The organism is Paracoccus beibuensis (genome assembly GCF_026162625.1).
Lineage (GTDB): Bacteria > Pseudomonadota > Alphaproteobacteria > Rhodobacterales > Rhodobacteraceae > Paracoccus > Paracoccus beibuensis.
The window spans coordinates 1-215,374 of record NZ_JAOTBD010000003.1 but is presented as its reverse complement, the minus strand read 5'-3'; the positions used below and the strand labels follow the sequence as shown (position 1 = coordinate 215,374).

Here is a 215,374-nt window from a genome sequence, read left to right as displayed (position 1 = left end):
CGATGGTGGCGCGGACATCCGCCCGCAGGCGATCCTCGATCGGATCATACGCGCTTGCGTCACGCAGTAGCGAAAAGGACGAGCTGTCGGTATTCTGCTTCATGGCGTGATCTCCCTGGCGTTGCCGCCGCCGGTCGGGTGGGTGAGTGTTCACCTGCAGATCACGCCGCCAGCCAATTTCCACCAGGTCCGAGACACAACCTGCCCGCCGTGTCGTACATGTCGGTGATGATGCCAATCCGGGTGCCGTCTGACCGTTCCGCGATCTCGCCAGAGTTGGCTTCGGCCGTCTTGTAGTAGTTATCCGTCACCCGCAGCGTCACCCCGGCGCGCAGCTTCAACGTGCCCTCGATGTTGAGCGTTCCGCCGGTCGGCCCGTCCCATCCGAACTCGACTCGCGTGCCGCTCAGGGTCAGCGTCTCGCCAGCCGGAACAGTGGCACTGGTGCCCAGCAACGTCTGGCTCTTGCCAATGAACCGGCCGTTCAGGTTCGTGAAGGTGCCGTTCAGCTTCACGCGGCCAGCAACTGCGCCGATCTTCAGGGGGAAGGCAGACGATCCGATGTAGACCTGACCCGCGCGATGAACGCTGATGTTCGCCGCGTCCAGAAGCGTGCCGATCGTCTGACGGCCGCCGACGTAGTCCATTCGGCCTCCCGAAAACTTCGCGGAGGCAACGGTGACCGTCTCGTGATTGAACCGGCAGTAGTTGCCGGCGAGATTGAAGGTGTCGCCGGAATGAGTGCCGGGGATGGTGTGATCCGGCCAGTTGTAGAGGTTGCTGTACCAGAACCCCTCCTGATCCGTGTCAGGCGTGAACACGAGGCTAGCAGGAGTGGTGCGCTCGGGGAGCGGCTGGCCGAAACCCTCCTTCACGTAGCGGATGACATCGAGGGTGATCGCGCCCAGCCCCTTCAGCGTCCGCATGTGCTGCAGGATTGTTGAGTCCGGCGTCGATATGGCCGTGCCCATCAGAAGGCCGCCCCAGTTCTGGAACGAGATCTGGTCAAGCTCCGCTTCCGGAATGGCAGGACATTGCTGTTGTTCCATCGGTCGGGGTTGTGGTTGATCCTCCACTTGTAGACGACCGTATCGTTGGCAAATTGCTTGCTCGTGGCGCCGCTGGGCGTGCCGAGATTGCCGTTTCCGCTGAAACGTGCCGCTATTTCGTCCGCGTCTCCGGGATCAGCCTTGGGCGCCTTGATCGAGCCCCACCCATTTAGGCCAAGGCCGATATTGATAGCCCCTGCCCACGCACCTCCGTTGGCGTCGTAGGAGCGTTTATTCCCGGCGCCCAATGCCACGCAGTCACGGATATACGAGAATGTTCCTGTGGCCTCGAGGCTGTTTGCAGATTGGAGACCTACGGCGATGTTGTTCTCAAAGAAGAAGCATCTGTCCACCACGCCTCGTCGAAGAAGTCGGAACCCACGAGTCTTGCGATCACCTTGCGCCCCACGACAGGGGCCAAGTTCGCATCCTGCATCACATCGCTGACGGTGGCCTATGCCGGCATGGCTGCCTCCTGTGCTTCGATGTCGATGGTGATCCAGCGCCCGGCCGGGATGTCGGCCAGTTCGCCATTGGCGCTGAACCAGATGACCCGGGCGCCGTCGGTCTAGGTCGCGGTGATGTCGGCGATCGGCTAGCCGGCTGCATCGCGCGGTGCTGCAATCTTCGACGCTGCCGTCCACGACCTGCTGAACAGCGCATGGTTCCGGGGCAAGTCTGCAACCTATCAAGGGATGATGCGTCCTCACGTCGAAGACATTGCCGCGAAGTATCCGAACGCTCCCGTGCGCGGGGTGAAGCCCAATCACATCGAGATGGATCTGGACAAGCTAGACCCCAATCCGGCCAACGACCGGCTCAAGGTTTGGCGGGCGCTGCTGACCCCCGCCAAGATCGATCCGAACCCGGCTCTGACCGTCAAGCGGCGCACGGTGCGGGTGATCGGCTTCGCAGCATGGGACAGCGACGAAATCGCCACGTTCCGGGCGCGGTGGCCTGTCGTGACGTCAGCAAGGGCCGCGTTCGAGCTGCTTTTGGACCGCTGCGCGCGCGAACGACGCCGTGATGATCGGGCCGAAGAACATCAGGTCTGATGGCATCCTGACGTTCGTGCAGTCGAAGACCGGCGGGCGGGCCTATGTGCCGTGGTCAAATCCTCTGCCCGAGTTCGCAGAAGGTTGGGAGGATGAGAGGGAAGTTGCAAAGCAGGCTATCACCGGCACCGGCGAGACGTTCCTAGCGGTTGCGAGTAAGTCCCCCAGTGTGAAGGGGCTTGGCGATCTGATCGCGGACGCGGCGCGGGCGACTGGCCTGAAGGACCGCTCGGCACATGGGCTGCGGAAGGCACGGCTTACGGAGATCGCGCAGGCCGGCGGCACATCTCACGCGATCATGGGATGGGGCGGGCACACGTCGCTGTCAGAGGTGGAACACTACACGAAGGCGGCGCAGATGCGGCGTCTGGTCGGGAGAGAACGGGGCAGGAACCTTGTATCACCCGGATGAAGTGATACACTTTCGAGCGTTTCGGCCAGCAAATGTCGGGAATGAAAATAGTAGTGGCAGCCCGTAGGGGAGTCGAACCCCTCTTTTCAGGTTGAAAACCTGACGTCCTAACCGATAGACGAACGGGCCACTTTCTGTCCGCTGCCAGACTTCCCTGGCGGCGTGAGCGGTGTTTAGGCAAAGCCGCCGGAGGGCGCAAGCGGAAAAATGGGGCTGTCTCGAAAAAATCCGCAGCTCGCGGATTCGTCGGAAAACCGGCAGTTCTGCGGGCGTTTGGCGGCGGCCTCGGCTGGCCTTGCTCGCTGGCATAGCCGGAACTGCCGCCGGTTCGCGCCAGATGGATCGCGGGCCCGCAGGGGCAAGCGCGCTTGCGACATTGCGCGTGCGGTTGTAGACCCGCGCCCGAACGAAAGGAAACGTCATGTCGATCACCGAGGATCAGGCCCGCAAGGTCGCGCATCTGGCGCGCATCGCGGTCGATGATGCCGCCCTGCCGGCGCTGGCGCGCGAACTCAGCGGCATTCTGGATTTCATGGAACAGCTGAACGAGGTCGATGTCGACGGCGTCGATCCCATGACGGGTGTGACGCCGATGCGGCTCAAGCGGCGGGAGGATGTGGTGACGGCGGGTGGCGTTCCCGAGCAGGTCCTGTCGAACGCGCCCGACGCGCGCGAGGGGTTCTTTGCCGTGCCGAAGGTGGTGGAATGACCGACGTGAACAAGCTGACGATTGCCGCCGCCCGCGATGCCATGCGCAAGGGAGAGGTGACCGCGGTAGAATTGACCGACGCCTGCCTGGCAGCCATCGAGGGCGCGGGCGCGCTGAACGCCTTCGTCCATCACACGCCCGACATGGCGCGTGACATGGCACGGGCCGCCGATGCGCGCATCGCGGCGGGCGACGCCACGGCCATGACGGGTATCCCTGTCGGCATCAAGGACGTCTTCTGCGTCAAGGGCGTCCCCAGCCAGGCCGGCAGCCGCATCCTGCAAGGCTTTACCCCCGAATACGAATCGACCGTGACTCGCAACCTGTGGGACGCGGGTGCCGTCATGCTGGGGAAGCTGAACCAGGATGAATTCGCCATGGGCTCGACCAACGAGACCAGCTGCTATGGGCCGGCGATCAATCCGTGGCGCGGCGCTGACGGCACGCAGCTGACGCCGGGCGGCAGCTCGGGCGGCTCGGCCGCTGCGGTGGCGGCCGATTTGTGCCTGGGCGCGACGGGCACCGATACGGGCGGCTCGATCCGCCAACCCGCAGCCTTTACGGGCACGGTGGGGCTGAAGCCCACCTATGGCCGGGTCAGCCGCTGGGGCGTGATCGCCTATGCCTCCAGCCTGGACCAGGCCGGGCCGATGACGCGGACGGTCCGCGACGCCGCGATCATGCTGGGCGCGATGGCCTCGGCCGATCCGCAGGACAGCACCTGCGTCGACCTGCCCGTTCCCGATTTCGAGGCCGCTCTGACGGGCGACATCCGGGGCAAGCGCATCGGCATCCCGCGCGAATACCGCGTCGACAACATGCCAGCCGAACTGGACGCCCTGTGGCGGAAGGGCGCCGATATGCTCCGCGACGCCGGCGCCGAGATCGTCGACATCAGCCTGCCGCATACGAAATACGCCCTGCCCGCCTATTACGTCATCGCCCCGGCCGAGGCGTCGTCGAACCTCGCCCGCTATGACGGGGTTCGCTACGGCCACCGGGCCAAGCTCTCGCAGGGCGACGGCATCACCGAGATGTACGAGAAAACCCGCGCCCAAGGCTTCGGCCCCGAAGTGCAGCGCCGCATCATGATCGGAACCTATGTTCTGTCGGCCGGCTTCTACGACGCCTATTACAACCGCGCCCGCAAGGTCCGCGCGCTGATCAAGCGCGACTTCGACCAGGCGTTCGACGCAGGCATCGACGCGATCCTGGCCCCGGCCGCGCCGTCGGCCGCCTTCCCGCTGGGTTCGGTCGACAAGGGCGACCCGGTGCAGATGTACCTGAACGACGTGTTCACCGTGACGCTGAACCTGGCGGGCCTGCCCGGGATCTCTGTTCCCGTCGGTCAGGATGCGCAAGGCCTGCCGGTCGGCCTGCAGTTGTTCGGGCGCCCCTTCGAGGAAGCGGAACTTCTGAACCAGGCGCTGGTTCTGGAACAGGCTGCAGGTTTTGTGGCCAAGCCGGATCGCTGGTGGTAACCTCGCCGAAACGGCATGTCGGAGGCAGGATGCGTGGCTGGGTGGCGATTGGGGTGCTGGCACTGGCCGGCTGCGGTGAACATCAGGGCTGGAACCCTAACTACCAGTTCGGTTCCAGGCCGTACGGCGATTACCTCGCCCATCGAGAGGTCACGCTGCTGACCGGCCGCGACCCGGTTCAGGGCATCCCCGTGGCCCGTCCGGCGCTGGCGCCGACGCCGGCCGAGATTGCCGGCATGGACCCAGTTCCGGTCCCGCCGACGATGCGCCTTCGCCGCATCGCGGTTCCAGCCGACGACGGCCCGACCCTTGTGCCGCCGCCCCGCCCCGAACCAGCCGAACCCATCGCCGTCGTCCCCGCACCGTGAGCGACGATACCAGCCGGTTTCCCAGCCCGAACCACGGCGACCGGCGCGGCCATCGGCCCTCGCTGATCGTGCTGCACTATACCGGAATGATCGACGCCGCCTCGGCCCGCGCAAGGCTTTGCGATCCCGTGGCCGAGGTCAGCGCGCACTGGCTGGTCGACGAACAGGGTCGGGTCGAGGGGCTGGTATCCGAGAGCCGCCGCGCCTGGCACGCGGGCGCCGGAAGCTGGCACGGCGCCGACGATATCAACAGCCGCAGCATCGGCATTGAGCTGGTCAATCCCGGCGACCGCCCCTTCCCGGCCGCGCAGATGGCGGCGCTTTGCGACCTTCTGCGGGCGATCATGTGCCGCTGGCAGATCGGTGCCGAAAGCGTCATCGCGCATTCCGACCTCGCTTCCGGTCGCAAGTTCGATCCCGGCGCCCGCTTCGACTGGGAAGGGCTAGCTCGCGAAGGCCTCGCCCTCTTCGACCGCGCAGGACCCTCGGATGCAGCGCCACCGCTTGGTCCCGCCCTCGAACGCCTCGGCTATCGGGCAACGGACCCCACCGACAGGTTGCAGGCCTTCCGTCTCCGCCACCGCCCTTGGGCCGAGGGACCCGAGGATGCCGGCGACCGCCGCCTGGCGCATCTCCTTCTGCAGCAGTCCGTGGATCACCACAGAGAAACGGCGACCAGCAGCGCCCCCACTTGACGCCCGGCACCTTCCCCGCCATACGACCCCAGCGCGGAGGGCTGGATGACCGCGGCGATCGAGACCGTCGAGGAAAGTCCGGACTCCATGAGGCAATGGTGCCGGGTAACGCCCGGCGGGGGCAACCCCAGGGAAAGCGCCACAGAGAACAGACCGCCTGCCCACGGACCTTCGGGTCGCGGGCCGGCAAGGGTGAAACGGTGGGGTAAGAGCCCACCGGGGGGCTGGCAACAGTCCCCGCATGGCAAGCCCCACCAGGAGCAATGCCGAATAGGGATCGCGCGCGGGTTCGCCCGCAGGGCCGCCTTGCCCCAGCAGATCCGGGTAGGCAGCTAGATCCGGCCGGTAACGGCCGGACCAGAGGAATGGTCATCCAGCCGCGCAAGCGGTGGACAAAATCCGGCTTACAGGCCCTCCGCGCAATTCCCGATCCCATTCAGGCCTGCAATCATCAGACGTTCTTGCCGCTCTTGCCGCGCGCTTCGGTGGCCGTGGCGATGGCGCTTGCGGCTTCTCCCTGCATCTTCTGGGTGAAGGCGACCATCTGCGCGGCGTAGGCCTCGGCCCAATCGGCAAAGCCTTTGCTGTCGGTACCGCCGGTCATCGACATGGCCTTGCTGCGCATCTCTTCGCCCTGCTTCGTCATTGCCTCGAACTGGGTCTCCCACGCGGTCTGCATCTGCTGCCACTGGCTGCGGACCGTGTCACTGGCGCCCTCCATGTGGGCGCGGATCTGGCGATTGACCTCTTCCTGCCGCTGCATGGCCGTCTCTTGCCATTGGCGAGCCTGCTCCAGCGCCTCTTCGTTGTTACGGCTCATGGCGACCTGCCATTCCTCCATCCGCTCCTCGAAGGTCCGGGTGTTCTCGGCCAGGGTGTTCAGCATGTCGGACAGTTTCATCATGGCGTTCTCCCACTGATCGGGCCATGAAAAAGGCCCCCGGACGCAAGCCTGCGTCCGGGGGCCCTGTTTGTCAAACGGCCTGCGACTCAGCCGCCGGTCTGCACCGGGCTGTCGGTCGGCAGGCCACGCTGCGCCTCGATCTCGCGCCAGCGGGCGACGGCGGCGTTATGCTCCTCCAGCGTCCGGTTGAAGGCATGGCCCCCGCTGCCGTCGGCGACGAAGTAAAGGTAGTCGGTCTCGTCCGGGTTCAGCGCGGCATTGATCGCCGCCCGCCCCGGGTTCGCGATCGGCGTCGGCGGCAGGCCGTCGATGCGATAGGTGTTGTAGGGCGTGTCCTCGTCCAGTTCGGACCGCCGCAGCCCGCGGTCGAGGATGCCCTGCCCGTTCGTGACGCCATAGATCACCGTCGGGTCGGTCTGCAGGCGCATGCCCTGCCGCAACCGGTTCACGAAGACGCTGGCGACCTGGGGCCGCTCGCCGGCCACGCCGGTTTCCTTTTCCACGATCGAGGCCATGATCAGCGCCTCCTCCGGCGTCTCGTAGGGCAGACCGAACGGGCGCGCTTCCCATTCCTCGGCCAGGATCTCGTCCTGCCGGGCGGTCATCTGTGCCAGGATCTCGTTGCGATTGCCGCCTTTCGACAGCTGATACGTGTCCGGTGCCAGGCTGCCCTCGGTAGGGATGTCGTCGACTTCACCGACCAGGAAGTCGGCCGCCTGCAGGGCTTCGACCACCTGCCAACTGGTGACACCCTCGGCCATGACCAGTGACAGGCGCACGTCGGCCAACTCCTGCGCCGCAGAGATCTCCTCCGGCGCCTCCTCGATGGCGGGATCGAACCGCGCCATCTCCTCGTAGGCTCCGGTCTCGGGGTTCATGTCCCGCAGCAGGATCGTGTTCTGCCGCACGCCGACGCGCACCACCACCTCGGTTCCGCAGGTCGATGGCCCGCCGGCGGTCACCGTGTCGACAATGCCCTCCATGCTAGTGCCCGGTTCGACCAGGAAGCTTCCGAACTTCAGGTCGCGCGCCTTGCCCATCATGTCAGCGCCCGCCCGGAAGATATAGGCGTTCGAAATCGCCCCCTGCTCGGCCAGCCGGTTGCTGACCGCGTTCAGGCTGGCGCCCGGCGCGATCTGCACACATTGCGCCACCGCGCTCGGCCCCGGTCCGGTGAATTCGCGCTTGGCCCAGGCCACGGCGGCGGCCGCGACGATCAGCAGCACGATTAACAGCGTCAGGAAGTTCGAGGCGATGTTGCGCCAGATCATTCCGCGACCCGTCCCAGGATCAGGCAGGCATTGGTGCCGCCGAAGCCGAAGCTGTTGGACAGCGCCACGTCGACCTTCCGGCGCACGGCCGCATTCGCGGCCAGGTCCAGCTTCGGCTCGACCGCCGGGTTGTCCAGGTTGATCGTCGGCGGGCAGATCTGGTCGCGGATCGCGAGGGCGCAGAAGATCGCCTCGACCGCGCCCGCAGCGCCCAAAAGGTGCCCGATACTGGATTTCGTTGACGACATCACCGCATTCGACGCATGATCGCCCAACAGCCGCTCCACTGCGCCCAGTTCGATCGTGTCGGCCATGGTGCTGGTGCCGTGCGCGTTGATATAGTCGAGTTGATGGGCCTCCAGCCCCGCCGAACGCAGCGCCGCTTCCATCGCGCGATAGCCGCCGTTGCCGTCCTCGGACGGTGCGGTGATGTGGTAGGCGTCACCCGACAGCGCGTAACCCAGCACCTCGGCATAGATTTTCGCGCCGCGCGCCTTGGCGTGCTCGTACTCCTCCAGCACGACCACGCCCGCGCCCTCGCCCATGACGAAGCCGTCGCGGTCGGCGTCATAGGGCCGGCTGGCCGCCGCGGGATCGTCGGCGCGCTTGGTGGACAGCGCCTTGCACGCGTTGAAGCCCGCGATCCCGATCTCGCTGATCGGGCTTTCCGCACCGCCCGCAATCATCACGTCGGCATCGCCGTACCTGATCAGGCGGGCCGCGTCCCCGATGGCATGCGCGCCCGTCGAACAGGCCGTCACCACCGCGTGGTTCGGCCCCTTGAAGCCATAGCGGATCGACACCTGACCCGAGATCAGGTTGATCAGGGCGCCCGGAATGAAGAACGGCGACACCCGCTTAGGTCCCCGCTCCTTGATCAGCACCGCCGTATCCGCGATCGAGCTCAGCCCGCCGATCCCCGACCCGATCATCACGCCGGTGCGCAACCGGCCTTCCTCGTCTTCGGGCAGCCAGCCCGCATCCGTCACCGCCTGATGCGCCGCTGCGACGCCATAGAGGATGAAGTCGTCCACCTTTCGGCGGTCCTTCGGCTCCATCCAGTCGTCGGGGTTGAAGGTGCCGTCGCTGCCATCGCCGAAGGGGATCTCGCAGGCATACTTCGTCACCACGTCCTTGGAATCAAAGCGCGTGATCGGCCCTGCGCCGGATTGCCCGGCCAGAAGCCGTTCCCACGTCGTCTCGACGCCCGAGGCCAGAGGCGTGACCATCCCCATTCCGGTGATAACAACCCTGCGCATTGGCGTTTCCTTCAGCTGCTCGCGTTTTTTGCGGTGATACACGGGCGTTACGTTTCACGCAACGCCACGAAACCGCGACCGGCGCTGTTCGGGCGGGACGCTGCCGCAGGTGTCGTCAGCGGGGGGTCCGGGGGCCGGCCCCCCGGCCGTCGCGGGACGCAAGCCTAGATCAGCCCCTCGTCCCGGAACGCCGGCCGCAGGTCGGTCTCGGGGCGTGCGCCGACATGGGCGATCACCTCGGCGGCCGCTATGCACCCCATGCGGCCCGCCACCTCCAGCGGCAGCCCTTGTGCCAGGCCGAAGATCAGGCCGGCAGCAAACTGATCGCCCGCTCCCGTCGCATCGACCGGTACGATCCGGTGGACCGGCGCCGTTACCCGCTCGCCCCCGCGGATCAGGACCGCATCCTCGCCTGACCGCGTGCAGATCACCGTCCCGCAATCGGCCGCCGCCAGCCGCAGCGCCTCCTCCAGGTCCTCGACCTGATAGAGCGACTGCCACTCGTGGATGTTGCCGATGACATAGTCCATCTGCCCCGCCACCAGCCGCCGAAAGTCGTCGCGATGCCGGTCCACGCAGAACGGATCCGACAGCGCGATCCCCGCCTGCCCCCCCACCCGGTGGATCTGGTCGGCAGCCTTCAGGAAGGCCTCCTTCCCCTTCGGCTTGTCGAACAGGTAGCCCTCCAGGAACAGCCAGCCCGCCCCATCGAAGACGCCCGGATCGACCTCGGCCGGCCCCAGCTCCGCCGAGATGCCAAGGTAGGTGTTCATCGACCGCTCGCCATCGGGCGTCACGAAGATGATCGTGCGCGAACTGGGCAGACCCGCCCCCGCGACCGGCGCATTGACGAACCGCGTTCCCGCCCCTTCCGTCTGGCTGGCATAGAGCCGCCCGATCTCGTCGTCCGCCACGCAGCCGATGAATGCCGTCCGGATCCCCAGCTTGCCGATCCCCGCCAGCGTGTTCGCCACGCTGCCGCCCGCAATCATCCGCGCCTGGTCGCGCCTGGTCGAGTGGTCGTCGGCCTGCGCCGCCATCAGGAACTCCGACCGCTCGCGGTCCACCAGTTGCATGATGCCCTTGGTGATGCCCAGGCTCTCCAGCCGGGCCTCCTCGGTCGGCGCGATGATGTCCATCACGGCATTGCCGATCCCGATCACATAGGGGTCGCTCATGCGGTCTTCTCCTCATACGGGCACAGGTCGCAGATTGGGCAGATCCCGCAGCGGGGCTTTCGCGCCTGGCAGATATAGCGGCCATGCAGGATCAGCCAGTGATGCGCATGCGTCTGGAAACGGGCGGGCACGTTGTCCTCGATCGCGCGCTCTACCTCGTCGACGTCGCGGCCGGGGGCGACGCGGGTCCGGTTGCCGACGCGGAAGATATGCGTGTCGACGGCTTGCGCCGGATGCCCGAAGGCGCAGGACAGGACCACGTTCGCAGTCTTGCGACCCACGCCGGGCAGGCTCATCAGGGCGGCGCGGCTGTCGGGGACGTCGCCACCGAACTCCTCGACCAGGATGCGCGACAGCGCGATCACGTTCCTGGCCTTCTGCCGGAACAACCCGATCGTCTTGATATACTCGGTGACACCCTCGAGACCCAGGGCCAGCATCCTTTGCGGCGTGTCGGCCACCGCGAACAGCCCGCGCGTGGCCTTGTTCACGCCGACGTCGGTTGCCTGCGCCGACAGCGCGACGGCCACGACAAGTGTGAACGGGTTCACGAACTCCAGCTCGGTCTCGGGCTCCGGATTGCCCTCGGCCAGGCGCGAGAAGATCTCGACCTGAGTGGCGAAGGGCAGCGCAGGGGGCAGACGTTTCTGGATGGCCATGGCAGTCTGCTTTTGACCTCACCAAGCCGGCATTGCAACCCGGGCGGCGACCCGGCAGTCCGGAAGCCGTGACGAAACAGTGACTTCCCTTCCCCAGGGAACTGCGACAGCTTGCCACGCGTTGAAAGCGCGCCCGGAATCAGGGCCGCCATGGTAATCGGGCGCGGCGCATCGTCCCGCCCGCGACAAGGAAAGGGAGATCGATGACACTCCGCCGCACGACCGTTCTTGCAGTTTCAGGCCTGATGATCCTTGGCGCCTGCGCCGACCCGTCAATGACCGGAACCTCGCCCACCGCCGCCCCCGCCTCGGGGATGAGCCGCACACAGCAGGGCGCCTTGGCCGGTGCCGCCGTCGGCGCATTGTACGGCGCGACGCGGGACAGCGACAGCAACAACCAAGGTCGCGACGCCGCCCGCGGGGCGATCCTGGGTGCCGCTGCCGGTGCGGTCGCCGGCAACATCCTGGACCGCCAGGCCGCTGCGCTGGAACAGTCGATCTCGAACCCGAACGTCCAGATCGTGAACCATGGCAGCTACCTGCAGGTGATCCTGCCCGAAGGCATCCTGTTTGCCACCGACTCGGCCGCCGTTTCGGGTCCGGCGCAGTCCGACCTCTACGCCGTGGCGCGGAACCTGAACCAGTATCCGAACAGCCGCGTCGAGGTCATCGGACACACCGACAGCACCGGCACCGCCGCCTATAACCAGGACCTGTCGCAGCGCCGCGCACAGTCCGTCGCCGGCATCCTGGCCGCCGCGGGCGTGTCGTCGAACCGTCTCGTCGCTGTGGGTCGCGGGCAGACGCAGCCGATCGCCTCGAACGACACGATACAGGGCCGCGCCCAGAACCGCCGGGTCGAGATCATCATCCGTCCGACGCAGTAATCGTCGTCATGATCCAGACAGGGCCGGGCCGCCATGCCCGGCCCTTTTCCTTGGGGACCCTCCCATGCCGTTCGAGAAGATCGAGGCCGCCCGCCTGTCCGACGCCGTCATCCGCCAGATCGAAACCCTGATCCTGCAGGGCGTCCTGCGCCCGGGCGAACGCCTGCCAGGCGAACGCGAGCTCGCCGACCGGATGGGCGTCAGCCGCCCTTCGCTGCGCGAGGCGCTGGCAGCGATGCAGGCAGATGGCCTGCTGGTCACCCGCGCGGGGGCGGGCGTCTTCGTGGCCGAAGTCCTTGGCAGCGCCTTTTCGCCCGCGCTCGTGCGGCTGATCGCGCGCCATCCGCAAGCGGCCGACGACTTCCTGACCTTTCGCAAGGACCTTGAAGGACTTGCGGCGGAACGCGCGGCGCAGGCGGCGGGTCCGACGGATCTCGAGGTCCTTGACCGGATCGTGCAGGCGATGGTGCAGGCCACTGGTCAGGCCGATCCCGAGGCCGAGGCCGCCCTGGACGCGGATTTTCACATGGCCATCGTCGAGGCAAGCCACAACCTGATCGCGCTGCACATGATGCGCGCGATGCAGGATCTGCTGCGCCAGGGGATGCTGTTCAACCGCGCCCGAATCTTCGCAAACGCCGATCTTCGCCACCGGATCCTGGACCAGCACCGCGCGATCAACGACGCGCTCCAGGCCCGCGATGGGCAACGAGCCCGCGCGGCGCTGGAGGATCACCTCGACCTGGTGGCCAGCAGCCTCGCCCTACAGCGACGCACCGACGATCAGGCCACCGTTGCGGGTTTGCGCTTGCGAAACCGCGCTGAACCCTGAGGCGCGGACTGCAGCCGGACCGTCAAGCCTCCAAGCCTCCAAGCCTCCAAGCCTCCACAGCGGGCACCGCAAGGCGATCAGATTGTCAATGCCAGTGCTGATCGGCCAGACGATCGCTGCCGGGATGAACAAACCTACGCATAGCCTGAACAAAAAAGGCCCCGGCGCAGAACGCGTCGGGGCCGTCATGGCGACGGGTACGTGCGGTCAGTTCAGCCGACGTGCCACGTCTTCGATCGCTTCATCGATCCCGGCCGAGCGCTGGCCTGCGCGAACCTGAGCCGCGAGGATTTCCGAGGCCGCAGCCACGGCAGTCTGGACCGCACGGTCACGGACGGCGCGGACGGCGTCGTTCTCGGCGCTGCCGATCTGGTCCTGCGCGGCCTGCAGACGACGCTCGATGGATTTGTCCAGGTCTTGGCGCGCCTTCGCGGCCTGGGCCTCGGCTTCGCGCTTGGCGTTAGCGACGATCTGCTCGGCCTGGGTCTTCACCTCGCGCTGGCGGCGCTCATAGCTCGCATAGATCTCCTGCGCTTCCTCGCGCAGGCGCCGGGCCTCGTCCAGATCGCCACGGATGGCGTCCGCGCGCTTGTCCAGCAGCCCGCCCAGCATCGCGGGGACGCGGTAATAGACCAGGATCGCGATGAAGGCGATGAAGGCCAGCAGCACGATGAAGTTCGTGTTGCGCAGCGAGAAGAAGGGGCCGGTCGCCGCGGCGGCAGGTCCTGCCGCCAACAGGGTCGTGGCGGCGATTGCGATCACGCGGTTCATTGCAGCGCCCCTTTCATGCGGCCATCGACGGCGGCGCCCACCGCAGCATCGTCGGTCCTGCCGCCGAAGGCGGTGACCAGTTCTGCCGTGACATCGCGGGCCACCTGACGCGCGTCGGTCTCGGCCGAGGCGCGGATTTCGCGGATGCGCGTTTCGGATTCTGCGGTGCGGGCGGCAATCTCGGCATCGGCCTTGGCGATCGCCGCGTCCAGCTGTGCCTGGATCTCGGCGCGGTTCTGCGCGACGATGGCCTGCGCCTCGTGGCGGGCATCGGCCAGCGCCTTGTCATAGGCGGCCTCGGCCTCGCGCGCCTTGTGCTTGAATTCTTCTGCGGCCATCAGATCACCTGTGACGGCGCCCTGGCGGTCCGACAGCACCGCCGCGATCCGGGGCAGAGCCACGCGCGACAGCACGAGATAGAGAACCACCAGCGTGACGACCAGCCAGAAGATCTGGTTGCCGAAGGTGGCTATATCCAGCTGCGGAAGGCCCGCGGCTTCTTCGGCATGTCCCACAAGCTCGACCCCGGGGGTCGGCACGTGAGCGCCGGCGGCATGGGTCTCGTCGACAACGACGGCCACGCCCTCAGTGGTTTCGACCGCGGTGGTGGCGGCCTCTTGCAACAGGCTGAACATATCCTACCCCATGGCCTTTGAACGAACGATGGGGTGGGGGTCAGGCCCCCACCCCGCCGCAAGGATGGCGAGGGATCAGACCGCGAACATCAGCAGAAGCGCGACGAGGAACGAGAAGATCCCCAAGGCTTCCGCAAAGGCCATGCCGATGAACAGCGTGGCGGTCTGGCCGGCGGCGGCCGACGGGTTGCGCAGGGCGCCCGACAGGAAGTTGCCGGCAACGTTGCCCACACCGAGGGCGGCAAAGCCCATGCCGAACGCGGTCAGACCGACGCCGATGTACTGGCCCAGTTCTCCGATATTGCCTTCCATGGTATTTCTCCTTGCGGTTGGAAGATTGGCGATCTTGGTGACGCGGTCCCGGCAGGGGACCGCCCGGGGCGCTGGCCCTGCCGTCAGTGCGACGGGTGCAGCGCGTCCTTGAGGTAGACGCAGGTCAGGATGGTGAAGACATAGGCCTGCACGAAGGCGACGAGCACCTCGAAGGCATACATCCCGACAACCGCGATGATGGCGACAGGGGCGACGGCGGCGATGGCCGCGAAGCCCGCGAAGACCTTGATGACGGCGTGGCCCGCAATCATGTTGCCGGCCAGTCGGATGGACAGGCTCAGCGGGCGCACGAAATAGCTGATGACCTCGATCACGGCCAGGATCGGACGCACGGCCAGCGGGGCCGAGCGGACCCAGAAGAGATCCAGGAAATGCGCGCCGTTCTTCACGAAGCCGATGATCGTGACGCCGAAGAACACGGCCAGCGCCAGAACGCCGGTGACGGCGATGTGCGAGGTGACGGTGAAGGCCATCGGGATGAGGCCCAGCAGGTTCGCGAAGACCACGAACATGAACAGCGTCAGGACATAGGGGAAGTACTGCAGGCCGTCCTTGCCGGCGATGTCCTCGATCATCTTGTGAACGAGGCCGTAGGCCATCTCGGCCATGGACTGCGCGCGGTTCGGGACAATGGCGCGGCCACGGGTGCCAAGCACCAGCAGAGCGATGGACGCCAGCGCCGTCAGCGCCAGCCATAGCGTGACGTTGGTCGGCGTGTACCAGTGCACCTCTCCGGCGCCGAACAGCGGCGAGACCACGAACTGGTCCATCGGATGGAATTCAAGGCCGCCGCCAGTCGCTTCCGTCGCCACGATCAATCCCTCTCGTCACTTTCCGGCGTTTCGCCGGATTTCCTGTCAAGCTCGGACGCGGTGCGCATCAAGGACTTGATGCCGGCCGCGAGGCCGAGGAAGATAAACACGACCATCAGAATGGGCGTCGTGCCCAGCAGATAGTCCAGCCCGTAACCGATCGCGAAACCCAGCCCGAGGCCGGCCACAAGCTCGATCACCATGCGCCAGGCGAGGTTCGCCTGTTCGTACTTGCCCATCGGGTTCGGACCCTTGGGCTTGGGCGCCTTCTCGGCCAGCTTCGCCTCCAGCGCGCGCAGCCGGGCGGCATCCGCTGCCCTGTCCGCGTCGTCCTGGGGCCCACCGGCCATTCTCACGCCCCCGTCATCGTTGGGCGCTGTCTAGGGGCAAGCGCCGGTCAAGTCAAGCAAACGCGGCCGCCGCTCAACCTATTGTAATTACGGCTATTTGCGAAATTCCGCTTTCGCTGCCGCGGGTTGCATTCACCCGGCGCCTCCTGCATCATTCAACCGTCCGGTTGATCATCCCCGGCATGAAGGCGCCCCGATGACCTCACTTTCCCTGCCGGATCGGCTGGATCTCATCTTTGCGGCGCTGGCCGATCCGACCCGCCGCAGGGTCCTGTCGATGCTGCTGGAAGACGACATGGCGGTCAGCGATGTCGCGCAGCCCTTCGACGTCAGCCTTGCCGCGATCTCGAAGCACCTGGCGGTGCTTGCGGCCGCCGGCCTGATCCGGCAAGAGCGGCGCGGCCGGATCACCTGGTGCAAGCTCGACCCCGACGGGATGCGGGCAGCGTCGGTCTGGATGCAGGGCTTCGGGCAGTTCGACCCGATCGACCTGGACGATTTCGAACGGTTCCTGCGGACCGAGTTGAGGGAAAGCGATGACCAGGACGCCTGACGTGCTCTGCATCGGGGCCATGCTGTGGGACGTGATCGGCCGCGCGCCGCGACGCATGGCGCCCGGTGCCGACGTTCCCGGCCGCATCAGGCACCTGCCCGGCGGCGTGGCGCTGAACGTCGCCGTGGCGCTGGCCCGCTGGGGCCTTGCGCCCGCCGTTCTGTCCGCCGTCGGCCGCGACCCCGAGGGCGAGGCCCTGATCGCAGAGGCCAGCCGCCTTGGCGTCCTGACCGACCGCCTGACCCGGGACGCTGGCCTGCCGACCGACTGCTACATGGGTATCGAGGACAGCGAGGGGCTTATCGCGGCCATCGCCGACGCCCACAGCCTGGAACAGGCGGGCGCGGCAATCTTGGCGCCGCTCGATGCGCTGGACTGGGCCGGACCGGTCGTTCTGGACGGCAACCTGACGCAGGACCTGCTGGACGTGATTGCCCGCGACCCGCGGCTGGCGCGCGCCGACCTGCGCGTCGTCCCGGCCAGCCCCGGCAAGGCCGAAAGGCTGGAGCCGCTGATCGCCGCCCGCCGCGGCTGCTTCTACCTCAACCGCCTCGAGGCCGAGATCCTGGCCGGGCGCGCCTGTCCCGACGCCGCCAGCGCGGCCGAGGCCGTCGTGGCGCGGGGCGCAGCCCGTGTGCTGGTCACCGACGGCCCGAACCCTGCGGCCGAGGCCATCGCCGGCGGCATCACCCTGACCCATCGCCCGCCCGCCGTCACCGTCGCGCGCGTCACCGGCGCCGGCGACTGTTTCCTGGCCGCGCACCTGGCGGCCGAACTGAACACCCAGCCGCGCGACGCGGCCCTGGCCCGCGCCGTCGAAGCGTCGGCCGCTCATGTTTCCGGAAAGGACGTTCCTTGAGCCACAGCGCCCCCCTCACCTTCGCCCCCGAAGTCGCCGACGCACTGGATCGCGGCCTGCCCGTGGTCGCGCTGGAATCGACGATCATCACCCACGGGATGCCCTGGCCGCAGAACCTGGAGATGGCCGAGAAGGTCGAGGCGACGATCCGCGACAGCGGCGCCGTCCCCGCGACCATCGCCGTCATGGGCGGCCAGATCCACATCGGCCTGACGCCCGACGCCCTGCGCGCGCTGGCGCAGACCCCGCCCGCCGAGGCCATGAAGCTGAGCCGCGCCGACCTGGCGGCCTGCCTGGCCAACGGCCGCACCGGCGCCACCACCGTCGCTGCGACCATGATCTGCGCAAACCTGGCGGGCATCCGGGTCTTTGCCACCGGCGGCATCGGCGGCGTTCATCGCGGGGCCGAAACCAGCTTCGACCTGTCCGCCGACCTTCAGGAACTGGCGCAGACGCCGGTGACGGTGGTGGCCGCCGGCGCAAAGGCGATCCTCGACCTGCCGAAGACGTGGGAGGTGCTGGAAACCCTTGGCGTGCCCGTCATTGCCTTCGGACAGGACGAGCTTCCGGCCTTCTGGTCGCGCACCTCCGGCATCAAGGCGCCCCTGCGCATGGACCGCCCCGAGGAAGTCGCCGCCGCCGCCGACATGCGCGCCCGCCTCGGCCTGCGCGGCGGCCAACTGGTCGCGAACCCGATCCCCGAGGCCGCCGAGATCCCGCAGGACCAGATCACCCCGGTGATCGAGCAGGCCTTGGCCGAGGCAGAGGCGCAGCGGATCGCCGCCAAGGAGGTCACGCCCTTCCTTCTGTCCCGCATCTTCGAACTGACCGAAGGCCGCTCCCTCGCCTCGAACATCGAGCTGGTGTTGAACAATGCCCGCCTTGCCGCGCGCATCGCTGCCGCCATGGCGGCCTGACCGGATCAGATCGGCCGCATCGACGGGAACAGCGCCGCCAGGTCGAAACTGTCGGCGTTGTTCAGCTTGTCGGCGTGATTCTCGATGAAACGATCGGCGGCAACCTGCCCCGCCGTCTTCATCGACGCCAGAAGGCCCGGACCCGGCAGCAGTTTCGACCGCGCCGTCAGGTCGGTCATCAGCGCGTCGTCGTCGATCAGGTGGACCAGCACGTTCTTCATTGTCCCCTCCTCCACCTTGCCCTGCGCGAACAGCCGCTTGACGAAGTTGATCGCGCGCAGCTGCGACATCAGAGAGCTGTTGAAGCTGACCTCGTTCACGCGGTCGGCGATCTCGACCGGGCTGCGCGGCAAGGCCTCGCGCATCAGCGGGTTGATCGCCACGATCAGGATGTCGCGCGGCAGGCTGGAGCGGTAGAGCGGAAAGAGCGCCGGGTTGCCGGTAAAACCGCCGTCCCAGAACGCCTCGACCTGACCGGTGTCCGGATCGAAGATGTCGACCGCGCGAAAGAGCGTCGGCAGGCAGGCCGAGGCCATGACCGCATCGGGCGTCGCCTGCGCGCCGGTAAAGACCTTGATCCGCCCGGTGCGGACGTTCGTCGCGGCGACATAGAGGCTCGGCCCGCCCTCGCGGCCGAAGTCCGGATGGGGAAGCCCGCGCAGCAGCGCGTTCAGCGGGTTCACGTAGAACGGCCCATAGTCATAGGGGCTGAACAGCCGCGTCAGGTTGTCCAGCCAGGCCGCCGGCGACAGCATCTCGGTCCAGCGCTGCATGCCTCGCGGCATGGGAACCAGCGAATGCAGCCAGCGCACCACGCGGTTGTCGCTCATCTGCCCGATCTGTGACCACATGACGTCCAGGTTTTCTCGCGCGGCCCGACGCCCGCCAAGGCCCTTGTGCGCCCCAAGCCCCGCCTTCAGCGCCGCGCCGTTCAAGGCACCGGCCGACGCACCGCTGATCGCCGCGATATCCAGCCAGTGCTCGTCAAGAAGCCGGTCCAGCACGCCCCAGGTGAAGGCGCCATGCGCCCCGCCGCCCTGCAGGGCAAGGTTGATGCTCTTGTGCTTCATCGGCCGCCCTCGCATGATGCAGTCGCAGCATGATACGAGCGACCCCACTGAAAACAAGCCCAAGGAAATTGCTGCAATGCAGCAACCGGCGTTGCGGTTGCCCTCAGTCCTCGGCGTTCGCCTCGGCCCGGCTCTTGCCGGCGACGTCCAGCGCCAGGGTGGCCGCCATGAAGCGGTCGAGGTCGCCATCAAGCACGCCCTGCGTATCGCTGGTTTCTTCGCTTGTGCGCAGGTCCTTCACCATCTGGTAGGGGTGCAGCACATAGGACCGGATCTGGTTGCCCCAGCCCGCATCGCCCTTGGCCGCGTGCTGAGCGTTGATCTCGGCGTTCCGGCGGTCCAGCTCCATCTGGTAGAGGCGCGACTTCAGCGCGGCCATGGCGTTGGCGCGGTTCTGGTGCTGCGACTTTTCCGAGCTGGTGACGACGATGTTCGTCGGAAGGTGGGTGATCCGCACGGCCGAGTCGGTGGTGTTCACGTGCTGGCCGCCCGCGCCCGACGACCGATAGGTGTCGATGCGGATGTCGCGGTCGGGGATGTCGATCTCGATGTTGTCATCGACGACGGGATACACCCAGACGCTGCTGAAGGACGTGTGCCGCCGCGCCGCGCTGTCATAGGGGCTGATCCGCACCAGGCGGTGCACGCCCGATTCCGACTTCAGCCAGCCATAGGCGTTGTGGCCGGTGATCTTGTAGGCGGCGCTGCGGATGCCGGCCTCGTCGCCGCCGGTTTCGGACAGAAGCTCGACCTCGTAGCCCTTCTTCTCGGCCCACCGCACGTACATGCGCGCCAGCATCGACGCCCAATCGCAGCTCTCGGTGCCGCCGGCGCCTGCATTGATTTCCAGGAAGGTGTCGTTGGCGTCGGCCTCGCCGTTCAGCAGGGCCTCCAGCTCCTTCTGCGCCGCGAGGTCCGCCAGCGCCTTCAGGTTCGCCTCGGCCTCGGCCACCAGGTCGGCGTCGCCCTCTTCCTCGGCCAGCTCGACCATTTCGGCATTGGCCGCCAGGTCGCCCTCGATCCGGCGATAGGTTTCGATCGCATCCGACAGCGACTGCCGCTCGCGCATCAGCTTCTGCGCGCGGGCCGGGTCCGACCACAGGTCGCCATCCTCGATCATCGCGTTCATCTCTTCCAGGCGATGAGGCGCCGTGGTCCAGTCCAGCCGCTGCCCCAGCAGCGACAGAGAGCGGCGGATGGCCTCGATGGCAGAGAGGGTCTCGGCGCGCATGGACAGGCTCCTTCGGTCTGGCGTCAAGTCCGGTGTGATAACGCGCCCCGCCAGCTTGGGCAAGGGCAGCGCGGTGGCAACCCATGTCCCCCGCGAGGCGTTCTCCGGGAAACGGAGGAGCCATGCAAGACCTGCTGTCCCAGACCTTCCAGCCCCTGCACTCCATGAGCCTCGCGACCGCGACGGCACGACTGGTCCTGGCGCTGATCCTCGGCGCGCTGATCGGATGGGAACGGGAAAGTTCGGACCACGAGGCGGGGCTGCGGACGCACATGATGATCTCCATGGCTGCGGCGCTGTTCACCGTGATCGCGATGGAGCTGACCCACATGCGCGCCGACAGCGACGCGACCCTGCAGATAGATCCGCTCCGCCTGATCGAGGCCGTCACCTCGGGCGTCGCGTTTCTTGCCGCCGGCTCGATCATCATCACCAGGGGATCGGTGCGCGGGCTGACGACGGGCGCCTCGATGTGGCTGGCGGGCGCGATAGGCTTGTCCTGCGGCACGGGCAAGGGAATGCTCGCGGTCATCGCCGCGGCCTTCGGGCTGATGGTGCTGCGCCTGCTGCGCTCGCTCGCCCGGCACAAGCGGTCGCAAGCGACGGATGGCAAGTAACGGCGCGGAGCCGCGCGCCCTGCGGGGGGTGCGGGGGGCGGCCAGCCCCCCGCCGTCGCGGGACGCAATCCGCGTCAGTAGAGGCCGCCCGAAGACATCGTGCCAAAGTCCGTCCGCTTGGGAATGACCCGCCGTTCGCCCGTCGAGGTCGTGATCGCCGTAGCCGCGCTTTCGCCCGCCTCCCACGGCAGGATCACCGTCTCGTCGCCAAAACCGGACACGACATAAGGCGCCAGCCAGTCCGGGTCCATGCCTTCGCGGAAGTACTCGCTGATGACGTTCGGGCCGGTTGCGTTGTCGGGAAGGCGCTGGCCCGTGATCCGGTCGATCTTGACCCAGTACCCGCCCTCGGGCACCCTGAACTCGGTGCCGCCGAACTTTGCCACGGCCTCGCGCATGAAGTCGTTGAAGACCGGCACGCAGAGCGTCCCGCCATAGGCGCGCTCGCCCAGGGACCGCGGCTGGTCATAGCCCAGATAGCAGCCAGCCACGATGTTGCTGGAATAGCCGATGAACCACACGTCCTTGGCGTCGTTCGTCGTCCCCGTCTTGCCCGCGATCGGCACCGGCAGGTCGACCCCTGACCCCGAGCCGCGTTCGACCGCGCCCTCCAGCATCGAGGTCAGCTGATAGGCCGTCACCGCATCCATCACCCGCTCGCGGTTGGTGTCGATGACCGGCGCCTGCCCCGCAGGCATCGCCTGCATCGCGCAGGTCTCGCAGACGCGCTGGTCGTGGCGATAGATCGTGCGCCCGCGACGGTCCTGCACCCGGTCTACCAGCGTCGGCTCGACACGCTCGCCGCCATTGGCGAACATTGCATAGGCGGCGACCATCTTGAACAGCGTCGTTTCCTGCGCGCCCAGGGCGTTGGCCAGGAACGGCTTCAGGTCGTCGTAGACGCCGAAATCCTCGGCATAGCGGGCCACCTGCTCCATCCCGATATCGTCGGCGATGCGGATGGTCATCAGGTTGCGCGACTGCTCGATCCCTGTACGCAGGGGCGTCGGACCATAGTGGCGGCCCGAGGAGTTCTTCGGCTCCCACAAGCCCTGCGGCGTGTTGATGCGGATGGGTTCGTCCACCACGATCGTCGCGGGGGTATAGTTGTTATCCAGCGCGGCGGCATAGACAAAGGGCTTGAAGCTGGACCCCGGCTGACGCTGCGCCTGCGTCGCCCGGTTGAAGACCGAGCTTTCATAGGAAAAGCCACCCTGCATGGCCAGGACGCGACCGGTGTTGACGTCCATCGCCATGAAGCCGCCCTGCACCTGCGGCACCTGCCGCAACGTCCAGCGGATGAAGCTGCCGTCGCTGTCGCTGGTCATCGCGCGCACCAGCACCACGTCGCCCACGTCCAGCAGGTCGTCCGCAACCTGCGCCCGCGGACCCAATTGTCCGGTTTCGCGGTCCAGCGGCCGGGCCCATTGCACGTCGGCTGCGGGAATCGAGTGGCCGTCGGCGTCCTCCTCGATGCCCTCGATGCCGATGCGGGCGTCGCTGGCACCGACCTCCAGCACCACGGCGGGATGCCAGCCGGGGATGTCGCGCGGCAGGCGCAGATCCCACAGCGCGCCGCGCCATGCCGCCTCGTCATTCAGCGCCTCGGCGGGGATCTGCTCTCCGGTGCCGCGCCAGACGCCCTGGTTGCGGTCGTAATCCTCCAGCGCCTGCTGCAGTGCGGTCGCCGCCTCGGATTGCAGTTCGGGATCGACGGTGGCGCGGATCGTCAGGCCCCCGCCGAAGAACTCCTCCTGCCCGAACTCGCGGCTCAGCTGGCGGCGGATCTCGTCGGTGAAATAGTCACGCGGCGGCAGCTGGCGCTGGAACGACGGAAAATCGCCGTTCTGCACCGATTTCAGCGGCAACCGGGCCTCGGCCTCGTAGGTCGCCTCGGTGATGAAGCCATTCTGCCACATCTCGCGCAGGACATAGTTGCGCCGTTCGGTCACCCGCTCCTTGGCGCGGACGGGGTGATAGCGGCCGGGGGCCTGCGGCATGGCGGCCAGCATCGCGGCCTCGTGCGGGGCCAGTTCGGACAGCGAGTTGTTGAAATAGGTCTGCGCGGCGGCGGCGACGCCGAAGCTGTTCTGGCCCAGGAAGATCTCGTTCAGGTACAGCTCCAGGATCTGGTCCTTGGTCAGCGTACGTTCCAGCCGCGACGCCAGGATCAGTTCCTTCACCTTGCGCTCGACGCTGCGGTCGCTGGACAGAAGGAAGTTCTTCATCACCTGCTGCGTGATCGTCGATGCACCGCGCACGTTCGACCCGCCAGAGGCCAGCGCCTGCCAGGCCGCACTGACGATCCCGCGCAGGTCATAGCCGGGATGGCTGTAGAAGTTCTTGTCCTCGGCGCTGATGAAGGCCTGCTTGACCAGGTCGGGGATCTCGTCGATGGGCACGAACAGGCGGCGTTCCTCGGCGAATTCATCGATCAGCTGGCCTTCCGCCGAATAGATGCGGCTGATCGTCTTGGGCGAATATTGCGCAAGCGTCTCGTGGCTGGGCAGGTCGCGGGAGTAGATCCAGAAGATCCCGCCGATGGTGAGCGCGGCGAAGAAGGCCGCCGTCACGACCCAGGAAAAGATTGCCCCGAAGAATGAAAGTATGATGCGCAGCACGGGATTTCGCCTTTCCAAGCCTTGCGCCGTCTATAACCGCACCACCCTGCCCGGTCAAAGCAACTGTCGGTGTCAGCGGCGCAGAAGCGCGGCCCGCGCCTGTTCGTCGCGCCACCATCCGGTGACGGCCTCGGCCACGGCATCGACCATCCGGGCGCGCCAGTCGGGATCGGTCAGGTTGGCCAGGTCGTTTTCGTCGGTGATGAAGCCCAGTTCCAGCAGGACCGATGCGATGTCGGGCGACTTCAGCACCGAGAACGCGGCGCCCTGCACCGGCCGTCCGTGCAGGCCGATGCCGCGCAGCGCCATTCGCGACGTCAGCTGCCGGGCGAAGGCCTCGGAACGGGGCTGGGTGTCGGTGCGGGCGAAATCCATCAGCGCGACGGCCAGGGCATCGTCCTGGCTTGTCAGGTCCATCCCCAGCAGCAGGTCGTCGCGCTGGTGTCGCATGATCAGCTGCCGGCTGGCACGCCCGTCCGAGGACGAGGACCAGACATAGATCGTGGCCCCCGCCGCCTGCCCCTGGGGCAGCGCATCCGCATGCAGCGAGACCAGCAGGTGCGCCCCCGCCTGCCGGGCCGTCGTCATCCGTCCCTCCAGCGGAACATAGACGTCGCTGTCGCGGGTCATCGCGACCGTCACGCCCCGCGCCTCCAGCGCGCTGCGCAGTTCGCGGCCGAAGGTCAGGACCATGTCCGCCTCGGTCTCTCCGCCCGCCTGCGCGCCGGGGTCGAACCCGCCGTGGCCCGGGTCCAGCGCGACCACAAGGCCGTCGGCCCGCGGCGGGGCCTCGGGCAGGTCCGCGGGGTCGGGCAGGTTCCGCAGGGCCGCCGCCGCCGAGGGGCGGGGCGAGAAGTCGCCTTCCCCGACCGGCACCAGCGCCACGCGCAGGACCGCATCGGCACCCTTGGTGGACATGCCGGCACTGGCGACCGCGAAGGGGCGCGGCAGTTCCATGACGATGCGCGACCAGCCCCGGCGGAAGCTGCCCCAGCGGATCGCCGGCATCCGGGCCTCTCCGAACAGTTGGGACGGGTCGCCGCCGGACAGGTCCACGTCCTTCAGGTCGATCACCAGCCGCGCCGGCTCTCCGACCAGGAAGGTGCGCCAGGCCACCGGGCGGTCCAGCGTCAGCCGCACCTCCAACGGCATCGGGCCGAAGAGGCGGTGCCACCACCCCGTTCCCGCCTCGGTGACGGCCGAGGCGCCAAGACGCAGGCCCGCAGGCTCTTGCGCCACTGCCTGCAAGGGCAGCAGCAAGGCCAGGACCAAGGCGCTCGCCCTCATCTGGCCGCCATGAACGCGGCCAGTCGTTCCAGTCCCTCGATGATATCTGCCGTTGCCCGCGCGTAGGAGAAACGCAGCGTCCGGTCCCCGCGATCGGGATCGAAATCCAGGCCCGGCGTGACAGCGACGCCGGCCTTTTCAAGAAGTTCCGCGGCGAACTTCACGGAATCCGCGGTCAGGTGCGACACGTCCGCATAGATATAGAACGCCCCTTCCGGCGGCGCGATGCGGTCGAACCCGGCGCGCGGCAAACCCTCCAGCATCAGGCGCCGGTTCCCGGCATAGACGGCCAGATTTGCCTCGGCCTCGGGGAAGCAGTCCAACGCCGCCAGCGCCGCCACCTGGCTGGCATGGGGCGGGCAGATGAACAGGTTCTGGGCCAGCCGTTCCACCGTGCGGACCATCTCCGGCGGAACGACCATCCAGCCCACCCGCCAGCCGGTCATCGAGAAATACTTGCTGAACGAGTTGATGACGACGACCTCGTCGGTCACCTCCAGGGCGGAATGGCAGCGGTCGCCGTAGGAGAGGCCATGATAGATCTCGTCCGAGATGACGGCCATGCCGCGCGCCTGCGCCGCATCGGTCAGCGCCCCCAGTTCCGGCACCGTCAGCACCGTGCCGGACGGGTTGCCCGGCGACGCAAGGATAAGCCCCGCCGCGTCGGGCAGATCCGCGGGACGCGGCTGATAGCGGTCCTCGGCCCGCGTCGGAATGCCCACGGCTTCCAGCGACATGGCGCGCAGGATCTGGCGATAGCTGGGATAGCCCGGAAACCCCATCGCGACCTTGTCGCCCGCGTCGAACAGCGCCGAGAAGGCGAGGATGAACGCCCCGCTGCTGCCGGATGTAACCACTACCCGCGCGGGGTCGAGGTCGACGCCGTACCAGCGGCGGTAAAGGTCCGCGATGCCCCGCCGCAGCGCCGGCAGGCCAAGCGCGACGGTATAGCCCAAAGGCTGGGACAGCGCCTCGGCCAGCGCGCGGCGGGCGCCTTCGGGGGCGGGCGTGCCGGGCTGCCCCACCTCCATGTGGATGATGTGACGGCCTGCCGCCTCGGCGCGGCTGGCAGCCTCCATCACGTCCATCACGATGAACGGGTCCACTTGTCCGCGCAGGGAAGATCGCATGGCTCGGCCTCTTCTTTTTTCGAATGGTGATAGCGCGGGATGCGCCCATGCTCCAGTCATTTGGGCAGCGGATTTTACCGGTTGGGTGTCACGCGGCTGTGTCGGCGGTCTTCTTGCCTTCGCGGTCGGCGCGGTCCAAGCTGCCGCGCGACCACGAACCGAAGGGGCCCGTTGCCATGAACCGCCTGTCCGCCGCGCTGCTGCTGAGCGCCGCCCTCGCATCGCCCGCGCTGGCGTTCGATGTCAAGGCCATGTCCGAGGATGAAAAGGCCGCCTTCGGCGAAGCCGTCCGTGACTACCTGATGGAAAACCCGCAGGTGCTGGTCGAGGCGATCACCGTCCTGGAAACCCGGCAGGCCGAGCAGAGCGCCCAGAACGACGTGGCCCTTGTCGAGGCCCATCGGGACGCGATCTTCAACGACGATCACAGCTGGGTCGGCGGCAATCCCGATGGCGACCTGACGATGGTCGAATTCATCGACTATCGCTGCGGCGTCTGCCGGCAGTTCAACCAGGAAATCTTAGACGCGGTCGAGGAAGATGGCAACATCCGCCTGATCCTGAAGGAATTCCCGATCTTGGGCGAGGAAAGCGAGCTGTCGAGCCGCTTTGCCATATCGGTTCACCAGATCGCGGGGGACGATGCCTACAAGGCGGCGCATGACGCGCTGATCACCCTGCGCGGCCCCGCCACGATCGAGGCGCTGCGCGTCATCGCGGACGATATCGGCCTCGAGGCCGACGGCATCCTGCAGCACATGAACACCGAGGCCGTGACCGGCATCCTGCGCGAGAACCGCCAACTGGCCGAAGCCATGGCGATTCAGGGGACGCCGACCTTCGTGATCGGCGACCAGTTGCTGCGCGGCGTCCCGCGGGTGGGTGTGGCCGAAACCATAGCCCAGATCCGCGAGACGATGTAGTCACGCCAGCGCGGCCCGGACGGCATCCGCCAAGGGCGAAGAGGGCCGTTCGATCAACCATGCAAGCACGGCGCCCTCCCCGTCCAGCGCCCCGTGGCATCACAGCCCGCGACGGCCGGGGCCAACGGTTCAGTCAGGCGCCTTGAACACGGTCGCCGAGTAGTCGGCCCCGTGAAGGCGGACATAGGGGATGTCGTGCCGGGCCTGACGGCCGATTCTCAGTCGGCGGAACTGCGGGAATAGACGTCCTCATAGCGGATGATGTCGTCTTCGCCGAGATAGCTGCCGGTCTGCACCTCGATCAGGACCATCGGCACCTTGCCCGGATTCTCCATCCGGTGGACGGCGCCGAGGGGGACATAGATCGACTGGTTCTCGGTCACCAGCGTCACCCGGTCGTCCACGGTGACACGTGCAGTGCCCGACACGACGACCCAGTGTTCCGACCGATGGACGTGGCTTTGCAGCGACAGGGCTGCGCCGGGCTTGACCACGATGCGCTTGACCTGGAAGCGGTCGGCCAAGGCCAGCGTCTCGAACCAGCCCCAGGGGCGATGGTCGCGCGGAAAGCTTTCCGCCTGCCTGGCCCGCTTGGCCTTCAGCGCGCTGACGGCCTGGCGGACATCCTGCGCCCGCGACCGGTCGGCCACCAGCACCGCGTCGGCGGTCGCCACCACCATCAGGTCGGAGAGGCCGATGCCCACCACCTGCAGATCCTCGCTGTCGGACCGCAGCAGGACGTCGCAACAATCTATGGCGGTCGACCGGGCATCAGTCACGACGCCCGTCTCGGACGGCGCCTGGCCCAGTTTCTCTCGCCACACGGCGTCCCAGCCGCCAAGGTCCGACCAGCGCCCCGAGAAGCGGACCACCGACAGGTTGTCGGCCTTTTCCATGACCGCATAGTCGATCGAATTGTCATCGGCCTGCGCCCAGGGCTCTCGTGCTAGACGGAGGAAGCCCAGGTCGGTCTGCGCCTGGTCGAGCGCCGCCTGGACCGGCTGCAGATAGGCGGGCGCATGGGCGCGGAAGGCGTCGATCATCGTGCGGGCGCTGAAGAGGAAGATCCCCGCGTTCCAGAGGAAGTTCCCGGCGGCGACCATGTCGGCAGCCGTCGCCGCGTCGGGCTTTTCCACGAACCGGTCGAGCGGCTGCGGGCCTGCGCCCGTCGAGGCGAGTTGAAGATAGCCGTAACCGGTCTCTGGGCGGTCGGGGGTGATCCCGAAGGTGACGATGCGGCCTTGGGCGGCCAGGCCCGCCCCCTCGGTGACGGCGGCCGCGAACGCATCGGCATCGGGAATGACATGATCCGAGGGAGCGACCAGCACCAGCCGGTCCGGGTCCTCGGACGCGACCATGAGGGCGGCGGCAAGAATCGCGGGCGCTGTGTTCCGGCCGGCGGGTTCAATGACAATGGCGCCGGGGGCGACGCCCGCCTGCTCCAGCTGCTCGGCCACGATGAACCGGAAGTCGGAATTGGTCATTACCACCGGCGCGTCGAAAAGCGGTCCCGACAGCCGCCGGGCCGAGGCCTGGAACAGCGTCTCGTCCCCGACGAGGGCGGCGAACTGCTTGGGAAAGCTCTTGCGCGACACGGGCCACAGCCGCGTCCCTGATCCGCCAGCCATCAGAACCGGAGTAATCTTTCCCATCGCAAAACCTTTCATGCCTTTGTCTGTCGTCGCGCCGGCACAAGCCCGACTGACGCGGCCACTCAAGGCCCTGCAGTCGCGCCCGTCAACCGCGGCACGGCAGCGGGCGCCACATGCGGTGGTTTTATCTGCAAGCTGTTGCGGACAGAAGATACAAGCGGGTGCCGTTGCGGTGATTTCCCGAAAAGTTTCAGGACCCCCCCGCGCCGGGGCGCAGGGGGTCAGTGCTGGAAAACTTGCCGTCGGCCGCTGCCGCGACAGCCGTTCAGCTGTCAGGCGTGGTTCTCACAGGACCCCACTTCGAGTTCGGCTTGGACGTCGGGGGCATCGGCCTGTTGTTAGGCACGGTCGTGAAGTTCGGCCGCTGGCCTCCGCGCGGCCCGACCTCCGGGGAGGTGCCGCCGTCTCTGCCGGAACTCTGTCCGGGTTTCCTTCCACCCATGCTGGATCTCCTTCTGTTATCCACAGGGAAGCCCGAATGTCGGGGATGAGCCTGTGGAGACCAGAGGCACCCATTGAACCTGCGACTTTGACGTGGTCCGATAATAGGGCCACAAAAGGTCGGCAGGTTTGCCTCGCATGTGCCTTGGATCATGCAAGGCGGCCGGGGCGCGAAGGGTCCTGCTTCGCGCCCCAACCCAATCCCTCAGCTGCAGCCGCTGGTGCCGCCGCAGGTGTTGCACTTCATGCAGGTCCCGTTGCGGACCAGCGTGTAGTTGCCGCATTCGCCGCAGGGATCGCCCTCGTAGCCCTGCATCCGGGCCTTGGTGCGCAGGTCCAGCCCGACCTCGGCCATGCCCGTTGCCACGGCGGCGGTCGCCGTGCCGGCCTGCAGCACCATCAGGTCGTGCGGCAGGCGCTTGCGCAGGTAGCCGGCGCTGCTGATCTGCTTCAGCATGGTCAGCGATTTCAGCTCGGACTGCTCGGTGACCGGGGCCTGACGGCCCTCGCCCTCGCCGCCGCCCATCTCGTCGAAGCGCGCGCCTTCGGGGGCCACATGTGCCAGATCGGTGCGGTCCAGATAGCTGACAGCAAGTTCGCGGAACACATAGTCGATGATCGAGGTCGCGTTCTTGATGCTGTCATTGCCCTGCACCATGCCCGCCGGCTCGAACCGGGTGAAGGTGAAGGCGTCCACGAACTCCTCCAGCGGCACGCCGTATTGCAGGCCCACGGACACGGCGATGGCGAAATTGTTCATCATCGCCCGGAAGCCCGCGCCTTCCTTGTGCATGTCGATGAAGATCTCTCCCAGACCGCCATCGTCATATTCGCCGGTGCGCAGATAGACCTTGTGCCCGCCGACGATGGCCTTCTGAGTGTATCCCTTGCGGCGCTGCGGCAGCTTTTCGCGGTGGCTGCGCACGATCTCCTTGACGATGACGCGCTCGACGATCTTCTCGGCCAGCACGACCGCCTTGTCATGGTTCGAGCCGTGGACCAGCGCCTCCTGCGCGTCGTCGTCATCCTCGACCAGCGCGCTTGCCAGGGGCTGCGACAGCTTGGAGCCGTCACGATAAAGCGCATTGGCCTTGATCCCCAGGCTGTGCGACAGCTCATAGGCGGCCAGCGTGTCATCGATGGTGGCGCTGGAATGCATGTTGATCGTCTTGCTGATCGCGCCCGAGATGAAGGACTGCGCCGCCGCCATCATGCGGATATGGCTTTCGACCGACAGGTAGCGCTTGCCGGTCTTGCCGCAGGCGTTGGCGCAATCGAAGACCGACAGATGTTCGGGCTTCAGATGCGGCGCCCCTTCCAGCGTCATCGTTCCGCAGACATGATCGTTGGCCGCGTCGATCTGCGCGCGGGTAAAGCCCAGGTGGCGCAGAAGGTCGAAGGCCGGGTCGGCCAGCTTCTCGGCGGGAATGCCCAAGGTGCCGCGGCAGAAATCCTCGCCCAGGGTCCACTGGTTGAAGACGAAGCGGATGTCGAAGGCTGAGGCCAGCGCGGCCTCGATCCGGGCGATCTCTGCCGCGCCAAAGCCGTGACCGGCCAGCGAGGAATGGTTGATCGCCGGGCAGTTGCCAAGCGAGGCGTGGCCCACGGCATGGCCCACGATCTCTTCGATCTGCGCCGATGGGTAGCCCAGCTTGGCCAGGGCCGCGGGGACCGACTGGTTGATGATCTTGAAGTAGCCGCCGCCGGCCAGCTTCTTGAACTTGACCAGCGCGAAGTCGGGCTCGATCCCCGTGGTGTCGCAATCCATCACGAGGCCGATCGTGCCGGTGGGCGCGATGACCGTGGTCTGGGCGTTGCGGAATCCATGCGCCTGCCCCAGGGCCAGCGCCTCGTCCCAGGCCGCGCGGGCCAGGGCCGCCAGCGCCGGGTCGGGGCAGTTGGCCGCATCCAGCGCCACGGGGGCGACGTTCACGCCCTCGCATTCGGTGCCATGGGCGGCGGCACGGTGGTTGCGGATCACCCGCAGCATGTGGTCGGCGTTGCGGGCATAGCCGGGGAAGGCGCCCAGTTCCGCCGCCATCGCGGCCGAGGTGGCATAAGCCACGCCGGTCATGATCGCCGACAGCGCCCCGCACAGCGCGCGGCCCCCGTCGCTGTCATAGCCCAGACCCATGTTCATCAGCAGGCCACCGATATTGGCATATCCCAGACCCAGCGTGCGGAAGTCATAGGACCGCTGCGCGATCTCCTTCGACGGGAACTGCGCCATCAGCACGCTGATCTCCAGCGTCACGGTCCACAGCCGACTGGCATGGACATAGGCATCCGCGTCGAAGCGGCCCTCGGTCCAGAAGGTCAGCAGGTTCATCGAGGCCAGGTTGCAGGCCGTGTCGTCCAGGAACATGTATTCGCTGCAGGGATTGCTGCCGCGGATCGGCCCGTCCTCGGGGCAGGTATGCCAGGCGTTGACCGTGTCGTGGAACTGGATGCCGGGATCCGCGCAGGCCCATGCGGCATGGCCGATCTGGTCCCACAGCTCGCGCGCGCTGACGGTCTTGGCCACCTTGCCGTCGGTGCGGCGGATCAGCTCCCACGGGGCATCCTCGCGCACGGCGCGCAGGAAGGCATCCGTCACCCGAACCGAGTTGTTCGAGTTCTGGCCCGACACGCTGACATAGGCCTCGGAGTCCCAGTCCGTGTCATAGGTCGGAAACTCGATTCTGTCGAAGCCCTGGCGCGCGTATTGCAGGACCCGGTTCACATAGGTTTCCGGGATCATCGCGCGCTTGGCCGACTTGATCGCGGCCTTCAGCGCCTCGTTGGCGGCAGGGTCGGTGGCGTCCTCGGCCCGGCCGTCCCAGGTGCGGATGGCGGCGAAGATCGCGTTCAGCTCGCGCTCGTGCATCTTCGATCCGGCGACAAGGCTCGCGACCTTCTGCTCCTCGATGACCTTCCAGTTGATGAAGGCCTCGATGTCGGGGTGGTCCATGTCGCAGATGACCATCTTGGCCGCCCGCCGCGTGGTCCCGCCCGACTTGATCGCGCCCGCCGCGCGATCGCCGATCTTCAGGAAACCCATCAGGCCACTGGACTTGCCGCCGCCCGACAGCCTCTCGCCCTCGCCGCGCAGGCTGCTGAAGTTCGTGCCAGTGCCGCTGCCATACTTGAACAGGCGCGCCTCGCGGACCCACAGGTCCATGATGCCGCCGTCGTTCACGAGGTCGTCGCTGACCGACTGGATGAAGCAGGCATGCGGCTGCGGATGTTCATAGGCGCTGGAGGACGCGGTCAGCTTGCCGGTCTTGTAGTCGACATGGAAGTGTCCCTGCCCCGGCCCGTCGATGCCATAGGCCCAGTGCAGCCCGGTGTTGAACCATTGCGGGCTGTTCGGCGCCGCCATCTGGCGGGCCAGCATGTGCCGCATCTCGTCCAGATAGGCGCGGGCATCCTCTTCCCTGCTGAAATAGCCGCCCTTCCACCCCCAATAGGTCCAGGCCCCCGCCAGCCGGTCGAACACCTGCGCAGCGCTCGTCTCACCCACGTAGCGCTGGTCCTCGGGCAGGTCCTGCAGGGCGGCATCGTCAGCGACGCTGCGCCACAGGAACTCGGGGACGCCGCGCTCCTTGACGGGCTTCAGGCGGGCCGGCACCCCCGCCCTGCGGAAATACTTCTGGGCGATGACGTCGCTGGCCACCTGGCTCCAGCCCAAGGGGACCTCGACGCGGTCGTTGCGGAAGACGGTGGTGCCGTCGGGGTTGCGTATCTCGCTGACGGTTGTGGTGAACCCGATGCCGCCATAGGCTCCGCCGGTTTCCGTAGTGAATCGCCGTTCGATCTGCATGCCAATCCCCTGTTGAACTGTCGCCCGCCCCGCGGTCACCTGCGATTGCGCGAAAGCATGCGCCTGGCTTACGCCGAGGATGCGCCCGGGCGGCCCCGGCGATGGCTTTCGGTTCGGATCGCACTTGTGGCAGGGCATGAGACCTCTACCACATCTGGTGCCGTTCTGGCGTCTTTCCACAAGTTGACGGCGCAGCGGCAGCAGTTCAACAGGTATTTTTACAGTTAACGCGTGCTTGGCCGTTGACAGGGGGCGACGCTGCAGGGCCGCAGATTCGCGCACAGATGACGCCAGGTCATCGGCCCCCAGACACGCTGGAGCGAAATTTTTCCTGCCGCCTCAAGCCAGTGTGGAAAGTCGTTCAGCGACTTTCCACAGGCTTATCCCGACCTCATCCGCAGGTTGCACACAGCGGTTGCAAATCCGCCACATTCCGACCGCTTCAGCGGAATTTTCGCAGACCAATGTCGGTGACGATCATATCCAGCGGCTCGTCAAAGGGCTCTGCCGAAATCGCGGGCAGTTCCTGGCAGGCATAGGCCAGCCCGATGGCTGCCACCGGTCCCGATTCGCGCAGCACCTCCAACGTGCGGTCATAGAAGCCGCCGCCATAGCCCAACCGGTTGCCTATCGCGTCGAACCCCGCAAGCGGCACGATCAGCACGTCGGGGCGCATCTGGGGCGCGTCTTCGGGCGGATGAGAGGTCCCGAAGGTTCCCGGCACAAGGTCGCGCCCGTCCCACAGGCGGAACAGCAGCGGGCGCGCGCGGCCGGGAACGACGGGAAGGACCACCGGGCCGTCGTGCGCGCCCATGGCGGGCCGGGGGTCGGCCTCGTCCCGCATCGGCCAGTATCCAGCCAGGACGGCCCCGGAATAGGGCCGCAGGGCGTGCCGCAGATGCCGGTCCAGGGCCGCGTCGTCGCCCCCCTGCGCCCGCGCCGCCAGCGCCTGCGCCCGCAATCCCTCTTTCGCCGTCGTCATAGCAGCACCACCGTCGCCAGGCCCAGGAAGGCCAGAAAGCCGATCACGTCGGTCATCATCGTCACGAACGTCCCCGAGGCAAGCGCCGGGTCCGCCCCCAGCTTGTTCAAGGCCAGCGGGATCAGGATGCCCGCGAGCGCCGCCACCAGAAGATTGACGATCATCGCGATCCCGATCACCAGCGACAGGCCCGGCTCCTGGAACCAGAGCATCGTGATCGCAGCCATGATCACGCCGAAGATGGCGCCGTTGAGAAGCCCGACCATGACCTCGCGCCGGATGACCCGCAGCGCGTTCGACCGTGACAAGTCGCGCGTCGCCAGGCCGCGGACGGCCACGGTCAGCGTCTGCGTGCCGGCATTGCCGCCCATCGAGGCGACGATGGGCATCAGGACCGCCAACGCCACAAGCTGCGCGATGGCGCCCTCGAAGATCGCGATCACGCTTGCGGCCGCCAACGCGGTCACGATGTTCGCACCAAGCCAGGGCACCCGCTGGCCGACCGTCTGCAGGACCGTATCGTTGATGCTGGATTCGTCGCCGACGCCGGCCAGGCGCAGGATGTCCTCCTCGTGCTCCTCGTCCAGGATCGCCATGGCGTCATCGATGGTGATGACGCCGACCAGACGGTCGTGCCGGTCGACCACGGGCGCAGAGATCAGGTGATACTGGTTGAAGACATATGCGACGTCGCCCTCTTCGGCATAGGCGCTGATGGTGCGGAAGCTGTCCTCGGCCAGGTCGCGCAATGTCGCGTCGCGGCGCGACGCCAGCAGCCGCCCCAGCGTGACATAGCCCGTGGGGTGACGGCGCGGGTCGACCAGGATGACGTGATAGAACTGCTCTGGCAGCCATTCCTCGGACCGGATGAAGTCGATGGTGTGGCCCACGGTCCAGTGTTCGGGCGCGGTCACCACCTCGGACTGCATCAGGCGGCCGGCGGAGTATTCGGGATAGGCCAGCGACTGCTGGACCGCGGCGCGGTCGCCCGCATCCAGCGCCGCCAGGATCTGGTCCCGTTCTGGCTGGTCCAGGTCCTCGACCAGGTCCACGACGTCGTCGCTGTCCATCTCGCGGACGGCTTCGGCCAGAACCTCGCGCGGCAGTTGCTCGATCACGTCCTCGCGGATCGACTCGTCGATCTCGGACAGGATCTCGCCGTCGATCTGCTCGGCATAGAGTTCGAGGAACACCCGCCGGCGCGGCGTCGCAAGCCGCTCGATCAGGTCGGCGATGTCGGCCGCGTGCATCGGCTCCAGCGCGGCGTTCAGCGTCTGAGTGTCGCCGGAGTCGATGGCCTCATCGATCTCGGCCAGAAGCTCGGGAGTAGGGCCGAAGTCGTCCTCGTCCTGGTCGTACTGGGCTTCGTTGCGCTGGCTGTCCTCGGCCATCATGCCCCCGTCGCTTGATCTTGAAACATCGCGGGTCAGCCCGCCAGAAGCGCCAGCGCCTCGCGGTGGAGGCGGGCAGAGGCGGCGGCGATGACCTGGCCGCCTTCGGCTGCGGGACCGCCCTGCCAGTCGGTGACGACGCCCCCCGCCGCCTCGACCACGGCCAGCGGTCCGGCGATGTCATAGGGCTGCAGGCCGGCCTCGATCACCAGGTCGATCTGGCCAAGCGCCAGCAGCGCATAGGCATAGCAGTCGAGGCCGTAGCGCGTCAGCCGCACCCTGTCCGCCACGCGCCGGAAGGCGGCATGTTCGGTCGCGTCGCCGACTTCAGGAAAGGTCGTCATCAGGATGGCGTGGTCCAGCGCGACATGGCCCCGCACCCGCAGATCGCGGGTGCCCCGGGGCCCGGACAGCAGCGCGCGGCCAAGCCCGCCCTCGAACCGCTCTCCGGTATACGGCTGGTCGATCATCCCGTATCGCACGCCCTGCCCGTCGGACAGGCCGATCAGGACGCCCCAGCTGGGGGCGCCGCAGAGGAAGGCCCGCGTTCCATCGATCGGATCGAGGATCCAGGTCAGCCCGGTTGTGCCGGTGCTGCGTCCGAATTCCTCGCCCAGGATGGCATCGTCCGGACGTTGTCGCGCCAGCACGTCGCGCATCGCCGTTTCGGCGGCACGGTCGGCTTGCGTCACCGGATCGAAATCCGCGGGACGCTTGTTGTCAGCCACCAGGTCGGCGCTGCGGAACAGCGGCAGGATCGCGGCACGCGCCGCATCGGCCATGTCGTGGGCGGTGCGGATGATCTGTGCAGCGTCCTGCATTCGGGCCCCCTGATGTTGTCACACGGGGTTTAACCCGTCACGCCAGCGGGGGCCAGCAGCCTTTCGGTAATGTCGTCCGACGGTCACGCAGCGCCGGACGACACGGATGTCATTCGCCTTCTGGCGATCCGGGCGGTCAGGCCGCGACCGAAAGGACGCGCGCTAGTTCGAAGATCTGGCGGCGCTGCGCCTCGGGCATGGTGTAATAGGCACGCACCAGCTGCAGCGCCTCCTTGTCGGCGAAAATGTCGCCTTCGATCATGCCGGGCAGATCACCCTCCTGCAGCCCTTCGAAGAAGAAGCTGACGGGGACGTCGACCGCCTTGGCGATATCCCACAGACGAGAAGCCGAAACCCGGTTCATGCCGGTTTCATACTTCTGAATCTGCTGGAACTTGATGCCGACCTTGTCGGCCAGCTGTTGTTGAGTCATTCCAATCATCCAACGGCGATGGCGGATACGCTTACCAACATGAACATCTACACTGTGCTTCATTGCCGCAACCCTTTGCAATCTAAGAGAGCGGTATCTCAGAGCCGCACACTTATCGAGTGTCAACTTGGTTAACCGCTCCTATTCTGTCCAAAAGGACAGGTCTTGAGGGCACCTTAACGGTCATCCTTCCGGCTGGTTTGACTTCAAGCGCCACGTCGTGAAGCTTTGGGGGCGGAACTGCGGAGGCGCTAGTGACAGAATTGATTCGTTTGGCACGGGTCGAGGCTCTGGGGACGGACCCCGTCGTGACCAGCGCAATGGCTCCCCCTGCGGGCAGCGACCGGGTGCTGGTCAGGATGGCCGCGGCGGCGTTGAACTTTGCCGATCTGTTGAAAGCCCACGGAAAATATCAGGAATCGGCCGATGCTCCGTTCGTGCCCGGACTGGAGGGGGCGGGAACCGTCATCAGCGCGCCTACCGGCAGCGGGCTTGCCCCCGGAACCCGCGTCGCCGTGTCGGCACCCGGCACCCTGGCCGAGGTGGTCGCGGTGACCCCCGACGCGGCGCAGGCCATCCCGGACGCCATGAGCTTCGAGCAGGCGGCGGGGTTCCAGGTGGCTTATGGGACAAGTCACCTGGCCCTTGCCGGACGGGGTGCATTGCAGCCCGGCCAGACCCTTGTCGTGACGGGCGCGGCCGGAGGCGTGGGCCTGACGGCGGTCGAGATCGGGCGCGCGATGGGCGCGCGCGTCATCGGCGTCGCGCGTGGGGCCGACCGGCTGCGGACCGTGACGGAAGCCGGCGCGGCCGAGGTGATCGACAGCGCCGCCTGCCCTGACCTGCGGGCCGCCCTGCGGGACCTGGGCGGGACGGACGTGGTCTATGACGCAGTCGGCGACACGACCGGAGAGGCGGCCTTCGGCGCGCTGCGTCCCGGCGGCCGCTTCCTGGTAATCGGCTTCGCCGGCGGACGCCCCTCCGCGCTGCCCCTGAACCATGCGCTGGTCAAGAACATCGCGATCCACGGCTTCTACTGGGGCGGCTATCGCACCCTCGACATCACGGTGATGCGCGACAGCATGTCGGCGCTTTTCACGATGTTCGCCGAAGGCCGCCTGCACCCCGTCGCGGGCGCCGTCCTGCCCCTTGAGCGCGTGGCCGACGGCTATTCGATGCTGCGAGAGCGCAGAAGTGTCGGAAAAGTCGTCATCACCCTGTGATGGTGGACGATTTGACGCAGTCCCGGCATTGAATTGTCGTCGATCTCGGCCAATATTCTGCCTAGGCCGGGCGGGAACCGGCAGCCTTTCAGGGGAGACTTCGATGGCAGATTACAACACTTACCGCACCGCGCAGGGCGTCGGCACCCGCAGGGCGGTGGTCGATGAGGGCCTGCGGGCCTACATGAACAAGGTTTATGGGCTGATGGCGGTCGGGATGGGTGTGACCGCCGTCGCAGCTTACGGCATCTCGGCCGCGGCCGTGACGCCGGACGGGCAGCTGACCGGCCTGGGCGCCGCGATCTATACGTCCCCGCTGCGCTGGGTGATCATGTTCGCCCCGCTGCTGATGGTCTTCGCCTTCGGCGCGGCGATCAACCGCCTGTCCGTGTCGGCCGCGACCGGCATCTTCTATGCCTTCGCCGCACTGATGGGCCTGTCGATCAGCTCGATCTTCCTCGTCTATACCGGCGTGTCGATCGTGCAGACGTTCCTTGTGACCGCGATCGCCTTCGCCGGCCTGTCGCTTTGGGGTTACACGACGAAGAAAGACATCTCGGGCTGGGGCAGCTTCCTGATCATGGGCCTGATCGGCCTGATCGTGGCGTCGATCGTGAACATCTTCATGCAGTCGCCCGCGATGCAGTTCGCGATCTCGCTCATCGGTGTGCTGATCTTCGCCGGCCTCACCGCCTATGACACGCAGAACATCAAGAACACCTACCTGCAGATGGCCGGTTCGGACGCCGACTTCATCGGCAAGAGCGCGATCATGGGCGCCCTGCGCCTCTATCTCGACTTCCTGAACCTGTTCATGTTCCTGCTGCAGTTCATGGGCAACCGGGAATAATACGACCGTCCTTCCGGTTACGCATCAGCCCGTCGAGCCACCTGGCTCGGCGGGCATTCTTTTTGGCGTGGGTCGGTGCCGCAGTCGGCCGAACGATCAGCCTGCCTGCCCTTCCCTGGACATCTGGCAGATGGTGGCGAAGATTACGTCGATGCCACGCGCCAGCTGGGCATAGTCCGTCCATTCTTCCGGCGCATGAGATATCCCGCCCCGGCTGGGAACGAAGACAAGGCCGGTCGGGGCGACGCGCGCCATGATCATGGAGTCATGCCCGGCACCGCTGACCATGGTCCGGTGCGACAGCCCCAGCGCCTCGGCCTGGCCCACAAGCGCCGCGTGGATCTTGCCTGACATCGGCGTGGGCGGCGCGAAGAGCTGCTGTTCCACGTCGCAGGTCAGCCCATTGCCCGCCGCGCGGTCGACCGCCGCGCGGGTCATCTCGATCAGGCGGACCACGTCGGCCTCATCGGGCGCGCGCAGATCGACGGTGAAGGTGACGAGGTCGGGGATCACGTTCGCGCCCCCGGGCAGCACCTCCAGCTTGCCGACCGTCAGAACGGCACCCCGGCCGACCTGCCGCGCAAGATCGGGCAGTTGCGACAGGATCACCACTGCGCCCGTCAGCGCGTCCCGGCGGGCATCCATGGGCGTCGTGCCGGCATGGCCCGCGCGACCCCTGACGGTCACCTTCAGCTGCGCCAGCCCGACGATCCGGTCGACGATGGCAACGTCCCGGCCCTCGGCCTCCAGCGTGGGTCCCTGCTCGATATGCAGTTCAAGAAACGCATGGATCGCCCCCGGCGCCAGGGCCGCCCGGCCCGCCTGCTTCGGGTCCAGCCCGAACGCGGCCATCGCCTCTGCCGCGGATATGCCGTCGTCGTCGCGCAGATCCGGCAGGCTGGACGCGTCCAGCTGCCCCGTCAGCAACCGCGAACCCATGAGGCCACCGCCGAAACGGGCGCCTTCCTCCTCGATCAGGGCCACCACCTCGATCGGGCGGACCGGCACAAGGCCGCGATCGCGGAACAGGAACGCGGTTTCCAACCCCGCGACAACACCGGCCGGACCGTCGAAGCGCCCGCCGTTCGGCACCGAATCCAGATGCGACCCGACAAGGATCGGCGCCAGGTCGGGCTGCGTGCCCTCGATCCGGCCGAAGACGTTGCCGATCGCGTCCTGGCGCACGGAAAGGCCCGCCTGCAGCATCTGCTCGATGACGAAATCGCGGGCACCGGCATATTCCGCGCTATAGGTCAGCCGCGTCGTCCCCTGCCCCGGCGTGGCCGTGAAGCGGTCGATCCCCTCGATCAGCGCCTCGACGCGTGGAACATCGGCAAACCCGGTCATGCGATCAACCCCACGAAGATGCCTGCCAGAACGACCGAGACCATGGTCACGGTCACGAACCCGGCCACCAGCATCGGTGGCAGCAGGTGCGCGGTCAAAACCTCCCGTTCGGTCGCGTCGTCCGTCAACGTGTCGATGACATCCTTGGTGATGATATAGTCGGCCGGAAAGCCGTAAAGCGCCGTCAGCGAGCAGGCAAAGGCCATCGCCGGCGTCACGCCCAACAGGCGGCCGGTGATGAGCGATGCGAGATACATGCCGACAAGGCCGATCGCGATGATCGCCACCAGCGGCACGGCAAGGTCCATCAGCATCTCGGGCGTGGCGCGCTTCAGGCCGTCGAAGATGAAGACCATCAGGATCAGGATCGTGAAGCCGAAGGCGTTGGACTTGCGCAGCGGCTCGCGTTCCAGGAAGCCTGCCGAGGTCGCAATCACGCCGAAGACGAGACACAGAACGAAGGGACTGATCGCAAAGACGGGCTTCACCAGTTCCGACACGCCCCAGGCGGCAAGGGCCACGGCACCCAGCCGCAGCAGCTTGAAATAGACGGTGTCATAGGCCGCGGGCATGGCCCTGAACAGGCGCGGCGGCTGCGGCGTCTCGACCGTCTCGGCCTGCGGGCCGCCAGAGGTCCAGCGCCCCTCGCGCTGCAGGGACAGGACGCGCCGCCCCTCGCGCTTGAGCATGATCGCCGTCAGCGGATAGCCTGCGAAGCCCTGCATGACATAGATCAGGATCGCCAGCACCGACAGCGCCTGCAGCCCCGCATCGGCCGCCGCCTGCGACATGATCAGCGAGGCGACGACACCCCCAACCAGCGGCGGCGTGCCCACCACGACCGTCTGCCAGTCCAGCACCAGCAGGCCTACCGTGAACAGAAGCGCGATGATGCCGCCGATGCCCGCCAGCGCGATGACCACCGTGCGCCACTGCAGCCCCAGTTCCTTCACCGACAGCAGCGTGCCCATGTTGGTGATCAGAAGGTACATCGCCAGGAAGACGATCGGCGTCTCGAACCCGGCCGTCTGAACGATGTCCTCGGGGAAGAAGGTCCAGTACCCTGCCAGGAACAGGACCGCGCAGACGAAGACCGAGGGCAGCCAGGACCGGGTCCGGGTCGAGACGAGGTCGCCGATCCACAGGATCAGCGCAAGAAGCGAGAAAGCCAGCAGTTGCGGCATGGGTCCAAGCCTTTCCGGTTAGATAATTTCGCGGTGCGCGGCGGCAGGATGCGGGATCGCCAAGCCGCGCCGCCCGATCCGGTAACTTTGATCCATCTGGATATAGTTCGCAATGCGGAATTGTGGCTTCCCGCCCGAACCGCCAGAATGGCGCCAAGCGGAGGGGACGATGATCCGGGACGAGATGCTTGCCGACCTGCTGCAGTCGGACCTGCAGGAACTGTTATCGGTCAGCTATATCGTGCTGGCCAACAACCAGGTGACAAACCGCCATATCGAGAAACGCTATCGCATGCCCGTCCAGTGCTGGTCGGCGCTTTACGTGGTCGACCGCTTCCCCGGACTTCTGGCGCGCGATGTGCAGCGGCTGCTGCCCCGCCCGCAGAACACGATCAGCCGCGCCGTGTCGCTGCTGCAGGCGCGCGCCCTGATCCGGACCGAGGAGGACCCGCAGGACGGCCGGGCCAGGCGCCTCTATCCAACCCCCGAAGGGGCGACGCTTCTGGCGCAGATCCTGACGACCGCCCGCGCCCGCCAAGCCGAGGTCTTCGGCGTGTTGACTGATGATGAGCGGCGGCAGTTCGCGGCGCTCTGCCACAAGATCGCCGCCGGTCCGCTGCTGACCCGGTCCGACGTGATGCCGGACTAGGCCAGCCGCACCGGAATACCCTTCGCGGCCGGCGTCTTTGACAAAAGGTCGTGGCGCGACAGGGGCGACAGCGGGTTCAGTTCCGGGAAATAGCCCGCGATGCAGCCGCGCGGCAGCTGATAGGGCACGATCCGCAGCCCGTCCACGCGGCGTGGGATGTCGTCGTCGGCGGCACCGGTCAGGGCGATCCGCTGGTCGGGATGCAGCCCCTCGGCCTCGATATCGGCGGGCGACATCATGATCAGCATACGGTCGCCGTCGATGCCGCGCAGCCGGTCGGACATGCCATAGATCGTGGTGTTGAACTGGTCATTCGACCGCAGCGTCATCAGGCGATAGAGGCCGTCGCCCTCCGCCAGCCCCGTCGCGTCCAGATCGGCGGGAACAGTGAACTGCGCCTTCCCGGTTTCGGTCTTCCAGACGCGTTCCCGCGCGGGGTTGCCGCGATAGAAGCCGCCGGGCTGGTTCATGCGCGCCTCGAAGTCGTGGAACTTGTCGGGATAGGTCGCCTCGATCAGCGACCGGATCTCCGCGTAGTCGCCCACCCAGTCCGACCACGCCAGCCGCGGGTTCGGGTCCAGCGTCGCCGCGGCAAGACGACACACGATATCCACTTCGGACTTCAGGTGCGGGCTGGCCGGTTCGCGCTTGCCGATCGAGCCATAGATGTGGCTGAAGCTGTCCTCGATGGTGACCTGCTGGCTGGTGCCATTCTGCAGATCCTCCTCGGCGCGGACCAGACAGGGCAGCAGCCAGGACGATTTCCCCGGCATCAGGTGCGTGCGGTTCAGCCGCGTGGCGACATGAACGGTCAGCGGCATGTTGCCCCAGACCTCGGTCACGCGGTCCTGGTCGGGCACGGCGCGGGCCAGGTTGCCACCCAACCCGACATAACCCTGCGCCTCGCCCGCCAGCAGCGCCTCGACAAACTCGACGGTGTTCCAGCCGGGGTCCTGCGGCGGTTCGATCCCGAACAGCTCGCGCAGCTTGTCGTTCGGGACCAGCTTGGGTTTTTCGGTGATGCCCACGGTGCGCTGGCCCTGCACGTTGGAATGGCCGCGCACAGGGGAACAGCCGGCACCCGGGCGGCCGATATTGCCGCGCAGCAGCAGCAGGTTCACCAGCGCCGCGATGGCATCGGACCCGTGGACATGCTGCGTCACGCCCATGCCATAGATGCCCATGACCGCCTTGGAGCGGGCATAGAGCGTGCCGACGCCCTCCATCTCGGCACGGGTGATGCCGCTGACAGCCTCCAGTCGATCCCACGGGGCCGCGCGGACCCAGTCCATCCAGTCGTCCAGCCCGCTGCAATGCTCTGCCAGGAAGGCGTGGTCCAGAACGCCACCCTGGTTGTCCTCCAGCGCCAGCACGTGCTTGGCGATGCCGGTCAGGACGGCGATGTCGCCACCGGTGCGGACCTGCAGATAACGGTCGGCGATCTCGGTCGGCGCGCCAAGGCTCATCTGCCAGGGATTCTGCGGGTTCGCGAACTCAAGCAGGCCTTTTTCCCGCAGGGGATTGATGGCGACGATATGGCAGCCACGTTCGACCGCCTTCTGCAACGGGTGCAGGATGCGCGGGCTGTTGCTGCCGGGGTTCTGGCCGACATGGATGATCATGTCGCAATGTTCGAAATCCTCCAGCACGCAGGTTCCGACCGAGGTCCCGATCACCTTCTTCAGCCCGACCGAGGTCGTCTCGTGGCACATGTTCGAACTGTCGGGCAGGTTGGAATGCCCGTAGGCGCGGGCATAGAGGCCATAGAGGTACGACGCCTCCAGCCCGGCCTTGCCGGACACGTAGAAGGTCACCTTCTTCGGGTCCAGCCGCCGCAACTCGGCCCCGATGGCCGCGAAGGCCTCGTCCCAGCTGGTCTCGACATAACGGTCGCTGGCGGCGTCATAGCGCAGCGGGTGGGTCAGGCGGCCCTGACGTTCCAGGTCATGCGCGTCCCAGTCGGCCAGTTCGGACACCGTGTGGTCGCGGAAGAACTCCGGCCCGCAGCGGGCCGTGGTCAGGTCCCACAGCGTCGCCTTGGCGCCGTTTTCGCAGAACTCGGCGACATGGGGATTGGGCGGCTTGGCCCATGCGCAGGAACTGCACATGTAGCCTGCGGGCTTGTTCTGCCGCTTCAGCGTTTCCAGGGCACCCGGGCTGCTGCGCGCGGTCCTGGCGACCTTCGCCATGCCTTTCGCCGAACCCCAGCCCCCCACCGGTCCGTCATAGCCCGCGACGGGCATGTCGGTTCCGTTTTCCTCGGACAAGTCCTTGGCCATGGGATCACCTTCGGTCTTGGGCGCTGGGGCGCCGGTTCAGGTCGGGCCGGCGAACGGATCGGGCAGTTCCGCCAGCAACTTGTCGGGGGTCATCGGGAAGTCCCGCAGCCGCACGCCGCAGGCGTTGTAGATCGCGTTGGCGACCGCCCCGGCCGCGCCGCAGATCCCCAGCTCTCCCACGCCCTTGGCCTGCAGGGGCGAGGCCGCGGCATCGCGTTCCTCGATCAGCAGGACCTCCATCTCGGGGATGTCGCGGTGGACGGGGACGTGGTATTCGGCCAAGTCGTGGTTGGTCAGGTGGCCGTCGCGGTCATCGAACTGCAACTCCTCGGTCAGGGCCATGCCGATGCCCCAGACCATGCCGCCCAGGCATTGCGACCGCGCGGTCTTGGCGTTCAGCACGCGCCCGAAGCCGAAGGCGCCGGTCATGCGGCGGACGCGCGTCTCGCCGGTGAAGGCGTTGACGGCAACCTCGCAGAAAAACGCGCCATAGGTGGCCTGCTTGACCTTCTCCATCAGCTCGCCCGGCTCGATCCGGCCGACGCGCGCGATGTCGCCGTCCATCAGGTCGGTCACGGGGCGCGGCTCGCCCCCCTCGACCCAGACCATGCCGTCGCGCAGCTGCAAGTCGTCGGGCGCGCAGTTCAGGCCGCGCGCCAATTCCGCCCGGATTTCCTCGCAGGCGCGAAAGACGGCCGATCCGGTCGAGCTTGCGGCCCAGCTGCCGCCCGATCCCGCGCCCTGCGGGAACAGGCTGTCGCCCAGGTGCACGGTCGTGCGGTCGATGGGCTGGCCCAGCATCTCGGCCGCGATCTGGCCCAGGATGGCATAGCTGCCGGTGCCGATGTCGGTCTGATCGGTCTCGACCAGCACGGTGCCGTCGGCGCGCAGCGTCACCCGCGCCTCGGCCTTGGCCAGGATGTTCACCCGCGCGGCCGAGGCCATGCCCATGCCGATCCACCATTCGCCCTCGCGCCGCTGACAGGGCAGCGGCATGCGGCGGTCCCAGCCAAACGCGCGCGCGCCTGCGTCCAGCGCCTCGACCAGCTTGCGCGAGGAATAGGGCTTGCCCTGCCCCGGCACTTCGTCGGGCACGTTGCGCTTGCGCAGTTCCACCGGGTCGAGGTGCAGCGCGACCGCCAACTCGTCCATGGCGGCCTCCAGCGCGGGCATTCCCACGGCCTCGCCGGGCGCGCGGACCGATCCCGCTGTCAGCCGGTTGATCCGAGAGATGTTCAGCGCCAGCCGCCGGTTCTCTCCGCCGTACAGGAACTCGGTCGCCTGCAGCACAGGCTCCGAGAAGGACTCTTCGGGCAGGTTCGACACGAAAGCCTCGTGCCCCAGCGCGGACAGACGGCCATCGGCATCGGCCCCCAGGCGGATGTGCTGGACGGTTTCAGACCGGCGCATCACGGCCTGGAACACCTGCTGGCGCGTCATCACGACCCGGACGGGGCGGCCCAACTGCCGCGACGCCACCGCCGCCGCCACCGCTTCGTGAGAGATGCCCAGCTTGGACCCGAAGCCGCCGCCAACATAGGCCGACACGATCCGCACGTTTTCTGGCGGGATGTCGACGCTGTCGGCCAGCTCCTTGACGTTGTATTTCACCATCTGCAGGCTGCCGTGCAGCGTCAGGCGGTCGCCGTCCCATTCGGCGATGGCGGCATGCGGCTCCATCGCGGCGCTGGCATGGCCGGGCGTGGTATAGGTGACGTCGACCACATGCGCCGCGTCCTTCAGCGCGGCGTCAAGATCGCCCGACTCCACTGGGTCCTTGGCGGGTTCGGCCTTGTCGGGCGACGGCATCAGCACGGCCTTGCCGGTCTGGTCGTCATAGTCGATCTTCAGCGCCTTGGCGGCATGGGTCGCCTGCTCGAACGTTTCGGCCACGACCAGCGCCACGGGCTGCAGCGGGAATTCGACCTGCCGGACGTCCTGCATCGGCGCCTCTCCGGCGCCGCCTTGCGCCGCGCGGCGCAGCATCTCGGGGGCCGAGAACACGGCCAGCACGCCCGGCATGCCCAGAACGGCATCGCGGTTGATCGCCCGCACGCGACCCTTGGAGATCGTCGCGCCGACCAGGACGCCTTCGGCGCAATCGGGCCGGTCGTATTCGGCGGCATAAGGCGCCTGACCCGAAACCTTCAGCGGGCCGTCGGGGCGATCCAGCGGCTGGCCGATCACTCCCTGCCGGGTGTGGTCCAGCAGGTTGCGTTCGTCGGGGTTGTCATAGCTGTCCTTCATGGTCACTCCGCAGTCGCTTCGGCCAGCACGGCAGCCAGGGTACGGCGCGCCAGCGGGATCTTGAAATCATTGCCGCCCTGGCCCTGTGCGCCTTCCAGCAGCAGGTCGGCGGCCTTGTCGAACAACGCCTTCGACGGCCGCTCGCCCACCAGAAGCGTGTCGACGCGCGGGTCGGTCCAGGGCTTGTGCGCGATGCTGCCGAAGGCCAACTGCGCCTGCACGATGGTGCCGTCCTCGATGCGCAGGACCGCCGCCACAGACACCAGCGCAAAGGCATAGGACGCCCTGTCGCGGACCTTGCGGTAGATCTGCCGCCCCTCGACCGGCGCGGGCAGCAGGACCGAGGTGATGACCTCTCCAGGCTGAAGGACGTTGTCGCGCGACGGGTCGTCGCCCGGCAGGCGGTGAAACTCGCGCAGCGGGATGCGGCGGCTGCCGCCCGGCCCTTCGATCTTGACTTGCGCATCAAGGGCGGCTAGCGCCACGGCCATGTCGCCGGGATAGGTCGCGATGCACGCGTCCGAGGTGCCGAGGATCGCGTGGTTGCGGTTGATTCCGCCAAGCGCGGCGCATCCCGACCCCGGCCGGCGCTTGTTGCAGGCCGACCGGTTGTCCATGAAATAGCTGCACCGCGTCCGCTGGCAAAGGTTCCCCGCCGTTGTCGCCTTGTTGCGCAGCTGCGGGCTGGCCCCGGCCAGGATCGCCCTGGACAGCAGCGGCCAGCCTTGGCGGACCTGCGGATCGGCGGCACAGGCCGCGTTGGTGACCAGTGCGCCGATGCGCAGGCCGTCGCCCTCCGCCGTGATCTCGTTCAGGCCTATGCGCGTGATGTCCATCAGCGCCGATGGCGTCTCGACCTCCAGCTTCATCAGGTCCAGCAGGTTGGTCCCGCCGGCGATCAGGCAGGCAGGTGCGCCCACGGCATCCGACAGGCTGGCAGCGCGGGCATAGTCGAAAGCCTTCATGACGTGGCCCCGCTTTCCATGACCTCTTTGATGGCGGCCAGGATATTCGCATAAGCCCCGCAGCGGCACAGGTTGCCGCTCATCCGCTCGCGGATCTCTTCGTCGTCAAGACGCGCATGACCGGCAACGTCGACAGAAACGAAGCTGGGCCAACCCTCTCGGATCTCTTCGATCATGGCGGCCGCGGAACAGATCTGGCCGGGCGTGCAATAGCCGCATTGGAACCCGTCATGCGACACGAAAGCCTTCTGCAGGGCCGACAGGCTGTCTGGCATGCCGAGGCCTTCGATGGTCGTCACCTCGTCGCCGTCATGCATGACCGCCAGCGTCAGGCAGGAGTTGATCCGCCGCCCGTTCACCATGACCGTGCAGGCCCCGCATTGGCCGTGGTCGCATCCTTTCTTGGTTCCGGTCAGGCCAAAATCGCGACGCAGGAAGTCGAGAAGGCTGCGGCGCGGATCGCCTTTGTAGTCATGCGAGACGCCGTTGACGGCAATCCTGGCTGCGGGGGTTTGCGCCATCGGCTGCTCCTTGGACCGCTTGCTGGGTTTCCGAACGCAACGTGGAATGGCGCGCGGCAGTTCCCTGCCCCGCCGATTGTCAGGACACGAGGGCGGTCCCCTGGACGCGACGCGCGCTGTGCTGGGCGATCATCGCGCAGATCAGCAGCTGCGCCATGTGGAAGATCAGCACCGGCAGGACCGTGGCCCCCACCGTCTCGGCCGGGAACAGCGCAGTCGCGATGGGCAGACCCGAGGCCAGGCTTTTCGTCGAGCCGCAGAAGAAGAGGACGGATCGATCCTCGGCCGGCATCCGCGACAGGCGGCCGATCAGGGCGATGGCGCCGAAGACCACCGCCAGCATGATCAGCGCGACGGCGATCAGCGCCACCAGGCTGGCGGACGGGATCTGCGACCAGAGTCCGGACACCGTTCCGGCGCTGAAGGCCGAATAGACGATCAGCAGGATCGCGCCCCGGTCCACGACCAGCGTCAGGATGCGATGCCGCTTGACGGATGCGCCGACCCAGGGGCGCAGGATCTGGCCGATGATGAACGGCAGCAGGATTTGCGTGCCGACGCGGAAGATGGCGTTCAGGTCGATGCCGCCGTCGCCCGCCTGCAGCAGCAGCGCCACAAGCATGGGCGTCAGCACGACACCGACCAGGTTCGACAGCGACGCCGCGCAGATTGCCGCCGGCACGTTGCCGCCCGAGATAGACACGAAGGCGATCGAGCTCTGGATGGTCGAGGGCAGGACGCCCAGGAACAGCAGCCCCAGCGTCACCTGCGGGCCCAGAAGCCTGCCGAAGACCGCCGCGAACCCGATCGCCAGGATCGGGAACAGCAGGTAGGTCGCCGCGAAGGTCAGGCCCTGCAGGCGCCAGTTCAGCAGTCCCGTCCTGACCGAGGCAGGGTCCAGCTTCGCCCCATACAGGAAAAACAGCAGCGCGACAGAGCCATAGGTCACATGCCCCAGCCCCTCGGCCGCGATGCCGCGCGCCGGCAGGATCAGTCCCAGAAGAACCGTGCCCAGCAGCATCAGCATGTAGCTGTCGATCCCGATCCGCTTGAGGAATTTCATCCGCCTGCTCCTTCAGAAACCAAGGGCCATGCCGTCCTTGCGGCTGTCCGACCCACCCTCCAGCATGCCGGTCGCCGCGTCGACGCGGATCGCCTGCGCGCCGCCCATCGGGCCGGTCAGCCGCTTGATCTTGTGTCCCCGTCCGGCAAGGTCGGCGCAGATATCGTCTGGCAGCGTCGGTTCGACCTGCAGGATGCCGTCGGTCGCAAAGACGCGCGGCTCGTCCATGGCCTGCTGCAGATCCAGCCCCCGGTCGATGACCGCCGACAGGAAGGCCGCGTGGCCCGCCGCCTGATACTGCCCGCCCATGACGCCGAAGGGCATGACGATGCGCCCCCCCTGCGTCACCATGCCGGGAATGATCGTGTGCATCGGCCGCTTGCGCGGCCCGATGGCGTTCGGGTGCCCGGGGACCAGCCGGAACGATGCACCGCGGCTTTGAAACAGCACGCCCGTCGCAGGGTCCAACCGGCCGGACCCGAACCCGTGGAAGATCGAGTTGATGAACGAGACGGCGTTTCCCTGCGCGTCGACCACGCACAGGTAGATCGTGTCCTTGTGCTCTGGCTCGTCCCACAGGGCGGGTGGCAGGGCGCGGGCCATGTCGATCCGGGCGCGCAGGGCCTGGATTGTCCGATCCGACAGAAGCGTTTCGGTCAGGTCGCGGCAATGCTCCGGGTCGCCCAGCAGCGCGTCGCGGTGGTGATAGGCCAGCTTCGTCGCCTCGGCTTGCACATGCAGGCGGTCGGCGGGCGACAAGGCGGCCATGTCGAAGCCTTCGATGATCTTCAGGATCAGCAGCGCCGCCAACCCCTGCCCGTTCGGCGGACATTGGTGGATGTCGAAGCCGCGATAGCCGGCGCTGATCGGCGTGACCCACTCGGCCCCCTCGGTCGCCTCGGCGAAGTCATCAGTCGTGTGCAGCCCGCCAAGACCGCGCAGATGGGCGACCATGCTGGCTGCGGTCGGGCCTTGGTAGAAGGACGCCGCGCCGTGGGTCGCGATTTCGGCAAGCCGGTCGGCCAGCAGCGGTTGAGCATGACGCGCGCCGGCGGCGGGCGCCCGTGCATCGGGCAGGAAGACTGCGGCCGCATCGGGATCGGCCCCGATCAGCGACGCGGCTTCGGCCCAGTCCCGTGCGACGCGTGGCGTCACCGGATAGCCGTCGCGGGCATAGCCAATGGCGTCCTGGAAGAGGCGGACCAACGGCAGCGAACCCAGGTCCGCGTGCAGACGGCACCAGGCCGAGACCGCACCCGGAACCGTCACGGCGTGGGGGCTGGTCTGCGGGATCTCGGACGTCAGGCCCGCAGCCTGCAGCGCCTCGACCGTCGCGGCGGCGGGGGCGCGGCCCGAACCGTTCAGCGCCCGCACCACCCCGCCCCTGGGCGCGTAAAGTACGAAGCAATCACCGCCGATCCCGGTCATCAGAGGGTCGACCACCGCCTGCACCGCACTGGCCGCGATGGCCGCGTCGACGGCGTTGCCGCCTTCGGTCAGCACCGCCAGTCCCGCGGAGGTCGCCAAGGGATGCGAGGTCGCGATCATCGCGCGCGCCGCAAGGGTCGCGGGCCGGCGGCCGGACAGGAAGTCGAATGTCGTCATGGCGTCCCTCTGTCGCGGCTGAATCACGTGGCATCGACCGTGCGACATGTATACAGATGATGGTGATCGGAACACAAGCGACGGAGCGACCTTATGTCCGCGACACGGTCCGCCGAACAGATACACGCCGTCCTGTCGGCCGAGATCGTGACGGGCGTCCTGCGCCCGGGCGACCCTCTCGCGGAGACGGCACTCGGCGCGCGCTTCGGCCTATCGCGCACGCCGGTGCGCGAGGCCTTGCAGCGCCTTGCGGCCGAGGGGCTGATCGAACGCGGGCCGCGCCGCGCCTTCCTGGTCCGCCGCATGTCGCCCGACGCGCTGCGCCACCTGTTCGAGGCCCTGGGCGAGTTGGAGGCGCTTTGCGCGGGACTGGCCGCGCTGCGCATGACCTCGGCTGAACTCGCGGTGCTGCGGCGCATCCTCGACGGCGACGGGTCGGGCACGGATTATGCCGACCTGAACATCCGGTTCCACGATGCGCTGCGGCAAGGGGCGCAGAACCACGTGCTGGCCGACCTGCTGGAGGATCTGAACCGCCGCAGCCTTCCCTGGCGCAACGCGCAGTTCATGGAGCGGGCCGACAGGATCGGATCGTCGCGCGCCGAACATCGCCAGATCCTCGAGGCTGTGACGGCGCGCGATGGGGACCGCGCGGCGGCGCTGATGCGCGCGCATATGGGCGCCTCGCTTGGCACCGTGCTCGAGATCATCGCCGGGCGTGGCTGAGGCCGGCCGCTATTCCGCCGGCTGCGCCTCGGGGCGCGGATGGCGGCGCAGGTTCTCGACCAGGACATAGATCACCGGCGTCAGGAACAGCGTCAGCACGAAGGCCAGCGACAGCCCGCCCACAATCACCGCGCCGATTGCCCGTCGGCTTTCGGCCCCCGCCCCCGTCGCCGTCGCCAAAGGCACCGCCCCGAGCACGGTGGCGATGGTCGTCATCATCACCGGCCGCAGCCGCGTGACCGCGCCTTCGCGCGCGGCCGTCACCAAGTCACGGCCCTCGTCGCGCAGCTGGTTGGCGAACTCGACGATCAGGATGCCGTTCTTGGCCATGATCCCGATCAGCAGGATCATCCCGACCTGGGAAAAGATGTTGACCGATGCCCCGGTCAGCAGCAGCGTCGCCACCGCGCCCGCCAGCCCCAAGGGCACCGTCAGCATGATCGTCAGGGGCGTGCGGAAGCTTTCGAACTGTGCGGCCAGAACCAGGAACACGATGGCCAGCGCCATGGCGAAGACCGTGGCCACTCCGCCCTGGTTTTCCTGGAAATCCTCGGCCTGCCCGCGCCAGGCCAGCAGGGCACCTGCGGGCAGGTCGGCTGCGGCGGCCTCGACTACGGCCATGGCGCGGGCAAGGTCCGTGCCCTCGACCAGGTCAGCCTCGGTCTCGACCGAGATCAGGCGGTCATAGCGGTCGATCTCGGGGACGGTGGCGCCGGTGGTGATGTCGGCGAAGGCCGACAGCGGGATCAGGTCGCCGCGACCGTTGCGGATCATCACCGACAACATGTCGCCGACGCTGTCGCGATCCTCTGGCAAGGCCTGCAGGATGACCGGGTACTGCCGCCCATCGTCGGCATATTCGCCGACCGTCCGCGACGCGAACAGCACCTGCAGCGTCTGCGCCACCGTTTCGCTGTCCAGCCCCAGGTCCTGCGCCCGGGTGCGGTCGATGGACAGCGACGCGCCCGGCTGGTTCGCGGCGAAGTCGACCTCGACCCCCGCCACTCCGGGCGCGCCCTGCAGTTCGTCCGCAAGGTCGCTGGCCCACGCCGCGGCGCGCTCCAGGTCCGGCCCACCGATCATCCAGCTGATGCTGCCGCTGCCGCTGCCGATGCCAAGCCCGCCCGAGGGTTGCAGCCAGGACGAAATCTCGGTCATGGCCGAGACCTGCGGGCGCAGCTCGGCCATCACCTCGTCAACCGAGACGTCGCGCTTGTCCCAAGGGACAAGGTTCACGAACACCCGGGCCCGCCGGGTCTCGCCCCAGATGCCGACCACGGTGGTGACGTTCTCGACGACGCCCTGCTCGCGCAGGGGCGCGATCATCGCCTCGACCTTGCGCGCGGCCGCGTCCGTATAGGCAAGGTTCGACCCCTGCGGCGCCGTCAGCATGATGCGGAACGCGCCGCGATCCTCGTCAGGGGTCAGCTGCCGGGGCAGCGCCTGATAGACCGACACTGCCGCTGCGACCAGGAATGCCGTTCCGGCAAGGATCGCCACGGGCCGGGCAATCATCCGCGCCAGGATCGCGTCATAGCCGCGTTCCAGCCAGTCGATCGCGCGGTTGACGCTGCGGGTCAGCCAGTTCGGCTTGTCCTCGCGCGGCATGACTCGGGCGGCCAGCACCGGCGACAGGGTCAGCGCGACGACGCCCGACACGGCAACGGCGATGGCCATGACGATCCCGAATTCCGCAAACAGCTGGCCCAGTTCACCCTCCATGAAGCTGACCGGCAGGAAGACTGAAATCAGCACGGCCGTCGTCGCGATGACGGCGAAGCTGACCTGGCCCGCGCCGCGCCGGGCGGCCTCGGCCCGGCTGGCGCCCATGGCGCGGTGGCGCTGGATGTTCTCCAGCACCACGATGGCGTCGTCAACGACCAGGCCGATCGCCAGGATCAGCGCGAACAGGGTCAGGATGTTGATCGAGAATCCCAGCGCCAGCATCCCCAGGCCCGCCCCCAGCGCCGAGATGGGGATCGTCACCACCGGCACCAGCGACAGCCGCATCGAGCCGAGGAACAGGAAGATCACCGCCGTGACCAGTGCCACGGCCTCGGCGAAGACCTTCACGACCTGCGCCAGCGAACTTTCGATGAAGACCGCCTCGTCCGATGTGACGCGCAGCGACATGCCCGGGGGCAGGGTCGGGCGGATGCGCTCGATCTCGGCGCGGATGGCGCGGGAAATGGCGACGGTGTTCGACTGCGCCTGCGGCAGCACGCCCATCCCCAACGCGACCACGCCGTTCGAGCGGTAGATCGTCTCGGTTTCCTCGGCGCCCTGCTCGATCCGGGCGATGTCGCCAAGACGCAGGGGCCGGGTTCCGTCGTCGCGCAGGACCACCTGTCGGAACGCGTCGGCCGAGGCGAAGCGCGTCTCGGCCAACACCTGCAGCTGGCGGGCGTCGGTCTCGATCTCTCCGGCGGGGAGTTCCACGTTGTTGGCCTGCAGCGCGGCGATGACATCACCGGTCGTCAGGCCATAGCCGGCCATGCGGGACTGATCCAGCCAGATCCGCATCGATGGCGCCCGCTCGCCATAGATCGCGGTGTTGGCCACGCCGGGCAGGCGGGCCAGGCGGTCGATGATGAAGCGGTCGGCATAGTCTGACAGCTGAAGCGGCGTCATCGTCGGGCTGGACAGCGACAACCGCATCACCGGGTCGCCCTCGTCGTCGTTCTTCTCGACCCTGGGCGTGCCGGCGCCTTCGGGCAGGTCGTTCAGGACCCGGTCCACGGCAGCGCGCACGTCGTTGGCGGCGCTGTCGATGTCGCGCGACGGATCGAAAGTCAGCACGCTGCGCATCCCGCCCCGGTCAGAGTTCGTGCGCATGGACGTGACGCCGCTGACGCCCGCAAGCGCGCCCTCGATCACCGTTGCCAGCTGGTTGTCCACCACCTCGGGTCCCGCACCGGTATAGTCCACGCGGACGCTGACCTCTGCCGCGTCCACCTGCGGCAGTTCGCGCACCGGCAGGCGGGTCATGGCGACGGCGCCGATCAGCACGATCAGCAGGTTCAGGACCGTCGCAAGGACCGGCCGGCGCAGCGAAAGGTCGGGCAGGCTCATCCGCCCGCCCCGGAACTGGCGGTCTGGGTCCGGGGCGTCGCATGGATGGCGGTGCCGGGCGAGACGCGATGCAGGTTCGACACGATGATCGGTGTGCCGGGCTCCAGCCCGGCCACGACCTCGACCAGCCCGTCGATCTGCTGGCCCACCTCGATCTCGGCATGCTGTGCCTGGCCGTCGCGCGCGACCAGAACAAGGTGCCGGTCGCCGTCCACGGTCAGCGCGGTTTCCGGCACGGCGGGCGCGCGGCGTTCATCCAGCACCAGTTCCACCTGCAGGAACATCCCGCCGGCCAGCGCACGGTCGCCATTGTCCATCTGCGCGCGCAGGGCGATGGACCGCGTGGCCGGATCGACGCGGGTGTCGATGCGGGCGATCTCTGCCGGAAACACCCGCCCGGGCCAGGCGGCCGAGCGCAGCTGCACCGCCTGCCCCTGAGCCAGCCGCGGCAGCAGCGTTTCGGGCACGGCGAAGTCGACCTCTATCGCCGAAAGGTCGTCCAGCGTGGTGATTGGCGTGGCGCTGTCCAGAAGCTGCCCCTCGACCAGGTCGGTGAGGCCCGTCACGCCGTCGAAGGGTGCTGTCACGCGCCGATCCTCCAGCGCCAGCTGGGCGCTGTCGCGCTCGGCCTCGGCCCGCAGCAGCGCCGCACGAGCGGTCTGAAACGCGGCGTCTGACGCGCTGCCGCTGCGGTTCAACTGCTCTTGCCTGGCAAAGGCAGCCTGCGCTTCGGCCAGCGTCGCCTCGGCCGCCATCAGGTCGGCCTGTTCCGCCCGGTCGTCCAGCGCCAGCAGCAGGTCGCCCTGGGCGACCGCGCCCCCCGGGGTAAAGGCGATGCGGGTGATGCGGCCGCTGGCCTCGGATGTCACGGCAATGGCGCGGCGGGCACGGGCGGTGCCGACGGCGCGGACACTATCGGTGAAGCGGGCGGTCTCGACGGGGATGGTCTCGACGGGCACGGTCTCGGACAGGGTCTCGGCGCGGACCTGCGGGTCGGGTGCCGCCAGCAGGCGGTCGGACAGGTGCAGCCCCGCAGCGGCCGCCCCCACGATCACGATCGCGCCTAATGTTGTCTTTAGGATCCGCATCGTCAGCCTTCCAACAGCACTGCGCCCGGTGCCGGCGCCTTTTGGCAGAGTGCCCGATCAAGCCGCCGCCGCAAATGAAATCCTGTGTGATCCGCCGTCGCGGCGTTGACAGACGCTGCCTCGCCGGGCATCCGCAGGGCCGACAAAGGGGGGCCCGCGCCATGAGCACCATCGACGATCTGACGCTTGCCTGCAAGGCCGCACGCGCGGCCGGGGACCTGCTGCGCGACCATTGGGCAGCGCGCGACCAACTGACGATCACCGCCAAGCGCGCGGGCGACTATGTGTCGCAGGCCGATCACGGGGCCGAGGCGATGCTGAGGCGCGACCTTCTGGACGGCTGCCCCGGCGATGGCTGGCTGGGCGAGGAAAGCGCGGGGCTTGCCGGCCGCCGCCGCTGGATCGTCGATCCGCTGGACGGAACGACGAACTTCCTGCGCGGGATTGCGCATTGGGCCGTGTCCATCGCGCTGGAGGAAGACGGGCGGCTGGTCCTGGGCGTCGTCCACGATCCCCTGAAGAACGAGATGTTCAGCGCCCGCATCGGCGGCGGCCTGCACCTGAACGACGCCCCGCTTGCGGCGGCGGCACCGCCAGGCTTCGACGCTGCGCTGTTCGGGACCGGCCTGCCCTTCGGGGACATGCCCGACATTCCCGACCACGCCGCCGACCTGGTTCGCGTGCTGCCCCAGTCGGCAGGCGTCCGGCGCATGGGGGCCGCGGCGCTGGACCTGGCCTATGTCGCGGCAGGACGGCTGGACGGGTTCTGGGAACGCCGCCTGCGGCCCTGGGACATCGCCGCAGGCCTGGTCCTGCTGCGCGAAGCCGGCTGCCGGGTCGAGGGCTGGGCGCCCGAGGACCGCCCCGAGGACAGTGGCAACGTCATCGCCGCGCCACCGGCGATCTTCGACCGCTTCGCCGCCACCCTCCGTCAGTCCGGCGAAACCACGCGGGCATAGAGGTCGCCCGACATGCCGTCGCGCGGCAGGCTGCGAAGCCACGCCCGCACCGCCCCGGCATCCCGCCAGTCGGGCCAGAGGAAGCGCGCATCCTCTCCGGCGACCGGGTTGAAACGATAGTCGCCAAGCCGCGTCAGCCGGTCGATCACCGCCAGCGAGCGTTCGGGTAACCCCGGCAGGTATTCCACCGACACCAGCGGCAGCGGCTGGCTGAGACCCGCCAGCACGTCCAGCTCGAACCCCTCGACGTCGATCTTGACCAGATCCGGCAGTCCATGTTCGGCGATCAGCCGGTCCAGCGTGGTGACCTGCACCCGCTGCCGCCGGTCCCAGCGGACATGGCCGAAGCCCGGCGCCTCTGCCGCGTCGGCCGCGAAGCTGGCACTGAGCGATGACACCGTCGGGTGCAGCGACGACACGGCCATTTCGGCCACGGTCTCGGACTGGCCCACGGCCTTCTGCACCAGAACGATGTCGCGCGGCAGGCTGCGCTGAAGGAAGCCCGCGAAAGGCTCCTGCGGTTCGCAGGCGACGACGCGCGCGCCCGCCGACCGCATGGCCCGGGCGCGGCTGCCCACGTGCGCGCCGATGTCGAAGGCCAGCTGGCCGGGCGACAGAAGGCCGCGATAGAACGTCCTCAGCTGACGCTGACGCACGGGGTTGTAGTAGATCGCAAGCGAGCGGATCAGGCCAAGCCAGGTGCGCAGTCCCATGTATCCCCCAAGCAGATGCGGCCTGGGCCACGTCGAGAAACCGAAACAGCGCCTGGGATGTTCCCGATTGCAGCGCCCAAGCGCCGCGACATTCCGCCACGCCGCGAAACCGTTGCAGGAACTGGCACGTGTATCAGGATGTTAGGCTGAAACCTCTTCGTGTTCCCCGGGCTTGAAGGTCGATCCATGCGTATCTTGCCTCCGCTTCCCAGTGCTGCTCCGTCCGTCGATCCCTTTGCCCTTGGAACCGCCGAGCGTGTGTCGCGCATGGTGTCGGACCTCAGGCTTGGCGTGCCGGTGGCGCTGCTGGGACAGCCCGAGGCCGCGCTGGTCCTTCCGGTCGAGACGCTCTCGGACGAACGGTTCGCGGCGCTTGGCAGGCCGTGCCAGCTGGTCGTGACGTCGCGCAGGGCCGAAGCGCTGCGCCACCGCCCGCACGAGGGCGAGGTCGAGCTGCTGCCCGTCCCCGCCGACGCGCGCTTGGACTGGATCCGGGCGCTTGCCGATCCGTCGCGCCGCATGGCCGCATCCGATGCCGTGCCGCAAGCGCCACAGCAGCAGCCGACATCGCTGCACCGCGCTGCGATCCGCCTGGTCAAGGCGGCCGAGCTTCTGCCCGCCGCCGTGGTGCTCACGGGCCCCGATGTCCTGCAGACCGCCATGCGCAACACCCTGGGCGTCCTTGGCGCTGACGAGGTCCTTTCGCACCTGCTGTTGCCCCGCAGCCCGCGCCCGGTGTCAGACGCGCGCGTGCCGATGCTGGCGGCGCGGAACGGGCGGCTGCACGTGTTCCGCGCGACCGACGGCGGACCCGAGCATTACGCGGTCGAGGTGGGACAGCCCGACCGGCAGACGCCTGTGCTGGTGCGGCTTCATTCTGCCTGCTTCACGGGCGATGTCCTCGGCAGCCTGAAATGCGACTGCGGACCTCAGCTTCAGGCCGCACTGGCCGCGATGGAGGCCGAGGGGTCGGGCGTCCTTGTCTATCTCAACCAGGAAGGGCGCGGCATCGGGCTGGCCAACAAGATGCGCGCCTATGCCCTGCAGGATCAGGGGCTGGACACGGTCGAGGCGAACCATCGGCTGGGGTTCGAGGATGACGAACGCGACTTCCGCACCGGCGCGGCCCTGCTGCGTCAAATGGGGATCGGTCGCGTGCGCCTGATGACCAACAACCCGGCCAAGATCTCGCGCCTTGACGGCGAAGGTATCGAGGTGGTCGAGCGGGTGCCGCTTCAGGTCGGCCGCGGGCCGGACAACACCCGCTACCTGGACACCAAGGCGCGCAAGTCGGGGCACCTGCTGGCATGACCGCCCTGGCGCTGTGGTGCGTGGCCGAGGGCCTGGCCGAGATCTGCGATGGCACGCTTGGCGACGGCGTCCTTGTCCAGACGATGTTCACCGGCATCAGCCGGGGAACCGAGCGGCTGGTCCTGTCGGGCGCCGTTCCAGCGTCCGAGCAGAACCGCATGCGCGCCCCCTTCCAGGAGGGAGACTTCCCGTTCCCGGTCAAGTACGGCTATGCCGCCGTCGGCCGCGCCGTCGAGGGGGACCTGGCGGGCCAGGCGGTCTTTGCCCTCTTTCCCCACCAGTCGCGGTTCCGGCTGCCTGCGAACGCGCTGATCCCGGTGCCTGACGCGGTTCCGCCCGAACGCGCCGTCCTGGCCGCCAACATGGAAACCGCGCTGAACATCCTTTGGGACAGCGATGCGGGCGCCGGCGACCGCATCGCCATCGTCGGGGGCGGGCTTGTCGGCCTTCTGGTCGCGTCGCTGGCCGCGCGCCTGCCGGGGGCAGAGGTCACGGTGATCGACCCGCTTCCCGCCCGCGAAGCGCTGGCCCGCAAGCTTGGCTGCGACTTCGCCGCGACCGGCGATGGCTTGCCGGACCAGGACGTGGTGATCCATGCCAGCGCCACCCAGGCGGGGCTGGTGGCGGCGCTTCATCTGGCTGGCCCCGAGGCCACGATCGTCGAGGCCAGCTGGCACGGGCAGGCGCAGGTGGCCCTGCCCCTTGGCGGCGCGTTCCACAGCCGCCGCCTGCGGGTCGTCAGCTCTCAGGTCGGATCCGTCCCGCCCGGGCGCGCGCCCCGCTGGACCTATCGCAGGCGGCTGTCCAAGGCGCTGGCGCTGCTGGCGGACGACCGGCTGGATGGGCTTGTGTCGGGTGAGACCGCCTTCACCGATCTGCCCGCCGCCTATCCGGGGATCCTGTCCGATCCCGCCACGTTATGTCACCGCGTCAGATACTGATTATCCTGAAGGAGCGCCAATGTTCGCAGTCGAAGTCCGGGACCACATCATGATCGCCCATTCCCTGCCCTCGCCCACCTTCGGGCCGGCGCAGGGCATGCACGGCGCCACCTTCACCGTCGACGCCGCCTTCTTCGCCGAGGCGCTGGACGACGAAAGCCTGGTCGTCGACATGGGCCTGGCGACCGAGGCGCTGGCCGAGGCGCTTGCGCCGCTCCGCTACAAGAACCTGGACGAGGTCGACGCCTTCGGCGGCACGTTCACCACGACCGAGTTTCTCTGCAAGCACATCTTCGACCAACTCGCGGGCAAGGCACGGTCGGGCGGCCTAGGCGATCCGGCGCGGCTGAAGCGGCTGCGCGTGACGCTGCATGAAAGTCACATGGCGCGGGCCTGGTTCGAGGGGGATCTCTGACGATGGGCTTCTCGGCCGAGTGGCTGGCCCTGCGCGAACCCGCGGACCTTGCGGCGCGGGACGCTGCACTGCTGGCCCGCGCCGTGGCTGCTACCGGACCCGAACCTGTGATCCTGGACCTGGGCTGCGGCACCGGATCGACCGTCAGGGCGCTGGCGCCGCACCTGCCCGGCCACGCCCGCTGGCATCTGGTCGACAACGATCCGCACCTGCTGAGGCAGGCAGCGGCCGAGGCCCCCGGCCAGGCGCAGCTGCACGAGCAGGACCTGGCGGACCTGGACGCCCTGCCGCTGGAGGGCGTGACGCTGGTCACCGCCTCGGCGCTGCTGGACCTGCTGCCCGCGGCCTGGATCGAGGGCCTGGCCGCGCGACTGGCGGCGGCGAAGCTGCCCTTCTATGCGGCGCTCTCCTATGATGGCATCATGGCGTGGGAGCCTGCCTTGCCGAAGGATGACGACGTGACCCGCGCCTTCAACGACCACCAGCGCAGCGACAAGGGACTGGGCCCGGCGCTCGGCCCCGATGCCGCGACGGTGGCCGCCACCATCTTCCGCGCCGCCGGGTTCCAGACGCAGCAGGCCATCAGCCCGTGGCGCATCGGGACAGAGGGCGTCCCGCTGCAGCGGGCGCTGGTGGACGGCATCGCGACGGCGGCGTCGCAGGCCGGCCAGCCGATGGCGCTGGAATGGGGCCGCACCCGCGCCGGGATGGCGACCGACAGCCGCTGCCTCATCGGGCATCTGGACCTTTTGGCGCTGCCACCCGGCGCCCCCTGACCAACCTGGAGAGGACGAGAACATGCAGGCCGTCGACGTCACCCCCCGGGTCTGGGACCGCATCCTGTCGGTTCGCAGCGGCCGGGCCTGCGCCTGCTGCGGCCGCTTCTCGGCCGGAGAGCGGGCGGCGCTGGACCTCTATGGCCCCGTCGCCCGGCGCGACCTGGGGCCGGTGACGGTGGCGCAGATCGGGCAGTCGCTGGACGGGCGGATCGCCACCGCCTCGGGCGATGCGCGCGACGTGTCGGGTCCGGACGGGCTGGCGCATCTGCACCGGCTGCGGGCGCTGGTCGACGGTGTCGTGATCGGGGTCGGCACGGCGCTGCACGACCATCCGCGCCTGACCGTGCGGCTGTGCAGCGGCCACGACCCGGCCCGGATCGTGATCGACCCGCGCGGCCGTCTGTTCGACGACGCACCGATGCTGGCCTCTACCGGCACCCGCCGCGTCGTCGTGCAGGGCGTCGACCGCCCCCGCCCCCAAGGCGTCGAGGTTCTGCGCCTGCCCCTGCGCGACGGGCGGCTGGACCCGGCCCAGATCCTGGACGGGCTGCGCGCAATCGATCTGGGGTCGCTGCTGATCGAGGGCGGCGGCACAACGATCGCGGGGTTTCTTGAACCGGGTCTGCTGGACCGCCTGCAGGTGTCGATCGCGCCGCTGATCATCGGGGCGGGTCCGCAAGGCCTGACCAGCAGGACGCCCATCGACCGCCTGAAGGACGCGCTGCGCCCCGACACCCGCGTCTTCGGGCTGGGCAGCGACATCGTCTTCGACTGCGGCATTGGCGATCTGGCCAGCCGCGGTACGCAGCCGGTCCATGTCAAGCAGCCGCTGACGCAGGTGGTCGCGACCGGCTAGAAGGACCAGCGCCCCTCGCCCAGGGCGGGGGCGGCGCCTTGGGCGACGGTGGCGTTGCGCGACAGGGTGATGGGCGTGCGCAGGCCCGCGATCCCCTCGGGCGCGACGACCATGCCGCGCGCCTGCGCCTGCGGGTCTGACAGCGCCTCCGATACCCGGTTGATCGGACCGGCGGGAACGCCAGCCGCGGTCAGCGCCGCGATCAGGTCGGCACGGTCGCGGGCGGCCGTCGCCTGCGTCAGGCGCGCGCACAGATCCTCGCGTCCCGCGACCCGCTGCGCGTTGGTCGCCAAATCGGGATCGGCGGCAAGACCGTCCAGCCCCAGCGCCAGGCACAGCGCGCGGAACTGCCGGTCGTTGCCGCAGGCGATGATCAGATGGCCGTCGCGGGCGGGAAACACCTGGTAGGGCACGATGTTCGGATGCGCGTTTCCCAGCCGCGACGGCTCGACGCCGCCCAGCAGGTGGTTGGCCGCCTGGTTCGCCAGCACACCAAGCGCGCAGTCGAAGAGCGCCAGGTCGACGTGCTGCCCCTGCCCCGACCGTGCCCGCTCGGCCAGCGCGGCCTGGATGCCGATGACGCCATAAAGGCCGGTGAAGATGTCGATCCAGGCGACGCCCACCTTCTGCGGCTCTCCCTTCGGGTCGCCGGTCAGGTCCATGATGCCGCCCATCCCCTGGATCAGGAAGTCGTATCCCGGCTGGCTGGCGCGCGGCCCCGTCTGCCCGAATCCCGTGACCGAGGCATAGACCAGCCCCGGATTGCGCGCCGCCATGCTGGCATAGTCCAGCCCGAACCGCGCCAACCCGCCCGCCTTGAAGTTCTCGATCACAACGTCGGCCTGGTCAATCAGCCCCTTCAGGCGCGCAAGGTCGCCCGGATCGTTGAAGTCGCAGGTGACGCTGGTCTTGCCGCGATTGGTGGAGTGGAAATAGGCGGCGACGGTTTCGGTGGTGCCGTCGGCGCGCGGGCGCTGGATGAACGGAGGGCCCCAGCGGCGCGTGTCGTCGCCTTCCGGCGCCTCCACCTTGATGACCTGCGCGCCCAGATCGGCCAGGGTCTGGCCGATCCAGGGACCGGCCAGGATGCGCGCAAGCTCGACGACCTTCAGCCCGGTCAAAGGTCCTTCAGGCAAAGGCCTGCAACCCCGTCTGCGCCCGCCCCAGGATCAGTGCGTGGACGTCATGCGTGCCCTCGTAAGTGTTGACGGTTTCGAGGTTCTGGGCGTGACGCATCACGTGATATTCGATCTGGATGCCGTTGCCGCCATGCATGTCGCGGGCCACGCGCGCGATATCCAGCGCCTTGCCGCAGTTGTTGCGCTTGATCAGCGAGATCATCTCGGGCGCGAAGCGGCCCTGGTCCATCAGCCGCCCGACGCGCAGCGATGCCTGCAGGCCAAGCGCGATCTCGGTCTGCATGTCGGCCAGCTTTTTCTGGTAAAGCTGCGTGGCGGCCAGCGGCCGGTTGAACTGCTTGCGGTCCATGCCATAGCGGTGGGCGCGGAACCAGCAATCCTCGGCCGCCCCCATGACGCCCCAGCTGATGCCGTAACGCGCGCGATTGAGGCAGCCGAACGGGCCCGACATGCCGCTGACGTTCGGCAGCAGCGCGTCCTCGCCAACCTCGACATCCTCCATCACGATCTCGCCGGTGATGGATGCCCGCAGGCTCAGCTTGCCGCCGATCTTGGGAGCCGACAGGCCCTTCATGCCCTTCTCCAGCACAAAGCCGCGGATCTTGCCGTCATGGGCGTCCGACTTGGCCCAGACCACGAAGACATCCGCGATCGGGCTGTTCGAGATCCACATCTTGGACCCGTTCAGGCGATAGCCGCCGTCGGTCTTCACAGCGCGGGTCTTCATGCCGGCGGGGTCCGACCCGGCGTCGGGTTCGGTCAGGCCGAAGCAGCCGATCCATTCGCCGCTGGCAAGCTTGGGCAGGTATTTCCGGCGCTGCTCCTCGGAACCGTAGGCGTGGATCGGGAACATCACCAGGCTGCTTTGCACCGACATCATCGACCGATAGCCGCTGTCGATCCGCTCGACCTCTCGGGCGACAAGGCCGTAGGCGACATAGGAGGCGCCGACCCCGCCATATTCCTCGGGGATGGTGACGCCCAGCAGGCCGCTGGCGCCCATCTCGGCAAAGATCTCGGGGTCGGTATGTTCATTCAGATAGGCCTCCTGCACGCGGGGGGCCAGCTTGTCGGCGGCAAAGGACGCGGCAGTTTCGCGGATCATCCGCTCGTCTTCCTCGAGCTGGTCGGTCAGCAGGAACGGGTCTTCCCAAGTGAAGGCGCCGCCCTTGTGGTCCACGGTGGTCTTGTCCAGCATGATCGGCCTTCCTGCATCGAATGACTGTTTTCCGTGGTCTAGTCCATTCCGATCCGAGACAGAAACGGTATTTCCACATGAGAACATGCATCCTATGAATGTTTGATGCGCCAACGCCGGTTCCTGCCATCCCTGTCCCAGCTGATCGCCTTCGAGGCCGTGATGCGTCACCGCTCCGTCACCGCCGCCGCGGATGAGCTGCACCTGACGCAAAGCACCGTCAGCCGGTTGATCGCCTCGCTTGAGCGCCAGCTGGGCAAGCCGCTGTTCACCCGTGACCGCAAGCGCCTGACGCCCACGCCCGAAGCGCAGATCTATGCCGCCAGCGTCACCCAAGGACTGGACGTGATCCAGCGCGCCAGCATGGGGCTGATCGCCAACCCAGGGGGCGGCGCGCTGTCGCTGTCGGTGCTGCCGACCTTTGCGACGCGCTGGCTGGCGCCGCGGATCGGGCAGTTCCTGGCCGACAATCCGGGCATCTCGATCAACCTGTCGACCAAGATCCAACGCTTCAGCTTCACGGCCGAGTCCTTTGATGCCGCGATCCATTTCGGTGCCGACGACTGGCCCGACGCGCGGCACATGAAGCTGTTCGACGAACGCCTGACGGCCTGCGCCTCGCCCGTTTTCCTGGCTCGTCACCCGATTGCTGGGCCTGACGACATGGCGGGCCTGCCGATGCTGCAGCTGGAGACGCGCCCGCAGGGCTGGCGGGCGTGGTTTCGCGCCCAGGGCGGCGCGGGGGGCGCGGTGTCCGGCATGGTGATGGACCAGTTCTCGATGATGATCCAGGCAGCGATCAGCGGTCTGGGCGTGGCGTTGCTGCCAAGCTACCTCGCGCAACCCGAGATCGACGAGTGCCGCCTGATGCCGATCCTTCGGCCTGCAGTCCCCGGCGACGGCGCCTATTGGCTGGCCTGGCCCGAGCGCGGCGACGGCAACCCGGCGCTGGTGCGGTTCCGCGCGTGGATCGCAGCCCAGGTGGCCGCTGACCGGCAGCAGGGGAGCGGCGCCGCAAAATATTCTTCACTGACAACCCCCTAACGTGAAACCGGCCAGATTCTGCCGAAAAACAGGAACACATCGCCGATCCGACTGTTGCACGTGCCCAATCCGACAACACAGGAGACGACGATGAAACAGCGTCTGACAAAGATCCTGGCGGCGTCGCTGCTCTGCTCGACAGCGGCACCGGCGCTTGCACAGGAAACCGCAGAAGGCATGGGTCAAGAGACCGGCTCCGACTATTGTGCACAGCTTGAACGCATCGCGGACGAATACAGCGACCGCCTGCAGCAGGTGTGGCTGGACGAGGCGCGCCCGGTGATGGAGGCTGGCGACGACGCCGCCTGCGAACCCTATGTCGTTCAGGTCAACGCCGCATTGGAGCAGGGCGAAGACGCCGACATGATCGAAGGACGGATCGTGGTGACCCAGCCCGACCCGACCGTTTCGGTCCAGCAGCCCGCACCCGAGGTCAGCGTCACGCAGCCCGAACCGCAGGTGGACGTGACCGTGCCGCGCCCGCGGATCATCGTGCGGCAGGCTCAGCCGACCGTCACCATCGACATGCCCCAGCCGACGGTGACGATCGACCAGCCCGAGCCCGAGATCATCGTGCAGATGCCCGACCCTCAGGTCGCCGTCTCGACCCCTGAACCGCAGGTTAACGTCGAGCAGGCCGAGCCGACCGTGAATGTCGAACAGGGCGAGGCCCAGGTCGATGTCGCGCTTCAGGACGCGCCCGAGGACGCCGACGGCGCCGAGGTCAACGTCGAGCAGGGGACGCCCCAGGTCCGGCTGAACGAACAGGGCGAAGCGCAGGTCGACCTGGAGCAGATGCAGCCCGAGGTCGTCTATGAATCCGCCGAGCCGATCATCGAGTTCACCCAGCAGGAAGAACCTCAGGTAGAATTCAATGAAAGCGGAGAGGCGAATGTCAGCGTCGAGGAGCAGGCGGGCGAACAGGCCGCAGCCCAGAACGCCGATCAGCAGGCCGACCCGCAGGCCATGCAGCAGCAGGCCGGCGAAACCGCCGCGACCGACTGGCGGCAGGGCCGCGAGCCGATGACCCCGCCGCAGACGGAACTTGCCGGCTATGTCGTGGTCGAGCAGAACACGATCTCGGTCGAGGAACTGAACGGTGCCGAAGTCTTCGGCCAGGACGACTCGAGCATCGGCAACGTCGAGGACGTGCGCCTGTCCGAAGATGGCGTGGTCGAGTTCTTCATCGTCGACGTCGGCGGCTTCCTGGGAATCGGCGCCCATACCGTCGCGCTTGGCCTTGACGAGGTGACCGTGCTGCGCAGCGAAGGGGGCGACGAAATCCGCGTCCATGTCGACGCCTCGCGGGAACAGCTGGAACAGATGCCCGCCTACGAGGCCTGATGACTGAAACGGGGCGCCACTGGCGCCCCGTCCTCAGATAATCCAATCATCACGTGGTAAAGAGCTTGGCCTGATGTGCGTTGAAGAGACGACCCCGAGGGATCACTCGTCGCCCGGCGGATCGATGGCGTTGCGCAGGATCGCCCGCGCCCGAGAGATGCGGCTTTTCACGGTCCCGATGTCGCAGTCCAGGATTTCTGCTGCATTGAGGTAGCTTTCGCCGATCACGCCGACCAGCACGATCGCCTCGCGGTAATGCGTCGGCATCGCGTCCAAGGCCTGCCAAAGCTCGTTGTTGCGCAGGTGCCATTCCTGCGTTGGCTGCGTGCTGGGCCCGATCGAGACGCAGTCGGCCGAACCGGTCGGTTCCCTCGCCGCCTTCTTGCGGTTCGTATAGAAGCGGTTGCGCATGATGGTGAAAAGCCACGCGCGCATGTAGGTGCCGGGGCGATAGCTGTCCGCGTGTTCGATCGCGCGCACCAGCGTCTCCTGGACCAGATCTTCCGCCTCGGTCGGGTTGCCACACAGCGACTGGCCGTACGCATGCAGCGCCCGGACGTGGTCGAGTAAGTCGTCTGACATGCGTTGCCTTCCGTCAGCCTGTCCGTCTCGCGATCTTCGCTTGGCGAAATTGTTGTCACGTGTGCCAATGCACGGGAACGGCGTTGGGTTCCGCAGCGGGCGCCCCTTCTGCCGTTCGGCGAAAGCCGCCCGGCAGCGGCAGCTTGGTCCTTCGGCAGGAACATTAGGGGGCGGTTCCGGTTACGCGGCGGACACCTTCGACAGGAGCCGATTCATGACCCGCTATCCCAAGCCGCCCTTCCCCAAACAGACGCAGGAGCTGCCCGGAAGCTTCATGCGCATGGACCCGGTGCCCGACCATGGGGAGGACGGCTGGCGTGGCGCAGGTCGCCTGGCCGGCAAGACGGCGCTGATCACCGGCGGCGACAGCGGCATCGGCCGTGCCGTGGCGATCGCCTATGCCCGCGAAGGTGCAGATGTTGCACTGTCCTATCTGTCCGAGGACGAGGACGCGCGGTCGACCGCCCAACTGCTCGAGGCCGAGGGACGGCGCTGCCTGTGCTTCGAAGGCGATATCGCCGACGCCGCCCATTGCCGCAAGATCGTCGACGAAATCATCGGGGCGTGGGGCCAGCTGGACATCCTGGTCAACAATGCCGGTCACCAGAACCTGTTCGACAGGATCGAGGACATCCCCGACGAGGAGTGGCGCCGCACCTTCGCCACGAATATCGACGCGATCTTCTATCTGTGCAAGGCCGCCATGCCGCACCTGAAGGAGGGCGCGTCGATCATCAACACCGTGTCGATCAACTCGGACCAGCCCAGCCCGTCGCTTCTGGCCTATGCCTCGACCAAGGGGGCAATCCAGAATTTCACCATGGGGCTTGCGCAGATGGTCGCGGACCGTGGCGTCCGCGTGAACTGCGTGGCGCCCGGCCCGGTCTGGACGCCGTTGATCCCCGGCAGCTTCAAGGCCGAAGCGGTGTCGGAATTCGGCGCCAACTATCCCATGGGCCGTCCCGCGCAACCGGTCGAACTGGCATCCGCCTATGTGATGCTGGCAGAGGACATGTCCAGCTATGTCTCGGGCGCGACCATCGCCGTCACCGGCGGCAAGCCCTTCATCTGAGAAAGGTACAAGAATGCGCAAGGAACTGATGACGATGTTCGGCCTGGGGCTGCTGGCCGGACTGGCCGCACCGTCGCTGATGCGGCGCATGCCGGTCAGCGACCCCCACGGGCCACGCCACCGCGTCCGCGACGCGGGACCCGAAGAGATGGCCAGCCCGCCCCGGGACTGGGACCGCGTGGACGAGATGTCGGACGAATCCTTCCCGGCCAGCGATCCGCCGGCGACCTATTGATGGTGCGAAGCAAAGGAATATCACATGAGCAAGGACCCTCCTCCGACCGACCGCGGCGGTGCGCCCGACAACCCCGACATGCTGCGGCGAGAGATCGACCGCGGCGCGGCGGCCGACAAGGTCGACTATCCCGACCCTGCCGCCTCGCCCCTTGGCACCGATGCCGAGGCCGGGGGCACCCCGGTCACCCCTGCCGAGGCGCATGTCGCAGCAAGCGACCAGCGCCGCCGAGAGGAACGGGCCGGACGAGAGACGCAGAACGTCCAAGCCCCGAGCGGGACCGGGTGGCTGTGGCCGGTCGTGCTGCTGGTCCTGGTGATCCTTCTAGGGATCTGGGCACTGGTCTAGGCGTGACCCTCTTCATCCTTCAATCCATCCGATGCCTTGGGCGGGGCGAACCCTGGCGCCTCGGCCTGTTGCAGGGCCTCGGCCAGTCGCGCAGCCAAGGCGCGAACCTCGTCCGACAGCGGCGTCATCGCGACATCCGCCTGCATCTCGCAAAGCGCCTTGTTCAGGCGCCTCTCCTCGTCCACCGGTTTACCCACCATTCAACACCCTTGGGCCAACAACTCGACTAACATAAGTCAATTTCTGGAAAATACGATCCCTCGACGGCTGCGACCATTTGAACCAGTGGAAAAGTGGCCGCAGTCGCAAGGCAACAAGATCCGTGCAAACCGTCCTGCAGAGGTCCGAAAACATGACGAACAGCGACCAAGACGCCGGCGTGCGCGATCTTCAGCGCGAATTCGCACCGCTGCGGCAGAGTCTTCAGCAGATGCCGCTGTCAGAAGAGGTTCGTGCCCTTGTCGCGCGGCTGCGCCTGGCGTTGCAGGCCCTGCCACGCAACTAGGCCCGCAGGCCGGCTGTCAGCGCCGCCGCCCGCGGTCCGACCGGGTCAGCATCCGGCCCAAAAGGACAGTGGCGCCGCCGAAAACCGCCAGTCTGACCATGGTCTTCGTCACGTCGTTCCCGCTGGTGCGCAACCCCCCGTCGATGCCGCCCGCGATCCTTGGCGGCTCGTGCAGATTCCCGTCGGAAATTGCCGACCGTGGCGCGCGCGCGAAATAGCCCCGCAGAAAGCCGCCCATCAGGTGCGTGCTCAGCTGCGGAGAGATCGCGTGGCCGACGCGCACCAGCGCGGTGACGGCGCCGACCATGGTGGTGGCCCTTGGCCGGTCAGCGACGCGGCAGATGGCGCGGGCCACGCGCCGCGCGTCCAGCAGCGGCGGGGGTGCCGACAGGCGGCGGCCGGTATAGTTCGCGCCGTGGCCGATCCCGGGCGTATCCACGAAGGACGGATAGATGTCGCAGACATGGATGCCGGGTTGGTCCTGCAACTCGCCACGCAAGGCCTCGGAAAAGCCGCGAAGGCCGAACTTGCTGGCCCCGTAGGCCGCGGCGAAGGGCGTCGAGGCAAATCCGCCAAGCGAGATCACGTTGACGAAGACCCCCTGCCCCTGCGCACGAAAGATCGGCAGGGCGGCATGCGCCTCGTTCATGTGGCCGATCAGATTGGTGCGGATGACACGCTCGTGCGCCTCCATCGGGACTTGGTCATAGCGGCCGACGGCCCCGACGCCCGGGTTGCTGACCCAGACGTCGATCCCGCCGCCGAAGTCGCAGGCGGCCTCGGCCAGCGCGCGGACATGGTCGATCTCGGCGATGTCGACCTGGACCGCCAGCGCGGCGGCGCCTTTGGCGCGGCAGCGGCGGGCGACGGCTTCGGTCGCGTCCAGGTCGCGCGCCGCAAGGACGAGGATCGCCCGTTCGGCGGCAAACGCCTCGGCCGTGGCCTCGCCGATGCCGCTGGAGGCGCCGGTGATCACGACGACGCGGGGGCTTTGCGCATGGTGCATTCTACGCTCCTTCACTGGCCGCCCGTTGGTGGGCGGCGTGTCTGCGGGATGAACCGGCGACCCGGCCGCATGTTCCCGGGGCGGGGAACAACTGCGCGGCTTTGCGGTTGGTGACACCTCCCCGCCCGATGCCAAGGGGCCGACGGCCCGGCATCTTCAGAACAACCCCGGAGCCATCATGCACAGACGCAAGACTGACATCGTGACGATCACCGGGCTGGCCGCACTTGCCATCGGCGCGGCCGCCATCACGCGGATGATGAACGAAGCAAAGGACCGGCCGCCTGACAGTGCGCCGGGACGGACGGCCAAGCAGTCGCGGTTTGGCCGTTATGTCGTCGCGGGGCGCACCGTGACCATCGACGCGCCGCGCGACCGCATCCACGCGGTGTGGCACGACCCCGAACAGTTGGTGCGGTTCATGCAGGACCTCCGCGCGGTCGAACGCGGCCCCGGGGACGAGATGACGTGGGTCATCGCCACCCCCGGCGGTGACGCCCGCGTCCGCACGCGTCTGGTCGAGGATCGCCCGGGCGAGGCGCTGGCCTGGCGGTCGGTCGAAGGTTCGGATTTCGACATCGAGGCCAAGGTGCAACTGCGCGACGCCCCCGCGGGCCGCGGCACCGAGGTCGAGGCCCATGTGGCCTGGCGCCCGCATTGGGGCGTGGCCGGCCAATGGGCTGCCAAGCTGCGCCGGGTCGATCCCCGCACCCGCGGCCGGCACGAGCTGAAGCGGCTGAAGATGCTGCTGGAAACCGGCGAGATCGCAACAAACGCCAATCAAAGGAACGCCTGATGCGCGCACTCACCTGGCACGGCAAGCATGATGTCCGGGTCGAAAACGCCCCCGACCCCGAAATCGTCAACCCCCGCGACGCGATCATAGAGGTGACCTCGACCGCGATCTGCGGGTCGGACCTGCACCTTTACGACGCCGTCATTCCCGGCGTCGCCAAGGGCGACATCCTGGGCCACGAGTTCATGGGCCGCGTCGTCGAGACGGGTCCGAAGTCGACCCTGCAGAAGGGCCAGCGCGTCGTGGTGCCCTTCACGATCAGTTGCGGCAGCTGCTTCTTCTGCAAGGCAAGCCTCTATTCCGCCTGCGACAATTCGAACCCGGTCGAAAAGCAGGACGCATCCGAGATGCTCTATGGCCACGCCATGAGCGGGCTTTTCGGATATTCGCACCTGACGGGCGGTTATCCGGGCGGACAGGCCGAATATGTCCGCGTGCCGTTTTCCGACGTGGGCCCGATCGTCGTTCCCGACGGCGTCCCGGACGAACAGGTGCTGTTCCTGTCCGACATCCTGCCCACCGGCTGGATGGCGGCCGAAAACTGCGACATCCAGCCCGGCGACACCGTCGCGGTCTGGGGCTGCGGTCCGGTGGGCCTCTTTGCGGTCCAGTCGGCGCTGCTGATGGGCGCGGGCAAGGTCATCGCCATCGATCATTATCCGCACCGTCTCGAACTTGCGCGCCGCCTGGGGGCAGAGGTCATCGACTTCAAGCAGACCCACGTCCTGGAAGCCTTGATGGAGATGTCGGGCGGGCTTGGCCCCGACGCGGTGATCGACGCCGTTGGCATGGAAAGCCACGGTTTCGCGCCCGACAACCTGCTGGATTCCGCCAAGCAGAGGATCGGCATCGGCGCCGACAGCGCGCATGCGCTGCGCATGGCGCTGATGGCGGTACGCAAGGGCGGGCGCGTGTCGGTGCCCGGCGTCTATGGCGGCATGGCCGACAAGTTCCCGCTGGGGGCGCTGATGGAAAAGGGCCTGCAGATCCGCACCGGCCAGACCCATGTCCAGCGCTACACCAAGGAGCTTCTGCACCGGATCATGGAGGGAGAGATCGACACGACCTTCCTGATCTCTCACCGCCTGCCGCTCGAGGAAGCCGCGCTCGGCTATCGCAACTTCCACGACAGCCAGGACGAGTGGACCAAGGTCGTACTGACCCCCTGACGCGGGAACATCGGCGCGCCCCGCCGGTTCTTGACCCATTCCGAAAGGAGGACACAATGGCACATGCAGACAAGAAGGGCTTCGGCCCTGGACAGCAGGACCAAGGCAAGGGCGACGGCACCGGCGGGCTTACCCCCGCCGACCCCGGCACCCGTCTGCCCGAGGAAGCCCTGACGAACCGCGACACCTCGCAACATTCCGACCAGCGCGGGCTGGATTCAGCCCATGTCCAGAACGAACAGGGTCATGCGAACGTGGACAACCATGGTCCCGGTCGCGGCGAACCTGGCGCTGCCGCCGACAAGGACAAGCTGGCAGACGAACGCCCGAGCGAACGGGAGGACGAGGCATGAGCAACAAGCATCCGAAGACGACCGACCCGTCCGACAAGGACCTTCGCGAGGATCCGGGCATCGGACGGTCCAAAGGCGCGACCCGCAAGGACCCGCCGATCGAGGGCGAGAACACCTTCACCGGCGACATCGCCAATGACACCACGCCGCAAGGGGGGATTGATCCCTCTCAGCGCGGACGGACCAACAAGTAAAGGAGCGCCCGACATGGCAACGACCGTGGGAACCGAAGACACGATCCAGGACCTCGTCAAGAACCTGATCCTGCTGGAACGCGACGCCATCGCGGCCTACGAGACGACAATCGAGAAGCTGTCCGACACCACCATCGCCAGCCAGATCGAGAACTTTCGTCAGGACCACCTGCGGCACCTCGAGGTGCTGAACGAGATGGCTGCCGAAACGGGTGCCGAGGCGCCGCTGGAAGGCGACATGAAGCAGATGCTGACCACCGGCAAGGTGACGCTGGCCGGATTGATGGGCGACGGTGCCATTCTCAAGGCGATGAAGACCAACGAGGACGACACGGTCACCGCCTATGACCGTGCAGCCGCCCACCGCGACGCGATCCCAAAGTCGCGGAGCTTCTTCGAGAAGGCCTTGGCCGACGAACGCCGGCACCGCGAATGGATGGAGCGGACGGCGGAAGCCCTCTGATCCAGTTGCCCCGACGACCATGCCGGCGCCTGATGGGCGCCGGTTTCGTATCGGGCGGTTCCATGCCCATCAGGGACCATGAGGGATGAGGTCCGGCAGCCCCATCAGGCGCGACAGCCGCATCGCGCCCTGCCCTGCCCTGCCCTGCCCTGCCCTGAACGGGTAACGTCCGGAACATGCCGCCATCACATGGTGATGATCGAGGGGAAAATTCCTGTCCTCACGTCGATGCAGCGTCGTCAGTCGGAGCTTCCGCAGGTGAGCGATTTTCTCCCCAGATCTGCCAGAAGCAGAGACTTGCAATTCTCGGGCCGCTTCGGTGCTGGACGCAGGCTCTCACTCCTGACGCCCCATGGTGTCGACCCGCTTTGACGACACTTGCTGACGCTCCGCTCTCCCTAGGAAAGCGCCGGCCACTTGCAACCGGCAGCGCACCATTCGAGGTGACCGCCGCAGTTCATCCATCAGCCGACAGCAACCCGGCCGACGAAGCCGCAGGTTCCATCTCGACGCTGGCGCGCGTGCGGGGCAGCGCGCCCTTCTGGTCGGCCTGCAGGTAGGCAAGCAGGCGTTCGCGGATCTCGCAGCGCAGGTCAAAGGCGCGGCCGGCGTTGCGGGCGCTGGCCAGCACGCGGACCTCGACGACCCTCTCGCGGAAATCGGTTACCTGCAGCACGAAGGTTTCTCCGTTCCACAGGGCCGAGGCGCGGACGATCCGCTCGGCCTCGGCCCGCAGGTTGGGGATCGAGACGTCGTAGTCCACGTAGAGCATCACGACGCCGATCAGCGTCGCATCGCTGCGGGTCCAGTTCTGGAACGGTGTCTCCATGAAATAGTTCAGCGGCACGATCAGCCGCCGCTTGTCCCAAGCCCTGACGACGACATAGGTCGCGGTGATCTCCTCGACATTGCCCCATTCGCCTTCGACGATCACCGCGTCGTCGATGCGGATGGGCTGCGTCAGCGCCAGCTGGATGCCCGCCAGAAGGTTGCGCAGGACGGGCTGCAGCGCCAGGCCGACGACGATGCCCGCCGCCCCGGCCGAGGCCAGCAGGCTGACGCCGTATTGCCTGACGCCGTCGACGGTCATCAGCGCGGCGCTGATGCCGATGGCGATGATCAGCACGTCGCCCACGCGATGCAGGATGCGGGTCTGGGTCACGTGCTTGCGAGCGGTCAGGTTATCCTCGACATCCAACCGGAACCGGCGCAGGTGCAGCGCCATCCAGATGTCCAGCGCGGCGCGGAACACCATCGTCACGCAAGCAATGAAGGCCAGCAGCAGCAGGTGGCGCAGCAGCCGCGTTTCCGGCGCGGGAAGCGGCGCTGCATTGGATGCAACAGACACCGCGACGATGATCAGCGCAAGCTGCACGGCGCCGCGGGTCCGCGCCAGAAGCGGTCGCCAGAAGACGCCCCGGCCCGAAAGAAGGCGCAGCGCCAGGCGCTGGATCAGCAGCCAGGCGATCCAGGCAAGGACAAGCGAAAGGGCGAAGACGAGGGCGGTCTCGGTCCAGAGGGTCATGCAATCTCCGTCATCGTGTCGGGCTGAAAGCCTCGCGGGTCGAACAAATCCTGCCGCATCGGGTTCCACGCCCGGGCCGCATCCTGTCGGCGCATTTCCGCAACCGCCTGCTGCGGCATGTTTTCCGGTGCAACCATCGGCTTCGACGGCGGGATGTCGGAACATTCGTCGCATCCGGGCGCTTGGGTAGGGGAAGACACGGCCCGTCGGCGGGCGGACGCAAGGCGGAAGGCAAATCGATGACCCGCAGACAGGATCAGGGGGGAACCGCGACATGGACGACCGAGGTGCTGGTAATCGGCGGCGGCTTCGCAGGGCTAGAGGTCGGGCGCGCCCTGGGTCGCGCCGGGATCCCCACGATGATCGTGGACCGGCGCAATCACCACCTGTTCCAGCCGCTGCTCTACCAGGTCGCGACGGCCGCGCTGTCGGCGGCCGACGTGGCCGAGCCGGTGCGCAAGATCCTGCGCCGGTACCGCTCGGTGCAGGTGATCCTGGGAGAGGTCGAGCAGATCGATGCCACGCTCTGCCGGGCGCGGCTGGGTGGGGGCGAGGTGATCTCGTACCGGCACCTCGTCCTGGCGCCGGGGTCGGGGCACAGCTATTTCGGCCACGATGACTGGGCGGCGCACGCCCCCGGCCTGAAGACCATCGAGGACGCCCGCAGCATCCGCTCGCGGCTTTTGGTCGCCTTCGAACGGGCCGAGCGCTGCACCGACCCCGAAGAGAAACGCCGGCTTCTGACTTTCGCGATCATCGGCGCCGGCCCGACCGGGGTCGAACTTGCCGGCTCGATCTCGGAACTGGGCCGGCTGACCTTGGCGCGAGAGTTCCGCACCATCGACCCCGCGTCGATCCGCATCATGCTGATCGAGGCGGGCCCGCGCATCCTGTCCGGTTTTCCCGAGGAGATGGCCGATTATGCCCGCGACCGGCTTGCGCGGCGCGGCATCGAGATAAGAACGAAGACGCCCGTCGAACACATCGGCCCCGAGCAGATCCGGATGGCGGGGCAGAGCATCGATGTCGGCCTGATCATCTGGGCCGCCGGGGTGCGACCGTCGCCGCTGGCGGCCCAAGTGGCGGAAACCGATCGGGGCGGCCGCGCCGTCGTCGACGCGCGTCTTCTTGTTCCGGGCTTCAGCAACGTCTTCGTTCTGGGCGACGCGGCGGCCTGCCCGGACGCCGAGGGGAACCCCCTGCCTGGCCTGGCGCAGGTCGCCCAGCAGCAGGGCCGGCATCTTGGCCGCGCCCTGGTCGCCCATATCCGCGACAACCGCCCCCTGCCCGAGTTCCGCTATCGCAGCCGGGGCAACACCGCGATCATCGGTCGGCACGCCGCCGTGTTCGACCACCACCGCTTCAAGCTGCGCGGCTGGATCGCCTGGCTGGCCTGGGCGCTGATCCACGTTTATCTGCTGGTCGGCTTCCAGAACCGCGTGCTGGTCTCGACGCAGTGGCTGTGGCGCTACCTGACCGAAGATCGCGGCGCCCGCGTCATCGACGGTGAGGTGGCCGAGAAGGCAGCCCTGCAAAAGGGGCCAAGCTCTGACGCCTGAACGGTCGATGCCGGGCTTGGTCGGAACATTATCGACATGGGCAGGTTCAGCGGGTCACCGCACATAAAAGGATACTTTCCGATGCGCCAGATCCTTCAGACAACTTGCATCGCGCTGCTTGCGTTCACCGCACCTGCCGTCGCGCAGGACAGCCCGCGGCCGAAGCCCGCTCGGACCGAAGGACTTGGCGGATCGCCAGCCGCGGCAGGCGCCGTCGTCGGCGGAGGCGGAGGCGAGATGGATGCCCGGACGGAAACGGACACCCGGTCGGACACCGAGGAAGAAGAGCCGCGCGAGGATGACGGCGAAGCGATCGACGAGGATGCAGAGCCGCAGCAGTGAACTGCCGCCCTTCTCGGCATCGGCAACGGACGCCTGCCGGGGTCGCCCCGGCGAGCGTCATTCGTCCTGGGGCTTGGCCATCTTGCGGTGCAGCCCTGCCAGAACCGCCTTGGGGGTGATGTGCGACATCGCCGCCTGAGCCTTGTTCTTCCACCCCGAGACGACTTCCGGCTTGCCCGACATCATTGCGTCATAACCCGCGCGCGCGACCATCAGCGGGTCGTCCTTCGGCGCCTGCCCGACCTGCGTGTCGCACATCCCGGCGCGCTGGAAGAACTGGGTGTCCGTCGGACCGGGTTCGAGGCAGGTGACCGTCACGCCGGTGCCGTCAAGTTCTCGGACCAGCGCCGCCGCAAGCGAATTCACATAGGCCTTCGTCGCGTTGTAGACCGCCTGATAGGTCCCCGGCATGTTGCCGGCGATCGAGCCGGTCATCAGGATGCGGCCAGACCCCCGCCGCACCATGCGCCCGGCAATCTCATGGGTCAGCATGGTCGTGCCAAGGACGTTCGTCCCCAGCACCTGCAGGATGTCCTCGGGCTGCTGATCCAGGAATGATTGGCCAAGCCCGCGTCCGGCATTGGCGAAGAAGAGGTCGGGGACACGCGCGCCCAACCTCTCCAGCAGGGCGTCGACGCCTTCCTGGACCGACAGGTCGGCCGACAGCGTCTCGATGGCGACGCCGGTTTCGGACAGGTCGTCCATGCGGGTGACGCCGCTGTCGTCCGACACGATCAGCAGGTCATACCCGTCCTCGGCGGCCAACTGCGCCAGACAGCGCCCGATGCCAGTCGACCCGCCGGTCACGAGCGCCAGTTTGTCCTGTGTCATTGCGTCTTTCCTCTTGTGATTCTGGTCGGGCCACCGGTCGGGCGGCCCACCCGAGACCTTTTGATGGATCAGATCTGTTGGGACTGCGCGCCGCTCTTGGGCTTGGCCTTGCCGAGGTTCGGCTTCTCGCCAAGCGGCTGGAAGACGCGCGTGGTGAATTCGCCCTTGCCATCCATCGATGTGCCCTGCGACCAGCGACCCTGCGCAGGTTCGCTGCCATCCGCCTGGAAGCCCAGGTAGGCATAGCTGAATTCCTGCGCCTCCATGTCCTGCGGGAAGCTGTTCGGGATCGGGAAGTTCCCTTCGGCGCCGCCCAGATCCTCGAGCGCGGCCATGAACTGGTTCTGGTGCATGGTGTCGCGGGCGATCAGATAGGCCAGCATGTCCTTCATGCCCGGATCGTTCGTCATGTTGTAGAGCCGCACGGCCAGCGTCCGACCGGTGGCTTCGGCCGTCACATTGGCGGTCATGTCGGCGGCGATGTTGCCGCTGGCATAGATGTGGGACATGTCGAAGGGCACGCCGTCGCTGTCCACAGGCATGGCCGACAGCCCCGCCGACAGAAGGTTCTTGAGGTTGAGGCCCCCCAGGACAGCGCCGTTGATCGGATCGCCGGCGGCTTCCTCCTGCATGCTCAGTGGCGCACCTTCCAGGTTCAGCGCGACGGCGGTGGCCAGCATCTCGATATGGCCAAGCTCTTCGGCGGCCGTGTTCATCAGCAGGTCGCGGTACTTGGGGTTCCCGCGCGCGCCGCAGGCCTGGAAGAAGTATTGCATCGCGACACGCACCTCGCCCTCGACGCCGCCGATGGCCTGTTGCAGGGCCCGGGCGAACAGCGGATTCGGCGTCTCGACGCGGACCGGGTATTGCAGCTTGTTGTCGGTATAGAACATTGTGGAACTCCGTTATGACAATATGCGGCGCGGCCGCCCGTCCGGGCGGGACCGCGACGACCTGTCCGGCACCATCGTGGGTCCAGGGTCATCGGGCGGCTGAACCGGCCAGACCCGCCTTTGTTCCCGCCGCATCCGTCGAAGCGCCCGCCTTGCAGTAGATGTCGTCCAGGACGTCGGCCAGAACCGTCAGTCGCTCGGCCTCGGGGTCAAAGCCCGCGCCCTGCCGCAGACGCCGCGCCCAGTCCGCGCCTGCACGCCCGCCCCAGTCGTCCGGCGGCGCGACCAGCTGGTGCGACGAGGTTCCCTGGTGGTGCCACGTCCCGAAGTCGAAGAAAGAGCCGTCGATATTCGCCACCGCGCCGCCGCCGTTCGTGCCGAAGGCGTCCATGCCGATGATTGCATCGCGCCCGGCCGGAAGGTTCCATGAACAGGCCAGACGGATCACCGTTCCCTGCGGCGTTTCCAGCGTCGCCAGGACAAAATCCTCGACCACGTGCGGATCGTCGGGCAAGGGCTGGCCGCCAGCGCGGGCATGGGCGGACAGGCAGGCCGCGCCGTCCGCATCCAGCGACCACAGCGCCATGTCGACCAGGTGGATGCCCAGGTCGATCAGGCAGCCCCCGCCTGACAGCCGCCGGTCGCGGAACCACGGCTTGTCGGGTCCATAGGCGTTGTGGAAGGTCAGGTCGACCGTGTGCACCTGCCCCAGATCGCCCCCGCGGATCAGGTCGCGCAACGCGACGAAAGCCTGTGTGTGGCGATAGCTGAGGTCGGTCGCGAGCAACCGGTCGGCCTTGCGCGCGGCCTGGACCACGGCAGCGGTTTCGGCGGCGTCGCGGCCCAAGGGCTTCTGGCAGAAGACGGCCGCCCCGGCCTCCAGCGCCTCGATCGACTGCGCGGCATGCATGGCCGAGGGCGTGGCGATCACCACTCCGTCGGGTTCCTGGTCCAGCAACGCGCGCAGGTCGTGGCCGGTCGCCGCATCCGGCGCAACCTCGGCCGCGGCGCGAACCGCGTCGGCGTCGGGGTCGGCCAGTGCCACGATCTCGATGTCGCCGGCATCGGCCATCGCCTGCATCCGGTGCCTGCCGATCCAACCGAGGCCGAGGAAGGCGATGCGCGGGTGCGTCAGAGCTGCGGGGCGGGCAAGGGTGCTCAGTTGCATTGGATCAGCGCCTTCACGAAGTTTCCGGGTTTGTCGCGGGTGGCGTCCAGCGCGGTGCCAAGCTCCTCCAGCGGATAGGTCGCGGAATAAAGCGGGCGCGGGTCCAGCCGCCCCTCGGCAACCGCGCGCACCGCGTCGCGCATGCCGCGCAGCACCACCTGCGGGTCGCGCTCGTGCGCGTTGATGACGTCCATGCCCTTCCAGTTCCACATCTGCATGTTGACCTGCCGCGGCCCGTCCTGGTGATAGCCCGCGATGACCAGCTGCCCGCCTTCGCAGACCAGTTCGGCGGCCAAATCCAGCGGCCATTGCTTGCCCACGACCTCGATCACGGTGTCGCACATCCGCCCGCCGGTCAGGCGCTTGACGTCCTCGATGATGCGCCAGTGGTCGTCCATGACGATCACCTGCTCGGCCCCCACGCCGCGGGCCAGCTGCAGAGAACTGTCGCGCCGGGAAATCGCGATCACCCGCGCGCCGGCCTGCGCGGCCTGCCGCACCAGCAAGGCACCCAAGAACCCGATCCCGATGATTGCGACGGTGTCGCCGGGCCGGATTGCGGCGCGATGAAACACGTTGACGGCGCATCCGAGCGGTTCGGCCGGGACGGGCTGGCCCGCAAGGCTGGCGGGCAGCGGAATGACATCGGCGGCGGGCACGGTTTCATGCGTGGCAAAGCCGTGCTGCCCGGCGAAGGCCACGCGCTGGCCCGCTTCCAGGTGGCGCACCTGCGGACCGACGGCCTCAATCACGCCCCAAGCCTCGTGTCCCAGCGCACCGGGCTCCAGCGGGAAGTCCATCCACTCGGGTCCCGCCCAAGGCCCCAGGTTCGAGGCGCAGACGCCGCAGCCCTCGATCGCAATGCGCACCTCGGCCGCGTCGGGGTCGCGCGGAGTGATGGGCACGATCTCGACGCGACCGGGTTCGACGATGCGGGCGGCACGTGGGGTGCCGCCTGCGGCTTTCGATGCGGTCCAGGTCTTGGGGTGGGCGTTCATCATCTGCGTCTCCGGGTCGGTGTGTCGGGTGGGGCGGCGCCTCTGCGCCACCCCGACGGTCCGAGAACAAGAAGCTGGAACAAATGTTCCAACCCGAGGTTGCGGGGGCATGATGATGTCTCTGATGAAGACATTGAAGAAGATCCCCGCGCCCTGCGCGTGTGAGGAAACGGGCCGAGACAACAAGGAGATGGGCAACAATGACGACGACATTGATCACCGGCGGATGCGGCTTCATCGGGCGGCATGTGGCTGCCGAACTGATGCAGGCCGGTCACGACACCATACTCTATGATGCGCTGATCGAACAGGTCCACGGCGAAAATCCCGAACAATCGGCCGACCTGAAGCCGCTTCTGGACAAGGGTGCCCGGTTGGTCCGCGGCGACATGCGCGACGCCGACGCCCTGCGCCGGGCGCTGCAGGGCGCCGATGCAGTGATTCACCTGGCCGCCGAGGTAGGTGTCGGGCAGTCCATGTACGAGATCGCGCGCTATGTCGGTGCCAACGACCTGGGAACGGCCGTGCTGCTGGAAGCCATCGCCGAGCATCCGGTGAAGAAGATCGTCGTGGCATCGTCGATGAGCGTCTATGGCGAAGGCTACTATGCCACGCCGGAAGGCACGCTGCACGAAAACGTCCGCCGCCGGAACGCCGACCTCCGCGACGGCAACTGGGAGCCCGTGACCTCGGACGGCACCGCCCTGACGCCGATGCCGACGACGGAAAGCAAGCGGGTCGACCTCGCGTCCATCTATGCGCTGACCAAGTATCAGCAGGAACAGGCCGTGCTGATCTTCGGCGAAGCCTATGACATCCCCGCCACCGCGCTGCGCCTCTTCAATGTCTTCGGCGCGGGTCAGGCGCTGTCGAACCCCTATACCGGCGTTCTGGCGAACTTCGCCTCTCGCATCGCGGCGGGCCAGTCGCCCACCATCTTCGAGGACGGCGAACAGAAGCGCGACTTCGTCCATGTCCGCGACGTCGCCCGCGCCTTCCGCCTGGCGCTGGAAAGCGAGGCAGCCAACGGCCATGTCATCAACGTCGGCTCGGGCCACGCCTATTCCGTCTCGCGGGTGGCGCGCCTTCTGGCAGAGGCGATGGGGTCCGACCTGCAGCCCGAGATCCTGGGCAAGTTCCGCTCCGGCGACATCCGCAACTGTTTTGCCGACATCACCAAGGCGCAGAACCTGCTGGGCTTTTCCCCGCAGCACCGGCTGGAGGACAGCCTCGGTCCATTCGTCGAATGGGTCAGCCAGCAGCCCTCGGTCGACAACGGCAGCCGGATGCGCGCCCAGCTGGAGGAGCGGGGGCTGGTCACATGAGCGCCGATTACGGCTTTGTCGAATGGTTCAGGCCCGGCGAATACGACCGGGTCGAGGCGCTGCTGCCCGCGCTTGTCGCATCGGGCGCGCGCCACCTTCGCACCCATGTGAGCTGGGCCGAGTACCATTCCCCCGGCGGGCAGGAATGGTTCGACTGGCTGCTGCCGCGCCTGGCCCGCGACATCGAGTTGCTGCCCTGCGTGCATTACACCCCGCCATCCCTGTCGCGCACCGGGCGCAGTTCGGGCGCGCCCAAGGTGCTCAAGGACTATGCGGACTTCATCGACATGCTGCTGACCCGTCACGGCCAGCACTTCACCCATGTCGAACTGTGGAACGAGCCCAACAACCTGCTGGACTGGGACTGGCGCGAGGACCCGGACTTCGACCTCTTCTGCGAGATGGTCGGCGGCGCGGCCCATTGGGTGCAGCATCGCGGCTGGAAGGCGGTGCTGGGCGGACCCGCGCCCTTCGATCCCTACTGGCTGAACCTGATGGGCGAACGCGGCGTTCTTGGCGTCGTCGACGTGGTGGGCTTCCACGGTTTTCCCGGCACCTGGGACAGCGAGGCCGCGTCCTGGCGCGGCTGGGACATGCATCTGGGCGAGATGCGCCGCATCATGGATCTGCACAACCCCGACGCCCGGATCTGGATCACCGAAACCGGCTATTCCACCTGGCGCCGGGACGAGATCGAGCAGGCCCGCCGCTTCGTCCAATCGCTGCAGACGCCCGCCGACCGAGTCTACTGGTATGCGTGGGCGGACCTTCCCGCCGATGTCGCCGTGCAGGAAGGCCTGTGGTTCGACCCGCGCCATTACCACATGGGCGCGGCCACCGCCGACGGGCAGCTGAAACTGCTGGGCCGCCTGCTGACCGAAGGTGGCGTCGGCCGCCTGCAGGAGCTGACCCAGCTGGCCAGCCCCACCGTCGCGCGCACTCGGGACAGCGTGCTGATCACCGGCGGCGCGGGCTTCATCGGGGCGAACCTGGCCGATGCGCTGATGCGCGACGGCCAGCAGGTGACTGTGCTGGACAATCTCAGCCGGCCGGGGGTCGAACGGAACCTGCGCTGGCTGGCCGACCGGCATGGCGACCGACTGCGTGCGGTGCCTGCCGACCTGCGCGACCAGCCCTCGCTCGGCGGAATCGTGGACGGGGCAAGCGCGGTCTTCCACCTGGCAGCGCAGACCGCCGTGACGACCAGCCTTGCCTCGCCCCTGGAGGATTTCGAGGTGAACGCCCGCGGCACCCTCAACCTGCTCGAAGCCGTGCGCGCGACGGGGCGTCAGGTGCCGGTGATCTTCGCGTCGACCAACAAGGTTTATGGCGCGCTGTCCGACCTGACCGTCACCGACAGCGGCGACCGCTGCGGACCCCTGGACAACAGCATGGCGGCGCATGGCGTGGCCGAGGACCGTCCGCTAGATTTCTGCACGCCCTATGGCTGCTCCAAGGGCGTCGCCGACCAATATGTGCTGGATTACGCCAAAAGCTATGGCATCCCCGCCGCCGTCCTGAGGATGAGCTGCATCTATGGCCCGCGCCAGTTCGGGACCGAGGATCAGGGTTGGGTCGCGCATTTTCTGATCCGTGCGCTGGAAGGTCGGCCGATCACCGTCTTCGGCACCGGTCGTCAGGTGCGCGACGTGCTGCATGTCAGCGACGCGGTTGCGGCCTATCGCACGCTACTGGACCGGATCGACAGCCTGTCGGGCCACGCCTTCAACCTGGGCGGCGGGCCGTCGAATGCCGTCAGCTTGCGCGAAGTCCTGTCCGAGATCGCGATGATCACCGGTGAGGTGGCCGACGTCAGCTTCGAGGACTGGCGGCAGGGCGACCAGCCTTGGTTCGTCGCCGACACCCGCGCGCTGCAGGCGGCAACGGGCTGGAAGCCGCGCGTCGACTGGCGTGACGGATTGGCGGACCTGGCCCAGTGGCTGGCGCATGACCGCGGCCTGCCGCTCCGCCGCGAAAGGCGGTCGGCATGAAGGTCCTGATGACACTCGATGCGGTCGGCGGCGTTTGGCAGCACGCGCTGGACTTGGCTGCCGGGCTGCACGCCCGCGACGTGCGGGTCGTGCTGGCGGGGCTGGGGCCACGCCCCGACGCGGCGCAGCTGGCGCAGGCGCGGGACATTGGCCCGGTCGAATGGGGCGAGGCGCCGCTGGACTGGCTGGCCGCCCACCCCGAGGATCTGGCCCCCGTCGCCCGGTGGCTTGACGGGCTGGTGGCCAAACATGAACCGAACCTGCTGCACCTGAACCTGCCCACGCAGGCGGTCGGGCTGACCTCTGGCCTGCCGGTGCTGGCCATGTCGCATTCCTGCCTAGCCACATGGTTCGCAGCCGTCAGGGGCAGCGACGTGCCGCCCGACATGGCCTGGCAGCGGGACATGACGGCGCGCGGCCTTGCGCATGCCGACATCGTAGTTGCCCCCAGCCGGTCGCATGCCGATGCTCTGGTACGCTGCTATGGCCCACTGCCGGGGCTGACGGTCGTCCACAATTCCAGCCGCGCCGCACCCGTCGCGGGGCCGCGCCAGGATCTGGTCGTTGCCGCTGGTCGCTGGTGGGACGACGGCAAGAACGGGGCGACCCTGGACGTGGCGGCGGCGTCGACCCGCTGGCCGGTGACCATGATCGGCGCCACGGACGGCCCGAACGGTGCCAGCATCGCCCTGACACATGCGCACCAAGCCGGTACGATGCCGCATGCAAGGACGCTGGCCGCCATCGGCCGGGCCGGAATATTCTGCGCACCGTCGCTTTACGAACCGTTCGGCCTTGCCGTGCTGGAGGCCGCGCGCGCGGCCACGCCGCTGGTGCTGGCCGAAATCCCGATCTTTCGCGAACTCTGGGACGGGGCCGCCGTCTTCTTTCCGCCGACCGATGCGCCTGCGCTGTCCGCGTCGCTGAACCGGCTGACAGTCGATCCGCAACGGCGGGCGGATCTGGGCCGCGCCGCCCGCGCCCGCGCCGACTGGCTGACGCCCGACGCGCAGGTGGACGCGATGCGCCGCCTCTATTGCCGGCTGGCCGATGCCGCCGCCCCAGCCATTGCCACAGGATGAACCCAATGCGCTTTTTATTCTATACCCACTCTCTTGTGTCCGACTGGAACCACGGCAACGCCCATTTCCTGCGCGGCGTGATGCGCGCCCTGAACGCGCGCGGCCACCAGACGCTGGCGCTGGAACCGGAAAACGGCTGGAGCCGCCAGAACCTGCTTGCCGACCGGGGTGAGGCCGCGCTGGCAGAGTTCTCCGCCGTCTTCCCCGACCTCGACTGGCAGACCTATGGCCCGGACCACGATCACGACCCGTCGCTGCAGGATGCCGACGTGGTCGTCGTCCACGAATGGACCGACCCGGCGCTGATCGCCCGCATCGGCGCGCACAGGCGCCAGGGCGGTCGCTATCAACTGCTGTTTCACGACACGCACCACCGCGCCGTCAGCGCGAACGAGGAAATCGCCGGCATGGACCTGAACGGCTATGATGCCGTGCTGGCCTTCGGCGAGGCGCTGCGCGAACGCTATCTGGCCGCGGGCTGGGGGCGGCAGGTGTTCACCTGGCACGAGGCCGCCGACACGACGCTCTTCCGTCCCATCCCCCAGATCCTGCCGCAGTCGGACCTGATCTGGGTCGGCAACTGGGGCGACAACGAACGCAGCGCCGAGCTTGAGCAGTTCCTGATCGGCCCCGCCGAGGACCTGCACCTGTCGACCACCGTCCACGGCGTGCGGTATCCCGATCACGCGCTGGACCGGCTGGCGCAGGCCGGGATCGACTATCGCGGCTGGCTGCCCAACGCGCTGGTGCCGCAGGCCTTCGCGCGCCACCGCGTCACCGTGCATGTCCCGCGCCGCCCGTATGTCACCGCCTTGCCGGGCATCCCGACCATTCGGCCATTCGAGGCGCTGGCCTGCGGACTGCCGCTGATCAGCGCCCCTTGGAACGATGCCGAGGGGCTGTTCCGCCCCGGCGACATGCGCTTTGCCCGTGACGGGATCGAGATGCGGCACCACCTGCGCGAACTGCTGAACGACCCGGCCGCCGCCGATGAACAGGCGCGCCAGGGCCTGCAGACGATCCTGGACCGCCACACCTGCGACCACCGCGTCCAACAGTTGCTGTCGATCCTGGACAGCCTGGATGCCCCCCAACCGCAGGAGGCCGTGGCATGACCCGCGTTGCATTCTATGGCTCCAGCCTGCTTTCCAGCTATTGGAACGGTGCGGCGACCTATTACCGGGGCATCGTCAAGGCGATGAGCCGCCACGGCTTTGACGTGACCTTTCACGAGCCCGACGCCTATGACCGCCAGTCCCATCGCGACATCGAGGTGCCGGACTGGGTGCGCGTCAACGTCTGGCCCGCCACCCCCGAAGGTCTGCGCGACGCCGCGGCGCAGGCGGCGAATGCCGACATCGTCGTCAAGGCGTCCGGGGTGGGCTATGCCGACGACGAAATCCTGACGCAGGTCATGGCCGCCGCCCGTCCCGGCGCGCTGCGCATCTTCTGGGATGTCGATGCGCCGGCCACGCTGGCGGCGATGCAGCAGGACCCGGGCGATGCGCTGCGCCGGATGCTGCCGGACCTGGACGTGGTGCTGACCTATGGCGGCGGCGACCCGGTGGTGCGCGCCTATCGCGACCTTGGCGCCCGCGACTGCGTGCCGATATACAACGCGCTGGACCCGGACACGCACCACCCCGCCCCGCCGCAGGACCGTTTCCGGGCCGACTTGGGGTTCCTGGCGAACCGCCTGCCGGACCGCGAGGCCCGCGTGGCCGAATTCTTCCTGCGCCCCGCCGCGATGCTGCCGCAGCGCCGGTTCCTTTTGGGCGGCTCGGGCTGGAACCAGGGCGATCTGCCCGGGAACGTGAACGCCATCGGCCATGTCGGGACGGCGGATCACAACGCCTTCAACACCACGCCCCGCGCCGTCCTGAACGTGGCGCGCGACAGCATGGCCGCCACCGGCTTTTCTCCCGCCACCCGCGTGTTCGAGGCCGCAGGTGCCGGCGGCTGCCTGATCACCGACGCCTGGGAAGGGATCGAGCTGTTCCTCACCCCCGACAAGGAGGTCCTCGTGGCCCGCGACGGTCAGGACGTGGCCGATGCGCTGGCCGACCTGACGCCGGAACGCAGCCAGGCGATCGGCCAGGCCGCGCTGAAGCGGGTGCTGGCCGAGCACACCTATGACCGCCGCGCCATCCAGCTGCGCGATCTGCTGCACCGGATGCGCCCCGAAATCCTGACCGAGGAGGCCCAATGACCCCGCAAGACGAGATCATCATCTTCGGCCTGTCGCTCAGCTCGTCCTGGGGCAACGGCCATGCCACCACCTTCCGCGCCCTGCTGCGCGGGCTGAAGGCCCAGGGCCGCCGCGTGCTGTTTCTGGAACGCCGCCAGCCCTGGTACCTGGAGAACCAGGACCTGCCCGACCCCGACTTCTGCGAGCTGGAATTCTATGACGACATCGGCGCCGTGCTGGACCGTCATCGCGGCCGGCTGGAAAAGGCGGGGGCCGTCATCGTCGGATCCTATGTCCCGGACGGCCGGCAACTGATCGACGCGCTGCACAGCTTGCCGCTGCAGCAGCTGTGCTTCTACGACATCGACACGCCGGTGACGATGGGGATGCTCGAACGCGGAGAGGAACAGCACCTGGCCCGCCGCCAGGTGCCGTGGTTCGACTGCTACCTCTCCTTTTCGGGCGGGCGAGTGCTCGACCGGCTGCACGACCAGTTCGGTGCCCGGAACCCGGTGGCGCTCTATTGCTCTGTCGACGAAGCGGCCTATCAGCCGATGGATGTGTCGAAACGGTGGGACCTTGGCTATCTGGGCACCTACAGCCCGGACCGCCAGCCGGGGCTGGAGGCGCTGCTGATCGAGCCTGCCCGCCGCCTGCCGCAGATGCGCTTTGTCGTGGCCGGATCGATGTTCCCGCCCGACATCGACTGGCCCGCGAATGTCGAACGGATCGACCACCTGCCCCCCGCGCGCCATGCCGAATTCTACAACGCGCAGCGGTTCACGCTGAACATCACCCGGGACGCGATGCGCAGGCTGGGCTGGTCGCCCTCGGTCCGGCTGTTTGAGGCTGCGGCCTGCGGCACGCCCATCATCTCGGACCGCTGGCCGGGGCTGACGGACCTGCTGCCCGACGGCCGCGCCGTCGTGCTGGCCGATACCGCCGATGACGTGGTGGCGGCGCTGACGGGCGCGGCGGACCCCGGCGCCATGGCGCGCACGGCCCGCGACATCATCCTGACCGACCATACCGGCCGGGCCCGTGCGCGCGACCTGATCGCCGCGCTGGACCGCCAGACCGCTGCCACCGCCTGAAAGGAGCCATGAGCATGCAGAAGATGACCTCGTTTCAGCCGACCACCCTGGTCGCCGGCGGTGCCGGCTTCATCGGATCGCACCTGTGCGAAACGCTTCTTCATCGCGGCCACAAGGTGATCTGCGTCGACAGCTTCCTGTCCGGTCGACGCGAGAACGTCCTGCCGCTGACCAATCACCCGGCCTTCACCCTGATCGAGGCCGACGTGACCGATCCGCTTGGGGTGCCGGGCCCGGTGGACGAGGTTTACAACCTTGCCTGCGCGGCATCGCCCCCGCAATACCAAGCCGATCCCACGCACACGATGATGACCAACGTGCTGGGCACCGGCCACCTGCTGGAACTGGCGCATATCAAGGGGGCGCGGTTCCTGCAGGCCTCGACCAGCGAGGTTTATGGCGACCCCGAGGCACATCCCCAGTCCGAGGACTACTGGGGCAACGTCAACTGCACCGGCCCCCGAGCCTGCTATGACGAGGGCAAGCGCGCGGCTGAGACGATGTGTTTCGACCATGTCCGGTCCGGACGGGTCGACGCGCGGGTCGCGCGGATCTTCAACACCTATGGCCCGCAGATGCGTCCTGACGACGGGCGGATCGTGTCGAACCTGATCTGCCAGGCGCTGCAGGACCAGCCGATGACGATCTATGGCGACGGCACGCAGACGCGGTCGTTCTGCTATGTCTCGGACCTGGTCGAGGGGCTGATCGCGCTGATGGAGGTGCCCGTCGCCCCCGACGGCGCGGTGAATTTGGGCAACCCCGGCGAATTCTCGATCCTCGAACTGGTCGGGATCATCCGCGAACTGGTCCCCGGCACCGCGCGTCCCGTCTTCAGCCCCCTGCCGACGGACGACCCCCGGCGTCGCCGACCCGACATCACCCGCGCGGGGCAGCTGCTGCGATGGCAGCCCCGCATCCCGTTGCACGAGGGGCTGCGCCGCACGATCCCGTGGTTCGCCGCGCATCTGGCCGCTGTTCCGCCCGTCACCGCCGCACCCCTGGCAGAGGAGGCGCGTCCATGAGTTCCCGCAACACCCTGTCTGCACGCATCCGCGACCTCGGCCCATGGTTTCACAACCTGCGGATCGAGGGCATGCAGACCGCGCCCGACCATCCCCTTGGCGACTATCCGCGGTTCAAGTGGCAAGGGTTCCGCCATGTCATCCCCGAGGATCTGAGCGGCAAGACGGTCCTCGACATCGGTTGCAACGCGGGCTTCTATGCCATCGAGATGGCGCAGCGCGGTGCCAAGGTGACGGCCATCGACGCCGACCCGCACTATCTGGCGCAGGCCCGTTTCGCCGCCGAGGCGAAGGGCGTCGACATCGACCTGCGGCAGATGGACGTCTACGAGGTCGCCAAGCTGGGCCGCCGTTTCGACCTGGTGATCTTCATGGGCGTCCTCTACCACCTGCGCCACCCGCTTCTGGCGCTGGACCTGATCTACAAGCATGTCGCGGGCGACATGATGCTGTTCCAGTGCATGCAGCGGGGCTCGATGAACCTGCCAGAGGTGGCAGAGGATTATCCCTTTCAGGAGTGGGACATCTTCAACGATCACGCCTGGCCGCGCCTGAACTTCATCGAGCATCGCTATGCCGGCGATCCCACGAACTGGTTCATCCCGAACCGCGCGGGCATGGAGGCGATGCTGCGCAGCGCCGGCTTCGTCATCGACGACCAGCCCGAACCCGAGGTTTATCTGTGCCATTGCGGCGACGATCCTGGCCACCCCCTGCCATAGGACGCGCCCATGCAGCACCGCCGCACGATCCGGGCCGCCGCGACGCTTGGCTTCGCGCTCAGCGGGTTCTTCGACGGCATCCTGCTGCACCAGATCCTTCAATGGCATCACCTGCTGAGCCTGGTCCCCGGCATCGACGACATCCGCCAGCAGGTCCTGTGGGACGGTTGGTTCCACGCCGCGATGTACGGGATCGCGCTTGTGGGGCTGATCGGCCTTTGGCGCGCCCGGCGCGATAGCGGGCTGACACCGCTGCGCGTGGGCGGTGCGATGCTGGTGGGCTTCGGCGCCTGGCACGCGGTGGATGCAATTCTGTCGCACTGGTTGCTGGGCATCCACCGGATCAAGCTGGACAGCGCCTATCCGCTTCTGTGGGACCTGGGCTGGCTGGCGGCCTTCGGCATCCTGCCACTGATGGCGGGCCTGCATCTGCTGGGCCGCGCCCGGTCGGGTCCCGGCGGCGGCCGCACGCTCGTCGCCCTTCTGGCGCTGATCAGTATCGGCGCCGGAGTCTGGGCCCTGCGACCACCGCCCGGACTGCCGTCGACCGTCGTCGTCTTCGCGCGCAGCGTCTCGCCCGAGCAGATGATAGCCCAACTGGCCGGCGCAGGCGCAACGATCCTCTGGGCAGAGCCAGCCGCGCGCGTCGCGATCGTGGACCTGCCATGGGGTGCGGGCTTCGGGCTCTACGCGCAGGGCGCGCTTGCGGTCGGAGGAGCAGGCCTGCCGGCGGGCTGCTTTGCATGGTCCAAACCGAACCGTCACGCTGGCGCCTGAGGTGCAGGTCAGCGGTGGCTATCGCTGGTGCAGCCGCGTGCCTTCTAGGCAGAGCGCGCGGTTGTTCGGCTTCGGACGACGCACGTGATCCGGCGGCTTCGGGAGCCTTGCTGCGGATGAGGACGACGCCGGGCGATCTGGTCGGTCACGATCGGCGACGCATCAGGCGGATGAAGGGCATCCGATTCGCTGAACACCCGCCGGGAAGGACTCCAGGCCCGAGGGCGATGGTGCCAACGAAGAACTGCGCCGCAGCGACGAACACACAACATTTGACGCACGAGGGAGGACGTCGCGGAAGTCGCCCCGAGAACGGCGACAGGCGACAGGCGACAGGCGACAGGCGACAGGCGACAGGCGACAGGCGACAGTGCTTGCTCAACCTGCCCGATGTCCAGCAAGTTCTCGTCTTATCCGACGGGGCTTCAATGGCACCTGCAGAAAGCGGATGCGGTCGATGCCTCGGCACTGGCTTCTGGAGATGGTATCGACGCGCAAGAGCATCTTGGGCGCAGGCTACACGTCGCCTCCTCCTGACTGCTGACAGAGAAAGGCCCCGCGCATTGCGGGGCCTTTCAGGTGCAGAATTCGCGCGTTTCAGACGCTGGTGCTGCGGTTGGTGCTTTGCGACGTCGCCTTGTCGCCGTCATTGCGGTTGTTCGAGGACATCTCCTCGGCCGCCGCGTTCTTCACGTCCGAGACCGAAGACTTCGCCTCTTCCATGCCCGCATTCACGGCGCGCTGGATCTTGGTCTTCTCCTCCTCGTAGATGGCCTCGGCCTCTTCGAACAGGTGCTCGCTGTAGCTGCCGAACAGCTCTTCCTCGCGGCGGGTGCGGGGCAGCAGCGTGGCCAGACCCGCGCCGACCAGGAAGGCTGCGGCGCCGAAGATCAGCGGTTCGGCCTCATAGCCTTCGGACACGGTCCGCGAGCTGTCGTTGAATCGGCGGCCGGCAGCGTCGCGGGCGCGGATGGCGCGGTGGCGTGCGTCCTGAACGCGGCGGCGCGCTTCCTCGCTGAAGCCCTCGGTGCCTTCGCTCAACCGGTCGCGCATCTGGCGCGCCCGGTCCTTCATGTGGTCGGTCATGCTGCTCTCCTGATGAACTGTATCGTGCAGGCGGCTGCGTGCACGGCTGATGGTGCGGCGGGCCCAGCTGGGCTCGGACCGGTGGGCGGCGCCCGAGGACGTGGCCATGCCCGAGGACGTCGTCATGCCCGACGACGTTCCCGCGCCTGAGGACGTCGTCATTCCCGAGGACGTGGCGACCCCCGACGGCGAGGCAGACATCCCCGACGGCGCCAGGCCCGGGCTGTCCGCATGCGGGCCCGATGTCGTGGCGCGACCATAGCTGGACGGCGACACGAAGGACTGACCTTCGGCATGGCCGGTGTCCGTCGAAACGGGGCCGCGATAGCGCGGACGGGACGGCTGGTGACGGCTGTGCATCGCGCGATGCGTCGGGTCATAGCCGCGCCCGAAGATCATCCAGGCCAGGCCCACGCCGGTCAGCGCAAGCGCCACCGGGTTCGACCGCGCGGCGTCGCTTGCCGCGTTGGCCCACTCGGACCCGTGTTCGCGGACCTGCGCGCTGACCCGGCGGGAAAGACCATCCCAGGACAGCTCGTCCTGAAGCTCGTTCAGGGTGTCGCGCAGGGCGTTGCGGTCACGCTCGATCTCCCGCTCGATCTGCTCGGGGCTTTCCGAGTCATTTGTCATGATAGGCCTCCTTGATCGCGTGGGCGTCGCGCTGGACGCTGTCCACCGTGCGGGTGGGCATCAGCGAGCGCAGCTTGAGGTCGTTCAGCCCCTTCTTCAGCAGGATGAAGGCAAGGATCGCCAAAACGACGCCAACGATGACGGCGCTCCAGATCGGGCCGAGGGAGGTCTCGGCCAGTGCCGCGACCAGGGCGGCCACCAGGACGTTCAGCGTCACCAGCGCGATGACACCAGCCACGGCGATGAAGCCGATGCCGTGCCCGGCGCGGCTGATGTTCTCGCTCACCTCGGCCTTCGCCAGCGCGATCTCCTTGCGGACGAGGTCGCTGGAAAGGCGCATGACGTCGGAGACCAGCGATGCGGGTCCTTCGCTGCGCGGAGGCGTGTCCGTGCGGTCGAAATCAGACATTGCGGTCCCCCCCGTATCCCGGCTTGGTCGAGCCCGGGCCGGTACCGAGCGGGCTGCTGCCCGATCCCTCGCCAGCCGTGCTGCCGGTGGTTCCGGCCGCACCGCCGGGGTGGCCGGTCTTCGACCCCGCTCCGGATGTCGAGGAGGTTCCGGTGTTAGACCCGGTGCCGGAGGTCGAGCCCGTGCCGGACGTCGAACCCGATCCGGTTGACGAACCCGTGCCCGAGGACGAACCCATGCCCGAGGGGGAACCCGTGCCGGAGGTCGAGCCCGTGCCGGACGGGGTGCGCGTGCCGCTGCTCGAGCCGGAACCCGCGCCCAAGCCTGCGCCGCTCCCGGCGGTGCCCGCCGTGGCCGCGGCGCCCGGACGGCTGACGCCCCCACCCATCGGGCTGCTGCCCGTGGTCCCGGACGGGGATCCGGTCAAGCCGCTGCCCGCAGTTCCGGACGAATATCCGGTGGAGCCGCTGGCGCCGTAGACGGACGATCCGCCCGAATAGCTGTCGCGCCCGAAGTGACGCCCGGGCTTGCCGGCCAGCAGGAAGCGCGCCGCCGCAAAGCCCGCGATGGCGGACACGCCAAGGAAGGTTCCCGGACGTTCCCGTGCGAATTCGCGGACGCTGTCGATGACATTGGCGGATTCGAGGCTGTCGGCGAAGCCTTCGGCATTCTCGGCGGCATAGTCGAACATGCGCGCAAAGGGCGAATCCTCGCCGACCTCGGACTTGGCCGACCGGAAGGCCGAGGCAAGATTGTCGACGCGATCAGCGAAGTTTCCGCGCATGTCCTCGCTGCGACGCGAGACCTCGTCCTTGACGCCCTCGGCAAGGCGATTGACCTGCGACCCGGCTTGGTCCTTGAGGTCTTTCACGGTCGAGGAGGTTTGGTTGGCTCTGGCCGTGTCAGATGTGTAGTCGGCACTCATGTCGGTCCTCCTGAGGTGTTCAGGTTGCATGGGCATCGGGCGGTGCGGACCGTTCGACGCCGTGGAACATCTCAACCAAGTCGGGCCGTTGTTGTTCCCGGCAGGAGACAAACGCCCACAGACGATCACGCGCGCATTTTCTGCGGGGTCGTGCGAAAATCGCTGTATACAAGGCGCCGCGAATGACCTTCGATGGCCGCGCAGCTTGAAAGACGACAAAGCAGGGAAAAACGATGATGAAGACCAAAGCCATTCTGTGCGGCGCGCTGAGCATCGCCGCCTTGACGGCAGGCGCAGGTGCGGCGCTGGCCGACGATGCCGCCTGCCGCGCGATCCGCATGTCGGACCCGAACTGGACCGACATCAACGCCACCAACGGCGTGGCCAGCGTGGTGCTGGAAGCCTTGGGCTACGTCCCCGAGGTCAGCTTCCTGTCGGTTCCCATCGGCTATGAATCGATGAAGAACGGTGAAATCGACGTCTTCCTGGGCAACTGGATGCCCGCGCAGACCGCCTTCATCGAGGATCTGGAAGCCGCCGACGCCGCCGAGGTGCTGAACACCAACCTGACCGGCGCCAAGTTCACGCTGGCGGTTCCGACCTACATGGCCGACCAGGGCATCACCAGCTTTGCGGACCTGGACGCCAATGCCGAGGCGTTCGACAGCAAGATCTATGGGATCGAGCCGGGCGCGCCCGCGAACCAGAACATCGCCCGGATGATCGCCGCCGACGACTTCGGCCTGGGCGACTGGGAGCTGGTCGAGTCGGGCGAACAGGCGATGCTGGCGCAGGTTTCCCGGATGGAGCGGTCCGAGGACGGCATCGTCTTCCTGGCCTGGGCGCCCCATCCGATGAACACGAACCATGACATCACCTACCTGGCGGGCGGCGACGAATATTTCGGGCCCGACTTCGGTGGGGCCGAGGTCCGCACGCTGGCCCGCACCGGCTGGTCCGAGGCTTGCCCGAACGCGGCCAGGCTGCTCACCAACATGACCTTCGACATCGAGATGGAAAACGCCCTGATGGGCGAGATCCTTGACGGTGCCGACGCCAAGGCCGCCGCAAAGGAATGGCTGGCTGCCAACCCCGACGCGCTGACCCCGTGGCTCGACGGCGTCACCACGCTGGAGGGTGAGCCCGCAGAACCCGCCGTGCGCGCAGCACTCGGGTTGTAAGGCCGCCGGAATGAGCCGACCGAATATCCTGATCCTCATGGTCGACCAGTTGAACGGGACGCTGTTCCCGGACGGGCCGGCCCCCTTTCTTCACGCGCCGAACCTGCGGGCGCTGGCGGACCGCTCGGTCCGCTTCGCCAACAGCTATACGGCCAGCCCGCTTTGCGCCCCGGCCCGCGCCAGCTTCATGTCCGGGCTTCTGCCAAGCCGCACGCGCGTCTATGACAACGCGGCCGAGTTCGCATCCGACATCCCGACCTATGCGCATCACCTGCGCCGGGCGGGGTATCACACCGCGCTGTCGGGCAAGATGCACTTCGTCGGTCCCGACCAGATGCACGGGTTCGAAGAGCGGCTGACCACCGACATCTACCCCGCAGATTTCGGCTGGACGCCCGACTATACCAGGCCGGGCGAGCGGATCGACTGGTGGTACCACAACCTGGGCTCGGTCACCGGGGCTGGCGTGGCCGAGATCACCAACCAGCTGGAATACGACGACGACGTGGCGCACCAGGCCACGCAGAAGCTTTATGACCTGTCGCGGCGGCTGGACGACCGGCCCTGGTGCCTGACCGTCAGCTTCACGCATCCCCACGACCCCTATGTCGCGCGCCGGCGGTTCTGGGACATGTATGACGATTGTCCGGCGCTGGACCCCGCGGTCCCGCCCCTGCCCTTCGAGGACCTGGACCCTCATTCGCAGCGCCTGCTGGAGGCCTGTGACCACAACGCCTTCGACATCACGCCCGAAGACGTCCGCCGTGCCCGTCAGGGGTACTTTGCCAGCATCTCCTATGTCGACGAGAAGATCGGAGAGATCCTGGACGTGCTGAAGCGCGGCCGGATGGAGGAGGACACGATCATCCTCTTTGTCAGCGACCACGGCGACATGCTGGGCGACCGAGGGCTGTGGTTCAAGATGAGCTTCTTCGAAGGCTCGGCCCGCGTGCCGCTGATGATTGCCGCGCCCGGCTGGCAGTCCGGGCTGGTGACTCACCCGGTCTCGACCATGGACGTGGTGCCGACGCTGGCGGGGCTTGCCGGGCTGGACATCGCACCGCTGGCGGCCTGGACCGAGGGCGAGGACCTGGCCCCGCTGGCCACGGGAATCGGCGGTCGTGGCCCGGTAACGATGGAATACGCCGCAGAGGGGTCGATCACGCCGCTGGTCGCGCTGCGGGACGGCCAGTGGAAGCTGGTCCTCTGCAAGGCCGACCCGCCGATGCTGTTCGACCTGGGCGCCGACCCCGACGAGCTGGTGAACCTGGCGGCCGATCCCGACCATGCCGACACGCTGGCCCGGCTGACTGGTCTGGCCGCTGACCGCTGGAACCTGTCGGACTTCGACACCGCCGTTCGCGAAAGCCAGGCACGGCGTTGGATCGTCTACGAGGCGTTGCGGAACGGGGCCTACTATCCATGGGACCATCAGCCGCTGCAGAAGGCGTCCGAGCGTTACATGCGCAACCACATGGACCTGAACGTGCTGGAGGAGAACAAGCGCTTCCCCAGGGGCGAATGAAAAGGTGCCCGGCCAAGCAGGCCGGGCACAATGCTTAGATGTCGAAGTTGCTGGGCAGCACGATCATGTCGCGGATCGTGACGTTGCGCGGGCGCGTCAGCATGAACATCAGCGCGTCCGAGACCTCGGTCGGCTCGATCAGGGCGCCGGCGTCCTTCATGCGCTGCAGGCGCTCGGGTTCCCAGTCCGACAGCAGGGCCGAAATGACCGGACCAGGCGAGACCTGGCCCACGCGGATGCCGTGGCCCATCAGCTGGCGGCGCATGGTCTGCACGAAGCACGTCACCGCCCATTTCGACGCCGAATAGACCGGCTCGACATGGATGGGCGCGTGCCCTGCGATGGAACAGGTGACCAGGATGTCGCCGGTCTTGCGTTGGGTCATGTGCGGCGCGACGGCATGGACGTTCTTCATGACCGCGTTGACGTTCAGGTTCAGCATCCGGTCGATGGCGGCCGGGTCGGTGTCGACCAGGTCGCCACCAATATAGCTGCCGGCGTTGCAGATCATGATGTCGATGTGGTCGACCTTTTGCAGGATCTCGGGCACCATCGCGTTGCAGCTGTCCGCGTCCAGAAGGTCGGTCACCTGCGCGATGGCGCGCTGGCCCAGTTCGGCGGTCAGCTGGTCCAGCGCGTCCTTGTTGCGGTCCACCAGGACCACGGTGGCCCCGGCATCCAGCAGCGCACGCGTCGTGGCCAAGCCGATCCCCGAGGCCGCCCCGGTGATCGCGGCGATCTTGCCGTCGAGTTCGATGGACATGTCAGTCTCCTTCAGCTTGCGGGAGGGCCCGCGAATGATGTGGCGTTCAGACGGCCAGGAAGCCGCCGTCCAGCGGCAGCACGGCACCGGTAACCATCGCTGCATCGTCCGACAGCAGCGCTGCGATGCTGCGGGCGACGTCCTCGGCCTCGGCGAATCGGCCCATCGGGTGGCGCGACATCATCGGGGCGGACTTGGCCGGGTCGCTCCAGGCGGCCGCCGCCAATTCGGTCATGGTGACGGTGGGGGCGATGGCGGTGACGCGGATGCCGTGGGGGCCAAGTTCCTTGGCCATGACGCGGGTCGCACCCTCCAGCCCGGCCTTGGACGCCGCATAGCAGACGTGGTCGGGAAAGCCGCGATGGCCGGCGATGCTGGTCACGTTGACGATGGCCCCGCCGCCGCCGACGGCGATGCGGGCGCGGGCGAATTCCTGCGCGCAGACCAGCGCCGTCCGCAGGTTGATGTTCATGACGGCGTCATAGCCGTCGTCGGTCATGTCCAGCAGGCTTTCCAGCACGTTCGTGCCGGCGCAGTTGACCAGGAAGTCGCAAGTCCCCGCCTGCGCCATCGCGTCCCGCGCGCCCGCGGCGCTGGAGAGGTCCGCCGCGACCCCAACAGCGCCGGTCTCTCGGCCAAGGCTGTCGAGGTCCCCCTGCGTGCGGCTGATCGCGAGGACCTTCGCCCCCCGCGCCGCCAGCAGCTGGGCCGTGGCCCGGCCGATGCCCTTGCCCGCGCCGGTGATGATGACGGATTTTCCTTCGAATTGCATCTGATGCCTCATGATGTGGACAGGTCGGGGTCAGCCGGCAAGCGCGGCATCGGTCGCGGCGCGGATGTCGCGGGCGGTCGCCTGCAGCGCCAGGAAGGCGCTGAAGCGCGCAACATGCAGCGCCCGCACCCCTTGGTCGGGGTGGTAGGTCACCTGCACAGCCGACATGGCTGGCATCGCCGTCGCAAGGTCGGGGAACGCGCCTGCCGCCACCGCGCCGAGCATTGCCGATCCCAGCAGCACAGGTTCCTCGCTGGCGGTGGCGTCGACGGGCAGGTCGGTGGCGTCGGCCAGGATCTGGCGGATCAGCCGATGGCGTCCGGCGCCGCCGCTGATGGCGATGCGTTCGACACCCGCGCCATGCGCCCGCTGCGTCTGGACAATCTGGCGCAGGCCATAGCTCAACCCGCAGATTCCCGCGACATAGAGGTCGACCAGCGAATCGACGTTCGTATCCGCCCCAACCCCGGCGACGACCGCGCGGGCATGGGGATCGGCAAAGGGTGCGCGGTTGCCCAGAAACTCGGGCACGACATGCAGATGCGCGGCAAGCCTGGCCGCCTGAGACGCGCTGCCTGCACGCGCCAGCGCCGCGTCGGCCAGCCATTCGGGCAGCGACTTGCCCTCGGCCTGCGCGGCGGCCAACGCGTGCGCGTGGGCCGGGTGCATGGACACAAGGTGATCGATGGCCGCGCCGGCGACGGATTGCCCGCCCTCGTTCAGCCAGGCGCCGGGCACCATGGCCGAGAAATAGGGCCCCCAGACGCCCGGCACGAAGGCCGGTTCCCGCGTCGTCGTCATCGTGCAGGACGAGGTGCCGAAGACATAGCCAAGGGACGCCGTCGGATCCTCGGCCCCACCGCGCGCGCAGACGGTGCCGACGCCACCCGCATGGGCATCGATCAGGCCGGCTGCCACCGCGATGCCCGGGCGCAGGCCCATCGCCTCCGCTGCCTCGGCCGTCAGGCCCTTGGCAAGTGGTGTCCCGGGTTCGACCACCTCGGTGCCGATACGGGTGAAGCCCTCGTCCGCCAGTTCGGCCAGGCCGATGCTGCGGAAGTAGTCGGCGTCCCACCGCGCCTCATGCGCCAGATAGGTCCACTTGCAGGTCACTGTGCAGGTGGACCGCGCCTCGCTGCCGGACGCCTTCCAGGTCAGGAAGTCCGTCAGGTCGAAGAAGTGCCGCGCCGCCCCAAAGACCTCGGGCCGGTTCTCCTTCAGCCACAACAGCTTCGGCGTCTCCATTTCCGGAGAGATGCGCCCGCCGACATAGCGCAGGACGTCATGCCCGCCGGCGTTGATCCGGGCGGCCTGTTCAACCGCGCGGTGGTCCATCCAGACGATGATGTCGCGTTCAGGATGCGCGGCATCGCCGACCCCCAGCGGCCCGTCGCCGCGCACGACCAGCGAGCAGGTGGCGTCGAAGCCGATGCCTTCGATGCTGGCCGCGTCGACGCGCGACCGCTGGACGGCCTCGCGCACGGACTGGCAGACGGCGGTCCAGACCTGTTCGCTGCTCTGTTCGGCGATGTCGCCGGACGGGCGGTGCAGGTCGATGTCGCGCTTGGCGCTGGCCAGCATCGCGCCGGCGGCGTCGAAGACCCCCGCCCGCGCCGACCCGGTGCCGACGTCGATGCCGACGAAGTGCCGCGACATCAGCGCCATTCCCGGCCGATATAGATCGCCAGCAGGATGATCAGGCCCTTGATGACGTCCTGCATGTAGGGGTTGATGCCGACAAGGTTCAGGCCGTTGTTCAGGATGCCCAGCAGCACCGCGCCGATCAGCGTGCCCAGGATCAGACCGCGCCCGCCGGCGATGGCGGTGCCGCCCAGGACGACGGCGGCGATGGCGTCAAGCTCGAAGCCCACGCCGGCATTGGGCTGACCGCTCATCAGGCGGCCGGTCAGCACGACCGAGGCCAGCGCCGCCGTCACGCCGGAAATGGCGAAGACCGCCAGCTTGACCGACCGCGTGCGGACGCCCGACAGGCGGGCGGCGGTTTCATTGCCGCCGATGGCATAGACGTGGCGGCCGAAGGGGGTGCGCTGCAGCACCACCCACGCCACGGCATAGATGACCAGCATGATGATGACCGGCACCGGGATGATCCCGACGCGCCCGACGCCGAACCACGATACCCAGCCCGGCAGACCGCTGATCGGATAGCCGCCCGAATAGATCAGCCCCAGGCCGCGCGCGATGCCCATCGTCGCCAGCGTCACGATGATCGAGGGCATCTTGCCCCAGGCCACCATGAACCCGTTGAAGAGGCCAAGCCCCAGGCCGACCAGCAACGCGGTCAGAAGCCCGATCCCTCCGGGCAGGCCCATGTTGACCATGATGCCTGCGGCCATCGTGCCCGCCAGCGCCATGACGGCGCCCACCGACAGGTCGATCCCGCCGGTCAGGATGACGAAGGTCATCCCCACTGCCAGGATGCCCACCACCGACACCTGGCGCAGCACGTTCAGGATGTTGTCGACGGTGAAGAAGTTGTCGCTGGCAAAGCCCATCAGGACCGATACGACGATCAGCCCGACCAGCGGCAGGGCCAGCGGCGAATGGAGCAGCCAGTCGAGGGCGGCCCTGCGGCCCCTGCCCGCCGACGCGGCGTCTAGGTTGGCGTCATGCGACATGTTGAACCCTCCCGGTGGTTGCGTGGGTCATGATTTCTTCCGAATTGATGGCGCTGCCCTGAACCGTCGCGACGATGCCGCCCGAACGGAAGACGCAGACGCGGTCGGACATGCCGATGACTTCCGGCAGTTCCGAGGAAATCATGATGATGGCATAGCCGCGCGCGGTGAAGTCGCGCATCAGCTGATAGATCTCGGCCTTGGCGCCGACGTCGATGCCGCGCGTCGGTTCGTCGAAGATCAGGATCTGCATGTCGTGGTTCAGCCAGCGGGCGATCACGACCTTCTGCTGGTTGCCGCCCGACAGCGTGTCGACCCGCGCCCGCGGTCCCTGCGCCTTGACGCGGACCTGCGACATGGCGTCCTCGGTGCAGGCCAGTTCCTTCTTGAAGTCGATGAACCAGTGGCCCTGGCGGTACTTTCCATAGTTGTTCAGCGACACGTTCTGCAGGATCGAGAATTCGGTCACCAGCCCCTGCTCCTTGCGGCTTTCGGGCAGCAGGCCGATGCCGTGGGCCAGCCCGTCGGCCGGGTCGCGCAGGCGCTTTTCGACGCCGTCCACGCGGACCTTGCAGCGAGCCGCCGGATAGGCGCCCAGGATCGACAGCACGGTTTCCGTGCGTCCCGATCCGACCAGTCCGGCGAAACCCAGGATCTCGCCCGCGCGCAGCTGGAACGACGACACGGGCCCCCCGCGGCGCAGCTGCACCTCCTCGACCTCCAGCACGACGTTCGCGCCGGGGTCGGCGGCGGGCTTCGGGGGAAAGCTGTTCTCGATGCGGCGGCCGACCATCATCTCGACCAGCTGGTCGATGTCGGTCTCGGCCACGGTGCAACTGCCAACCTGTTCGCCGTCGCGCAGGACTGTGATGCGGTCGCAGATCTCGAATATCTCTTCCAGGTGGTGAGAGATGAAGACGATGGCCACGCCTGCCGCGCGGAGTTCCCGCATGACCTTGAACAGGTGCTCGACCTCGACCGGAGTCAGGGTGGCGGTGGGTTCGTCCAGGACAAGGATGCGGGCGTCCAGCGACAGGGCCTTCGCGATTTCCACGAACTGCTGTTCGGCGACCGAAAGGCGCGCGACGGGCACGTCCAGCGGTAGGTCGACCTCCAGCTTGCGCAGGATCGCGGCGGCGCGTTGCCGCATCGCCTTGCGGTCCAGAAGGCCAAGCGAAGTCTTCATCTCGCGCGCGAGGAACATGTTCTCGACGGCGTTCAGATAGGGGATCAGGCTGAATTCCTGAAAGACGATGCCGATGCCGGCGGCAATCGCCTCGTCGTAGTTGGCGAAGTGGCGTTCGCTGCCGTCGACGATGATGGTGCCGCTGCTGGGCTGGATGATGCCCGACACGATCTTCATCAGCGTGGATTTGCCTGCGCCGTTCTCACCCAAAAGCGCGTGCACCTCGCCCGCGTTCACCTGCAGGTCGACGCCGTGCAGGACCTCGATCCGCCCGAAGCTCTTGCGGATATCCTTCATTTCAAGCATGTCGCCCCCCTGCCGGTCGGTGATGCCGCGCCCGGTGGGGGCGCGGCGGGTTGAAAGCGGATTACCAGCTGAAATCGGCGGCGCTCTCCGCATCGACGACCTGGACATCGATCGGCACCTCTTTCGGAACCACGCTGGCGCCCCAGTGCTGGGCAAGCGCCATCCCGAGGCCAACGCGAATCTGGTCGCGCGGGAACTGCGCGGTCGTCTCGATGAACGGGCCGCCGTCGGCGATGGCCTGCACCGCTTCCGGCGCGCCGTCGACCGAGGTCAGCTTGATGTCGCGGCCCGAGCCCTGGATCGCGGCCAGGGCGCCCATCGCGCCACCGTCGTTGACCGAGAAGATGCCAGCCAGGTTCGGGTGCGACTGGATCATGTTCTCGACCACGCCGAGCGCGACCGAGCGGTCCTGGCGGCCGTTCTGGGTGTCGACCAGGGTGATGCCCTCATGCTCGGCCAGCGCTTCCTTGCAGCCCTCGACACGCTCCAGGATCGGAACGACGGGGATGCCGTCCAGGATCGCGACTTCGCCCTGCCCGCCAAGCGCCTCGGCCAGGTAGTTGCAGGACTGGTAGCCCGCGTCGCGGTTCTTGGAACCGACGAAACTGTCCACGGGGCCGTTCGCGTTGGCGTCGACCGCCACCACGACCACGCCCTGGTCCTTGGCCATGCGCACGGCGGCTTCGACGCCGGCGCTGTCGGTCGGGTTCAGCAGCAGGATGTCGATGTCCTGCTGCAGCATGTCCTCGACGTCCGAGATCTGCTTAGCCACGTCATGGCCCGCGTCGGTCACGATGACCTCGGCGCCGATCGATGCGGCGGCCTCGTTCAGGGCCTCCTGCATGGACACGAAATAGGGGTTGTTCATTTCCTGGAACGTCATGCCGATCTTCAGCTGATCGTCCTGGGCGGCGGCGAAACCGGCCGAGGCGGCAACGCCGAGCGCGGCAACGGATACGGTCTTGAGCAGGGTCTTCATGAGGGTCCTCCCGTTGATGAAGCTGGTGATCCCCGGCGGCGGTTGCGCAGGGGGAATGGGTCGGGGCGATCAGCTGGCCATGCGGATCGTGCGATTGGCCGCGAAGGTCGCGCGGAACTCTGACGGCGACATCTTCTTCAGTTTCAGAAAATGCCGGTTGAAGTTCGACAGGTTGGAAAAGCCGACGTCGTAGCAGATGTCGGCCACCTTGGCGTCGGGGTCCGACAGCAGCATGTGGCAGGCCAGGTCGATGCGCAGCTGGTTGCGATAGCGCACCAGCGTCGTCCCGGTATGGCGCTTGAAGGACCGCGAAAAGGCGCTCTGGCTCTGGCCGGTCAGTTCGGCCAGTTCCGTCTCGCTCAGCGGTTCGTGCAGGTTTTCCCGCAGATGGCCGATGGCGCGGTTCATGTCGGATTCCTCGGCCCGCTCCAGGTCCAGAACGAAGCTGAGGCTGGCCAGCGTCTGCGACTTGGGAGCGTTCGCCAGCAGGTCGAGAATCTGGAAGAACAGCCCCAGCCGGCGGACACCGCGCACCTCGATCAGGTCGCCGATCAGCGGACGGACGGCGCGGCTGGTGGCGTCGTCGAACAGGATGCCGCGGCGGCTGCGTTCCAGAAGGTGACGCACGGCCTCCATCTCGGGGAAGGCCTGGCGCGCGTTCTCGATGAAGCTTTCGGGGAACTGGATCACCTCGGTCCGCTGCGGCACGACCTCGTCCATGCCGATGGCGCTGATCCAGTTCTGCGGCAGGTTCGGGCCGGTCATGATCAGCTGGCCGGGGCCGAACTCTCCGACGTGATCGCCGATATAGAACTTGCCGGTCGTCGCCACGACCAGGTGGATTTCGTATTCGGGATGAAAGTGCCACCGCACCGTCCGGAACGGATAGCCATGCTTCCACGCGGCGAAGGATTCACCCTTGCGGATATGCACCAGTTCCAGATCAGGTTGCATCTTCCCCCCTTCCGCACCGGCGCGGCCCGCTTTCGCGGTGCCGTCCCCCTGTCGGCGCCGACTCGGAAAGTATCACCCTATGGGCAGAGCAGGCCACGACTGCAGCCGCTTTCTTCCGATACTTTTTTTACATCAGACAGCCGGATTTCATCAGCCTGGAATTTGCGCACACGCGGAAGGCGAAGCCGCAATTGCAAAGGCACGCTGCGCTGCAGCGTGCCTTTGGGTGTTCATCCAGTCGGATAGCGGTTCGGCACCGGCCCAAAAGTGCTAGTGCAGGCTGCGCAACTGCGGATAGGCCCGGCGGAACACATCGTACTTTTCTGCATAGCGCGCAGAGAGGTTGGGATCGGGCGCGACCTCGCCTGCGATCTCGGGCGCGGCGAAGATCCGGTCCGAGACTTCACCTTCGGCACAGGCCGCTGCAAGACGCGCCGCCCCCAATGCGGCACCAAGATCACCGGATCGGGGCTTAAGCAGCGTCAGCCCAGTCACCGCCGCGATGATCTGCAGCCACTGGTCGGACCGTGCCCCACCGCCCACGACATAGGCGGCGTCCATTTCCGACCCGGCGGCGCGCATGGCGCGGTCGCAGTCGGCGAAGGCCATCGCCACGCCCTCCATCACCGACTGCACAAGGTCGGGCAGACCGGTCCCGCGCGTCACCCCCCAGAAGGCCGCCGTCGCGCCCGGGTCGTTGTGCGGCGTCCGCTCGCCCGACAGATACGGCAGGAAGCCTGCGCGCGCGGGCGCGGTGACCTGCGCGGGCAGCAGCCCCGCCAGGTCCGCGACGGGTCGGCCGGCGATCTCTGACAGCCATGTCAGGCCGTCGGTCGCGGACAGGAACACGCCCATCTGGTGCCAGGTGTCCGGCACCGCGTGGCAGAAAGCGTGAACCGCGTCCTGCGTGTTCGGTGCAAAGCTGTCTGTTGCGGCAAAGAGCACGCCCGAGGTTCCCAGCGACAGGAACCCGGTCCCCGGCGCCACGATCCCCATTCCGCATGCGGTCGCGGCATTGTCGCCGCCGCCACCCGCCACCGGCACCTGCGGCACGCCCCACCGCTGCGCCAGTTCGGCGCGCAGCGTGCCGGACACGGCCGAGCCTTCGACAAGGGCAGGCATGTGCCCGCGCGACAGGCCCGTCGCGGCCAGCAGCTCGTCCGACCAGTCGCGGCGCTTGACGTCCAGCCAAAGCGTGCCGGCGGCGTCCGACATCTCTGACACGTGGTCGCCGGTCAGCCACAGCCGGACATAGTCCTTGGGCAGCAGCACCTTGGCCGTGCGGGCAAAGATGCCGGGCTCGTTCTGCGCGACCCAGAGCAGCTTCGGCGCGGTAAAGCCCGCCATGACGATGTTGCCGCCGATGCCGCGGAAATCCGCCTTGCCCTCAAGTTCGGCGCATTGCGCGGCAGATCGGCCGTCGTTCCACAGGATGCAGGGGCGCAGCGGCCGGTCGGATGCGTCCAGCAGCGTCGCACCGTGCATGTGACCCGACAGGCCGATGCCCCGCAGCGCCGCCATTGCGTCGGGCTGCGCCGTGGCCAGTTCGCCGATGGCGCTTTCGCAGGCCGTGATCCAGCTGTCGGGGTCCTGCTCGGACCAGCCGGGCGCGGGGCGCGACACGGTCAGCGCGGCATGGGCCGCGCCGATCTCGGCGAAGGTGCCGTCCAGCAGGATCGCCTTGACGCCCGAGGTGCCGATATCCAGTCCAAGATACATGGAGATTCCCTTATTCGGCCGGCATTTCGATCTGGATCTTGACGTCGGTCTCGCGCCCCTCGACCGCGCGGTCGAAGGCGGCGATGCTGTCCTTGAACGGCACCGTCAGAGAGATCAGCGGCTTCAGGTCGACCTTGCCCGCCCCGATCAGCGAGATCGCGCGGTCATAGACGTTGGCATACCGGAAGACCGTTTCGACCCGCAGCTCCTTCGCCTGAAGGCCCACGATGTCGAAAGGCACCGGATCGACCGGCATGCCGACGAGGACGATGGCTCCGCCCGGACGCGCAAGCTGCGGCACGCCCAGGACGGCGGGCGCCGCGCCCGAACATTCGAACACGACATCCGCCCCCCAGCCGTCGGTCGCCTTGGCAGTTGCCTCGGCCGCGGGGGTTTCGCGAATGTTGATGGTCTCGATGCCGGGATAGGCGCCGATGATGTCCAGCTTGGGTTGGGCCAGGTCGCTGACGTAGACCTTGGCGCAACCGCCGGCCAGCGCGGCCAGCGCGGTCATCATGCCGATGGGGCCTGCACCGGTGACCATCCCGATGTCGCCGGGCTGGATGCGCGCCCGCATGGCGGCCTGCATGCCGATGGCGAAGGGCTCGACCATCGCGCCTTCCGCGAAGGACACGTTGTCGGGCAGCCGATAGGTGAAGGCGGCGGGGTGCACGATTTCGGGCGTCAGACAGCCGTGGACGGGGGGCGTGGCCCAGAATCGCACGGCCGGATCGACGTTGTAGATGCCCATCTTGGACGCCCGTGACGTCGGGTCGGGGATGCCAGGCTCCATGCAGACGCGGTCGCCGACGGACAGGTGGCGAACCTGGTCGCCGACCTCGATCACGATGCCGGACGCCTCGTGGCCCAGGACCATCGGCTCATTCACGATGAAGGGGCCGATCTTGCCGTGGGTGTAATAATGCACGTCCGACCCGCAGACACCGACGGTGCGGACGGCGATCCGGACGTCGGACGGACCCAGGTCCGTGTCCAGCGCGATGTCGCGCATCGACAGCTGACCCTTGCGTTCGAGAACCAGTGAAGTCGGCATGGGATCTCCTCCTTGAAGCCGGCGGTCCGGGTGGCGTGGTGCAGGACCGTTGGCGATGCAGCATCACCAATGCGGCACCCAGTAAACGGTGCGGGATAGCCGCCGCCGCATAAATTTCCCCGACAGTAAAAAAACTATTGGCCGGGTCAAGCGAACTGCATGCGCCCGGGCCGCAAGGTTGCGGTCAGGAACAATTGGCGCGCGTCCTTGTTAGCGCAGCCGGACGACCAGCCGCTGGTCACGACCGGATCAAATCTTGAGGAGAGCAAGAGGATGACAGCCCTCGCGGCGTACCAGAACATTTATCCGGACGCCGTGGCGTGCCGTTACAAGACAGCCACGCATGCGGCCTGAGCGCCGCACCAGCAGAAGGCCCCTGGCAAGTTCTCGCTGCACCGTGCTGACGGCGGCAGTGCTGGCGCTGTCGGGATGCGAGGGGGTGCAGTCCGTCCTCTCGCCCGCCAGCGAGGATGCGCGGATGGTCGCGGACCTCGCCTGGTGGATGTTCGCGACCGCCGCTTTCATCTTCATCGTCACCATCGGCATGCTGATCACCGGCATCGCCCTGCGCCACGGGCGCGAGGCGCGGCGGATCTCGTTCCGGAACGCGACCATCATGGTGGTGATCGGCGGCGTCATCGCGCCCATCGCCGCCATCGTCGCGGTCAGCCTGTCGGGCGTCATGATCGGCGATGAGGTCGAGGGCGAGGCGGGCATCGCAGGTCCCGTCATCGAGGTCCACGGCAAGCGCTGGTGGTGGGAGTTCCGGTACATGGACCGCGACGGCAACGTCGTCGCCACCACCGCCAACGAACTGCACCTGCCTGCGGGCCATCGCAGCACCCTGCGGCTGATGTCCGACAACGTCATCCACAGCTTCTGGGCACCGAACATCCAGGGCAAGACCGACCTGATCCCCGGCAAGGTGAACACGCTCTATGCCGAACCCGAGGCCGCGGGGCGCTGGCGCGGCCAATGCGCCGAGTTCTGCGGCCTTCAGCACGGCCTGATGGGTTTCGTTGTCGAGGCTCGTCCGGTGGACGACTTCGCCCGCTGGCTGGAGGCGCAGGCAAGCGATGCGGCGGTGACCGAGGGGCGCGGACTGCAAGTCTTCATGGACCTCGGCTGCGGCGACTGCCACGCCATCCGCGGAACGCCAGCCGATGGGCAGAAGGGCCCCGACCTGACGCACCTGGCCTCGCGCCAGACGCTGGCGGCGGCGACCATCCCGAACTCTCGCGGGAACCTGGGCGGCTGGATCACCAGCCCGCAGGACATCAAGCCCGGCGCGCTGATGCCCGCCTTCGCCCCGCCGCCCGACGACCTGAACGCCCTGCTGACCTATCTGGAGGCGCTGGAATGACCGATGACAGCCCCGCGCTGGACCTGCGGGAACGCACGGACGACGAAAGCCGCCAGCGGCTGGCGCGGATCGAGGCCACATGGGCCTCGCCCAAGGGCTTTCTGGGCTGGTTCATGCCCGTGAACCACACCGCGATCGGGCGCCGGTTCATCGTGACATCTTTCGTGTTCTTCCTGCTGTCGGGCGTCCTGGCGCTGGCCATGCGGCTGCAGCTTCTGGTGCCGCTGAACGGCCTGCTGACACCGGAACAGTACAACCAGTTCATGACCGTTCACGGCACCGCGATGATGTTCCTTTTCGCGATCCCGGCGATGGAGGGGCTGGCGATCTACGTCGCCCCCCTGATGCTGGGCGCCCGCGACATGGCTTTCCCGCGCCTGAACGCCTTCGGGTACTATGTCTACCTGATCGGCGGAACGGCGTTCTTCCTGTCGCTGTTCTTCGGCATGGCGCCGAATGCGGGCTGGTTCAACTATGTGCCCCTATCGAACAAGGAATTCGCGCCCGGCTATGGCGTCGACATCTGGACCACGATGATCACCTTCATCGAGGTGTCGGCCCTGACCGCGGCGGTCGAGCTGATCGTCACGATCTTCAAGCTGCGTGCCCCCGGCATGTCGCTGAACCGAATGCCGATCTTTGTCTGGGCGGTGCTGGTCATGTCGTTCATGATGCTCTTCGCGATGCCTTCGGTCATCGTGGCGTCCGCGATGCTGATGATGGACCGGCTGGTCGACACGCAGTTCTTCGTGACCGAGGGCGGCGGCTCGCCCCTGCTCTGGCAGCACCTCTTCTGGTTCTTCGGACACCCCGAGGTCTATATCATCCTGGTTCCCGCCCTAGGCATCGTGACCACGATCATTGTCACCTTCACGCAGCGCCCCGTCTTCGGCTATACTGCGCTGGTGCTGGCGATGGTGGGCATCGGCATGGTGTCCTTCGGACTGTGGGTCCACCACATGTACACGACCGGCCTGCCGCTGATGGGGCGCAGCTTCTTCATGGCGGCGTCGTCGATGATCGCGATACCGTCGGGCGTGCAGATCTTCTGCTGGATCGCGACCATGTGGGGCACGAAGATCCGCTTCGCAACGCCGATGCTGTTCGTCTTCGGCTTCTTCGCGGTCTTCATTGCGGGCGGCCTGACCGGCGTCATGGTCGCGTCCGTGCCCTTCGACCGGCAGGTCCACGACAGCTATTTCGTGGTGGCGCATTTCCACTACGTGCTGGTGGGCGGCGCGGTCTTCCCGCTGACGGCGGGGCTGTACTACTGGTTCCCCAAGCTGACCGGGCGGATGATGTCCGAACGCCTCGGCCGGTGGAGCTGCCTGCTGATCTTCCTGGGCTTCAACCTGGCGTTCTTTCCCATGCACCAGCTGGGGCTGGAGGGGATGCCGCGCCGCGTCTACACCTATGTCCCCGAGATGGGCTGGCAGTTCCTGAACCAGCTAGCCACCGTGGGGTCGTTCGTGCTGGCGGCGGGCTTCGGGCTGACGCTGATCAACGCGGTCCGCAGCGTCTTCCGGGGCGAGGTCGCCGGCGACAACCCGTGGAACGCGACGACGCTGGAATGGGCCACGGCGTCGCCGCCGCTGAACAGCAACTTTCCGCAGCCTCCGGTCGTCGACAGCCACACGCCGATCTGGGACTGGCAGCAGGACGACGAGCGCCCCGTCGTCGGCGGGCTGCGCGACGACCGGCGCGAGACGCTGGTGACGACGCTTCTGGATGCGCGTCCGGCCATGGTCCAGGTGCTGCCCGGCCCGACGCCCTGGCCCTTCGTGTCCGCGGTCGCGGCCTCGGTCGGCTTCATCGGCCTGATCTTCAGCCCGTGGTTCTATGTCTTCGGCATCCTCGCCATCTTTGTCACCTTCGTGCTGTGGTTCTGGCCCCGCCACCCCTATCGGGAGAAGTGATCATGCATGTCCGCGTGACCGTCGATGCGTCCGAGCATCCGTCCTTCGACCCGCATCACCATCCGCTGTGGTGGGGCGTCCTCGGCGCCGTGGCGATCGAGGCCGCGGTGGTCGCCACGCTGCTGACCAGCTATTTCTATCTGGCGCTGCAGTCGCCCGCCTGGCCGCCCGAGGGCGTCGATCCGCCGGACCTGTTCTGGCCCACGGTAGTCCTGTGCCTGCTGCCGGCCAGCAGCTGGACGATGTGGTGGGCCGGCAAGGGCTCGGATGCTGGGCGCAAGCGGCAGCTGGCGATCGGAGTGACGGCCAGCGTGGCGATCGCGTCGCTGGCGCTGGTGGCGCGCTCGGTGCAGTTCACCGCCCTGGACATCCGGTGGGACGACCACGCATATGGCTCGATGCTGTGGACGATCACGGGGTTTCACTACACCCATGTCGTCTCGGCCATCCTTGGCACGGTGGTCGTGTCGGTGCTGGCCTGGCGCGGCTACTTCACGCCGGAACGGCAACTGGGGGTCGTGGTGGACACGCTCTACTGGTACTTCGTTGCCGCGGTGTTCCTGCCGATCTACCTGGTGCTCTACTGGGTGCCGCGGGTGCTGTCATGACCCGCAAGCCCGAAAGCCACCGGCTGCCCGAGACACGCGACGACGACAACAGCGACCTGATCCTGGCCCACCAGGAGGGGCGCGAGGCGTTGACCCCCTGGGTCGGCTGGTTCCTGGCGCCGATGGCCTGGGCGCTGCACCAGGGCGGCGGCTATGCGATGGCGCCCTGGCTGTGCGAGTTCCATGTCCGCTGGCCCTATCACGTGCTGACCGCCGTGGTGTTGACGCTCTGCTTCATCGGCTTCGGCGCGGCCCTGCATGCGCTGCATCGCGGCCGCAAGGTCCGCCCCCACCGCAGCGCCGAGCGTCTGCGCATGATGGCCCTGGTCGGCTTCATGCTCTGCGCTGCGGCCTGCGGGGGGATCCTTGTCGAATATGCCGGGTCCTTCTGGATCGACCTCTGCACGGGAGTCTGAAGATGAGAGTCCTTGCCACTGTCCTGCTGTTTCTTCCCACTGCCGCGCTGGCCCATGCTGACCATGCCGCGCCGGTCAATGACACCTGGGCAATTGTTCCGCTGGTTCTTGGTGGCGCGATCTATGCCGCGGGCCTGGCGCGGCTGTGGCGACAGGGCGGGCCCGGACGCGGGATCACCCGGACGCGGGCGGCGCTGTTCGCCGGTGGCTTCCTGCTGGCCGCAGTCCTGCTGCTGTCGCGCCTGTCCGACCTGACGAAGCTGCTGCTGACGGCACACATGATCCAGCATTTCGCGCTGATGCTGATCGCCGCGCCGCTGATGGTGCTGGGGCGGCCGGGGCTGGCGGCGCTGTGGGCCGCGCCGCAGTCCTGGCGGGGGCGGCTGGCGCGGGCGGGGACCGCCCTGCCCTGGCGTGGGCTGGCGCATCCGTTGGGCGCGTGGATCACCTATTTCGTCGTCCTCTGGGGATGGCACCTGCCGCCGCTGCACCAGGCGGCGCTGCGGTCGGATGCCATCCACGCGGTGCAGCATTTCTGCTTTCTTGGCGCGGCAATGCTGTTCTGGCACGCCGTGCTGGAGCGCCCGCGCGCCGAGAGCCGCGGCGGCGCCTTCATTGCCGTCTTCGCGACCGCCGTGCAGTCCTGCGCGCTGGCGGCCTTGCTGACCACGTCGCAGGTGCTGTGGTACCCGGCCTATGGCGGGGGCGCCTGGGGGCTGGACCGGATGCAGGACCAGCAGCTGGGCGGGCTGATCATGTGGGTTCCCTGCTGCGCGATCTTCATCGGCACCGCCGTCGCGCTGATGGCGCGGCTGCTGTCAGATTCCGACCGCCGCATGCAGAGGACCGCAAGGTGAAGACGCCGCTGCTCTTCTCGCTGGCGCTCGGGTTTTGCCAACCGGCAGGCCAGCTGTCGCAGGATGAGACGGCGCAGGCGCGCGCGCTGTTGACCTCGTACGGGTGCTGGTCCTGCCATGTCGTGCCGGGCATGCCCGGCCCCGCGTCGAACACCGGCCCGCCGCTGACGGGACAGGCGCAGAAGGCCTATGTCGCGGGGGTGGTGCCCAACACCGCCGACATGCTGACCGCCTTCATCATGGACCCGCGCCGCATCGACCCGCTGACCGCGATGCCCGAGCTTGGCGTCACGGAAAGCGAGGCGCGGCTGATCGCGCTCTATCTGCTGGACCACGGGGGGGCGCGATGAAACGCTGGCTGAGCGCCTTCCTGATCTCGACCGGCTCCATCGCGGCGGCTGGCGCAGGCGCGCTGCTTCTGGGCGAATTCTACAACCTGTCGGCGATCCGGCAGCACCCGGCCTGGGTCTATGGCGCCATCGCGCTTGGCCGCGACGCGGTGATCGCAGTCGATGCGGCTGGCATCGACATTCCCGATGGCTTCGCGCCGCGCGCCACGCCGCGCAACGCCGCGCTGTTCCAGGAAAACTGCGCCCGCTGCCACGGCGCCCCCGGCCTGCCGCCCGAGGATTTCGCGCTGGCCATGCTGCCCGTGCCGACAAGCCCCGTGGACATGGCGATGCACCGCTCTCCGGCAGAGATCTATCGCTTCGTCAGCGAAGGCCTCAAGATGAGCGGCATGCCCGCTTGGCAGCAGCGCATGTCCGAGGCGCAGATGTGGGACGTCACCGCGCTGGTCGAGGCGCTGCCCGACCTGTCGCCCGTCGAATACCAGGCGCTGCTGCGCGAGGCCGGCGACAGCGCCGCGCCAGAATTCCCCAAGACCTCCGACGGGTTCCTGAATCCCGACCGGGGCCGGCGACTGATGCAGCAATACGCCTGCCGGTCCTGCCACATCATCCCCGGCCTGGTGGGCCGCGACGTGCGGGTCGGTCCCCGGCTGGATCGCGCGGGCTCCCGCCGCTATGTCGCGGGGGTGCTGCCCAACACGCCCGAGAACATGGTCCGCTGGATCATGAACCCGCAAGAGGTCGATCCGCTCAGCGCGATGCCCGACCTGGACGTGCCCGCCGACGTGGCGGCCGACATGGCCGCCTATCTCTATCAGCTGTCGCCGCCAGACCTGCCCGGCCCCCCGGAAGCCGAGCGATAGCGCCTGACCGCCGGGGCCGCCGTCACCCCGTGGATCAGGATCGAGGCCGCGACCATCGCACTGGCCACGTGCCAGTAGATCATGTCGCCCGTCTTCTCTGCGGCATCGAGGCTGTAGAACATCGCGGCCACGCCGATGGGCGCGAACCAGCCCGCGAACATGAGGTCGCGCCGGCGCAGGCCCGCCCCCAGCATCGGGGACAGCGCCGCCACCACCGGGGGCCGGCGCAGCAGCAGGATTCCTCCGACCAGCACCAGCAGCGGCCAGCCGATACCGGCCCACCCGCCCCAGGGAATGGCCAGCCCGAACAGGGTGAAGATCGGCACCGTCAGCAGCTTGCTGATGGTTTCCTGCACCGACTGCTCCTCGAAATCCTCGCGCCGATTGGCGAAGAAGCAGAAGCCCGCGCCTGCGGAAAAGGCGGCAAGAATGTCATCGACACCGACCACGCGCGCCAGCGCCAGCGCCACCAGCGACAGCGCGATCGTGAGGCCGTGGAAGGAATGCTGCTCGGCCAGCTTGTGGCGGTCCGAGATCTTCAATGTCTGCGCCACCAGCCAGCCCGCCGCCAGGCCCAGAAGGGCAGCGCCCAGAACCTCCTTGAACAGGATCAGCGCCACCCGGGCCGCATCCAGGTCGTGCCGCTCCAGGATCACCGTCAGCGGCAGCATGACGAACAGGTAGCCCAGCCCGTCATTGGCGCCCGATTCCAGCGACAGGGTGCTGCGCAGCCGGTCCGGCAGGATCCCCTCAGCGAAGGGACCCGTCACGATCGAGGTTGCCACGACCGGGTCCGTCGGCGTCAGGATCGCCCCGATCAGCAGCGCCGTCGCGGCGCCAGCCCCCAGCCCCCCCCAGGCCACCAAGCTGGACATCGCCCACATCCCCGCCATCCCCAGCGTCAGCAGCAACGCAGTCGGCCGCGCCGCCCGTCGCCAGCTTTCGGGCGGGGTGCGGATCGCGATGCCCAGTACGCTGACCGCGATGGTGATGCGCGCGGCCTCTTTCAGGATGGTGTGGAGATGCGGCCAGTCCTGCGGCTGAATCCAGCCGGCAACCGCCGGTCCGGCCAGGATGCCCGCCGTTGTCGCCAGGATCGGGGTCGAGATCCACGACCGCTCCAGCATGGCCGAGACCATTCCCAGCACCAGCGGCACCGCCGCGAGCAACAGCATCACCTGATAGATCGTCTTCACGACGCACCTCTCCATGTCCGCCTGACCAACCGCAGCATCCCGTCGATGTTCCGATGCGCCCCCGCGGGAACCCGGTCCGCAGTCATCAGAGTTTCATGTGTATGTCGCGGGGCAGTCATGTTGGCCCCGTAGGTCGCGCGACGAAAGGTGTCGGCAATGCCCCATATCCGTGCCAGCGGTCTGGCAAAATCATTCGATCGCACCCGTGTGCTGCATGATATCGACCTCGACCTGCCCGAGGGCGCGTTTCTTGCGCTGCTGGGTCCGTCGGGCTGCGGCAAGACCACGCTTCTGCGCCTGATCGCGGGGCTGGAGGTCCCGGATGCGGGGCAGCTGCATTTCGGCGACCGGATGATCCTGGGGCCGAACCGCTTCGTTCCGCCCGAGGATCGCAATCTGGGAATGGTCTTCCAGTCCTACGCGCTCTGGCCGAACATGACGGCGCGCGGCAATGTCGAATTCGCGCTGAAGGCCCGCCGCCTGCCCGCGGCCGACCGGAACGCCCGGGTCGAAGAGATGCTGCGGGCCATGGGCCTTGTCCACCTTGCCGACCGCCGCCCGCACGAGCTGTCGGGCGGGCAACGCCAGCGGGTGGCGCTGGCCCGATCGCTGGCGTTGCGCCCGTCGCTGCTGCTGCTGGACGAGCCGCTGGCGAACCTGGACGCGCATCTGCGCCACCGGATGCTGGCCGAGTTCCGGCGCCTTCACGCCGCGACCGGCACGACCTTCGTGCTGGTGACCCATGACCAGGACGAGGCGATGGCCGTCGCCAGCCACATCGCGGTCATGGACGACGGACGCATCCAGCAGGTCGGCACGCCCGAGGATCTCTATCGTCGTCCGGCGACGCCCATGGTCGCCCGGTTCATCGACCACGGGATCACGCTGCCGGTGACGGTCGCCACGGTGCGCGATGGCCGGTGCGACCTGACGGTTGGGGACGGCGCCCTGTCCCTTCCCGGCAGCGCGCGGCCAGGCCGCGGCTGGCTGTGCCTGCATCGGGCGGACCTGCGCCAGGCGGAGGGGCGGGGCCACCTGCAGGCCGAAGTCCTGTCACAGACCTTCCTCCACGGCCGCTACCTGACCCATGTCCTGCCGCAGGGCCTGGAGGTCGATTCGCTGTCCGTGGCTGTCGACCGGCCGCTGCCCGTCCAGAGCCGGATCGGCATCGACATCACCGGCGGCTGGGTCATCGACCGCGACCCCCAGGGCCCGCGGCGGACCGCCCCGGCTGCCATGGTGCACGCCCATGCCTGAGCTGCACGCGATTTCTGGCGTCGGCGTCAAGGGGCCGGCCTGCTTCCTGCTTCAGATGGAGGGGCGTAACCTGCTGCTGGACCTGGGGCGCGGCCCCGACGGCGCGACGCTGCCCGAACCTGGCGGCCTGCCGCCCATCGATGCCATTCTCTTCAGCCACGGCCACGCCGACCACACCGGCGGGCTGGAGCTGTGGGAAGGGCTGGGCAAGCCGCCGCTGTACGCAACGACGCCCACCATCGCGCTGGCCCGCGACCCTGCGCTGCAGCAGGCGACGGCGCTTGATGGGGTGACGCAGATTTGCGGGCTGCCGCTGCTGACGGGCGCCGCGGGCCATGCCCCCGGCGCCGTCTGGATGCGCATCGGCGGCGAAGGCGGGCTTCTCTATACCGGCGACATCAGCGCCGAGAGCGTGCTTTTCCAGTTCCAGCCACCGCCCGCCGCACGGGCGCTGGTGCTGGACGCCTCCTACGGGGCGGCGGGCGAGACGCTGCGGCGCCAGACCCAGACCATCCTGGCGCTGGCCGACCAGCCGGTGCTGTTCCCCTGCCCCGCTGGCGGCCGCGGGCTGGAGATGGCATGGACCTTCCTTCGGCGCGGCCTGCCCGTGTCGATCTGCGCGTCCCACCGCAAGGTCATCCGGCGGCTGCTCGACTTCCCTGAATGGCTGACCGCCGGCAGCGTCGTCGCGCTGGACCACCTTCTGCAGCATGCCGGTGAACTGGAAGACGACTCGGCCATCGCGGGGATCATGATCGCGGCCGGTCCCAATGCCGAGCGCGGCACCGCTGCCGTGCTGGCGCAGCGGATTGCGCAGGACGGCGGTGGAAGGATCGTCTTGACCGGCCATGTCGCCGAAGGCAGCCCGGCCGAGGATCTGCTGTCGCAGGGCCGCGCGGAATTCTACCGTTGGAACGTCCATCCCTCGTTCAGCGGGGCCAACGACATCGTCAGGGCCTGCGCCCCCCGAACGATGATCGCCGCCTTCTGCGACCCCGGCACGCTTTGCCGGCTGCGGGCGGCCAGCGGCTGGCCCATCGCCCCCGGCGGAAGGCTTGCGTGGTGAGCCTTCTCGACCATCCGCACTTCCACCTTCTGCGGCACGGCCAGACGGCGCTGAACGCCGCCGACCTGGTCTGCGGCGCAACCGACGTGCCGCTCGGCGAACTGGGCCAGCGGCAGGCCCGGGATGCCGCGCTGGCCTGGCGGCACCTGCCCGTCGGGCGGCTGATTGTTTCGACCATGCTGCGCGCGCGCCAGACGGCGACGACCATCGCGGACCAGCGCCCCGGACTGCGGATCGAGGAAGCGCCGCTGCTGGCCGAACGCGACTGGGGCGTCTGGGAGGGTCAGCCCCGCGCAGTCCTCGTCCGCGCCGCGACACCTGACGGCGGCGAAGGCCTGCAGGCGTTCCGCAACCGGATCCGCGCCGGTGTGGCCGCCATCGCCGCGCCGGACGCGGGCGAGGACCCGCCCCTGATCGTCGCTCATTCCGGCACCGTGCGCGAGATCTTTGCCCTGCTGGACCTGCCCTTCCGGCGTCCGGGCAACTGTGCGCTGATCACCCTGTCCCGCGACGATGCCGGCCGATGGTCCGCCACGCAGCCGCGAACGGCTCCCGACACCTCCAGTTTCAACCCCAAGAGGATCGCATGACCCGCACCATTCTTCTGTCGACAGCCCTGACCGGCCTGGCCCTGTCCGCCCAGGCCGAGACGCTGACCGTCTATACCTCGCAGCCGCAGGAGCAGATGACGGACGTCATCGCCGCCTTCAACAAGGAGCACCCAGAGATCGCGGTCGAGCTGTTCCGGTCCGGCACGACCGAGGTGATGGCCAAGCTGCAGGCCGAATTTGCCGCCGGCGGATCGCCCGCCGACGTGCTGTTGATCGCCGACGCGGTGGCGATGACACAGCTGAAGCAGGAAGAGCGGCTGATGGCTTACCCCGAGGCCCCGACCGACGGCATCGCGCCCGCGCTGCTGGATGGCGACCGGATGTTCTTCCCCACGAAGCTGATCACCACCGGCATCGTCTATAACACCGATCTGGTCGACACGCCGCCGACCGCGTGGGCGGATCTGGCGAAACCAGAGGTCGCCAACCAGACGATCATGCCTTCGCCGCTCTATTCCGGTGCGGCGGCGATCCATGTCGGCACGCTGGTCCAGCAGCCGGACATGGGCTGGGACTTCATGGAGGCGATGGCCGATGGTGGCGCCGTGGCGGGCCAGGGCAACGGCACCGTGCTGGAAGCCGTGGCGCGGGGCGAAAAGGCCTATGGCGTTCTGGTCGAATACATGGCGATGAACGCCAAGGAGCAGGGCTCTCCGGTCGACTTCGTCTTTCCATCCGAAGGCGTGACGGCGGTGACGCAGCCGGTGGCGATCATGGCCGGCACCGACGCACCCGATGCCGCGAAAGCCTTTGTCGACTGGCAGCTGTCGCAGGCCGCGCAGGCGCAGTCGGTCGGACAGGGCTATTTCCCGCTGCTGAAAGGCATGGAGGTGCCGGCAGGCTATCCCGACCCCGCCACGCTGACGATGATCGAGGCCGACAACCCCAGGCTTCTGGCCGACGGCGAAGAGGTCAAGCAGAACTTCGCCGACCTCTATGGCGGCTGAACTGCGCCTTCTTGGCGACCAGAGGACCGGCGGTGGCGAGCGCCTGCTTGCCATCGCCCTTTGCGCCTATGTCGGGCTGATCACGATCTGGCCGCTTGGGCAGCTGCTGCTGACCGCGTTCCGGCCGGGCGACGAAGGTCAGCTGCTGGGCGTCATGCGTGACACGCTGTCGTCGCGGGCGACCGGCCGGGCGTTCTGGAACACGCTGACCCTGTCGCTGATGTCGGTCGCGGTGTCCGTGACGCTTGGGGGCGCGCTGGCGCTGGCGGTGGGGCTGTTGCGGATGGCTTTTCGCGCGGCGCTGTCCTTCCTGATCCTGATGCCACTGATCATCCCGTCCCAGGTGACCGCGTTGGCCTGGATCGAGCTTCTGGGCACGCAGTCCCCCATCCTGTCGCCACTGGGCCTTGCACCCGCGCCGGGCAGCGGCAACCCGCTCTATTCCGGTTTCGGGATCGCGCTGGTCATGGGGATCGAGCACATGCCCCTGGTCTTCATCGCCATCCGCGCCGCGCTGAAGTCGCTGCCCGCCGACCTGGTCGAGGCCGCGCGCATCGCCGCCATCGCGCCCCGGCTGGTGCTGGCGCGGATCATCCTGCCAGTCACCCTGCCCTCGGCGCTGGCGGGGGCGCTTCTGGCCTTCACGGCGGCGGTCGGCAACTTCGGCGTTCCGGCGCTGCTGGGCATTCCGGGGCGCGTGCCGATGCTGACGACGCTGATCTATCAGCGGCTGAACGGTTTCGGACCCTCGGCTGCGGGCCAAGTCGCGGTGCTGGCGCTGATCCTGACGCTGATGGCGGTGGCGGCGCTGGCGCTGCGCGGCCTACTGATGCGCCACCTGACCATGCGGATCGAGGACGGGCGCCGCTTCCGGTCCGGCCGCCGCGCGCCTCTCTGGGCTCAGGGGCTGATGTGGGCGGCTGTGCTGGTCATCGCCGTGCTGCCGCTGACGGCGCTGGTCCTGACCTCGCTGGTGCCCGCAATCGGCGTGCCCTTTTCGGTCGAAGTCGCAAGCCTCGAGCAGTATCGCGCGGTCTTGGCCAACGATGCCGTGGCGCGGGCCTTCGCCAATTCGCTGATGCTGTCATGCGCGGCGGCGTTGATCTGCGCGCTGGTGGCGCTGCCGCTGGCCTATCTGGCCACGCACCGTCCCGGCCCGGCGGTGGCGGCCATCGATCTGCTGGCCGAGGCGCCCTGGGTCGTGCCCGGCACGGTGGTCGCGCTGGCCATGATCCTGGCTTTCCTGCCCCCTCTGCCGGGGATCGGGGTGTCGCTCTATGGTACGGCGGCGATCATCCTGATCGCCTATCTGGCGCGGTTCCTGCCGCTGGTGCTGCGGCCCGTGGCGGCAGCGGCGCAGGGCGGCGACCCGGCTTTGGACGAGGCCGCGCGTATTGCGGGTATCGGCCTCTCCGTCCGCCTTGGCCGGATCTTCGCACCCTCGGTCCTGCCCGCCGCGCTGGCAGGCGCAGTCCTGATCGTGATGACCGCCATGAACGAGCTGACGCTGTCCGCGCTGCTGTGGTCGTCGGGGCAAGAAACGATCGGGGTCATGGTCTTTTCCCTGCAGTACGAGGGGAACTCGACCGCCGCGGCCGCCGTGTCGGTGCTGTCGACCTTGCTGCTGTTCGCGCTTTGCGCACTGGCCGACCTGCTGGGGCGGCGCGGCGGCGACGTTCTGCCGTGGCGCGGCTGACGCTCAGCCGGCCTTGGGCAGCTGTTCCTGCCGCCACGCCTCGGGCGTGGTGCCCACCTTGTCGCGGAAGATCCGGATCAGGTGCGAGGCGTCGCAGAACCCGGTTTCGGCGGCGATCTGGCTGATCGTCCGGTCCGACCTTCCCAGCAGCAGCCGCACCTGCGACAGCCTGACCCGCAGGAACGCGTCCGAGGGCGACATGCCCAGCTTTTCGGTGAAGTGCCGCTCCAGCTTGCGGCGGCTGACCTGCAGACGCTCGGCCATCTCGGCGACCGATGGCGGGTCGTCCAGGTTCTGCTGCACCATCAGCAGTGCGCGCCGCACCAAGGGGTCGCGGCTGGTCAGTTCCAGCGGCAGGCCAGGCTGAGGCTGGTCAGCGGCCATTGCCTCGTCGATGATCATGATGTGCAGGCTTTTCCGCGCGGCGGCGCGGCCGATGTGACGCTCGACCAGCAGGGCCGCCAGATGGGCGGAACTGGCCCCGCCCGAACAGGTCAGCCGGTCGCGGTCGACGACGAAGATGCGGTCCGACACCGGCACCAGCCCGTCGAACCTTTCCAGAAAATCGTCGTGATGAAACCAGCTGACGCAGCAGCGATAGCCGTTCATCAGCCCCGCCCGGTGCAGAAGGAACGCCCCGGTGCAGACGCCGACCAGCGCCACGCCCGCCCGTGCCGCGCGATTCAGGAACGCCTCCTGTTCCGGGTCCAGCCGTTCGGCCTGGTCGATCAGCCCGCCGACCACCACGACATAGTCGAAGCGCGACGGGTCCCCCAGCCGTTCGTCGGGCGTCACTGCGATGCCGCAGCTGGACCTCACGGGGTCACGGCTGGTCGACAGCACGCTCCAGCTGCAGCGGATCGGGCGCGAACGGTCGCCTTCGTCCGCGGCCAGCCGCAGGACGTCGATGAAGTTCGCGAAGGCCGACAGCGTGAAGCGTCGGGCGAGGATAAAGCCGACGCGCAGGCCGGGGGCGGAATCAGATGATGGCATGGCGCAAAGATAACATGAACATGACGCAGTTCTACAGTGAGTCGGCGTCATGTTCTGTCACAAAGCGCGGAACCGTCACCGCCCGAAGGACCCGCGCCATGTCACATTTCTCTGCGATGTCCCTGCTCAGGAACGCGCTGACCGGCCACAAGGGCTGGCGCGAACAGTGGCCCGACAGCCAGCCCAAGGCCGAATATGACGTCGTCATCGTCGGCGCGGGTGGCCACGGCCTGGGCGCGGCCTATTATCTGGCCAAGGAACACGGCATCACCAATGTCGCGGTGATCGACAAGGGCTGGCTGGGCGGCGGCAACACGGGCCGCAACACGACCATCATCCGGTCGAACTATCTGTATGACGAAAGCGCGCGCCTTTACGATCACGCCCTGGACCTGTGGGAGAACCTCTCGCAGAAGCTGAACTACAACGTCATGTATTCCAAGCGCGGCGTGATGATGCTGGCGCACAACGTCCATGACGTGCAGTCCTTCCAGCGCCACATCCACGCCAACCGCCTGAACGGCGTCGACAACCGCTGGCTGTCGAAGGAGGAGGCCAAGGCCTTCTGCCCGCCGCTGAACATCAGCCCCGACGCGCGCTATCCGGTGATGGGCGCGGCGCTGCAGATGCGGGCGGGCACGGCGCGCCACGACGCGGTGGCCTGGGGCTATGCCCGTGCCGCCGCCGCGCGCGGGGTGGACATCATCCAGAACTGCCCGGTCATCGCGATCCGTCGCGGGCCCGACGGTGCGGTGCAGGGCGTGGACACCGCCAAGGGCTTCATCAAGGCCAGGAAGGTCGCGGTGTCGGCCGCCGGCAACACCAGCGTCGTCATGGACAGCGCGGGCGTACGGATGCCGCTGGAAAGCTTTCCGCTGCAGGCGCTGGTCAGCGAGCCGGTGAAGCCTATCTTCCCCTGCGTCGTGATGTCGAACACCGTCCACGCCTATATCAGCCAGTCGGACAAGGGCGAACTGGTCATCGGCTCGGGCACCGATCAGTACACCAGCTATAGCCAGCGCGGCGGTCTGCCGCTGATCGAGCACACGGTGGCGGCCATCTGCGAGGTCTTCCCGATCTTCAACCGCATGCGGATGCTGCGGAAATGGGGGGGCATCGTGGACGTGACGCCGGACCGCAGCGCGATCCTGGGCAAGACGCCGGTCAAGGGCCTGTATGTCAACTGCGGCTGGGGCACGGGCGGCTTCAAGGCCACGCCGGGCGCTGCACATACGCTGGCCTGGACCGTCGCCAAGGACGAGCCTCACCCGATCAACGCGCCATTCACCCTTGAACGCTTCACCACCGGCCGTCTGATCGACGAAGCCGCCGCCGCCGCCGTCGCGCACTGAGAGGCCCCCATGCTGCTGATCCACTGCCCCTATTGCGACGCCACCCTGCCCGAGGCCGAGTTCGCCTATGCCGGCGAGGCGCATATCTCGCGCCCCGCCGATCCCTCGGCGCTGTCAGACGAGGAATGGCGCGATTACCTCTTTATCCGCACCAACGCGCGCGGGCCGCACTTTGAACGTTGGCGGCACATCCACGGCTGCGGGCGCTTCTTCAACGCGGTCCGCGATACCGTCAGCGACCGTTTCCTGATGACCTACAAGGCCGGTGAGGCCCGTCCCGACCTGACCGTGAAGGAGGCCGCCGAATGAGCCGCTATCGCATCCCCGGCATGGGCCGCGTCGATCCCGCGGCGCCGGTCAGCTTCACCTTCGACGGCCGCAGCTATCAGGGCCTGCGCGGCGACACCGTCGCATCCGCGCTGCTGGCCAACGGCGTGCACCTGATGGGCCGGTCGTTCAAGTATCACCGCCCGCGCGGCGTGGTGACGGCAGGCTCCGAGGAACCCAACGCCCTGATCGGCACCTCGCGCGGCCCGGGCCGGTTCGAGCCGAACACCCGCGCCACCGTGCAGGAACTGCGCGCCGGCCTGACGACGGAAAGCCAGAACAAGTGGCCGTCGCTGAAGTTCGACATCGGGGCCGTGAACGACCGCGCCTACATGCTGTTCTCGGCAGGCTTCTACTACAAGACCTTCATGTGGCCGCGCAGCTTCTGGGACAAGGTCTACGAGCCCTTCATCCGTGCCGCCGCGGGCCTGGGCAAGTCGCCGGCCGAGGTCGATCCCGACAGCTATGCCCACCGCAACCTGCATACCGACGTGCTGGTGGTGGGCGGCGGCGCCGCGGGCATCTCGGCCGCGCTGACAGCCGCGAAATCCGGCGCCCGCGTCGTTCTGGTGGATGAAAATCCCGAAATGGGCGGATCGCTGCTGTCTGACCCGTCGGTGCGCATCGACGGTCGCGGGTCGTGGGCTTGGCTGGCCGAGCAGCTGTCGCAGCTTCGCGCCGCCGGCGTGCGCCTGATGACCCGCACCACGGCCATCGGCTATTACCACCAGAACTTCGTGGGTCTGGTCGAGCGCGTCACCGACCACCTGGACCAGCCGCCGCACGGTGCGCCGCGCGAACGCATGTGGCATGTCCGGGCCGAACAGGTCGTGCTGGCGCAGGGCGCGCTGGAAAAGCCGCTGGTCTTCGATGGCAACGACCGTCCCGGCGTCATGCTGGCCGGTGCCGCGCAGACCTATCTCAACCGCTACGGCGTCAAGGTCGGCGACAATGCCGCCGTGGTGACCAGCCATGACAGCGCCTGGTACGCCGCCTTTGACCTGGTCGATGCCGGAGCCCGCGTGGCGGCCATCGCCGACACCCGCGACAGCGTGCGCCCCGACCTGGTGGAGGCTGCCCGCAAGCGCGGCATCCTGGTGCTGACCGGCCACACCGCCACCGCGACCGAAGGCCGGTTGCGCGTCAAGTCCGTCCGCGTGAACCCGGTGCGGAATGGCCAGGTCGGCGCCGGGCGTAAGATCCCTTGCGACGCGCTGCTGATCTGCGGCGGCTGGACGCCGTCGCTGCACCTCTTCTCGCACACCAAGGGCTCGCTGACTTGGGACGCTGACAGCCGGACCTTCCTGCCCGACCACAAGACCGAGGCCTGCCAGATCGCCGGCGCGGGACGCGGTCTCTGGGGCTATGGCTTCGTGCTGGAGGACGGCGTGAAGGCCGGCATCGCCGCCGCGCAGGCGCTTGGCCGCAGCGCCGACGCATCCGACGCGCGGGTCGAGGGTGACCGCCCCGGCACCGGCATCAGCCAAAAGGAATTGCCGACCGACCGCAGCCCCGGCAAGGCCAAGGCCTTCGTCGACTACCAGAACGACGTCACCGCCAAGGACATCCGCCTGGCCGTCCGCGAGGGCATGCGCTCCATCGAGCACGTCAAGCGCTATACCACCAACGGCATGGCGACCGACCAAGGAAAGATGTCGAACATCAACGGCTTGATGATCGCCGCCGACGCCCTGGGCAAGGAGCCCCCGCAGGTGGGCCTGACGACCTTCCGCCCGCCCTACACGCCGACCAGCTTCGGCGCCTTCGCGGGCTATCACAAGGGCGCCACGTTCGAAATCACCCGCAAGACGCCCATCGACCCTTGGGCCGAGGCGCAGGGTGCGGTGTTCGAGCCGGTGTCGCTGTGGCGCCGGGCTTGGTACTTCCCCAAGGCGGGCGAGGACATGCACGCCGCCGTGGCGCGCGAATGCCGCGCGACACGGGCATCCGTGGGCATGTTCGACGCCTCGACCCTGGGCAAGATCGAGGTCGCTGGTCCCGATGCGGTCGAGTTCATGAACCGCATGTACACCAACCCCTGGACCAAGCTGCAGCCTGGACGATGCCGCTATGGCCTGCTGCTGGGCGAGGACGGGTTCATCCGCGACGACGGCGTCATCGGGCGCATGTCGCCCGACCTGTTCCACGTCACCACCACAACCGGCGGTGCCGCGCGCGTCCTGAACATGATGGAGGACTACCTCCAGACCGAATGGCCGGACCTTGACGTCTGGCTGACCTCGACCACCGAGCAATGGGCGACGGTCGCGGTGAACGGCCCCAACGCCCGCAAGGTGCTGGAGAAGCTGGTCGAGGGGTTGGACCTGTCGGACACAAACTTCCCGCACATGTCGGTGGCTGAATGCACGGTCGCGGGCCTGCCCGCGCGCCTGTTCCGCATCAGCTTCACGGGCGAACTGGGCTTCGAAGTCAACGTCCCCGCGCGCCACGGCCTGCAGCTGTGGAAGGCGATCCATGAGGCCGGCCAGCAATACGACATCTGCCCCTATGGCACCGAGACGATGCACGTCCTGCGCGCCGAAAAGGGCTATATCATCGTGGGTCAGGACACCGACGGCACCGTCACGCCGCAGGATGCGGGCCTGGACTGGGCGATCGGCAAGGCCAAGAAGGACTTCGTCGGTAAACGCTCGCTGTCGCGTCCCGACATCGTCGCGCCGAACCGCAAGCAGCTGGTCGGCCTGCTGACCGAGGACGGCAGGAAGCTGGAGGAAGGCGCCCAGATCGTGCTGGACCCGAGCCAGAGCCTGCCGATGACCATGGCCGGTCACGTGACCTCATCCTATGACTCGGTGGCGCTGGGGCGTCCCATCGCGATGGCGGTTGTGACCGGCGGCCTGTCGCGGATGGGGGAAACGGTGCACATCCCCATGCCCGACGGCACGATCCGGGCCACCATCACCTCGACCAACTTCTATGACCCGGCCGGCGAACGGCTGAAAGCCTGAGGAGCGAAAGACATGACCACGCAACGCCACGATTTCGATCCCACGCCCTTCCTGGTCGAGGAACTGCCTTGGGCGCCGCGCTTCTCGCTGCGCGTCCGCCCCGAAAACCGCGCGGCCCTGGCCGGGGCGCTGGGGCTGGAGCTGCCGACTGCGGTCGGCCAGCGCAGCACCGCAGGCGGCGTCGAGGTCCTGTGCCTGGGCCCCGACGAATGGACGATCCTCGCGCCCGACGCCGCGCCGCTGGCGGCCGGATCGGGCGCCGCCTATGCCCAGATCCCGCACAGCCTTGTCGAGATCAGCGACCGAGAGATTACGCTGCGCCTGTCGGGTGCGCAGGCGCTGACCGCGCTGACCACCGGCTGCCCCCGCGACATCGATGCGATGCCCGTGGGTCAGGGCGCGCGCACGCTGTTCGACAGCGCCACCGTGATCCTGTGGCGCGACGACCGGCAGGATTTCCGCATGGACGTCTGGCGCAGCTTCCTGCCCCATGTCCGCGCCCTTCTTGACCAGGTGATGGTCGAGCTGAAATCGGGCCTCTAAGGCCCGCCTTCCCCCAGAACCTGTCCCGCCTTGGCCCCGCCGGTCGCGGGCGGCCCCGCTTTGCCGAAAGGAACCCCATGCTCGACTTCAAGACCCCCGCCATCTCGGATACCGCCATCGCCGGTGCCATCGGCCGCGAACTGGTCCGCCAGCAGGACCAGATCGAACTGATCGCGTCCGAGAACATCGTCTCGGCCGACGTGCTGGCCGCGCAAGGCTCGGTGCTGACCAACAAGTACGCCGAGGGCTATCCCGGCAAGCGCTATTACGGCGGCTGCGAATTCGTGGACGAGGTCGAGGACATCGCCCGCGACCGCCTGAAGCAGTTGTTCGGCGCGGCGCATGTCAACGTCCAGCCGCATTCGGGCGCGCAGGCCAACCAGGCCGTATTCCTGGCGCTGCTGCAGCCGGGCGACAAGATCATGGGCCTGTCGCTGGCCCATGGCGGCCACCTGACCCATGGCTCGCCCGTCACCATGTCGGGCAAGTGGTTCGATGTCGCCAGCTACGAGGTCGAGCCGCACACCCACCTGATCGACATGGCCAAGGTCCGCGACAAGGCGCTGGCCGAGCGTCCGAAGCTGATCGTGGCCGGTGCCTCGGCCTATCCGCGCCACATGGATTTTGCCGCCTTCCGCGCCATCGCGGACGAGGTCGGCGCCTGGCTGATGGTGGACATGGCACATTACGCGGGCCTGATCGCGGCGGGCGAATACCCGAACCCGGTGCCCCACGCGCATGTCGTCACCTCGACCACGCACAAGACGCTGCGCGGTCCGCGCGGCGGCGTCATCCTGACCAATGACGACGACCTGGCGAAGAAGCTGAACTCGGCCGTGTTCCCCGGCAACCAGGGCGGGCCGCTGATGCATGTCATCGCCGCCAAGGCCGTGGCCTTCGGAGAGGCGCTGCAGCCGTCGTTCAAGGACTATGCGAAAGCTGTCATCGCCAACGCACGCGTGCTGGCCGAAACGTTGACGGCGGGCGGCATGGGCATCGTCTCGGGCGGCACCGACTGCCACATGGTCCTGTGCGACCTGCGCCCGCTTGGCGTGACCGGCAAGGTGGCCGAGATCGCGCTGGAGCGTGCGGGCCTGACCTGCAACAAGAACGCGATCCCCTTCGACCCGGAAAAGCCGTTCGTGACGTCGGGCATCCGGCTTGGCAGTTCGGCCGGCACCACCCGCGGCTTCGGCGAGGCCGAGTTCCGCCAGATCGGAGAGATGATCCTGCGCGTCCTGAAGGCGCTGGCCGCCAATCCCGACGGCTGCACCGAAACCGAAAGCGCCGTGCGCGCCGAGGTCAAGGCGATCTGCGACCGCTTCCCGATCTACCGCTGAGGCATCATGTTCATCTCGGTCTTCGAGGTCTTCAAGCACGGCATCGGCCCGTCGTCGTCGCACACGATGGGGCCGATGGTCGCCGCCGCGCATTTCCTGGACGACCTGCGCGGCGGGGCCGAACAGATCCCGGGCGCGGGCGAACCTGCGAGGCTGCGGGTGACGCTGCACGGCTCGCTAGCCTTCACCGGCAAGGGCCATGCGACCGACCGCGCCGTGATGCTGGGCCTGCTGGGGCAGCGTCCAGACAGTTTAGACCCCGATGCGGCCGAGGGACTGATCGCGGATTTTCACACCAGCCGGCAGGTCATCCTGCCGGGCCTGCCGCCGCTGGCCTTCGATCCGCAGCACGATCTGGTCTTCGACTTTGGCCCCGCGCTGCCGCTCCATGCCAACGGGATGACGTTCGAGGCCTTCGACGCGCGGGGCAACCGTTGCTTGGCCGAGGTCTACTACTCGATCGGCGGCGGCTTCGTGCTGACCCAGGCGCAGCTGGTGGCCGAACGCGAACAGGCGGGCAAGCCCGTCCAGCGCACGAACATCCCCTATCCCTTCGCCGATGCTGCGCAGATGCTGGCGATGGGCCGGTCCTCCGGCAAATCCATCGCCGCCATGAAGCGCGCCAATGAGGAAGCGCAGGGCGCGACCGACCTGGATGCGCGGCTAGACCGGCTGGCGCAGGCGATGAACGCCTGCATCGACCGGGGCCTGCGCGAAGAGGGCATCCTGCCCGGCGGTCTCAAGGTCCGCCGCCGCGCCGCCGGCATCCACCGGTCGCTGGAGGCCGAGAAGTTCCGCAACGACCGCCACCCGCACCTGATCAACGACTGGCTGAGCGTCTACGCCATGGCGGTGAACGAGGAAAACGCTGCCGGCGGCCGCGTCGTGACAGCGCCCACGAACGGCGCCGCGGGCACCCTGCCCGCCGTGCTGCGATACTGGCAGGACCATATCGGCGCGACCGACGAGGCGCGGCGCGACTTCCTGCTGACGGCAGCGGCGGTCGGCGGGATCATCAAGGCCAACGCCTCGATCTCGGGCGCCGAGGTCGGCTGCCAGGGCGAGGTCGGATCGGCGGCCGCGATGGCGGCGGCGGCGCTTTGCGCGGTCTTGGGCGGCACGAACGAGCAGATCGAGAATGCCGCCGAAATCGCGCTGGAACATCATCTGGGCATGACCTGCGACCCCGCCGGCGGTCTGGTGCAGGTGCCCTGCATCGAACGCAACGCCCTTGGCGCGATCAAGGCCGTGTCGGCGGCAAGCCTGGCGCTGCGCGGCGACGGGCAGCACTTCATGCCGCTGGACAACTGCATTCGCGTGATGCTGCAGACCGGGCGCGACATGGACAGCCGCTACAAGGAGACCTCGACCGGGGGCATCGCCGTCAACCTGCCAGAGTGCTGACGGCTCGGTGGCTGTTTCCGGCCAGCCAGTCGGCGAACAGCCGCGCCTGCGCCAAGACGCGCGAATGGATCGTCATCAACAGGCCGACCGGCGATGGCAGTGAACCCTCGAACAGGGATCAGCCTGCCGTCGTCCAGCATGTCGCTGACGAGCCTGTCCCAGGTCACGTGAACGTCATCCTGCACCGGCTGCAGCAGCGGCAACCACCCGGTTTTCGGCAGTAACCTTAGATTGCGGTTGTGTCCGACAACGGCTCGACTTGGACTCAAGGCGGATTTCGAAGCCTGCGTGGCCACCGATGCGCCCGCGCAGGTCGTTATTGGTGGCATGGCCAATTCCGCATGGCGCGCAAGCCGCTGCAGGAAACCGCCGTCAGCCATGCGATGGACGGCAAGGCCGGCCTGAAGAACCAGCTGAACCGCGTGGCAAAGCCTGACGCGGGTTCGCTGCTGGTCTTCAACGACCCGTCGAGCTGGAACCACTTCCTGCCGGATCGCACGCTGATGTTCCGCGTGATCCCAAACAGCCCGACCGAGACCGGAATGACCACCACTTGGCTGGTCCACAGGGGCGCGGTCGAGGGCGACGACCGTGATCTCAAGCGCCTCACAAAGGTCTGGATCGCCACCAATGACAGGAACCGCGAAATGTCGAGACGCAGTTCCAGGGCATCCTCCATCACGGACGAGGACATCGAGGACGGCTGTATACTGGCCCGCGGTACGAAGCCCGTCGGGCAGGTCACGCTGCACCTTCTAAGCGCCTGCCTAAGAAGTCGGTGCTCGACCCGGTTTGAGGAACATGGTTCCTCGTCGGGGGGGGGCCAGGGCGGGGGTGATGATACGGGGCACGGACGAGCCGAGCGGGTCGCTGTTCAGCTGTGTTGATCTGGAGGAGCGCATATGACGCCGCCGGATCCGTTGCCGACCGGCGTCATCCCGCAGGTCGCCCGAAAGGCGAGATATTCGGCGGTCGATGGGCGAACCACCCGGCACAAGGCTACGACCTGTCCCCGAAGCGCCGGAAGCGGATTGAGGAGCCCTTCGGATGGGCAAAGTCCGTCGTCGGCATGGCACAGACCGTCTCCTGCGGCGTCGCACGGGTGAGGTCCCGCTTCATCCTGACAATGGCGTGCGGATCTCGATCCTCATGGCAGGCGCCTTTCAAGGGTGCAGGGGCAATGCCCTTGCCGGGTTCAGGGGCTCGCCCCTCCAGCCTGGGGCCAGACTAGAGTAGCTTACGTATTCAACAATGAGCAGAAACGTTCCTGCTGGCCAACAACCTTGTCCGGCTGCCACGACTGCTGAGCGTATGAAGACGAAAGGCGGCATCGGCCGCGCACACCATTTGCCCCGACAGGCCGGAAGCTCAACGCAGCCGGGCCGGTCTCAAGAAAAACGCTCCGCCTCGGCGACTTCTGCAGCAGCCTGGCAACCCTGCCACCTCGAACGTTCCGCAACGCCCCCGCAGGTGATCGCGGGGGCGTTCATCGCGCCAAGCGGCTCGACCCGATGCAGCCGAGCCGCTATGATCGCGGCATGGAGAACCAGAACCGGCCACGGCTGCTGTCCAGCGGCAATCCGCAGATCGCCAAGGGCGACGGCGACGCGCCGGTCGCGGCCTATCTGGAGGCAATGCCCGGCTGGAAGCGCGCGATCGGTCGTCGGCTGGACCGGATCGCGGTGGCGACGCTTCCCGAGGTGCGCAAGGCGGTTCGTTGGAACACACCCCTCTATGGGAAGGAGGATGGGTGGTTCTTCGCGATGTACTGCTATCGCGACTATCTGCAGCTGACGTTCTTTCGCGGCACCGACCTCATCCCGGCTCCGCCTCGCCCGTCCAGGGTGGAGGGGGTGCGTTACCTGCACATCCGTGAGGATGATGCCCTGGACGAAACGCTGATCGCCGAATGGATGGCGCAGGCTGTCAGGCTGCCGGGAGTCGCGCTCTCGTAGGGGGATGGCGGTGCGTCCGCCACCCGTGTCAGCCGAAGGACGCGACGGGACTGCCGAACACGAATTCGTCCGGCGTGATGCCAGGGCCCGGACGCCCTGACAGGGGGATGTGGCCGCCTTCCGGGGGCCGTTCGCCTCGTCATGATGGCCGCTGATACGGACTTCGGCCAGCCGGACGTCCTGGCAGAGCGACGGCTTGAAGGTCGCGCCGATGTGGGTGCAGGCGGCGGTGATATCGCCGGCCCAGGCGTCGTCACGGGTGTGCGGCGTCGACCGCAGCTTGCGAATGCTGCGGAAGACCGGCATCGGCTGCAGGCCGCCGATCCGGGTGCCGTTTATGCCGAAGCAGTCGCATATCCCGCTGCCGATCGCGGGCAGGACGCTCGACAGGCTTCAGGCGCCCTCGTTCGGGTGGAGGGCGTGGTACAACTGCCAAGGCGGCGTGAAAGCGCCTCAGCTTGTCGATCTTGTTCCTTTCCGCACCGTTCACCTTTCCGCACGAACCGAAAAAGTTCGCTTTGATCCTGAAGGTCAGGCCGGCACGCTCCGGCCCGGCGGTTCAGCGCGATCATTGCCTTGTCGGCCGAGACACCCTGCTCCGATAGATGCCGACGAAATGACGTTCAGGCAGGTCGATCGTGAGGCCCGGATCGCAGCCAGAGGACCCTCAGCCAGTCTGCTGGCTTCGATCTCCACGACAGGGGGCATCGGATTCCGCTGATGCAAGTGCAGGCCCGCTGACGGTCCCGCGAACCCGCCGTCGACAAGTGCGAGGTCGACGGCAAGATCCTCGGTCAAAATTCCGGGCAGGTTACCCCGGAAGGATCGCAGAGCACGCAGCGAGCCCGCGATGGGTGCATGTCCGATGCGGTGGAGGTTGTCCTGAAGCGTCCTCGTCATGATCATTGATCAGGTCCATCCAAATCGTCTTGATCTGCATGCGCCAAGAACCTCTGACGGGGCCGCTTTAGGGCAAACCGACGGTGCCAGGTGATCGGGCGTCACCGACGACGTTCAACCCCTCGCCGGGCGTCACCTTCAGCACCCACGGATCGCAGCCGCTTGCCGGTCAAGGAGCGACATAACCTCCGGCCTCTGCCGAAAGATCGTGCTGCGCCGGGTCGTTCTGGAAGAACAGCCCGCCAGTCCGGCTGGCCCGTTGCGGCAGATAGTCCAACGTCACCTCGCTGGTCTCTATGATCCGGTTGCCATCGGTCAGGCTGCCCTTGATCGTCAGGCTTGCCGCCGTGGTGTTGCCGCGGTTGAACGCCGTGAACTCGACCAGGTACCCGCCGCTGACCTGCCTCGGCATTCCGGGGCTGACGACGACATCGGGGGCCGTGGCCGGGTGCGTCAGCCCGTGCCGAATCATGAAGCCGACGGTGCCCGCGATGATCGCCGCACCAAGCAGCGCAACCGCCCATTCCAGCGCGGATGTCCGTTCGGGAAGATCGCGATCCTTGGCCATCAGAGCACCAGTCGCGCCACGGCGCCGCCGATGGCGCCGGGAAAGGACAGCACGATCACCGTGCTGAGGACCTCTTCAGTCGAGGACGCCCCGGTGCGGCCGAACAGCCAAAGGACAGTCAGGCTGACCAGCGCCACGATTACGTAGCCGACGCATGTGAACCGCCCGAAGACGTGGATGAAAGACCGGCCGCCCCGGGCGGTCCCGCCCCTGAAGCCGACCGAGTAAACCAGCGCGTGCATCAGGGTAAGCGACAGGACCAGCAACCCGATCTCTTGCCAGACAGACATCTTGAACGCGATCAGCACCATCTCCTCGGTCGGGGCGACGTTGAGCGACAGGTATAGCGCGCCGGCCCCCATCAGGAATAGTTCGCCAAGGTAGGACGGCTCGCTTTCCTCGCGGTCGCTCTCTGACGTGTCGCCCATCTGGCTGCGGGCCAGCATGGCGCCGATGCTGGCGGGGAACATCTGCATGGCAATCTTTCCGACGACCTGTCTGGACGGCATGTCGGTAGTGATGACGGAGAACAGGAACAGGATGACGGTCGAGGCGACAGCCGCCACCAACACCGACACCAGCACGTCGGCCAGATCGTCCCTGAAGCGGTCGGTCCGCCGGAAGCCACCAAAGCGCGACAGCCCCATCAACAGCGGCAGCATCGCCAGCAGCATGACCGAGATCCGCCACGGCTCCAGCGTGAAACCCAGCCACCACATCTCCATCGTCATCAGCATCGGCAGCGAGAACAGCAGCGCGCCGGCGAATGCCCGCCCGAGACCCGCGCAGAACTTGCGGGTGTCGGGGACGCTGTGCTGGAGGTCGGTCGAGGTCGCGGCTGTCATGGCCGTCACTCGGCCAATGGGCAGCGCAGGGAACTGGTGCCCTGATACGCATGCGCGCCTGTGCAGGGGGCGGATAAGCCTTGGAACATGTTCGTTTGCATCGTCCCTCCTTGGCCAGACCCGGCAAGGGATAACGCTTCATGACGCAGGATGTTCCTCTGGCACAGGCGCTTAGCGCGCGCTGCCGGACTGGGAAGCGCCCGGGGGTGACGTTGCCTGATGTGTCCTATCGGAGCAGATTGCGTCTCTGAGATAAAGTCGCGCGACAACGTTTTTCGGCGCGCACGCGGCAGAACCTTCATCCGTGCTGCCCGGCCACCGGATCACATGCAGAGCACCAACCAAGGGAAAAGCACGCACAGGTTGCATGGGGAAACCGGCCGGGCGACTAAACTCGTAAAACAGCAACACTTCGCCGCCCGACCTGTGAACCTCTTTTGTCTGAGGTTGAAGGGCAAGTCACCCTATCCTTTTGGACATGTCTGAATCGTCAACCCATCTTAACCTTCATCCCGACGCCCAGCGGCACGTTCATGCCGGCAACGTGGGCGTGCGGACGACAGGTGGGACTTCAACCTTGGGCGCTGTAACCGGCCGAGGCGGACATCAACTGGCGCGTGTAGGGTTCGCGACCGCGACCTGCCCGCAAATCGCCCACGCCCATGATCTCGATGATCCGGCCATGCTGCATGACCGCCAGCCGGTCGCACATGTGCCCCACCACCGAGAGGTCGTGGCTGACCATCAAGTAGGTCAGGCCGTGTTCGGCGCGCAGGTCCGACAGCAGGTTCAGGATCTCGGCCTGGACGCTGACATCCAGGGCGCTTGTGGGTTCGTCCAGCAGCAGCATGCGCGGCTCGGCAGCCAAGGCGCGGGCGATGGCCACGCGCTGGCGCTGCCCGCCCGACAGCTGGTGCGGATAGCGGAAGCGGAAGCCGCGGCCCAGGCCCACGTCGTCCAGAAGCTGCTCGATCCGCTGGTCGATTCGGTCCATGCCCTGCAGGCGCAGCGTTTCCGCCAGGACGGCATCGACGGAATGGCGCGGGTGCAGGCTGGCGTAAGGGTCCTGAAAGACCATCTGCACCGTCTTGAAGAACGCCCGGTCGCGACGGTCGGTGGACAGCGGCTTGGCGTCGACCTCGATCCGGCCCGACCAGGTGGGGATCAGCCCCGCAATGGCACGCAGGATCGTCGACTTTCCGGAACCGGATTCGCCGACCAATCCGAAGCTTTCGCCCTGTGCGACGGTGAAGCCCGCCCCCTTGACTGCGTCCACCCGGTCGGGCGGTTGCCCGAACCAGACGTCCAGATCCGCAACCGTCAGCATGACCGGCGCCGCCAGAGCGAATGCGTGCATGCTGCCATGTCAAAGCCCTCCGGGAAATTCGGTATCGGCGCGGTCGGCGACAATGTCGCCGTCGCGCCAGCTGTCCTGCCGCTGCAGGACCGGCAGGCGGTCGACCGGCGCCTCCAGCCGTGGCAGGCTGTCCAGCAACCCGCACGTATAGGGGTGGCGCGCATGGTGCAGGTCGCGGGCCGGCAGCGTTTCCACTACACGACCGGCATACATGATCAGCACGCGGTCGCAGAACTGCGCGACCAGGTTCAGGTCGTGGCTGATGAAGATCAGCCCCATGCCGCGGTCGCGCACCAGGCCGTCCATGATATTCAGGACCTCGGTCCTGACCGAGACGTCCAGCGCGCTGGTGGGCTCGTCCGCGATCAGGATCTGCGGTTCGGGCGCCAGCATCATGGCGATCATGATGCGCTGGCCCATGCCGCCCGACACTTCGTGCGGATAGGCGTTCATGACACGCTCGGGGTCGCGGATCTGAACAGCCTCCAGCATCTCCAGCGCCTTTTGCCGCGCCCGGTCGCGCGGCGCGTTGGCGTGCAGGCGATACGCCTCGATGATCTGCTGGCCGACCGTCATCACCGGGTTCAGGCTGAACTTGGGGTCCTGCATGACCATGCTGATGCGCCCGCCCCGGATCTTGCGCATCTGGCGGTCGGGCAGGTTCAGGATCGGCTGTCCTTTCAACTCCATGCGCGCAGCCTCGACCCGGCCGGGGGGCCGGACGAGGCCGAGGATCGCCCGGCCGGTCATCGACTTGCCGCTGCCGGATTCGCCGACGACGCCAAGCCGTTCGCGACCCAGGTCGAAGCTGATGCCACGGACGGCCTGGAATTCACCCTGGCGGGTCGGAAAGGTCACCCGCAGGTCGCGGACTGACAGAAGCGGTTCGGTCATGACTTGTCCCCCTTCGGGTCCAGCACGTCGCGCAGCCCGTCGCCTAGCAGGTTGAAGGCCATCGAGACGGTGAAGATCGCGATGCCGGGCATTGCCGCGACCCACCAATAGTCCAGGATATAGGTCCGCCCGTCCGAAATCATCGCTCCCCATTCCGGCAGCGGCGGCTGCGCACCAAGACCCAGGAAGCCCAGACCTGCCGCCGACAGGATGATCCCTGCCATGTCCAGTGCCACCCGCACGATCAGCGAACTGACGCAAAGCGGCCAGATGTGCCGGATCAGCAGCCTCAACCGCCCTGCCCCCTGCAGGCGCGCGGCGGCGATGAAGTCGGCATTGCGGATGGTCAGCGTCTCGGCCCGGGCAAGGCGGGCATAGGGCGGCCAGGCGGTCAGCGCCAGCGCCAGGACCGCGTTGCCGATGCTGGGACCAAGCGCCGCGACGAAAGCCAGCGCCAGGATCAGCTTGGGGAAGGCGAGGAAGATGTCGGTGATGCGCATCAGCACCTGGTCCACCCAGCCTCCCGCAAAGCCCGCGACGGTGCCGATGAACAGACCGATGATCGGCGCGATCAGCGCCACGGTCCCCACGATGAACAGCGTGATCCGCGATCCGTGGATCAGGCGCGACAGGATGTCCCGGCCAAGCGCATCCGTGCCGAGCCAATGCGCCGCCGATGGCGGCTGCAGCCGGTCGGCCAGGTTCTGCGCGTATGGGCTCTGCGGCGCAAGCAGCGGCGCGAAGATGGCCATGCCAATCAGCAGGACCAGGATGATCAGGCCCAGCATCGCCAGCTTGTTGCCCCGGAAGGTCAACCAGCCCTGGTACATCGCGCCAAGCCGCGCCTGGCGGCGGGTCTGCGGTGCGTCCGACAGCAGCCAGTCGCGGCGAGAGACGGCGCTCATTTCGACCTCGGGTCAAGGACGCGATAAAGGATGTCGCTGAGAAGGTTCAGCAACACGAAGCAGACGCCGATGACGACCGTGCCGCCCAGGACCGCGTTCATGTCGCCGGACAGAAGCGCGCGGGTGATATAGCTGCCAAGCCCCGGCCAACTGAAGATGATCTCGGTCAGGACCGACCCTTCCAGCAGCGACCCGAAGGACAGCGCGATCACGGTGACCAGCGGGATCGAGATGTTGCGAAAGGCGTGCTGCCAGATCACGGCGCGTTCGGAGAGACCCTTCACCCGCGCCGTGATGATGTATTCCGCCGACAGCTGTTCCAGCATGAAGCTGCGCGTCATGCGGCTGATATAGGCGAGGCTGTAATAGCCCAGCAGGCTGGCCGGCAGGATGATGTGGCTGAACGCGTCTTGGAAGGCCGGCCAGTCACCGGCCAGCAGGCTGTCCACCAGGATCAGTCCGGTGACCGACGGCACCATGCCGTCATAGATGATCCCCTGCCGCCCCGGTCCTCCGACCCAGCCCAGATTGCCGTAGAAGATCAGAAGGCCCATCAGCCCCAGCCAGAAGATCGGCATCGAATACCCGATCAGCGCCACGACACGTGCCACCTGGTCGAAGATGCCGCCCCGCCGCGCTGCCGCCATGACGCCAAGCGGCACGCCGATCACGACGCCGATCAGCGTACCCAGTACCGCCAGCTCGACCGTCGCAGGAAACACCCGCGCGATGTCCTGCGCCACCGGCTGCCCGGTCGAGATCGAACGCCCGAAATCGCCCGTCAGCACGTCGCCGATATAGCGCAGGAACTGCACAACCAGCGGCTGGTCCAGACCCATCGCCTGATAGGCGGCGTCGTATTGCGCCTGCGTGGCCCGGTCGCCCACGACCTTCAGGACCGGGTCGATGGGCATGACGCGGCCGATGATGAAGGTGACCAGCAGCAGGCCCAGAAGCGTCAGCGCCAGTGACACGAGGGTTCCCGCCACGCTGCGGGCGCGCCGCCGCCGCAAGGCCCGGCGTGCCGAGGGGTTTGGCCGGTCGTCGCCGGGGGGTGGCCCCCCGGCGGTCGTGCTGTCGGTCATGGCCACGGCCTATTCGCCCTTCGTCACCTGGCGGTAGATGACCGAGGTGACGGCCCCGCCGCTCCACCAGTTCTGGATGTTCTGTTGCAGCCCCACCTGCTCGACGCGCTGGAACAGCGGCACGATGGGCGCCTCGGCCTGGTACTGGCGCTGGATGTCCTTGTACATTTCGGCGCGGGTCTCGGTGTCCTGCTCCAGCGTGGCGGCGACGGTCGCCTCGTTCATCTCCTCGGGGACGGCATAGGCGTTGCGCCAGGCCAGAAGGCCCACGGCATTCGCCTCTTCGCTGTTGTCGGGGTTATAGGCGAAGGTCGCGGCATTGGTGTTCGGGTCGGAGTAATCCGGGCCCCATTCGCCTAGGAAGATCGGCACCTCGCGGGCACGATAGGCGTCCAGAACCTGCGCGCCGGTCATCTGCTCGATCTCCAGCGTCAGGCCGGCCTCGGCCATGCTGGCCTGCAGGGTCTGGGCCACGTCGATATATTCGCGCAGGTCGCGCACGCGGGTCGTGATCGTGCCGCCCTCGATGCCGGCGTCCTGCAGGATCTGGCGGGCCTTTTCCACGTCATAGGTCCAGGGCTGTTCCTCGAGCACGCCAAGGTAGCCGCGCGGCAGGAAGGTCTGGTGCGTGATGAACTGGCCCTTGAGGAAGCTCTGCTCCATCCCCTCGTAGTTCACGAGGTACTTCATCGCCTCGACCACCGCCGGGTTCGACAGCAGCTCGTCCTTCTGGTTCAGGCCCATGTAGAGGATGCGGCCACGCGGCTCATCCTCGATCTTGATGCCGTCGGCGGACGAGATCGCCTGCACATCCGTCGGGGTCAGGTTGCGCGCCACGTCGATGTCGCCCTGTTCCAGCAGCAGCCGCTGCGCGCTGGATTCGGCGACGTTGCGGATGATGACGCGCTTCATTTCGGGGGCGCCCTGCCAGTAATCCTCGAAGGCGGTCAGCTGAACCGCCTCGTTCGGGCGCCAGGCGGCCAGCTCATAGGCGCCGGAACCGGCCTCGTTCGTCGAGAGCCAGGCGTTGCCCAGATCGCCATCCTGCTCGTTGGCCATGACCGTTTCCCGGTCCACGATGCTGGCGACGTTGGCGGTCAGGCAGTTCAGCACGAAGGACGGCGCGTAGGGCTTGTCCAGCGTCAGGGTCAGCGTGTTGCCGTCGGCGGTGATCTTCTCCTCGACATTGTCGGCGGTAAAGCCGAACTGCGTCAGGATGAAGGCCGGGGTCTTGTCCAGCTTGACCGCGCGCTGCAGCGACCATGCGGCATCCTCGGCGCGGACCGGATTGCCGGAGTGGAACGGCACGCCCTCGCGTAGCGTGAAGGTGATCGAAAGCCCGTCTTCGGACACTTCCCAACTCTCGGCGAGGGCCGGCTGGAAGCCGGCCTCGGGGTCCAGGGGGTCGAAGTCCACCAGCCGGTCATAGGTGTTGTTGTTGACGTCGTTGCCCGAGAACTCGAAGCTTTGCGCCGGGTCCAGGCTGATGATGTCGTCGATCGTGTGGGCCACGACCAGCGTGTCGGCCGGCGTTTCGGCAAAGGCCGCGGGTGCGAAGGCAAGCGCCGTGGCCAGCATCACGGCCCGCGTCGTCAGGTGGAAAGTCATGTCGATGATCCCCGTTGTTCGATGTCCCCACTTGGCGCGGGGTTGCATGTCTTGCAGGTTGACCCATGCGCCACGGCCTTGCAAGGGGGACGCCGTGGGGTCAGCCGCCGCGCAGCCGGCTTTCGGTCAGCAACCCCTCCTCGTCCAGGATCGGGTGGGCGACGGCCACGAAATGCGCGTTGATGCGCTTGAGGTCGCGCAGGAAATCCAGGTGCAGGGACGACGTCTCGCGGCTTTGGCTGTGGCCCTCGCGCAGGCGGATCAGGTGGCGCTGCGCGGATTGGCGTTCGAAGTTCCGGATCTCGACCTTCTGCTCCATCATCTGCCGCGCCAGGACGCGGTCGCGGGTCATGAAGATGGTCTGGGCGATGCTCAGCGTCTCCTCGGTCATCAGGAACATCGTGTCCAGCTCCTGATACCCGGCGTCCGAGAACCGCAGGCCCAGGCCCACCTTCTTGCGCACCTCGGCCGCCAGCCCCTTTTCGATGATGTCGCCGACATGCTCCAGGTTGATGACATAGTCCAAGATGGCGATCGAGCGGCGCCGGTCGTCCTCGTCCGCGTCGCGCCCCAAGCGCGAGAGGTAGGTCTTGACCTGCTGCTGGCGCAGGTCGACCCGGTCCTCCAGCTTCGATACCTCGGCCAGGGGCGCGAGGTCGTTCTTGCGAAAGGCCAGCCGCGTCTGTTCCAGCATCCGCGCGACGTCGTCGCCGATGGCCAGCGCCTGTCGGCTGGCCCCCGCCAGCGCCAGCGGTGGAGTGTCCAGCGCCGCATCATCCAGCCAGCGCGGGGTCGGATCCTCGGTCGGGGCCTCGTCGGGCAGCATCAGGGCCAGCAGCCGCGACAGGCCGCCGGCAAAGGGCCAGACCACCAGTGCCAGCGCAAGGTTGAAGCCCAGGTGCGCCTCGACCGCAAGACCGGTGATCTTCAGGGGCGCCAGCGCCGCCGCCGCCGCGCCCGCGAAGGGAAGGACGGCCAGGCACCCGGCGCCGCGCACCATCAGGTTGCCCACCGTCAGCCGCCGCGCCGCCACCCCTGCCCGCTGCGTCACCAGCACCGGTGGGATCGCACCGCCGATATTGGCGCCCAGCACCAGGACGACCGCCAGCGCCGCCGGGACATCCAGCGACAGGATCAGCAGAACCGCCGCCAGCGAAGACGAGCAGACCGCGGCGATTCCCGCGGCAAAGACCAAGGCGACCGGCCAGGCCGCGTCCAGCATACCCAGGAAGGCCGCCATCTGCGGCGCCTCGCGCAGGGGCGCGGCCCCCCGGTCCAGCAGGTTGAGCGAAATCAGCATCAGCCCCAGCCCGATCAGCGCCCGGCCGCTGCCGCTGATCGCGGGCCGTTCCCGGCGTGCGGCCGCCATTCCGATCAGGATCAGCGCCGGCGCCATCGCCCCGATGCCAGCCGACACGATCAGCGCCGTCAGCGCCGTGCCCACATTGGCGCCCAGCAGCACGATCTGCGCCATGCGCCCCCGGATCAGCCCGCGATCGACGAAGGACGCCGTCAGCAGCGCCGTCGCGGTCGAGGATTGCAGCCCCAGCGTCGCCACCAGCCCCGATGCGAACGCACGCGGTCCCGTCCGCGTCCCAAGACCAAGCGCCGTCTTCAGCCGCAGACCAAAGGCCGTCGTCACGCCGTCCCGCACCAGCCCCAGCCCGAACAACAGCAGCGCGACGGCCCCGGCGATCTGCAGGAAGACAAGAACGGAGGCCATGCGATCACCTCTCTTCTCAGGAACGCGCGGTGCGCAGGATGCTGACACTTCTGATGAGGACGCAGAATCCCATGATCATCAAGACCTAAGATGCTTGCGCGGTTCCCCTGCCGGGCTTTGCCGCTTTTCTCATCCCATCGTCGCATCGAAGGGGCGGGAACATTAGAGCCTTGCTGAGGTTCTTGCCCTGTTCCCGGAGGAGGGAACGCCGCTTCACGGGAGAGCAGAATGACACTCAAGATGACGATGATGGCGGGATGCGCCATTTGCGCCCTCGCCACCGCTGCGCAGGCCGACTGCGCCGAGGACCTTGCCCGCATGACCGGAGAATCCGGCATGTCCGGCCAAACCACTGCGGCCGGCGAATCCGGCGGCATCTCCAAGGATGGCTCGCTGGCACCGCTCGAGATGCCGGACAGCGCATCGGGCGCGGCGTCGTCCGACATGGCGGCCGACAGCCCCGCTGACACGACCGCCGGCACCGCGCCAGACACTGGCATGGCAGCAGACGCCACTTCGGGAACAGGCGCCAGCGCGGCTTCTGGTGACATGGCATCGGGAGCGACCGGCAGCGATGCGTCGGCAGGCGCCGAAACGGCGTCCGACAGCATGGCGACCGGCACGACCGGCACTTCGGGCGACATGGACGCCAACACCTCGACGGCGACGACGGGCGGCGACATGGCTTCGGGATCGGACACGACCAGCAGCGGCGACATGGCATCGGGCAGCAGCGGGTCTTCGACGACCGCTCCGGCGGGCGACATGGCCGCCGATTCGGGTTCCGCGCCGATGGACGGCAGCACCGACATGTCCAGCGACACGACGGCATCCGACACGGGCGCGGCCGAGGGCGAGGCCATTTCGAAGGACGGCTCGCTTGCGCCTCTCGAAACCGAAGGCTCGGATGATCAGACCGACGTGGCGATGTCCGGTCAGGACGCTGCCGACCAGCAGGATGGAGCCCCGACCGCCGCGCAAGAGGCCGAGACCGCCGGCACAGGTTCCGAAACCGGCATGGCATCCGGATCCTCGGCCGATCGCGATGCGCTGATCGAAGAGGCCCGCACAGCCCTGGCCGCGGGCGACGAGGACGCCTGCCGCGCGGCACTCGACCAGGCCGAAGCCCTCTGAGCGACCAAAGAAAAACGGCACCAGATGTTCGTCCGGTGCCGTTCGTTTTTCCCACAGTTCGCTGATCAGGCGGCGTTACCCTGCGCGGCAGAATTCACGACAGTCTCGGCCAGCTTCGTCAGCTTCTCGTCCGTCGCCACCTCTTCTTGCAGCGTCTGGTCCAGAAGCTTGGCCGCATCGTCCATTCCCAGCTGCATCGCCCAGGTCTTCAGCGTGCCATAGCGGCTGATCTCGTAATGCTCGACCGCCTGCGCGGCGGCCAGAAGACCGGCATCGTGGGCAGGGCTGCCCTTGAACTCCTCCATGATCTCCTGCGCTTCCGAGATGATGCCCTCGATCGCGTCGCAGGTCTTGCCCTGGGGGCGCTTGCCGATCATCTCGAACACCTGCCCCAGGCGCTCGTACTGGTGCTGCGTTTCCTCCTCGTGCGTCTGGAAGGCCTGCTTCAGTTCTTCGGTCTGGGCAGCCCGCGCCATCTTGCGCAGCGACGTCGAGATCTTGCGCTCGGCGTAATAGATGTCCTTCAGCGTTTCGTGAAACAGGGTATCAAGGGTCTTGTCGGCCATGTCGGCACTCCTTTTTTCGAAATGGATATCAGACGTCGGCGCGTTCGCCGCTGGCCCGCAGGCCGATATATTGCTGGGTGACCCCCGGCAGCCCTTCCAGCAAGGCCGAGGCCATCGCCACTTCCTCGTCCAGGTTCTGGCGCAGCAGCGGCACTGCCGAGGACATGCCGCCCATCTCGGCCGATGCGATCAGCGAGGCGTAGGCGGCGATCTCGAAGTTCTCGAAGGCGACGTTGGCGAACGAGTTCTTGAGGATCTCGTCGCCGGCCACGGTATGGCCCATTGCGGCCATCGTGCCGCTCAGCGACAGCGACATGTCCTTCAGCGTCGAGGCGCTGGTCCCCGCGCTGTCAAGGATCTGCTCGATCCGGGCGATCTGGCCTTCGGTTTCCCGGATATGACGATCCAGAAGCGCGGCAACCTGCGGGTAATGCTCCAGCCGGTTGAGCTGCGGCTGCATGATCGAAAGAGCCTGCTTTTCCATGGCGTGGGCGTTGCGCAGACCGTCGATGAAGACGTCCCCGGCGGCGTTATCGGAAGGCATCGTGATGATCTCCTGCAAATGCGGATCCCTTAACCGGCACGCCGGGCGGATGTTCCCGCCTGACACGGCAGGAACATCGTCGGGCGACGGTGGTTGAAGGGCAGACGCGGACCGCGGAACCTCCGCACCTCCAGGAGCCGAGACAATGACAGACAGGTCTTTCCAAAACCCGTCCTCCGGACATGATCGCCTTGTCACGGCGGTCTTCGATCAACGCGACGACGCCGAAGAGGCGCGCAGGGCGCTGCTGGCCTCCGGGCTGTCCGGGCAGCATATCCTGGTCCTCTCCGGTCCGTCGGACGGGGCGTCGCTGGGGGCGGACGACGATCAAACTGCGCTGGCGCGAGTCCCGCTGCCCGATCAGGACCGTCATGTCTGTGCCGAGGCGATATCCCGTGGCGCGACGCTTGTGGTGGCGGACCTCCTGAGCGGCGCCGAGGCCACGCAGGCCATCGCGATCCTGTCGTCGACGTCCGCGGTCGAGATGGACCGCCGCGAGGCCGATTGGCGCGAAGGGGGCTGGAGCGGCGTCACCACCGACGCCTTGCCCAGTGGCATCCGCGGCACGACCCGCGACATGGCCTACACCAGCCCCCGCGACGATGACGACACCGACACCTACGAAAGCCCCTCGGTCCGCCCGCATCCGACCGGTGCAGAGGACCGCCGCCTGATCCGCGACACCAACGGTCAATCCCCTCGCGCCAGGCGCTATGTCGCAGAGGATTCGGGCTAATGCCCCGCCCGGAGGAAGGAGATACAATGAGGAACCGCAAGAAGAGGAACGCCGGCTGGATCATCGGAGCCGTGGTCGCCGCGGTCATCATCGCGCTGATCTATTCGTTCGCCGTTCACTCGCCATGACCGCCGGCGCAGCATACCGGCAGCAGCCGGGCCCGGTCTTCGACATCAATGGCGCGTCGCGTCGCCACCATCACCTGTCCCCCCTGCCGCCGGATCGGCAAGTGCGTCCCGGCGCACGTTGACAGCCACCTACATTCGCAAGATAAGCTGCAAGGCATGCGCCCACGTAATTCAACTGGATAGAATATCCGACTTCTAATCGGGCTGTTGGGGGTTCGAGTCCTCCCGTGGGCGCCACCTACCGCCAGAAGCCGGCGTCGAACCTCGGCTTGACGTTTTCTGGCACGGGCCTGAAGAGATGGGGGCAGACGTCAGCAGCCAGACTGCCATGACGGACAGTGGTGCTCTTTCATGCGACAGGTTCCTGTTGAACTGCAGAGCACGAAAAACAACATGGCGTAGTCGCGGCGATTCCAGTCGATCCCAGGAGCGGCGGCCGCGGTCATTCGGCGTCCAGCCGACTCGACGATCGTTGATCCGTCTTGGGGCACGGGAAGCGAGCAACCGGGCAAGCATATGTTGAGGTCCAACACCTCCGAACCGGCAGCTCCCCTTGATCGAGCGAGCCGGTCAGGCAAAGTTCCTCCGCTCTTCGGAGACCTTTCCTTGGCCCGAGGGAGCCGGGAAAACGCCAACCTTGCACCGTCCGGCCGAACCGTCGTTCGGCTGCGTCATCGCCAAGTGCATCGATACCTGTTGGGGACGGAGGCAGAAAAGGATGCGACGTCTTCAAGGTCGTTGTGGCTGTCGCCGCGTCTCCGGAAAATCAGGACGCCGTGAAGCCTTCCCCGCACGTCTACCGAAGTCGACTGCGCCCGACATCTTCTGCGGGTCCGCTCGTCCCTCATGGCACGCCTGACAGAGAGCAGCGGCAACTGGTGAAATCATGGGCATGACCCACCCGACCCAAGGGCAGAAGGCACGCCGGACTTGCGTCATTTCGTTCCTCGTGACATCCGGAATTTCTCTTGGGCGGGAACCATGAAAAAGCTTCTGATCGTTGTCGTCGAACCTGATCCCGACCGGGCGCAATCCATCGCGGACGGGCTGGGAGAGGCTGGCGAACATGACATCCGGATCATCGCCGAACAGACCTCGCTGGCGCGGCGGGTGGCGGAGCTGCGCCCCGACGTGGTGCTGATCGACATCGCCAACCCCTCGCGCGATATCCTGGAGGAGCTGGCGCTGGCCTCCGGCCCCTCGGAACGGCCGGTGGCGATGTTCGTCGATCGCTCGGACGAGCAGCTGACGCGCTCGGCGATCGAAGCCGGGATCTCGGCCTATGTCGTGGATGGGCTGCGGCCCGACCGGCTGAAGCCGATCATCGACGCGGCCATCGCGCGGTTCCACATGCTGCAGCAGTTGCGCGCCGAATTGGCCGCCACCCGGGCCGCGCTGGAGGATCGCAAGATCGTCGACCGCGCCAAGGCCGTCCTGATGAAGGCTCGCGGCATCGGCGAGGACGAGGCCTATGCCCTGCTGCGCAAGACCGCGATGGATCAGGGCAAGCGCATCGGAGAGATCGCGCAGCAGCTGGTGACGGCCGCCGGGTTGCTGGGCCGATGATCCCGCTTCGGCTTGGATACCTTCCGCTGATCGACGCGGCGCCGCTGATCGTCGCGCATGAACTGGGCTTCGCCGCCGAGGAAGGGCTGCAGCTGGAACTGGTCCGGCTGGGGGCTTGGGCCCAAAGCCGCGACATGCTGGGCGCGGGGCTGATCGATGCGGCGCACATGCTTGTACCGATACCCATCGGCCAGGCCCTGGGGCTGGGACCAAGCCTGCCTGCGCTGGACCTGGTGATGTTCCTGTCGCATGGCGGCCAAGCTGTCGCCGTCAGCCGCGCAATCGAGCGGCAGCTGCGCACCGACGGTCACGGCTTCGACTTTGCCGACGCCCGCCGCGCCGGGCTGGCGCTGCGGCGTGCGGTCGCGGGGCGGCTGCGCGTGGGTGTGCCGTTCATGTTCTCGACCCAGGTCGAGCTGATCCACCATTGGTTGACGGCCTGCGGGTTCACGCCCGCGGACCTGCAGATCAAGACGGTCCCGCCGCCGATGATGGCCGATGCCCTTGCCGCGAACGAGATCGACGCCTTCTGCGTGGGTGAGCCTTGGGCCTCGTTCGCGGTGGAGCGCGGGATCGCGGCCCTGCTGCTGCCCGGCCCGGCGATCTGGTCGGCGCCCCCGGAAAAGGGCTTGGTCCTGCGCCACGACTTTGTCGAGGAGCGGCCGGAACTGACCGGCGCGCTGATGCGGGCCCTGTGGCGCGCGGGCCGATGGCTGGACGAACCCGACCGTCGCGGCACGGCGGCCGAGATCGTGTCGCGGCCCGACTACCTCGACCTGCCGTCGGAGCTGGCAGAGCGGGGCCTGAGGGGCCTGCTGCTGATCTCGCCAGGGGGCGAGACACGCGACGTTCCAGGCTTCCTGGCCTTCAATGCAGGCGCGGCTAGCTTTCCGTGGAAAAGCCTGGCCGCCCTCTTCGCCGCCAAGATCGCGACCCGGCAAGGCCTTGGTGCGGAACCTGCGATGCGGAACGCCATGGCGCGGTTCCGCACCGACCTTTATCGCCAGCACCTTCGACCAGCCGGGGCCGCCCTGCCCGGCGCATCGCTGCGCGTCGAGGGCGCGATTGCCGAGGACCGCGTCGTCCCCGCCGAACGCGGTCAGATGATTCTGCGCGCCGACGGCTTCTTCGACGGCTTCGTCTTCGAACCTCCGGCCCCGGAACCGTCGACAAACTGACCACCGATCGGGCAATCGGCGCACCAGTAGCTGAATCGATGTGCGCCGTTCTGTTTTTGCCGCCATGGGCGGTGGCTGCCGGGGACAGGCGCTTGCATGCGGCGGCCCGGGCGGGGAATGTTCCGACATGGGCCGGGCGCAATGGCGCGCCAGATGCCTGCTCGCAACGCTGCGGCACGATCTCCGCGAGGACGCGGACCTCATGACAGCTTGACTGCGCGGTCAACCGCCCGCCCCAGCGGGTATCCCGAGCCGTGCCGTCCGATCACCGCCAGCCATCGGAGCATTCCATGTCCACCCTTCCGCAGCAGGCCCCGCGCCGCGCGCTTGCCCTGTCGACCTTCGCCTTCACCGTCTGTTTCGCCGTCTGGACGATCTTTTCCATCATCGGCATCCAGATCGACCAGCAACTGGGCCTGACCGATACGCAGTTCGGTTTCCTGGTCGGCCTGCCGATCCTGACGGGGTCGCTGACCCGCATCGTCCTGGGGGTGGCCACCGACCGGCTCGGCGGGCGCCTCGTCTATACGCTGACAATGCTGACCGCCGCTTTGGCCACCTTCATGCTGGGCTGGGCCAGCACCTACCCGCAGATGCTGGTCGCCGCCCTTGGCGTGGGCGTGGCTGGCGGGTCCTTCGCGGTGGGCGTCGCCTATGTGTCGCGCTTCTATCGGGACGCGCAGCAGGGCACGGCGCTTGGCATCTTCGGGGTCGGCAATGTCGGCGCCGCCGTCACCAAGTTCGCAGCGCCCTTCGTCATGGTCGCGGTGGGCTGGCAGGCAACCGCGCAGATCTGGGCCGTCGCGCTGGCGGTCACGGCGATCCTCTTCTGGCTGCTGTCCAAGGACGACCCCGTCACCGCCGCCCGCCGTGGCGAGGCGGCCCCCCAGCGCAGCCTGCGGGCCGAGTTCGCGCCGCTGAAGAACCTGCAGGTCTGGCGCTTCTCGGCCTATTACTTCTTCAGCTTCGGGGCCTTCGTGGCGCTGGCACTGTGGCTGCCGCATTACCTGATCGGCGCCTATGGCCTTGACGTGAAGACCGCCGGGATGGTCGGCGCTGCCTATTCCATCCCCGCGTCGATCTTCCGCGCCTATGGCGGCGTGCTGTCGGACCGAGTCGGCGCCCGCAAGGTGATGTACGCGACCTTCGCCGTATCGCTGGCGGCCACCGCGATCCTGACGGCCGGCGTGTCCCTGCCCGTCTTCCTGGTGGCGATCTTCGTGCTGGGCTTCGTGATGAGCCTCGGGAAGGCTGCCGTCTACAAGCACATCCCCAGCTATTATCCGCAGAACGTCGGCGCGGTCGGCGGGCTGGTCGGCATGATCGGCGGACTTGGCGGCTTCGTCCTGCCGCTGGTCTTCGGCTGGCTGAAGGACGCGACCGGACAATGGTCCAGCTGCTTCGTCGTCATCTTCGTGCTGGTCGCCGCCTGCGCGATCTGGATGCACGCTTCGGTCCGCCGCATGGACCGCCCCGCCACCCTGCAAGCCGCCTGAAAGGAGCTTTCGCCATGAAGAAGAAGCTTGTCGTCATCGGCGCCGGCATGGCCTCTGGCCGCCTGCTGGAGCATCTGTTCGACGCCGCCCCCGACGCCTGGGACGTGACCCTGTTCAACGGCGAACCGCGCGGGAACTATAACCGCCTGATGCTGTCGCCGGTCCTGTCGGGCGAAAAGACCTACGACCAGATCGTGACCCACGACGCGGACTGGTACGCCGCCCACGGCGTCGACTGCCGGTTCGGCGAACCCGTCGTCCACATCGACCGCGACGCCCGCGTGGTCCATTCGAACCACAGCAGCGCCCCATACGACGCGCTGGTAATCGCCACGGGGTCCGCGCCCTTCATCATCCCGGTGCCCGGCAAGGACCTGCCCGGCGTCGTCGCCTATCGCGACCTGGAGGACACGCAGGCGATGATGGCGACCGCCGGCAAGGATGCCGTCGTGATCGGCGGCGGCCTTCTGGGGCTGGAGGCTGCGGCAGGCATGGCCGCACAGGGCGCCCGCGTCACCGTCATTCACCTGATGGGCCACCTGATGGAACGTCAGCTGGACCCGGCGGCGGGATACCTGCTGCAGAAGGACCTGGAGAGCCGTGGCATCACCGTCCATTGCAAGGGCGCGACCAAGGCGATCCTGGGCGAGGATCGGGCCGAGGCCGTGCTGCTGGAGGACGGCACCGTCTACCCCGCCGACCTCGTCTGCATGGCCGTCGGCATCCGTCCCGAGACCCGCATCGCCGTCGACGCGCACTTGGAGGTCGAGCGCGGCATCGTCGTGGACGACGCGCTGCGCACCAGCGACCCGCATATCTTTGCGCTTGGCGAATGCGTGGAACATCGCGGGCAGCTGTTCGGTCTTGTCGCGCCGCTCTATGACCAGGCCAAGGTCCTGGCAAAGACGCTGCAGGACCACGCGGCCGAGTTCCGCCCCGTCCAGACCGCGACCAAGCTGAAGGTCACCGGCTGCGACCTCTTCAGCGCGGGCGACTTCGCCGAAGGCGAGGGCCGCGAGGATATCGTCTTCCGCGATCCCGGCCGCGGCATTTACAAGCGGCTGGTCCTGCAGGACAGCCGCATCATCGGCGTGGTCATGTATGGCGAGACCGGTGACGGCAACTGGTTCTATGGCCTGATGAAGGACGGCACCGACATCGCCGACATGCGCGACACACTGATCTTCGGCCCGGCCTTCCTAGGGGGTGCCGCACCGGACCCTATGGCGGCCGTTGCAGCCTTGCCGCCTGAGGCGGAGATCTGCGGCTGCAACGGCGTCTGCAAGGGAACCATCGTCCAGGCCGTGCAGAACGGCGCGGCCACGCTGGACGCCGTGCGCAGCTGCACCAAGGCCAGCGGGTCCTGCGGCACCTGCACGGGGCTGGTCGAACAGGTCATGGCACTGACGCTTGGCGGCGCCGTCGTCAGCGCGCCCGCGGGCATGTGCAAATGCACCGATCACAGCCACGAGGACGTGCGCCGCCTGATCAAGTCGATGGGGCTGAAGTCGATCCCCGCCGTCATGCAGGAACTGGGCTGGAAGACCGTCGGCGGCTGCCATTCCTGCCGCCCGGCGCTGAATTTCTACCTGCTGGCCGAATGGCCGCTGGACTATCGCGACGATCGCCAGTCGCGCTTCGTGAACGAACGCAACCACGCCAACATCCAGAAGGACGGCACCTATTCGGTCGTCCCGCGCATGTGGGGCGGCGTCACCACGCCCGCCGAACTGCGTGCCATTGCGGACGCGGCCGAGAAGTACGACGTGCCGATGGTCAAGGTGACAGGCGGCCAGCGCATCGACCTTCTGGGCGTCCGGAAAGAGGACCTGCCCCACATGTGGGCCGATCTGAACGCCGCCGGGCTGGTCTCGGGCCACGCCTATTCCAAGGGTCTGCGAACCGTCAAGACCTGCGTCGGGAAAGAGTTCTGCCGCGTCGGCACGCAGGATTCGACCGGCCTCGGCATCAAGCTGGAAAAGCTGATGTGGGGGTCCTGGACGCCCCACAAGCTGAAGCTGGGCGTGTCGGGCTGCCCGCGCAACTGCGCGGAGGCGACCTGCAAGGACATCGGCGTCGTCTGCGTCGATTCAGGCTACAACATCTCGATCGGCGGCGCGGCGGGGATGGAGGTCAGGGAGACCGAGCACCTGGCCTCGACCCCGTCCGAGGACGAGGCCATCGCCATCATCCTGGCCGTCACCCAGCTTTACCGGGAACACGCCCGCTATCTGGACCGGATCTGGAAGTGGATGAACAAGGTGGACCTCGACTGGATCAGGGCGCAGGTCGTCGATGACCTCGACAACCGCCGCGCCCTGGTCGAGCGGTTCGAGATCAGCCAGTCCGTCTATCGCCGCGACCCTTGGGCCGACCTGTCCACCCCGTCCGAAACCCCCAAATGGGGGCCCCTTGCCGATCTGACCCTGGAGGCCGCAGAATGACCCGCTTCGTCGATATCGCCTCGTTGGAGGACATCCCCCGGCAGGGCGCCCGCCTGATCCGCACCGCCGAGGGCTGCGTCGCCGTCTTCCGCACCGCCGATGACCGCCTCTTCGCGCTGGACGACCGCTGCCCGCACAAGGGCGGCCCCTTGTCCGAGGGGATCGTGCATGGCCACCAGGTCACCTGCCCGCTGCACAACTGGGTGTTCGATCTGAACACCGGCACGGCGCAGGGTGCCGACGAGGGCACAGTCCGCACCTGGCCCGTCCGGGTCAGCGACGGCCGCGTCCTGATCACGGCCGACCTTCTGACCCGCAGCCAGGCCGCCTGAAAGGACCGCCCATGACCAGGATCACCATCGAGGAAACCACGCGCGACGATGCCACCGCGATGATCCTGCGCGCCAAGAAGCGCGCAGGCCAAAGCTGGCAGCAGCTGGCCGATGCGATCGGCATGTCCTCCGTCTGGCTGCATTCCGCCGCAACCGGCATGAACGCCTTTCCCGAAGACAAGGCGCGCGCGCTGGCTGCGCTGCTGAGCCTGCCGGACAGCATGATCGAGCCGCTGACCGACAGCCCGCTGAAGGTCTGGGACCAGGCCGTCCCGACCGACCCCTGCATCTATCGCCTCTACGAAATCGTCGGCGTCTATGGCCCCACCGCGAAGGCGCTGATCAACGAGGAGTTCGGCAACGGCATCATGTCGGCCATCGACTTCTCGATGCACCTGGACCGCGAACCGCATCCCAAGGGCGACCGCGTCCGCATCACCATGTCGGGCAAGTACCTGCCCTACGCCAACTGGTAACGGCCGCCCCGGCCCCCTGCAGGAAGGACGACCCCGATGTCATACGTCACACCATCGGACTTCGCCAAGAAGATGATCGACGCCGGAGAGGCCAAGGTCTTCATGTCGACCAAGGACACGCTGATCCGCGCCTACATGGCCGGCGCTATCCTGGCGCTGGCGGCGGCCTTCGCCGTCACCGTCACCGTCAACACCGGCAACCCGCTGATCGGGGCGCTGCTGTTCCCCGTGGGCTTCTGCATGCTGTACCTGCTGGGCTTCGACCTGCTGACCGGCGTCTTCACGCTGGTGCCCCTGGCGCTGATCGACAAGCGGCGGGGCGTCACGCCCAAGGGAATGCTGAGGAACTGGGGCCTGGTCTTCTGCGGCAACTTCGCCGGCGCCTTCACGGTGGCCGTCTTCATGGCGATCATCGTCACCTTCGGCTGGTCCGAGGCCCCGAACGCGGTCGGCGAAAAGATCGGCCATATCGGCGAAGGCCGCACCATCGGCTATGCGGCGCATGGTGCGGCGGGAATGCTGACGCTGTTCGTGCGCGCGGTCATGTGCAACTGGATGGTGTCCACCGGCGTCGTCGCCGCGATGATGTCGACCAGCGTGTCGGGCAAGATCATGGCCATGTGGATGCCGATCCTGGTGTTCTTCTACATGGGGTTCGAACATTCCATCGTGAACATGTTCCTGTTCCCGGCCGGACTGCTGCTGGGCGGCAACTTCACCATCATGGACTACATGATCTGGAACGAGATCCCGACCGTCATCGGCAACCTGGTCGGCGGGCTGACCTTCGTGGGCGCGATGATCTATGCCACCCACCACCGCACCTCGCCCGAGCTTGACCGGATCACCGACGACCGCCCTGCGGCGGTCCCGGCAGAGTAAGGAACGGCCATGACCATGCACGCTCCTGCCCGCCCGGTTCGGACGACCTGCCCCTATTGCGGCGTGGGCTGCGGTGTGCTGGCCACGCCCCAGCCCGACGGCGGACTGGCGATCAAGGGCGACCCGGATCACCCGGCCAACTTCGGGCGCCTGTGCGTCAAGGGCATGGCGCTTGGTGAAACGGTCGGCCCGACCGGACGCCTGCTGACCCCCCGGATCGGCGGGCGCGAGGCGGAATGGGACGAGGCGCTGGACCTGGTCGCGCAGCGATTCAGCGAGACCATTGAAAGACACGGCCCGGATTCCGTCGCCTTCTACGTCTCGGGCCAGTTGCTGACCGAGGATTACTACGTCGCCAACAAGCTGATGAAGGGGTTCATCGGCAGCGCCAATATCGACACCAACTCCCGCCTTTGCATGGCGTCGTCGGTGGCGGGGCACCGGCGCGCCTTCGGCAGCGACACGGTGCCCGGTCTTTACGAGGATCTGGAGGAGGCGGACTGCGTGGTCCTCGTCGGCTCCAACTTGGCCTGGTGCCACCCGGTCCTCTTCCAGCGCCTTGCCGCCGCACGAGAGGTTCGGGGCACCAAGGTCATCGTGATCGACCCGCGCCGCACCGCCACCTGCGATATCGCCGACCTGCACCTGCGGGTCGCGCCCGGCGCCGATGCGGCCGTCTTCAACCTGCTGCTGGCCGAGGCGGACCGCCGCGGCCTGACCGGCGCCGCGCCGGTCGACGGGCTGGACGAGACCGTGGCCGCCGCGCGGCAGACCGATCCGGCGATGACCGGGCTTTCGCCGGACGACCTGGCACAGTTCATCGACCTGTGGTGCGCCAGCGACCGCGTGGTCACGGTCTATTCCCAAGGCATCAACCAGTCCGACAGCGGCACCGACAAGGTCAACGCGATCCTGAACTGCCACATGGCGACCGGGCGGATCGGGCGGCCCGGCATGGGGCCGTTTTCGGTCACCGGCCAGCCCAACGCCATGGGCGGCCGAGAGGTTGGCGGGCTGGCCAACATGCTGGCCTGCCACCTGGACATCGACGACCCGAACCACCGCCAGGCGGTCCAGCAGTTCTGGAATGCTCCCCGGATGCCCAGGACGCCGGGCCTGAAGGCCGTCGACATGTTCCGCGCCATCGAGGACGGCCGCATCAAGGCACTGTGGATCATCTGCACCAACCCCGCCATGTCGATGCCCGATGCCGACCGCGTCGCCCGCGCCATGGACGGCTGCGACTTCGTCGTCGTCTCGGACATGATTGCGCAGACCGACACGACGCGACTGGCGGATGTCCTGCTGCCCGCGACGGGCTGGGGCGAGAAGGACGGCACCGTCACGAACTCCGAACGTCGGATCAGCCGGCAGCGTCCGACGCTTGCCCCGGTCGGGCAGGCCCGCGACGACTGGCGCATCATCGCAGGTGTGGCGCAGCGGATGGGTTGGCATCAGGCCTTCGCCTGGACGCACCCCGCGCAGATCTTCGCGGAACATGCCGCGCTTTCGGGGGTGGCCGGCAGGCTGGGCAGCGACTTCGACATCTCCGACTGCGCGAAGATGGATCGCGGGGACTACGACGCGATGACGCCGTTTCTCTGGCCGCGCGCAGGGGCACGGCAGGGCGACCGTTTTTTCGGAGAAGGCCGCTACCACACGTCCACGGGCCGGGGCCGGATGGTGCCGGTCGTTCCCCGCCTGCCCCAGCCGACGACGACCGGCTTCGCCTTCAGGCTGAACACCGGCCGGGTCCGCGACCATTGGCACAGCATGACCCGCACCGGCACATCGCCCCGCCTGTCGCGCCACCTGGCCGAGCCCTATCTGGAACTGCACCCCGGCGACGCAGCGTCTCTCGGCCTCGCCCCGGCCAGCCTCGCCCGCGTAACCTCGGCGCGCGGAGAGGCGGTTCTTCGCGTTCTGGTCACCGACCGCGTCGCGCCGGGCCAGCCCTTCGCCCCGATACACTGGAGCGGGCCGACCGCCCCGACGGGACGCGTCAACGGCCTGACGCGCGCCCTGGTGGACCCGGTCTCGGGCCAACCGGCGCTCAAGTCCACGCCGGTCGCAGTCGCGCCTTTCCGGGCGCGTTGGTACGGCTATGCCGTCTCGCGCCGCCCGATAAGTCCCGATAGCGACTATTGGGCGGTGGCCACCCTGCCCGGCGGTTACCAGGCCGAGCTTGCCGGCCTTGCCGATCCCCCGGACTGGAGCGAGGCTGCGCAGCATCTTCTGGATCTCGACATCCCACCGATGGTCGTCCGCGACGACAGCCGCGGGATCGTCAGGCTGGCCTTCGTCAGGGACGGCCAGCTGCAGGCGGCGCTGTTCGTCTCGCCCGACCCCGTCGCCCTGTCGCGCAGCCACCTGGCCACGGCACTTTCGCAGGATATCGACGCGGGCCTTCTCGCCGGCCGCCCCGGCGCGGACCGGCCCGACGGCGGCGCCACCGTTTGCGCCTGCACGGGCATCGGGATCACGACGCTGGTGGCGGCCATCACCTCGCAGGGGTTGCTGTCCGTCGATGACGTCGGCCGCGCACTTGGCGCCGGTGCGAACTGTGGTTCCTGCCGCCCCGAGATCAAGGCGCTGATGGAGCGGCTGCGCGTCGACGCATGATCTGAGCGATCAGTTTGGCTGGTGCCGAGGCGGCCCGTCAAGACAAACGCGATGGTGTCCATCGCAGGACGTCGAACAAAGCGACCGTCCAAATTGGCATCGCCACCGCTGCAGCACCGGTCATCAGCTGTCCATCCCTACTTCCAACCCGCAGGCAGGTTCACGGGATGAAGGGGTTCATCAGCTTTGACGACCCACCGATGACAACCGCGATCTGCATGATCAGCAGAGAAATACGGCCGGCTCTCTGGATAAACGGGCAGCCGCCATTGGTCCGAGACTGATGGCAGACGGCGGACGACAATGGACCGCACGCTTCATGAGGGTGGGCTGGCGAGCCTTCAGGATGCACAACGGATCGGCTTCGGGACATAGACGTGCGGATTGATGCCTCGGATGAGGTTGCGCCACCTGGGGCATGTTGGTGCCGGTCGGGACCAATGGCTGCAACGACCTGCGTCACCGCTGAAGGTGCCGCAAGCCTTGCAGATCAATGTGCCCCGCGCGAACTGATAAGCGCGGGCACGGTCTTGATCAGGATCTGCAGATCGCGCCAATGCGCCCAACGCGATACGTAGCGACGGTCCAGACGGACGCGCTCGGCATAGGTCGTGTTGCTGCGACCGCTCACCTGCCAAAGACCAGTCAGGCCAGGACGAGCCGAGAGATAATAGCGGGCCGTAGTGCCGTAGTAAGCCAGCTCATCCTCGACAACCGGACGGGGACCGACCAGGCTCATCTCGCCGTTGAGAACGTTCAGCAGTTGCGGCAGCTCGTCCAGGCTCAGCTTGCGCAGCACGGCGCCGATCGGGGTGATTCGCGGATCGTTGGTCAGCTTGCGCTGGACGTTCCAGATGATCCGGTCACCCGGGTTCTTCTCGAAGTGCCGTTCCAGAACGGCGTCACCATCGACGACCATCGTGCGGAACTTCCAGCACTTGAACTCGCGCCCCTTAAACCCGACGCGGCGGTGCCCGTAGAGCAGCGGCCCGTTGTCAGCGCGTTTGATCAGCACCGCCAGACCCAACATCAACAGCCCCAGCAGCGGCAGCGCCGTCAGGACCAGCACGATGTCGATGGCGCGCTTGGTCGGGCCGCCGATCGGCCGCGCCCGGCGCCCGATGACCCTTGCCGTGCCAGCCGCCTTGCCCTGCTGGGCAGGCGTTTTGATCTTGGTCGCGTAGTCAACTTGAATGCTTTCAGAACTGAACATGAGCGTACCTTGAATGAACTGGCTAAAACTTAGTTAAGATTTGAGTCAGTTTCGTCACAGGCACAACCCGGAGGTGCCAGTAAAAACCCTTTATCTGCACGAACTTGCCGACCGCGCGTCCTGGCTGGTCAGGCTGATGCCATTCAGGATCGTTGTGCCAAGACAAGCGGCAAGGATGGAACGCTTGAACTTGCAGTTTGCGCAAAAGGATTCGGCTCATGCAACGCCACCGACCTCGCGAAGCGCCCGCACCTGGGTCGAGCCGCAAAGGCACGTCGCGCAGGATCACGACCCTTGAGGCTGCCGAAATCCCACCAGTGGCCGCATGCGTCCTAATCCGTGCCCGGAAACTCGTTCCGCTTCAGCAGCCTCGCCAGATGAGCCGTGTTCGAGGCGGCGGTCTGAAGAGACGACGCAACGGCGTCAGGCGTCTTGTCCAGATCGACGTAGTTCTTGCCCTGCATCGCTTCGCCGACCCAGTAGACGCCCGAGTTCGGCGGGATCGTGAAGCCGACATCGTTCAGCGCCTGGAAGCAGGCAGCATGGGTCGCGTGGGCCCCGTCCTCGTTGCCGACAACGGCCACCAGGGCGACCTTGCCCACCGCAGGCATCCTGTTGCGGTCGTCCACCTCGGACAGGAAGGCGTCAAGTCGTTCAAGAACCCTCTGCGCGATGCTCGACGGGTGGCCAAGCCAGATCGGCGTTCCCAGAATGAAGATGTCCGCCGCGATGATCCGCGACCGCAGCGCAGGCCAGGCGTCGCCTGGCCCCATGTCCGAGAGCACCCCCGGCTTGACGTCGTGGTCGGCGACACGCTCGACCTCTCCGGTGATGCCATGGGGGCGCATCGCCTCCAGCAGATCCAGGATCATCCGGTCGGTCGAGCTCTTCTCGTCGGAGCCCGAGCCGCGAAGCGAGCAATTGAGTGCGAAGGCGGTCAGTGGGGGCTGGTCGGTGGTTGGCATCGTCGACGCTCCGGGTTTTGCGGCAGGTCGTGCAGAAAGACACGCGCGGCCCATTTGTTCCAGGTCGAGTCCCCTGCGGGTGGAACCTACGCCGCCACTGGTCAAGCTCCGGAGGTCATGCGGGAGGCTCGCCTGGCCTTCCGGTATCGTCAGCAGGCACTGTTCACGCAAGCTGCCCGACCGTGCCCCGAGACTGATTTGCCGGAACCACTGTCCGGTGGGACACGCGTCGCATCCTGATGCTGATCGCTTCCAGCCACGGTATGGTGGCGACCTGTTGCGCCCGTGCCGCGATCCTTCACCGCACGATCGAACGCCGCGGCCACAGTGTCACGGCCGAAGCGGACCGGCCGGAGGCGGCGGTTCTCATCCGCCATTTGCGGCGCCTGCCGCTTGTCCCCGCATTGTCGCACCGCGTCTCCCAGTTGAACATGGCGCAACTGAGCGGTGGCGCGCACCCTACCGGGTCGAGGCGGGACTGGAACCGGGAGTGCCCGCCCGAGCGGCAGGCGGGTTCCAAGGCGTTTTCAGCCTTGCAGGATGATCTCGGCGATGGAACCCGCATGCCGCCAGAGGACGAAACGGCGCAAATGGGGCATTGCCGCCTTCGACCGAGCGCCGAAAGCCGAGCCACGCCACCCCCGCCCCGCGATGTCTGCCTGGCGGCTGCAAAGGCCGCGGGATATTGTGCCGCTGCCACCGTCATCCGGTTCGGCCTGATCCGTTGCGGGTGCCGGAACCTATCATGCGGAAAGTGGCTCGGCGCGACTCATCGTGATGTCGTCTTACTCCTATGGACCGCCACTGCATTATGCCTCCGCTTACCAGTGGCTGCCCGCCTTCTCCTGGAGCAGGCATCGCTGCGTCCGGACCAGTCGACGCCTGGGTCTTACTTGATCGGGTTCCGATCCGTCGCGGAGAGTTGTATCGGCCGACGTCGAACTTGAGATATCTTCGGATTGACCCCTCATGACTGTTCGCGCTTCCAAGGGCGGCAGAAGGACCTCATCACAGATACAGGTCCGGATCATCCGTCAGCTTCTGGACGATCGATGTCTGCCAGCCGTGCCCTCTTGGTCGGAGCGACCGGCTGTAGCGCCGGCCGAGCGGCACACGCCATTTGCAAAAAAGCCAGTCATACATCGAACATCCTAATGCACTCGACTACCACCTCCGGCCGTGGAGAGCTGGTTTTCGACAAGTTGCGTCAGCTCGGTCAGCGTAAAGGGCTTCGCAAGGAACGCCGAACCGGCGACGGGCGTCCGTCCGTCGACGAAGATGTCCTCGGTATAGCCGGACATGAAGATCACGCTTGCGGCAGGATGGCGTTCCTTTGCCCTCTGGACCCATGCCGGCCCGTCTAGACCCGGCATGACGACGTCGGTGACGAAGATATCTACCACCCGACCGCCACTTTCCAGGATCTCCAGCGCCTCCTCTCCGGAACCCGCTTCCAGGACGTCGAAGCCCTTTAGCTTCAGTGCCCGCGACGCAAAGGCGCGAACCGGCGCTTCGTCCTCGACCAGCAGGACGGTGGCGCGCGAATGCGCTTGCAGATGCGGCGCGGGACGTGGTGCTGCTTGGGGCAAGGGGGTGACGGTTGCCGCTGCATGGGCATGGGCCGGGAAGTAGAGAGAGAACGACGTGCCTTTGTCCACCTTGCTGTCGCAGAAGATGAAGCCGCCGGTCTGCTTGACGATGCCGTAGGCGGTGGACAGCCCTAGACCCGTTCCCTCTCCGGTCCGCTTGGTGGTGAAGAACGGTTCGAAGATCTTGTCCAGATGCTCGGGCGAGATCCCGCAGCCCTGGTCCGTAACCTTGATGCAGACGTAGCCGCCCGCGGGCAAGGTCACGCTGTCCCGGTTGAGCGGCGCCGACAGGTGCACGTTTTCGGTCCTGACGCTGATATCGCCGCCCTGGGGCATGGCATCGCGGGCATTGACCACCAGGTTCATGATCACCTGCTCCAGCTGGCGCTTGTCGGCGCGAATGGCGCGTAGCGCCGGGTCATAGGTGATCGCCAGGCCCACACGCTCTCCCACCAGGCGGTTCAGAAGGTGGGTCAGGTCGGCCAGCGTGTCGCGAAGGTCCAGTGTCTCGAGCCGGAGGGTCTGCTTGCGAGAGTACGCCAGCAGCTGTCCGACCAGCGCCGCCGCACGGTTGGCGTTCTGGCTGATCTGGTCCAGATCGGCATAGTCCGGGTCGCCCTTGTCGCGGCGCAGCATCAGCAGGTCGCAATGCCCGCTGATCGCCGTCAGAAGGTTGTTGAAGTCATGCGCCACGCCGCCCGCCAACTGGCCGATGGCCTGCATCTTCTGGCTTTGCACGAACTGCGCCTCAAGCGTCTTGAGCGCGCTGGCATCCGAGAGGACCGCGATCAGGCGGGCAGCATCCGCCGGGTCGCGGGCGACGGACAGCTGGAAGTGGCGGTCCTTCATGGCATTGGCGCGGCTGTCGGGGTGACGCAGGCGCAGCATTTCCGACCGGTTGACGGCGCGCCCGGCGCACAGGTCGGCCAGCCAATCCGCCAGCGGGCGCCCCGGCCCGTCCAGCAGTTCGGCCAGGTTCTGGCTGGTGCCGTCCTCGGCCAGCAGTCCCTCCATCACGTCGCGCGCAGCGGCATTGGCCTGGCAGATGCGACCATCGACAGTCAGGCGCAGAAGCGCCACGGGAATCGCGTCGAAGTCGTCCTGGGGCATGTCGTCATCCAGTGCGACATGACCATCGCCCGCATCGGCGGGATGAAGCGCCCAGACCTGCAGCGGCGCGTCGGGCCGGCAGCTGAGCGACAGAAGCTCGCCCCCCGGCAGCTCCATCTCGGCATTGCCGAGGCGCAGGGCGCGCGCCGTCATGTCGGACAGCTGCCCATGCGCATCGGCGCGGAACCGGGACATCAGCATCAGGATCTGGCGGCCGGTCATGTCGTCGAAGGCGCGCTGCGCGGGATTGTTCTGAAAGAGGACAAGGCCGTTGGCGTCGCAGATCCAGATCGGCTCGGGTGCGACGGCAACCTCGCCGCGGATGGCCTGCAAGGCACGACGCGCCGCCACGCCACGCGCCAGGTGTGCGACCGACACTGCGCCGCCCAGCAGGTACCAGGCCACCGCGACCGTCGAGACGACGACCGCCGCCATGCCCGTCGCGGCACCCGGCCGCAGCGTCAGCACCACGGCCCCCAGCACCATCGGCGCCACCAGCACCGGCAGCGCGGCAAGTGCGCTGCGCGGAAGCCCCGCCTGTTCGTCCAGATGCGCCATGCGAATCGTCCTTCTGCCGTTCGACGATCCAGCACCTAACGCGGCAGCCTTTAAGATAGCGTTAATCAGCGCCATCATCCGCGCCGCAGCATCGCCAGATAGAAGCCGTCGCCGCCCGTCAGCGGCGTCCAAAGCTGGTCCCCTGCCAACCGAAAGGCCGGCTGCCGGGCCAGGAATGACGCAACCTGGTCGCCGTTTTCGGCCGACAGGACCGAGCAGGTCATGTAGGCAAGGCACCCGCCCGGGGCGACGCTCGGCACAACCTCGTCAAGGATCTCGGCCTGCGTCGCGACGAGGCCGTCAAGCCGGGGGCGGTCCAGCCTCCACTTCGCATCGGGCGTCCGCCGCCACGTTCCCGACCCCGAACAGGGCACGTCCGCGACGACAAGATCGAAGCTGCCCTTCGCCTTGTCCGTCACCGCAACCCGCAGCCCGGCCCGCGCCGCACGTGCCGGAAGGTCGGCCATCCGGGCGGGGAACGCGTCATGCGCCGTCAGCCGGGCGTCGGGTTGACGCGCGCCGATGGCCAGCGTCTTGCCGCCGCCCCCCGCGCAATAGTCCAGCACCGAGATGCGCGGCACCAGTGGCAGCTCCGCACAGGCCAGCTGCGGGGACAGGTCCTGCAACTCGACCAGGCCGGCGCGGTAGGCCTTGGACCGGGCAACCGCGCGTTCGTTCGCAGTCACCCGCAACGCCGACGGCAGCAGGTCTGATCGCTGCGTTTCCACCCCTTCCGCGGCAAGCGAGGCCATGGCGCCGGCCGGGTCCGTCCGCGCCAGGTTCACCCGCAGCCAGACCGGCGCGCGCAGAGTCATCGCCGCAGCGACCTCTGCCGCCCGCGACCCGAGGGCGGCGCTCCAGTCAGGCCGCAGCCAGTCGGGCAGGTCGTCGGGCAAATCAGTGGGCACATGCGCAGCCTCTGCTTCGGTCAACGCCGCCGGAGCATGGCCTTCGCCGCTGAAGAGCCGCGCCATCGGCAGACTCTCGGCGCGCGCATGGCCGATCATCAGGCCCCGCCCGGTCAACGCGCCGCCAAGCGCCGCATAGCTGTCGCGCCGCCGCAGCGCGCCGAAGACCAGGTCGCGCAGCGCCGCCCTGTCGCCAGATCCAGCGAAGCGGCTGGTACGCGACCAGCGCAACAGCGCCTGCTCGGCGGGGCTTCCGGTCAGGATCTCGTCCAGGACCCCGATCGCGGCGGCCATGCGGGCGGCGGGGGTCATCGTGCAGCCGTGGACATGTCGGACCTTTCGCGCAGGCAAGGGATGCCTTGCGCCTAGCACGGCCGGGCCCGTGCGCTCAATCGTTCAGAAGCAGGTCGAGGTGGCAATGACGGGAAACAGCGTGAAGGCGCTGGCGACAAGGCCGATCCAACTGGCGGCGGTGATGATCTTCCTCTGGCGCCCCTGCCCTGCCGGCATCGTCCTGACCAGAAGCACGTGAACCGCCAGCCCTGCGGCCCAGACGGCCCACATCGCCGCATGGTGCAGATCCGCCGGCCCCAGCCGCACGTCGATCCAGCCCAGGTTGCAACCGGCCCCATGCAGCGCATAGACGGCGGAAAACAGCGCGCCCCACAGCATCGGACCCGCAAGGGCGCGCGCCAGCCAGATCATGCCAGCACCTCCTGCGCCACAACCACGGCCAGCGACGCCGCCGTCGTCCCCAGCCAGAAGACCTGAAACAGCTGCCAGGCGGGCACCGCGCCGCGCCGTTCAAGTCCGATGCGGCCGCGGCGGGCATCGACATGAGACCGCAGCGCCAGCATCAGCACAATCACTCCATGCACGACTGCAAAGCCCAGAATGGCCCCGCGCAGTGCATCGCGCGCGTGACGCGTCGGGTCGTCAAGTCCCCAGCCCAGCCCGACCAGCATGACCAGCGCCAAGCCCGCCAAGACAAGGCCGATGCGCGTCCAGACGCGCCCGCCGGCCTGCGCCCGGCGACTTTCGGCCAGGCGGGCGGCGATTGCCCCGGCCGCCATCAGCGCCAATGCGGCAAGCGCCAGCAGAAGCATCCAGCCGGTGCCGACGCCGCTGTCGGGCGGGGGCCAGCCCGGAGCCACCACCGTCAGAAAGCCGACCCCGAACAGCAGCGACCCGTAGAGCGTCGCATCCGCCACCAGCAGAACCATGGTTCCTGTCTGTCCCAGGGTGGTGCGGACCTGCCAGTGCAGCGGCAGCGCCATGTCCGGCGCAACCTGGACCGGCGGGTGGTCGCGCTCCGTTCCCATCAGGGCGCCCCACCGCCAGACCACCACCATCGTCGCGATGATCCCCAGCGGCGCCAGCCAATAGAGCCCCGCCAGCATCAGCCCGAAGAAGCTGCCGATCGCGGCCGCGGTGGCGACGGGAAGGGCGGTGTTCGTGGCCAGGACCGCCACATGCTGCGGCTTGCCGCTGCCGGGTTCGACGGCCAGGGTCTCTCGCCAACCGCGCGGCGCACCGGCCAGCAGCCCCTCGCCCCGCGCCAACGCCAACAGGGCGCCAGCGTCGGGCTGCCGTGGTCCCGGCAGAGAGGCGAAGTTGTAGGACGGTGCCGGCAGCGGCATGGCCCATTCCAGCGTCGGCGCCTGCCACGGGTTGCGCCAGCTGCGCCGGCCGAACATCCACTGCATGACGACGTCGAAGGCGAACAGCGCAAAGCCCGCCGCCTGCACCATCCCGAAGCCCGACGAGACCAGGTTCAGCCATTCCCATTCCGCGTTTTCGGGATAGACGGCGATGCGGCGGCGCATGCCCAGAAGGCCGGTCAGGTGCATGATGAAGAAGGTGCCGTGAAAGCCGATGAAGATCATCCAGAACGCGGCCTCGCCCAGTCCCCTGACCCGCCAGCGCCCGCAGATCAGCGGCATCCAGTAGGCGATGGCCGCCAGCATGGGAAAGACGAAGCCGCCGATCAGGACATAGTGCAGGTGGGCCACGACGAAATGCGTGTCATGCGCCTGCCAGTTGAAGGGCACCATCGCAAGCATCACGCCGGTCAGACCGCCCATGACGAAGGTCGCGAAGAACCCCATGATGTACAGCATCGGCAGCCGGAACTGGACGCGGCCCTCCCACATGGTGCCGATCCAGGCGAAGACCTGCACCGCCGTGGGCACCGCCACCAGCGCCGACGCGGCCGAGAAGAACGACAGCGCCATGTGCGGGATGCCTACAGTGAACATATGGTGGACCCAAAGGCCGAAGGACAGGAACACAAGCCCGATCACCGCCGCGACCAGGGCGCCATAGCCCAGGATCGTCGTGCGCGACAGGATCGGGATGATCGTCGACAACGCCCCGGCGGCGGGCAGGAAGATGATATAGACCTCGGGGTGGCCGAACAGCCAGAAGAGGTGCTGCCACAGAAGCGGCGATCCTCCGCGCGCCACGTCGAAGAACGGCCAGTCGAAGGCGCGCTGCACCTCCAAGAGGATCGACCCGAGGATCAGCGGCGGAAAGCCCACCAGCATCATCACCGCCGTGCCCAGCAGGTACCAGCCCATCAGCGGCATCCGCGTCAGCGGCATGTGGGCGGCGCGACAGCGCAGGATGGTCACGGTGATCTCGATTGCGGCGGCCATGGCGCTGATCTCGACGAAGGTGACTCCCAGCAGCCACACGTCGGCATTGATGCCCGGCGAGTATGTCTTGTCGGTCAGGGGCACATACATGAACCAGCCGCCGTTCGGCGCGACCCCGAACAGCAGCGACAGCACGATGACGATGCCCCCGAACAGATAGCAGAAGTATCCAAGCGCGCTGAGCCGCGGATAGGCCATGTCCCGCGTGCCAAGTATCTTGGGCAGAAGCCACAGCGCCAGCCCTTCCAGCATGGGGATCGCGAACAGGAACATCATGATGCTGCCATGCATCGTGAAGATCTGGTTATAGAGCTCGGTGTCCAGGAAGGCCCCGTCCCGAGTCGCGAGCTGCGCGCGGATCATCATGGCCAGCACGCCGCCGATGGCAAAGAAGACGAAGGCGGTCGCCATGAAGCGCTTGCCGATCGTGCTGTGGTTGACCGAGGTGAAGAACCCCCGCCAGCCCGGCAGGTCCCGCCAGACCTCGTCCAGCTCGCGGTGCAGGCGCAGGGCGCGCTGCGGCGGGTTGGCCGGGATGTCCGCGGTCACGTCGATGGCGTCGTTCTGCGTGTCGTCCTGGGGCCTTGGGGTCATGGTCGGCCCTCCGGCGCGTCGGTGAATGCGGGAAGCGGGCCCGCCGGGTCATAGGCGATCACCCGGAAGTTCATGAAACTGTGGCCCAGCCCGCAGAACTCCGCGCAGAGTCCTTCGTAGATGCCCGGTTCCGCCGCCATCAGGCGATGCACGTTCCGATGGCCCGGAATGGCATCCATCTTGCCGCCAAGACGCGGCACCCAGAAGCTGTGGATCACGTCGAACGACGTGATCGCGACATCGAAAGGCTGCCCCGCCGGGACATAGAGGATCCCCTGCGTCGTCACCGGCGCGCCCCCCGGTCCCGGCTGGACGAATTCCCACGCCCATCGCCCCGCACGGGCCTCGACCAGCGGCGTCGCATCGTTGCGCACGATCATCCGTTCGCCGATCCAGAGGCCGAAGCCCAGAAGCACGGTCAGCACCGTCAGCGAAAACCCCAGGCCCCAGCCGATGATCCAGCGACGCTCGGCCGCAGGTCCGGGGTGGTCGTGCGACTGGTGGCGCAGCGCGCGCCACAGCATCGCCATGACCAGCAAGGTGATCAGCCCCGACCCGATCAGCATCGCCCACCACAGGCGCGCGATCTGGACCGCCGCAGGTCCGGCGGGGGTCAGTGTGCTCAGAGGGCCGTCGCAGGCAGCCAGCAGCGGAACCGCCAGCAAAGCGGCGGGCTTGTAAAGGCAGGACTTGGGCAGTGGGGACACCTTATGCGGAAGAAATATTCGTGGAAGCAGCGACGCCGGCTGAGCGACCCGATCGAGGAGCACGTCGCCTTCAGCGACACCGAGACCAAGATCGCCATCGCCGGCCACCCGCTGCATGCGATGATGGTGGCCTTCCCCATCGCGCTGGCGTTCTCGGTGTTCGGTGCCGATGCGATGTACTGGTTCACCGGGGACGAGTTCTGGCCGCGCGTCGCGCTCTGGGGGTCCGGCGTGGCGTTCGGGATGGGGGTCCTGGCCGGTGTTACCGGCACGGTGGAGCTGCTGATGGCCCCCGGCATCCGCATCCGCAGCGCCAGCTGGACGCATTTCGTGCTGGCGGTGATGCTGCTGTCGGTGCTGGGACTCAACTGGGGCTTTCGCATGGACGACCCGGTGGGCGCCGTGCTGCCCTGGGGCGCGATGATATCGGCCTTGGCGGCAGGAATGACGGGGATCACCGGCTGGCACGGCGGCAAGCTGGTCTTCGACTATCACATCGGCGCGCAGCGCGAGGGCTGAACCGGCTGTCACGTCTGCCCCCGCGGCACCAGCATGAGGTCCGGCATCCAGTCGGTCAGCCCGCTCAGGTCGGGCTTGGCCAGCACCAGCCACAGCACCCCCATCATCAGCGGAATGGCCAGCGCCAGCGGGATCAACGGCGACCGCAGGTTGTGCATGCCCCGGTGTTCGGCCGAGATCAGGATGAAATGCCCGATCCATGCGTGGACCAGCGCCATTCCGGACACCAGGGCCAGCTTGGCCACGAACCACAGGTCGAACACGTCGCCCGCGAAGATGAGCCCCGTCCCCCCCGCGATGGCGACCACTGCGGCAGGCGTTGCGAATGCGACATAGCCGTAATGGGTGATCAGCCGGAACTCGGCATAGCGCGCCTGCAGCTTCTCGCTGCCGCGATCAGTCCGCCATGCCCCGCCATAGAGGCTGAGCAGCAGCGGCAGCGCGATCAGCGACGCGCACCAGCAGAGCATCGCCGCCAGGTGCAGATACTTGAGAGCGGCGACGATCATGCGGCAAATCCGGCCTTCCAGCCGCGCTGCAGGATCCATGCCGCCAGCGCCGCAAGCGGCAGGAACCCCGGCACCCACATCAGCAGCCCCGCCAGCTGCTGATCGGCCAGCGCCGTCAGCCCCCAGGCGGCCGCCCCATCCACATGCTGAAGATAGAGCGTACCGGGCGCGAAGGTCAGCAGCGCCCCGATCAGGCCCATGATGCCCGCCAGCCCGCCGACCAGCAGCGCGCGGCGAAAGGCATCCTCGGCCGTCATGCGGGGCGTCAGCATCGCCGACCAGAACCCCCAGGCCGGCACCAGCATCGCCACCTGCATCGCCCAGTACATCACCTCGGACGCCCAGATGTGGGAATAGACGGACGGCAGGTGCCACGCGATCATCGCCGCGGTCACTCCGGCCAGCGACAGGCCGGCCGGGACACGAGGCAAAAGCGGCAGCGCCAGCGCCAGCGCAGGCGCCGCCACCGTCACCAGCAGCAGGTGATGCACCGCCCGCGCCGAAAAAAGCGCCACGGTCAGCGCGCAAAGCGGCGACACGAAGGCCACCGTCAGTGACGCCAGCGCAATCGCCGCCGCCCCCCTGGACGACGACCTGGCAAGAAGCAGCGCCCCCGCGACGACCAGCACCGCCAGAAGCACCGGGTCCAGGTTCCACGCCGTCCAGATCTGGCCGGGCATGGGCGCTGGCCCGCAATACGGAAGATCGTCGTTCATCGCTGTCCCTGTCACCATCGCATGCGCGCGCGCCCCATCACAGGGCGTGGCTCAGGGATCTAACCGTCTGAACCTGCCGGGGTTCCCGCCGACCGACACCGATCAACCTTCATCGCCCCGGCAAAGGCGCCGGAACAAACTGCAACACGGGAAGTTGAAGGAACAGGGCGCCAATCAACGGTGACGGGGACAGATGCGGCGAAACATCTTCGGCTGGTGGGCTGCCCGGGTCGGGCTGCTGATAGGGCCTGCGGGCTGTGCCGGCAACCAGTCGATGTTCTCGCCCGCAGGGGTCGACGCGCTGGCGACGCTGAACCTCTTCTGGGTGATGCTGGCCGGAGCCGTCGTGATCTGGTTCGCGCTGAACGGCCTCTTTCTCTATGTCACCCGCATCCACGTCGGCAAGATGTCGCGCCGCTTGGCCGAGGCCGTCATCATCGGCGGCGGCATCCTCTTTCCACTGGTGGTCCTGTCGGCCCTGCTGATCTACAGCCTGCCGATGATGGGCGAGCAACGCGCCCCCGACGACGGCCTGCGCGTCCGCGTCACGGCCGAACGGTGGTGGTGGCGCGTCGAATACTGGCCCGACGGGGCCACCGCCCCCATCATCGCCGCGAACGAGCTGCGTCTGCCCGTCGACCAGCGAACCGAGATCGAACTGACGGCGGGCGAGGTCATCCACTCCTTCTGGATCCCGGCGCTTGGCGGCAAGACCGACATGTTCCCGGGCCGCATCACGCGCATGACGCTGGCCCCGTCGGAAACCGGCACCTTCCGTGGCCAATGCGCCGAGTTCTGCGGCCTGTCACATGCCCTCATGGCGATTCCCGCAGTCATCATGGAGCCTGCGGCCTTCGATGGCTGGCTGCGTGAACAGGCCCTGCCAGCGACATCGAGCGGCGCGGGCCGCGCGGTCTTCCTGCGCGAAGGCTGCGGCGCCTGCCATGCGGTTCGCGGCACCCCGGCGGCCGGGCGCGTCGGCCCGGACCTGACGCATCTGGGTGGGCGGACCGCCTTGGCTGCGGGCATCCTGCCGATGACCGCCGACGCGCTGCGGGCCTGGATCACCAACCCCGAGGCGATCAAACCGGGGGCCGAGATGCCGGCCTATGACCACCTGGATGAAAGCGACCTTGCGGCCCTGGCGGCCTATCTGATGGGGCTGAAATGACCGACCGCGACCAAGGCACCTATCCCCCGACCGAGAAGATGCTGGCCCAGCCGGTTCCTGATGACGTGGCGAAGGGACAGGAGGAGCGGCTGCGCAAGGTCTGGGCCCAGCCGCCCGGCTGGCGGTACTGGTCGGCCGTCAACAACACCGAAGTCGGCGTCTGGTACTGCCTGACCGCGACCTTCTTCATGCTGCTGGCGGGGATCCTGGCCCTGCTGATGCGGGTGCAGCTGGCGGTGCCGGAAAACGACTTCCTGGACGCCGACCGCTACAACCAGTTCTTCACGATGCATGGCTCGGCGATGATGTTCCTGTTCGCCGTGCCGATCTTCGAGGCGATCTCGATCCTGATCCTGCCCTCGCTGCTGGGCGCGCGGGACATGCCCTTCCCGCGCCTGTCGGCTTATGGCTTCTGGTGCTTCGTGATCGGCGGCATCTTCGTCATGGGCTCGATCCTCTTCGATGCGGCGCCCAATGCGGGGTGGTTCATGTACCCGCCATTGTCCACCGAACACGGCGGCATCGGCACGGACATCTGGCTTCTTGGCCTCTCGTTCATCGAGGTGGCCAGCATCGCCGCCGCGGTCGAGCTGATCGTCGGCGTCCTGAAGTGTCGACCGCCGGGCATGCGCGTCAACATCATGCCGCTTTACGCCTGGTACGTGCTGGTCGTCGGCGGGATGATCGTCTTCGCCTTCCCGCCCCTGATCGCCGGCGACTTCCTGCTGGAGATGCAGCGCAGCTTCGACTGGCCGTTCTTCGACCCGGAACGCGGCGGAGACCCGATGCTGTGGCAGCACCTCTTCTGGATCTTCGGCCATCCCGAGGTCTATATCATCTTCCTGCCGTCGATCGCCGTCACCGCGATGATCATCCCGACGGCCGCGCGCCGCCCCATCGTCGGCTATTCCTGGATCGTGCTTTCGGCGGTGGGGACGGGCTTTCTCAGCTTCGGCCTGTGGGTGCACCACATGTTCGCCACCGGGTTGCCCTCGATCAGCCTCGGCTTCTTTTCCGCCGCGTCAGAGGCCGTGGTTCTGCCTACCGGCATCCAGATCTTCGCCTTCGTGGCGACGCTGATGGTCGGCCGCGTCAGGATGATCCACCCGATGCTGTGGATCGCCGGCGCGCTGGCGATCTTCGTCGCGGGCGGCCTGACTGGCGTCATGGTCGCCATCGTGCCTTTCGACTGGCAAGTCCATGACACCTATTTCATCGTGGCGCACCTGCACTATACGGTGTTCGGCGGCATGCTGTTTCCGGTCATCGGCGGCATCTATTACTTCTATCCGGTCATCGCCAAGAAGCAGCTCTCCGAGCGTCTGGGCAGATGGGCCTTCTGGCTGGCCTTCACCGGCTTCAACGTAACGTTCCTGCCGATGCACCTGACGGGCATGCGGGGCATGCCGCGCCGGGTCTTCACCTATCCGGGCGACCTGGGCTGGAACTGGCTGAACATGATCTCGACAATCGGGGCGTTCGTGATGGCGACGGGGCTGCTGATCTTCGTCTATGACCTGTTGCGGCCCAAGGGCAAGCAGCCGGACCCGCCGCGCAACCCCTGGGACGCGGGGACGCTGGAATGGACCCATAACGTCCCCGCTGAATCCTGGGGCATCCGGTCGATCCCCTACGTCAACACGCGCTATCCCCTGTGGCAGCAACCCAAGATGCAACAGCGCATCGACGCCGGCCGCTATTACCTTCCCGATGCGCAGGAGGGAAAGCGCGAGACCCTGGTCACCAGCGTCATCGATGCGCACCCCCTGCATGTGCAGCGGGTCACCGGTCCCGCCTGGATCACCATCTGGGCCGCGGTCTTCACCGGGGGGGCGTTCATCTTTCCGACCTTCCACTGGTATCCGCCGGCCATCGTCAGCGCGGTGTTGGCGGTGGCCTGCGTGATCTACTGGAACTGGACCTCGACCGCCGAGATCCCCGAGGCCGAGACGAAGGATGCGGGCCTTGGCCTGCGCCTGCCGCTCTATGTCTCGGGGCCGGACGCGGTCGGCTGGTGGGCGGTCTGGATCACCATGCTGGCAGATGCGACGGCGTTTTCCAGCCTCGTCTTCTCGGTCTTCTTCTACTGGACGGCCAGCACGCAGTTTCCGCCGCAAGGGGCCGGGTTCGCGAACCCCGTCTTGATGGCGATAGGCACCGGCCTTGTGGTGGCCAGCTGGGCGCTGACGGCCTGGGCGCGGCGCGACGCGGGCAGGGGCGCCATGGCGGCGCTGGCGGTCGCGATGCTGGCCGCCTGTGCAGGCGGGGGCGTCCTGATCCTGGCACTGTGGCTGCCGGACATGGACCCGACCGCCCACGTTTATCCGGCGATGATGTGGGCGCTGGTCGTCTGGGTGATCGTCCACCTGATCGCCGGGGTCGTCCTGCAGGGCTATTGCCTGGCCGGGCTGGCCTTCGGCAAGATCACCCGCAGGTACGATGCGCCGCTGTGGAACAGCCTGCTGTTCTGGCACTTCCTCTGTCTGACCGTCCTGGTGACCGGCGCCATGGTCGCCATTGCCCCGAGGTTGATGACATGAGCCACGACAAGCAGACATCCGACGCCCGCCAGTTCGCCGAGGAAAGCGCCAGCCTGACGCGGATCACGGCCGCGCCGCTGGCCTGGGCCGCGCATTTCGCGCTCTGCTATGGTGCGGCGGCGGTCTGGTGCGTGAAATGGCCCGGTCCGATCGGCCAGATGCTGCCCCTGCGCGTGGGCCTTGGCGTTGCGACTGTCGTCGCGCTGGCGATCATCGGCTGGCTTGGCTGGCGGTCGTGGCAGCAATGGGACCTGCTGGACGACTATGACTACGAACACGAGATGGGCGTGGGCGAGGATCGGCACGAGTTCCTGGGTCACGCGGCCTTTCTTCTGTCCATCGTGTCCTTCGTGGGCGTGTTCTTCACGTCCCTGCCCCTGATCTTTGCGGCGACCTGCAGATGAGGGGGCTGGCGGCATTGGCGGCGATTGCCACGTTGGCGGCGGCGTGGCTGCTGCCCTGGGACCGCTGGACGGCGCCGTTTCCGGCGCACATGATCCGCCACATGACGCTTGTCGCCATCGCTGCGCCGCTGATCGTGCTGGCCCTGCCCCGGCTGACGGAATGGCTGGCGATCCCCGCGCTGGCCGGCATGCTTGTCGAGTTCGCGATCGTCTGGTCCTTCCACCTGCCCGGCCTGCACAACCTTTCGGCGTTCGGCACCGCTTGGTTCGTACTGGAGCAGGCGGCCTTCCTGCTGGCCGGGCTGGCGGTCTGGGCCGGGGCGCTGGCCGCGCGGCCGCTGGCGGGGGCCGGCGCGATGCTGCTGACGTCGATGCACATGACGCTGCTGGGTGCGCTGATCGTGCTGTCGCCGCGCCCGATGTACCTGATCTGCGGGCAGGACCTGGGATCGCAGCAGCTGGGCGGGCTGATCATGCTGGGCATCGGAACGCCGGTCTATCTTGTCGCCGGCCTGTGGCTGGTCGGGCGCGCCCTGCACCACCTCGACACGCAGGAGGCGCAGGCATGAAGACGGTGATCCGGACGCTGGCGACGGTGGCAGGGCTTGGACTGGCGGCCGCCGCCGCCGTGGTCTTTGGCGGCCTTTACGACGTATCGGCACGGCACGGGCACCTGCCGGGCGTGTCATGGGTGCTGCACACGACGTTCCGGAACTCGGTCGAGTTGCGGGCGCGACCGATGAGCGAGGTTCCCCCCCTGACGGACGAGATGGCCGCCCTTGGCGTACGCCACTATGACGCCAGTTGCCGCCACTGCCATGCCAGCCCCGGTGAAACGGCCACTCAGACGATGCGGGCGATGGTGCCCCATCCGCCCCATATCACCGATGCCGTTGCCGACTGGAAACCGAACGAGCTGGGCTGGATCGTCTATCACGGCGTCAAGATGAGCGGCATGCCCCAGTGGCCCGCCCCGCGCGAGGACGAGGTCTGGTCGGTCGTGGCCTTCCTGGTCCGCGTCCGGCAAATGTCGGAAGACGCCTACAGCGACCTGACCGCGCAGCCCCCCGCCGATCTGGCGGGCCTGTCCTATTGCGCAAGCTGCCACGGCTTGCAGGGCCATGCCCCAAACCCGCACGTCCCACGGCTGGACATCCTGAACCGCGCCTACCTAGACATGTCGCTGGACGCGTTCCTGGGAGAACTTCGCCATAGCGGCATCATGCAGCATGCCGTGACCGAGGTGCCGCCGGAGGCGCTGGGGCCGCTGGCAGAACACTACGCCACCCAAGCCGTCGGCCCCGCGGCCACTCAGGATCTCGACCCGGGGCTGGTCGAACGGGGACGGACGCTGGCCGAGGCGCAAGAGGGTGACGACGTGCCTGCCTGCCGGTCCTGCCACGGTCCCTGGCCCGACCGGCTGAGGGACGAGTTCCCGTCGCTGTCCGGACAGCACGAGCCCTATCTGCGCAGCCAGCTGAAGGCCTGGCGCGACGGCCACCGCGGCGGCGGACCGCTGTCCGAGCTGATGCGCGAAGCGGCCGAGGACCTCGAGGATGCCGATATCGATGCGTTGGCCGCTTTTTATGCCTCGCTGCCCCCGGCGAGGCTGAGCCCGGCGCCCTGACGGCTCAGGCGCCGAAGCCGAAATGCCAGACCGCCACCGGGACCGCCAACAGCAGAAGCATCGCCGCCAGCACCAGCCCGCCGTCCCGCGTCAGCAACCCAGCCGCGAACAGCGCGATCACTGCCGACGCGATGGACCCAGAAGTCGGGATCACCTCCATGAACGGCATGAACAGCGTCAGCCCAAGGATCAGCAGCAGCGGCAGGAAGAACCACGGGCGGTGGAGCAGGAACTGCAACCGTGGGCGCAGGAACCGTTCCACGAAGCGCACGGGCTTGCGCAGCCAGCCAATGCCCTTGCACAGCTTCTGCGTCGACAGCTGCCGGTGCATGACGAAGCCGGGCAGCCAGACGCTCTTGCGTCCGATGACCATCTGCACGACCAGCACGAAGACGATGACGCCGACCATCGCGGTGACGCCGGGGATCGCGCTGGCCGGCGATGTCGAAATCAGCGAGAAGGTCAGCATCAGCGACGCGAAGGACTTGCGCCCCAGCTTGTCCACGATCTCTTGCACCGCGATGCTCTCGCCATGGGCCGAGCTTTCCAGCTGGTCGAGGACATCGCTCAGCGCACGCGTTCTTTCGTCCGTCATGATCCACCTGCATCAGTTCGCGTGTCAACGCGATGCCGTCGCAGGTGTTCCGCACCCGACGGAGCAGTACCGCGAGGCGTGGACAAGGCCCGTGGCGCAGGGCATGGTGACGCCGCCCCCGGTGCCTTTGCCTGGGTTTTAGGCAGGTACATCTACACAAAGATTTAACGTGTATTCAGTTGCCTGGGTCACTTTCTGGCGTTCGTCAGGAACACATCGCGCGTGGTCCGGTTGGTGGGGCGGCGAAAAAGCGCCGACATCAAAGACGGAGAACGACATGACCGATCAGATCACGAAGCTCACCGGCCTGGCTGCCATCCTCGCTGCACTTTCGACGACTCCGGCTCTCTCGCAGACCATGGACGCGGGCTGGGACGCCGACATGGACGGCGCACTGAGCCAGGACGAATTCGCGACCGGCCTTGGCGATCGCGGCATCTTCGGCGGCTGGGATACCGACACCGACAGCATGCTGTCGCAGGATGAATTCGACGATGGCGTCTATGGCACCTATGACACCGATGCCAGCGGCGACCTGAACGAAGCCGAATACGGCATGACCGACGGCGCCGCAGGTTTCTGGAACCGCGACGAGACCGTCGACCATCAGGCCTGGGACGTGGACGGCGACGGCGTCATCCTGGCCAACGAGTTCGCTGACGGCTGGGGCGAAACCGGCAGGTTCGGCGAATTCGACAGCGATGCCGACGGATCGTTGACCGAGGACGAGTTCACCACGGGCATCTTCGGTGAATACGACGCCGACGGCACCGGCGTCATCGAAGAGCCCGAGTTGACCGATGTCGGTGACGACATGGGCGACGAAGGCTTCTGGGACGTCTGACCGCTAGCATCATGGGGCCGGCATTCGCCCGGCCCCTTCTGTCGCCAAGGCTGTCTGCAACGACCAGAACCATGGCGAGAGGACGAGGAATGACACCGACGAGCCTTCACGAGACGTCAGGAACCACGCGGCTGTGGTTGCAGGGCGCAATCACCTTGATCCTTGCAGGGTGGGCGCTGGATGCGACGGCGACCTTCATGGTTCCGGTGGTGCTCTCGATCTTCCTGGCACGTCTGGTCGCGCCGCAGGCCCGAGAAGCTGCACTGGCTGGGCCATCCTGCGGCCATCGACGCCACCATCCTGTGCATGCTGCTGGTCGTGGGCATGATCTGGATCGCGGGCCGGCAGGTCGCCACGCGCTCTCCCTCCGGCGGCGAAGACGGAAAACTGCTGCCCCAGTCCGGGCAGGTCCGCAACTCTCCAGACGCATACGGCGCGGCGGCGAACAGCGTCGTGCCCACGCAGGTGCGGCAGATTTCTCCTGGTGCCGGCGGCGCCATCTTCCAGCGGCTCGACTTTTTGCGCATCGGGGCTGCCCATGACCATCCCGAGCGCGGCGAGCAGCACGCTTTTCGCGTCGGTCCTGGCCGTCTTCCTGGCGCTGATCATGCTGATCGAGGCCCCGCGCCGGCAGCAGAACCTGACCAGGGCAGCGCCGGGTCCACGCGCGCAAACACCTCCGAAGCCGTCGCGATCATCGGTGACCTGCTGCGCCGCCATCGGCCCGCGCGCGCGATTGTCGGCGCCCAGATCCAGCCGCTGCGCCCCCTTGCGCTGATGCTGAGTGCTGCCCGCGACATAAAGATACCGCCAAGCGGCGCACACGCCGCACTAGCCCATTCGTGACGCGATGAGAGTGGCGGCCCCGGAACGGACCGCTGCTGCATCCGTTGACCCGACCAAGACGTCTGAAAGGAGATCGACATGTTCATGACGAACCGGACACTGCATAGTGCCGCAATGGCCGCCATCCTCGCGCTGCCGCTTGCCGCTGCGCCGGCTTTTGCGCAGACCGCTGAAACCGGACAAACGGCAGAGCCCGAAGGACAATCCCCCGACGTGACGCAGCAGGCGCAGGCCGCGGCGCCCGAAGGCACCACCGTCGGCGATCCGATGGGCGCACCCGCCCCCGATGCCATCGTTGCCACTGTCGGCGATGCCGAAATCCGTGGTGCCGACGTGATGAGCGCAATCGGCATGCTGCCCCCCCAAGTGCAGGCGCAACCACCGCAAATGTTGGCTCCGATCGCCCTCGAGCAACTGATCCTGCGTGAGCTGATCCTGCAAGAGGCGCAGAGCCAGAACCTGGCCGAAGACCCTGAAGTGACCCAGCTGGTCGAGCAGACGGTGGAGGATGCGCAAGCGAACGCGATGGTCCAAGTCTGGCTGGAGCGAGAAACGGCTGACGCAGTCTCCGACGAAACCGTACAGCAATATTATGACGAGGCGAAGGCGCAGGGCGGCGAGGAATTCCCGCCGCTTGAAGAGGTGCGCCCGCAGATAGAGCAGCACCTGCGCCAGCAGCAGATGGTCGAGCTGCGCACGAACCTGCGTGAAGGGGCGAACGTCGTACTCTACGATCCGGCAGGCCAACCCATCGAGCAGCCTGCGGGCGCCGACACAGCCGGTGCGGCCCCCAGCGGTCAGGCGGACCTGCCAGTTGAAGGAGCGGCGGGCAGCGCGGCTGACGGATCGACCGACAGGCCGACCGAAGGCCCCGTCGACACGCCCACCGAGCCCGAGACACAGCCCGCCAACTGACCGGCGATCAGCAGCGCGCCATCGACCGGAAGGCCGACAACCCACCAGGATCGTCGGCCTTCTTTCGATCACCGATGAAATCAAGATTAGCTTGTGCCCTCCCGCGATCGAAGACCTGACGAAGCGCCTGTTCTCGAACTGCCTTGCCTTTCCCAATCGGCAACCCGCCCGAGGCAATGCCGCAAGCTTTGACTGACCATGACAATCGTCGACCAGATGTGCGGCTCGGGCACAGAAGCCGGTGCAGGCCTTCGTTGCCGAACACGCACTGTCCGCAGGCTATGTCCTGGTCAGCCAAGCCGACCAAATCATCCTGCCTCGGACCAGGGCCGTCTGCAGCATCGGCGTCGTGGCCCTGCACAGGGATATGAGCGGAGCGGTGGATCAGAAAGGTATCGCTGTCACCCTGATCCATGCCGGGGCGCATAAGATCGACGCGAATCCCTGTCAGCCGCTGCCCGAAGCCGTGCACGATCAGATGCAGGGCCAGCTGGAGACGGTGCGCCAGCTGTTTGCGCAGACCGTCGCCCAAAGCCGCGGCGGCCGCCACAACGTTGCGGCGGCACTGGCACAGAAGCAGCCGTGTTCCGCGGCACGGACGCGGTTGCGGCCGGCCTGGCCGACGAGGCGGCCGAGGGAGCCGTCGCCATCAAGATAACGGTGATCACCGTCGTCCTGCACTACACCACTGCCAGCCCCTGGCCTGAACACCCCCACATCAAGGAAACACTCATCGCACGTGCGCAAGGCGCGCGGGCGCAGATGGCGCTTGCGTTCGAGACGGTTCACGGCTCCCCGCCCGCCAGCGGCTACCGGCTGATGCCCTTCGCCCGGACCACGCTGGGCGCGGAACAGCCCCTGCTGAACAGCGAACTTCTGGGCTACGGCCGCGATCCCCTGGCGCCGATCAAGGGCGCCGTCACCGCCGATGGCGAGGTGGTGGTGCCGATCGACGTCGAGGCCATCGGCCTCTGGCTCAAGGCCGCCTTCGGCACCCCGACCACAACCGGGACCACGCCCAAGACCCACACGTTCCGGTCGGGGAACTGGGCGCTGCCGTCGATGGCCATCGAGGTGGCGATGCCTGAGGTGCCGCGGTTTGCCATGTATGCGGGCTGCGTGATGGCCCAGCTGTCGTGGCAGATGAACCGCTCGGGCCTCCTGACCGCAACAGCGCGCCTGATCGCTCAGGGCGGGGCGATCGCCATCACCACCACCGCCGCACGCACGCCGACCGCGCTGGGCCTGCAACGCTTCGGCCACTTCAACAGCGTGGTGATCCGCTTGCGCTTCAACTTGAACGAGCGTTGGTTGTAGATGTAGTTGCCGATGTATTTCTCGTTGGTCAGAATCTGATGGACGGTCGCGCGGGTCCAGAGCCGGTCGAGGTCGGTCAGAATTTCACGCTCGTTCAATTCGGCCGCGATTTCGCTTTACGATCGGCCGCGCCTCAGGAACCGGCTGTAGATCCAGCGCACGGTCTGCACCTCGGCCTCAGGCCCCGGCACAAGGGTCACCCTGTCAGTCTGCAAGCTCTTGTGCTCGCCGCGTTTCAGCTCTGCCTTCACCTCTCTGCGTTCATCAAGCAGGAAACGACAAATGCCGAAGCCGCCGGTCCCCCTTGGCGGTAGCCGAGTTCGATCAGACGGCACTGGCCGGCGAAGATCTTGGTCGACAATTCCCGGCTGTATTCCCCGGCCATGGCGCGCTTGACGCCCTTTACGATCGTGGCAATCAGGCTGCCGCCGTTTTCGAATTGCTCGGCGCAATACTCGACCTGCTTGTTTGCGCGGCGGCAGATGTATTTGTGATAGGCGGATTCATCGGCGTCCTGAAACCAACCCCATCGACTGACGTCAAAGACGAGGATCACCTCGAAATCCGCGGTGCCGTCCTGCACATCCTGGATCAGCCGCTGCAGCGCCTCGCGGCCCTCGATCCTCAGACCCCTCTTTCCAGCATCGGACCAATTCGAAGCCGCGTTCCTCCGCATACTTGCGGATCGCATCCGACTGGTTTTCGGTCGAGTGCTTCTGATGGTCCGTCGACATGCGGACATATTCGGCCGCACGGCGCCTTGGCGGGAAATTCGCCGGTTCTCTCCTTGAGGGCAGCTCTTTGCCTGCCATTCCCTTCTCCCGATCAGTTCATGCAGGCATCTCCGTCTGATCGGACCCGGAGTATTGGCTGGGAGGCAAAATGAAATCTGCCGCTGTGTTGTATTCTCCACAGCTTTACCCGAGGAGGGCGCAGCGATGCGGATCAAGATGGGCACATCTGTGCCGAAAATGGGCACAACTGTGTACCTGGACGCGGATCAGTCGCCTATCGCGACGCCATTTCCGATGCACTGCGCCGCGAACTGGGTCCGACGCACCAGGCCATCAAGACGGCGATGCGCTGGACGGGAGCAAGCGAACGTACCGCAAAGTACTGGCTTTCCGGTGAGCGCGGGCCGAGCGGGGAGCATCTGATCCGGCTCGCGCAGCATTCGGATGCAGTGCTGATCACCATCCTGACCATGGCCGCGCGGCTGTCGGAGCCGCGGGAACAGATGTGCAGGCTGCCCCCGGACGGGTTCTTGTGTTACAAAACCTCGGACAGGATGAAGCAAGGTCCGAGGGATCATCGCTGTCTTAGGCGCACCGATAGGTCACGGCAAATCCGTTATGCGGAGAATAGCCATCATTCTCCGCACGTTTTGCGGCGCTTTCTCTTGCGCGTGCGGAGAATACGGCCGTTCGACCTTGCCTTTCGTCTTGGCCCGATACGGCTGACAGGCTCGTGGTGCTGACCCGTAATGCGCCAGCAGGGAGGCGTTGTAGGTCACGACCCCGGAAGCATCCTCGCCTATGACCGCCGTGTTCATCCGGTCATACAGAACCTCGGCGCAGGCACCGCCCATCTCCTGGAACGCGGAGATATGGCACCGCATCACGGTTCTCATCGGCGTTGTTGCAGAACTCGGCCTGCTGGAGGATTCACGCGGCTGGGTTGCTAGGATAAGCGTCTCGGCATGAGCAAACCTAAGGCTGCCCGCTACCGCACGACGAACTGGAAGTCCTACAATGAGGCCTTGAGGCGGCACGGGTCGTTGCTGATCTGGCTCGACAAGGACATGGTGTGGCTGGCGAACAAAGTCGGGCGTCCTGGCCGCCCGCCGGTGTTCTCCGACGCGGCGATCCAGTTCTGCAGGTGCTCTTTGGCCTGCCGCTTCGGCAAAGCACAGGGATGGTGGCCAGCATTCTGGAGATGGCAGGGCTGGACTGGCCGGTGCCCGACTTCTCCACGCCTCAAGCCGCAGGCAAGGAACTCTGGTGGTCGACATACCCCACCGCCGCGTGCCGGGCCCTCTGAACCTGCTGGTGGACAGCACCGGGATCAAGTTTCTGGGTGACGGGAATGGCTGGCCCGCAAGCATGGCACGCACCGCAGGCGCCAATACCGCAAGGTCCCTCCAATCAGTGGATCGGCAGCGTCACCGCCGATGGCGCCTTCGACACCCGCAAGTGCCACGAGGCCATCGCCGCCCGTGGCGCTGCCGCGATCATTCCGCCGCGCAAGAACGCCAAGCCACGGAAGCCCGTCACTGCCGGGGCGATCGCGCGCAAGCCCTGCGCGCGTCACGCCGCTTCGGTCGAACCATCTGGCGACGATGGAGCGGTTATCACCGTCGGAGCCGCGTCGAGACGAAGATGCACTGCGTGAAACTGCTGGGCCAATGCCTGACCGCTCGGGACTTCGACTGTCAGGTCGCCGAGTTCAAGGTCCGTGTTGCCGTGCTGAACGGCTTCACCGCGCTTGGCAGCCCCATCAATTAAGCCGTGGCATAAGTCCGTCCGGGGAAAGCGAGAGCCCCGCTGTCGCCCGATTTGTGCAACAGAGCCCCTGTGGATGACTGGCGGCCACAGCATCCACCGTAGCGGCCGGTTCAAGCGTATCGGCAATCACAAGAGCCTTCACCTCAGTCGGCCACCGGCGATGGCCCGACGCATAAATCTCGACGCCCAGGGAAGTGAGAAACGAAGCCTTGGCACACATGGCGAAACGCACTCCTCATCAGCCGATGAAAAGGACTTCGCAGCAGCGCATCAGCCAAGCACCGTGGGGTTCAGCCGTCGTCTACGAACGGCGCAGGGAGGGAATTTGACGTCTTCCGCTATAGCAAGTTGGTCGGGCTGGGGTGCTAGCAAGACGACGATGATCGCTCTGCGCCACGCCGCTCATCAGCTCCACCAACTCGACGGACGTGACCGAATATGCCTCTTCGAACACACCGTCACAACCTTCTTTTCAGCTGAATTTTTTGCTCAGGTATCCGACGTAGGCGGAGGGATCGTTGCTCGACAGGCCGAGGCGGCCCAAGATCTGGCCGCGTGTCAATAGCCGCCCGTAGTTCCAAACCGCCTGCTTCAGGCTATCTCGGAGTGGTTTGAGGTTTCCTTCGTTCATCGCCTTGCTGACGGCAGGGGATCTTTGTTCAAGGTGTCTCACCAGTTGCGCAGCCGTGACGTTGCCGATCGTATAGGTTGGAAACGAGCCTATATATCCGGAGGACCAATGGACGTCCTGCAGGCACCCTTGAGCATCGTTTTCGATCTCGATCCCCAGGTCCGACTTCATCGCCCGGTTCCAGGTGTCGGGAATGTCGGCGACTTGCAGGCTGCCCTCCATCAGTGCCATCTCGATCCGCACGCGCAGCATGATGTGCAGGTCATAGGTCAGCTCATCGGCTTCCACCCGGATCGGCCCCGGCTCGACCCTGTTGACGGCGGCCACGAACTCTTCTGCCGTGACGTCGGAAAGCTGGTCGGGAAATGTATCGCGCAGACGGGGGAAATGCACATGCCAGAATGCCGGGCTGCGTCCGACGTGGTTCTCCAGAAGACGCGACTGGCTTTCATGCATGCCAAAGCTGGTGCCGCCGACTGCATAAAGGCCGATCATATCAGTGGCAAAGGCACCTCGGGTGTGAACAGGGTCGACGCCCTGTTCATAGAGCGCATGGCCGACCTCGTGAATGGTGCCGAAGATCGACATCGGCAGATAGTTCCGGGGCCAACGCGACGTAATACGGACATCGTTGCGGGTGAAGCTGACCTCGAAGGGATGGACGGCGGTGTCCAGGCGCCCGCGGTCGAAATCATAGCCAAGCGCGCGGGCGGTCTCGATCGCGAACTGCTGCTGGCGCTGCGGATCGTAATCCCGATAAAGGAAATCCGTGCGGGGCCTGGGCCGACCACGCGCGCGATCCAGAATGGGAAGGATCCCGGCGCGGAGGCTGTCGAACAGAGTCGCAAGGCTGGCAGCCGTCTCGCCCGGTTCGAACACCTGGACCATCGGATCGTAAGGATGCCCCTGATGGCCAAGCGCATCGGCAGTCTGACGTGCCAAGGCCACGACCTTTTCCAGATGCGGCCGGAAGATCGCGAAGTCGCCTTCCCGCCGCGCCTTGGCCCAGGCTGCGCCCGCGACCGTCGCATGTTCCGCCTTGGCCTGCAGTAGTTCCGCCGGCAGGCGGGCGTGATGCTCGATGGCCTGTCGCACGGCCTCTGCCTGGGGATCGTCGCCCGCTGCATCGACCGCATCCCGCATGGCCGGGTCGAGGATCATCTGGCGTGCGATGCCCATCAGTGTCGCCACCTGCTGGCCGCGCGTCTCGGCACCGCCCGATGGCATCTGCGTGCGCGCGTCCCAATTGAGCATGTTGACCGTGCAAAGAACGTCGTTCAATCGCCCGATCCTGACGTGAAGATCCGTGGTCATGCGGCACCTCTCTGCATGTTAACTCCGCCATCGTTCAGGTGGCAGGCCACCGTCCGGGCCGGCCCGGCCCCTGTCAGTCGCGGAGCCTCGGCCCGACAGCGCGGCCCGGCGAAGGGGCAGCGCGGGTGGAACGGACAGCCCGGCGGCGGTGCGATCGGGGACGGGATCTCTCCCTTGATAGCCTCGAACCGGCCACGGCCCGTGCCGACGGTCGGGATCGAGGCGAACAGCGCCTGCGTATAAGGGTGGCGCGGGTCCGCATAAAGCTGATCGGCCGGCGCCAGTTCGACCAGGCGGCCCAGATACATGATCGCCACGCGGTCGCAGACATGGCGCACGACCGACAGGTCGTGGCTGATGAACAGCGCGGTCAGGCCAAGGTCGTGACGCAGATCCATGAACAGGTTCAGCACCTGCGCCTGGATCGAGACATCCAGCGACGCCACGGCCTCGTCCAGCACCAGCACCTCGGGCTGCATGGCCAAGGCGCGGGCAATGGCGATCCGCTGCCGCTGCCCGCCGGAAAACTGATGCGGCAGGCGATCGGCATAGGCTCCCTCCAGCCCGACCTGCTCCAGCAGGGCGCGGATGCGGGCGCGCACCTGGTCCGCCGGGATGATGCCATGGTATCGCGGCCCCTCGGCCAGGGTCTCGCCGACCTTCATCCGGGGGTTCAGGCTGGCGAAGGGGTCCTGATGGATCATCTGGACCTGTGTCGTCAGCTTGTGGACCGTGCCATGCCGCTCATCGGCGACGGGCCGGCCGTTCAGCGCGACGCTGCCCGAACTGGGGGCATGGATGCCCGCAATCACCCGGCCGAGCGTGGATTTGCCGCAGCCGGATTCGCCGACGATGCCCAGGACCTCGCCCTTGGCGACATCCAGCGACACATCGGTCAGCGCATGGACGGTGATGGGCTTGCCGCCGCCCGTGAACCTGCCGACCATGCGCTCTGCCAAGCCGGGCTTGCGGGTGAACCGCTTCGAGACGGCGTCTATCTTCAGGATCGGATCGGTCATGCGCGCTCCAGAGGGTGATGGCACAACACGGCCTGTTCGTCGCGGACATCCAGCGGCGGCTCGGTGCGGCACAGGTCGGTCGCACGGGGGCAGCGGGGCCGGAACGGGCACCCCTCGGGCAGGCGCGACAGTTGCGGTGTCGATCCGGGGATCTGCGGCAGCTTGCGACCGGGTTCGTGCAGCGCCGGGATCGAGTCGAGCAATCCTTGGGTATAGGGATGCCTCGGGCCTCCGATCACCTGCTCGGCCGTGCCGCGTTCGACGATCCGGCCCGCATACATCACGCAGATATCGTCGGCCAGGCTGGAGACGACGGCCAGATCGTGGGTGATCCAGACAATGGCGGCACCGGTCGTGTCCGCCAACTCGCGCACCTCGGCCAGGATCTGGCCCTGGATCGACACGTCCAGCGCCGTCGTCGCCTCGTCGGCGATGATGACCGACGGGCTGTGGAGCAGCGCCATGGCAATCGCCACCCGCTGCCGCATGCCGCCGGACAGTTGGTGCGGATAGGCCTTGAGGCGCTCGGCAGGGGATGGAATGCCGACGACTTCCAGGGCCTTCCTTGCATGATCGAGGGCGTCCGGTTTGGACATCGGACGATGCACCCGCACCGCCATCGCCATCTGGTCGCCGACCCGCAGGACCGGGTTCAGGGTCATCATCGGATCCTGGAACACCATCGCGACCTTGCGGCCACGCATCTTGCGCAGGTCCTCGTCCGACAACTGCCGCAGGTCGATGCCATCGATCAGGACGGCGCCCGCCGAAACCTCTCCGGGCGCGTCGATCAGTCCCAGGATCGAAAATCCGGTGACGCTTTTGCCCGATCCGCTTTCGCCCACAAGGCCCATGATCCGGCCGGGCTGCACGGCAAAGCTGACATCGTTGACGGCCGTGACATGGCCCGCCCGGGTTTCGAAGCGCGTGGTCAGGCCTTTGACATCGAGTGCTGCGGTCATCTGCTGTTCCTCGGGTCGATCACGGTCCTGACCTGATCGCCGACCAGATTGATCGCCACGACCGTGATCATCAGGAAGACACCGGGATAGATGGACAACCACGAACGACCGGCGTGAATGTATTTGAAACCATTGGAGATCAGCGACCCCAATGACGGTTCGGTCAGCGGCAGGCCCACGCCCAGAAAGGACAGCGTCGCCTCCAGCGAGATGGCGCTGGCGACCTGCACCGTGGCCACGACAATCAGCGGGGGCAGGACGTTGGGCAGCAGATGCTTGAACAGGATGCGCCGGGTCGGCAGCGGGGTCGATCGCGCGGCCTCGATATAGTCCTTGCGTCGTTCGACCGATGCTGCCCCATGCGTCGTGCGCGCGAAATAGGCGTATTGCGCCACCACCAAGGCCAGGATGATCTGCGGCACCCCCTGCCCCAGAACGGCGGCCATCACCAATGCCAGCAGGATCGCGGGCATCGACAGCTGAAGATCCACGACCCGCATCAGCAACGCCTCGATCCGGCCCCCGAAATAGGCGGCGGTCAGGCCGATGCTGATCCCCAGGGTCAGCGCCAGGGCACCGGCGGATATCCCGATCAGGAAGCTGGTCCGCAGCCCGTAAAGGATCGCCGACAGCATGTCGCGCCCGGCATTGTCCGTGCCCAGCAGATGCACATAGCCGCCCGATCCGGTGGTCCCGGGCGGCAGGAACGCGTCCAGCCAATCCAGCTGCGCCAGATCATAGGGGTCTTGCGGCACAAGCCACGGCGCTCCGAACGATGCGACAAGCAGCACCAGGATGACGGCCAGCGCGCCGATGGCCAGCCAGGACCGGCGATAGTCGGACCAGAAGTTGCGCAGGCGCATCCCCCGCGTCTCGACCGGCGCCGCAGAGGGGACGGCCAGAACGTTTCCGATACGGGCCATCACGAGCCTCCTTTCAGTCGAACACGCGGATCAAGCTGCGCATAGATCAGGTCGACGACCAGGTTGATCATCACGAACAGCAGCACGACCATCACCAGGTAGGACACCATGACCGGCCGGTCCAATTGCAGGATGCTGTCGATGATCAGCTTGCCCACGCCCGGCCAGTTGAAGACCGTTTCGGTGACCACCGCAAAGGCCAGGGTCGAGCCCAGTTCGAGGCCGAAGACAGTGACCAGCGGGATCGAGATGTTGCGCATGATGTGACCGAAGACGATCTGCCGGTCCGGAAGGCCCTGCGCGCGGGCAAAGCGGACGTAATCCGTGCCCATCGCCTCGACCATGCCCGCACGGGTCAGGCGGATCATCAGGCCCATCTTGAACAGCGACAAATTGACGGCCGGCATGATCACATGGGCCCAGCCATCTGTGGTCGCCAAGGATGTCTTGAACCACAGGAACTGTCCGACCTCTCCGCGACCGCCCGATGGCAGCCAGCCCAGATTGACGGCAAATCCCATGATCAGCAGCATCCCGATCCAGAAGGTCGGGACGGAAAAGCCCAGAACAGACAGTGCCATGATCAGCTTGGCGGCGATGCCGTTGGGACGATAGCCGGCATACATGCCGGCAGGGACACCGATCACTGTGGCGATACCCACCGACACCAGCACCAGTTCCAGCGTCGCGGGCAAGCGGGAGAAGACAAGCGACGTGACCGGGATGTTGTAGACCATGGACCGGCCCAGATCGCCTTGGAAGACGTTGCCCACGAAGGTGAAATACTGCAGCCATAGCGGCTGGTCGAAACCGTACTGCCGGATCAGGTTCTCACGGATCTCCTGGCTGGCACCGGGGTCGATCATCACGTCGATCGGATTGCCGATCGCATAGACGCCGACGAAGACGATGACCGACATGACGAACACGACCACCGCCGCCTGCATCAGCCGGCCGACAAGATAGCCAAACATCATATTCCCCCGTTTCGTCGTTGCTGCGCGGTTGTCGCGCGGCCGTCAGGTGCCAATGGCGCGCGGCGCGGCCCGGTGGGGTGCGCGCCGCGCGGACTTGCTTGCCGGATCACTCCTTGGGGATGATCGCGTAGGCGCGGGTTTCTTGGTCGACGCGGGGCGTGAAGTCGACCGTGTTGGCCTTGGCCGCCCACACGCTCTGCAGAATGACCGTGGGGATCAGCGCATGATCTTCCATCGCGATCTCAGACGCCTGCTCATAAAGTTCGCGGCGCGCGTCCGTGTCCAAGGTCTGGCTGCCTTCACTGAACACCCGGTCGAATTCGGGGTTCGAATAGCCGGCGCGGTTGAAGTTTCCAAAGCCCTTCTCGGCGTCCTGGGTATGGACCAAGGCGCCGTAGGTATAGGCCGCCTCGCCGGTCAGCGTGCCCCAGGCGGACATGGTCATCGTGTATTCCTCGCGCTGCGCGGCGGGGAAAAAGACCGTGCCGTTCAAGGCCTGCGCGTTGACCGTCAGGCCAAGGCGCGACCACATCTGGGCCAGCGCCTCGCAGACCACCGCATCGCCGGGGACACGGTTGTTCGTGCAGGTGAAGTCGATCTCGAAGCCATCGGGATAGCCTGCCTCGGTCAGCAGGGCCTTGGCCTGTTCGATGTCATATTCCGGTGCCGGGATATCCGAGGAATAGCCGAAGAACCCTTCGGGCATCAGCTGGTTGGCCGGCGTGCCCAGGCCCTCCAACACCACGTTGACCAGCACCTCGCGGTTGATCGCCAGGTCCAGTGCCTTGCGGACGCGCACGTCCTGCAGCGGGTTGCCCTCGATTTCCTTGCCGTTGACCTTGATCGGCTGGGGCTCCTCGTCCTTCACCGAGGGCGCGATGTTCAGGATGTAGATGGAATCCGAGACGAAGGTGTCGAGGCTGTCGTCGGCCTGCATCGCCAGATAGTCGGTGGCCGGAACATAGTTGATCATGTCCACCTGGCCAGACTTCAGCGCCGCCACGCGCGCGGCGTCGTCGGGGATTTCGCGGCGCGTGACCGTTTCCCAGGCCGGGGCCTCGCCCCAGTAGTCGTCGTTGCGCTCGACGACCATGTCGCCCTTGGGCTGCCAGCTGACGAACTTGTAAGGGCCGGTGCCGATGGCCTTCTCGCCCGAGTTGAACTCCTCGTTACCGGCTTCCATGCCGGTTTCCGATGGCACCACAAACAGGCGGGTAAAATCGTTCGGCAGCGACGGCGCCATGCCCTTGGTGGTGATGCGCAGGGTGTAGTCGTCCACCACCTCGACCGTGTCGACGTATTTCGTATAAAGCGTCATCGGCATTGGCCCCGTGACGGCCGGGATGCGCTCGATCGAGAACTTGACATCCTCGGCGGTAAAGGCCGAGCCGTCATGGAAGGTCACGCCCTCGCGCAGCTTGAACTCCCAGGTGGTGTCGTTGATCGGGGTCCAGCTGACGGCAAGGCCCGGCTGCAGCTGCAGGGTCTCATCCGCGTCGACCAGCGTGTCAAAGACGTGCCGCAGCGCCTCGGCCTGGCTACCCAAGGTGGACCAATGCGGATCGATTGAATCCGGCCCGGCACGCAGACCGATCGTCAGATCTTGTGCCATTGCAGCTGGCGCAGCGGCCAGCAACGCGATGAAAGCGATTCCCGAGCAAAGAGCATTTCTAGCCATTTCCGAACCTCACCTGTTATCATTGACTGTAACACTAGGGACCATTTTTTTTGCGCGTCAAGAAATTTTCATGGCAGAGTTGCCAATAACTTCCGAATTAAGTCGCGTATGATACATATATTGCCACATCTTATTGCAAAAATTACTCTTGAGTGGCCAACTGTTATCATTCAATGATACGGTATGAGCGTATCCCTCGCCCCAGATCTCGACGCCGCCCTACTGCGGATCGCCCACGCGATCGACCCGACGTCGTCGGTGCCGGTGTCGGTGCAGTTGCGCGGTGCGCTGGAATACGGAATCGCCGCGGGCGACATCCCGCCCGGCAGCCGCCTGCCGTCGGTCCGCAAGCTTGCGGCGACACTGGGCCTGTCGCCGGTGACGGTCAGCAACGTCTTTGCCTCCCTGCAGGAGCGTGGCCAGATCGAGGGGCGGATCGGGTCGGGCACCTTCGTCACTGATCGCGGCGTCCCCTGCGCCATGCGCACGCGACAGCTGGCCGCGCTGGAGCGTCAGATCGCATCGATTGTGGCAGCCGGGCGCGATTTGGGGCTTTCCGCGCAAGATATAGCCTTTCGCGTGACGATGGCCGCGTCCGCCACCCCGCGTCCCCTGCGCATCGTGGTGCTGGGCACGTTCAGCGACGCCACGTTGGCCTATGCCGAGGATCTCACACCGTATCTATCCCCCGATGACATCGTCCTGCCCTGGACAACCGACCGGCGCGAGGACCTTCCTGCCCGCGTCGATCTGGTCGTCTCCCCGCGGACCCTTGCGACGCAAGCGGCCGCGCTGTTTCCGGGCATCCCGCAGGTCAGTATGATCCTGATCCCGAACGAGGCCACGCGTGTGGCCCTTGCGGGCATCCGCCCTGATGCGCGCGTCCTCCTGGTATCGTATTTCGACGACTTCCTCAGCGTGCTCAAGGCCGGAGTCGCTCGGTTCGCCCCGCATCTGGGCCGCGTCACCGCAGTCGCGCGCACCGCCGAGGATCTGGACCGCCTGCTGCAGGACTGCGACGTGCTGATCCATGCGACCGGGGCTGACTATCTGGCGACGCAGCTGGGCTCCAGCCAGACCGTGATCGAATACCGCCACACCCCCGACAGCCATGCCGTGCAGACGCAGCTTCTGCCGGCGCTGGACACGCTGCGCGCGGCCGGCGACATCAAAGGAGAGACGCCATGAAAATTTCCGAAAGCTCGTGGTTCGACATCGAGGCATACCTGCAGACCGACGACCGCTGCATCCTGCCCTTGGGCAGCACCGAGCAGCACGCCCATCTGAGCCTGTCGGTGGATTCGATCCTTTCTGAGAAGATCGCCACCGATGCCGCCGCACCTTTGGGGGTTCCGGTCTTCCCGGCGGTTCCCTATGGGCTGACGCCCTATTTCATGGCCTTTCCCGGCACGGTTTCCTTGAAGCTGTCGACCTATGCGACACTTGTGCGCGATATTCTGGACAGTCTTTACGACACCGGGTTCCGACGCGTGCTGATCGTCAACGGGCATGGTGGCAACAGCCCGGTCCAACCGGTCTGCGCGGAATGGATGCAGGCCCGCCCCGGGGCGCGGTGTCGGTTCCATGACTGGTGGCGGGCGCCGCGCACCTGGGCCGCGGTGCAGGCGGTCGATCCCGTGGCGTCGCACGCATCCTGGATGGAGAACTTTCCCTGGACCCGGCTGCAGGGGCGCCCTGTCCCGCCGGAGCAAAAGCCCTATGTCGACTTCGACCGCCTGCGCAACCGCGACGCCCAAGGCGTCCGCGACCTGATCGGGGACGGCAATTACGGCGGCCATTATCAGAAGCCCGACGACCAGATGGACGGCATCTGGCAAGTCGCCGTCGCGGAAACCCGCGCCCTTATCGAAGGCGATTGGGCATGACCGCCAAAGAACCCGTCCTGATCTGGGGCGCCGGGGCCATCGGCGGCATTCTGGGCGCCTATGCCGCCCGCGGGGGACATCTGGTGCAGATGGTCGACATCGAGAGCGACCATGTCGAGGCAATGCGCCGCGACGGTTTGCGTATCGAAGGTCCCGTCGAGGAGTTCGTTCATATCCTTCCGGCCGAAACCCCTGCCACGCTGACCGGCACCTATCGCCGTGTGATTCTGGCCGTGAAGGCGCATCATACGCGTCAGGCCATGCAGATGCTGATGCCGCATCTTGCGCCGGACGGCTTCGTCGTCTCGGCGCAGAACGGCCTGAACGAGCGCGTGATCGCGGACATGATCGGCGCGGATCGCACGGTCGGATGCTTTGTCAACTTTGGCGCAGACTGGCTGGAGCCGGGTCGCATCCTTTACGGCAACCGCGCTGCGGTCGCCTTGGGCGAACTGGACGGCAGCGTCAGCCCGCGGGTGCGCGAGATGCACGCGATGTTCGCATTGGTCGAGCCAGAGGCGGTCGTGACCGACAACATCTGGGGCTATCTCTGGGGGAAGATGGGTTATGGCTCGCTGTTGTTCGCCACCGCGTTGACGCCGGAATCGATGTCCGACGCGATGGACCCTGCCCCGTGGCGCCCGGTTTATGCGGCCTTGGGCCATGAGGTCATGCGCCTGGCCGAGGCCGAGGGGGTAACGCCCCTGGGCTTCAACGGCTTCGACCCGGACGCATTTCTCGCCCGTGATACAGCACGGATGGATGCCTCGATCGACGCCATGGTGGCGCATAACCGCAAGACGGCGAAGACCCATTCCGGCATCTACCGCGACCTGGCGGTCCGCAAGCGCAAGACCGAGGTCGACGCTCAGGTCGGCGTGCTGATCGAGATCGGTCGCGGACACGGCATCCCGACACCCGCCCTGTCGCAGCTGTGCGACCTGATCCACGGAATCGAGAACGGCACCGAGACGCAATCGACGGCGCTTCTGGACAGGATGGTCGCGACATGCAGTTGACGTTGGCAGGACAGGTCTTCGCGGTCACCGGCGCCGCCCAAGGCATCGGTGCGGCGATCGTGCGCACCCTTGCGGGATCCGGCGCCACCGTGGCCGCCTTGGATATCGACGATGCAGGACTGCAGTCGTTTGCCGGTCTGCCCGGCGTCACCTGTCATGCGGGCGATCTGGGCGGACAGGACGGTGCCCGTGCGCTGTGCGAGACGGTTCTGGACCGACATGGCCGGGTCGACGGGCTGATCACCTCGGCAGGTGGGGTGCGCGGGCAAGTGGGCCGGCCCTTGGACCAGGTCGGCGAAGACGACTGGCGGGCGATCTTCGCGGCCAATGTCGATGCGGTCATGTGGTGCGCCCAGGCCCTGACGCCCGGCATGAAGGATGCTGGTGCGGGCCGGATCGTCACCATCTCCTCGGGCGCGGGACTGAAGCCCAGCCTGACGGGCATCCAGGCCTATACCGCTGCCAAGCACGCGCTGGTTGGGCTGACCAAACAGCTTGCGCTGGAGCTGGGGCCGTCGGGCATCACCGTGAATTCGGTCGCGCCGGGGTTCATCCTGTCCAATCCCTCGACGGAGAAGCAGTGGCAGGCCTTCGGCCCCGACCGGCAGAAGCGCATCATCGACAGCATCCACCTGCGCCGTCTTGGGCAGGCGGACGACATCGCGCATGCGGTCGCGTTCCTGTGTACGCGACAGGCGGAGTGGATCACCGGGCAGATCCTGCAGGTGGATGGAGGGCACGGCTGATGAACCCGCATGAATGGACCGAGGATGTTTGGCGCGCCAAGGTCGGCGCGGTGCGCGCGGGCCGCAGCCTGCTGCCGGATCGCTGGCCGGGCGGCGCGCGATGCGCCGTGGCCCTGTCATTCGACAGCGACCATGAGACGAACGAACTGCGCGACGGGGGCAATTCCGTGGCCCGTCTCAGCTGGGGCGAATTCGGGGCACGGCGCGGTGTTCCGCGCATCCGGCAGGTGCTGGACCGCCACGACGTCAAGGCGACTTTCTTCGTCCCGGCCGTCGCGGCGCTGCTGCACCCGGACGAACAGCGTGCCCTGGCGCAGGACGGGCACGAGATCGGCCTTCACGGCTGGATTCACGAGCTGAACACGACGCTGGACGGCCCGACCGAGCGGGACCTGATGATGCGGGCCGCCGATACGCTGGAACGGGTCAGCGGCCAGCGCCCTGTCGGCATGCGGACACCGTCCTGGGACTACAGCCCCGCCACCCTGTCGATCGCGCGCGAGATGCGCCTGCTTTATGACAGCTCACTCTTTTCGGACGACGACCCCTACGAGATCCTGCAGGAAGGCGAACCTACCGGCATCGTCGAACTGCCGGTCGAATGGATCCGCGACGATGCGGTCTATTTCATGATGAACCGGTTCGGGGCACAGCGTCCCTATACGCCGCCTACAGATGTGCTGGACATATTCCTGCGCGAGTTCGAGGGCGCCAATGCCGAAGGCGGGCTGTTCCTGCTGACCATGCACCCGCATGTCACCGGATATCGAAGCCGCATCTTCATCCTTGAACAGCTTCTGGAACGCATCGTCGCCAAGGGCGACTGCTGGATCGCCACCCATGCCGAAATCGCGGGCTATTGCGCTGCGCAGGCCGGATTGTCGAAAGGACCATCGCGATGATCCGATTTTCGCTGGCCGTGCACGGCGGCGCTGGCACCATCCTTCGCCGGAACATGACTGACAAGCTGGAGGGGCGCTACCACGCCGGGCTGCGCCGCGCGCTGCAGGCGGGCACGACGTCCTGACCGCGTCCGGCAGCGCCATGGACGCCGTGACCGCCGCTGTCTGCGCGCTCGAGGACGAGCCGCTGTTCAACGCCGGGCGCGGCGCCGTCTTCACTTCGGAGGGCCGGCAGGAAATGGACGCAGCGGTCATGGACGGGGCCACGCGCAAGGCGGGTGCCGTCGCGGGCATCCTAGGGCCGCGCAACCCGATCCTGGCCGCGCGTGCTGTCATGGACCGCACTGACCATGTCTTGCTCATCGGGCCCAATGCCCTGCAAGTCGCACGCGACGCTGGCTTATCCTTCGAGGACGAGACCTGTTTCTTCACTCAACAGCGGTGAAATGCTCTGCAGGCAACGTTGCAAATGCGCCGGGAGGGTGTCGACGACACTGATGCTGCCCGCCGCCACGGGACCGTGGGTGCCGCAGCATGCGACACTCGCGGCAATCTGGCCGCTGCCACCTCGACCGGCGGCATGACGGCCAAGTCACCTGGCGGCGTCGGAGACACCCCGGTCATCGGCGCGGGCACATATGCGGACAACGACACCTGCGCAGTTTCCGGCACCGGGCATGGCGAAATTTTCATCCGCCGGCACGCCGCCGCCGAAATTTCCGCCCGAATGCGCCATGCAGGGCAGACTTTGAGAGAATCGGCACGCCATGTGGTCATGGACGACCTTGGATCGAATGACGGATCAGGAGGCGTCATCGCCGTCGATGCCCAAGGAAACCTGTCCTTCCCCTTCAATTGCGAAGGCATGTATCCCTTGGCATCAGCAGGGGTAATTTTGCGCCGCCGATGGTCCGGGGGCATGCCCCCGGACCATCGGCATCAGCGCCAAACGGGGGAGTTTTCATCCAGCCGTTTTGTGGAGAATACGTCCAGCACTCAACCCTCGCAGCGGTCGTCGCCAAGGGCCAGTTCTGGGAGCGCACTGCGGCGCTGGCGCTGAACGAACGCCAGATCAAAGTGCTGAACCGCCTCCTCGACAGGTTCGAGGGCAAGATAACCTCATCGAAGTGGGTGGTCATCGCCAAGTGCTCGCAGGACACGGCGAACCGGGACATCGCAACCCTTCTGGACCTCGGGCTGCTGCGGAAGGGCGAAGGTGGCGGCCGCAGCACGCACTACGAGCTGGTGCTGTGAGAGTCATGGCCAAGCCACATTCGCTGCCACCCGCCGCCAGCGCCTCGCTGACACAGTGTCGACACGTTTCCGGAGTGCGTCGGGTCTCCGCGAAGGAGCCTCGCAACCTAGATTGATGTTAAGTTATTTTCTGGTTGCGGGCGTCCGCAGCCACTGTCGCCTACCTGAACTCCACTGTTGCGTCTGAACCCGCCCCCCTAAAGCGCTTGTGTCTACCCCATATGTTCAAGATCCGGCAGCCGACTAGGCGCTGAGTTGTCGGAGCATCGGACTTGTCGTTAGGAATCCGATCAAGTTGCCTGTGCGCTTGTGATCACGGCGGCATTGACGATGTCTTGGGCTGAGCATCCTCGGGAGAGGTCGTTTGCGGGTTTTGCGAGGCCTTGGAGGATGGGGCCGATCGCGGTCAGGCCGCCGAGTCGTTGCGCGATCTTGTAGCCGATGTTTCCAGAAGCGAGGTCGGGGAAGATGAAGACGTTGGGACGGCCCGTCAGCGCGCTGCCCGGCGCCTTTTTTGCGCGGATTGCCTCGTCGAGAGCGGCGTCGAACTGCATCTCGCCGTCGATCTCGAGGTCCGGCTCGGCGGCGCGGACCAGCGCCAGCGCCTCGCGGATCTTGGTAAGGCTGGGGTGGTCGGCCGAGCCGGCGGTCGAGAAGGACAGCATCGCAACGCGCGGCGGCTCGGCCAGAAGCCGGCGGCAGCTGGCGGCCGAGGCGCGGGCGATCGCGGCCAGTCCCGCCGCGTCGGGATCGACGACCAGACCGCAATCGGCAAATATCATCCCGCCCTTGATCGGGGTCGTCTCGGCGCAGGCCAGCATCAGGAAGAAGCTGGACACGAGCGGCGCACCCTCCTCGGGGCCGATGACCTGCAGGGCGGCGCGCACCGTTTCGGCCGTGGTCGCGACCGCCCCGGCCACCGTGCCATCGGCCTGTCCAAGCCGGACCCGCATCGCCGCCTGGCGCAGCGGATCGCGCATCTCGACCAGCGCCCGCTCGGCCGTCATGCCCCGCGCGGCGCGCATCCGGTGCCAGTGATCCGCCAGCTCCGGCAGGTCGGGTGCCTCGGCCGGACACAGCATGCGCACGCCCGCGATGACCGGGCCGTTCATCAGGCTGATCCTGGCAAGCCCCTGCTCGGTCAGGCGCTGCGCCGCCTCGGCCACACGCGGATCCTGGCCTTCGGGCAGGATGATGTGGCGCGGACGGGCGCGGGCGGCGGCGAGCAGGCGGTCGAGCGGTTTCATCGAATTTTCCTTCAACTCAGAAGATGCAGGCCGGTGACGACGAAGACGCCGAGGAAGACCGTCTCGGCCACGATCAGCCCGATCGCCACGCCGCCCACGTCCAGCATCCTGGCCAGCGAAGTCTTGATGCCGACCGCCGCGATGGCGATCAGCAGGGCCCACCGGCTGAGCACACCTGCCCAGTCCGCCACGGCCGCAGGCACCAGCCCGGCCGAGTTCAGCGCCGCCAGCGCCAGAAAGCCCAGCACGAAGCCCGGCAGCAGCGGGGGGCGCTTGCCGCTGTCCTGATCGGCCAGTCCCCGCGCCCGGATCGCCAGCGAGATGCACAGCACCACCGGGGCCAGCATCGACACGCGGATCAGCTTGACCAACGTTGCGGTCTCGCCGGTCTCTGGACTGATGGAGAAGCCCGCGCCGACCACCTGCGCCACGTCGTGGATGGTGCCGCCCAGAAAGACGCCGCTGTCGCGCGCGGTGAAGCCAAAGACCGAGGACAGCATCGGATAGAGCACCATCGCCACGGTCGAGAGCACTGTCACTGACAGAACCGTGAAGGCCAGGTCGCGTTCGGAGCGTTCGTGCCGCGGCAGTACCGCCGCAATCGCCATGGCTGCCGAGGCGCCGCAGATGGCCACCGATCCACCGGTCAGCAGGGCGAAGCGCCAGTCGCGATGGACAAAGCGCGCGGCGATCAGGCCGAAGGCGATGGTCAGCACGACCCCGGCGATGACCAGCGTCACCGCCGTGCCGCCCAGCTCGACCAGCATATCCACGCTGATGCGCGCGCCCAGCAGCGCGACGCCCAGCCTGAGGACGGTCCTCGCCGTCAGCGCCACGCCCGGGGCCGTGCGCGTGCCGTCCTCGGCCAGGAAGTTCAGCGACAGGCCCAGCAGCAGCGCCATCAGCATCGCAGGGGCGCCGTAATGTTCGGACAGGAACTGCGCCGTCGCCGCCACCAGGGCCGAGACGGCAAGGCCCGGAAAGATGTCCGAGATCGTCTGTCGGGTTGCGCCAAGCGTCATCGAGGTCATGCTCGTTCCATCGGATGCAGGGAACCGCCCGGCGCGCCTGAAGCACGCCGGTGGTCAGGTCATCAAAAGCACCGGATCAGGCCGCGCCGCGCTGCGGGCGCATGTCCGCCGGGTCGATCCCGGCCACCACGACGGGCTTCTTCATGGCGTCGCGGCGGAAGGGCTCGCCCAGTTCCTGATTCAGCAGGACCTCGATGAAGGTGGTCTTCTTGTCCTTCATCTGCCGCTCGACCGCCTCGTGCAGCGCGGCGGTCAGCTCTTGCTGGCTGCGCACTTGAACACCATGGGCGCCGCAGGCCTTGGCGATGCCCGCATAGCTGGTGTCGCGGTCCAGCTCGGTGCCCACGAAGTTGTTGTCATACCACAGCGTCGTGTTGCGCTTCTCGGCGCCCCATTGGTAGTTGCGGAAGATGACCATCGTGATCGCCGGCCAGTCGTCGCGGCCGCAGGCGGTCATTTCGTTCATGGAAATCCCGAAGGCTCCGTCCCCCGCAAAGCCGATCACCGGCGTGTCGGGATTGCCGACCTTTGCACCCAGGATGGCCGGGAAGCCGTAGCCGCAGGGCCCGAAGAGGCCCGGTGCCAGATACTTGCGCCCCGCCTCGAAGGTCGGATAGGCATTGCCGATGGCGCAGTTGTTGCCGATGTCCGACGAGACGATCGCCTCGGCCGGTACCGCCTGCATGATCGCGCGCCAAGCCTGCCGCGGGCTCATCAGGTCGCCGTCGCGCTGGCGCGCGTCCGCGTTCCATTCGGTGCCCGGATCGTCCTCTTCGTGATCGAGGCTGGACAGCTCCTGCGCCCAACGCGACTTGGTCTGCGCGACCAGATCGCGACGCGCCTGACGGCCGGCATCGCCCGCGCCCTCGCCAAGGCGCGCCATGATCCCCCGCGCGACCTTGCCGGCATCGCCCTGGATGCCGACGGTGACCCTCTTGGTGAGTCCGATCCGGTCAGCATTGATATCGACCTGGATGATCTTTGCCTCCTTGGGCCAGTAGTCGATCCCGTATCCGGGCAGGGTCGAGAACGGGTTCAGCCGCGTGCCCAGGGCCAACACCACATCGGCCTTTGCGATCAACTCCATCGCCGCCTTGGATCCGTTGTATCCGAGCGGCCCCACCGCCAGCGGATGAGAGCCGGGGAAGCTGTCATTGTGCTGGTAGTTCGAGGCGACCGGCGCATCCAGCCGCTCGGCCAGCCGGGCCAGATCGGCAATCGCGCCTGACAGGACCACACCCGCGCCGGACAGGATCACAGGAAACTGCGCCTCGGACAGAAGGCGCGCGGCCTCGGCCACCGCCTCCTCGCCGCCCGAGGGGCGTTCAAAGGCGACGACCTGCGGCAGATCCACGTCGATGACCTGGGTCCACATGTCGCGCGGGATGTTCATCTGCGCAGGGGCCGAGTTGCGCCAGGCCTGCATGATGACGCGGTTCAGCACCTCGGGAATGCGGGACGGATCGCGCACCTCTTCCTGATAGCAGACACAATCAGCAAACAGCCGCATCTGCTCCATCTCCTGGAAACCGCCCTGCCCGATCGTCTTGTTGGCGGCCTGCGGCGTCACCAGAAGCAGCGGCGTGTGGTTCCAGTAAGCCGTCTTGACCGGCGTCACGAACCCCGTCACCCCGGGGCCGTTCTGGGCGATCGCCATCGACATCCTGCCCGTCGAGCGAGTGAACCCGTCCGCCATCAGCCCCGCATTCGTCTCGTGCGCGCAGTCCCAGAACGTGATCCCGGCCTTCGGAAACAGGTCCGACACCGGCATCATCGCAGACCCGATGATCCCGAACGCATGCTCGATCCCGTGCATCTGCAGGACTTTGACAAAAGCCTCCTCGGTCGTCATCCTCATCGCAAAATAACTCCTTATGCTACCTTGTTGGCAGAAACGCGTGACGTGTTCCGAATCTTTGCTGCGGCACGATCCTCCAGGACCATGGCGGCCAGCTTTGCCCCGATCATCATCGCGGGAGCATTCGTGTTGCCTGAAACGATCTGCGGCATGATGGAACAGTCAGCCACCCGCAAGCCGCGCACACCACGCACACGCAATCGTGGATCTACGACAGACTGAGGGTCCGCCCCCATCCGGCATGTGCCGGTCGGATGATAGATCGTGGTCGAGTTCTGCCTCGCCCACGCCAGAATCTCGTCATCGCTTACAACGTCCGGAGCCGGCTTGAATTCCTCAAGGATTGCCGATGCCAGTGGTTCAGTCCTGCCAAGCATGCGGGCGATCTTGATGCCGGCGACAATGGTGTCGCGGTCGGTTTGCGTCGCCAGATAATTCGGGTGGATAGCGGGGGCGTCCCTGGCGTCAGCCGATAGCAATTCGATCGTGCCGCGACTTTCCGGGCGCAACTGGCAGACCGATTGCGTGAATGCAGAGAACGGATGCACTCCTTCGCCCGGGCTGTCTGCTGACCAGGGCTGGATATGGAATTGTATGTCGGGCGTTGCCAGTTCAGGCCGCGTCTTGAGAAAGCCAAAGACGAGGCTGGCAGCCATCGTCATCGGACCGGTGCGGAACATCGCATATTCAGCCGCGATCTTTGCCTTGTTCAGGAGGCTGCGAACTTCATCATTGAGAGTTGCCTCACGACATTTGAAGACGAGCCGCGCCTGCAAATGGTCCTGCAGGTTCCGACCGACCTCGGGCAAGGCCGCGGCGATCTCGATACCATGCACCCCAAGCCGATGAGGATCGCCGATCCCGGATAGCATCATGATCTGCGGCGAACCGATGGCACCCGCACAAAGAATTACCTCTTGCTGCGCCTGGATGATTTGTCGGCTCCCGTCCGGACGGACAATTTCGACACCTTTAGCAGCACCGTCGTTGATCATTATGCGAAGAACTTGCGCCTGAGTAACGATCGTCAGGTTTGCACGGCCTCGAATCGGCTTGAGAAAGGCGGTCGCCGAGGAACTGCGGCGGCCTTTGTTCACCGTCAACTGATAATGACCAACGCCTTCCTGACTTGGACCGTTGTAGTCCGGGTTGTATGGAATACCCGTTGCATTCGCCGCCTTGATCCAGCGCTCGCAGATTTCGCGCCGCAGGCGCGGGTCGGACACTTGCAAAGGGCCGTTCGTGCCCCTGCCCTCGGCTCCGCCGCGCTGAAACGTCTCCAGTTCTTCAAAGATGGGCGCGACGTCCGCCCAGGACCAGCCGCGATTTCCGATTTGCGCCCATTGATCATAATCTTCGTGCTGACCACGGACATAGAGCAGCCCGTTCAGCGACGACGAGCCACCCAGAACCTTTCCACGCGGCCAGCGCAGAGATCGTCCACCTAGCCCTGCATCTGGCTGCGTGGAATAGCACCAGTCAAAGGCGGGGTTGTCCATTGTGCGGAAATAGCCGACCGGAATGTGGATCCACGGGCTTGTGTCGCGGCGTCCGGCCTCGACAAGAGTTACGCGGATCGACGGGTCGGCACTGAGACGGTTTGCAACCACGCAGCCGGCCGATCCTCCGCCAACCACCACATAGTCTGCGATATCAGGTGCCTGGGTCATGCTGTGCTCCTTCCAAGGCGGCTGTCGGGCGCAGGGGCTGAGATAGCCCCTGCAGTGTTCAGGACTGCGCGCGTCGACCTATCAGGATTGCGCTGATCATCGATACGATCCCGGCGAACACGACATAGCAGCACAGCCAGAAGGGGTCGTTGTCATTTGCGGACATCAGCGCCGTCGCGATCATCGGCGTGATGCCCGCGGCAAAAATCCCCGAAAATTGGTAGACGAAGGAAACGCCGGTATATCGGACGCTTGGATCGAAAAGGTCTGCGAACAGGGCTGCTTCAGGACCATAGCACATCGGATAGACGATCCCGAAAGGCAAGACGATGCCCAGGATGATCAGCAGTGGATCACCCGTCGACATCAGCGCAAAGGCGGGAAACACACTCAGAGTAAGCAGTAGTGAGCCGATGGCATAAGTCCGTGGCCGCCCGATCCGATCAGACAGATGTCCGAAAAAGGGTATGGCGAAAATCATCGCCACAGCGGCGCCGCAGACCGTCCATAGAGCAAACGACCGCTCCATCCCCACGTAGCGTGTAAGGTAGACGATCGAGAAGACCGCAAAGATGTTGAAGAAGACGCCATCGATATAGCGCGCACCCATACCCATCAGAACGTTCCCGGGGTAACGCTTGATCATCGTTACAAAAGGCAGCCCCTGATCTCGATTGCGGGACTCGGCCTTTGCCTTCTCGAATTCCGGGCTTTCGTTGATTGTCGAGCGGATCCATGTCCCCAGAAAGACCAGAATAATCGAGGCAACAAACGCCGCTCGCCATCCCCATGCCATGAACGCATCGTCCGGCAGCAAGGTCAGGAGGGCCATCACCCCCGAGGCCATGAACAGGCCAATGGACAAGCCGATTTGAGGAATCGACGCATAGAAGCCGCGCTTTTCCTTCGGAGCGAATTCATATGCCATGAGCACAGCGCCGCCCCATTCGCCGCCGATGCCGATGCCCTGAGCGACCCGCAGGAAAAGTAGGATGATAGGAGCCGCTATGCCGATGCTGTCATAGGTTGGCAGTAGCCCGATCAACACGGTCGCTCCGCCCATCAGCAGGAGCGATATGACCAGCATTGTCTTCCGCCCAATTCGATCACCGTAGTGGCCAAAGATCAGTCCGCCTAGGGGGCGCGCCACAAAACCGACGGCGAAGGTCGCATATGCCAAAAGGATGGAAATCGTCGCGTCGTCCGACGGAAAATAGAGTTCATTGAAGACGATCCCGGCAACAACTCCGTAGAGAAAGAAATCATACCATTCGATCGTTGATCCGATCAGACTCGCGAGCGCGACTCTGCGCACGTCGTTAACAACCACCTCTTCCGGGTAGCCCTCCAAAGTAGCATCCGACATTACGCCCTCCCATGCGTTGTGACGGTTGTCCTCAATATTCTCTTGAGCGTCGACGACACCTCCCCGCGCCGATCTGGAGCAACGTGACACTCATCGATACATCGAGTCAAACAAAAATGAGACTTGAGGTCTCATTTTTCAGGGAATGGACTGCTAAGGGTTGGGTGGCTACGCTAGCCCCGCCTTGTAAGGAAGTTTTTGATGTCACCGTCTGCCACAGTCGACAAGCCAGCGACCAATCTCAGAAACCTTCTGATTCTCGAGGCTCTTGCAGCTGGATCGCGGCCAATGACAGTGGCTGAGCTGAACAGTTCCGTAAAGCTGCCGAAGCCGACCGTTCATCGCCTAATCGGCACCTTGGAGGAGGAAGGGTTCCTGATCCGCCATTTAGATGGTCGCACCTACCTACCAGGACCGAAACTGCGACAGATGATGCTGGGAGTGATGCGCGCCGGACAGCACAGCCTGGCTCAGCGCCAGATCCTTACCAGACTGAATGAAAAAATCCGTGAAACATGTAATCTCTCGATCCCGGACACGGATGCCATGATCTATATAGATCGTGTTGAAACCGAATGGCCGCTTCGCATCCAGTTGCACGCAGGATCGCGCGTTCCGCTACACGCCACATCTGCAGGTAAACTCTGCCTCGCGCATATGACACAGGAAACTTTAGACAAATATCTGCGATCCGCCCAACTTCGGCCTTACACGGAGCGGACAGTGACCGATCCGGACAGGCTGCTCGAGCAGCTGACGGGCATCAAGGAACAAGGTTTTTCAACCGACGAAGAAGAATTTGTGCAAGGAATGATTGCAGTCGCCGTCCCGGCATTCGCCCCCGATGGACAATTGGCTGCAACGCTTTCGTTTCATGCCCCCCACCAGCGGCTTACGCTGGAAAAAGGTCTTGCCCACCTGGAGGATTTACGATCAGCCGCGAAAGAAATTTCGCAGCTGTTCGTCTAGTGTCAGGCCGGAACACCACGCAAGTTAGCCGATGGAAGGTCATCCCAATAAACAGCCTTCGGGCATTCCTGGGCCGAATGCTTTGTGACAAGGCTGACACCGGCCAGAAGGACAAGCGACGTCAGCATTCCCGGAAAAACCGGATCAACCGAGGTTCCAAAAGAAGGCCAGACAACCGTCACTAGCAGTGCCCCGATCATTGACCAGAAACAGCCTGTCGCGGTCGCCCTGCTCCAGAACATCACAGCAAGAAACGGCACGACTAGGGTCGTCGACGAAATCCGGAGCGCCCATTGATATGCGCTGATGATGTCGGTCATCATAAAGGCCACCAGCAACGAAAGCACCGAGATGATTACTACGCTCAGCCGGGCGACGAACATCTTCTGCACCTCGGTCGCGCCCGGATTGATCAAGCGGCGATAAAAATCCTCGGACAGATTCGAGCTGCCTTGCAGGATGAAAGAATCCGCGCCGGTCATCAGCGCCGAGAGAAGCCCAATGACGACGATGCCCCCCAGATAGGGCGGCAACAGTTCGACTGTCAGGAACGAGAAGATCATGTCAGGCCGCATCCCCTCTGGCACGAACTGCACGGCGCTGAGGCCGATCAGATACGGCAGCGCGGCAATGACGCCGAATACGACGAAGCCTGTGATCCCGGCGCGAACAGCGATGCGCTCTGTGCGAGAGGCGAAGATGCGCTGCCAAGTTGATTGCCACACCAGATAGAACGGGCCTACCGTCAGCGCAAAGGTAAGCACCTCGCCGATTCCTTCCGCTCCAAACAGCCTGAGATGATCCGGAGGAGAGTTCGCCATGATCGCCTCGGGACCGCCGGCATAGCTGATCGCGGCAAAGAACAGGACGAAGATGCCGATGATCACGATGACGCTTTGCAGCGCATCGGTCACGATCGTCGCGACCAACCCGCCGAGGATGGTGAAGCCCAGGATCAGCGCGAAGGACAGAAGGATTGCCCAAGTATAGTCAAGACCGAAGACGGTCACGAACAGGGTCGCCATGCCAACCATTTGCAGCGCGGCGGTAGGCACAGAATAGACAAAGGCCGAAAAAATTGATGGAATGAGGCCGACTTTGTCGCCAAACCGCTCGGAAAAGAGGTCCGCCAGCGTGTAGAGCCGCTGACGGCGCAGCGGTGCACTGAAGAAATAGATGAGTAGGATACTGAAAACCGAGGCTGGCAGGGCGAACTTCATGAAGCCAGATATGCCGACGCTGTACCCCATCCCGACCCAACCGATGAAAACGGCTGCCCCTGCGCAGGTGCTGATGATGGTGCCGGTAATGGCCCAAAAGCCCATGTTCCAGCTGGCGATCAGATATTCATCTGAGGTCTTTACCTTGAAGAAGTAATATCCGCCGATCGCGAACATCACCGCAAAGTAGCAGACCGTGTAGGTCAGATACCAAGCCATTCTGTAATCCCTTCCTGTTGCTCGCTCTTGTTATTCTTCACCCGTCATGCGCCTCCAGGCGTGCTGCATCTCGGCCGGATCGAACCGGCCTGAGGGTGCGATCGCGACCAGGCTGCAATCGCCTCTGGGCAGCATCTTGGACTTCTGCGTTGAAAGTCCGACGCGGTGCAGCTCGAGGGTGTGATCTGGCAGGCTGATCCAGCCCTTCAGCCTGAATACGCCCACGGGTATTTCGTTTAGAAAGCGGTCTAGTCGCTCCGGTGACACGCGATCGTTGATATGGCCTGACCATTTGACAAAAGCTGAATTATGATCCGCATGGCACGCGGAATGACTGCTAGTCGGCTGCAGACCAGTCAGCAGCCCGACATCAATCTGCCCATGCAACGAGGGGATGAGCTCTGCTCTGCTCACCCGTGAGATCCTGTCCGAGGCCGCCCCGAGATCACTCAGATCTGGACGCGACAGAACGATCAGGTCGGCGACGCTTAGTTGCCCGGCGACCTGCGCACCTATTTGAGGGTCGTTGAGCAGGCTACCGATCGATTGCGCATCCGCCACCGTCACGGTGCCGGAATAGCGAAGCTCGGGTTCGGCACGTGCGACAGCTGCGATCCGCGCGGGATCGCCCACGCCACTGGCCTCAACGACCAAAAGATCCGGGCGCGGCACGCGATCGAGCGCATCGCCGATCGCGTAATAGAGATCGCCGGTCATCGCGCAGCAGACGCAGCCATTGGAGAGCGCGATGGTTTCCCCATCCACGGCCGCGATCAGGTCGGCATCAATGTTGATACTGCCGAAATCGTTGACCAGCACGAGAAGCCGAAGCCCATCGGAGTTCTGCAGCAGATGCCGGATCAGGGTAGTCTTGCCGGCGCCGAGATAGCCACCGATGACGAGAAGCGGCAGCTTCTTCATTCAAATACCCGCCCGCCAACGATCGTGGCTCGGACACCGATATCCTTCAGATTCGACGCAGGGCACTGTATGGGATCCTCGTCAAGGACGACGAAATCGGCGCGCTTGCCCACCTCGATGCTGCCGATCTCGTGATCCATGCGCAGCGTCCACGCAGCGCCCATCGTAATCGCATATAGAGCCTCTTGCACCGATAGCGACTGGCTCGCGCCGAGAACCCGGCCCGATGCGGTCAGGCGATTCACCGCGCACCAGGCAGTAAATAGGGGCGAGAGCGGCGTGACCGGCGCGTCGGAATGGATCGCGAGTTGCAAGCCGGCGTCCAGCGCACTTCGGCAGGCATTCATCCGAATTGCCCGATCCGGCCCGACCGTCCTTTCGTAGTGCTGGTCTCCGAAGTGGTAGATGTGATTCGCAAACAGATTGACAGCCAATCCCAACTCTGCGGCGCGACGGAACTGCGCCTCGTCCATCAGCTGACCGTGCTGTAGCACGTGGCGGTGATCCCTGGGCCCGGGGCCGCGCATAGCCTGCGCCATCGCATCGATGACCAGTTCAGACGCTTCGTCGCCATTTACATGGACATGCATTTGAATGCCGGCTGCATGAAGCGCCGAAATCATCTCGCGCAACTCGGCTGGTGCCATGTTCCACATCCCATTCGGCGCACCGGTCAAATAACCGGGCCATTTCAGTCGCGCCGAGAAGCCTTGGATCGAGCCGTCGGTCATTAGTTTCGCGGCACCCAAGCGCAGCTTCTCGCCGGACATGAGACGCAGCTTTTCAATCATCTCAATCCAGCCCTCGGGCGCGCCGCCGGCGATGCCAAGGGCCGGAATCAAGCGGATCGGAAAATCCTCCGCCTCGACGATCCCTGACGTCGCAGCAATGTCCGGCGGGGTCAGGGCGCTGAAAAGATCAGTCGCCGTCGTTATACCCGCGCGCCGGGCCGAGCGGGCGAAGCGGTGCAGCACCTCAGTCCCGGCGGTAAGATCGCGGAAGTCGATGCGTGTTCGGCGCAGCACCGGGAACATAGCTGCCATTTCACGCAGTTCGCCGGTCGGGCGGCCCGAGCCGTCTCGCATCACTCCCTCGACGTCCAGCGCGTCCTCGTATCCCGCCATTCGCAGCGCGGCCGTGTTGCAGACCAAGAGATGCAGGTTGGAGAAGAGCACAACCACGGGCCGATCTGTAGAGACCCGGTCAAGGTCGTCACGACTTAGCGACGGGCCTTTCAGGAAAATTGGGTCGAAGCCCCAGCCCACGACGGCGTTGCCCTGATCCTTAATCTGAAGTCGGGCCACCAACTCGTCATTCGATGCAAGGCCCGGCCAAAGCTCGCCCTCCGGCGAATACCGGTCCTGAAAACCGACATATGCGTAGCGCCAGAGGCCACCCTCCATCAGATGCGAATGGCCTTCGACAAAACCGGGCAAGATGACGCTGCCTGTGAAGCGATCATCTAACCTGCCGCCACCCCAAGGATCGGCGCAGGTTCGATCGCCCACTGCCAGCACACGACCGTCCCGCACGGCGACGTGGCTTGCCGTCGGCTGGTTATGGTCCATCGTCAGAATTTTCTTGGCCGCGTAGACTGCGATATCCGACATGGCTAGATCCTTTTTCTATCCGGCTTGTGCGCTTGTGATCACGGCGGCATTGACGATGTCTTGGGCTGAGCATCCTCGGGAGAGGTCGTTTGCGGGTTTTGCGAGGCCTTGGAGGATGGGGCCGATCGCGGTCAGGCCGCCGAGTCGTTGCGCGATCTTGTAGCCGATGTTTCCAGAAGCGAGGTCGGGGAAGATGAAGACGTTGGGACGGCCCGTCAGCGCGCTGCCCGGCGCCTTTTTTGCGCGGATTGCCTCGTCGAGAGCGGCGTCGAACTGCATCTCGCCGTCGATCTCGAGGTCCGGCTCGGCGGCGCGGACCAGCGCCAGCGCCTCGCGGATCTTGGTAAGGCTGGGGTGGTCGGCCGAGCCGGCGGTCGAGAAGGACAGCATCGCAACGCGCGGCGGCTCGGCCAGAAGCCGGCGGCAGCTGGCGGCCGAGGCGCGGGCGATCGCGGCCAGTCCCGCCGCGTCGGGATCGACGACCAGACCGCAATCGGCAAATATCATCCCGCCCTTGATCGGGGTCGTCTCGGCGCAGGCCAGCATCAGGAAGAAGCTGGACACGAGCGGCGCACCCTCCTCGGGGCCGATGACCTGCAGGGCGGCGCGCACCGTTTCGGCCGTGGTCGCGACCGCCCCGGCCACCGTGCCATCGGCCTGTCCAAGCCGGACCCGCATCGCCGCCTGGCGCAGCGGATCGCGCATCTCGACCAGCGCCCGCTCGGCCGTCATGCCCCGCGCGGCGCGCATCCGGTGCCAGTGATCCGCCAGCTCCGGCAGGTCGGGTGCCTCGGCCGGACACAGCATGCGCACGCCCGCGATGACCGGGCCGTTCATCAGGCTGATCCTGGCAAGCCCCTGCTCGGTCAGGCGCTGCGCCGCCTCGGCCACACGCGGATCCTGGCCTTCGGGCAGGATGATGTGGCGCGGACGGGCGCGGGCGGCGGCGAGCAGGCGGTCGAGCGGTTTCATCGAATTTTCCTTCAACTCAGAAGATGCAGGCCGGTGACGACGAAGACGCCGAGGAAGACCGTCTCGGCCACGATCAGCCCGATCGCCACGCCGCCCACGTCCAGCATCCTGGCCAGCGAAGTCTTGATGCCGACCGCCGCGATGGCGATCAGCAGGGCCCACCGGCTGAGCACACCTGCCCAGTCCGCCACGGCCGCAGGCACCAGCCCGGCCGAGTTCAGCGCCGCCAGCGCCAGAAAGCCCAGCACGAAGCCCGGCAGCAGCGGGGGGCGCTTGCCGCTGTCCTGATCGGCCAGTCCCCGCGCCCGGATCGCCAGCGAGATGCACAGCACCACCGGGGCCAGCATCGACACGCGGATCAGCTTGACCAACGTTGCGGTCTCGCCGGTCTCTGGACTGATGGAGAAGCCCGCGCCGACCACCTGCGCCACGTCGTGGATGGTGCCGCCCAGAAAGACGCCGCTGTCGCGCGCGGTGAAGCCAAAGACCGAGGACAGCATCGGATAGAGCACCATCGCCACGGTCGAGAGCACTGTCACTGACAGAACCGTGAAGGCCAGGTCGCGTTCGGAGCGTTCGTGCCGCGGCAGTACCGCCGCAATCGCCATGGCTGCCGAGGCGCCGCAGATGGCCACCGATCCACCGGTCAGCAGGGCGAAGCGCCAGTCGCGATGGACAAAGCGCGCGGCGATCAGGCCGAAGGCGATGGTCAGCACGACCCCGGCGATGACCAGCGTCACCGCCGTGCCGCCCAGCTCGACCAGCATATCCACGCTGATGCGCGCGCCCAGCAGCGCGACGCCCAGCCTGAGGACGGTCCTCGCCGTCAGCGCCACGCCCGGGGCCGTGCGCGTGCCGTCCTCGGCCAGGAAGTTCAGCGACAGGCCCAGCAGCAGCGCCATCAGCATCGCAGGGGCGCCGTAATGTTCGGACAGGAACTGCGCCGTCGCCGCCACCAGGGCCGAGACGGCAAGGCCCGGAAAGATGTCCGAGATCGTCTGTCGGGTTGCGCCAAGCGTCATCGAGGTCATGCTCGTTCCATCGGATGCAGGGAACCGCCCGGCGCGCCTGAAGCACGCCGGTGGTCAGGTCATCAAAAGCACCGGATCAGGCCGCGCCGCGCTGCGGGCGCATGTCCGCCGGGTCGATCCCGGCCACCACGACGGGCTTCTTCATGGCGTCGCGGCGGAAGGGCTCGCCCAGTTCCTGATTCAGCAGGACCTCGATGAAGGTGGTCTTCTTGTCCTTCATCTGCCGCTCGACCGCCTCGTGCAGCGCGGCGGTCAGCTCTTGCTGGCTGCGCACTTGAACACCATGGGCGCCGCAGGCCTTGGCGATGCCCGCATAGCTGGTGTCGCGGTCCAGCTCGGTGCCCACGAAGTTGTTGTCATACCACAGCGTCGTGTTGCGCTTCTCGGCGCCCCATTGGTAGTTGCGGAAGATGACCATCGTGATCGCCGGCCAGTCGTCGCGGCCGCAGGCGGTCATTTCGTTCATGGAAATCCCGAAGGCTCCGTCCCCCGCAAAGCCGATCACCGGCGTGTCGGGATTGCCGACCTTTGCACCCAGGATGGCCGGGAAGCCGTAGCCGCAGGGCCCGAAGAGGCCCGGTGCCAGATACTTGCGCCCCGCCTCGAAGGTCGGATAGGCATTGCCGATGGCGCAGTTGTTGCCGATGTCCGACGAGACGATCGCCTCGGCCGGTACCGCCTGCATGATCGCGCGCCAAGCCTGCCGCGGGCTCATCAGGTCGCCGTCGCGCTGGCGCGCGTCCGCGTTCCATTCGGTGCCCGGATCGTCCTCTTCGTGATCGAGGCTGGACAGCTCCTGCGCCCAACGCGACTTGGTCTGCGCGACCAGATCGCGACGCGCCTGACGGCCGGCATCGCCCGCGCCCTCGCCAAGGCGCGCCATGATCCCCCGCGCGACCTTGCCGGCATCGCCCTGGATGCCGACGGTGACCCTCTTGGTGAGTCCGATCCGGTCAGCATTGATATCGACCTGGATGATCTTTGCCTCCTTGGGCCAGTAGTCGATCCCGTATCCGGGCAGGGTCGAGAACGGGTTCAGCCGCGTGCCCAGGGCCAACACCACATCGGCCTTTGCGATCAACTCCATCGCCGCCTTGGATCCGTTGTATCCGAGCGGCCCCACCGCCAGCGGATGAGAGCCGGGGAAGCTGTCATTGTGCTGGTAGTTCGAGGCGACCGGCGCATCCAGCCGCTCGGCCAGCCGGGCCAGATCGGCAATCGCGCCTGACAGGACCACACCCGCGCCGGACAGGATCACAGGAAACTGCGCCTCGGACAGAAGGCGCGCGGCCTCGGCCACCGCCTCCTCGCCGCCCGAGGGGCGTTCAAAGGCGACGACCTGCGGCAGATCCACGTCGATGACCTGGGTCCACATGTCGCGCGGGATGTTCATCTGCGCAGGGGCCGAGTTGCGCCAGGCCTGCATGATGACGCGGTTCAGCACCTCGGGAATGCGGGACGGATCGCGCACCTCTTCCTGATAGCAGACACAATCAGCAAACAGCCGCATCTGCTCCATCTCCTGGAAACCGCCCTGCCCGATCGTCTTGTTGGCGGCCTGCGGCGTCACCAGAAGCAGCGGCGTGTGGTTCCAGTAAGCCGTCTTGACCGGCGTCACGAACCCCGTCACCCCGGGGCCGTTCTGGGCGATCGCCATCGACATCCTGCCCGTCGAGCGAGTGAACCCGTCCGCCATCAGCCCCGCATTCGTCTCGTGCGCGCAGTCCCAGAACGTGATCCCGGCCTTCGGAAACAGGTCCGACACCGGCATCATCGCAGACCCGATGATCCCGAACGCATGCTCGATCCCGTGCATCTGCAGGACTTTGACAAAAGCCTCCTCGGTCGTCATCCTCATCGCAAAATAACTCCTTATTTCCGCTCGTCGCGGTAGTGATACAGGTGATAGAGGCCCCACTGGCCGAGCCGCCGGAACGGCGTCTTCCAGCCCTCGTGGGGCAGTTCGGTGTTGAAGATCGGCAAGTCCGGCAGGGCTTGCCCCGCCACCAGCTGTGCCAGCCGCCGCCCCGCCATCGCCGAATACATGACCCCGTTGCCGCCATAGCCCAAGGCATAGAAGAGGCCTGGCGCATCGGGCACACCGGTGATGCGTGGCATCATGTCATGGCTGACATCGACCCATCCCCACCAACTGTAGTCCAGTTCAATCCCACGCAAGGCGGGAAACTTACGGGCCAGTCCTTCGCGCAAGGCCGCCAGATGCGCGGGGTTTGCGGCATCGCGTCCCGTGATCGCCGCGCGTGACCCGATCTGAAGACGGTTGTCCGGCAGCAGACGATAGTAATGTCGCAGCGTCCGCGTGTCGGTCAGCGGAGAGAGCTTGCGGATGCCGACCGCCTCCAGCTCCGAGGCGTCCAAGACCCGCGTGACGACGCTGTTCGACATGATCGGCATCAGCCGGTCGCGCAGGCGCCGATGCAGGCCGCGCGTCGCATAGGCGGCGGTCGCCACCGCGACCCGGCGGGCCCGGACGACGCCCCCCGGCGTGCGCAGGTGATGCACCCCGTCCTTCAGCTCCCAGCCTTGAACCGGGCTGTCAGGATGCACCGTCGCACCCAACTCGCGCGCGACCCGCAGATAGCCGAAAGCCAGCTTTGCGGCGTGGACGCCGAGGCCGTCCACCTCCCACAGGGCGCCATGGGCCTCGTGATCGCGCACCGCTGTCTGGAACAGTTCGTCCCGCGTCAGCATCCTTGCGTCATAGCCGAAGGTCTCGCGCAGCAGCGCGGCCTCCGAGGCGAGCGCGGGCATGACGCTGGACTTGTGGGCGATGTAGTAATGCCCGCCATCCTGAGGCTCGCACCGGATGTCGTGATCGCGCAGCAGGCCGCGGAACAGGGCGAATGCCTCGACCATCTCGGCATGCAGGCCGCGGGCCACGTCGAGGCCCCAGCGCTGGATCCACTGGCTGCGTTTCAGCCGACCCGCGCTGATCTGTGCCTGCCCGCCATTGCGGGTGGAGCAACCATAGGCCACGCCGTTCGCCTCGAGCACGGTCGCCTTGATTCCGTGCTCCTTGGCCAGATGGATTGCCGCGGACAACCCGGTATAGCCCGAACCGATGATTGCCACATCGACGTCGATGTCGCGCGTCACCGGGCCATCGTCCTCGGGTGCGGGACCGGCGGTGCCGATCCAATAGGTGGGCGCATAGTCACTGCCCGGACCGAGCGCCCGCGCCGTCATCGGGTCATAGAACGGGTCGAACGGCACCGACCCACGTTTGTCGATGGGCTGCATGACGCTCACTTGGCTACGATATTTGGACGCTGCTTGCGGATCGCCTGCTTCTCCACGATCTTGCCGTCCTGCAGGCGGAACAGGTCGGCACCCTGCACCTCGGTCCGGGTGCCGTCGGGATTGGTGGCGCGGAAGGTCCATTGCGAGACGCCGCGCGTGCCGTCCTCGGACAGGAAATGGCTGTGATCGGCCCACTCGACGTCCGGCATCGCGGTCCAGACGGCGGTGAAGGCCCGGGCGATGGCGTCGCGGCCCTCGATCCGGTTGCCGTATTCATTCTCTCCCGCGACGGTGAAGAACACGCAATCATCGGCGAAATGGGTCATGACCCCGTCGATGTCGTGACGATTGAAGGCGTCGAACGTGTCCTTCAGGTCCTGTGCGGTCAGCTGTGCCGACATCAGATATCTCCTTTTCCTAGTAGCCCATCACGCGCGGCAGCCACAGAGCGATCTGCGGAAAGCAGGCGATGATGAAGATTGCGATGATCGACGAGACCGCGAAGGGCAGCGCCCGCAGGCTGATCCGCTCGATCGAGACGCCCGAGATGCCCGAGGCGATGAACAGGTTCTCGCCCAGGGGCGGCGTCTGGAAGCCCACCGACAGCGTGCAGATCATCACGATGCCGAAATGGATAGGGTCTATGCCCATCATGTAGGCGACGGGCAGCATCACCGGGACAAGGATCATGATCGCGGCCAGCGTTTCCATGAACATGCCGACGACCAGCAGCAGACCGATAATCATGGCCCAGATGACGTAGATGTTGTCGGTCAACGACAGGACGCTGCTGGCGATGACGCCGGGCACGCCGTTCTCGACCAGGATGCGCCCGAAGATCGTCGCGGCGAACAGCACCAGCAGAACGCGTCCGGCAAGCCAGGTGGTCGTGTCCAGCGCCTTGATCATCTCTCGCAGGTCCAATTCGCGATAGATGAAGATCCCGACGAAGAGGGTATAGAAGATCGCGACGATGGCGGCTTCAGTCGGTGTGAAGATCCCGGTATAGATCCCGCCCAGGATCACCACCGGCGCCATCAGCGCCCAGAAGCCCTGGTAGCAGGCTACCGCCACTTTGCGCAGGGACAGCGGCTCGGTGCCTCCGCGGAAGCCGCGCATCCGGCAGCGGATGTAGTTCATGGCCAGCAGCCCGCCCGCCATCACCACGCCTGGGAGAAACCCGGCGATGAACAGCTTCGAGATCGAAACGGACTGAAAGGGGCCAAAGGCGTCGATCGCCTCGGGCGGGGGGGTCATCCCCATCGCCGAGATGCCGTAGATGACCATTGGGATGGAGGGCGGGATAATGATCCCCAGCCCGCCGGCCGCGGCCGTCACCGAGGCCGCATAGCCAGGGCCATAGCCTTGCCGCGACATGGCAGGGATCATCAGCATCCCAACCGCTGCCGTGGTGGCTGGCCCAGAGCCCGAAATGGCGCCGAAGAACAGGCAGGCCATGATCGTCGCGGCTGACAACCCGCCCGTGAAGGGACCGGCCAGGCTCTCGGCGACATGGATCAGGCGGCGCGACAGGCCGGCGGCCTCCATCAGCGCGCCGGCCAGGATGAAGGACGGCAACGCCATCAGCGGGAAGGACCCCACCGAGGACCAGGCCATCTGGACCATCTTGATCGGGTTGTCGCCCAGATAGATCATCGCGGCCAACGCCGAGACGCCGAGTCCAACGGTGATGGGTGCTCCAATAAGGAGCAGCGCAAGAAAGGAACCGAAGAGGATCTCGATCAGAAGATTGTCCATCAGCGACGGCCCTTCTGGTCGAAATGGCGCGCCTCGTCCTCGGCAAGTTCGATCATGTCGCCCACCTCGACCCGGTCGGGATCGCTTGGGTCGATTCCCTGCACCAGCTTCATGTAGTTGACCTGCAGGATGCGGATGGTCATCAGCGTGAAGGCCAGGGGCAGGACGACATAGACGTATCGCATCTGCCAGCCGAGCGTCTGAGCCTTCACGAAGGGCTTCAGCCGGTCGATGAACTCGATAGACTGCCAGATGAAGACGATGTTGAAGCCGATCCAGAACAAATCGCCCAACGCCTCGATCAGGCGCGCCTTCGTGCGCGGCAGCGCGTTCAGATGGAATGTCACGCGGTTATGCGCGGCTATCCGAGCGGCGTAGGATGCACCGAAGTAGGCGAACCAGACGAACAGGATGACCGACAGTTCCTCGATCCAGGTGATCGATAGGCCGAGCACCTGCCGCGCAACGATCTGGACGAACAGCAATGTTACGAACATGGCCAGAAGGACGCGGCAGACATGGCTTTCGAACCTGTCTAGGAATGACCAGACAGCCGACATGGAGTGCCTCCGGAAGACTACGATGACGGGCTTTGCGACGGAGACGGACTATTCAGCCGCTGGACGACCCAGCGAGGTCAGGACCTCGTTCAAAACCTCGACCCCACCGATCTGATCGTAGAATTTCGGCCACACCGCGGCCGTCGCCAGGTCGATGAACTCCTGTTCGTCATCGGCCGGCGCCGTGATCTCCATTCCGCGCGCCACAAGCTCCTCCTTGATCCTGCTTTCCTGCTCGCGCAGGAAGACGGACGAAGCCTGCGTCGCAGCCTCGCCTGCCGCTAGGACCTGCGCCTGCTGCTCATCGCTGAGGGATTCGAACAGCGCCTCGCTGACGATCAGCGGCTCGATCGAAAAGATATAGCGCAGCTCAGTGATGTGTTTTTGGACTTCATCGAACTTCATCGCATAGACGGTCATGTACGGATTGTCCTGCCCGTCCACGACCTTCTGCTGAAGCGCGGCGAAGGTTTCGCCCCACGCCATCGGCGTCGGGTTGATGCCCCAGCTCTTGTAGGTCTCGATCATGATCTCGTTCTTCGGAACCCGCACGACCAGCCCTTGCAGATCCGCGACCGAAGACACAGGCTTCTTCGAGTTGGTCAACACGCGAAAACCCGAATAGCCCCAGCCGATGATCCGAACCCCCGCGTCCTCGACCGTCTTTTCGATCATCTGCTGGCCGACATCACCCTGCGTCACCTGCTCGGCATCGTCCTGGCTGAGGATCACATAGGGCAGGGTCAGCGTGCCGACCGAGGGCGAGAACGGCGTGATGTTGTTGATCGCCAGGATCGAGAAATCCAGCGTGCCCGTCGCCGCTGCCGTGACAGTATCCTGCTCGTCGCCAAGTTGGCCGTTCAGGAACAGCTTAGCGGTCATCTCGCCGCCCGTCTCCTGCTCCAGAGCCTCGACGAATGCCTTGCCGAAGGCCTCCTGCGTGCCGCCGGCGCCGTCGCCCACGGCGACCCGATATTCGGTCGCATAGGCCTGAACGCTGGCCATCAGCGCCAGGGCCGTTCCGGCAAGAAGATTGCGTGCGATATTCATGCGATTTCTCTCTCTGTTGCTGGCCCGCTCTTGTGGCGAATCCGTGACAACACCATTGCCGCCAGAGCCGCGGTTCGATATGTCCAGTTGAGAACGAATATAGGTCCAGATGCGAAGCCACATCCCATTTGACGCGATATTCCTGCGCGAGGACGCGCCTACGCTGCAGGGCCGACTGGCCGCTGCGATCGTCCGAGCAATCCTGCAGTCCCGCGCGCGGCCCGGGGCTCGACTTCCCTCCAGCCGGCAGCTTGCCCAACATCTGGGCATGTCCCGCATGACGGTCACGCTGGTTTATCAGGAGCTGATCAGCCAGGGATATCTCGAATCCCTACCCCGCTCGGGCATTTCGGTCGCCGCGACCGTGCCGCATCGACGCGTAGACGCGATGCCTCAGGGCAAGCTCAGAGAAAAGTCCGTGCAATGGGATAAGTGGCTGTCAGAGCATGACATGCCCAAACGGGTGATCCGAAAGCCGGACAACTGGCGCAGCTTCCGATATCCCTTTATTTTCGGACAAGTCGACCCGGATCTGTTCGATCATCATGCATGGCGCGACTGCGCGCGGCGAGCCTTGGGCACGCGCGATTTTTCCGAACTTTCAGCGGATCGATATGGCGCGGACGACCCACTTCTGATCGACTATATCTGCTCGAATACCCTACCCCGGAGGGGTTTCAATGCAGAGCCGGACGAGGTTCTACTGACATTGGGCGCACAGAACGCCCTCTATCTGGCCGTCGAACTTCTCGCCCGCATCGATCGATTGGCCGTGACCGAGGAACCCGGCTATCCCGATTTTGCCGAGACGCTGCGGCGTGCGAGCAGTCCGATCCATTTCCTACCCGTCGATGAGATGGGCCTCGATCCGGCGAGGCTGCCGCAGAACACCCGGCTGATCATCGCGACGCCAAGCCACCACATTCCCACCGGTGCTACGATGCCGCTGTCAAGGAGGCAGGAGTTGCTCCGCCGCGCCAACGAATTGGATTCTGTAATTATCGAGGATGATTACGACTTCGAAATGTCCTATCTCGCGCCTCCCGCCCCCGCGCTGAAGTCCTTGGATGCCGCAGGGCGCGTGATCTACATCGGTAGCTTCTCGAAGTCGCTATTCCCGGGGTTGCGGATCGGTTACATGGTTGCGCCCGCCCCATTCATCGCACGCGCTCGTGCCCTCCGCGCAATGATGCTGCGTCATCCGCCCAGCCATTTACAGCGCATTACGGCATACTTCCTTGCTCTCGGGCACTACGACGCCCATATCGTCCGGCTCCGCCGAAGCCTGAAACAGAAACGGGCCGTCCTGGAGGAAGCGCTAGCGGCTTCAAGCTTGAAGATCATGGGTGCGGCCGCGCAAGGTGGCTCCAGCGTATGGGTCAGCGCGGACGGCGTCGACAGCCACGAACTGGCCCAGCGCCTGCGCAACCATAGCGTCCTAATAGAGCCCGGAGAGGTTTTTTTCGAGGAGCCCCCAGAATGCTGCACGCTTTTTCGTCTTGGCTATGCTTCGATTAAAGCGGAATTGATCGCGAAAGGTATCCGATTGATCCAAGAGTCGCTCAAGTAGTCAATGTCAGGTTCGAGCCAAGCAACTCAGGTCTCTTAGCTTGTGAGTGAATCGCGGTCAGACGCAGCAGCCCACTGCAGGTTCTGTCTAACATATGCCCGTGATGAACAGTGCCAGAAGGCGTTGTTGCACCGGCAGCACAGGGCTGTCGCCTTCGCGGCTTGAGATGAACTCCACCGCCCGGATGTCGCCGATGGCTGTATCCATGGCCAGATGGATCTTGCGGTATTGGCGCCTGCGGTGCGTGCCATGCGTAAGCGGTCGCTGGCCCCCACTGTTGGCTTAGCTTGACGGCTTGAAGTTCCACGGTAGCAGGTCATCGAGGCGGCTTTGTGAATGGCCGGTGGCGATCGCCGTGTGGGTGGCATTCAGATAGGCGAAGGGCTCAATGCCGTTGATCTTGCAGGTCTCGATTAACGAGGCGATGCGGCCCCAGGCAACGCCGCCTTCGTCGTGACCGGCGAAGAGCGCATTCTTGCGATTGAGGGTGATGAGGCGGATCCGATTTTCGACGCTGTTGGAGCCGATCTCGATGCGCCCGTCGGTCAGGAAGGTTTGCAGCCGCTCCCAGTGGTTATGGATGTAGGTCAGCTTTTCGCCCAACCGGGACTTGGTGGAGATCTTTCGGCGTTGTGCCTGAAGCCA

At 66.8% G+C, this 215,374-nt stretch carries 202 protein-coding genes, 2 tRNA genes, 1 other RNA gene and 6 pseudogenes; 106 read left to right on the top strand and 105 right to left on the bottom strand.

All coding sequences use genetic code 11. The features are described from left to right. Positions 1-161: 161 nt before the first annotated feature. Positions 162-1,049, bottom strand: a complete 888-nt coding sequence (locus OC159_RS03890; RefSeq protein WP_265499836.1) for a hypothetical protein — start codon at positions 1,047-1,049, stop codon at positions 162-164. 305 nt (positions 1,050-1,354) lie between these two features. Here OC159_RS03890 and OC159_RS03885 point away from each other — a divergent pair, with 305 nt between their 5' ends. The 3 genes from OC159_RS03885 (at position 1,355) to OC159_RS03875 (ending at position 2,516) form a co-directional block, all read left to right on the top strand. Next, positions 1,355-1,621 (top strand): hypothetical protein, encoded by a 267-nt coding sequence (locus OC159_RS03885; protein ID WP_265499835.1) that lies wholly within the window; start codon positions 1,355-1,357, stop codon positions 1,619-1,621. 204 nt (positions 1,622-1,825) lie between these two features. Continuing rightward, entirely contained in the window at positions 1,826-2,104 is a 279-nt protein-coding gene (locus OC159_RS03880; protein ID WP_265499834.1) for a hypothetical protein, read from the top strand. Further along, positions 2,076-2,516 carry a tyrosine-type recombinase/integrase gene (locus OC159_RS03875; RefSeq protein ID WP_265499833.1) on the top strand — a complete coding sequence of 147 codons (441 nt, stop codon included), beginning with the start codon at positions 2,076-2,078 and terminating at the stop codon, positions 2,514-2,516. Before OC159_RS03880 ends, OC159_RS03875 begins: the two co-directional genes overlap by 29 nt. 54 nt (positions 2,517-2,570) lie before the next feature. On the opposite strand, the gene OC159_RS03870 is transcribed toward OC159_RS03875, so the two are convergent. Continuing rightward, positions 2,571-2,645: transfer RNA gene (locus OC159_RS03870), tRNA-Glu, on the bottom strand. A gap of 292 nt (positions 2,646-2,937) precedes the next feature. Between OC159_RS03870 and gatC the strand changes: the two genes are divergently transcribed. The 5 genes from gatC (at position 2,938) to rnpB (ending at position 6,192) form a co-directional block, all read left to right on the top strand. After that, positions 2,938-3,225 carry an Asp-tRNA(Asn)/Glu-tRNA(Gln) amidotransferase subunit GatC gene (gatC, locus tag OC159_RS03865; protein WP_265499832.1) on the top strand — a complete coding sequence of 96 codons (288 nt, stop codon included), beginning with the start codon at positions 2,938-2,940 and terminating at the stop codon, positions 3,223-3,225. Next, complete coding sequence (gene gatA, locus OC159_RS03860; protein WP_265499831.1) at positions 3,222-4,706, top strand: Asp-tRNA(Asn)/Glu-tRNA(Gln) amidotransferase subunit GatA; 1,485 nt, start codon at positions 3,222-3,224, stop codon at positions 4,704-4,706. Before gatC ends, gatA begins: the two co-directional genes overlap by 4 nt. 29 nt (positions 4,707-4,735) lie before the next feature. Next, a complete protein-coding gene (locus tag OC159_RS03855; protein ID WP_265499830.1) occupies positions 4,736-5,074 on the top strand; it encodes a hypothetical protein in 339 nt (112 codons plus the stop codon). After that, complete coding sequence (locus tag OC159_RS03850) at positions 5,071-5,769, top strand: N-acetylmuramoyl-L-alanine amidase (protein ID WP_265499829.1); 699 nt, start codon at positions 5,071-5,073, stop codon at positions 5,767-5,769. Before OC159_RS03855 ends, OC159_RS03850 begins: the two co-directional genes overlap by 4 nt. 33 nt (positions 5,770-5,802) lie before the next feature. Further along, positions 5,803-6,192: RNase P RNA component class A (gene rnpB / locus OC159_RS03845), an RNA gene on the top strand. A 28-nt stretch (positions 6,193-6,220) separates the two neighbouring features. On the opposite strand, the gene OC159_RS03840 is transcribed toward rnpB, so the two are convergent. The 5 genes from OC159_RS03840 to nth form a co-directional block, all read right to left on the bottom strand. Continuing rightward, the gene (locus tag OC159_RS03840; protein WP_265499828.1) at positions 6,221-6,673 is read right to left on the bottom strand and encodes a hypothetical protein; all 453 of its coding nucleotides are present in this window, start codon (positions 6,671-6,673) and stop codon (positions 6,221-6,223) included. An 86-nt stretch (positions 6,674-6,759) separates the two neighbouring features. Further along, positions 6,760-7,941 (bottom strand): endolytic transglycosylase MltG, encoded by a 1,182-nt coding sequence (gene mltG, locus OC159_RS03835; protein WP_265499845.1) that lies wholly within the window; start codon positions 7,939-7,941, stop codon positions 6,760-6,762. Beyond that, entirely contained in the window at positions 7,941-9,203 is a 1,263-nt protein-coding gene (gene fabF, locus OC159_RS03830) for a beta-ketoacyl-ACP synthase II (protein ID WP_265499827.1), read from the bottom strand. Before fabF ends, mltG begins: the two co-directional genes overlap by 1 nt. A 164-nt stretch (positions 9,204-9,367) precedes the next feature. Continuing rightward, the gene (locus OC159_RS03825; RefSeq protein ID WP_265499826.1) at positions 9,368-10,381 is read right to left on the bottom strand and encodes an adenosine kinase; all 1,014 of its coding nucleotides are present in this window, start codon (positions 10,379-10,381) and stop codon (positions 9,368-9,370) included. Then, positions 10,378-11,040, bottom strand: a complete 663-nt coding sequence (gene nth / locus OC159_RS03820; protein WP_265499825.1) for an endonuclease III — start codon at positions 11,038-11,040, stop codon at positions 10,378-10,380. Before nth ends, OC159_RS03825 begins: the two co-directional genes overlap by 4 nt. Before the next feature lie 203 nt (positions 11,041-11,243). On the opposite strand from nth, the gene OC159_RS03815 reads away from it, so the two are divergent. Further along, entirely contained in the window at positions 11,244-11,927 is a 684-nt protein-coding gene (locus OC159_RS03815; RefSeq protein ID WP_265499824.1) for an OmpA family protein, read from the top strand. A 64-nt stretch (positions 11,928-11,991) separates the two neighbouring features. Beyond that, positions 11,992-12,759, top strand: coding sequence for a FadR/GntR family transcriptional regulator (locus tag OC159_RS03810; protein WP_265499823.1), 768 nt, complete (start codon positions 11,992-11,994; stop codon positions 12,757-12,759). Positions 12,760-12,966: 207 nt separating this feature from the next. Here OC159_RS03810 and OC159_RS03805 read toward each other — a convergent pair whose 3' ends face one another. The 5 genes from OC159_RS03805 to OC159_RS03785 all read right to left on the bottom strand — a co-directional run bounded on the left by OC159_RS03805 (position 12,967) and on the right by OC159_RS03785 (position 15,660). Next, entirely contained in the window at positions 12,967-13,530 is a 564-nt protein-coding gene (locus OC159_RS03805; RefSeq protein WP_265499822.1) for a F0F1 ATP synthase subunit B, read from the bottom strand. Then, positions 13,527-14,165 carry a F0F1 ATP synthase subunit B' gene (locus tag OC159_RS03800; RefSeq protein ID WP_265499821.1) on the bottom strand — a complete coding sequence of 213 codons (639 nt, stop codon included), beginning with the start codon at positions 14,163-14,165 and terminating at the stop codon, positions 13,527-13,529. The genes OC159_RS03805 and OC159_RS03800 overlap by 4 nt, the downstream gene beginning before the upstream one ends. Positions 14,166-14,240: 75 nt before the next feature. After that, positions 14,241-14,477 (bottom strand): F0F1 ATP synthase subunit C, encoded by a 237-nt coding sequence (locus OC159_RS03795; RefSeq protein WP_167621732.1) that lies wholly within the window; start codon positions 14,475-14,477, stop codon positions 14,241-14,243. Positions 14,478-14,560: 83 nt separating this feature from the next. Continuing rightward, positions 14,561-15,310, bottom strand: a complete 750-nt coding sequence (locus OC159_RS03790; RefSeq protein ID WP_265499820.1) for a F0F1 ATP synthase subunit A — start codon at positions 15,308-15,310, stop codon at positions 14,561-14,563. A gap of 2 nt (positions 15,311-15,312) precedes the next feature. Then, positions 15,313-15,660 carry an AtpZ/AtpI family protein gene (locus tag OC159_RS03785; protein WP_265499819.1) on the bottom strand — a complete coding sequence of 116 codons (348 nt, stop codon included), beginning with the start codon at positions 15,658-15,660 and terminating at the stop codon, positions 15,313-15,315. A gap of 196 nt (positions 15,661-15,856) precedes the next feature. Here OC159_RS03785 and OC159_RS03780 point away from each other — a divergent pair, with 196 nt between their 5' ends. The 3 genes from OC159_RS03780 to OC159_RS03770 are packed head-to-tail and all read left to right on the top strand — an operon-like array spanning position 15,857 to position 17,989. Next, on the top strand, positions 15,857-16,213 hold the full coding sequence (locus tag OC159_RS03780) for an ArsR/SmtB family transcription factor (RefSeq protein ID WP_265499818.1): 357 nt from the start codon (positions 15,857-15,859) through the stop codon (positions 16,211-16,213). Further along, entirely contained in the window at positions 16,197-17,072 is an 876-nt protein-coding gene (locus OC159_RS03775) for a PfkB family carbohydrate kinase (RefSeq protein WP_265499817.1), read from the top strand. The genes OC159_RS03780 and OC159_RS03775 overlap by 17 nt, the downstream gene beginning before the upstream one ends. Then, positions 17,069-17,989 (top strand): pseudouridine-5'-phosphate glycosidase, encoded by a 921-nt coding sequence (locus tag OC159_RS03770; protein ID WP_265499816.1) that lies wholly within the window; start codon positions 17,069-17,071, stop codon positions 17,987-17,989. Before OC159_RS03775 ends, OC159_RS03770 begins: the two co-directional genes overlap by 4 nt. 5 nt (positions 17,990-17,994) lie before the next feature. Here the strand turns inward: OC159_RS03770 and OC159_RS03765 are convergent, their stop codons facing one another. After that, positions 17,995-19,059, bottom strand: coding sequence for a patatin-like phospholipase family protein (locus OC159_RS03765; protein ID WP_265499815.1), 1,065 nt, complete (start codon positions 19,057-19,059; stop codon positions 17,995-17,997). Between the two features lie 103 nt (positions 19,060-19,162). Next, positions 19,163-20,290 (bottom strand): peptide chain release factor 2, encoded by a 1,128-nt coding sequence (gene prfB, locus OC159_RS03760; protein ID WP_265499814.1) that lies wholly within the window; start codon positions 20,288-20,290, stop codon positions 19,163-19,165. Positions 20,291-20,412: 122 nt separating this feature from the next. On the opposite strand from prfB, the gene OC159_RS03755 reads away from it, so the two are divergent. Continuing rightward, complete coding sequence (locus OC159_RS03755) at positions 20,413-20,907, top strand: MgtC/SapB family protein (protein WP_265499813.1); 495 nt, start codon at positions 20,413-20,415, stop codon at positions 20,905-20,907. 74 nt (positions 20,908-20,981) lie between these two features. Here OC159_RS03755 and OC159_RS03750 read toward each other — a convergent pair whose 3' ends face one another. The 3 genes from OC159_RS03750 to OC159_RS03740 form a co-directional block, all read right to left on the bottom strand. After that, positions 20,982-23,528: a penicillin-binding protein 1A gene (locus tag OC159_RS03750; protein WP_265499812.1), complete on the bottom strand. Its 2,547-nt coding sequence runs from the start codon at positions 23,526-23,528 to the stop codon at positions 20,982-20,984. 72 nt (positions 23,529-23,600) lie between these two features. Continuing rightward, entirely contained in the window at positions 23,601-24,815 is a 1,215-nt protein-coding gene (locus tag OC159_RS03745) for an N-acetylmuramoyl-L-alanine amidase (RefSeq protein WP_265499811.1), read from the bottom strand. Beyond that, positions 24,812-25,945: a pyridoxal phosphate-dependent aminotransferase gene (locus OC159_RS03740; protein WP_265499810.1), complete on the bottom strand. Its 1,134-nt coding sequence runs from the start codon at positions 25,943-25,945 to the stop codon at positions 24,812-24,814. The genes OC159_RS03745 and OC159_RS03740 overlap by 4 nt, the downstream gene beginning before the upstream one ends. 176 nt (positions 25,946-26,121) lie before the next feature. Here OC159_RS03740 and OC159_RS03735 point away from each other — a divergent pair, with 176 nt between their 5' ends. Further along, positions 26,122-26,868 carry a DsbA family protein gene (locus tag OC159_RS03735; RefSeq protein WP_265499809.1) on the top strand — a complete coding sequence of 249 codons (747 nt, stop codon included), beginning with the start codon at positions 26,122-26,124 and terminating at the stop codon, positions 26,866-26,868. A 218-nt stretch (positions 26,869-27,086) separates the two neighbouring features. On the opposite strand, the gene OC159_RS03730 is transcribed toward OC159_RS03735, so the two are convergent. The 6 genes from OC159_RS03730 to OC159_RS03705 all read right to left on the bottom strand — a co-directional run bounded on the left by OC159_RS03730 (position 27,087) and on the right by OC159_RS03705 (position 36,453). Then, positions 27,087-28,520, bottom strand: coding sequence for a mannose-1-phosphate guanylyltransferase/mannose-6-phosphate isomerase (locus OC159_RS03730; protein ID WP_265499808.1), 1,434 nt, complete (start codon positions 28,518-28,520; stop codon positions 27,087-27,089). A gap of 646 nt (positions 28,521-29,166) precedes the next feature. Continuing rightward, complete coding sequence (locus OC159_RS03725) at positions 29,167-32,763, bottom strand: vitamin B12-dependent ribonucleotide reductase (protein ID WP_265499807.1); 3,597 nt, start codon at positions 32,761-32,763, stop codon at positions 29,167-29,169. A gap of 442 nt (positions 32,764-33,205) precedes the next feature. Further along, entirely contained in the window at positions 33,206-33,745 is a 540-nt protein-coding gene (locus OC159_RS03720; protein ID WP_265499806.1) for a 5-formyltetrahydrofolate cyclo-ligase, read from the bottom strand. Further along, positions 33,742-35,136, bottom strand: coding sequence for a magnesium transporter (gene mgtE, locus OC159_RS03715; protein ID WP_265499805.1), 1,395 nt, complete (start codon positions 35,134-35,136; stop codon positions 33,742-33,744). The genes OC159_RS03720 and mgtE overlap by 4 nt, the downstream gene beginning before the upstream one ends. Positions 35,137-35,171: 35 nt before the next feature. Then, positions 35,172-35,957 (bottom strand): histidinol-phosphatase, encoded by a 786-nt coding sequence (gene hisN / locus OC159_RS03710; RefSeq protein WP_265499804.1) that lies wholly within the window; start codon positions 35,955-35,957, stop codon positions 35,172-35,174. A gap of 136 nt (positions 35,958-36,093) precedes the next feature. After that, a complete protein-coding gene (locus tag OC159_RS03705) occupies positions 36,094-36,453 on the bottom strand; it encodes a helix-turn-helix domain-containing protein (protein ID WP_265499803.1) in 360 nt (119 codons plus the stop codon). Positions 36,454-36,644: 191 nt separating this feature from the next. On the opposite strand from OC159_RS03705, the gene OC159_RS03700 reads away from it, so the two are divergent. Continuing rightward, positions 36,645-37,613 (top strand): NADPH:quinone oxidoreductase family protein, encoded by a 969-nt coding sequence (locus OC159_RS03700; RefSeq protein WP_265499802.1) that lies wholly within the window; start codon positions 36,645-36,647, stop codon positions 37,611-37,613. Positions 37,614-37,716: 103 nt separating this feature from the next. Next, a complete protein-coding gene (locus OC159_RS03695) occupies positions 37,717-38,463 on the top strand; it encodes a Bax inhibitor-1/YccA family protein (RefSeq protein ID WP_265499801.1) in 747 nt (248 codons plus the stop codon). Between the two features lie 96 nt (positions 38,464-38,559). On the opposite strand, the gene OC159_RS03690 is transcribed toward OC159_RS03695, so the two are convergent. Both OC159_RS03690 and OC159_RS03685 read right to left on the bottom strand, forming a co-directional pair. Beyond that, entirely contained in the window at positions 38,560-39,810 is a 1,251-nt protein-coding gene (locus tag OC159_RS03690; RefSeq protein ID WP_265499800.1) for a Zn-dependent hydrolase, read from the bottom strand. Then, a complete protein-coding gene (locus tag OC159_RS03685) occupies positions 39,807-40,994 on the bottom strand; it encodes a hypothetical protein (protein WP_265499799.1) in 1,188 nt (395 codons plus the stop codon). Before OC159_RS03685 ends, OC159_RS03690 begins: the two co-directional genes overlap by 4 nt. A 169-nt stretch (positions 40,995-41,163) precedes the next feature. On the opposite strand from OC159_RS03685, the gene OC159_RS03680 reads away from it, so the two are divergent. After that, positions 41,164-41,643: a MarR family winged helix-turn-helix transcriptional regulator gene (locus OC159_RS03680; protein WP_265499798.1), complete on the top strand. Its 480-nt coding sequence runs from the start codon at positions 41,164-41,166 to the stop codon at positions 41,641-41,643. Here the strand turns inward: OC159_RS03680 and OC159_RS03675 are convergent. From OC159_RS03675 to OC159_RS03650, 6 genes are all read right to left on the bottom strand, one after another. Next, complete coding sequence (locus tag OC159_RS03675) at positions 41,640-43,922, bottom strand: FdhF/YdeP family oxidoreductase (RefSeq protein ID WP_407674047.1); 2,283 nt, start codon at positions 43,920-43,922, stop codon at positions 41,640-41,642. The two genes, OC159_RS03680 and OC159_RS03675, sit on opposite strands and share 4 nt — an antisense overlap. A 36-nt stretch (positions 43,923-43,958) precedes the next feature. Then, a complete protein-coding gene (locus OC159_RS03670) occupies positions 43,959-46,175 on the bottom strand; it encodes a molybdopterin cofactor-binding domain-containing protein (protein WP_407674046.1) in 2,217 nt (738 codons plus the stop codon). Further along, on the bottom strand, positions 46,172-47,134 hold the full coding sequence (locus tag OC159_RS03665) for an FAD binding domain-containing protein (protein ID WP_265499797.1): 963 nt from the start codon (positions 47,132-47,134) through the stop codon (positions 46,172-46,174). Before OC159_RS03665 ends, OC159_RS03670 begins: the two co-directional genes overlap by 4 nt. Further along, complete coding sequence (locus OC159_RS03660) at positions 47,131-47,655, bottom strand: 2Fe-2S iron-sulfur cluster-binding protein (RefSeq protein ID WP_265499796.1); 525 nt, start codon at positions 47,653-47,655, stop codon at positions 47,131-47,133. Before OC159_RS03660 ends, OC159_RS03665 begins: the two co-directional genes overlap by 4 nt. Positions 47,656-47,734: 79 nt before the next feature. Continuing rightward, entirely contained in the window at positions 47,735-48,718 is a 984-nt protein-coding gene (locus OC159_RS03655) for a bile acid:sodium symporter family protein (RefSeq protein WP_265499795.1), read from the bottom strand. A gap of 12 nt (positions 48,719-48,730) precedes the next feature. Then, positions 48,731-50,323 carry a gamma-glutamyltransferase family protein gene (locus OC159_RS03650; RefSeq protein WP_265499794.1) on the bottom strand — a complete coding sequence of 531 codons (1,593 nt, stop codon included), beginning with the start codon at positions 50,321-50,323 and terminating at the stop codon, positions 48,731-48,733. A 93-nt stretch (positions 50,324-50,416) separates the two neighbouring features. Between OC159_RS03650 and OC159_RS03645 the strand changes: the two genes are divergently transcribed. Further along, positions 50,417-51,049 carry a GntR family transcriptional regulator gene (locus OC159_RS03645; protein ID WP_265499793.1) on the top strand — a complete coding sequence of 211 codons (633 nt, stop codon included), beginning with the start codon at positions 50,417-50,419 and terminating at the stop codon, positions 51,047-51,049. 9 nt (positions 51,050-51,058) lie between these two features. Here OC159_RS03645 and OC159_RS03640 read toward each other — a convergent pair whose 3' ends face one another. Both OC159_RS03640 and OC159_RS03635 read right to left on the bottom strand, forming a co-directional pair. Further along, positions 51,059-54,121 carry an efflux RND transporter permease subunit gene (locus tag OC159_RS03640; protein WP_265499792.1) on the bottom strand — a complete coding sequence of 1,021 codons (3,063 nt, stop codon included), beginning with the start codon at positions 54,119-54,121 and terminating at the stop codon, positions 51,059-51,061. Further along, the gene (locus OC159_RS03635; protein WP_265499791.1) at positions 54,118-55,209 is read right to left on the bottom strand and encodes an efflux RND transporter periplasmic adaptor subunit; all 1,092 of its coding nucleotides are present in this window, start codon (positions 55,207-55,209) and stop codon (positions 54,118-54,120) included. The genes OC159_RS03640 and OC159_RS03635 overlap by 4 nt, the downstream gene beginning before the upstream one ends. A gap of 161 nt (positions 55,210-55,370) precedes the next feature. Between OC159_RS03635 and OC159_RS03630 the strand changes: the two genes are divergently transcribed. Further along, positions 55,371-56,168, top strand: coding sequence for an inositol monophosphatase family protein (locus tag OC159_RS03630; RefSeq protein ID WP_265499790.1), 798 nt, complete (start codon positions 55,371-55,373; stop codon positions 56,166-56,168). Here the strand turns inward: OC159_RS03630 and OC159_RS03625 are convergent. Further along, entirely contained in the window at positions 56,141-56,881 is a 741-nt protein-coding gene (locus OC159_RS03625; protein WP_265499789.1) for an FkbM family methyltransferase, read from the bottom strand. The genes OC159_RS03630 and OC159_RS03625 overlap by 28 nt on opposite strands. A gap of 186 nt (positions 56,882-57,067) precedes the next feature. Between OC159_RS03625 and ribA the strand changes: the two genes are divergently transcribed. The 5 genes from ribA to OC159_RS03600 are packed head-to-tail and all read left to right on the top strand — an operon-like array spanning position 57,068 to position 61,183. After that, entirely contained in the window at positions 57,068-58,192 is a 1,125-nt protein-coding gene (ribA, locus tag OC159_RS03620) for a GTP cyclohydrolase II (RefSeq protein ID WP_265499788.1), read from the top strand. Beyond that, entirely contained in the window at positions 58,189-59,133 is a 945-nt protein-coding gene (locus OC159_RS03615) for a zinc-dependent alcohol dehydrogenase (RefSeq protein ID WP_265499787.1), read from the top strand. The genes ribA and OC159_RS03615 overlap by 4 nt, the downstream gene beginning before the upstream one ends. Before the next feature lie 19 nt (positions 59,134-59,152). Continuing rightward, entirely contained in the window at positions 59,153-59,548 is a 396-nt protein-coding gene (locus OC159_RS03610) for a 6-pyruvoyl trahydropterin synthase family protein (RefSeq protein WP_265499786.1), read from the top strand. Positions 59,549-59,550: 2 nt separating this feature from the next. After that, positions 59,551-60,324 (top strand): class I SAM-dependent methyltransferase, encoded by a 774-nt coding sequence (locus OC159_RS03605; protein WP_265499785.1) that lies wholly within the window; start codon positions 59,551-59,553, stop codon positions 60,322-60,324. 22 nt (positions 60,325-60,346) lie between these two features. Next, positions 60,347-61,183, top strand: coding sequence for a RibD family protein (locus OC159_RS03600; RefSeq protein WP_265499784.1), 837 nt, complete (start codon positions 60,347-60,349; stop codon positions 61,181-61,183). Here the strand turns inward: OC159_RS03600 and OC159_RS03595 are convergent. Together OC159_RS03595 and OC159_RS03590 are read right to left on the bottom strand one after the other, a co-directional pair. Beyond that, positions 61,180-62,319, bottom strand: a complete 1,140-nt coding sequence (locus OC159_RS03595; RefSeq protein WP_265499783.1) for a CaiB/BaiF CoA transferase family protein — start codon at positions 62,317-62,319, stop codon at positions 61,180-61,182. The genes OC159_RS03600 and OC159_RS03595 overlap by 4 nt on opposite strands. Continuing rightward, positions 62,312-63,520, bottom strand: a complete 1,209-nt coding sequence (locus OC159_RS03590; RefSeq protein WP_265499782.1) for an acyl-CoA dehydrogenase — start codon at positions 63,518-63,520, stop codon at positions 62,312-62,314. Before OC159_RS03590 ends, OC159_RS03595 begins: the two co-directional genes overlap by 8 nt. A 105-nt stretch (positions 63,521-63,625) precedes the next feature. Here OC159_RS03590 and OC159_RS03585 point away from each other — a divergent pair, with 105 nt between their 5' ends. Both OC159_RS03585 and OC159_RS03580 read left to right on the top strand, forming a co-directional pair. Beyond that, on the top strand, positions 63,626-64,564 hold the full coding sequence (locus tag OC159_RS03585) for a LysR substrate-binding domain-containing protein (RefSeq protein ID WP_265499781.1): 939 nt from the start codon (positions 63,626-63,628) through the stop codon (positions 64,562-64,564). Between the two features lie 90 nt (positions 64,565-64,654). Continuing rightward, complete coding sequence (locus OC159_RS03580; protein WP_265499780.1) at positions 64,655-65,908, top strand: PRC-barrel domain-containing protein; 1,254 nt, start codon at positions 64,655-64,657, stop codon at positions 65,906-65,908. Between the two features lie 102 nt (positions 65,909-66,010). On the opposite strand, the gene OC159_RS03575 is transcribed toward OC159_RS03580, so the two are convergent. Further along, positions 66,011-66,490: a sigma-70 family RNA polymerase sigma factor gene (locus tag OC159_RS03575; RefSeq protein ID WP_265499779.1), complete on the bottom strand. Its 480-nt coding sequence runs from the start codon at positions 66,488-66,490 to the stop codon at positions 66,011-66,013. A 214-nt stretch (positions 66,491-66,704) separates the two neighbouring features. On the opposite strand from OC159_RS03575, the gene OC159_RS03570 reads away from it, so the two are divergent. From OC159_RS03570 to OC159_RS03560, 3 genes are read left to right on the top strand one after another with little or no spacing between them, the layout of a single operon-like run. Further along, positions 66,705-67,562, top strand: a complete 858-nt coding sequence (locus tag OC159_RS03570) for an SDR family oxidoreductase (RefSeq protein WP_265499778.1) — start codon at positions 66,705-66,707, stop codon at positions 67,560-67,562. A 13-nt stretch (positions 67,563-67,575) separates the two neighbouring features. Next, positions 67,576-67,797, top strand: coding sequence for a hypothetical protein (locus OC159_RS03565; protein WP_265499846.1), 222 nt, complete (start codon positions 67,576-67,578; stop codon positions 67,795-67,797). A gap of 24 nt (positions 67,798-67,821) precedes the next feature. Next, a complete protein-coding gene (locus tag OC159_RS03560; protein ID WP_265499777.1) occupies positions 67,822-68,145 on the top strand; it encodes a hypothetical protein in 324 nt (107 codons plus the stop codon). Here the strand turns inward: OC159_RS03560 and OC159_RS03555 are convergent. Then, the gene (locus OC159_RS03555; protein ID WP_265499776.1) at positions 68,142-68,345 is read right to left on the bottom strand and encodes a hypothetical protein; all 204 of its coding nucleotides are present in this window, start codon (positions 68,343-68,345) and stop codon (positions 68,142-68,144) included. The two genes, OC159_RS03560 and OC159_RS03555, sit on opposite strands and share 4 nt — an antisense overlap. Before the next feature lie 152 nt (positions 68,346-68,497). On the opposite strand from OC159_RS03555, the gene OC159_RS03550 reads away from it, so the two are divergent. Further along, positions 68,498-68,650, top strand: coding sequence for a hypothetical protein (locus OC159_RS03550; protein ID WP_265499775.1), 153 nt, complete (start codon positions 68,498-68,500; stop codon positions 68,648-68,650). A gap of 16 nt (positions 68,651-68,666) precedes the next feature. Here OC159_RS03550 and OC159_RS03545 read toward each other — a convergent pair whose 3' ends face one another. Next, positions 68,667-69,656 (bottom strand): SDR family oxidoreductase, encoded by a 990-nt coding sequence (locus tag OC159_RS03545; protein WP_265499774.1) that lies wholly within the window; start codon positions 69,654-69,656, stop codon positions 68,667-68,669. A gap of 178 nt (positions 69,657-69,834) precedes the next feature. On the opposite strand from OC159_RS03545, the gene OC159_RS03540 reads away from it, so the two are divergent. Genes OC159_RS03540 through OC159_RS03520 form a run of 5 tightly spaced genes read left to right on the top strand, consistent with a single transcriptional unit; the run spans position 69,835 to position 72,631 of the window. Continuing rightward, positions 69,835-70,452, top strand: coding sequence for an SRPBCC family protein (locus OC159_RS03540; RefSeq protein ID WP_265499773.1), 618 nt, complete (start codon positions 69,835-69,837; stop codon positions 70,450-70,452). Then, positions 70,452-71,621: a zinc-dependent alcohol dehydrogenase gene (locus OC159_RS03535; RefSeq protein WP_265499772.1), complete on the top strand. Its 1,170-nt coding sequence runs from the start codon at positions 70,452-70,454 to the stop codon at positions 71,619-71,621. Before OC159_RS03540 ends, OC159_RS03535 begins: the two co-directional genes overlap by 1 nt. Before the next feature lie 56 nt (positions 71,622-71,677). After that, entirely contained in the window at positions 71,678-71,974 is a 297-nt protein-coding gene (locus tag OC159_RS03530; RefSeq protein WP_265499771.1) for a hypothetical protein, read from the top strand. Beyond that, entirely contained in the window at positions 71,971-72,168 is a 198-nt protein-coding gene (locus OC159_RS03525; RefSeq protein WP_265499770.1) for a hypothetical protein, read from the top strand. Before OC159_RS03530 ends, OC159_RS03525 begins: the two co-directional genes overlap by 4 nt. A 13-nt stretch (positions 72,169-72,181) precedes the next feature. Next, entirely contained in the window at positions 72,182-72,631 is a 450-nt protein-coding gene (locus tag OC159_RS03520; RefSeq protein WP_265499769.1) for a ferritin-like domain-containing protein, read from the top strand. Positions 72,632-73,088: 457 nt separating this feature from the next. Here OC159_RS03520 and OC159_RS03515 read toward each other — a convergent pair whose 3' ends face one another. After that, a complete protein-coding gene (locus OC159_RS03515) occupies positions 73,089-74,156 on the bottom strand; it encodes a mechanosensitive ion channel family protein (RefSeq protein WP_265499768.1) in 1,068 nt (355 codons plus the stop codon). 239 nt (positions 74,157-74,395) lie between these two features. Between OC159_RS03515 and OC159_RS03510 the strand changes: the two genes are divergently transcribed. Both OC159_RS03510 and OC159_RS03505 read left to right on the top strand, forming a co-directional pair. Continuing rightward, positions 74,396-75,715: an NAD(P)/FAD-dependent oxidoreductase gene (locus OC159_RS03510; RefSeq protein WP_265499767.1), complete on the top strand. Its 1,320-nt coding sequence runs from the start codon at positions 74,396-74,398 to the stop codon at positions 75,713-75,715. Positions 75,716-75,796: 81 nt separating this feature from the next. After that, the gene (locus tag OC159_RS03505) at positions 75,797-76,057 is read left to right on the top strand and encodes a hypothetical protein (RefSeq protein ID WP_265499766.1); all 261 of its coding nucleotides are present in this window, start codon (positions 75,797-75,799) and stop codon (positions 76,055-76,057) included. Between the two features lie 57 nt (positions 76,058-76,114). Here OC159_RS03505 and OC159_RS03500 read toward each other — a convergent pair whose 3' ends face one another. The 4 genes from OC159_RS03500 to OC159_RS03485 all read right to left on the bottom strand — a co-directional run bounded on the left by OC159_RS03500 (position 76,115) and on the right by OC159_RS03485 (position 79,950). After that, entirely contained in the window at positions 76,115-76,888 is a 774-nt protein-coding gene (locus OC159_RS03500; protein ID WP_265499765.1) for an SDR family NAD(P)-dependent oxidoreductase, read from the bottom strand. A gap of 68 nt (positions 76,889-76,956) precedes the next feature. Further along, positions 76,957-77,781 carry a manganese catalase family protein gene (locus tag OC159_RS03495; protein WP_265499764.1) on the bottom strand — a complete coding sequence of 275 codons (825 nt, stop codon included), beginning with the start codon at positions 77,779-77,781 and terminating at the stop codon, positions 76,957-76,959. An 88-nt stretch (positions 77,782-77,869) separates the two neighbouring features. After that, on the bottom strand, positions 77,870-78,949 hold the full coding sequence (locus OC159_RS03490; RefSeq protein WP_265499763.1) for a Gfo/Idh/MocA family protein: 1,080 nt from the start codon (positions 78,947-78,949) through the stop codon (positions 77,870-77,872). Further along, positions 78,940-79,950, bottom strand: coding sequence for an MDR/zinc-dependent alcohol dehydrogenase-like family protein (locus OC159_RS03485; protein ID WP_265499762.1), 1,011 nt, complete (start codon positions 79,948-79,950; stop codon positions 78,940-78,942). The genes OC159_RS03490 and OC159_RS03485 overlap by 10 nt, the downstream gene beginning before the upstream one ends. 197 nt (positions 79,951-80,147) lie before the next feature. On the opposite strand from OC159_RS03485, the gene OC159_RS03480 reads away from it, so the two are divergent. The 10 genes from OC159_RS03480 to OC159_RS03435 all read left to right on the top strand — a co-directional run bounded on the left by OC159_RS03480 (position 80,148) and on the right by OC159_RS03435 (position 90,688). Beyond that, on the top strand, positions 80,148-81,272 hold the full coding sequence (locus OC159_RS03480; RefSeq protein ID WP_265499761.1) for an NAD-dependent epimerase/dehydratase family protein: 1,125 nt from the start codon (positions 80,148-80,150) through the stop codon (positions 81,270-81,272). Further along, entirely contained in the window at positions 81,269-83,263 is a 1,995-nt protein-coding gene (locus OC159_RS03475) for an NAD-dependent epimerase/dehydratase family protein (RefSeq protein ID WP_265499760.1), read from the top strand. Before OC159_RS03480 ends, OC159_RS03475 begins: the two co-directional genes overlap by 4 nt. Then, on the top strand, positions 83,260-84,345 hold the full coding sequence (locus OC159_RS03470; RefSeq protein ID WP_265499759.1) for a glycosyltransferase family 4 protein: 1,086 nt from the start codon (positions 83,260-83,262) through the stop codon (positions 84,343-84,345). The genes OC159_RS03475 and OC159_RS03470 overlap by 4 nt, the downstream gene beginning before the upstream one ends. A 5-nt stretch (positions 84,346-84,350) precedes the next feature. Further along, positions 84,351-85,460 (top strand): CgeB family protein, encoded by a 1,110-nt coding sequence (locus OC159_RS03465; protein ID WP_265499758.1) that lies wholly within the window; start codon positions 84,351-84,353, stop codon positions 85,458-85,460. Next, positions 85,457-86,554: a CgeB family protein gene (locus OC159_RS03460; RefSeq protein WP_265499757.1), complete on the top strand. Its 1,098-nt coding sequence runs from the start codon at positions 85,457-85,459 to the stop codon at positions 86,552-86,554. Before OC159_RS03465 ends, OC159_RS03460 begins: the two co-directional genes overlap by 4 nt. After that, the gene (locus tag OC159_RS03455; RefSeq protein ID WP_265499756.1) at positions 86,551-87,627 is read left to right on the top strand and encodes a CgeB family protein; all 1,077 of its coding nucleotides are present in this window, start codon (positions 86,551-86,553) and stop codon (positions 87,625-87,627) included. The genes OC159_RS03460 and OC159_RS03455 overlap by 4 nt, the downstream gene beginning before the upstream one ends. 14 nt (positions 87,628-87,641) lie before the next feature. Beyond that, on the top strand, positions 87,642-88,652 hold the full coding sequence (locus OC159_RS03450) for a UDP-glucuronic acid decarboxylase family protein (protein ID WP_265499842.1): 1,011 nt from the start codon (positions 87,642-87,644) through the stop codon (positions 88,650-88,652). Continuing rightward, a complete protein-coding gene (locus OC159_RS03445; protein WP_265499755.1) occupies positions 88,649-89,374 on the top strand; it encodes a TIGR04290 family methyltransferase in 726 nt (241 codons plus the stop codon). Before OC159_RS03450 ends, OC159_RS03445 begins: the two co-directional genes overlap by 4 nt. 9 nt (positions 89,375-89,383) lie before the next feature. Beyond that, positions 89,384-90,151 (top strand): DUF2243 domain-containing protein, encoded by a 768-nt coding sequence (locus tag OC159_RS03440; RefSeq protein ID WP_265499754.1) that lies wholly within the window; start codon positions 89,384-89,386, stop codon positions 90,149-90,151. Positions 90,152-90,541: 390 nt separating this feature from the next. After that, complete coding sequence (locus tag OC159_RS03435; RefSeq protein WP_265499753.1) at positions 90,542-90,688, top strand: hypothetical protein; 147 nt, start codon at positions 90,542-90,544, stop codon at positions 90,686-90,688. A gap of 60 nt (positions 90,689-90,748) precedes the next feature. Here OC159_RS03435 and OC159_RS03430 read toward each other — a convergent pair whose 3' ends face one another. From OC159_RS03430 to OC159_RS03420, 3 genes are read right to left on the bottom strand one after another with little or no spacing between them, the layout of a single operon-like run. Continuing rightward, positions 90,749-91,867, bottom strand: a complete 1,119-nt coding sequence (locus tag OC159_RS03430) for a DUF3618 domain-containing protein (protein WP_265499752.1) — start codon at positions 91,865-91,867, stop codon at positions 90,749-90,751. Next, complete coding sequence (locus OC159_RS03425) at positions 91,857-92,276, bottom strand: phage holin family protein (RefSeq protein WP_265499751.1); 420 nt, start codon at positions 92,274-92,276, stop codon at positions 91,857-91,859. Before OC159_RS03425 ends, OC159_RS03430 begins: the two co-directional genes overlap by 11 nt. Next, entirely contained in the window at positions 92,269-93,147 is an 879-nt protein-coding gene (locus OC159_RS03420; RefSeq protein ID WP_265499750.1) for a hypothetical protein, read from the bottom strand. Before OC159_RS03420 ends, OC159_RS03425 begins: the two co-directional genes overlap by 8 nt. Positions 93,148-93,434: 287 nt before the next feature. Between OC159_RS03420 and choX the strand changes: the two genes are divergently transcribed. After that, positions 93,435-94,382, top strand: coding sequence for a choline ABC transporter substrate-binding protein (gene choX, locus OC159_RS03415; RefSeq protein WP_322626706.1), 948 nt, complete (start codon positions 93,435-93,437; stop codon positions 94,380-94,382). 10 nt (positions 94,383-94,392) lie between these two features. After that, positions 94,393-95,907, top strand: a complete 1,515-nt coding sequence (gene betC, locus OC159_RS03410; protein WP_265499749.1) for a choline-sulfatase — start codon at positions 94,393-94,395, stop codon at positions 95,905-95,907. Positions 95,908-95,941: 34 nt separating this feature from the next. Here betC and OC159_RS03405 read toward each other — a convergent pair whose 3' ends face one another. From OC159_RS03405 to OC159_RS03365, 9 genes are all read right to left on the bottom strand, one after another. Next, positions 95,942-96,670, bottom strand: coding sequence for an SDR family oxidoreductase (locus OC159_RS03405; RefSeq protein ID WP_265499748.1), 729 nt, complete (start codon positions 96,668-96,670; stop codon positions 95,942-95,944). Between the two features lie 46 nt (positions 96,671-96,716). Next, entirely contained in the window at positions 96,717-97,442 is a 726-nt protein-coding gene (locus OC159_RS03400; RefSeq protein ID WP_322626707.1) for an SDR family oxidoreductase, read from the bottom strand. Positions 97,443-97,472: 30 nt separating this feature from the next. Further along, positions 97,473-99,098 carry an FGGY-family carbohydrate kinase gene (locus OC159_RS03395; protein WP_265499840.1) on the bottom strand — a complete coding sequence of 542 codons (1,626 nt, stop codon included), beginning with the start codon at positions 99,096-99,098 and terminating at the stop codon, positions 97,473-97,475. Then, a complete protein-coding gene (locus tag OC159_RS03390) occupies positions 99,098-100,081 on the bottom strand; it encodes an ABC transporter permease (RefSeq protein ID WP_265499746.1) in 984 nt (327 codons plus the stop codon). Before OC159_RS03390 ends, OC159_RS03395 begins: the two co-directional genes overlap by 1 nt. Next, positions 100,071-101,573 (bottom strand): sugar ABC transporter ATP-binding protein, encoded by a 1,503-nt coding sequence (locus OC159_RS03385; protein WP_265499745.1) that lies wholly within the window; start codon positions 101,571-101,573, stop codon positions 100,071-100,073. Before OC159_RS03385 ends, OC159_RS03390 begins: the two co-directional genes overlap by 11 nt. A gap of 61 nt (positions 101,574-101,634) precedes the next feature. Continuing rightward, the gene (locus tag OC159_RS03380) at positions 101,635-102,552 is read right to left on the bottom strand and encodes an ABC transporter substrate-binding protein (protein WP_265499744.1); all 918 of its coding nucleotides are present in this window, start codon (positions 102,550-102,552) and stop codon (positions 101,635-101,637) included. 69 nt (positions 102,553-102,621) lie between these two features. Beyond that, positions 102,622-103,506: an AraC family transcriptional regulator gene (locus OC159_RS03375; protein WP_265499743.1), complete on the bottom strand. Its 885-nt coding sequence runs from the start codon at positions 103,504-103,506 to the stop codon at positions 102,622-102,624. Positions 103,507-103,776: 270 nt separating this feature from the next. Then, positions 103,777-105,225, bottom strand: a complete 1,449-nt coding sequence (gene xylB, locus OC159_RS03370) for a xylulokinase (RefSeq protein WP_265499742.1) — start codon at positions 105,223-105,225, stop codon at positions 103,777-103,779. Positions 105,226-105,235: 10 nt separating this feature from the next. Next, complete coding sequence (locus tag OC159_RS03365) at positions 105,236-106,279, bottom strand: NAD(P)-dependent alcohol dehydrogenase (RefSeq protein ID WP_265499741.1); 1,044 nt, start codon at positions 106,277-106,279, stop codon at positions 105,236-105,238. 397 nt (positions 106,280-106,676) lie between these two features. Here OC159_RS03365 and OC159_RS03360 point away from each other — a divergent pair, with 397 nt between their 5' ends. Genes OC159_RS03360 through OC159_RS03330 form a run of 7 tightly spaced genes read left to right on the top strand, consistent with a single transcriptional unit; the run spans position 106,677 to position 112,652 of the window. Beyond that, a complete protein-coding gene (locus OC159_RS03360; protein WP_265499740.1) occupies positions 106,677-107,642 on the top strand; it encodes a cytochrome c oxidase subunit II in 966 nt (321 codons plus the stop codon). Next, positions 107,639-109,558 (top strand): cytochrome c oxidase subunit I, encoded by a 1,920-nt coding sequence (gene ctaD, locus OC159_RS03355; protein ID WP_265499739.1) that lies wholly within the window; start codon positions 107,639-107,641, stop codon positions 109,556-109,558. The genes OC159_RS03360 and ctaD (OC159_RS03355) overlap by 4 nt, the downstream gene beginning before the upstream one ends. 2 nt (positions 109,559-109,560) lie before the next feature. Next, on the top strand, positions 109,561-110,166 hold the full coding sequence (locus OC159_RS03350) for a cytochrome c oxidase subunit 3 (protein WP_265499839.1): 606 nt from the start codon (positions 109,561-109,563) through the stop codon (positions 110,164-110,166). Next, positions 110,163-110,582 (top strand): hypothetical protein, encoded by a 420-nt coding sequence (locus tag OC159_RS03345; protein ID WP_265499738.1) that lies wholly within the window; start codon positions 110,163-110,165, stop codon positions 110,580-110,582. The genes OC159_RS03350 and OC159_RS03345 overlap by 4 nt, the downstream gene beginning before the upstream one ends. Before the next feature lie 2 nt (positions 110,583-110,584). Next, positions 110,585-111,439 (top strand): cytochrome c oxidase assembly protein, encoded by an 855-nt coding sequence (locus tag OC159_RS03340; protein WP_265499737.1) that lies wholly within the window; start codon positions 110,585-110,587, stop codon positions 111,437-111,439. Then, complete coding sequence (locus tag OC159_RS03335; RefSeq protein WP_265499736.1) at positions 111,436-111,789, top strand: c-type cytochrome; 354 nt, start codon at positions 111,436-111,438, stop codon at positions 111,787-111,789. Before OC159_RS03340 ends, OC159_RS03335 begins: the two co-directional genes overlap by 4 nt. Further along, the gene (locus OC159_RS03330; RefSeq protein ID WP_265499735.1) at positions 111,786-112,652 is read left to right on the top strand and encodes a c-type cytochrome; all 867 of its coding nucleotides are present in this window, start codon (positions 111,786-111,788) and stop codon (positions 112,650-112,652) included. The genes OC159_RS03335 and OC159_RS03330 overlap by 4 nt, the downstream gene beginning before the upstream one ends. Here OC159_RS03330 and OC159_RS03325 read toward each other — a convergent pair. Then, positions 112,604-113,848 (bottom strand): cation:proton antiporter domain-containing protein, encoded by a 1,245-nt coding sequence (locus OC159_RS03325; protein WP_265499734.1) that lies wholly within the window; start codon positions 113,846-113,848, stop codon positions 112,604-112,606. The two genes, OC159_RS03330 and OC159_RS03325, sit on opposite strands and share 49 nt — an antisense overlap. Before the next feature lie 156 nt (positions 113,849-114,004). Here OC159_RS03325 and OC159_RS03320 point away from each other — a divergent pair, with 156 nt between their 5' ends. The 5 genes from OC159_RS03320 to OC159_RS03300 are packed head-to-tail and all read left to right on the top strand — an operon-like array spanning position 114,005 to position 119,425. Further along, positions 114,005-115,105: an ABC transporter ATP-binding protein gene (locus tag OC159_RS03320; protein ID WP_265499733.1), complete on the top strand. Its 1,101-nt coding sequence runs from the start codon at positions 114,005-114,007 to the stop codon at positions 115,103-115,105. Then, positions 115,098-116,171, top strand: coding sequence for an MBL fold metallo-hydrolase (locus tag OC159_RS03315; protein ID WP_265499732.1), 1,074 nt, complete (start codon positions 115,098-115,100; stop codon positions 116,169-116,171). Before OC159_RS03320 ends, OC159_RS03315 begins: the two co-directional genes overlap by 8 nt. After that, on the top strand, positions 116,168-116,761 hold the full coding sequence (locus tag OC159_RS03310) for a histidine phosphatase family protein (RefSeq protein WP_265499731.1): 594 nt from the start codon (positions 116,168-116,170) through the stop codon (positions 116,759-116,761). The genes OC159_RS03315 and OC159_RS03310 overlap by 4 nt, the downstream gene beginning before the upstream one ends. Then, complete coding sequence (locus tag OC159_RS03305) at positions 116,758-117,729, top strand: ABC transporter substrate-binding protein (RefSeq protein ID WP_265499730.1); 972 nt, start codon at positions 116,758-116,760, stop codon at positions 117,727-117,729. The genes OC159_RS03310 and OC159_RS03305 overlap by 4 nt, the downstream gene beginning before the upstream one ends. Continuing rightward, positions 117,719-119,425 (top strand): ABC transporter permease, encoded by a 1,707-nt coding sequence (locus OC159_RS03300; protein ID WP_265499729.1) that lies wholly within the window; start codon positions 117,719-117,721, stop codon positions 119,423-119,425. The genes OC159_RS03305 and OC159_RS03300 overlap by 11 nt, the downstream gene beginning before the upstream one ends. 3 nt (positions 119,426-119,428) lie before the next feature. Here the strand turns inward: OC159_RS03300 and OC159_RS03295 are convergent, their stop codons facing one another. Next, entirely contained in the window at positions 119,429-120,418 is a 990-nt protein-coding gene (locus OC159_RS03295; RefSeq protein WP_265499728.1) for a GlxA family transcriptional regulator, read from the bottom strand. 98 nt (positions 120,419-120,516) lie between these two features. Between OC159_RS03295 and OC159_RS03290 the strand changes: the two genes are divergently transcribed. From OC159_RS03290 to OC159_RS03245, 10 genes and pseudogenes are all read left to right on the top strand, one after another. Continuing rightward, entirely contained in the window at positions 120,517-121,770 is a 1,254-nt protein-coding gene (locus OC159_RS03290) for a sarcosine oxidase subunit beta family protein (protein WP_265499727.1), read from the top strand. Between the two features lie 9 nt (positions 121,771-121,779). Next, positions 121,780-122,079 carry a sarcosine oxidase subunit delta gene (locus tag OC159_RS03285; RefSeq protein WP_265499726.1) on the top strand — a complete coding sequence of 100 codons (300 nt, stop codon included), beginning with the start codon at positions 121,780-121,782 and terminating at the stop codon, positions 122,077-122,079. Beyond that, complete coding sequence (locus OC159_RS03280) at positions 122,076-125,066, top strand: sarcosine oxidase subunit alpha (protein ID WP_265499725.1); 2,991 nt, start codon at positions 122,076-122,078, stop codon at positions 125,064-125,066. Before OC159_RS03285 ends, OC159_RS03280 begins: the two co-directional genes overlap by 4 nt. 12 nt (positions 125,067-125,078) lie before the next feature. After that, positions 125,079-125,609 (top strand): sarcosine oxidase subunit gamma, encoded by a 531-nt coding sequence (locus OC159_RS03275; RefSeq protein ID WP_265499724.1) that lies wholly within the window; start codon positions 125,079-125,081, stop codon positions 125,607-125,609. 77 nt (positions 125,610-125,686) lie between these two features. Beyond that, the gene (gene glyA, locus OC159_RS03270) at positions 125,687-126,949 is read left to right on the top strand and encodes a serine hydroxymethyltransferase (RefSeq protein ID WP_265499723.1); all 1,263 of its coding nucleotides are present in this window, start codon (positions 125,687-125,689) and stop codon (positions 126,947-126,949) included. A 6-nt stretch (positions 126,950-126,955) separates the two neighbouring features. Beyond that, on the top strand, positions 126,956-128,353 hold the full coding sequence (locus OC159_RS03265; RefSeq protein WP_265499722.1) for an L-serine ammonia-lyase: 1,398 nt from the start codon (positions 126,956-126,958) through the stop codon (positions 128,351-128,353). A gap of 341 nt (positions 128,354-128,694) precedes the next feature. Continuing rightward, on the top strand, positions 128,695-129,240 hold the full coding sequence (locus OC159_RS19985; protein ID WP_322626705.1) for an SRPBCC family protein: 546 nt from the start codon (positions 128,695-128,697) through the stop codon (positions 129,238-129,240). A 45-nt stretch (positions 129,241-129,285) separates the two neighbouring features. Then, positions 129,286-129,584: pseudogene (locus OC159_RS03255) on the top strand (hypothetical protein); the annotation flags it as partial. A gap of 280 nt (positions 129,585-129,864) precedes the next feature. Further along, entirely contained in the window at positions 129,865-130,308 is a 444-nt protein-coding gene (locus OC159_RS03250; RefSeq protein ID WP_265499721.1) for a DUF1801 domain-containing protein, read from the top strand. Positions 130,309-130,504: 196 nt separating this feature from the next. Beyond that, positions 130,505-131,029, top strand: coding sequence for a hypothetical protein (locus OC159_RS03245; protein ID WP_265499720.1), 525 nt, complete (start codon positions 130,505-130,507; stop codon positions 131,027-131,029). 348 nt (positions 131,030-131,377) lie between these two features. Here OC159_RS03245 and OC159_RS03240 read toward each other — a convergent pair whose 3' ends face one another. The 8 genes from OC159_RS03240 to OC159_RS03205 form a co-directional block, all read right to left on the bottom strand. Next, positions 131,378-131,776, bottom strand: coding sequence for a hypothetical protein (locus OC159_RS03240; RefSeq protein ID WP_265499719.1), 399 nt, complete (start codon positions 131,774-131,776; stop codon positions 131,378-131,380). Then, entirely contained in the window at positions 131,776-132,621 is an 846-nt protein-coding gene (locus OC159_RS03235) for a TIGR02587 family membrane protein (protein ID WP_265499718.1), read from the bottom strand. Before OC159_RS03235 ends, OC159_RS03240 begins: the two co-directional genes overlap by 1 nt. A gap of 571 nt (positions 132,622-133,192) precedes the next feature. After that, positions 133,193-133,978: an ABC transporter ATP-binding protein gene (locus OC159_RS03230; protein ID WP_265499717.1), complete on the bottom strand. Its 786-nt coding sequence runs from the start codon at positions 133,976-133,978 to the stop codon at positions 133,193-133,195. A 9-nt stretch (positions 133,979-133,987) separates the two neighbouring features. Beyond that, positions 133,988-134,872: an ABC transporter ATP-binding protein gene (locus OC159_RS03225; protein ID WP_265499716.1), complete on the bottom strand. Its 885-nt coding sequence runs from the start codon at positions 134,870-134,872 to the stop codon at positions 133,988-133,990. After that, positions 134,869-135,777 (bottom strand): nickel transporter permease, encoded by a 909-nt coding sequence (nikC, locus tag OC159_RS03220; RefSeq protein WP_265499715.1) that lies wholly within the window; start codon positions 135,775-135,777, stop codon positions 134,869-134,871. Before nikC ends, OC159_RS03225 begins: the two co-directional genes overlap by 4 nt. Beyond that, positions 135,774-136,862, bottom strand: coding sequence for an ABC transporter permease (locus OC159_RS03215; RefSeq protein WP_265499714.1), 1,089 nt, complete (start codon positions 136,860-136,862; stop codon positions 135,774-135,776). The genes nikC and OC159_RS03215 overlap by 4 nt, the downstream gene beginning before the upstream one ends. Before the next feature lie 9 nt (positions 136,863-136,871). After that, the gene (locus OC159_RS03210) at positions 136,872-138,470 is read right to left on the bottom strand and encodes an ABC transporter substrate-binding protein (protein ID WP_407674048.1); all 1,599 of its coding nucleotides are present in this window, start codon (positions 138,468-138,470) and stop codon (positions 136,872-136,874) included. Positions 138,471-138,570: 100 nt separating this feature from the next. Further along, positions 138,571-140,193: a Na/Pi cotransporter family protein gene (locus OC159_RS03205; protein WP_265499712.1), complete on the bottom strand. Its 1,623-nt coding sequence runs from the start codon at positions 140,191-140,193 to the stop codon at positions 138,571-138,573. Positions 140,194-140,421: 228 nt separating this feature from the next. On the opposite strand from OC159_RS03205, the gene OC159_RS03200 reads away from it, so the two are divergent. Further along, positions 140,422-141,327: a hypothetical protein gene (locus OC159_RS03200; protein WP_265499711.1), complete on the top strand. Its 906-nt coding sequence runs from the start codon at positions 140,422-140,424 to the stop codon at positions 141,325-141,327. 65 nt (positions 141,328-141,392) lie between these two features. On the opposite strand, the gene OC159_RS03195 is transcribed toward OC159_RS03200, so the two are convergent. Beyond that, positions 141,393-141,893, bottom strand: coding sequence for a YciE/YciF ferroxidase family protein (locus OC159_RS03195; protein ID WP_265499710.1), 501 nt, complete (start codon positions 141,891-141,893; stop codon positions 141,393-141,395). A 28-nt stretch (positions 141,894-141,921) separates the two neighbouring features. Next, on the bottom strand, positions 141,922-142,437 hold the full coding sequence (locus OC159_RS03190) for a ferritin-like domain-containing protein (protein ID WP_265499709.1): 516 nt from the start codon (positions 142,435-142,437) through the stop codon (positions 141,922-141,924). 145 nt (positions 142,438-142,582) lie between these two features. Between OC159_RS03190 and OC159_RS03185 the strand changes: the two genes are divergently transcribed. From OC159_RS03185 to OC159_RS03140, 10 genes are all read left to right on the top strand, one after another. Beyond that, positions 142,583-143,173 carry a hypothetical protein gene (locus OC159_RS03185; RefSeq protein ID WP_265499708.1) on the top strand — a complete coding sequence of 197 codons (591 nt, stop codon included), beginning with the start codon at positions 142,583-142,585 and terminating at the stop codon, positions 143,171-143,173. Positions 143,174-143,461: 288 nt separating this feature from the next. Beyond that, positions 143,462-143,538 (top strand) — tRNA-Arg (locus tag OC159_RS03180). 744 nt (positions 143,539-144,282) lie between these two features. Then, complete coding sequence (locus OC159_RS03175; RefSeq protein WP_265499707.1) at positions 144,283-144,867, top strand: ANTAR domain-containing response regulator; 585 nt, start codon at positions 144,283-144,285, stop codon at positions 144,865-144,867. Further along, the gene (locus OC159_RS03170; protein WP_265499706.1) at positions 144,864-146,045 is read left to right on the top strand and encodes an ABC transporter substrate-binding protein; all 1,182 of its coding nucleotides are present in this window, start codon (positions 144,864-144,866) and stop codon (positions 146,043-146,045) included. The genes OC159_RS03175 and OC159_RS03170 overlap by 4 nt, the downstream gene beginning before the upstream one ends. Before the next feature lie 290 nt (positions 146,046-146,335). Next, positions 146,336-147,541 (top strand): MFS transporter, encoded by a 1,206-nt coding sequence (locus OC159_RS03165; protein ID WP_265499705.1) that lies wholly within the window; start codon positions 146,336-146,338, stop codon positions 147,539-147,541. Between the two features lie 14 nt (positions 147,542-147,555). Then, positions 147,556-149,985 (top strand): nitrite reductase large subunit NirB, encoded by a 2,430-nt coding sequence (gene nirB / locus OC159_RS03160; RefSeq protein WP_265499704.1) that lies wholly within the window; start codon positions 147,556-147,558, stop codon positions 149,983-149,985. Further along, positions 149,982-150,317 (top strand): nitrite reductase small subunit NirD, encoded by a 336-nt coding sequence (nirD, locus tag OC159_RS03155; protein WP_265499703.1) that lies wholly within the window; start codon positions 149,982-149,984, stop codon positions 150,315-150,317. The genes nirB and nirD overlap by 4 nt, the downstream gene beginning before the upstream one ends. 11 nt (positions 150,318-150,328) lie before the next feature. After that, positions 150,329-150,793, top strand: a complete 465-nt coding sequence (gene cynS / locus OC159_RS03150; protein WP_265499702.1) for a cyanase — start codon at positions 150,329-150,331, stop codon at positions 150,791-150,793. 36 nt (positions 150,794-150,829) lie between these two features. After that, positions 150,830-151,675 carry a formate/nitrite transporter family protein gene (locus OC159_RS03145; protein WP_265499701.1) on the top strand — a complete coding sequence of 282 codons (846 nt, stop codon included), beginning with the start codon at positions 150,830-150,832 and terminating at the stop codon, positions 151,673-151,675. A gap of 9 nt (positions 151,676-151,684) precedes the next feature. After that, the gene (locus OC159_RS03140) at positions 151,685-154,297 is read left to right on the top strand and encodes a molybdopterin-dependent oxidoreductase (RefSeq protein ID WP_407674045.1); all 2,613 of its coding nucleotides are present in this window, start codon (positions 151,685-151,687) and stop codon (positions 154,295-154,297) included. A 490-nt stretch (positions 154,298-154,787) separates the two neighbouring features. On the opposite strand, the gene OC159_RS03135 is transcribed toward OC159_RS03140, so the two are convergent. From OC159_RS03135 to OC159_RS03105, 7 genes are all read right to left on the bottom strand, one after another. Continuing rightward, on the bottom strand, positions 154,788-155,510 hold the full coding sequence (locus OC159_RS03135) for a sugar transferase (protein WP_265499700.1): 723 nt from the start codon (positions 155,508-155,510) through the stop codon (positions 154,788-154,790). Between the two features lie 332 nt (positions 155,511-155,842). Then, a complete protein-coding gene (locus tag OC159_RS03130) occupies positions 155,843-156,475 on the bottom strand; it encodes a flavodoxin family protein (protein ID WP_265499699.1) in 633 nt (210 codons plus the stop codon). Between the two features lie 1,151 nt (positions 156,476-157,626). Next, on the bottom strand, positions 157,627-159,732 hold the full coding sequence (locus OC159_RS03125; RefSeq protein WP_265499698.1) for an ATP-binding protein: 2,106 nt from the start codon (positions 159,730-159,732) through the stop codon (positions 157,627-157,629). Between the two features lie 74 nt (positions 159,733-159,806). Beyond that, entirely contained in the window at positions 159,807-160,952 is a 1,146-nt protein-coding gene (locus OC159_RS03120) for an RsmB/NOP family class I SAM-dependent RNA methyltransferase (RefSeq protein WP_265499697.1), read from the bottom strand. Positions 160,953-161,036: 84 nt separating this feature from the next. After that, entirely contained in the window at positions 161,037-161,345 is a 309-nt protein-coding gene (locus tag OC159_RS03115) for a hypothetical protein (protein WP_265499696.1), read from the bottom strand. Then, complete coding sequence (locus tag OC159_RS03110; protein ID WP_265499695.1) at positions 161,342-163,891, bottom strand: cytochrome c oxidase subunit I; 2,550 nt, start codon at positions 163,889-163,891, stop codon at positions 161,342-161,344. Before OC159_RS03110 ends, OC159_RS03115 begins: the two co-directional genes overlap by 4 nt. Further along, on the bottom strand, positions 163,888-164,598 hold the full coding sequence (locus tag OC159_RS03105) for a cytochrome c oxidase subunit II (protein WP_265499694.1): 711 nt from the start codon (positions 164,596-164,598) through the stop codon (positions 163,888-163,890). The genes OC159_RS03110 and OC159_RS03105 overlap by 4 nt, the downstream gene beginning before the upstream one ends. Positions 164,599-164,601: 3 nt before the next feature. Here OC159_RS03105 and OC159_RS03100 point away from each other — a divergent pair, with 3 nt between their 5' ends. Further along, positions 164,602-165,117 carry a DUF2231 domain-containing protein gene (locus OC159_RS03100; RefSeq protein ID WP_265499693.1) on the top strand — a complete coding sequence of 172 codons (516 nt, stop codon included), beginning with the start codon at positions 164,602-164,604 and terminating at the stop codon, positions 165,115-165,117. Positions 165,118-165,125: 8 nt separating this feature from the next. On the opposite strand, the gene OC159_RS03095 is transcribed toward OC159_RS03100, so the two are convergent. Both OC159_RS03095 and OC159_RS03090 read right to left on the bottom strand, forming a co-directional pair. Further along, positions 165,126-165,626: a CopD family protein gene (locus OC159_RS03095; RefSeq protein WP_265499692.1), complete on the bottom strand. Its 501-nt coding sequence runs from the start codon at positions 165,624-165,626 to the stop codon at positions 165,126-165,128. After that, positions 165,623-166,342 carry a cytochrome c oxidase assembly protein gene (locus OC159_RS03090; protein WP_265499691.1) on the bottom strand — a complete coding sequence of 240 codons (720 nt, stop codon included), beginning with the start codon at positions 166,340-166,342 and terminating at the stop codon, positions 165,623-165,625. The genes OC159_RS03095 and OC159_RS03090 overlap by 4 nt, the downstream gene beginning before the upstream one ends. Before the next feature lie 193 nt (positions 166,343-166,535). Here OC159_RS03090 and OC159_RS03085 point away from each other — a divergent pair, with 193 nt between their 5' ends. From OC159_RS03085 to OC159_RS03065, 5 genes are read left to right on the top strand one after another with little or no spacing between them, the layout of a single operon-like run. After that, positions 166,536-167,513 carry a cytochrome c oxidase subunit II gene (locus tag OC159_RS03085; protein ID WP_407674044.1) on the top strand — a complete coding sequence of 326 codons (978 nt, stop codon included), beginning with the start codon at positions 166,536-166,538 and terminating at the stop codon, positions 167,511-167,513. After that, positions 167,510-170,053: a cytochrome c oxidase subunit I gene (gene ctaD / locus OC159_RS03080; protein ID WP_265499690.1), complete on the top strand. Its 2,544-nt coding sequence runs from the start codon at positions 167,510-167,512 to the stop codon at positions 170,051-170,053. The genes OC159_RS03085 and ctaD (OC159_RS03080) overlap by 4 nt, the downstream gene beginning before the upstream one ends. Then, on the top strand, positions 170,050-170,457 hold the full coding sequence (locus tag OC159_RS03075; RefSeq protein ID WP_265499689.1) for a hypothetical protein: 408 nt from the start codon (positions 170,050-170,052) through the stop codon (positions 170,455-170,457). The genes ctaD (OC159_RS03080) and OC159_RS03075 overlap by 4 nt, the downstream gene beginning before the upstream one ends. Continuing rightward, complete coding sequence (locus OC159_RS03070) at positions 170,454-171,026, top strand: cytochrome c oxidase assembly protein (RefSeq protein ID WP_265499688.1); 573 nt, start codon at positions 170,454-170,456, stop codon at positions 171,024-171,026. Before OC159_RS03075 ends, OC159_RS03070 begins: the two co-directional genes overlap by 4 nt. Continuing rightward, positions 171,023-172,084, top strand: coding sequence for a c-type cytochrome (locus tag OC159_RS03065; protein ID WP_265499687.1), 1,062 nt, complete (start codon positions 171,023-171,025; stop codon positions 172,082-172,084). The genes OC159_RS03070 and OC159_RS03065 overlap by 4 nt, the downstream gene beginning before the upstream one ends. Before the next feature lie 4 nt (positions 172,085-172,088). Here OC159_RS03065 and OC159_RS03060 read toward each other — a convergent pair whose 3' ends face one another. Continuing rightward, positions 172,089-172,679, bottom strand: a complete 591-nt coding sequence (locus OC159_RS03060) for an exopolysaccharide biosynthesis protein (protein WP_265499686.1) — start codon at positions 172,677-172,679, stop codon at positions 172,089-172,091. Between the two features lie 277 nt (positions 172,680-172,956). Here OC159_RS03060 and OC159_RS03055 point away from each other — a divergent pair, with 277 nt between their 5' ends. The 5 genes and pseudogenes from OC159_RS03055 to OC159_RS03035 form a co-directional block, all read left to right on the top strand. Next, entirely contained in the window at positions 172,957-173,523 is a 567-nt protein-coding gene (locus OC159_RS03055) for a penta-EF hand family protein (protein ID WP_265499685.1), read from the top strand. Positions 173,524-173,829: 306 nt separating this feature from the next. Continuing rightward, on the top strand, positions 173,830-174,369 hold the full coding sequence (locus OC159_RS03050) for a hypothetical protein (RefSeq protein ID WP_265499684.1): 540 nt from the start codon (positions 173,830-173,832) through the stop codon (positions 174,367-174,369). A 78-nt stretch (positions 174,370-174,447) separates the two neighbouring features. Then, the gene (locus tag OC159_RS03045) at positions 174,448-175,284 is read left to right on the top strand and encodes a hypothetical protein (protein ID WP_265499683.1); all 837 of its coding nucleotides are present in this window, start codon (positions 174,448-174,450) and stop codon (positions 175,282-175,284) included. Positions 175,285-175,525: 241 nt separating this feature from the next. Then, a complete protein-coding gene (locus tag OC159_RS03040; RefSeq protein WP_407674042.1) occupies positions 175,526-175,942 on the top strand; it encodes a S49 family peptidase in 417 nt (138 codons plus the stop codon). 74 nt (positions 175,943-176,016) lie between these two features. Continuing rightward, positions 176,017-176,568: pseudogene (locus OC159_RS03035) on the top strand (phage tail tube protein); the annotation flags it as partial. Here the strand turns inward: OC159_RS03035 and OC159_RS19980 are convergent. From OC159_RS19980 to OC159_RS03025, 3 genes and pseudogenes are all read right to left on the bottom strand, one after another. Beyond that, positions 176,472-176,699, bottom strand: a complete 228-nt coding sequence (locus OC159_RS19980; RefSeq protein WP_322626704.1) for a recombinase family protein — start codon at positions 176,697-176,699, stop codon at positions 176,472-176,474. The pseudogene OC159_RS03035 and the gene OC159_RS19980 overlap by 97 nt on opposite strands. 149 nt (positions 176,700-176,848) lie before the next feature. Beyond that, on the bottom strand, positions 176,849-177,277 hold the full coding sequence (locus tag OC159_RS19975) for a recombinase family protein (protein ID WP_322626708.1): 429 nt from the start codon (positions 177,275-177,277) through the stop codon (positions 176,849-176,851). 738 nt (positions 177,278-178,015) lie between these two features. Then, positions 178,016-178,231, bottom strand: a pseudogene (locus tag OC159_RS03025) (IS21 family transposase); the annotation flags it as partial. Positions 178,232-178,300: 69 nt separating this feature from the next. Between OC159_RS03025 and OC159_RS20345 the strand changes: the two are divergent. Together OC159_RS20345 and OC159_RS20070 are read left to right on the top strand one after the other, a co-directional pair. Beyond that, a pseudogene (locus OC159_RS20345) lies at positions 178,301-178,515 on the top strand (transposase); the annotation flags it as partial. A 171-nt stretch (positions 178,516-178,686) separates the two neighbouring features. Then, the gene (locus OC159_RS20070) at positions 178,687-178,992 is read left to right on the top strand and encodes a transposase (RefSeq protein WP_407674041.1); all 306 of its coding nucleotides are present in this window, start codon (positions 178,687-178,689) and stop codon (positions 178,990-178,992) included. A 585-nt stretch (positions 178,993-179,577) separates the two neighbouring features. Here OC159_RS20070 and OC159_RS03015 read toward each other — a convergent pair. The 6 genes from OC159_RS03015 to OC159_RS02990 form a co-directional block, all read right to left on the bottom strand. Beyond that, on the bottom strand, positions 179,578-181,050 hold the full coding sequence (locus OC159_RS03015; RefSeq protein ID WP_265499682.1) for a carboxypeptidase M32: 1,473 nt from the start codon (positions 181,048-181,050) through the stop codon (positions 179,578-179,580). After that, positions 181,047-182,069: an ABC transporter ATP-binding protein gene (locus OC159_RS03010; protein WP_265499681.1), complete on the bottom strand. Its 1,023-nt coding sequence runs from the start codon at positions 182,067-182,069 to the stop codon at positions 181,047-181,049. The genes OC159_RS03015 and OC159_RS03010 overlap by 4 nt, the downstream gene beginning before the upstream one ends. After that, positions 182,066-183,031 (bottom strand): ABC transporter ATP-binding protein, encoded by a 966-nt coding sequence (locus OC159_RS03005; RefSeq protein WP_265499680.1) that lies wholly within the window; start codon positions 183,029-183,031, stop codon positions 182,066-182,068. The genes OC159_RS03010 and OC159_RS03005 overlap by 4 nt, the downstream gene beginning before the upstream one ends. Beyond that, positions 183,028-183,954, bottom strand: a complete 927-nt coding sequence (locus OC159_RS03000; protein ID WP_265499679.1) for an ABC transporter permease — start codon at positions 183,952-183,954, stop codon at positions 183,028-183,030. The genes OC159_RS03005 and OC159_RS03000 overlap by 4 nt, the downstream gene beginning before the upstream one ends. Then, complete coding sequence (locus OC159_RS02995) at positions 183,954-184,928, bottom strand: ABC transporter permease (protein ID WP_265499678.1); 975 nt, start codon at positions 184,926-184,928, stop codon at positions 183,954-183,956. The genes OC159_RS03000 and OC159_RS02995 overlap by 1 nt, the downstream gene beginning before the upstream one ends. Before the next feature lie 109 nt (positions 184,929-185,037). Beyond that, positions 185,038-186,543, bottom strand: coding sequence for an ABC transporter substrate-binding protein (locus tag OC159_RS02990; protein WP_265499677.1), 1,506 nt, complete (start codon positions 186,541-186,543; stop codon positions 185,038-185,040). Between the two features lie 249 nt (positions 186,544-186,792). Here OC159_RS02990 and OC159_RS02985 point away from each other — a divergent pair, with 249 nt between their 5' ends. The 8 genes and pseudogenes from OC159_RS02985 (at position 186,793) to OC159_RS02950 (ending at position 192,416) form a co-directional block, all read left to right on the top strand. Continuing rightward, complete coding sequence (locus tag OC159_RS02985; protein WP_265499676.1) at positions 186,793-187,797, top strand: GntR family transcriptional regulator; 1,005 nt, start codon at positions 186,793-186,795, stop codon at positions 187,795-187,797. After that, positions 187,794-188,495 carry a creatininase family protein gene (locus OC159_RS02980; RefSeq protein ID WP_265499675.1) on the top strand — a complete coding sequence of 234 codons (702 nt, stop codon included), beginning with the start codon at positions 187,794-187,796 and terminating at the stop codon, positions 188,493-188,495. The genes OC159_RS02985 and OC159_RS02980 overlap by 4 nt, the downstream gene beginning before the upstream one ends. Next, positions 188,492-189,514 (top strand): ketopantoate reductase family protein, encoded by a 1,023-nt coding sequence (locus OC159_RS02975; RefSeq protein ID WP_265499674.1) that lies wholly within the window; start codon positions 188,492-188,494, stop codon positions 189,512-189,514. Before OC159_RS02980 ends, OC159_RS02975 begins: the two co-directional genes overlap by 4 nt. Continuing rightward, positions 189,505-190,260, top strand: coding sequence for an SDR family NAD(P)-dependent oxidoreductase (locus OC159_RS02970; protein WP_265499673.1), 756 nt, complete (start codon positions 189,505-189,507; stop codon positions 190,258-190,260). Before OC159_RS02975 ends, OC159_RS02970 begins: the two co-directional genes overlap by 10 nt. Then, positions 190,260-191,162 carry a polysaccharide deacetylase family protein gene (locus tag OC159_RS02965; RefSeq protein ID WP_265499672.1) on the top strand — a complete coding sequence of 301 codons (903 nt, stop codon included), beginning with the start codon at positions 190,260-190,262 and terminating at the stop codon, positions 191,160-191,162. The genes OC159_RS02970 and OC159_RS02965 overlap by 1 nt, the downstream gene beginning before the upstream one ends. After that, complete coding sequence (locus OC159_RS02960; protein WP_265499671.1) at positions 191,159-191,287, top strand: hypothetical protein; 129 nt, start codon at positions 191,159-191,161, stop codon at positions 191,285-191,287. The genes OC159_RS02965 and OC159_RS02960 overlap by 4 nt, the downstream gene beginning before the upstream one ends. A 17-nt stretch (positions 191,288-191,304) precedes the next feature. Next, positions 191,305-192,222 (top strand): annotated as a pseudogene (locus OC159_RS02955) (isoaspartyl peptidase/L-asparaginase family protein). A gap of 17 nt (positions 192,223-192,239) precedes the next feature. After that, positions 192,240-192,416: a hypothetical protein gene (locus OC159_RS02950; protein WP_265499670.1), complete on the top strand. Its 177-nt coding sequence runs from the start codon at positions 192,240-192,242 to the stop codon at positions 192,414-192,416. Positions 192,417-192,706: 290 nt separating this feature from the next. Here the strand turns inward: OC159_RS02950 and OC159_RS02945 are convergent, their stop codons facing one another. From OC159_RS02945 to OC159_RS02925, 5 genes are all read right to left on the bottom strand, one after another. Continuing rightward, positions 192,707-193,663: a phosphate acetyltransferase gene (locus OC159_RS02945; protein ID WP_265499669.1), complete on the bottom strand. Its 957-nt coding sequence runs from the start codon at positions 193,661-193,663 to the stop codon at positions 192,707-192,709. Positions 193,664-193,674: 11 nt separating this feature from the next. Beyond that, entirely contained in the window at positions 193,675-194,694 is a 1,020-nt protein-coding gene (locus tag OC159_RS02940) for a YeiH family protein (protein WP_265499661.1), read from the bottom strand. A gap of 76 nt (positions 194,695-194,770) precedes the next feature. Beyond that, complete coding sequence (gene xsc / locus OC159_RS02935; RefSeq protein WP_265499660.1) at positions 194,771-196,552, bottom strand: sulfoacetaldehyde acetyltransferase; 1,782 nt, start codon at positions 196,550-196,552, stop codon at positions 194,771-194,773. 14 nt (positions 196,553-196,566) lie between these two features. After that, positions 196,567-198,222: a GMC family oxidoreductase gene (locus OC159_RS02930; RefSeq protein WP_265499668.1), complete on the bottom strand. Its 1,656-nt coding sequence runs from the start codon at positions 198,220-198,222 to the stop codon at positions 196,567-196,569. A 58-nt stretch (positions 198,223-198,280) separates the two neighbouring features. Next, a complete protein-coding gene (locus tag OC159_RS02925) occupies positions 198,281-199,588 on the bottom strand; it encodes an MFS transporter (RefSeq protein ID WP_265499667.1) in 1,308 nt (435 codons plus the stop codon). Positions 199,589-199,789: 201 nt separating this feature from the next. Here OC159_RS02925 and OC159_RS02920 point away from each other — a divergent pair, with 201 nt between their 5' ends. Next, entirely contained in the window at positions 199,790-200,557 is a 768-nt protein-coding gene (locus tag OC159_RS02920; RefSeq protein ID WP_265499666.1) for an IclR family transcriptional regulator, read from the top strand. A 2-nt stretch (positions 200,558-200,559) separates the two neighbouring features. Here OC159_RS02920 and OC159_RS02915 read toward each other — a convergent pair whose 3' ends face one another. From OC159_RS02915 to OC159_RS02865, 11 genes are all read right to left on the bottom strand, one after another. Beyond that, on the bottom strand, positions 200,560-201,996 hold the full coding sequence (locus tag OC159_RS02915) for a sodium:solute symporter family protein (RefSeq protein WP_265499665.1): 1,437 nt from the start codon (positions 201,994-201,996) through the stop codon (positions 200,560-200,562). 30 nt (positions 201,997-202,026) lie between these two features. Beyond that, the gene (locus tag OC159_RS02910; RefSeq protein ID WP_265499664.1) at positions 202,027-202,917 is read right to left on the bottom strand and encodes a CobW family GTP-binding protein; all 891 of its coding nucleotides are present in this window, start codon (positions 202,915-202,917) and stop codon (positions 202,027-202,029) included. Continuing rightward, positions 202,914-204,527: an amidohydrolase gene (locus OC159_RS02905; protein WP_265499663.1), complete on the bottom strand. Its 1,614-nt coding sequence runs from the start codon at positions 204,525-204,527 to the stop codon at positions 202,914-202,916. Before OC159_RS02905 ends, OC159_RS02910 begins: the two co-directional genes overlap by 4 nt. 15 nt (positions 204,528-204,542) lie before the next feature. After that, positions 204,543-205,499 carry a phosphate acetyltransferase gene (locus OC159_RS02900; protein ID WP_265499662.1) on the bottom strand — a complete coding sequence of 319 codons (957 nt, stop codon included), beginning with the start codon at positions 205,497-205,499 and terminating at the stop codon, positions 204,543-204,545. An 11-nt stretch (positions 205,500-205,510) separates the two neighbouring features. Continuing rightward, a complete protein-coding gene (locus tag OC159_RS02895) occupies positions 205,511-206,530 on the bottom strand; it encodes a YeiH family protein (protein ID WP_265499661.1) in 1,020 nt (339 codons plus the stop codon). 76 nt (positions 206,531-206,606) lie between these two features. Continuing rightward, positions 206,607-208,388: a sulfoacetaldehyde acetyltransferase gene (gene xsc, locus OC159_RS02890; RefSeq protein ID WP_265499660.1), complete on the bottom strand. Its 1,782-nt coding sequence runs from the start codon at positions 208,386-208,388 to the stop codon at positions 206,607-206,609. Positions 208,389-208,402: 14 nt separating this feature from the next. Continuing rightward, positions 208,403-209,791: an NAD(P)/FAD-dependent oxidoreductase gene (locus OC159_RS02885; RefSeq protein WP_265499659.1), complete on the bottom strand. Its 1,389-nt coding sequence runs from the start codon at positions 209,789-209,791 to the stop codon at positions 208,403-208,405. A 5-nt stretch (positions 209,792-209,796) separates the two neighbouring features. After that, on the bottom strand, positions 209,797-210,192 hold the full coding sequence (locus tag OC159_RS02880; RefSeq protein ID WP_265499658.1) for a nuclear transport factor 2 family protein: 396 nt from the start codon (positions 210,190-210,192) through the stop codon (positions 209,797-209,799). Positions 210,193-210,208: 16 nt separating this feature from the next. After that, on the bottom strand, positions 210,209-211,549 hold the full coding sequence (locus OC159_RS02875; protein WP_265499657.1) for a TRAP transporter large permease: 1,341 nt from the start codon (positions 211,547-211,549) through the stop codon (positions 210,209-210,211). Further along, positions 211,549-212,109, bottom strand: a complete 561-nt coding sequence (locus OC159_RS02870; protein WP_265499656.1) for a TRAP transporter small permease — start codon at positions 212,107-212,109, stop codon at positions 211,549-211,551. The genes OC159_RS02875 and OC159_RS02870 overlap by 1 nt, the downstream gene beginning before the upstream one ends. A 48-nt stretch (positions 212,110-212,157) precedes the next feature. Further along, positions 212,158-213,159 carry a TRAP transporter substrate-binding protein gene (locus OC159_RS02865; RefSeq protein WP_265499655.1) on the bottom strand — a complete coding sequence of 334 codons (1,002 nt, stop codon included), beginning with the start codon at positions 213,157-213,159 and terminating at the stop codon, positions 212,158-212,160. A gap of 109 nt (positions 213,160-213,268) precedes the next feature. Here OC159_RS02865 and pdxR point away from each other — a divergent pair, with 109 nt between their 5' ends. After that, complete coding sequence (gene pdxR, locus OC159_RS02860) at positions 213,269-214,729, top strand: MocR-like pyridoxine biosynthesis transcription factor PdxR (RefSeq protein ID WP_265499654.1); 1,461 nt, start codon at positions 213,269-213,271, stop codon at positions 214,727-214,729. Positions 214,730-214,861: 132 nt separating this feature from the next. Here the strand turns inward: pdxR and OC159_RS02855 are convergent. Both OC159_RS02855 and OC159_RS02850 read right to left on the bottom strand, forming a co-directional pair. Beyond that, a pseudogene (locus OC159_RS02855) lies at positions 214,862-214,981 on the bottom strand (IS5/IS1182 family transposase); the annotation flags it as partial. Positions 214,982-215,011: 30 nt separating this feature from the next. Then, the coding region (locus tag OC159_RS02850) for an IS66 family transposase (RefSeq protein WP_265499653.1) at positions 215,012-215,374 on the bottom strand (363 nt) is incomplete at its 5' end.

Bases quoted from the DNA above. Each gene is read 5' to 3' on its own strand.
- OC159_RS03385 (WP_265499745.1), bottom strand. From the start codon at position 101,573: ATGCTTGAAATGAAGGATATCCGCAAGAGCTTCGGGCGGATCGAGGTC.
- OC159_RS03585 (WP_265499781.1), top strand. From the start codon at position 63,626: ATGCGCCAACGCCGGTTCCTGCCATCCCTGTCCCAGCTGATCGCCTTC.
- OC159_RS03565 (WP_265499846.1), top strand. From the start codon at position 67,576: ATGCGCAAGGAACTGATGACGATGTTCGGCCTGGGGCTGCTGGCCGGA.
- nirB (WP_265499704.1), top strand. From the start codon at position 147,556: ATGAAGAAGAAGCTTGTCGTCATCGGCGCCGGCATGGCCTCTGGCCGC.
- OC159_RS03350 (WP_265499839.1), top strand. From the start codon at position 109,561: ATGCATGTCCGCGTGACCGTCGATGCGTCCGAGCATCCGTCCTTCGAC.
- OC159_RS03805 (WP_265499822.1), bottom strand. From the start codon at position 13,530: ATGAACCGCGTGATCGCAATCGCCGCCACGACCCTGTTGGCGGCAGGA.
- OC159_RS02880 (WP_265499658.1), bottom strand. From the start codon at position 210,192: ATGTCGGCACAGCTGACCGCACAGGACCTGAAGGACACGTTCGACGCC.
- OC159_RS03375 (WP_265499743.1), bottom strand. From the start codon at position 103,506: ATGCAACCTGATCTGGAACTGGTGCATATCCGCAAGGGTGAATCCTTC.
- ctaD (WP_265499739.1), top strand. From the start codon at position 107,639: ATGACCGATGACAGCCCCGCGCTGGACCTGCGGGAACGCACGGACGAC.
- OC159_RS03085 (WP_407674044.1), top strand. From the start codon at position 166,536: ATGCGGCGAAACATCTTCGGCTGGTGGGCTGCCCGGGTCGGGCTGCTG.
- OC159_RS03535 (WP_265499772.1), top strand. From the start codon at position 70,452: ATGCGCGCACTCACCTGGCACGGCAAGCATGATGTCCGGGTCGAAAAC.
- OC159_RS02865 (WP_265499655.1), bottom strand. From the start codon at position 213,159: ATGAATATCGCACGCAATCTTCTTGCCGGAACGGCCCTGGCGCTGATG.
- OC159_RS03665 (WP_265499797.1), bottom strand. From the start codon at position 47,134: ATGAAGGCTTTCGACTATGCCCGCGCTGCCAGCCTGTCGGATGCCGTG.
- OC159_RS03465 (WP_265499758.1), top strand. From the start codon at position 84,351: ATGCGCTTTTTATTCTATACCCACTCTCTTGTGTCCGACTGGAACCAC.
- nirD (WP_265499703.1), top strand. From the start codon at position 149,982: ATGACCCGCTTCGTCGATATCGCCTCGTTGGAGGACATCCCCCGGCAG.
- OC159_RS02930 (WP_265499668.1), bottom strand. From the start codon at position 198,222: ATGACCCAGGCACCTGATATCGCAGACTATGTGGTGGTTGGCGGAGGA.
- OC159_RS03190 (WP_265499709.1), bottom strand. From the start codon at position 142,437: ATGCCTTCCGATAACGCCGCCGGGGACGTCTTCATCGACGGTCTGCGC.
- OC159_RS03610 (WP_265499786.1), top strand. From the start codon at position 59,153: ATGTTCGCAGTCGAAGTCCGGGACCACATCATGATCGCCCATTCCCTG.
- OC159_RS03600 (WP_265499784.1), top strand. From the start codon at position 60,347: ATGCAGGCCGTCGACGTCACCCCCCGGGTCTGGGACCGCATCCTGTCG.
- OC159_RS03215 (WP_265499714.1), bottom strand. From the start codon at position 136,862: ATGACCGACAGCACGACCGCCGGGGGGCCACCCCCCGGCGACGACCGG.
- OC159_RS03575 (WP_265499779.1), bottom strand. From the start codon at position 66,490: ATGTCAGACGACTTACTCGACCACGTCCGGGCGCTGCATGCGTACGGC.
- OC159_RS03065 (WP_265499687.1), top strand. From the start codon at position 171,023: ATGAAGACGGTGATCCGGACGCTGGCGACGGTGGCAGGGCTTGGACTG.
- ribA (WP_265499788.1), top strand. From the start codon at position 57,068: ATGCGTATCTTGCCTCCGCTTCCCAGTGCTGCTCCGTCCGTCGATCCC.
- OC159_RS02875 (WP_265499657.1), bottom strand. From the start codon at position 211,549: ATGGACAATCTTCTGATCGAGATCCTCTTCGGTTCCTTTCTTGCGCTG.
- OC159_RS03405 (WP_265499748.1), bottom strand. From the start codon at position 96,670: ATGTCCATCGAACTCGACGGCAAGATCGCCGCGATCACCGGGGCGGCC.
- OC159_RS03430 (WP_265499752.1), bottom strand. From the start codon at position 91,867: ATGACAAATGACTCGGAAAGCCCCGAGCAGATCGAGCGGGAGATCGAG.
- OC159_RS03880 (WP_265499834.1), top strand. From the start codon at position 1,826: ATGGATCTGGACAAGCTAGACCCCAATCCGGCCAACGACCGGCTCAAG.
- OC159_RS02990 (WP_265499677.1), bottom strand. From the start codon at position 186,543: ATGGCACAAGATCTGACGATCGGTCTGCGTGCCGGGCCGGATTCAATC.
- OC159_RS03320 (WP_265499733.1), top strand. From the start codon at position 114,005: ATGCCCCATATCCGTGCCAGCGGTCTGGCAAAATCATTCGATCGCACC.
- OC159_RS03745 (WP_265499811.1), bottom strand. From the start codon at position 24,815: ATGAGGGCGAGCGCCTTGGTCCTGGCCTTGCTGCTGCCCTTGCAGGCA.
- OC159_RS03655 (WP_265499795.1), bottom strand. From the start codon at position 48,718: ATGAAATTCCTCAAGCGGATCGGGATCGACAGCTACATGCTGATGCTG.
- OC159_RS03365 (WP_265499741.1), bottom strand. From the start codon at position 106,279: ATGCCGACTTCACTGGTTCTCGAACGCAAGGGTCAGCTGTCGATGCGC.
- OC159_RS03425 (WP_265499751.1), bottom strand. From the start codon at position 92,276: ATGTCTGATTTCGACCGCACGGACACGCCTCCGCGCAGCGAAGGACCC.
- OC159_RS03505 (WP_265499766.1), top strand. From the start codon at position 75,797: ATGCGCCAGATCCTTCAGACAACTTGCATCGCGCTGCTTGCGTTCACC.
- OC159_RS03495 (WP_265499764.1), bottom strand. From the start codon at position 77,781: ATGTTCTATACCGACAACAAGCTGCAATACCCGGTCCGCGTCGAGACG.
- OC159_RS03295 (WP_265499728.1), bottom strand. From the start codon at position 120,418: ATGCCATCATCTGATTCCGCCCCCGGCCTGCGCGTCGGCTTTATCCTC.
- mgtE (WP_265499805.1), bottom strand. From the start codon at position 35,136: ATGGCCGAGGACAGCCAGCGCAACGAAGCCCAGTACGACCAGGACGAG.
- OC159_RS03195 (WP_265499710.1), bottom strand. From the start codon at position 141,893: ATGGCCGACAAGACCCTTGATACCCTGTTTCACGAAACGCTGAAGGAC.
- OC159_RS03740 (WP_265499810.1), bottom strand. From the start codon at position 25,945: ATGCGATCTTCCCTGCGCGGACAAGTGGACCCGTTCATCGTGATGGAC.
- OC159_RS03210 (WP_407674048.1), bottom strand. From the start codon at position 138,470: ATGACTTTCCACCTGACGACGCGGGCCGTGATGCTGGCCACGGCGCTT.
- OC159_RS03685 (WP_265499799.1), bottom strand. From the start codon at position 40,994: ATGCCGCAACTGCTGGCTTTCTCGCTTCTTGCGCTGATCCTGTGGATC.
- glyA (WP_265499723.1), top strand. From the start codon at position 125,687: ATGCTCGACTTCAAGACCCCCGCCATCTCGGATACCGCCATCGCCGGT.
- OC159_RS03300 (WP_265499729.1), top strand. From the start codon at position 117,719: ATGGCGGCTGAACTGCGCCTTCTTGGCGACCAGAGGACCGGCGGTGGC.
- OC159_RS02920 (WP_265499666.1), top strand. From the start codon at position 199,790: ATGTCACCGTCTGCCACAGTCGACAAGCCAGCGACCAATCTCAGAAAC.
- OC159_RS03475 (WP_265499760.1), top strand. From the start codon at position 81,269: ATGAGCGCCGATTACGGCTTTGTCGAATGGTTCAGGCCCGGCGAATAC.
- OC159_RS03615 (WP_265499787.1), top strand. From the start codon at position 58,189: ATGACCGCCCTGGCGCTGTGGTGCGTGGCCGAGGGCCTGGCCGAGATC.
- OC159_RS03240 (WP_265499719.1), bottom strand. From the start codon at position 131,776: ATGGCCAAGGATCGCGATCTTCCCGAACGGACATCCGCGCTGGAATGG.
- OC159_RS03115 (WP_265499696.1), bottom strand. From the start codon at position 161,345: ATGATCTGGCTGGCGCGCGCCCTTGCGGGTCCGATGCTGTGGGGCGCG.
- xsc (WP_265499660.1), bottom strand. From the start codon at position 196,552: ATGAGGATGACGACCGAGGAGGCTTTTGTCAAAGTCCTGCAGATGCAC.
- OC159_RS03135 (WP_265499700.1), bottom strand. From the start codon at position 155,510: ATGTTCAGTTCTGAAAGCATTCAAGTTGACTACGCGACCAAGATCAAA.
- OC159_RS02870 (WP_265499656.1), bottom strand. From the start codon at position 212,109: ATGTCGGCTGTCTGGTCATTCCTAGACAGGTTCGAAAGCCATGTCTGC.
- OC159_RS03810 (WP_265499823.1), top strand. From the start codon at position 11,992: ATGCCGTTCGAGAAGATCGAGGCCGCCCGCCTGTCCGACGCCGTCATC.
- OC159_RS03230 (WP_265499717.1), bottom strand. From the start codon at position 133,978: ATGCACGCATTCGCTCTGGCGGCGCCGGTCATGCTGACGGTTGCGGAT.
- OC159_RS03690 (WP_265499800.1), bottom strand. From the start codon at position 39,810: ATGACCGGGTTTGCCGATGTTCCACGCGTCGAGGCGCTGATCGAGGGG.
- OC159_RS03440 (WP_265499754.1), top strand. From the start codon at position 89,384: ATGCAGCACCGCCGCACGATCCGGGCCGCCGCGACGCTTGGCTTCGCG.
- OC159_RS03520 (WP_265499769.1), top strand. From the start codon at position 72,182: ATGGCAACGACCGTGGGAACCGAAGACACGATCCAGGACCTCGTCAAG.
- OC159_RS03720 (WP_265499806.1), bottom strand. From the start codon at position 33,745: ATGACGACGGCGAAAGAGGGATTGCGGGCGCAGGCGCTGGCGGCGCGG.
- OC159_RS02905 (WP_265499663.1), bottom strand. From the start codon at position 204,527: ATGTCGGATATCGCAGTCTACGCGGCCAAGAAAATTCTGACGATGGAC.
- xsc (WP_265499660.1), bottom strand. From the start codon at position 208,388: ATGAGGATGACGACCGAGGAGGCTTTTGTCAAAGTCCTGCAGATGCAC.
- OC159_RS03170 (WP_265499706.1), top strand. From the start codon at position 144,864: ATGATCCCGCTTCGGCTTGGATACCTTCCGCTGATCGACGCGGCGCCG.
- OC159_RS03250 (WP_265499721.1), top strand. From the start codon at position 129,865: ATGCAGCCGAGCCGCTATGATCGCGGCATGGAGAACCAGAACCGGCCA.
- OC159_RS03060 (WP_265499686.1), bottom strand. From the start codon at position 172,679: ATGACGGACGAAAGAACGCGTGCGCTGAGCGATGTCCTCGACCAGCTG.
- OC159_RS03175 (WP_265499707.1), top strand. From the start codon at position 144,283: ATGAAAAAGCTTCTGATCGTTGTCGTCGAACCTGATCCCGACCGGGCG.
- OC159_RS02925 (WP_265499667.1), bottom strand. From the start codon at position 199,588: ATGTCGGATGCTACTTTGGAGGGCTACCCGGAAGAGGTGGTTGTTAAC.
- OC159_RS02885 (WP_265499659.1), bottom strand. From the start codon at position 209,791: ATGCAGCCCATCGACAAACGTGGGTCGGTGCCGTTCGACCCGTTCTAT.
- ctaD (WP_265499690.1), top strand. From the start codon at position 167,510: ATGACCGACCGCGACCAAGGCACCTATCCCCCGACCGAGAAGATGCTG.
- OC159_RS03560 (WP_265499777.1), top strand. From the start codon at position 67,822: ATGAGCAAGGACCCTCCTCCGACCGACCGCGGCGGTGCGCCCGACAAC.
- OC159_RS03455 (WP_265499756.1), top strand. From the start codon at position 86,551: ATGACCCCGCAAGACGAGATCATCATCTTCGGCCTGTCGCTCAGCTCG.
- OC159_RS03140 (WP_407674045.1), top strand. From the start codon at position 151,685: ATGACCATGCACGCTCCTGCCCGCCCGGTTCGGACGACCTGCCCCTAT.
- OC159_RS02980 (WP_265499675.1), top strand. From the start codon at position 187,794: ATGAAAATTTCCGAAAGCTCGTGGTTCGACATCGAGGCATACCTGCAG.
- OC159_RS02945 (WP_265499669.1), bottom strand. From the start codon at position 193,663: ATGAAACCGCTCGACCGCCTGCTCGCCGCCGCCCGCGCCCGTCCGCGC.
- OC159_RS03545 (WP_265499774.1), bottom strand. From the start codon at position 69,656: ATGCACCATGCGCAAAGCCCCCGCGTCGTCGTGATCACCGGCGCCTCC.
- OC159_RS03165 (WP_265499705.1), top strand. From the start codon at position 146,336: ATGTCCACCCTTCCGCAGCAGGCCCCGCGCCGCGCGCTTGCCCTGTCG.
- OC159_RS03485 (WP_265499762.1), bottom strand. From the start codon at position 79,950: ATGATGAACGCCCACCCCAAGACCTGGACCGCATCGAAAGCCGCAGGC.
- OC159_RS03510 (WP_265499767.1), top strand. From the start codon at position 74,396: ATGACCCGCAGACAGGATCAGGGGGGAACCGCGACATGGACGACCGAG.
- OC159_RS19975 (WP_322626708.1), bottom strand. From the start codon at position 177,277: ATGCGGAGGAACGCGGCTTCGAATTGGTCCGATGCTGGAAAGAGGGGT.
- OC159_RS03635 (WP_265499791.1), bottom strand. From the start codon at position 55,209: ATGCGGATCCTAAAGACAACATTAGGCGCGATCGTGATCGTGGGGGCG.
- OC159_RS03000 (WP_265499679.1), bottom strand. From the start codon at position 183,954: ATGGCCCGTATCGGAAACGTTCTGGCCGTCCCCTCTGCGGCGCCGGTC.
- hisN (WP_265499804.1), bottom strand. From the start codon at position 35,957: ATGCAGGACGCTGCACAGATCATCCGCACCGCCCACGACATGGCCGAT.
- OC159_RS03340 (WP_265499737.1), top strand. From the start codon at position 110,585: ATGAGAGTCCTTGCCACTGTCCTGCTGTTTCTTCCCACTGCCGCGCTG.
- OC159_RS03050 (WP_265499684.1), top strand. From the start codon at position 173,830: ATGCTGCTGGTCGTGGGCATGATCTGGATCGCGGGCCGGCAGGTCGCC.
- OC159_RS03015 (WP_265499682.1), bottom strand. From the start codon at position 181,050: ATGACCACGGATCTTCACGTCAGGATCGGGCGATTGAACGACGTTCTT.
- choX (WP_322626706.1), top strand. From the start codon at position 93,435: ATGATGAAGACCAAAGCCATTCTGTGCGGCGCGCTGAGCATCGCCGCC.
- OC159_RS03525 (WP_265499770.1), top strand. From the start codon at position 71,971: ATGAGCAACAAGCATCCGAAGACGACCGACCCGTCCGACAAGGACCTT.
- betC (WP_265499749.1), top strand. From the start codon at position 94,393: ATGAGCCGACCGAATATCCTGATCCTCATGGTCGACCAGTTGAACGGG.
- OC159_RS03840 (WP_265499828.1), bottom strand. From the start codon at position 6,673: ATGATGAAACTGTCCGACATGCTGAACACCCTGGCCGAGAACACCCGG.
- OC159_RS02995 (WP_265499678.1), bottom strand. From the start codon at position 184,928: ATGTTTGGCTATCTTGTCGGCCGGCTGATGCAGGCGGCGGTGGTCGTG.
- OC159_RS03010 (WP_265499681.1), bottom strand. From the start codon at position 182,069: ATGACCGATCCGATCCTGAAGATAGACGCCGTCTCGAAGCGGTTCACC.
- OC159_RS03275 (WP_265499724.1), top strand. From the start codon at position 125,079: ATGACCACGCAACGCCACGATTTCGATCCCACGCCCTTCCTGGTCGAG.
- OC159_RS03660 (WP_265499796.1), bottom strand. From the start codon at position 47,655: ATGGCGCAAACCCCCGCAGCCAGGATTGCCGTCAACGGCGTCTCGCAT.
- OC159_RS03730 (WP_265499808.1), bottom strand. From the start codon at position 28,520: ATGGGAAAGATTACTCCGGTTCTGATGGCTGGCGGATCAGGGACGCGG.
- OC159_RS03875 (WP_265499833.1), top strand. From the start codon at position 2,076: ATGATCGGGCCGAAGAACATCAGGTCTGATGGCATCCTGACGTTCGTG.
- OC159_RS02915 (WP_265499665.1), bottom strand. From the start codon at position 201,996: ATGGCTTGGTATCTGACCTACACGGTCTGCTACTTTGCGGTGATGTTC.
- fabF (WP_265499827.1), bottom strand. From the start codon at position 9,203: ATGCGCAGGGTTGTTATCACCGGAATGGGGATGGTCACGCCTCTGGCC.
- OC159_RS03630 (WP_265499790.1), top strand. From the start codon at position 55,371: ATGAGCACCATCGACGATCTGACGCTTGCCTGCAAGGCCGCACGCGCG.
- OC159_RS03705 (WP_265499803.1), bottom strand. From the start codon at position 36,453: ATGAAGCACAGTGTAGATGTTCATGTTGGTAAGCGTATCCGCCATCGC.
- OC159_RS03225 (WP_265499716.1), bottom strand. From the start codon at position 134,872: ATGACCGAACCGCTTCTGTCAGTCCGCGACCTGCGGGTGACCTTTCCG.
- OC159_RS03285 (WP_265499726.1), top strand. From the start codon at position 121,780: ATGCTGCTGATCCACTGCCCCTATTGCGACGCCACCCTGCCCGAGGCC.
- OC159_RS03625 (WP_265499789.1), bottom strand. From the start codon at position 56,881: ATGGGACTGCGCACCTGGCTTGGCCTGATCCGCTCGCTTGCGATCTAC.
- OC159_RS03120 (WP_265499697.1), bottom strand. From the start codon at position 160,952: ATGACCCCCGCCGCCCGCATGGCCGCCGCGATCGGGGTCCTGGACGAG.
- OC159_RS03100 (WP_265499693.1), top strand. From the start codon at position 164,602: ATGCGGAAGAAATATTCGTGGAAGCAGCGACGCCGGCTGAGCGACCCG.
- gatA (WP_265499831.1), top strand. From the start codon at position 3,222: ATGACCGACGTGAACAAGCTGACGATTGCCGCCGCCCGCGATGCCATG.
- OC159_RS03555 (WP_265499776.1), bottom strand. From the start codon at position 68,345: ATGGTGGGTAAACCGGTGGACGAGGAGAGGCGCCTGAACAAGGCGCTT.
- OC159_RS03435 (WP_265499753.1), top strand. From the start codon at position 90,542: ATGTCCAGCAAGTTCTCGTCTTATCCGACGGGGCTTCAATGGCACCTG.
- OC159_RS03695 (WP_265499801.1), top strand. From the start codon at position 37,717: ATGGCAGATTACAACACTTACCGCACCGCGCAGGGCGTCGGCACCCGC.
- pdxR (WP_265499654.1), top strand. From the start codon at position 213,269: ATGCGAAGCCACATCCCATTTGACGCGATATTCCTGCGCGAGGACGCG.
- nth (WP_265499825.1), bottom strand. From the start codon at position 11,040: ATGGCCATCCAGAAACGTCTGCCCCCTGCGCTGCCCTTCGCCACTCAG.
- xylB (WP_265499742.1), bottom strand. From the start codon at position 105,225: ATGTATCTTGGACTGGATATCGGCACCTCGGGCGTCAAGGCGATCCTG.
- OC159_RS03075 (WP_265499689.1), top strand. From the start codon at position 170,050: ATGAGCCACGACAAGCAGACATCCGACGCCCGCCAGTTCGCCGAGGAA.
- OC159_RS02960 (WP_265499671.1), top strand. From the start codon at position 191,159: ATGATCCGATTTTCGCTGGCCGTGCACGGCGGCGCTGGCACCATCCTT.
- OC159_RS03605 (WP_265499785.1), top strand. From the start codon at position 59,551: ATGGGCTTCTCGGCCGAGTGGCTGGCCCTGCGCGAACCCGCGGACCTT.
- OC159_RS03460 (WP_265499757.1), top strand. From the start codon at position 85,457: ATGACCCGCGTTGCATTCTATGGCTCCAGCCTGCTTTCCAGCTATTGG.
- OC159_RS03500 (WP_265499765.1), bottom strand. From the start codon at position 76,888: ATGACACAGGACAAACTGGCGCTCGTGACCGGCGGGTCGACTGGCATC.
- gatC (WP_265499832.1), top strand. From the start codon at position 2,938: ATGTCGATCACCGAGGATCAGGCCCGCAAGGTCGCGCATCTGGCGCGC.
- OC159_RS03095 (WP_265499692.1), bottom strand. From the start codon at position 165,626: ATGATCGTCGCCGCTCTCAAGTATCTGCACCTGGCGGCGATGCTCTGC.
- OC159_RS03825 (WP_265499826.1), bottom strand. From the start codon at position 10,381: ATGAGCGACCCCTATGTGATCGGGATCGGCAATGCCGTGATGGACATC.
- OC159_RS03395 (WP_265499840.1), bottom strand. From the start codon at position 99,098: ATGTCGCGGCACTTCGTCGGCATCGACGTCGGCACCGGGTCGGCGCGG.
- OC159_RS02970 (WP_265499673.1), top strand. From the start codon at position 189,505: ATGCAGTTGACGTTGGCAGGACAGGTCTTCGCGGTCACCGGCGCCGCC.
- OC159_RS03290 (WP_265499727.1), top strand. From the start codon at position 120,517: ATGTCACATTTCTCTGCGATGTCCCTGCTCAGGAACGCGCTGACCGGC.
- OC159_RS03110 (WP_265499695.1), bottom strand. From the start codon at position 163,891: ATGACCCCAAGGCCCCAGGACGACACGCAGAACGACGCCATCGACGTG.
- OC159_RS03305 (WP_265499730.1), top strand. From the start codon at position 116,758: ATGACCCGCACCATTCTTCTGTCGACAGCCCTGACCGGCCTGGCCCTG.
- OC159_RS03580 (WP_265499780.1), top strand. From the start codon at position 64,655: ATGAAACAGCGTCTGACAAAGATCCTGGCGGCGTCGCTGCTCTGCTCG.
- OC159_RS03280 (WP_265499725.1), top strand. From the start codon at position 122,076: ATGAGCCGCTATCGCATCCCCGGCATGGGCCGCGTCGATCCCGCGGCG.
- OC159_RS03450 (WP_265499842.1), top strand. From the start codon at position 87,642: ATGCAGAAGATGACCTCGTTTCAGCCGACCACCCTGGTCGCCGGCGGT.
- OC159_RS03590 (WP_265499782.1), bottom strand. From the start codon at position 63,520: ATGCTGGACAAGACCACCGTGGACCACAAGGGCGGCGCCTTCACTTGG.
- cynS (WP_265499702.1), top strand. From the start codon at position 150,329: ATGACCAGGATCACCATCGAGGAAACCACGCGCGACGATGCCACCGCG.
- OC159_RS03775 (WP_265499817.1), top strand. From the start codon at position 16,197: ATGACCAGGACGCCTGACGTGCTCTGCATCGGGGCCATGCTGTGGGAC.
- nikC (WP_265499715.1), bottom strand. From the start codon at position 135,777: ATGAGCGCCGTCTCTCGCCGCGACTGGCTGCTGTCGGACGCACCGCAG.
- OC159_RS02895 (WP_265499661.1), bottom strand. From the start codon at position 206,530: ATGACCTCGATGACGCTTGGCGCAACCCGACAGACGATCTCGGACATC.
- OC159_RS03530 (WP_265499771.1), top strand. From the start codon at position 71,678: ATGGCACATGCAGACAAGAAGGGCTTCGGCCCTGGACAGCAGGACCAA.
- OC159_RS03785 (WP_265499819.1), bottom strand. From the start codon at position 15,660: ATGGCCGGTGGGCCCCAGGACGACGCGGACAGGGCAGCGGATGCCGCC.
- OC159_RS03780 (WP_265499818.1), top strand. From the start codon at position 15,857: ATGACCTCACTTTCCCTGCCGGATCGGCTGGATCTCATCTTTGCGGCG.
- OC159_RS03645 (WP_265499793.1), top strand. From the start codon at position 50,417: ATGTCCGCGACACGGTCCGCCGAACAGATACACGCCGTCCTGTCGGCC.
- OC159_RS03445 (WP_265499755.1), top strand. From the start codon at position 88,649: ATGAGTTCCCGCAACACCCTGTCTGCACGCATCCGCGACCTCGGCCCA.
- OC159_RS03125 (WP_265499698.1), bottom strand. From the start codon at position 159,732: ATGGCGCATCTGGACGAACAGGCGGGGCTTCCGCGCAGCGCACTTGCC.
- OC159_RS02965 (WP_265499672.1), top strand. From the start codon at position 190,260: ATGAACCCGCATGAATGGACCGAGGATGTTTGGCGCGCCAAGGTCGGC.
- OC159_RS03315 (WP_265499732.1), top strand. From the start codon at position 115,098: ATGCCTGAGCTGCACGCGATTTCTGGCGTCGGCGTCAAGGGGCCGGCC.
- OC159_RS03070 (WP_265499688.1), top strand. From the start codon at position 170,454: ATGAGGGGGCTGGCGGCATTGGCGGCGATTGCCACGTTGGCGGCGGCG.
- OC159_RS02985 (WP_265499676.1), top strand. From the start codon at position 186,793: ATGAGCGTATCCCTCGCCCCAGATCTCGACGCCGCCCTACTGCGGATC.
- OC159_RS03795 (WP_167621732.1), bottom strand. From the start codon at position 14,477: ATGGAAGGCAATATCGGAGAACTGGGCCAGTACATCGGCGTCGGTCTG.
- OC159_RS02975 (WP_265499674.1), top strand. From the start codon at position 188,492: ATGACCGCCAAAGAACCCGTCCTGATCTGGGGCGCCGGGGCCATCGGC.
- OC159_RS02900 (WP_265499662.1), bottom strand. From the start codon at position 205,499: ATGAAACCGCTCGACCGCCTGCTCGCCGCCGCCCGCGCCCGTCCGCGC.
- OC159_RS03815 (WP_265499824.1), top strand. From the start codon at position 11,244: ATGACACTCCGCCGCACGACCGTTCTTGCAGTTTCAGGCCTGATGATC.
- OC159_RS03490 (WP_265499763.1), bottom strand. From the start codon at position 78,949: ATGCAACTGAGCACCCTTGCCCGCCCCGCAGCTCTGACGCACCCGCGC.
- OC159_RS03550 (WP_265499775.1), top strand. From the start codon at position 68,498: ATGACGAACAGCGACCAAGACGCCGGCGTGCGCGATCTTCAGCGCGAA.
- OC159_RS03185 (WP_265499708.1), top strand. From the start codon at position 142,583: ATGACAGACAGGTCTTTCCAAAACCCGTCCTCCGGACATGATCGCCTT.
- OC159_RS20070 (WP_407674041.1), top strand. From the start codon at position 178,687: ATGGCTGGCCCGCAAGCATGGCACGCACCGCAGGCGCCAATACCGCAA.
- OC159_RS03540 (WP_265499773.1), top strand. From the start codon at position 69,835: ATGCACAGACGCAAGACTGACATCGTGACGATCACCGGGCTGGCCGCA.
- OC159_RS03470 (WP_265499759.1), top strand. From the start codon at position 83,260: ATGAAGGTCCTGATGACACTCGATGCGGTCGGCGGCGTTTGGCAGCAC.
- OC159_RS03515 (WP_265499768.1), bottom strand. From the start codon at position 74,156: ATGACCCTCTGGACCGAGACCGCCCTCGTCTTCGCCCTTTCGCTTGTC.
- OC159_RS02940 (WP_265499661.1), bottom strand. From the start codon at position 194,694: ATGACCTCGATGACGCTTGGCGCAACCCGACAGACGATCTCGGACATC.
- OC159_RS03055 (WP_265499685.1), top strand. From the start codon at position 172,957: ATGACCGATCAGATCACGAAGCTCACCGGCCTGGCTGCCATCCTCGCT.
- OC159_RS03130 (WP_265499699.1), bottom strand. From the start codon at position 156,475: ATGCCAACCACCGACCAGCCCCCACTGACCGCCTTCGCACTCAATTGC.
- OC159_RS03200 (WP_265499711.1), top strand. From the start codon at position 140,422: ATGACACTCAAGATGACGATGATGGCGGGATGCGCCATTTGCGCCCTC.
- OC159_RS03855 (WP_265499830.1), top strand. From the start codon at position 4,736: ATGCGTGGCTGGGTGGCGATTGGGGTGCTGGCACTGGCCGGCTGCGGT.
- OC159_RS03330 (WP_265499735.1), top strand. From the start codon at position 111,786: ATGAAACGCTGGCTGAGCGCCTTCCTGATCTCGACCGGCTCCATCGCG.
- OC159_RS03005 (WP_265499680.1), bottom strand. From the start codon at position 183,031: ATGACCGCAGCACTCGATGTCAAAGGCCTGACCACGCGCTTCGAAACC.
- OC159_RS03045 (WP_265499683.1), top strand. From the start codon at position 174,448: ATGTTCATGACGAACCGGACACTGCATAGTGCCGCAATGGCCGCCATC.
- OC159_RS03735 (WP_265499809.1), top strand. From the start codon at position 26,122: ATGAACCGCCTGTCCGCCGCGCTGCTGCTGAGCGCCGCCCTCGCATCG.
- OC159_RS03675 (WP_407674047.1), bottom strand. From the start codon at position 43,922: ATGGCCAAGGACTTGTCCGAGGAAAACGGAACCGACATGCCCGTCGCG.
- OC159_RS02910 (WP_265499664.1), bottom strand. From the start codon at position 202,917: ATGAAGAAGCTGCCGCTTCTCGTCATCGGTGGCTATCTCGGCGCCGGC.
- OC159_RS03400 (WP_322626707.1), bottom strand. From the start codon at position 97,442: ATGCAATTCGAAGGAAAATCCGTCATCATCACCGGCGCGGGCAAGGGC.
- OC159_RS03755 (WP_265499813.1), top strand. From the start codon at position 20,413: ATGCAAGACCTGCTGTCCCAGACCTTCCAGCCCCTGCACTCCATGAGC.
- OC159_RS03390 (WP_265499746.1), bottom strand. From the start codon at position 100,081: ATGTCGCATGACGCCAACCTAGACGCCGCGTCGGCGGGCAGGGGCCGC.
- OC159_RS03650 (WP_265499794.1), bottom strand. From the start codon at position 50,323: ATGACGACATTCGACTTCCTGTCCGGCCGCCGGCCCGCGACCCTTGCG.
- OC159_RS03725 (WP_265499807.1), bottom strand. From the start codon at position 32,763: ATGCAGATCGAACGGCGATTCACTACGGAAACCGGCGGAGCCTATGGC.
- OC159_RS03890 (WP_265499836.1), bottom strand. From the start codon at position 1,049: ATGGAACAACAGCAATGTCCTGCCATTCCGGAAGCGGAGCTTGACCAG.
- OC159_RS03570 (WP_265499778.1), top strand. From the start codon at position 66,705: ATGACCCGCTATCCCAAGCCGCCCTTCCCCAAACAGACGCAGGAGCTG.
- OC159_RS03680 (WP_265499798.1), top strand. From the start codon at position 41,164: ATGATCCGGGACGAGATGCTTGCCGACCTGCTGCAGTCGGACCTGCAG.
- OC159_RS03765 (WP_265499815.1), bottom strand. From the start codon at position 19,059: ATGAAGCACAAGAGCATCAACCTTGCCCTGCAGGGCGGCGGGGCGCAT.
- prfB (WP_265499814.1), bottom strand. From the start codon at position 20,290: ATGCGCGCCGAGACCCTCTCTGCCATCGAGGCCATCCGCCGCTCTCTG.
- OC159_RS03800 (WP_265499821.1), bottom strand. From the start codon at position 14,165: ATGTTCAGCCTGTTGCAAGAGGCCGCCACCACCGCGGTCGAAACCACT.
- OC159_RS03205 (WP_265499712.1), bottom strand. From the start codon at position 140,193: ATGGCCTCCGTTCTTGTCTTCCTGCAGATCGCCGGGGCCGTCGCGCTG.
- OC159_RS03480 (WP_265499761.1), top strand. From the start codon at position 80,148: ATGACGACGACATTGATCACCGGCGGATGCGGCTTCATCGGGCGGCAT.
- OC159_RS03145 (WP_265499701.1), top strand. From the start codon at position 150,830: ATGTCATACGTCACACCATCGGACTTCGCCAAGAAGATGATCGACGCC.
- OC159_RS19985 (WP_322626705.1), top strand. From the start codon at position 128,695: ATGGCGCGCAAGCCGCTGCAGGAAACCGCCGTCAGCCATGCGATGGAC.
- OC159_RS03265 (WP_265499722.1), top strand. From the start codon at position 126,956: ATGTTCATCTCGGTCTTCGAGGTCTTCAAGCACGGCATCGGCCCGTCG.
- OC159_RS03640 (WP_265499792.1), bottom strand. From the start codon at position 54,121: ATGAGCCTGCCCGACCTTTCGCTGCGCCGGCCGGTCCTTGCGACGGTC.
- OC159_RS03380 (WP_265499744.1), bottom strand. From the start codon at position 102,552: ATGAAGACCCTGCTCAAGACCGTATCCGTTGCCGCGCTCGGCGTTGCC.
- OC159_RS03235 (WP_265499718.1), bottom strand. From the start codon at position 132,621: ATGACAGCCGCGACCTCGACCGACCTCCAGCACAGCGTCCCCGACACC.
- OC159_RS03345 (WP_265499738.1), top strand. From the start codon at position 110,163: ATGACCCGCAAGCCCGAAAGCCACCGGCTGCCCGAGACACGCGACGAC.
- OC159_RS03090 (WP_265499691.1), bottom strand. From the start codon at position 166,342: ATGAACGACGATCTTCCGTATTGCGGGCCAGCGCCCATGCCCGGCCAG.